Source organism: Phyllobacterium sp. P30BS-XVII (assembly GCF_014138335.1).
GTDB classification, from domain to species: Bacteria; Pseudomonadota; Alphaproteobacteria; order Rhizobiales; family Rhizobiaceae; genus Phyllobacterium; species Phyllobacterium meliloti.
On record NZ_JACGXO010000001.1, the window covers coordinates 1,021,050 to 1,201,983 of the forward strand.

Annotated in this window: 177 protein-coding genes, 4 tRNA genes and 1 other RNA gene (1 of these 182 running past the window's edge); 97 read left to right on the plus strand and 85 right to left on the minus strand. The window is 55.8% G+C overall.

Going from position 1 to position 180,934, the window contains the following annotated elements; all coding sequences use genetic code 11:
• Nucleotides 1–461: the 5' portion of a DUF1993 domain-containing protein gene (locus tag FHW17_RS05075; protein ID WP_182509321.1), read on the minus strand. The gene continues 118 nt to the left of window position 1, outside the view; 461 of the gene's 579 nt are visible here — the first part of the coding sequence; it begins with the start codon at nucleotides 459–461; its stop codon lies off the left edge, out of view.
• A gap of 142 nt (nucleotides 462–603) precedes the next feature.
• Here FHW17_RS05075 and ssrS point away from each other — a divergent pair.
• From ssrS to FHW17_RS05110, 7 genes are all read left to right on the plus strand, one after another.
• Nucleotides 604–760, plus strand: a non-coding RNA gene (gene ssrS / locus FHW17_RS05080) — 6S RNA.
• A 52-nt stretch (nucleotides 761–812) separates the two neighbouring features.
• Nucleotides 813–1,400: a 5-formyltetrahydrofolate cyclo-ligase gene (locus tag FHW17_RS05085; RefSeq protein ID WP_227987738.1), complete on the plus strand. Its 588-nt coding sequence runs from the start codon at nucleotides 813–815 to the stop codon at nucleotides 1,398–1,400.
• Nucleotides 1,401–1,466: 66 nt separating this feature from the next.
• Nucleotides 1,467–2,291, plus strand: coding sequence for a TIGR00282 family metallophosphoesterase (locus tag FHW17_RS05090; RefSeq protein WP_112525357.1), 825 nt, complete (start codon nucleotides 1,467–1,469; stop codon nucleotides 2,289–2,291).
• A gap of 81 nt (nucleotides 2,292–2,372) precedes the next feature.
• On the plus strand, nucleotides 2,373–3,116 hold the full coding sequence (locus tag FHW17_RS05095; protein ID WP_112525355.1) for a TerC family protein: 744 nt from the start codon (nucleotides 2,373–2,375) through the stop codon (nucleotides 3,114–3,116).
• 48 nt (nucleotides 3,117–3,164) lie between these two features.
• The gene (locus FHW17_RS05100) at nucleotides 3,165–3,746 is read left to right on the plus strand and encodes a biotin transporter BioY (RefSeq protein WP_112525353.1); all 582 of its coding nucleotides are present in this window, start codon (nucleotides 3,165–3,167) and stop codon (nucleotides 3,744–3,746) included.
• Complete coding sequence (locus FHW17_RS05105; RefSeq protein ID WP_182509322.1) at nucleotides 3,743–4,174, plus strand: DUF1284 domain-containing protein; 432 nt, start codon at nucleotides 3,743–3,745, stop codon at nucleotides 4,172–4,174. Before FHW17_RS05100 ends, FHW17_RS05105 begins: the two co-directional genes overlap by 4 nt.
• 143 nt (nucleotides 4,175–4,317) lie before the next feature.
• Nucleotides 4,318–5,067, plus strand: coding sequence for a YebC/PmpR family DNA-binding transcriptional regulator (locus FHW17_RS05110; RefSeq protein WP_112525349.1), 750 nt, complete (start codon nucleotides 4,318–4,320; stop codon nucleotides 5,065–5,067).
• Between the two features lie 237 nt (nucleotides 5,068–5,304).
• Here the strand turns inward: FHW17_RS05110 and FHW17_RS05115 are convergent, their stop codons facing one another.
• Nucleotides 5,305–6,729, minus strand: coding sequence for an APC family permease (locus tag FHW17_RS05115; protein ID WP_112525347.1), 1,425 nt, complete (start codon nucleotides 6,727–6,729; stop codon nucleotides 5,305–5,307).
• A gap of 212 nt (nucleotides 6,730–6,941) precedes the next feature.
• On the opposite strand from FHW17_RS05115, the gene FHW17_RS05120 reads away from it, so the two are divergent.
• Nucleotides 6,942–7,319, plus strand: coding sequence for an MliC family protein (locus FHW17_RS05120; protein WP_182509323.1), 378 nt, complete (start codon nucleotides 6,942–6,944; stop codon nucleotides 7,317–7,319).
• Nucleotide 7,320: 1 nt separating this feature from the next.
• Here FHW17_RS05120 and FHW17_RS05125 read toward each other — a convergent pair whose 3' ends face one another.
• Both FHW17_RS05125 and rpmE read right to left on the minus strand, forming a co-directional pair.
• Nucleotides 7,321–7,788: a GNAT family N-acetyltransferase gene (locus tag FHW17_RS05125; RefSeq protein ID WP_182509324.1), complete on the minus strand. Its 468-nt coding sequence runs from the start codon at nucleotides 7,786–7,788 to the stop codon at nucleotides 7,321–7,323.
• Nucleotides 7,789–7,981: 193 nt separating this feature from the next.
• Nucleotides 7,982–8,203 (minus strand): 50S ribosomal protein L31, encoded by a 222-nt coding sequence (gene rpmE / locus FHW17_RS05130; RefSeq protein WP_091879845.1) that lies wholly within the window; start codon nucleotides 8,201–8,203, stop codon nucleotides 7,982–7,984.
• Nucleotides 8,204–8,415: 212 nt separating this feature from the next.
• Between rpmE and FHW17_RS05135 the strand changes: the two genes are divergently transcribed.
• Nucleotides 8,416–10,221: an ABC transporter transmembrane domain-containing protein gene (locus FHW17_RS05135; protein ID WP_182509325.1), complete on the plus strand. Its 1,806-nt coding sequence runs from the start codon at nucleotides 8,416–8,418 to the stop codon at nucleotides 10,219–10,221.
• A 3-nt stretch (nucleotides 10,222–10,224) separates the two neighbouring features.
• Here FHW17_RS05135 and FHW17_RS05140 read toward each other — a convergent pair whose 3' ends face one another.
• Nucleotides 10,225–11,883, minus strand: a complete 1,659-nt coding sequence (locus FHW17_RS05140) for an FAD-binding dehydrogenase (RefSeq protein ID WP_113097099.1) — start codon at nucleotides 11,881–11,883, stop codon at nucleotides 10,225–10,227.
• A gap of 96 nt (nucleotides 11,884–11,979) precedes the next feature.
• On the opposite strand from FHW17_RS05140, the gene FHW17_RS05145 reads away from it, so the two are divergent.
• Nucleotides 11,980–12,330, plus strand: coding sequence for a DUF1304 domain-containing protein (locus FHW17_RS05145; protein ID WP_112525337.1), 351 nt, complete (start codon nucleotides 11,980–11,982; stop codon nucleotides 12,328–12,330).
• Here the strand turns inward: FHW17_RS05145 and FHW17_RS05150 are convergent.
• From FHW17_RS05150 to FHW17_RS05180, 7 genes are all read right to left on the minus strand, one after another.
• Entirely contained in the window at nucleotides 12,327–13,358 is a 1,032-nt protein-coding gene (locus FHW17_RS05150; protein WP_091879851.1) for a peptidoglycan -binding protein, read from the minus strand. The two genes, FHW17_RS05145 and FHW17_RS05150, sit on opposite strands and share 4 nt — an antisense overlap.
• Nucleotides 13,359–13,360: 2 nt before the next feature.
• Complete coding sequence (locus FHW17_RS05155; RefSeq protein ID WP_112525335.1) at nucleotides 13,361–14,383, minus strand: MotA/TolQ/ExbB proton channel family protein; 1,023 nt, start codon at nucleotides 14,381–14,383, stop codon at nucleotides 13,361–13,363.
• Nucleotides 14,384–14,571: 188 nt separating this feature from the next.
• Nucleotides 14,572–15,363 (minus strand): inositol monophosphatase family protein, encoded by a 792-nt coding sequence (locus FHW17_RS05160; protein ID WP_182509326.1) that lies wholly within the window; start codon nucleotides 15,361–15,363, stop codon nucleotides 14,572–14,574.
• Between the two features lie 65 nt (nucleotides 15,364–15,428).
• Nucleotides 15,429–15,992: an elongation factor P gene (efp, locus tag FHW17_RS05165; protein ID WP_112525333.1), complete on the minus strand. Its 564-nt coding sequence runs from the start codon at nucleotides 15,990–15,992 to the stop codon at nucleotides 15,429–15,431.
• A gap of 149 nt (nucleotides 15,993–16,141) precedes the next feature.
• Nucleotides 16,142–17,305, minus strand: a complete 1,164-nt coding sequence (locus tag FHW17_RS05170) for a M20 aminoacylase family protein (RefSeq protein ID WP_182509327.1) — start codon at nucleotides 17,303–17,305, stop codon at nucleotides 16,142–16,144.
• A 35-nt stretch (nucleotides 17,306–17,340) separates the two neighbouring features.
• Complete coding sequence (locus FHW17_RS05175) at nucleotides 17,341–18,474, minus strand: tetratricopeptide repeat protein (RefSeq protein WP_246706724.1); 1,134 nt, start codon at nucleotides 18,472–18,474, stop codon at nucleotides 17,341–17,343.
• A gap of 4 nt (nucleotides 18,475–18,478) precedes the next feature.
• A complete protein-coding gene (locus FHW17_RS05180) occupies nucleotides 18,479–19,135 on the minus strand; it encodes a thiamine phosphate synthase (RefSeq protein ID WP_112525329.1) in 657 nt (218 codons plus the stop codon).
• A gap of 236 nt (nucleotides 19,136–19,371) precedes the next feature.
• Between FHW17_RS05180 and FHW17_RS05185 the strand changes: the two genes are divergently transcribed.
• The 7 genes from FHW17_RS05185 to ruvB all read left to right on the plus strand — a co-directional run bounded on the left by FHW17_RS05185 (nucleotide 19,372) and on the right by ruvB (nucleotide 26,542).
• The gene (locus FHW17_RS05185; RefSeq protein WP_091879860.1) at nucleotides 19,372–20,139 is read left to right on the plus strand and encodes a sulfite exporter TauE/SafE family protein; all 768 of its coding nucleotides are present in this window, start codon (nucleotides 19,372–19,374) and stop codon (nucleotides 20,137–20,139) included.
• A gap of 139 nt (nucleotides 20,140–20,278) precedes the next feature.
• Nucleotides 20,279–21,496: an OpgC domain-containing protein gene (opgC, locus tag FHW17_RS05190; protein WP_182509328.1), complete on the plus strand. Its 1,218-nt coding sequence runs from the start codon at nucleotides 20,279–20,281 to the stop codon at nucleotides 21,494–21,496.
• A gap of 133 nt (nucleotides 21,497–21,629) precedes the next feature.
• Nucleotides 21,630–23,279, plus strand: coding sequence for an acyl-CoA synthetase (locus FHW17_RS05195; protein WP_113097093.1), 1,650 nt, complete (start codon nucleotides 21,630–21,632; stop codon nucleotides 23,277–23,279).
• A gap of 356 nt (nucleotides 23,280–23,635) precedes the next feature.
• The gene (locus tag FHW17_RS05200) at nucleotides 23,636–24,181 is read left to right on the plus strand and encodes a DUF1465 family protein (protein ID WP_244518269.1); all 546 of its coding nucleotides are present in this window, start codon (nucleotides 23,636–23,638) and stop codon (nucleotides 24,179–24,181) included.
• A 135-nt stretch (nucleotides 24,182–24,316) separates the two neighbouring features.
• Nucleotides 24,317–24,844 (plus strand): crossover junction endodeoxyribonuclease RuvC, encoded by a 528-nt coding sequence (gene ruvC, locus FHW17_RS05205; protein WP_182509329.1) that lies wholly within the window; start codon nucleotides 24,317–24,319, stop codon nucleotides 24,842–24,844.
• On the plus strand, nucleotides 24,841–25,458 hold the full coding sequence (gene ruvA / locus FHW17_RS05210; protein ID WP_112525321.1) for a Holliday junction branch migration protein RuvA: 618 nt from the start codon (nucleotides 24,841–24,843) through the stop codon (nucleotides 25,456–25,458). The genes ruvC and ruvA overlap by 4 nt, the downstream gene beginning before the upstream one ends.
• Nucleotides 25,459–25,498: 40 nt before the next feature.
• Nucleotides 25,499–26,542, plus strand: coding sequence for a Holliday junction branch migration DNA helicase RuvB (ruvB, locus tag FHW17_RS05215; RefSeq protein ID WP_113097092.1), 1,044 nt, complete (start codon nucleotides 25,499–25,501; stop codon nucleotides 26,540–26,542).
• A gap of 209 nt (nucleotides 26,543–26,751) precedes the next feature.
• On the opposite strand, the gene FHW17_RS05220 is transcribed toward ruvB, so the two are convergent.
• Nucleotides 26,752–27,987 (minus strand): cellulase family glycosylhydrolase, encoded by a 1,236-nt coding sequence (locus FHW17_RS05220; RefSeq protein ID WP_182509330.1) that lies wholly within the window; start codon nucleotides 27,985–27,987, stop codon nucleotides 26,752–26,754.
• A 73-nt stretch (nucleotides 27,988–28,060) separates the two neighbouring features.
• On the opposite strand from FHW17_RS05220, the gene ybgC reads away from it, so the two are divergent.
• From ybgC to FHW17_RS05290, 14 genes are all read left to right on the plus strand, one after another.
• Nucleotides 28,061–28,528 carry a tol-pal system-associated acyl-CoA thioesterase gene (ybgC, locus tag FHW17_RS05225; protein WP_113097090.1) on the plus strand — a complete coding sequence of 156 codons (468 nt, stop codon included), beginning with the start codon at nucleotides 28,061–28,063 and terminating at the stop codon, nucleotides 28,526–28,528.
• Between the two features lie 397 nt (nucleotides 28,529–28,925).
• Nucleotides 28,926–29,636 (plus strand): protein TolQ, encoded by a 711-nt coding sequence (tolQ, locus tag FHW17_RS05230; protein WP_091879872.1) that lies wholly within the window; start codon nucleotides 28,926–28,928, stop codon nucleotides 29,634–29,636.
• Between the two features lie 33 nt (nucleotides 29,637–29,669).
• Nucleotides 29,670–30,116 (plus strand): protein TolR, encoded by a 447-nt coding sequence (gene tolR / locus FHW17_RS05235; protein WP_112525315.1) that lies wholly within the window; start codon nucleotides 29,670–29,672, stop codon nucleotides 30,114–30,116.
• 6 nt (nucleotides 30,117–30,122) lie between these two features.
• Nucleotides 30,123–31,226: a hypothetical protein gene (locus FHW17_RS05240; RefSeq protein ID WP_112525313.1), complete on the plus strand. Its 1,104-nt coding sequence runs from the start codon at nucleotides 30,123–30,125 to the stop codon at nucleotides 31,224–31,226.
• A 29-nt stretch (nucleotides 31,227–31,255) separates the two neighbouring features.
• Nucleotides 31,256–32,572 carry a Tol-Pal system beta propeller repeat protein TolB gene (tolB, locus tag FHW17_RS05245; RefSeq protein WP_112525311.1) on the plus strand — a complete coding sequence of 439 codons (1,317 nt, stop codon included), beginning with the start codon at nucleotides 31,256–31,258 and terminating at the stop codon, nucleotides 32,570–32,572.
• 233 nt (nucleotides 32,573–32,805) lie between these two features.
• Nucleotides 32,806–33,309: a peptidoglycan-associated lipoprotein Pal gene (gene pal / locus FHW17_RS05250; RefSeq protein WP_091879876.1), complete on the plus strand. Its 504-nt coding sequence runs from the start codon at nucleotides 32,806–32,808 to the stop codon at nucleotides 33,307–33,309.
• Between the two features lie 165 nt (nucleotides 33,310–33,474).
• The gene (ybgF, locus tag FHW17_RS05255) at nucleotides 33,475–34,488 is read left to right on the plus strand and encodes a tol-pal system protein YbgF (protein ID WP_182509331.1); all 1,014 of its coding nucleotides are present in this window, start codon (nucleotides 33,475–33,477) and stop codon (nucleotides 34,486–34,488) included.
• Nucleotides 34,463–35,830, plus strand: coding sequence for a tRNA lysidine(34) synthetase TilS (gene tilS / locus FHW17_RS05260; RefSeq protein ID WP_182509332.1), 1,368 nt, complete (start codon nucleotides 34,463–34,465; stop codon nucleotides 35,828–35,830). Before ybgF ends, tilS begins: the two co-directional genes overlap by 26 nt.
• A gap of 96 nt (nucleotides 35,831–35,926) precedes the next feature.
• Nucleotides 35,927–37,861, plus strand: a complete 1,935-nt coding sequence (gene ftsH / locus FHW17_RS05265; RefSeq protein ID WP_112525304.1) for an ATP-dependent zinc metalloprotease FtsH — start codon at nucleotides 35,927–35,929, stop codon at nucleotides 37,859–37,861.
• A 213-nt stretch (nucleotides 37,862–38,074) separates the two neighbouring features.
• On the plus strand, nucleotides 38,075–39,427 hold the full coding sequence (glmM, locus tag FHW17_RS05270; RefSeq protein ID WP_112525302.1) for a phosphoglucosamine mutase: 1,353 nt from the start codon (nucleotides 38,075–38,077) through the stop codon (nucleotides 39,425–39,427).
• 210 nt (nucleotides 39,428–39,637) lie between these two features.
• On the plus strand, nucleotides 39,638–40,402 hold the full coding sequence (locus tag FHW17_RS05275) for an outer membrane protein (protein WP_091880263.1): 765 nt from the start codon (nucleotides 39,638–39,640) through the stop codon (nucleotides 40,400–40,402).
• 196 nt (nucleotides 40,403–40,598) lie between these two features.
• Nucleotides 40,599–41,774: a phosphoserine transaminase gene (locus FHW17_RS05280; protein ID WP_182509333.1), complete on the plus strand. Its 1,176-nt coding sequence runs from the start codon at nucleotides 40,599–40,601 to the stop codon at nucleotides 41,772–41,774.
• Between the two features lie 80 nt (nucleotides 41,775–41,854).
• Entirely contained in the window at nucleotides 41,855–43,450 is a 1,596-nt protein-coding gene (gene serA, locus FHW17_RS05285; protein WP_182509418.1) for a phosphoglycerate dehydrogenase, read from the plus strand.
• 15 nt (nucleotides 43,451–43,465) lie between these two features.
• A complete protein-coding gene (locus FHW17_RS05290; protein ID WP_112525294.1) occupies nucleotides 43,466–43,984 on the plus strand; it encodes a GNAT family N-acetyltransferase in 519 nt (172 codons plus the stop codon).
• On the opposite strand, the gene FHW17_RS05295 is transcribed toward FHW17_RS05290, so the two are convergent.
• Complete coding sequence (locus FHW17_RS05295) at nucleotides 43,985–44,878, minus strand: DMT family transporter (protein ID WP_182509334.1); 894 nt, start codon at nucleotides 44,876–44,878, stop codon at nucleotides 43,985–43,987.
• Nucleotides 44,879–45,068: 190 nt separating this feature from the next.
• Between FHW17_RS05295 and FHW17_RS05300 the strand changes: the two genes are divergently transcribed.
• Both FHW17_RS05300 and FHW17_RS25435 read left to right on the plus strand, forming a co-directional pair.
• On the plus strand, nucleotides 45,069–46,361 hold the full coding sequence (locus FHW17_RS05300) for an adenylosuccinate synthase (protein ID WP_112525290.1): 1,293 nt from the start codon (nucleotides 45,069–45,071) through the stop codon (nucleotides 46,359–46,361).
• A 54-nt stretch (nucleotides 46,362–46,415) separates the two neighbouring features.
• Nucleotides 46,416–48,092 (plus strand): hypothetical protein, encoded by a 1,677-nt coding sequence (locus tag FHW17_RS25435; protein ID WP_182509335.1) that lies wholly within the window; start codon nucleotides 46,416–46,418, stop codon nucleotides 48,090–48,092.
• Nucleotides 48,093–48,145: 53 nt separating this feature from the next.
• Here FHW17_RS25435 and FHW17_RS05310 read toward each other — a convergent pair whose 3' ends face one another.
• From FHW17_RS05310 to FHW17_RS05325, 4 genes are all read right to left on the minus strand, one after another.
• A complete protein-coding gene (locus FHW17_RS05310) occupies nucleotides 48,146–48,607 on the minus strand; it encodes a GNAT family N-acetyltransferase (RefSeq protein ID WP_182509336.1) in 462 nt (153 codons plus the stop codon).
• A complete protein-coding gene (locus tag FHW17_RS05315; protein WP_182509337.1) occupies nucleotides 48,604–49,074 on the minus strand; it encodes a GNAT family N-acetyltransferase in 471 nt (156 codons plus the stop codon). Before FHW17_RS05315 ends, FHW17_RS05310 begins: the two co-directional genes overlap by 4 nt.
• A gap of 174 nt (nucleotides 49,075–49,248) precedes the next feature.
• Nucleotides 49,249–50,160, minus strand: coding sequence for an RNA polymerase sigma factor RpoH (rpoH, locus tag FHW17_RS05320; RefSeq protein ID WP_091879894.1), 912 nt, complete (start codon nucleotides 50,158–50,160; stop codon nucleotides 49,249–49,251).
• Nucleotides 50,161–50,419: 259 nt separating this feature from the next.
• Nucleotides 50,420–51,478, minus strand: a complete 1,059-nt coding sequence (locus tag FHW17_RS05325; protein WP_182509338.1) for an RluA family pseudouridine synthase — start codon at nucleotides 51,476–51,478, stop codon at nucleotides 50,420–50,422.
• A gap of 2 nt (nucleotides 51,479–51,480) precedes the next feature.
• On the opposite strand from FHW17_RS05325, the gene FHW17_RS05330 reads away from it, so the two are divergent.
• The 3 genes from FHW17_RS05330 to FHW17_RS05340 all read left to right on the plus strand — a co-directional run bounded on the left by FHW17_RS05330 (nucleotide 51,481) and on the right by FHW17_RS05340 (nucleotide 53,003).
• Nucleotides 51,481–51,882, plus strand: a complete 402-nt coding sequence (locus FHW17_RS05330; RefSeq protein ID WP_182509339.1) for a fimbrial protein — start codon at nucleotides 51,481–51,483, stop codon at nucleotides 51,880–51,882.
• An 87-nt stretch (nucleotides 51,883–51,969) separates the two neighbouring features.
• Nucleotides 51,970–52,044, plus strand: a tRNA-Glu gene (locus FHW17_RS05335).
• Between the two features lie 89 nt (nucleotides 52,045–52,133).
• Nucleotides 52,134–53,003, plus strand: coding sequence for an OmpA family protein (locus FHW17_RS05340; protein ID WP_182509340.1), 870 nt, complete (start codon nucleotides 52,134–52,136; stop codon nucleotides 53,001–53,003).
• Between the two features lie 133 nt (nucleotides 53,004–53,136).
• Here the strand turns inward: FHW17_RS05340 and FHW17_RS05345 are convergent, their stop codons facing one another.
• Nucleotides 53,137–54,324: an alpha-hydroxy acid oxidase gene (locus tag FHW17_RS05345; protein WP_182509341.1), complete on the minus strand. Its 1,188-nt coding sequence runs from the start codon at nucleotides 54,322–54,324 to the stop codon at nucleotides 53,137–53,139.
• Between the two features lie 202 nt (nucleotides 54,325–54,526).
• On the opposite strand from FHW17_RS05345, the gene FHW17_RS05350 reads away from it, so the two are divergent.
• Nucleotides 54,527–55,453: a 2-hydroxyacid dehydrogenase gene (locus FHW17_RS05350; RefSeq protein WP_182509342.1), complete on the plus strand. Its 927-nt coding sequence runs from the start codon at nucleotides 54,527–54,529 to the stop codon at nucleotides 55,451–55,453.
• 47 nt (nucleotides 55,454–55,500) lie between these two features.
• Here the strand turns inward: FHW17_RS05350 and purU are convergent, their stop codons facing one another.
• The 5 genes from purU to cobG form a co-directional block, all read right to left on the minus strand.
• A complete protein-coding gene (gene purU, locus FHW17_RS05355) occupies nucleotides 55,501–56,355 on the minus strand; it encodes a formyltetrahydrofolate deformylase (protein WP_182509343.1) in 855 nt (284 codons plus the stop codon).
• A gap of 147 nt (nucleotides 56,356–56,502) precedes the next feature.
• Nucleotides 56,503–58,197, minus strand: a complete 1,695-nt coding sequence (cobJ, locus tag FHW17_RS05360) for a precorrin-3B C(17)-methyltransferase (RefSeq protein ID WP_182509344.1) — start codon at nucleotides 58,195–58,197, stop codon at nucleotides 56,503–56,505.
• Entirely contained in the window at nucleotides 58,194–58,934 is a 741-nt protein-coding gene (locus FHW17_RS05365) for a precorrin-2 C(20)-methyltransferase (RefSeq protein WP_182509345.1), read from the minus strand. Before FHW17_RS05365 ends, cobJ begins: the two co-directional genes overlap by 4 nt.
• Nucleotides 58,934–59,560 (minus strand): precorrin-8X methylmutase, encoded by a 627-nt coding sequence (locus FHW17_RS05370; protein ID WP_182509346.1) that lies wholly within the window; start codon nucleotides 59,558–59,560, stop codon nucleotides 58,934–58,936. Before FHW17_RS05370 ends, FHW17_RS05365 begins: the two co-directional genes overlap by 1 nt.
• A complete protein-coding gene (cobG, locus tag FHW17_RS05375; protein ID WP_281410731.1) occupies nucleotides 59,553–60,947 on the minus strand; it encodes a precorrin-3B synthase in 1,395 nt (464 codons plus the stop codon). The genes FHW17_RS05370 and cobG overlap by 8 nt, the downstream gene beginning before the upstream one ends.
• Before the next feature lie 137 nt (nucleotides 60,948–61,084).
• Here cobG and cbiE point away from each other — a divergent pair, with 137 nt between their 5' ends.
• Nucleotides 61,085–62,302 carry a precorrin-6y C5,15-methyltransferase (decarboxylating) subunit CbiE gene (gene cbiE / locus FHW17_RS05380; protein ID WP_112529633.1) on the plus strand — a complete coding sequence of 406 codons (1,218 nt, stop codon included), beginning with the start codon at nucleotides 61,085–61,087 and terminating at the stop codon, nucleotides 62,300–62,302.
• 170 nt (nucleotides 62,303–62,472) lie between these two features.
• Nucleotides 62,473–63,522 (plus strand): DUF475 domain-containing protein, encoded by a 1,050-nt coding sequence (locus FHW17_RS05385; RefSeq protein WP_091879911.1) that lies wholly within the window; start codon nucleotides 62,473–62,475, stop codon nucleotides 63,520–63,522.
• A 75-nt stretch (nucleotides 63,523–63,597) separates the two neighbouring features.
• Here FHW17_RS05385 and FHW17_RS05390 read toward each other — a convergent pair whose 3' ends face one another.
• The 3 genes from FHW17_RS05390 to FHW17_RS05400 all read right to left on the minus strand — a co-directional run bounded on the left by FHW17_RS05390 (nucleotide 63,598) and on the right by FHW17_RS05400 (nucleotide 65,784).
• Entirely contained in the window at nucleotides 63,598–64,083 is a 486-nt protein-coding gene (locus FHW17_RS05390; RefSeq protein ID WP_112529756.1) for an SRPBCC family protein, read from the minus strand.
• A gap of 88 nt (nucleotides 64,084–64,171) precedes the next feature.
• On the minus strand, nucleotides 64,172–65,413 hold the full coding sequence (locus tag FHW17_RS05395) for an RNA polymerase sigma factor (protein WP_182509348.1): 1,242 nt from the start codon (nucleotides 65,411–65,413) through the stop codon (nucleotides 64,172–64,174).
• Entirely contained in the window at nucleotides 65,410–65,784 is a 375-nt protein-coding gene (locus FHW17_RS05400; RefSeq protein ID WP_112529637.1) for a YciI family protein, read from the minus strand. Before FHW17_RS05400 ends, FHW17_RS05395 begins: the two co-directional genes overlap by 4 nt.
• Before the next feature lie 236 nt (nucleotides 65,785–66,020).
• On the opposite strand from FHW17_RS05400, the gene FHW17_RS05405 reads away from it, so the two are divergent.
• Nucleotides 66,021–66,905, plus strand: a complete 885-nt coding sequence (locus FHW17_RS05405; protein WP_182509349.1) for a class I SAM-dependent methyltransferase — start codon at nucleotides 66,021–66,023, stop codon at nucleotides 66,903–66,905.
• Nucleotides 66,906–66,920: 15 nt separating this feature from the next.
• Here FHW17_RS05405 and FHW17_RS05410 read toward each other — a convergent pair whose 3' ends face one another.
• Both FHW17_RS05410 and FHW17_RS05415 read right to left on the minus strand, forming a co-directional pair.
• Entirely contained in the window at nucleotides 66,921–68,114 is a 1,194-nt protein-coding gene (locus FHW17_RS05410) for an NAD(P)/FAD-dependent oxidoreductase (RefSeq protein WP_182509350.1), read from the minus strand.
• Between the two features lie 25 nt (nucleotides 68,115–68,139).
• Nucleotides 68,140–69,282: a GNAT family N-acetyltransferase gene (locus tag FHW17_RS05415; RefSeq protein ID WP_246706747.1), complete on the minus strand. Its 1,143-nt coding sequence runs from the start codon at nucleotides 69,280–69,282 to the stop codon at nucleotides 68,140–68,142.
• Nucleotides 69,283–69,469: 187 nt separating this feature from the next.
• Here FHW17_RS05415 and FHW17_RS05420 point away from each other — a divergent pair, with 187 nt between their 5' ends.
• Together FHW17_RS05420 and FHW17_RS05425 are read left to right on the plus strand one after the other, a co-directional pair.
• The gene (locus FHW17_RS05420; RefSeq protein ID WP_182509352.1) at nucleotides 69,470–70,468 is read left to right on the plus strand and encodes a glycosyltransferase; all 999 of its coding nucleotides are present in this window, start codon (nucleotides 69,470–69,472) and stop codon (nucleotides 70,466–70,468) included.
• Between the two features lie 12 nt (nucleotides 70,469–70,480).
• Nucleotides 70,481–72,670, plus strand: a complete 2,190-nt coding sequence (locus FHW17_RS05425; RefSeq protein ID WP_246706725.1) for a glycoside hydrolase — start codon at nucleotides 70,481–70,483, stop codon at nucleotides 72,668–72,670.
• On the opposite strand, the gene FHW17_RS05430 is transcribed toward FHW17_RS05425, so the two are convergent.
• Together FHW17_RS05430 and FHW17_RS05435 are read right to left on the minus strand one after the other, a co-directional pair.
• The gene (locus FHW17_RS05430) at nucleotides 72,667–73,740 is read right to left on the minus strand and encodes a hypothetical protein (RefSeq protein WP_182509353.1); all 1,074 of its coding nucleotides are present in this window, start codon (nucleotides 73,738–73,740) and stop codon (nucleotides 72,667–72,669) included. The genes FHW17_RS05425 and FHW17_RS05430 overlap by 4 nt on opposite strands.
• 143 nt (nucleotides 73,741–73,883) lie before the next feature.
• Nucleotides 73,884–75,188, minus strand: coding sequence for a lipopolysaccharide biosynthesis protein (locus FHW17_RS05435; RefSeq protein ID WP_112529649.1), 1,305 nt, complete (start codon nucleotides 75,186–75,188; stop codon nucleotides 73,884–73,886).
• 160 nt (nucleotides 75,189–75,348) lie between these two features.
• Between FHW17_RS05435 and FHW17_RS05440 the strand changes: the two genes are divergently transcribed.
• Genes FHW17_RS05440 through FHW17_RS05460 form a run of 5 tightly spaced genes read left to right on the plus strand, consistent with a single transcriptional unit; the run spans nucleotide 75,349 to nucleotide 81,323 of the window.
• Entirely contained in the window at nucleotides 75,349–76,827 is a 1,479-nt protein-coding gene (locus tag FHW17_RS05440; RefSeq protein WP_182509354.1) for a GumC family protein, read from the plus strand.
• A gap of 12 nt (nucleotides 76,828–76,839) precedes the next feature.
• Complete coding sequence (locus FHW17_RS05445) at nucleotides 76,840–78,168, plus strand: O-antigen ligase (protein ID WP_112529653.1); 1,329 nt, start codon at nucleotides 76,840–76,842, stop codon at nucleotides 78,166–78,168.
• Complete coding sequence (locus tag FHW17_RS05450; protein WP_182509355.1) at nucleotides 78,161–78,937, plus strand: polysaccharide deacetylase family protein; 777 nt, start codon at nucleotides 78,161–78,163, stop codon at nucleotides 78,935–78,937. The genes FHW17_RS05445 and FHW17_RS05450 overlap by 8 nt, the downstream gene beginning before the upstream one ends.
• Before the next feature lie 8 nt (nucleotides 78,938–78,945).
• Nucleotides 78,946–80,175, plus strand: coding sequence for a glycosyltransferase family 4 protein (locus FHW17_RS05455; protein ID WP_182509420.1), 1,230 nt, complete (start codon nucleotides 78,946–78,948; stop codon nucleotides 80,173–80,175).
• A complete protein-coding gene (locus tag FHW17_RS05460) occupies nucleotides 80,175–81,323 on the plus strand; it encodes a glycosyltransferase family 4 protein (RefSeq protein ID WP_246706726.1) in 1,149 nt (382 codons plus the stop codon). The genes FHW17_RS05455 and FHW17_RS05460 overlap by 1 nt, the downstream gene beginning before the upstream one ends.
• Nucleotides 81,324–81,339: 16 nt before the next feature.
• On the opposite strand, the gene FHW17_RS05465 is transcribed toward FHW17_RS05460, so the two are convergent.
• Both FHW17_RS05465 and FHW17_RS05470 read right to left on the minus strand, forming a co-directional pair.
• Nucleotides 81,340–81,416 (minus strand) — tRNA-Arg (locus FHW17_RS05465).
• 116 nt (nucleotides 81,417–81,532) lie between these two features.
• Nucleotides 81,533–82,702 carry a M20 aminoacylase family protein gene (locus FHW17_RS05470; protein WP_112529659.1) on the minus strand — a complete coding sequence of 390 codons (1,170 nt, stop codon included), beginning with the start codon at nucleotides 82,700–82,702 and terminating at the stop codon, nucleotides 81,533–81,535.
• A gap of 176 nt (nucleotides 82,703–82,878) precedes the next feature.
• Here FHW17_RS05470 and FHW17_RS05475 point away from each other — a divergent pair, with 176 nt between their 5' ends.
• Together FHW17_RS05475 and FHW17_RS05480 are read left to right on the plus strand one after the other, a co-directional pair.
• Nucleotides 82,879–83,994, plus strand: a complete 1,116-nt coding sequence (locus FHW17_RS05475; protein WP_112529661.1) for a D-alanyl-D-alanine carboxypeptidase family protein — start codon at nucleotides 82,879–82,881, stop codon at nucleotides 83,992–83,994.
• 33 nt (nucleotides 83,995–84,027) lie between these two features.
• Nucleotides 84,028–85,203 carry a GTP-binding protein gene (locus FHW17_RS05480; RefSeq protein WP_112529764.1) on the plus strand — a complete coding sequence of 392 codons (1,176 nt, stop codon included), beginning with the start codon at nucleotides 84,028–84,030 and terminating at the stop codon, nucleotides 85,201–85,203.
• A gap of 225 nt (nucleotides 85,204–85,428) precedes the next feature.
• Here FHW17_RS05480 and FHW17_RS05485 read toward each other — a convergent pair whose 3' ends face one another.
• Nucleotides 85,429–85,653 (minus strand): sulfurtransferase TusA family protein, encoded by a 225-nt coding sequence (locus FHW17_RS05485; RefSeq protein ID WP_091879940.1) that lies wholly within the window; start codon nucleotides 85,651–85,653, stop codon nucleotides 85,429–85,431.
• A 23-nt stretch (nucleotides 85,654–85,676) separates the two neighbouring features.
• Entirely contained in the window at nucleotides 85,677–86,930 is a 1,254-nt protein-coding gene (locus tag FHW17_RS05490; RefSeq protein WP_112529663.1) for a murein L,D-transpeptidase family protein, read from the minus strand.
• Between the two features lie 320 nt (nucleotides 86,931–87,250).
• On the opposite strand from FHW17_RS05490, the gene FHW17_RS05495 reads away from it, so the two are divergent.
• Nucleotides 87,251–87,718, plus strand: coding sequence for an SRPBCC domain-containing protein (locus FHW17_RS05495; RefSeq protein WP_112529665.1), 468 nt, complete (start codon nucleotides 87,251–87,253; stop codon nucleotides 87,716–87,718).
• Nucleotides 87,715–88,236, plus strand: a complete 522-nt coding sequence (locus FHW17_RS05500) for a GNAT family N-acetyltransferase (RefSeq protein ID WP_112529667.1) — start codon at nucleotides 87,715–87,717, stop codon at nucleotides 88,234–88,236. Before FHW17_RS05495 ends, FHW17_RS05500 begins: the two co-directional genes overlap by 4 nt.
• A gap of 68 nt (nucleotides 88,237–88,304) precedes the next feature.
• Here the strand turns inward: FHW17_RS05500 and FHW17_RS05505 are convergent, their stop codons facing one another.
• Both FHW17_RS05505 and FHW17_RS05510 read right to left on the minus strand, forming a co-directional pair.
• Entirely contained in the window at nucleotides 88,305–88,580 is a 276-nt protein-coding gene (locus FHW17_RS05505) for an HU family DNA-binding protein (protein WP_091880272.1), read from the minus strand.
• A 205-nt stretch (nucleotides 88,581–88,785) separates the two neighbouring features.
• On the minus strand, nucleotides 88,786–89,727 hold the full coding sequence (locus tag FHW17_RS05510) for a LysR family transcriptional regulator (protein ID WP_182509356.1): 942 nt from the start codon (nucleotides 89,725–89,727) through the stop codon (nucleotides 88,786–88,788).
• Nucleotides 89,728–89,895: 168 nt separating this feature from the next.
• Between FHW17_RS05510 and FHW17_RS05515 the strand changes: the two genes are divergently transcribed.
• Entirely contained in the window at nucleotides 89,896–90,849 is a 954-nt protein-coding gene (locus FHW17_RS05515; protein WP_113096825.1) for a ring-cleaving dioxygenase, read from the plus strand.
• A gap of 43 nt (nucleotides 90,850–90,892) precedes the next feature.
• Here FHW17_RS05515 and FHW17_RS05520 read toward each other — a convergent pair whose 3' ends face one another.
• From FHW17_RS05520 to otnK, 5 genes are all read right to left on the minus strand, one after another.
• Nucleotides 90,893–92,446, minus strand: coding sequence for a VOC family protein (locus FHW17_RS05520; RefSeq protein WP_182509357.1), 1,554 nt, complete (start codon nucleotides 92,444–92,446; stop codon nucleotides 90,893–90,895).
• Nucleotides 92,447–92,675: 229 nt separating this feature from the next.
• Nucleotides 92,676–92,825 (minus strand): DUF1127 domain-containing protein, encoded by a 150-nt coding sequence (locus tag FHW17_RS05525; RefSeq protein ID WP_091879951.1) that lies wholly within the window; start codon nucleotides 92,823–92,825, stop codon nucleotides 92,676–92,678.
• A gap of 181 nt (nucleotides 92,826–93,006) precedes the next feature.
• Nucleotides 93,007–93,390 carry a low affinity iron permease family protein gene (locus FHW17_RS05530; protein ID WP_112529675.1) on the minus strand — a complete coding sequence of 128 codons (384 nt, stop codon included), beginning with the start codon at nucleotides 93,388–93,390 and terminating at the stop codon, nucleotides 93,007–93,009.
• A 63-nt stretch (nucleotides 93,391–93,453) separates the two neighbouring features.
• Nucleotides 93,454–94,230: a TIM barrel protein gene (locus FHW17_RS05535; RefSeq protein ID WP_182509358.1), complete on the minus strand. Its 777-nt coding sequence runs from the start codon at nucleotides 94,228–94,230 to the stop codon at nucleotides 93,454–93,456.
• 34 nt (nucleotides 94,231–94,264) lie between these two features.
• Nucleotides 94,265–95,518 carry a 3-oxo-tetronate kinase gene (otnK, locus tag FHW17_RS05540; protein WP_182509359.1) on the minus strand — a complete coding sequence of 418 codons (1,254 nt, stop codon included), beginning with the start codon at nucleotides 95,516–95,518 and terminating at the stop codon, nucleotides 94,265–94,267.
• 246 nt (nucleotides 95,519–95,764) lie between these two features.
• Here otnK and FHW17_RS25330 point away from each other — a divergent pair, with 246 nt between their 5' ends.
• Together FHW17_RS25330 and FHW17_RS05545 are read left to right on the plus strand one after the other, a co-directional pair.
• Nucleotides 95,765–95,893, plus strand: a complete 129-nt coding sequence (locus FHW17_RS25330; RefSeq protein ID WP_281410732.1) for a hypothetical protein — start codon at nucleotides 95,765–95,767, stop codon at nucleotides 95,891–95,893.
• A 128-nt stretch (nucleotides 95,894–96,021) separates the two neighbouring features.
• Entirely contained in the window at nucleotides 96,022–96,855 is an 834-nt protein-coding gene (locus tag FHW17_RS05545; RefSeq protein ID WP_113096830.1) for a DUF6551 family protein, read from the plus strand.
• Nucleotides 96,856–96,912: 57 nt separating this feature from the next.
• Here the strand turns inward: FHW17_RS05545 and FHW17_RS05550 are convergent.
• The 5 genes from FHW17_RS05550 to FHW17_RS05570 all read right to left on the minus strand — a co-directional run bounded on the left by FHW17_RS05550 (nucleotide 96,913) and on the right by FHW17_RS05570 (nucleotide 100,020).
• Nucleotides 96,913–96,989, minus strand: a tRNA-Arg gene (locus FHW17_RS05550).
• Nucleotides 96,990–97,212: 223 nt separating this feature from the next.
• Nucleotides 97,213–98,166 carry an acetyl-CoA carboxylase carboxyltransferase subunit alpha gene (locus FHW17_RS05555; protein WP_112529682.1) on the minus strand — a complete coding sequence of 318 codons (954 nt, stop codon included), beginning with the start codon at nucleotides 98,164–98,166 and terminating at the stop codon, nucleotides 97,213–97,215.
• Nucleotides 98,167–98,346: 180 nt separating this feature from the next.
• The gene (locus FHW17_RS05560; RefSeq protein WP_182509360.1) at nucleotides 98,347–98,877 is read right to left on the minus strand and encodes a hypothetical protein; all 531 of its coding nucleotides are present in this window, start codon (nucleotides 98,875–98,877) and stop codon (nucleotides 98,347–98,349) included.
• A 50-nt stretch (nucleotides 98,878–98,927) separates the two neighbouring features.
• On the minus strand, nucleotides 98,928–99,854 hold the full coding sequence (gene xerD, locus FHW17_RS05565) for a site-specific tyrosine recombinase XerD (RefSeq protein ID WP_182509361.1): 927 nt from the start codon (nucleotides 99,852–99,854) through the stop codon (nucleotides 98,928–98,930).
• Nucleotides 99,855–99,858: 4 nt separating this feature from the next.
• On the minus strand, nucleotides 99,859–100,020 hold the full coding sequence (locus FHW17_RS05570) for a histidine kinase (RefSeq protein ID WP_091880273.1): 162 nt from the start codon (nucleotides 100,018–100,020) through the stop codon (nucleotides 99,859–99,861).
• Nucleotides 100,021–100,168: 148 nt separating this feature from the next.
• Between FHW17_RS05570 and FHW17_RS05575 the strand changes: the two genes are divergently transcribed.
• Genes FHW17_RS05575 through FHW17_RS05590 form a run of 4 tightly spaced genes read left to right on the plus strand, consistent with a single transcriptional unit; the run spans nucleotide 100,169 to nucleotide 103,748 of the window.
• Complete coding sequence (locus FHW17_RS05575) at nucleotides 100,169–100,774, plus strand: shikimate kinase (protein ID WP_112529687.1); 606 nt, start codon at nucleotides 100,169–100,171, stop codon at nucleotides 100,772–100,774.
• Nucleotides 100,771–101,886: a 3-dehydroquinate synthase gene (gene aroB / locus FHW17_RS05580; RefSeq protein WP_182509362.1), complete on the plus strand. Its 1,116-nt coding sequence runs from the start codon at nucleotides 100,771–100,773 to the stop codon at nucleotides 101,884–101,886. The genes FHW17_RS05575 and aroB overlap by 4 nt, the downstream gene beginning before the upstream one ends.
• Nucleotides 101,883–103,172: an HlyC/CorC family transporter gene (locus FHW17_RS05585; RefSeq protein WP_091879964.1), complete on the plus strand. Its 1,290-nt coding sequence runs from the start codon at nucleotides 101,883–101,885 to the stop codon at nucleotides 103,170–103,172. Before aroB ends, FHW17_RS05585 begins: the two co-directional genes overlap by 4 nt.
• A 60-nt stretch (nucleotides 103,173–103,232) precedes the next feature.
• Nucleotides 103,233–103,748: a TerB family tellurite resistance protein gene (locus tag FHW17_RS05590; RefSeq protein ID WP_112529692.1), complete on the plus strand. Its 516-nt coding sequence runs from the start codon at nucleotides 103,233–103,235 to the stop codon at nucleotides 103,746–103,748.
• On the opposite strand, the gene FHW17_RS05595 is transcribed toward FHW17_RS05590, so the two are convergent.
• Complete coding sequence (locus FHW17_RS05595) at nucleotides 103,745–104,047, minus strand: BolA family protein (protein WP_112529694.1); 303 nt, start codon at nucleotides 104,045–104,047, stop codon at nucleotides 103,745–103,747. The two genes, FHW17_RS05590 and FHW17_RS05595, sit on opposite strands and share 4 nt — an antisense overlap.
• A gap of 143 nt (nucleotides 104,048–104,190) precedes the next feature.
• Here FHW17_RS05595 and FHW17_RS05600 point away from each other — a divergent pair, with 143 nt between their 5' ends.
• From FHW17_RS05600 to FHW17_RS05615, 4 genes are all read left to right on the plus strand, one after another.
• On the plus strand, nucleotides 104,191–104,844 hold the full coding sequence (locus FHW17_RS05600) for a J domain-containing protein (RefSeq protein ID WP_112529696.1): 654 nt from the start codon (nucleotides 104,191–104,193) through the stop codon (nucleotides 104,842–104,844).
• Between the two features lie 94 nt (nucleotides 104,845–104,938).
• Nucleotides 104,939–105,925, plus strand: a complete 987-nt coding sequence (gene cobS, locus FHW17_RS05605; RefSeq protein ID WP_091879970.1) for a cobaltochelatase subunit CobS — start codon at nucleotides 104,939–104,941, stop codon at nucleotides 105,923–105,925.
• A gap of 13 nt (nucleotides 105,926–105,938) precedes the next feature.
• On the plus strand, nucleotides 105,939–107,837 hold the full coding sequence (cobT, locus tag FHW17_RS05610) for a cobaltochelatase subunit CobT (RefSeq protein WP_182509363.1): 1,899 nt from the start codon (nucleotides 105,939–105,941) through the stop codon (nucleotides 107,835–107,837).
• Nucleotide 107,838: 1 nt separating this feature from the next.
• Nucleotides 107,839–108,855: an esterase-like activity of phytase family protein gene (locus FHW17_RS05615; protein ID WP_182509364.1), complete on the plus strand. Its 1,017-nt coding sequence runs from the start codon at nucleotides 107,839–107,841 to the stop codon at nucleotides 108,853–108,855.
• Here the strand turns inward: FHW17_RS05615 and FHW17_RS05620 are convergent.
• Together FHW17_RS05620 and rpmB are read right to left on the minus strand one after the other, a co-directional pair.
• A complete protein-coding gene (locus FHW17_RS05620; protein ID WP_182509365.1) occupies nucleotides 108,828–109,478 on the minus strand; it encodes a VUT family protein in 651 nt (216 codons plus the stop codon). The two genes, FHW17_RS05615 and FHW17_RS05620, sit on opposite strands and share 28 nt — an antisense overlap.
• An 88-nt stretch (nucleotides 109,479–109,566) precedes the next feature.
• On the minus strand, nucleotides 109,567–109,866 hold the full coding sequence (gene rpmB / locus FHW17_RS05625) for a 50S ribosomal protein L28 (RefSeq protein ID WP_182509366.1): 300 nt from the start codon (nucleotides 109,864–109,866) through the stop codon (nucleotides 109,567–109,569).
• Between the two features lie 262 nt (nucleotides 109,867–110,128).
• Here rpmB and FHW17_RS05630 point away from each other — a divergent pair, with 262 nt between their 5' ends.
• Both FHW17_RS05630 and FHW17_RS05635 read left to right on the plus strand, forming a co-directional pair.
• The gene (locus FHW17_RS05630; protein ID WP_112529704.1) at nucleotides 110,129–110,935 is read left to right on the plus strand and encodes a DUF3108 domain-containing protein; all 807 of its coding nucleotides are present in this window, start codon (nucleotides 110,129–110,131) and stop codon (nucleotides 110,933–110,935) included.
• Between the two features lie 40 nt (nucleotides 110,936–110,975).
• Nucleotides 110,976–111,842, plus strand: a complete 867-nt coding sequence (locus FHW17_RS05635) for an EamA family transporter (protein WP_113096834.1) — start codon at nucleotides 110,976–110,978, stop codon at nucleotides 111,840–111,842.
• Here the strand turns inward: FHW17_RS05635 and FHW17_RS05640 are convergent.
• Together FHW17_RS05640 and gloB are read right to left on the minus strand one after the other, a co-directional pair.
• Nucleotides 111,839–112,273 carry a cupin domain-containing protein gene (locus tag FHW17_RS05640; RefSeq protein WP_182509367.1) on the minus strand — a complete coding sequence of 145 codons (435 nt, stop codon included), beginning with the start codon at nucleotides 112,271–112,273 and terminating at the stop codon, nucleotides 111,839–111,841. The two genes, FHW17_RS05635 and FHW17_RS05640, sit on opposite strands and share 4 nt — an antisense overlap.
• On the minus strand, nucleotides 112,273–113,043 hold the full coding sequence (gene gloB / locus FHW17_RS05645; RefSeq protein WP_112529712.1) for a hydroxyacylglutathione hydrolase: 771 nt from the start codon (nucleotides 113,041–113,043) through the stop codon (nucleotides 112,273–112,275). The genes FHW17_RS05640 and gloB overlap by 1 nt, the downstream gene beginning before the upstream one ends.
• Before the next feature lie 159 nt (nucleotides 113,044–113,202).
• Between gloB and FHW17_RS05650 the strand changes: the two genes are divergently transcribed.
• Nucleotides 113,203–113,955 (plus strand): class I SAM-dependent methyltransferase, encoded by a 753-nt coding sequence (locus FHW17_RS05650; RefSeq protein ID WP_182509368.1) that lies wholly within the window; start codon nucleotides 113,203–113,205, stop codon nucleotides 113,953–113,955.
• A gap of 174 nt (nucleotides 113,956–114,129) precedes the next feature.
• Here FHW17_RS05650 and metW read toward each other — a convergent pair whose 3' ends face one another.
• Nucleotides 114,130–114,744, minus strand: a complete 615-nt coding sequence (gene metW / locus FHW17_RS05655; protein ID WP_112529717.1) for a methionine biosynthesis protein MetW — start codon at nucleotides 114,742–114,744, stop codon at nucleotides 114,130–114,132.
• Nucleotides 114,741–115,928 carry a homoserine O-acetyltransferase gene (locus tag FHW17_RS05660; RefSeq protein WP_210275792.1) on the minus strand — a complete coding sequence of 396 codons (1,188 nt, stop codon included), beginning with the start codon at nucleotides 115,926–115,928 and terminating at the stop codon, nucleotides 114,741–114,743. The genes metW and FHW17_RS05660 overlap by 4 nt, the downstream gene beginning before the upstream one ends.
• Nucleotides 115,929–116,143: 215 nt before the next feature.
• On the opposite strand from FHW17_RS05660, the gene hisC reads away from it, so the two are divergent.
• Both hisC and FHW17_RS05670 read left to right on the plus strand, forming a co-directional pair.
• Nucleotides 116,144–117,250: a histidinol-phosphate transaminase gene (gene hisC / locus FHW17_RS05665; protein WP_182509369.1), complete on the plus strand. Its 1,107-nt coding sequence runs from the start codon at nucleotides 116,144–116,146 to the stop codon at nucleotides 117,248–117,250.
• Nucleotides 117,251–117,253: 3 nt separating this feature from the next.
• Nucleotides 117,254–118,186 carry a prephenate/arogenate dehydrogenase family protein gene (locus FHW17_RS05670; protein WP_182509370.1) on the plus strand — a complete coding sequence of 311 codons (933 nt, stop codon included), beginning with the start codon at nucleotides 117,254–117,256 and terminating at the stop codon, nucleotides 118,184–118,186.
• A gap of 123 nt (nucleotides 118,187–118,309) precedes the next feature.
• On the opposite strand, the gene FHW17_RS05675 is transcribed toward FHW17_RS05670, so the two are convergent.
• Entirely contained in the window at nucleotides 118,310–119,329 is a 1,020-nt protein-coding gene (locus FHW17_RS05675) for a DUF2125 domain-containing protein (RefSeq protein WP_112529727.1), read from the minus strand.
• Nucleotides 119,330–119,393: 64 nt separating this feature from the next.
• Here FHW17_RS05675 and FHW17_RS05680 point away from each other — a divergent pair, with 64 nt between their 5' ends.
• Nucleotides 119,394–119,921, plus strand: a complete 528-nt coding sequence (locus FHW17_RS05680) for a gamma-glutamylcyclotransferase (protein WP_112529729.1) — start codon at nucleotides 119,394–119,396, stop codon at nucleotides 119,919–119,921.
• 365 nt (nucleotides 119,922–120,286) lie between these two features.
• On the opposite strand, the gene FHW17_RS05685 is transcribed toward FHW17_RS05680, so the two are convergent.
• The 4 genes from FHW17_RS05685 to ftsE all read right to left on the minus strand — a co-directional run bounded on the left by FHW17_RS05685 (nucleotide 120,287) and on the right by ftsE (nucleotide 123,615).
• A complete protein-coding gene (locus tag FHW17_RS05685; RefSeq protein ID WP_182509371.1) occupies nucleotides 120,287–121,072 on the minus strand; it encodes a 1-acyl-sn-glycerol-3-phosphate acyltransferase in 786 nt (261 codons plus the stop codon).
• A gap of 67 nt (nucleotides 121,073–121,139) precedes the next feature.
• The gene (locus FHW17_RS05690; RefSeq protein WP_227987815.1) at nucleotides 121,140–121,868 is read right to left on the minus strand and encodes a YdcF family protein; all 729 of its coding nucleotides are present in this window, start codon (nucleotides 121,866–121,868) and stop codon (nucleotides 121,140–121,142) included.
• 96 nt (nucleotides 121,869–121,964) lie between these two features.
• Nucleotides 121,965–122,963, minus strand: a complete 999-nt coding sequence (locus FHW17_RS05695) for an ABC transporter permease (protein WP_091880000.1) — start codon at nucleotides 122,961–122,963, stop codon at nucleotides 121,965–121,967.
• Nucleotides 122,956–123,615 (minus strand): cell division ATP-binding protein FtsE, encoded by a 660-nt coding sequence (gene ftsE / locus FHW17_RS05700; RefSeq protein ID WP_091880275.1) that lies wholly within the window; start codon nucleotides 123,613–123,615, stop codon nucleotides 122,956–122,958. Before ftsE ends, FHW17_RS05695 begins: the two co-directional genes overlap by 8 nt.
• A 168-nt stretch (nucleotides 123,616–123,783) precedes the next feature.
• On the opposite strand from ftsE, the gene FHW17_RS05705 reads away from it, so the two are divergent.
• Entirely contained in the window at nucleotides 123,784–124,149 is a 366-nt protein-coding gene (locus FHW17_RS05705) for a hypothetical protein (RefSeq protein ID WP_182509372.1), read from the plus strand.
• A gap of 90 nt (nucleotides 124,150–124,239) precedes the next feature.
• Nucleotides 124,240–124,776, plus strand: coding sequence for a hypoxanthine phosphoribosyltransferase (gene hpt, locus FHW17_RS05710; RefSeq protein ID WP_112529738.1), 537 nt, complete (start codon nucleotides 124,240–124,242; stop codon nucleotides 124,774–124,776).
• Between the two features lie 6 nt (nucleotides 124,777–124,782).
• Here the strand turns inward: hpt and FHW17_RS05715 are convergent, their stop codons facing one another.
• The 4 genes from FHW17_RS05715 to argH form a co-directional block, all read right to left on the minus strand.
• Nucleotides 124,783–127,317 (minus strand): TIGR02302 family protein, encoded by a 2,535-nt coding sequence (locus tag FHW17_RS05715; RefSeq protein WP_182509373.1) that lies wholly within the window; start codon nucleotides 127,315–127,317, stop codon nucleotides 124,783–124,785.
• Nucleotides 127,318–127,446: 129 nt separating this feature from the next.
• Nucleotides 127,447–128,712, minus strand: coding sequence for a diaminopimelate decarboxylase (gene lysA / locus FHW17_RS05720; RefSeq protein ID WP_112529743.1), 1,266 nt, complete (start codon nucleotides 128,710–128,712; stop codon nucleotides 127,447–127,449).
• An 11-nt stretch (nucleotides 128,713–128,723) separates the two neighbouring features.
• A complete protein-coding gene (locus FHW17_RS05725; RefSeq protein ID WP_112529746.1) occupies nucleotides 128,724–128,912 on the minus strand; it encodes a lipoprotein in 189 nt (62 codons plus the stop codon).
• A gap of 79 nt (nucleotides 128,913–128,991) precedes the next feature.
• On the minus strand, nucleotides 128,992–130,392 hold the full coding sequence (gene argH / locus FHW17_RS05730) for an argininosuccinate lyase (RefSeq protein ID WP_112529749.1): 1,401 nt from the start codon (nucleotides 130,390–130,392) through the stop codon (nucleotides 128,992–128,994).
• Between the two features lie 56 nt (nucleotides 130,393–130,448).
• Between argH and FHW17_RS05735 the strand changes: the two genes are divergently transcribed.
• The gene (locus FHW17_RS05735) at nucleotides 130,449–131,129 is read left to right on the plus strand and encodes a TlpA disulfide reductase family protein (protein ID WP_182509374.1); all 681 of its coding nucleotides are present in this window, start codon (nucleotides 130,449–130,451) and stop codon (nucleotides 131,127–131,129) included.
• Nucleotides 131,130–132,017: 888 nt separating this feature from the next.
• On the opposite strand, the gene FHW17_RS05740 is transcribed toward FHW17_RS05735, so the two are convergent.
• The 11 genes from FHW17_RS05740 to FHW17_RS05790 form a co-directional block, all read right to left on the minus strand.
• Entirely contained in the window at nucleotides 132,018–133,976 is a 1,959-nt protein-coding gene (locus FHW17_RS05740) for a DEAD/DEAH box helicase (RefSeq protein WP_182509375.1), read from the minus strand.
• Nucleotides 133,977–134,397: 421 nt separating this feature from the next.
• Nucleotides 134,398–134,874, minus strand: coding sequence for a YaiI/YqxD family protein (locus tag FHW17_RS05745; protein WP_182509376.1), 477 nt, complete (start codon nucleotides 134,872–134,874; stop codon nucleotides 134,398–134,400).
• Nucleotides 134,875–134,876: 2 nt separating this feature from the next.
• Nucleotides 134,877–135,515, minus strand: a complete 639-nt coding sequence (locus FHW17_RS05750; protein ID WP_112530411.1) for an exopolysaccharide biosynthesis protein — start codon at nucleotides 135,513–135,515, stop codon at nucleotides 134,877–134,879.
• Between the two features lie 22 nt (nucleotides 135,516–135,537).
• The gene (locus FHW17_RS05755; RefSeq protein ID WP_112530413.1) at nucleotides 135,538–136,578 is read right to left on the minus strand and encodes a TerC family protein; all 1,041 of its coding nucleotides are present in this window, start codon (nucleotides 136,576–136,578) and stop codon (nucleotides 135,538–135,540) included.
• A gap of 452 nt (nucleotides 136,579–137,030) precedes the next feature.
• Entirely contained in the window at nucleotides 137,031–137,912 is an 882-nt protein-coding gene (locus FHW17_RS05760; RefSeq protein WP_091880018.1) for a 3-hydroxybutyryl-CoA dehydrogenase, read from the minus strand.
• 168 nt (nucleotides 137,913–138,080) lie between these two features.
• Nucleotides 138,081–139,010 (minus strand): electron transfer flavoprotein subunit alpha/FixB family protein, encoded by a 930-nt coding sequence (locus tag FHW17_RS05765; protein WP_113097676.1) that lies wholly within the window; start codon nucleotides 139,008–139,010, stop codon nucleotides 138,081–138,083.
• Nucleotides 139,011–139,030: 20 nt separating this feature from the next.
• Nucleotides 139,031–139,780 carry an electron transfer flavoprotein subunit beta/FixA family protein gene (locus FHW17_RS05770; RefSeq protein ID WP_112530419.1) on the minus strand — a complete coding sequence of 250 codons (750 nt, stop codon included), beginning with the start codon at nucleotides 139,778–139,780 and terminating at the stop codon, nucleotides 139,031–139,033.
• A gap of 197 nt (nucleotides 139,781–139,977) precedes the next feature.
• Nucleotides 139,978–140,739, minus strand: coding sequence for a rhomboid family intramembrane serine protease (locus FHW17_RS05775; RefSeq protein WP_112530421.1), 762 nt, complete (start codon nucleotides 140,737–140,739; stop codon nucleotides 139,978–139,980).
• Between the two features lie 17 nt (nucleotides 140,740–140,756).
• Nucleotides 140,757–141,338, minus strand: a complete 582-nt coding sequence (locus FHW17_RS05780; protein ID WP_112530423.1) for a cob(I)yrinic acid a,c-diamide adenosyltransferase — start codon at nucleotides 141,336–141,338, stop codon at nucleotides 140,757–140,759.
• Between the two features lie 12 nt (nucleotides 141,339–141,350).
• Nucleotides 141,351–141,548: a twin transmembrane helix small protein gene (locus FHW17_RS05785; RefSeq protein ID WP_091880027.1), complete on the minus strand. Its 198-nt coding sequence runs from the start codon at nucleotides 141,546–141,548 to the stop codon at nucleotides 141,351–141,353.
• A 30-nt stretch (nucleotides 141,549–141,578) separates the two neighbouring features.
• Nucleotides 141,579–142,412 (minus strand): SDR family oxidoreductase, encoded by an 834-nt coding sequence (locus FHW17_RS05790; RefSeq protein ID WP_113097673.1) that lies wholly within the window; start codon nucleotides 142,410–142,412, stop codon nucleotides 141,579–141,581.
• Nucleotides 142,413–142,512: 100 nt separating this feature from the next.
• On the opposite strand from FHW17_RS05790, the gene FHW17_RS05795 reads away from it, so the two are divergent.
• Entirely contained in the window at nucleotides 142,513–143,367 is an 855-nt protein-coding gene (locus tag FHW17_RS05795) for a YihY/virulence factor BrkB family protein (protein ID WP_112530427.1), read from the plus strand.
• On the opposite strand, the gene FHW17_RS05800 is transcribed toward FHW17_RS05795, so the two are convergent.
• Together FHW17_RS05800 and gluQRS are read right to left on the minus strand one after the other, a co-directional pair.
• Nucleotides 143,334–144,218 (minus strand): DMT family transporter, encoded by an 885-nt coding sequence (locus FHW17_RS05800; protein ID WP_182509377.1) that lies wholly within the window; start codon nucleotides 144,216–144,218, stop codon nucleotides 143,334–143,336. The two genes, FHW17_RS05795 and FHW17_RS05800, sit on opposite strands and share 34 nt — an antisense overlap.
• A 245-nt stretch (nucleotides 144,219–144,463) precedes the next feature.
• On the minus strand, nucleotides 144,464–145,324 hold the full coding sequence (gene gluQRS, locus FHW17_RS05805) for a tRNA glutamyl-Q(34) synthetase GluQRS (RefSeq protein WP_182509378.1): 861 nt from the start codon (nucleotides 145,322–145,324) through the stop codon (nucleotides 144,464–144,466).
• Between the two features lie 74 nt (nucleotides 145,325–145,398).
• Between gluQRS and FHW17_RS05810 the strand changes: the two genes are divergently transcribed.
• On the plus strand, nucleotides 145,399–146,043 hold the full coding sequence (locus FHW17_RS05810) for a DNA-3-methyladenine glycosylase (protein ID WP_112530433.1): 645 nt from the start codon (nucleotides 145,399–145,401) through the stop codon (nucleotides 146,041–146,043).
• Between the two features lie 109 nt (nucleotides 146,044–146,152).
• On the plus strand, nucleotides 146,153–146,710 hold the full coding sequence (locus FHW17_RS05815) for an HNH endonuclease (protein ID WP_091880036.1): 558 nt from the start codon (nucleotides 146,153–146,155) through the stop codon (nucleotides 146,708–146,710).
• A gap of 175 nt (nucleotides 146,711–146,885) precedes the next feature.
• Here the strand turns inward: FHW17_RS05815 and FHW17_RS05820 are convergent, their stop codons facing one another.
• Both FHW17_RS05820 and FHW17_RS05825 read right to left on the minus strand, forming a co-directional pair.
• A complete protein-coding gene (locus FHW17_RS05820) occupies nucleotides 146,886–147,392 on the minus strand; it encodes a disulfide bond formation protein B (protein WP_113097669.1) in 507 nt (168 codons plus the stop codon).
• 28 nt (nucleotides 147,393–147,420) lie between these two features.
• Nucleotides 147,421–148,011: a YqaA family protein gene (locus FHW17_RS05825; RefSeq protein WP_112530437.1), complete on the minus strand. Its 591-nt coding sequence runs from the start codon at nucleotides 148,009–148,011 to the stop codon at nucleotides 147,421–147,423.
• 295 nt (nucleotides 148,012–148,306) lie between these two features.
• On the opposite strand from FHW17_RS05825, the gene FHW17_RS05830 reads away from it, so the two are divergent.
• Nucleotides 148,307–148,391: transfer RNA gene (locus FHW17_RS05830), tRNA-Leu, on the plus strand.
• A 63-nt stretch (nucleotides 148,392–148,454) separates the two neighbouring features.
• Here FHW17_RS05830 and FHW17_RS05835 read toward each other — a convergent pair.
• Complete coding sequence (locus FHW17_RS05835) at nucleotides 148,455–148,898, minus strand: hypothetical protein (protein WP_182509379.1); 444 nt, start codon at nucleotides 148,896–148,898, stop codon at nucleotides 148,455–148,457.
• On the opposite strand from FHW17_RS05835, the gene FHW17_RS05840 reads away from it, so the two are divergent.
• The 4 genes from FHW17_RS05840 to FHW17_RS05855 all read left to right on the plus strand — a co-directional run bounded on the left by FHW17_RS05840 (nucleotide 148,892) and on the right by FHW17_RS05855 (nucleotide 151,692).
• Complete coding sequence (locus tag FHW17_RS05840) at nucleotides 148,892–149,581, plus strand: alpha/beta hydrolase (RefSeq protein ID WP_112530441.1); 690 nt, start codon at nucleotides 148,892–148,894, stop codon at nucleotides 149,579–149,581. The two genes, FHW17_RS05835 and FHW17_RS05840, sit on opposite strands and share 7 nt — an antisense overlap.
• Before the next feature lie 194 nt (nucleotides 149,582–149,775).
• The gene (locus FHW17_RS05845) at nucleotides 149,776–151,029 is read left to right on the plus strand and encodes an adenylate/guanylate cyclase domain-containing protein (RefSeq protein ID WP_112530443.1); all 1,254 of its coding nucleotides are present in this window, start codon (nucleotides 149,776–149,778) and stop codon (nucleotides 151,027–151,029) included.
• 32 nt (nucleotides 151,030–151,061) lie between these two features.
• On the plus strand, nucleotides 151,062–151,298 hold the full coding sequence (locus FHW17_RS05850; RefSeq protein ID WP_091880044.1) for a BrnA antitoxin family protein: 237 nt from the start codon (nucleotides 151,062–151,064) through the stop codon (nucleotides 151,296–151,298).
• A 43-nt stretch (nucleotides 151,299–151,341) separates the two neighbouring features.
• Nucleotides 151,342–151,692: a CAP-Gly domain protein gene (locus tag FHW17_RS05855; RefSeq protein WP_112530445.1), complete on the plus strand. Its 351-nt coding sequence runs from the start codon at nucleotides 151,342–151,344 to the stop codon at nucleotides 151,690–151,692.
• Nucleotides 151,693–151,710: 18 nt separating this feature from the next.
• Here FHW17_RS05855 and FHW17_RS05860 read toward each other — a convergent pair whose 3' ends face one another.
• The 3 genes from FHW17_RS05860 to secA all read right to left on the minus strand — a co-directional run bounded on the left by FHW17_RS05860 (nucleotide 151,711) and on the right by secA (nucleotide 157,273).
• Entirely contained in the window at nucleotides 151,711–152,994 is a 1,284-nt protein-coding gene (locus FHW17_RS05860) for a GNAT family N-acetyltransferase (RefSeq protein WP_112530447.1), read from the minus strand.
• Nucleotides 152,994–154,415: a lipopolysaccharide biosynthesis protein gene (locus tag FHW17_RS05865; protein WP_112530449.1), complete on the minus strand. Its 1,422-nt coding sequence runs from the start codon at nucleotides 154,413–154,415 to the stop codon at nucleotides 152,994–152,996. Before FHW17_RS05865 ends, FHW17_RS05860 begins: the two co-directional genes overlap by 1 nt.
• Before the next feature lie 140 nt (nucleotides 154,416–154,555).
• Nucleotides 154,556–157,273, minus strand: a complete 2,718-nt coding sequence (gene secA / locus FHW17_RS05870) for a preprotein translocase subunit SecA (protein ID WP_112530451.1) — start codon at nucleotides 157,271–157,273, stop codon at nucleotides 154,556–154,558.
• A gap of 268 nt (nucleotides 157,274–157,541) precedes the next feature.
• Here secA and FHW17_RS05875 point away from each other — a divergent pair, with 268 nt between their 5' ends.
• The 5 genes from FHW17_RS05875 (at nucleotide 157,542) to FHW17_RS05895 (ending at nucleotide 161,397) form a co-directional block, all read left to right on the plus strand.
• The gene (locus FHW17_RS05875) at nucleotides 157,542–158,462 is read left to right on the plus strand and encodes a peptidylprolyl isomerase (RefSeq protein ID WP_112530453.1); all 921 of its coding nucleotides are present in this window, start codon (nucleotides 157,542–157,544) and stop codon (nucleotides 158,460–158,462) included.
• Between the two features lie 90 nt (nucleotides 158,463–158,552).
• A complete protein-coding gene (argJ, locus tag FHW17_RS05880) occupies nucleotides 158,553–159,794 on the plus strand; it encodes a bifunctional glutamate N-acetyltransferase/amino-acid acetyltransferase ArgJ (protein WP_112530455.1) in 1,242 nt (413 codons plus the stop codon).
• The gene (locus tag FHW17_RS05885; RefSeq protein ID WP_246706727.1) at nucleotides 159,794–160,555 is read left to right on the plus strand and encodes a GNAT family N-acetyltransferase; all 762 of its coding nucleotides are present in this window, start codon (nucleotides 159,794–159,796) and stop codon (nucleotides 160,553–160,555) included. The genes argJ and FHW17_RS05885 overlap by 1 nt, the downstream gene beginning before the upstream one ends.
• Nucleotides 160,552–160,962 (plus strand): (deoxy)nucleoside triphosphate pyrophosphohydrolase, encoded by a 411-nt coding sequence (locus FHW17_RS05890; protein ID WP_113097665.1) that lies wholly within the window; start codon nucleotides 160,552–160,554, stop codon nucleotides 160,960–160,962. The genes FHW17_RS05885 and FHW17_RS05890 overlap by 4 nt, the downstream gene beginning before the upstream one ends.
• 114 nt (nucleotides 160,963–161,076) lie before the next feature.
• Nucleotides 161,077–161,397: a hypothetical protein gene (locus FHW17_RS05895; RefSeq protein ID WP_112530459.1), complete on the plus strand. Its 321-nt coding sequence runs from the start codon at nucleotides 161,077–161,079 to the stop codon at nucleotides 161,395–161,397.
• 3 nt (nucleotides 161,398–161,400) lie between these two features.
• Here FHW17_RS05895 and FHW17_RS05900 read toward each other — a convergent pair whose 3' ends face one another.
• A complete protein-coding gene (locus FHW17_RS05900; RefSeq protein ID WP_182509380.1) occupies nucleotides 161,401–162,291 on the minus strand; it encodes a methyltransferase domain-containing protein in 891 nt (296 codons plus the stop codon).
• Nucleotides 162,292–162,355: 64 nt separating this feature from the next.
• On the opposite strand from FHW17_RS05900, the gene FHW17_RS05905 reads away from it, so the two are divergent.
• The 5 genes from FHW17_RS05905 to FHW17_RS05925 all read left to right on the plus strand — a co-directional run bounded on the left by FHW17_RS05905 (nucleotide 162,356) and on the right by FHW17_RS05925 (nucleotide 165,720).
• Nucleotides 162,356–163,111 carry a ComF family protein gene (locus tag FHW17_RS05905; protein ID WP_112530463.1) on the plus strand — a complete coding sequence of 252 codons (756 nt, stop codon included), beginning with the start codon at nucleotides 162,356–162,358 and terminating at the stop codon, nucleotides 163,109–163,111.
• Between the two features lie 78 nt (nucleotides 163,112–163,189).
• Nucleotides 163,190–163,459 carry a glutaredoxin 3 gene (gene grxC / locus FHW17_RS05910; RefSeq protein ID WP_091880061.1) on the plus strand — a complete coding sequence of 90 codons (270 nt, stop codon included), beginning with the start codon at nucleotides 163,190–163,192 and terminating at the stop codon, nucleotides 163,457–163,459.
• 10 nt (nucleotides 163,460–163,469) lie between these two features.
• A complete protein-coding gene (locus FHW17_RS05915; protein WP_113097663.1) occupies nucleotides 163,470–164,339 on the plus strand; it encodes a carbon-nitrogen hydrolase family protein in 870 nt (289 codons plus the stop codon).
• Entirely contained in the window at nucleotides 164,336–164,749 is a 414-nt protein-coding gene (locus FHW17_RS05920; RefSeq protein WP_112530468.1) for a DUF1178 family protein, read from the plus strand. Before FHW17_RS05915 ends, FHW17_RS05920 begins: the two co-directional genes overlap by 4 nt.
• A 65-nt stretch (nucleotides 164,750–164,814) precedes the next feature.
• Nucleotides 164,815–165,720 (plus strand): DMT family transporter, encoded by a 906-nt coding sequence (locus FHW17_RS05925; protein WP_182509381.1) that lies wholly within the window; start codon nucleotides 164,815–164,817, stop codon nucleotides 165,718–165,720.
• A gap of 3 nt (nucleotides 165,721–165,723) precedes the next feature.
• Here FHW17_RS05925 and ubiG read toward each other — a convergent pair whose 3' ends face one another.
• Nucleotides 165,724–166,470, minus strand: coding sequence for a bifunctional 2-polyprenyl-6-hydroxyphenol methylase/3-demethylubiquinol 3-O-methyltransferase UbiG (gene ubiG / locus FHW17_RS05930; protein WP_112530472.1), 747 nt, complete (start codon nucleotides 166,468–166,470; stop codon nucleotides 165,724–165,726).
• A 154-nt stretch (nucleotides 166,471–166,624) separates the two neighbouring features.
• On the opposite strand from ubiG, the gene FHW17_RS05935 reads away from it, so the two are divergent.
• The 8 genes from FHW17_RS05935 to FHW17_RS05970 all read left to right on the plus strand — a co-directional run bounded on the left by FHW17_RS05935 (nucleotide 166,625) and on the right by FHW17_RS05970 (nucleotide 178,489).
• A complete protein-coding gene (locus FHW17_RS05935; protein ID WP_182509382.1) occupies nucleotides 166,625–166,885 on the plus strand; it encodes a type II toxin-antitoxin system ParD family antitoxin in 261 nt (86 codons plus the stop codon).
• A gap of 480 nt (nucleotides 166,886–167,365) precedes the next feature.
• Nucleotides 167,366–168,619 (plus strand): aspartate kinase, encoded by a 1,254-nt coding sequence (locus FHW17_RS05940; RefSeq protein WP_113097660.1) that lies wholly within the window; start codon nucleotides 167,366–167,368, stop codon nucleotides 168,617–168,619.
• Between the two features lie 153 nt (nucleotides 168,620–168,772).
• The gene (gene ptsP / locus FHW17_RS05945; RefSeq protein ID WP_112530480.1) at nucleotides 168,773–171,013 is read left to right on the plus strand and encodes a phosphoenolpyruvate--protein phosphotransferase; all 2,241 of its coding nucleotides are present in this window, start codon (nucleotides 168,773–168,775) and stop codon (nucleotides 171,011–171,013) included.
• Between the two features lie 24 nt (nucleotides 171,014–171,037).
• Complete coding sequence (prfA, locus tag FHW17_RS05950; protein ID WP_182509383.1) at nucleotides 171,038–172,117, plus strand: peptide chain release factor 1; 1,080 nt, start codon at nucleotides 171,038–171,040, stop codon at nucleotides 172,115–172,117.
• A gap of 4 nt (nucleotides 172,118–172,121) precedes the next feature.
• Nucleotides 172,122–172,985: a peptide chain release factor N(5)-glutamine methyltransferase gene (gene prmC, locus FHW17_RS05955; protein WP_182509384.1), complete on the plus strand. Its 864-nt coding sequence runs from the start codon at nucleotides 172,122–172,124 to the stop codon at nucleotides 172,983–172,985.
• Nucleotides 172,986–173,281: 296 nt separating this feature from the next.
• Nucleotides 173,282–174,025, plus strand: a complete 744-nt coding sequence (locus tag FHW17_RS05960; protein WP_112530486.1) for a DUF4167 domain-containing protein — start codon at nucleotides 173,282–173,284, stop codon at nucleotides 174,023–174,025.
• Nucleotides 174,026–174,234: 209 nt separating this feature from the next.
• Nucleotides 174,235–176,847 (plus strand): ATP-dependent chaperone ClpB, encoded by a 2,613-nt coding sequence (gene clpB, locus FHW17_RS05965; RefSeq protein ID WP_112530488.1) that lies wholly within the window; start codon nucleotides 174,235–174,237, stop codon nucleotides 176,845–176,847.
• Nucleotides 176,848–177,067: 220 nt separating this feature from the next.
• Entirely contained in the window at nucleotides 177,068–178,489 is a 1,422-nt protein-coding gene (locus tag FHW17_RS05970; protein ID WP_182509385.1) for a L,D-transpeptidase, read from the plus strand.
• 14 nt (nucleotides 178,490–178,503) lie between these two features.
• On the opposite strand, the gene FHW17_RS05975 is transcribed toward FHW17_RS05970, so the two are convergent.
• Entirely contained in the window at nucleotides 178,504–180,456 is a 1,953-nt protein-coding gene (locus FHW17_RS05975; RefSeq protein ID WP_112530492.1) for a M23 family metallopeptidase, read from the minus strand.
• Nucleotides 180,457–180,934 lie beyond the last annotated feature (478 nt).

The window sequence follows — 180,934 nt, forward strand, 5'->3', positions numbered from 1 at the left end:
AGCACGTAATCGCGCAGGAAGGGCAGTCCCTGAAAATGCCGCGTGTTGCCGCGCCACGTCACCTCCACCGGCAACTCCTCTGTTCCATTAATCTCTTCGGGGCGGATGGTCTGGAGGTAGTCAACCGTGTCGCGGAGATAGGCAATGAGAGTAGCAAAACTCTGCTCCGACTCGTGAAAGTCCTGATGATAACCACGATTGAACACAGCAAACCGCCAGTCATCGGGCGCCGGCAATTCATGCCGGGCAAGTCGGGCCGTACAGCCCCGGACGCCATCCGCCAGAATTTGCACCTGTATTTTCAGGGGAAACATATCCGGTGCCAGTCTCTGCTCCAGCAGGGGATAGGCATCCGTGTCGCGCGTCAATGCGTAAGCTTCGGCCTTTTGCAGGAACGCCGCGCAATTGCCGAGTAAACGCGTGAAAACCGGCACTGAAGCCTGATACATGGAAATCGTCATGGCGCGTATCCCCCCGCTTACCCGGCTAATCGTAGCGTGCCGAGGCGCCGCCAACAACCGGACAGCTGACAAGTTGTGTCAGCAGTGGAAAATCGCTCTGCGCGCACTGGTGCAATGCATGCATCCATCCTATATTCGGATCGGCGCTCTGCGCTTCTCGACAGGAGAGACATATTCCCCGGGGCCTTAATGATCCCTTAGGGAGCTGTCCCTGAGGAGGCCCGTGGGCTTCTTCACACGGCGCCCACCTACTTTGTAGGTTCCCGGGATCGACTTCTCCATCGGTTGTGTGGACGCCACTTTTGTTTCATCCCGAGCTGGCGGTTGCTGGCGCCTCATGAAATCAAGCCAGTGCAACACCATTCCCCCATCAAAGAGCTGAAGAAGAAACTCCGTCTGGAGGCCCTTGGCCGCCGGGATGCGCTCACACCAGAATTCCGCAGTGAAGCCTCAATGCGGATTGCCGATTTTGGTCTGGCAGTGCTTACCCTTGATGCGGGAACGATTGTGTCGGGTTTCTGGCCAATCCGCTCGGAAGTGGATTTGCGTCCCCTGCTTTTCAGTTTGCGCGAGCGCGGTGCGCGGCTTTGCCTGCCCGCAATTATCGATAAGCAGACGATCCTCTTTCGCGAACTGGTGCGGGATGTGCCGATGATCGATACCGGGTTTGGTACATCAGGACCAGCGGAAGATGCTGCGGTGCTTGATCCATCGGTCATGTTGGTGCCACTCGCCGCCTTTGATATCAGGGGCCATCGCATTGGGTATGGCGCGGGCTATTATGACAGGGCGATTGCCGGTTTACAGGCCAAAGGCGTGAACCCGCGGCTGATTGGCGTGGCATTTGACTGCCAGCAGGTTGAAACCGTTCCCGATGAGCCGCATGATGTGCCGCTCGAGGCAATCCTGACGGAAAGCGGGTTGCGCCGTTTCGGCTAGACGGATAAAGCCAATCGATCATTTCAGGCTGCGGCAGCGACCGGGCCTCTCTTTCAGGATATAGGCGTGAGATTACTCTTTCTTGGTGACATGGTGGGACGGTCGGGCCGGACAGCGGTCTACGAACAATTGCCGGGACTTATCTCCGATCTGAAACTCGATTTTGTCATCGTCAATGGCGAAAATGCCGCCGGTGGTTTTGGCATCACCGAAGAGATTTTCCACGATACGATCAATGCCGGGGCTGATGTGGTCACTACGGGAAACCATGTGTGGGACCAACGGGAAGCTTTGGTCTTTGCGGCGCGCGAGCAGCGGTTCCTGCGCCCGGCCAATTTCCCGCTTGGTACCGCCGGAAAAGGTTCTGGCGTGTTTCTGGCCAAGAATGGTGCGCGCGTGCTGGTGTCCAACATTATGGGCCGCGTCTTCATGCATCCGGATTTGCATGATCCTTTCACCATTGGCGAGGAAATTCTGGCTGCCTGTCCGCTCGGCGAACAGGCGGATGCAGTGGTGTTTGATTTCCATGCGGAAGCCACCAGCGAAAAGCAATGTTTCGGCCATTTTGTCGATGGCCGCGCCAGCCTTGTTGTCGGCACGCATACACATGTGCCAACGGCCGATGCGCAAATCCTCAATGGCGGAACGGCCTATATGTCCGATGCGGGCATGTGCGGCGATTATGATTCATCGCTTGGCATGGACAAGGAAGAGCCGCTGAACCGGTTCCTGTCAAAAGTGCCGAAGGGCCGGTTTGAGGCGGCAAGCGGCAAGGCAACGATCTGCGGTGTTGGCGTGGATATTTCCGACCGCACCGGCCTTGCTGAAAAGATTTCTCCTCTGCGGATCGGTCCGCGGCTGGAGGAAACCATTCCCGCATTCTGGAAATAGATTGATACAACTCACCACAACCTTTTAAATCAAGGCATCGGTTTACACCCATCCGGTCTCTAACAGCTCAGGAACGACCCCATGGAAACCCTTATCTCGCATTTTGATTTCATCTATCAGCCATCAGGCCTCATCGCTCTGGTCACACTCGTGGTCATGGAAGTGGTGCTTGGCATCGACAATCTGATCTTCATCTCCATTCTGACCAATAAACTGCCGAAGGAGCAGCAGGCCCGCGCCCGCCGCATCGGCATCAGCGCAGCGCTTGTCCTGCGCCTCGTGTTGCTGTTCACCATCTCGATCATTGTGCAGCTGACGCAGCCGGTATTCGAGGCTTTCGGCCATGGGTTTTCGTGGCGCGACCTGATCCTGATCGCCGGTGGTCTGTTTCTGGTGTGGAAGGCAACGAAGGAAATTCACCACACGGTTGATCATGAGGATGCCAAGGAAGACGTGATCGGCAAGACTGTTACGCTCACCATGGGCGCAGCGGTTTTCCAGATACTGGTGCTCGATCTGGTGTTTTCGGTGGACTCCATCATTACCGCCGTCGGCATGACCGACGAGATCGCCATCATGGTTATTGCGGTTCTTGCTGCGGTGACGGTGATGCTGCTGGCAGCCGAACCGCTGTCGAAGTTCATTGCCAACAATCCGACCATTGTCATGCTGGCTCTCGGCTTCCTCCTGATGATCGGCATGACGCTGATTGCCGATGGCTTTGGCTTTCATGTACCCAAGGGCTATATTTATGCGGCTATGGGCTTCTCGGCGCTGGTCGAAGCCCTTAATATGCTGGCACGCAAGGCCAAGAAAAAGCGTTGAAACCAATCACGCCCGATTCTGTAACACTCGTTTGAGGATAGAACTTCAATGACCCAGACAACATTTTCCACTGCGTTCGTGCCGCTGAAGCTGGCAGATCGTTCCATTGCCTTCCAGACGCTTGCTGTTCTGATCGGTACTGCATTCCTTGCCGTCAGTTCGTGGATCGAGGTGCCGATGTTCCCGGTTCCCGTCAACATGCAGACATTTGCCGTGACGCTGATTGGCGCACTCTATGGCTGGCGTCTCGGCGGTTTAACGGTTCTCGCCTGGCTCGGTGAAGCGATGATCGGCATGCCAGTCCTTTCAGGCGGTGGTTTCGGCTTCATCCATTTTGTTGGACCGACAGCCGGTTATCTCGCCGCCTTCCCGATTGTTGCGGCAGCTGTCGGCTTTTTGGCCGAGCGTGGCTTGACCCGCAACCCGTTCGTATCAGCGGCAATCATGCTGTTCGGCAATGTGCTTTGCCTCGTTCTCGGTGCATCCTGGCTGGCACATTTGTTCGGTCTTGAAACCGCATGGGCGTCAGGTGTTGCGCCGTTCCTTCTCGGCGCGGTTCTCAAATCAGGTCTGGCTGCTGCTACTATCGAGTTGCTGCGTCGTTCGGGCGTCATGGTGCGCCTGTCTTGACCATAAAACTGCGTGCGCATCATCTTCTGTGCATGCTGACCTATATCGGTAAAGGCTACAGCGTGGCCTTTACCGAGAACTATGACAGGATCATTGCCCGGATTGCAGCGGGTGAGGATATTCTGATTCAGGAGGGGCCTGATGACGTGTGCCAGCCCCTTCTCGGCGACAGTGATCCGCACTGTTTTCGCGATAGTGTCGTCGAGCGTGATGCCAAAGCAGCTGCGGATGTCGGCCTCCTGCTGGGTAAAACCATCCAAGCCGGTGATGTGCTGACGCTCGACGGAGAGACGGTTGCGCGGTTTCGCGGCGCATTCGGGCAGGGCACGACACGCACTGCCTGTGCAGGATGCGAGTGGTTCGATCTCTGTTCGACAATATCCAAAGCCGACTATGCCGATACGCGGCTGCAACTTCCCTCATTGTGATTGTTGAGGTGCTGGACGAGACGCCGGTTTTTACCTATAAGGGCGCCATTCCAGACGCATGTTTCCGCCTGAACGGCCTGCAGACTTGGTTCGCAGGCTTTAGAGGGAAACGGCAGAACCATATCTAAGCACGCAGGGGTGCCATGGCAGGCCATTCACAGTTTAAAAACATTATGCACCGCAAAGGGCGTCAGGACGCCGTGCGGTCGAAGATTTTCTCCAAACTCGGACGCGAAATCACCGTGGCCGCCAAGCAGGGTTTGCCCGATCCGGCCATGAACCCGCGTCTTCGCCTTGCGGTGCAGAATGCGCGCGCCCAGTCCATGCCGAAAGACAATATCGAGCGCGCCATCAAGAAGGCTGCGGGCGGCGATGGCGATAATTACGAAGAAGTACGCTACGAGGGCTATGGTCCGGGCGGTGTCGCTGTTATCGTCGAAGCGCTGACCGATAATCGCAACCGCACGGCCTCCAATGTGCGCGCAGCATTCACCAAATCTGGCGGTGCGCTTGGCGAAACCGGCTCGGTCGGTTTCATGTTCAACCGCGTTGGCGAAATCACCTACAAGCCTGAAGCCGGCAGTGCCGACAAGATCATGGATGCAGCGATTGAAGCTGGAGCCGAAGATGCGCAGACCGACGAAGACGGTCATGTCATCCTCTGCGCCTTTGAAGATATTGGCGATGTCTCCAAGGCGCTGGAAAGCGCTCTGGGCGAAGCTGAATCCATCAAGGCCATCTGGAAGCCCCAGACCACCGCACCGGTGGATGAAGAAAAAGCACAATCCGTGCTGCGCCTGATCGCAACGCTTGATGATGACGATGACGTGCAGAACGTTTACGCCAACTTCGAAGTCAGCGACGAAGTTCTGGCCAAGCTCAGCGCCGCCTGATCCATTTGGTTATGTCGATAAAAAAGCCCGCCATTGGCGGGCTTTTTGTTTGTTTGGACTGAGTGTTGCAGAACCATTGTTCCGCCCTTCGACAGGCTCAGGATGAGGGGGTGGGAGGATTGCAAGGGGCCAAGTTCTGCAACATTGGCGATCTGCAATCTCTGCGATTATCGTTGCATCCTCACTCTCCCTCATGGTGAGCCTGTCGAACCACGAACCCCCTCATAACCCCATGCCTCAGTTTACCGGGCCATCACCACCGAGCGCCTCCATGTCCGGTTCATCAGGTGTAACGCCGGTAGCGCGGTTGACCAGAACGGTGATCACCCAGAGCACGACACCAACGCCGATGAGAACACCGGCGATCTTGTACTGAACCGGATCGCGGCCAGTCCAGGGACCAGCGAAAAAGGCGCAGGAGATGCAACCAAGCACCGGCAGGATTGTCGGAGTGCGGAAATGTTCGTGGTCAACTTTTTCGCGTCGCAGGATCAGCACGGCGATATTGACGATGGTGAAGACGAACAGCAGCAGAAGCGCCGTTGTGCCGCCGAGTGCCGGAACCTCGCCGACAAAGGTGATGAGGGCAAAGGCCAGCAACGTGGTAAAGCCAATGGCGATATAGGGCGTGCGGCGACCCGCATGTACCTTGCCGAGCAGTGGCGGCAACACATGTTCACGGCTCATGCCATAGACGAGGCGGCTGGCCATCAGCATGTTGATGAGGGCGCTGTTGGCCACGGCAAACATGGTGATGAAGCCGAATATCCAGAGCGGGAAGTTGGGCGCACCCGCCTGTACGACCTTCAGAAGCGGCGTTTCGCCTTCCCCCAATTCCGCGGGCGATACGAGCGTGATCGCTGAAATGGAAACGAGAATATAAATCGCCCCCGTGATGAAAAGGCCGATCAGCAGAACCTTCGGAAAGATTTTCGATGGTTCCTTGCACTCCTCGGCCATGTTGACTGAGTCTTCGAAGCCAACCATGGCAAAAAAGGCAAGGGTGGTCGCTGCCATGACAGACCAGAAGACGCTGCTATCCGGTGCAGTAGTGAACTGCATGACGCGTGATACATCGCCCTGTCCGCCGACAATGGCCCAAAGGCCGATGAAGATGATGATCAGAAGGCCGGTCAGTTCAACGAGCGTCAGCACCACATTGGCCTTGACGCTTTCGCCGACGCCGCGAAAATTGACGATTGCCACAATCGCCATGAAGGCGAGCGCCACAAGCGTGATGCCGATGCCGGTTTCCAGATTGAGCTGAAATGCTCCGGACAGATTGGCGGCGAAGGCCCGTGAGGCGGTTGAGGCCGATGTGATGCCGGAGCACATCACGGTAAAGGCAACGATGAAGGTGATGAAATGGATGCCGAATGCCTTGTGGGTATAAAGGGCGGCCCCCGCAGCCTTCGGATATTTTGTCACCAGTTCCAGATAACTCATGGCGGTGACGACAGCGACGATGAACGCCACCAGAAAGGGCAACCAGACAACACCGCCGACCTGCTTTGCTACCTGACCTGTCAGGGCATAAATGCCAGTGCCGAGAATATCACCCACGATGAAGAGAAGCAGAAGCCAGGGGCCCATAACCCGGTGGAGACTTGGTTCTATTGGCGCTGATACAGCGGGGTTGCTACCTGTGGTCACGTCAGTCATTGGGTGTCCCTCCCTTACACGCAGATAAGCTTTTGAAAAGCTATGGACGTTGTTCAAGCTTGTCAAACCAGCCACGGTTTTACTTGTCCTCCCTAGGGCAACTGACAGAGGCGGGGTTTTGTTGCAACAGACGTGCGAAATTTCATCCCGCCCTTCAATTCAGCGGGCTTTTCGCGCTATGAATTAGGCCTGCGACAGCGCGAGGATCGAACATGAGAAAACTGTTGGTATCTGCAGCCTTTACCGGTCTTCTGGTTCCGGTCCTGCCCATGATGGCGGCGGAGCAGGCGGCGCAAGACCGGATCGAGCAAACAACCTATCAGTGTGAACGCGGTGTGATTGTTGATGCGACCTATATCAACACCAAGGACGGTTCCTCGTTTGCTGTGATCAATGTGGAGAACAAGCAGGTGCCGATGCGGACATCGCAAAGCGGCTCCGGTGCGCTTTATATCGCGGTTGATCAGGATGACAGCTATCGCTGGCACACCAAGGGTGATGCGGCGATCCTGTCCTATCTCGATGCGGCGCCCGGCGCGCCGGAAAAGACACTGCTTTCCGAATGCAAGGTGAGCGACGCGGAAGAGTAAGTCAGGCTTGGGATAAAGGCTTACTCATGTAAACCGCGACGCCGCCCATGAATGCTTCCTCGCGGTCAATATTGTAGCCTGTCTTGAGATAGAGCTGCACATTCTCGGCGAACATTTTATTGGTGAAGAGTCGCACCTGGGTGAAGCCCATGGAGGTAGCGAGTTCTTCCGCATGGGTGAGAAGCTGCCTGCCATAACCGCGGCCCTGAAACGTAGGTGAGACGGCGACGTTTTCGATCAGGAGATGATCGGGTTTCGCAACCGTCTCGATGAGGCCAGCCAGTTCACCCTCCACGTAGAGGAGATCGACAAGATGATGTTCGACTGCTCGATCATAATCGGCTGTCATTGGCTTGGGCTCGCGGCCAATCACGGGAATCCATTTGGCATAGGATGAGCGAACGAGATTGCGAACCGCCGTCGCATCGCCGGTTTTTGCCCGTATCAGTTTCTCAAGCCCGCTACCCATGATCTTCTCCACCACATGGTGAAAGCAGGAAACACGAGTTGGAAAATTGTTGCAACAATCTAATGCGGCCTGTGCTGCCTGACGGCTTCGAACCCATCATCGTTGCAGAACAGGGTTGAGGGCGGCTACGAGCCACAAAGCAAAACGGCCCCGAATGAACGGAGCCGTTTTGAAATTCCATATGCCGAAGGGATTAAATACCCAGATTGGCGAAACGGCTCTTGAACTTGGAAACGCGGCCGCCGCGGTCTGTCAGCTGCTGCGAACCGCCAGTCCATGCTGGATGCGTGCTAGGATCGATATCGAGGTTCATCGTATCGCCTTCCTTGCCCCATGTGGAACGGGTCGTGTATTCGGTGCCGTCGGTCATCACAACCTTGATGTTGTGGTAGTCTGGATGAATATTGGCTCTCATCTGTCTTAATCCTGAACTTAAGGGGCACAAAACCAGACCCGTACAAGAGACGGAAGGCCGGTTCGGAGCCGATTGGTAGAGATGAAGCCAAACGTCACACAAACGTGGGCTTCCAAAACTGTTGGCGAGCCTATACATCAGCCTTAAAACAATAACAAGGCCATCTGGCCGCAAAGTCGCAATGCGATGCAGGATACAGGAAGACTCTTGGTATGGCCGACACGGCTTTTGCAGAAGCAGAAAAGAAACGGCGCTCATTGAAGCCCTTGCAGCGTATCTTCCCGTATATGTCCCGCTACCGGGGTATGGTGATCGGCGCGCTGATCTCGCTCTCAATTGCCGCCGTGACGACGCTGATACTTCCGCTGGCGGTGCGCCGGATGATCGATCATGGGTTCACCGGGTCAAATGGCGCTTTCATCGATAATTATTTCGGTATGCTGATTGTTCTTGCCGCAGCCTTGGCCGTCGCCTCCGCTGGCCGGTACTATTTCGTCATCACGCTTGGAGAACGCATCGTCTCGGATCTGCGCCACGATGTCTTCGCGCATTTGACCAGATTATCACCTGCATTTTTCGACAGCACCCAGTCCGGCGAGATTGTTTCGCGCCTGACCGCTGATACGACGCAGATCAAGTCAGCGGTCGGTGCCACGGCCTCCATTGCCCTGCGCAATCTCATTCTGGCCTTTGGCGCTATCGTCATGATGGTCATCACCAGTGCGAAGCTTTCCGGGCTGGTGATTGCGGCTATCCCGCTTATCATCATTCCGCTGGTGGCTTTTGGCCGTTCAGTGCGCCGCCGTTCACGCAATGCGCAGGACACTTTGGCCAATGCCACTGCCTATGCCAGCGAATCCATCATATCTGTGCGCACCCTGCAGGCATTTACCAATGAAGCGCTGGCCACGGGGCGGTTTGGCGCTGCCGTCGAGGACGCTTTTACCGCTGCCCGCTCATCGGTCAAAGCACGGGCGGTCCTGACAGCCTTCGCGATTTTCATGATCTTCTCCAGTGTTGTGGCCGTGTTGTGGTTCGGCTCGCGCGATGTGCTGGCAGGTACGATTTCGCCCGGCACTCTCGGGCAGTTCCTGCTTTATGCGGTCTTTGCCGCGGGTGCCCTTGGCGCTCTTTCCGAGGTTTGGGGTGAGTTGTCGCAGGCATCAGGTGCGGCGGAACGCCTGATGGAAATCATGGCGGAAGAGCCTGCTATTGCCGCGCCGCTCAAGCCTGTCGCGCTGCCGGAACCGGCTGTGGGCTCGGTCACATTCAAGGATGTGCGTTTCAACTACCCGACACGCCCCGATGCACCGGCGCTGCGCGGTCTCGACTTCGATGTGAAGCCGGGGGAAACGGTTGCCATTGTCGGACCCTCCGGCGCGGGCAAAAGCACGGTGTTTTCATTGCTCCTGCGCTATTACGATCCGGTGTCAGGCAGTATTCGCGTCGATGGGGTTGATCTGCGCGAAGCTGATCCTGCCGCTATCCGCTCGCGCATTGCTATCGTGCCGCAGGATACAACCATCTTTGCCGCGACGGCGCGTGACAATATCGGGTTTGGCCGTCCGGGTGCCAGCACCGCCGATATTGAGGCTGCAGCCAAGGCGGCGCTTGCTCATGATTTCATCGAGGCGCTTGATCATGGTTATGATACGCAGGTCGGCGAACGGGGTGTGACGCTATCCGGTGGCCAGCGCCAGCGTATCGCCATTGCCCGGGCGATCCTGCGCGATGCGCCGATCCTGCTTCTGGATGAAGCAACCTCAGCGCTGGATGCGGAAAGCGAAATTCTCGTGCAGAAAGGTCTTGAACACCTGATGCAGGGCCGCACAACGCTGGTTATCGCGCACCGGCTTGCGACAGTGCTCAAGGCGGACCGCATCCTTGTCATGGAGGATGGCAGGATTGTCGAGGAAGGCACGCATCAGAGCCTCGTCAAGAAGAACGGGATCTATGCGAACCTTGCCAAGCTGCAATTTGAAGCCGGTGCGGATGCTTTCAAAGGCGCGGCTGAATAGCCGCTATCCTCTGCCTGCTGCCGCACGTCCCGCCGCTCTGCCTGAAAAGATGCAGCCGCCCAGAAATGTGCCCTCAAGCGCATTGTAGCCGTGATAGCCGCCACCGCCGAAGCCAGCGGCTTCCCCCGCCGCATAGAGGCCCGGCACGGGGCTACCGGTTGCATCCAGCACCTGCGACTTCAAATTGGTGTGCAGGCCGCCCAGCGTCTTGCGTGTGAGGATATTGAGCCGTACGGCGATGAGCGGCCCGGCCTTTGGATCGAGAATGCGGTGCGGCTTGGCAATGCGGGTCAGGCGGTCGCCGATATAGTTCTGCGCGCCGCGCATGGCGATGACCTGCGCATCCTTGGAATATTTGTTATTGATCTCGCGGTCACGCGCCTCGATCTGTTGTTTAAGATGATCATGGTCGATCAGATTATCGCCGGTCAGCGTATTCATCGCCTTCACCAGTTCCTGCAGATTGTCGCGGACGATAAAATCCTCGCCATGCTGCTTGAAGGCCTCCACCGGGGGCGGTGCGCCCTTGCCAAGGCGGTTTTTCAGAAGAAGCTTCCAGTCCTTGCCTGTAATATCAGGATTTTGCTCCGACCCGGAAAGCGAGAATTCCTTCTTGATGATTTTTTGGGTCAGCACGAACCAGGAATAATCATATCCGGTCGAAAGGATATGCTTGAGCGTACCCAGCGAATCAAAACCCGGCAGAAAAGGTGCGGGGAAACGATTGCCCTTGGCGTCGAACCACAGGGAGGAGGGGCCGGGAAGAATACGGATACCGTGGTTAGGCCAGATCGGATTCCAGTTCTTCAGGCCTTCGGTGTAGTGCCACATGCGATCAGTGTTGATCACGCTGCCGCCCGCCTTGACCGTAATGTCGATCATACGGCCATCGACATGATGGGGCACGCCAATAACCGGGTTCTCGGGTGGATTGCCAAGCCTGTCGCGCGGCCAGTTGCGCTTGACGAGTTCCGGATTACCGCCAATGCCGCCTGATGTGACGATCACACTGGCCGCTGATAGTTCGAAACTGCCGGAGACATCGCGGGCTGATTGTTGACCGCGGTCAACTTTCGATGGTTCCAATATGTCACCGCTCACGCCTGTGACAGCGCCGTTGGTGGTGGTCAGTGCATTGACGCGGTGGCGGCATTTGAGCGTGATCAGGCCCTTGGCGATGGCCTCGCGCACCAGTTTTTCAAAAGGCGCGACAACGCCGGGGCCAGTGCCCCAGGTCAAATGAAAGCGCGGCACGGAATTGCCATGGCCGCTCGCCAATGCGCCGCCGCGCTCAGCCCAGCCGACAACCGGAAACCAGCGCATGCCAAGCGAATGCAGCCAGCTGCGTTTTTCACCGGCGGCAAATTGCAGGTAAGCATCGGCCCATTGCTTGGGCCAGTGGTCCTCGGCGCGGTCAAACTGTGCCGATCCGAGCCAATCCTGCTTGGCGAGTTCGAAGGAATCCTTGATACCGAGCCGCCGCTGTTCCGGGCTGTCGATGAAGAACAGGCCGCCAAGCGACCAGAAGGCTTGTCCGCCAACGGAATTTTCGCCTTCCTGTTCGAGCAGGATGACTTTCTTGCCCGCCTGTGCCAGCTCATTTGCGGCAACAAGCCCTGACAACCCGGCTCCAACGATGATTGCATCGGCATCCATTGCCATTCACACCTCCCAGTGGTTACGTGCGGCATGATTGCGCGGCTAAGGTTGGCACGCAAGAGTGGAATGGTGCCGTTAAGGGGTGAAAAGGGGACAGGGATGGTTGCAAATATTCTGATAGGGCTGGTCGCCCTGCTGCATGTCTATTTCATGTATCTGGAAATGGTGGTGTGGGATAAGCCGCTTGGCTTGAAAACATTCCGGCTGACGCAGGAATTTGCCTCAGCTTCCAAGGGGCTTGCGCTTAATCAGGGCCTTTACAACGGTTTTCTTGTTGCGGGTCTCGTCTGGGGGCTTTGGCTTGGCGAGGCAGGCTTTGCCATCAAGGTCTTTTTTCTTGGCTGTGTGATTGTGGCGGGGATTGTCGGCGGCCTCAGTGTCAACCGGCGGATTTTCATCGTGCAGGGTGTGCCAGCAATTCTCGCGCTGGCTGCCCTTACCCTGCTTTAGCGTTCGGTGAGCTTAAGCTCGATACGGCGGTTGCGCGAACGCACTTCCGGCGTATCACCGGGCTCAAGCGGCTGATATTCGCCAAAGCCTGCTGCCACCAGACGATTGGCCGAAACGCCATTGGCGATGAGGAATTTCACCACAGAAATGGCGCGGGCGGCGGAAAGCTCCCAATTATCCTTGAACTGGCCGGTGCCTGACAGCGCCACATTGTCTGTATGGCCATCAACGCGCAGAACCCAGTTGATATCGTCAGGGATTTCCTTCTGCAGATCAATCAGCGCGAGTGCGAGCTTCTTCATTTCGCCAGTGCCCGCTTCGTTCAGGACAGCTTGCCCTGACGGGAACAGCACTTCGGACTGAAAGACAAAACGGTCGCCGACAATGCGGATGTTTTCGCGGTCAGACAGGATTTCGCGCAGGCGGCCGAAGAAGTCGGACCGATAGCGATTGAGTTCCTGCACACGCTGGGCAAGGGCAACATTCAGGCGCTTGCCAAGATCGGCGATCTTGGCATTGGATTCCTTGTCGCGGGACTCCGACGCGTTAAGGGCTTCTTCCAGTGCGCCAATCTGCTTGCGCAGTGCCAATATCTGCTGGTTGAGAATTTCCACCTGCGAAAGGGCGCGCGCGCTCAACTGCTTTTCGTTTTCAAGGCCAGCGGTGAGTTCGCTGATTTTGCCATCCGCCACAGCACCGGCTCCGGCACCCTGTGACAGAACCGCCTGCAGGCGTGATTGCTCGTTCTGTGCTTTGGTTAGCGAAGCCTGCAGGTTGGCAATGGTGTCTTCCAGATCCTGCTTGTTGCCCTGTTCGAGCGACAGCATCTGGGTCAGTTCGTTGATCTGCGAATTCAGCCGGTTGAGTACGGCATCCTTGCCGGTGATTTCCTGACTGAGCAGAAACTGCGCCAGCACGAAAACCGACAGGAGGAACATGATTGCCAAGAGCAATGTCGACAGGGCGTCGACAAAGCCCGGCCAATAATCCACATGCCGGATAGCGCGGCGGTTGCGACCGAGCGCCATTCTCAGTTGTCCTTGCTGCGGGTGACGGACTCGCTGAGTTTCGCCAGCGTCTCGCGCATGGATTTCTGCTCTTCAGCCTGTTTTTCCACCCAGTCGCGCATCATCTGCTGTTCGGAGCGCATATTCTTGACGAGACCCTGAATGCCCTCCGCCAAGCTTGCCAATGCGGCTGTCGTGCGCTGGCTGGAGCCGCCGGTTTCCTGAATATTCTGGAGGCGTTCGGAAAGCGAGCGCAATTCGTCGGTCGTGCCGCTATTGGCGCCATCAAGCGCATGCAGGTCCGATCCAAGATCAGTCACACTCGACAGCCAGTTTTCCAGTTCCGTGTAAAAGCGGTTCTGCGCACGTCCGGCCTGCAGATCAAGGAAGCCGAGTACGAGAGAACCGGAAAGGCCAAAAAGCGAGGATGAGAAGGCCGTGCCCATGCCCCGGAGCGGCGATTGCAGACCCGCCTTCAATGCATCGAGAACGCCGTTTGCGTCGCCTGTGCGTGGATCAAGCGACTGGATGGTTGTTCCTATCGATTGAATGGTTTCGAGCAGACCCCAGAACGTACCAAGCAGACCGAGGAACACCAGAAGACCGATAAGGTAACGCGAGACGTCGCGGGTTTCATCGAGGCGGGTGGCGATGGAATCAAGCATGGAACGCATGGCATTGGTTGAAAGTGCCATGGACTGACGCCGCCCGATCAAAGCGCGCATGGGCGCAAGCATCACCGGCTTGGAGTTCGGATCGGAATTGCCTTCGCGGAAGGAGTTAACCCAGCGCACCTCGGGGAAAAGCCTGATGACCTGACCAAAAGCCAGAAGGATGCCGACGATCAGCACACCGATGATGAGGCCGTTGAGGCCGGGATTGGTGGTGAAGAACCCACTGATCTGGCGGGAGAGAATGGCGGCGATAAAAGCAACAATGGCCAGAAAGATGGCCATCGACAAAAGCACAAGCCGCGGGCTGGAAAGCCTGTAAGGATCATAGTCGTCACCGTCCATGACCCGGCGGGTTGTACTGAAATCAGCCATTACATCGTCTCCGCATTCGCCACACGCCAAGCAACCTCGCTCGTGTCACTGGACGAGCGGAAATCGCACAAACCCAAATCGGTTTATGCGACCCTAACCGAAATTATGGTTAAAATGGAAGGTGGAATGCGGTGACAGCTGAATTTGTTCTGATTTTAAGCAAATTCAGCTGCAGAGAGGCAAAATGCTCAGATTGGCTTCTTCAGTGTCTTGAGCAGGGCGCGCTGGATGGCTTCATTGCCAGCAACAATGAACTTGCTTTCAACGACATCCTGACTGCCTTCGAGATCGGTGACAAAGCCACCGGCTTCGCGCACCATGATGATGCCCGCACCCGTATCCCAAGGGGAAAGGCCATCTTCCCAGAAACCGTCAAAGCGGCCCGCTGCAACCGCCGCCAGATCAAGCGCCGCAGCGCCCATGCGGCGGATGCCGGAGACTTCGCCCATGACATTGCGCAACTGCACAAGATAATCGCCATGATGGCCACGGCCCAGATGCGGAACGCCGGTACCGATAACGGAATCAACCAGCTTGATGCGGCCCGAAACACGCAGACGGCGATCATTAAGGAACGCTCCGCCGCCACGCTCTGCCGTGTAGAGTTCGTCCATCGCCGGGTTGAAGATCACGCCCGCAACGATCTGGCCCTGACGTTCCAACGCGATTGAAACAGCAAACATCGGAATGCCGTGCAGGAAGTTGGTGGTGCCGTCGAGCGGATCAACCAGCCAGCGGTGCTGGCTGTCACTGCCTTCGATCACACCTGACTCTTCCATCAGGAAGCTGTAATCAGGACGGGCCCGGCTCAGTTCGGCATGGATGATTTCTTCGGCCTTGCGGTCGGCCTGGCTGACATAGTCGCCGGGGCCCTTGAGCGAAACCTGCAGATTCTGCACTTCGCCGAAATCGCGCGCCAGGGAACGGCCAGCCTTCATCGCTGCCTGAACCATTACATTGAGGATCGCTGAACGCGCCATTTAAGGTCATTCTCCGTCAGAATTTGTTGATCAGGGCGCCGAAAATCCCGGCGCCCGACACCGGCTTAGTCAGCGCGGCGGACGTAGGTCAGTTCGTTGGTGTCGACGATGATGCGTTCACCCGAAGAAATGAATGGTGGAACGAGAACGCGAATGCCGTTTTCAAGCACAGCCGGCTTGTAGGACGACGCTGCGGTCTGGCCCTTGACGACGGGATCTGCCTCGGTGATGGCAAGCGTAACGTAGTCAGGCAGGGAAATGCCGATTGGACGTTCGTCATAGAGTTCGACAGTGACCATCATGCCGTCCTGCAGGAACGCAGCGCGGTCGCCGACGAAATCCTTCTGCAGTTCCAGCTGTTCATAGCTGGCAGTGTCCATGAAAATGAGCGCTTCGCCCTGTTCGTAGAGGAAGGAGAAATCCTTCTGCTCAAGGCGGACCTTTTCAACGGTTTCAGCGGCGCGGAAGCGCTCATTGAGCTTGGTGCCGTTGAGGAGGTTCTTCAGTTCAACCTGATTATACGCGCCGCCCTTGCCGGGCTTGACTGCGTTCGTCTTGACGGCGACCCAAAGGCTGCCATCATGTTCGATCACATTGCCAGGACGGATTTCATTACCGTTGATTTTCATTTGTTTATCCGGATTGCTGTTGAGGACCGGGCGCCGACATGGCGGCGGCAGCCGATATTGGCGCCTCCAAGACCACAAAATCGCGCGATAGGCAAGAGAAAGCGCAAAAAGAGCCTGTTAAGACCCTTTTCGCGGCTAAGCCCGAAACGTCAAGCAGCCAGTGCAGTTTCCGCCACGGAAACCCAATAGCTGATGCCATAGGGAATGGCATCGTCATTGAAATCATAGGCTGAATTGTGCAGGGCAGCCGTGTCGCCATTGCCAAGGAAAATGAAAGCGCCGGGGCGCTTTTCCAGCATGTAGGAAAAATCTTCCGCGCCCATAACCGGCGGCATATTGGTATTGACGGCACTGTCACCGGCAATCATTTGGGCGACACCCGTGGCGAAATCCGTCTCGCGATCATGGTTGAATGTGACGGGATAGCCCTGATCATACTTGACCTCGGCCTTAGCCCCAAAAATAGCCGCCGTGGCCTCGGCGACTTCTGTCACACGCTTGCGGGCGAATTCACGAATTTCCGGTGCAAGGGTGCGAACCGTACCTGACAGCGTTACGACATTCGGGATGACATTGGTTGCATCGCCGCCGTGAATCATTGCCACGGAAATAACGAGGGATTTGAGCGGATCAAGTTCGCGCGATACGAGCGATTGCAGGGCAAGCACCGTATGAGCCGATACAACCACGGGATCAACAGTTGTATGCGGTTTGGCGGCATGGCCGCCACGACCGATCACCTTGATCTCGAATTCGTCCGTTGCCGCCATGATGGAGCCCTTGCGTAATGCAAACTGGCCAACGGGCAGACCGGGTGCATTGTGCATGCCATAGACTTCCTTGATCGCGAAGCGGTCCATCAGGCCGTCATTGATCATTGCCAGTGCGCCAGCGCCGCCTTCTTCTGCGGGCTGGAAGATCACGGCTACCGAGCCGCGGAAATTGCGGGTTTCAGCAAGATATTGTGCTGCGCCGAGCAACATGGCGGTGTGGCCATCATGGCCGCAGGCATGCATCTTGCCCGCTGTCTTCGAAGCCCAAGGCTTGCCGCTGGCTTCAACGATGGGCAAGGCGTCCATATCGGCGCGCAAGCCAATGGCCGGACCATCGCCATGACGGCCATGGATAATGCCGACGACGCCGGTCTGGCCGATGCCTGTTTCAACGCTGTCGCAACCGAAAGAGCGCAGTTTTTCCGCGACGAATTTGGAAGTTTCATGCACGTCATAAAGGATTTCCGGGTTCTCATGCAGATGCCGGCGCCATTCGGCGACACTCGGTTGCATTTCATGGGCTCGGTTAATCAACGGCATGTTCAGCTTCCCATTTCTGTTCGGTCATTGCGGTGTTAACGCAGCTTGTTGGCTTCAGTCAGTGCGGCCTTCATCTGGTCATCGTCGAGGCCGTCCATGAAAGAATCAAGCTCGGGGTCGGTCAATCCCGCGCGTCTGGCAACCATGTACCAGGCGGCGGCCTTGACGGAATCACCTTCGACCCCAAGGCCCTGATAGTAAAGCTTGGCGAGCTGTGCCTGTGCTGCGACATTACCGCCTACGGCAGCGCGCAGTGTCCAGCCAAACCCCGATCCATAGTCGCGAGGGCCGCCGCGCCCTTCAACAAACCACCGGCCAAGGTCAAGTTGGGCCGTGTCATAACCGCGTTTTGCCGCCTTGATGAGATATTCGCGGGCTTTCGCATCGTCGCGCGGAACCGCCAGTGTCCCATTGGCAAGAATCTGGCTAACGGCATATTCCCCATCGGGAAGCCCCTGCGTGGCAGCTTTCAGAAACCATGGATAAGCATTCTCAATACCCAGCGCGCCTGGGTGTTCCTGCATCATTATCTGGCCATAGTTGAATTGCGCCATGGCATTACCACCATCGGCAGCAGCCTTCATCAGGGTCTTGGCCTTGGCGGGGTCCTTCGGCGCATATTTTCCCTGAAGCAGAATGGTGCCATAGCGGAACTGCGCTTCCGGATTGCCCTGTTCAGATGCCTTGCCGTACCATTTTGCCGATTCAGCCAGATTGACAGGTATGCCGAGGCCACGCGCCAGCATATCGGCAATCAGCACCTGTGCTGCACCGTCGCCGCTCTCGGCGCGGGGTAGAGCGAGATTATAGGCGGTCTTGTAAAGGCCGCGCTGATAAGCGCCAAAAGCCTCGTCGATGGCGCCCTTGCCGAAGCGTGTCGGATTGACAATGTCGACCGTGGGATCACTGGCCAGTTTCGGCTTGTCCTGCTTCGGGGTCGTTTGCGGTGTTTCAAGCGGCTGTGGTGCGTCGGTGGGTGCCGACGTTAATGATGGAGCATGATTGACGGCAGGAGCAGGCGTGTCTGGTGCAGCAGGTGCAGGAGCAGCTGGTGTTTCCGTGGCTGTTGGAGCGGGCGCTGTCTGGGCTGCAGCCGCGTGCATGAAAACCGGTGATATCGCCAGCACTGCCGCGATGGCGCAAACGAGGTTTCCGGATTTTACTCCCATGGGCCTAGTCCTCAAATCGCGGCGCGTGCTCATCAAGCAGCCGGTTCGCTTCCTTGATGGCGTCTGCCGGTTTGTCATGGCCGAAAACGGCTGCGCCGAGCGCTATAAATTCTGCGCCGGTTGCCGCTGCGTCAGTGATGCTTTCCAACGTATTGCCCGCCTGAACGATGCAGGGAATCTCGATCATTGACGCCCACCAGTCGGCAAGCTCAACATTGCGCGGATGGGCTTCAGGCGTGGTATCAGCGCCAATCTTGCCGAAAAGTACATAATCGGGCTGGGCTTCGCCAATTTCGAGAGCAGTGTGGCGATTCTTGATATTACCGGTGCCGACGATCAGCTTGGGCGAGAATTTTTCGACATTTGCAGCAAGGTCACTGGCCGGGCCTTCAAGATGCAGACCATCTGCTTTAACGCGGCCGGCAATCTGTGTGTTGCCGACGATGATGGCGGCAGCACCGGCACTCTGGATGATCGGGACAACGGTCTCCGCCATGGTCTGAAAAAGTGTTTCGTCCGTCTCATAGGCTGAGAGCAACACGGAAGCGACATCGCCGCCAGACAGCGCGTCGGTCAGTTTTTTTGCCAGTTCGTCGGCGCTCGCAACCGGGGGCGCGATCAGAACGATACGGCAGCGTTGGGGTGTCTGGTCATTGTTCATTGGCTGCAACCTTACAATCGTTCTCTATAGAATGGGCAATCGTGATGGAATTCGGGCATAGAGGATGACCGTTCATTTGAACAGTCTTTTCGATGCCTCATGTCCCACACGTCTGTTGCATATTAGTCTTACGACGTAATTACTTAGTAGCAAACAGGTGCTTGCCGCAAAAAGCATTTTTCAATTGCCGATGTGATCAGTTAAGGATGAAAGACCCTCCTTACCGGATTTCCATCATGCATGATCTCCTGTTGAACCCATGGTTCTATGCCGCTGCCGTTCCGGCCACGATCCTGATCGGGTTGTCGAAAGGCGGCCTTGGCGGCGCCATGGGGCAGGTCGGTGTGCCGTTGATGGCGCTGGTCATGCCGCCAGTGCAGGCGGCGGCGATCATGCTGCCAATCCTTATCATCATGGATGTGGCGAGCCTGTGGAGCTGGCGGGGCTATCGCGACAACAAGACCCTGAAGCTGATGTTGCCGGGCGCTTTGCTTGGTATCGGCATCGGCTGGCTGACCGCATCTGTTGTGACCGATGACATGGTGAAACTCATTGTCGGTGCCGTCGCGATCATCTTTTTTGCGCGCTATATTTTCACCAGCGCGGCCAAACGTGCCGCGGCGCAACCGCACAATGCAGCGGCTGCAACCTTCTGGTCGACCATTGCCGGGTTCACAAGTTTTGTTGCCCATGCGGGCGGTCCGCCCTATCAGGTTTATGCCCTGCCGCTGCGGCAGGACCCAAAGATCTACAACGGCACGAGCGTTATCTTTTTCGCGATTGTTAATGCGATAAAAGTCATCCCATATTTTGCGCTGGGCCAGTTTGACGCCGAGAATCTCAAGGCCGCAGCGGTTCTGATGCCCATAGCGCCGCTTGCAACTTTTGCGGGTGCATGGATTGTAAAACGCATGCGCCCTGAGGTGTTTTATCCCTTCATGTATATCATGATCCTATTGATGGGATTGAAGCTTTCCTACGATGGATTGGCCGCTTTGTTATAATTATGAACTAAAGTTGATCGGCCGAATCGCAACTTTCGGACTATGTAAACATTATCAATCACGACCGTCGAAGAACCGCTCCCCTACGAGGCCGGGAGTGCTGTGGTTGAATCTTGCATGACAGGAATTGGTGAATGCTATGACACAGACACAGCTCCAACAGCGGGATACCCGCATTGATGTTTTCCGGGCTCTGGCACTGCTGACCATCTTCATCAACCATGTGCCGGGAACCGTTTATGAGCATCTGACCCATAAAAATCTGGGCTTTTCGGACTCTGCCGAAGCATTCGTGCTGATCTCCGGTATTGCGGTCGGTCTTGCCTATGGCTCGAAGTTCGAGGCGGGCAACCGCTTTCTTATCACGTTGAAAGCCTGGCGCCGCGCGGCGACGCTTTATAGCGCGCATATCCTGACGACAGTGGCAACGCTGGCGATTTTTTGTGCCGCCGGACTTTATCTCAATCGTCCGGAATTCATGTCCTTCATCAATATCGGACCATTGATGGATCAACCGGCTGAGGCGCTGATTGGTCTTGCCACGATGGGGCACCAGCTCGGCTATAATAATATCCTGTCGATGTATGGCGTGCTGCTTCTTATGCTGCCGCTGTTCCTGTTCCTCGGCAATATCAGCCTGTCAGCCATGGTTGGCTTTTCCGGCCTGCTGTGGCTGGTATCGGGTGTTTACCAGATTGCCCCACCCAATTACCCGACTCCTGGCGTGTGGTTCCTGAACCCGCTGTCTTGGCAGTTTCTGTTCGTCATCGGCATCGCCGGTGTGATGCATGTGCGCCGGGGCGGCCAGATCCCGTTCAACAAATATCTGTTCGGATTTTCCGTCGGCTACATTCTGCTTGCGCTGCTTTGGGTACGGGTGCCGTTCTGGGGTATTGATACGTCGATGGGTCTGCCCATGGTGGTGACAGGTTTTGACAAGACATTCCTGTCATTGACCCGTCTCGTCCATGTGCTGGCACTGGCCTATGTGATCGTCTCGGTCCCGGCCATTTCCAATCTGGCACGCACGCCAGAAGATCATCCGCTGGCTATTCTCGGCAAGCATTCGCTGCCGGTGTTTATCGCCGGGACAATCCTTGCCATGGTTGCGCAGATCGTCAAGGAGATGAACCCGGGCGATGTGCTTGATGATACGCTGCTGATTGCAAGTGGAATCATGGCGCAGTTTGCGCTCGCCCATTATCTTGAATGGTTGCCGAGTATTGGCTGGGGCAAGCGTCCCGTTCCGCAGGCTCACGTAGCAAAAGCAAAGCTGGTTGTCGCTGGCAGGCCTGTTCATAGCGCGGCGAGGAGTTCGGGAATGAAATCCGTAACAGCGAAGACCGCTATCTCCTGATTGCTCTTCCCGGTTTCGACTATTGGCCCGTCCTGATTTTCAGGGCGGGTTTTGTTGGGTGGTCAGGAAAAACCGTTAGCCATCATTTGTTTCCATGGTCTAAGCTTCTCATGCAAAGCGTTGGGAGGCGTATATGGGTGGTGGAATTTTTGATCGTGATCTTGAGCGCAATGCGGCCAATTACCAGCCGCTGACGCCGCTGACCTATCTGGAACGGGCAGCGCGGGTTTACCCGTCGAGAACGGCGATCATTCACGGCTCTCAACGTTATGACTATGGCACGTTCTATCGCCGTACCCGCCAGTTGGCGTCGGCGCTGTCCCGTCGCGGGATCGGCAAGGGCGATACTGTTACAGTAATGCTTTCGAATACGCCGCCGATGCTGGAAGCGCATTTCGGTGTGCCCATGACCAAGGCCGTGCTGCATTCGGTCAATACGCGGCTCGATGCGGCGGTGATCGCCTTCCAGCTTGACCATGCGGAAACCAAGATCGCCATTGTCGACACGGAATTCTCTGCGGTTTTCCGCGAGGCTCTCGCACTCGCCAAAGTCAAACCACTGGTCATTCATTTCGTCGATACGGAATATCCAGATGATGCGCCCTATCCGCAGGGTGAGCCGTTCGGTGAGATCGATTACGAGGCTTTCGTTGCGAGCGGCGACCCTGACTATGCATGGTCAATGCCCGATGATGAATGGGATTCCATCACGCTCAACTATACGTCGGGCACGACAGGCGATCCAAAGGGCGTGGTCTATCATCATCGCGGCGCGGCGCTGATGGGCTATGGCAATGTGGTGGCATCCGGCATGGGGCGTTATCCCGTCTATCTGTGGACCCTGCCGATGTTCCACTGCAATGGCTGGTGCTTTCCATGGACGCTCGCCTTGCAATTCGGCACCCATGTCTGCCTGCGCTGGGTCCGGGCAAAGCCGATTTATGATGCGATTGCCGATCTTGGCGTAACACATCTCTGTGGTGCGCCCATCGTCATGTCTGTGCTGATCAACGCGGCTGAAAAGGACAAGCGCGAATTCCCGCAAACAGTAACCTTCAATACAGCCGCAGCACCGCCGCCGGAATCCATTCTGGCCGGTATGGCTGATGCAGGGTTTGCGGTCACGCATCTCTATGGCCTGACGGAAACCTATGGTCCTGCGGTCGTCAATGAATGGCAGGATGAGTGGGATGCGCTGGAAGCCTCCTCCCGTACCGCCAAGAAGGCACGTCAAGGTGTGCGTTATGCCTCGCTTGAGGACCTCGCTGTGCTTGATCCTGAAACCATGCAGCCGGTGCCTGCCGATGGCGAGACGATCGGCGAGGTCATGTTCCGTGGCAATATTGTCATGAAGGGATATCTGAAAAACCGGCAAGCCAGCGATGCAGCTTTTTCCGGTGGATGGTTTCATTCCGGCGATCTCGGCGTCATGTATCCTGATGGCTATATCCAGCTGAAGGATCGCTCCAAGGATATTATCATTTCCGGCGGCGAGAACATTTCCTCCATCGAAGTCGAAGATGCCCTTTACAAGTTTCCTGCTGTGGGTGCCTGCGCCGTCGTGGCGCGGCCGGATGATAAATGGGGCGAGACACCGCTTGCCTTCGTGGAACTCAAGCCGGGGCAGGTGGCGACAGAGGAAGAATTGATCGCCCATTGCCGGACATTGCTTGCCCGTTTCAAGGTGCCAAGGCATGTGCTTTTCGAGGCAATACCGAAGACATCGACCGGAAAAATCCAAAAGTTTGAACTGCGAAAGCGGGCAAAACTGATGGGAAGCTGATTGCTTGATGCAACCTTTTGGATGCGGATGGTTTCAACTTCAATGTCGGCATTAACCGCTTGTTAAGCATTACAAGCTATAAATTGATCATCCAGTTTTCTGGATTCTTACCAAGTGGTTTGGCCACTTTGTTTGACGCCTCCCTGTTAGACTCCTGAGAGCCGCCACGTTTTGCGGCTCTTTTTTTTATGTTCATATCTATCCGGCGGCCCTGACGTTAACCCTTTATTAAGGATAAACTTGCGCTCATGTGTGCATGCGGGCAGGTTGCTGGGGAATACCGCCCGTTGACCGTTGTGGTGCCCCGCTTGCTGTCCCAGTAAGAGAGCGCTGCTTTGAGAATCAGCGGATTTTTAATGACAGGGCATGAAATGGCTGAACGGGAATATTACGCTGACAATACAATCCGGCTGGCCGATCGCATGGTCCGCTCGGAAACGTTCAATCATATCTATGATGAAGGCATGAGCCTTGTTGAGGAAGCTGCTGCCTATCTCGACGGGGAAGGCCGCGCCGAAGCCAAACGCTTGAGCCGTATTGCGGCAACGCTTTATGCCGCCGAATCAATGCGTCTGACCACACGTCTGATGCAGGTTGCCTCATGGCTATTGCTGCAACGGGCCTCGCGCAGCGGAGAAATGACGCAGGAACAGGTTCTGTCGGAGAAGGCGAAAGTCCGCCTCGATACGGAATCAGCACCGGAAGATGTGGAAGGTTGGGATGAAATCCCCTTCGACTATTGCGATCTCGTCCATCGTTCACTGCGCTTGCAGGCCCGTGTCAGGCAGATGGATGACGAAATTTATAATGAGGGCGCCAGCACCGGCCCAAGGCGGGCGCTGACGACCAATCCTGTTTCCGACCAGATCAGCCTGCTCGCCACAGCTTTCGCCCATCGCTAATCCCTTTCCGCAGAGCAATTCTGTTTAGGCTGGAAGGGCTCTGGCATATGATAATCGTGTACAACATATAGATTTGTTTCTCTTTTGTTCACCTTTCTGCTGTCAAGTTCCCTGACAGCTCGATAAGGTCTCGACATGAAAGAAGCGATTCGCATCATTGGAATTGATCCCGGCCTGCGGCGTACCGGATGGGGTATCATTGAAACGCTCGGTAATTCCCTGCGTTTCGTGGCAGCCGGCACAGTCCTTTCCGATGCAAAACTTGATCTTGCATCGCGGCTTTGCCAGTTGCATGACGGACTTGTCGGGATCATTCACGGCCAGATGCCGCATGAGGCAGCCGTTGAACATACATTCGTCAACAAGGATGCCACCGCGACACTGAAACTCGGTCAGGCACGCGGTATTGCCCTGCTTGTTCCTGCACTGGCTGGATTGCCGGTTGCCGAATATGCGCCCAACGCGGTCAAGAAAGCGGTGATCGGTGTCGGGCATGGAGAAAAGCAGCAGATTCACATGATGGTGAAGGTGCTGATGCCCAAGGCGACATTCGATACGGATGATGCGGCGGATGCGCTGGCGGTTGCTATCTGTCATGCGCATCACAGACAGAGCGCCATTGGCCGGATTGCCATCGAACAGAAACTGGCGGCACAGCTATGATTGGAAAACTGAAGGGCACTGTTGATGAGATTGCCGAGGATCATGTGATCCTTGACGTGCATGGGGTGGGCTATGTCGCCTATTGCTCGGCGCGAACGCTGTCGAACATGCCCGCGCCCGGCGAAGCAGCAGTGCTTCTGATTGAAACCTATGTGCGGGAAGATCTGATCCGCCTGTTCGGGTTCGGTACTGCGCTGGAGCGCGAATGGTTCCGCCTGTTGCAGAGCGTGCAGGGTATCGGTGCCAAGGTGGCCTTGAGCGTTCTCGGGACCTTGACGCCCTCCGATCTCGCCAATGCCATTGCGCTGCGCGATATTGCGATGGTGAGCCGCGCACCGGGTGTCGGCAAGAAAGTGGCCGAGCGCATTGTCATAGAGCTGAAAAACAAGGCGCCTGCCTTTGCCGGTGAAGCTATGGGCACAATTGGTCTCAAGCAGGAGCTGGGTGAGGGCGTTGCCCCCGCCCCGGTTGCCGATGCGGTTTCGGCGTTGACCAATCTTGGCTATTCCCGCGATCAGGCTGCCAATGCGATTGCTGCAGCGCTCCGGGATGCGGGCGAAGATGCTGATTCCGCCAAGCTGATCCGTTTGGGTTTGAAGGAACTTTCCCGGTGATACGGTTGCCTGATCAAGCGCGCTATGCGAGGACATCCGCATGAGTGATGTCAGCCGATTGATAACCCCCGACAAACGCGGCGAAGATGCCGATACGTCGCTGCGCCCGCAAACACTGAATGATTTTGTCGGGCAGGCGGCAGCGCGGGCCAATCTGAAAGTTTTTATCGAAGCTGCCAAGTCACGCGGTGAGGCGCTGGATCACGTATTGTTTGTCGGGCCGCCCGGTCTTGGCAAGACGACGCTGGCGCAGATCATGGCCAAGGAGCTTGGCGTCAATTTCCGCTCGACATCCGGACCGGTGATTGCCAAAGCGGGCGATCTGGCGGCGCTTTTGACCAACCTTGAAGAGAATGACGTTCTCTTCATCGATGAAATCCATCGTCTTAATCCGGCAGTGGAAGAAATTCTCTACCCAGCCATGGAAGATTATCAGCTCGATCTGATCATCGGTGAAGGTCCTGCCGCGCGTTCGGTCAAGATTGATCTGGCCAAATTCACGCTGGTCGCGGCGACGACGCGTCTCGGGCTTTTGACAACACCCTTGCGCGATCGCTTCGGCATTCCTGTCCGGCTCAATTTCTATACGGTTGAGGAATTGGAGCATATCGTCCGGCGCGGTGCCCGCATCATGGGTATCGGCATGACCGATGATGGCGCGCTGGAAGTTGCGCGCCGGGCTCGCGGTACGCCGCGCATTGCCGGACGGCTTTTACGCCGGGTGCGGGATTTCGCCATTGTGGACGGCAAGGATTCCATTGACCGCCAGACCGCCGATTCCGCGCTGTTGCGGCTTGAAGTGGATGCATTGGGACTTGACCAACTTGACCGGCGTTATCTCTCAATGATTGCCCATAATTTCGGTGGCGGACCTGTTGGTATTGAAACCATTGCGGCGGGGCTTTCCGAGCCGCGTGATGCCATCGAGGATATTATCGAGCCCTATCTCATCCAGCAGGGCTTTATCCAGCGCACCCCGCGCGGACGCGTGCTGACCGCCAATGCGTGGAAGCATCTGGGCCTGAATGCACCTGCGGAGATCATCCAGCAGCAGATCAGCATGTTTCAGGAAGATGAGGATTAGGGCTGGATTTGTTCGTTTGGTCGATGGTGGCTGTATAATGATGGTTCGTGGTTCGACAAGCTCACCATGAGGGAGAGGGGTGATGAAAGGGAGCTAAATTCTGCTCCCTTTTTGATCTGCAATGTTTGTGATCTGAAATATCGGCGATTATCGTTGCAACACTTTCCCTCATGGTGAGCTTGTCGAACCACGAACCACGGGAACATCCATCACCGTCCCCTCAATCCCAACCCCTTCAAAATAACTGGATCAAGCTGGCGCTTGTCATCATCAAGGGTGATGCCGAAAGCACCGCCCCATGACCAGACCGACCACGGAAAGCCGCGTTGTTGTGCTGCCTGTGTCATATCCCTGAGATAGGCGGCGCGCCAGGCAGACGGCATGTGGAACTCCTTCTGGTATTCCTGCCGGATCATGCCGAACTCGCCGAGCAGTATGCGCTCCGGCGCAATCTTGTGCGCCTTGCCCCAGCTTTCGGCCTTTTTGAAAGGCTCATCCAGCTTCGATTGTGTCTGTGCCGCGTTCATGACGCCGCCCGCCATGCTGTCGAGCCCTTGAAGCAATTCAGGCCTTTGTGCTTCGGGCGCTTTCTCCGTGATCTTCTTGCGAATGGCTGTCAGTCGTTCGGCAAGAGCTTTCGGCCCCATCAAATCGGGCGGATAGGGCAGGTGCTCGACATAACTCATCACATCGCCGGTCCAGCTGGCACCCTGATGCGTCAGGAAATAGGGCTCGTAACTGTGGAATGTCCAGATGATGTTGTCGTCGTTAAACTCAGCCGGATCAATCTTGTCGAGACCCCAGGCGCTGGACCAGCAGCCACCTGACAGCACCAATGTATGAACAGGGGCGCCTTTGCGTGCGGCTGCATAAAGCCGTTTCAGCATGGGTGGCCATTTAGGCGCTACAGTGGGATCGCAATCGATCACCGGTTCGTTCAGCGCTTCAAAAGCCGTTGTGACGGGATCGGTGACAGAGAGGGCTTTGCCAAACCGTTCGACCATAGCCAGATAGCGGTTAAACAGGGCTTCGTCCGCAATCACCTGCTTTGTGCCTATTTTGCGGGAGTCGCTCGGGATCAGGTGAAAATCAACAATCACCTTCAATCCGGCTTTGTGCAATTGATCGACGGCGGCAAGTGTTTCCCGCATCAGCCTTGTTATGCGTGCTTCCGATGCATCCTCCAGAAAGATCGCGGGATCGACAGGCATGCGCACAAAGTCAAAACCCGCTTTGCGTATATCGGCAAGATTGCGGTCTGTTACGCCTTTGCGCCATTCTGGGAAATTGGCCAAAACCTCCTCGTCATCCCAGTGCTCCGGGCCGGGCCATGTGGTCCAGATATCGAGATTGAGGCCGCGCTGCATGGTGAACGTGGCTGCCAAAGCGCCCGAGGTAAAGACCAGAAGCCATGCGAGGCAGAGAAGGGCGCGGAATGCGGGCAAGGTCAGTTTCCTTCACAACCTCTGGTAATGGCTCTGGACAAAATGCCTGTCGTGCCTGCAAAAGGGAAGGATCATGAGTGAAAACAATCTTTCCGTTCCGCCCATTGGCGGCCTTGCTGGCGAACTAACACCGTTCGGGCACCGTCTTCTGGCACGGGTTTATTATGCCGATACCGATTTCTCGGGGATCGTCTATCACGGACGCTATCTGGAATTTCTGGAGCGCGGGCGCACCGACTACCTGCGGCTGCTTGGCGTGCATCATTCAGAGCTTGCCGATGGCAAGCACGGCGAGAGCATTGTCTGGGTTGTCAGGCGTATGGAGATTGATTTCAAGGGTGCAGCCCGTATTGACGATGTGCTGACGGTTGAAACCCGCACTGCCGAAATTTCAGGTGCGCGGGTCAAGATGGCGCAAGCGATAAAGCGGGGCGATGATCTCTTGATTTCAGCCACTGTTGAAGCGGCGCTGATCAATAATGCCGGACGTCCGCGCCGGTTTCCTGCCGAATGGATCAAGCTTTTTCAGCCTGAGGCATAAATTTATTCAGCCCGGGCATAAAAATATTCAGCCTGTAACCTGAATTCAGCGCGTTTAAATGCCGCTTGGGTGCAGAATCATAACTGATCCTTAACCATAACAAACCATGAATAAGGCTATGAAACGGGGTGTTTCGCGTTAACGCCTTCGTTTTACCAAAATTAACCGTGAGAAGCCGCGGTATGAATACTGGAAAAAGTCCGGTCTCAGAACGTGGCTCTCGGAATTTAGTCAGCAAGTATGGATGCCGGTCCGGCGTTCGGCCGAGTTCCAAAGAAATAAATTGGCGCGTGGCCGTATTGCCGAACCTTTTATACTTCGGTGGACCATGCACGGGTACAAGAGACGATTGCAGCCCGGTTGAAATACCGGGTTTTCGGATTCGAGGGTAGTGGATATGGAAAATTTAGCGGTTGCTGTTCAGACATCGGATGTTTCCCTATGGGGACTGTTCTGGCAGGCCGGATTTATCGTCAAGCTCGTCATGGTCGGCCTTCTCGGGGCCTCCATCTGGACCTGGGCGATCATCATCGACAAGGTGCTCGGCTATGGCCGCGCCAAGCGCGCCTTTGACCGTTTCGAGCAGGTCTTCTGGTCCGGCCAGTCCCTCGAAGAGCTTTACCGCAATCTCGGCGAAAAGCGCACCACCGGCATGGGCTCGATCTTTATTGCCGCGATGCGCGAATGGAAAAAGTCGTTTGAGAAGGGCGCACGTTCTCCCATCGCCCTGCAGATGCGTATCGATAAGGCCATGGACGTCGCTCTGTCACGTGAAAGTGATATTCTCGCGGCGCGTCTCGGATTTCTGGCAACCATTGGTTCCGCCGGACCCTTCATTGGTTTGTTCGGCACGGTCATCGGTATCATGACCTCGTTCATGGGCATTGCCGGTTCCAAATCGACAAGCCTCGCGGTTGTCGCGCCCGGTATCGCCGAAGCGCTGCTGGCGACGGCTATCGGTCTGGTTGCGGCTATTCCTGCGGTTATTGCCTACAACAAACTGTCAAGCGATGCGGGCAAACTGACCGCTCGCATGGAGGGCTTTGCGGACGAATTCTCCGCCATACTCTCGCGGCAAATCGATGAGAAGCTGGCGCCGCGTTCTTAAGCAATTGGTTTTACAAGTGCAGGATTAATTGCCATGGGCATGTCTGTTGGTAACAAAGGTTCAGGTGGACGCGGCCGGCGCGGGCGCGCCAGCAAGGCGTTGATGAGTGAAATCAATGTGACGCCGCTCGTCGACGTCATGCTCGTGCTCCTGATCATTTTCATGGTGACCGCACCGATGATGACGGTGGGCGTGCCTATCGATATGCCTGAGACACAGGCCAAGGCGCTGAACAGCGAAACCAACCCTATTTACGTGACGATCAATCAAAAAGGTCAGGTATTCCTGCAGGAAACCGAGATTCCGATTGAAGAAATCGTCCCCAAACTTCAGGCCATCGCCAAGACCGGCTATGAAGAACGCATTTTTGTCAAAGGCGACAAGTCTGCCGATTACGGCACGATCATGAAGGTCATGGCGCGTATCTCCGGCTCAGGATTCAAGAATATCGGTCTCGTCAGTCTCCCGGAAGGCAGCTGATCGACCATGAGGACAAGCGTTACAACCTCCGCCATTATCCATGCCGTTTTACTCGGCTGGGGGCTGTTGACCTTTTCTGCGCCAACGCCGATGGACTTGGCCAATTCTGAATCGCTGCCCATCGAGATCATTTCCGATACGACCCAGCTACAGAAGGGCGATACCAAAGCGCCGAAGGCTGAGAAATCTGCGCCAAAGCCGACGGAAAAGCCGCAGACAAAACCTGACGCCCAGAATATTGGCGACAGCGAAAATGACGTTGAATCAAAACCTATTCCGACGACGAAGCCAAAGGTTGTAGAGTCAGCGGAGGCTCCGAAGCCATCGGAAGTGCCTGTCACCAAACCTGATCCTAAGCCCGTCGTGCAGCCGGAAACAAAGCCCGTTCCCGTTCCAGCGACGGAAATAGCGCCTGAGGCAAAGCCGAAACAGGAGGTTGCGCCGGACCCGATTACATCAGCGATCAACGATTCCAAGCCAGCGCCAACTCCTGACGCACCGAAGGCAGAGCCAACCCCGCAGGCGGAAAAGCCAGCCGAGGAAGCATTCAAGCTGCCGGAAAACGTGGCCAAGCCTGAGGACAAGCCAAAGCCTGCCCCTGCGCAGACTGCGACAACGCCTGAACGCAAGGAAAACAAGGATACGCCGAAGCCAACGAAGACCGCGCCAACGCCGTCCAAGGAGAAGAACGGTATTGCTGATCAGGTTGCAGATTTGTTGAATCGTGAGAAGCCATCTGGTGGTGGTGCCAAGCGGTCGACCGACCAGGCCTCGCTTGGTGCCACAAAATCCACGGGTGGCAATAAGCTGAGCCAAAATGAAATGGATGCATTGCGCGGAATCATCTCGAAGAACTGGAACAAGCCTGTCGGAGCCCCTGACTATCCAGACATGATTGTGGTGGTCAAATTCCGGCTTACTAAAACCGGTGAAGTTGACGGTACTCCTACGGTTACCGGCAGCGGTGGTGATGCGACGGTCTTGAATGCGGCAAAGAGTGGGGCCTTGCGGGCGGTAATGCGCTCTGCGCCCTACACTTTACCACAAGATAAATATGAAGGTGGCTGGGACGTTGTCGAACTGACATTCCACCCTGCCGCAGATGACTAATAGGCCAGCCAAAAGAGGGCCCTGAACTTATGCTGAAAATTACCCGGATTATTCTCCCAATTTTTGTAACGTTCGTTGCGACATTGGCAATTACCATACTGCCAGCGCGGGCAGAGCTCAAACTCGACATTACCAAAGGTGTCGTTGAGCCGATGCCCATAGCAATCACGGATTTCCTTTCCGGTGATCAGCTTGGTGCCAACATTACCAGCGTCATAGCGGCGGATCTGGAACGATCCGGTCTTTTTGCGCCGATCGACAAGGGTGCCTTTATCGAAAAGATTTCCAACCCGGATGCGGCCCCGCGTTTTGAGGACTGGAAAGTCATCAATGCGCAGGCACTGGTGACCGGACGCGTTACCAAGCAGCCGGATGGCAGGCTCAAGGCTGAGTTCCGGCTTTGGGATAGTTTTGCCGGTCAGCAGCTTGATGGGCAGCAGTTCTTTACCTCTCCTGACAGCTGGCGCCGTGTTGCCCATATCATCGCTGACGCTATTTATCAGAAGCTGACAGGTGAAAAGGGCTATTTCGATACGCGCGTTGTGTTTGTTGATGAATCCGGCACGCGGGAGAAGCGGGTCAAGCGTCTGGCGATCATGGATCAGGACGGTGCCAATGTGCGCTATCTGACCAATGGCAAGGATCTCGTTCTGACACCCCGCTTTTCGCCAAGCCGTCAGGAAATCACCTACATGTCCTTCGAAGGCAACAAGCCGCAGGTCTATCTGTTGCAGCTCGAAACCGGACAGCGCGAACTTGTCGGCAATTTCCCCGGCATGACGATTGCGCCGCGCTTTTCTTCCGATGGCCAGAAAGTTGTCATGAGCCTGCTGCAGGATGATGGCAGTGCGAACATCTACACCATGGACGTGCGTAGCCGCACGACAACACGTTTGACGAGTACGAGCGCTATTGATACCGGTGCATCCTATTCGCCGGATGGTAGTCAGGTTGTGTTTGAATCCGACCGTGGCGGCCGCCCGCAAGTCTACAAGATGGGGGCAGATGGCTCCAACCCGCAGCGCATTTCCTTTGGCGATGGTTCCTATTCCACGCCGGTCTGGTCACCGCGCGGCGATCTTGTTGCCTTTACCAAGCAGTCTGGCGGCCAGTTCTCCATTGGCGTCATGAAAACAGATGGTTCCGGTGAGCGTATCCTGACCAGCGGATACCATGATGAAGGTCCGACCTGGGCACCCAATGGCCGCGTTCTGATGTTCTACCGGTTCCCTCCCGGCTCAAACAGCCCGCATCTGTTCACGATCGATCTGACCGGGCGTAACCTGCGCCAGATCCAGACGCCGAACCTCGCTTCCGATCCGGCCTGGTCACCGCTGCTTGAGTGATCGAATCTTGATTTACTGCTGATTTATGCCCATTCGCGGCGGTGTTGTGCCAACACCGCCGCGAATGTCGTTTTTCCGCCGCATTGTTTGCATTAAGGATGCAGAACATTCATATATTTCGCCGTTAATCCTGGTGTTAAGAGTGGATTAACCCTGTTTCTTGAATTGGCCTTAACCTCGATATGGTTACTGCTTGTTCACCGAAACAATTCAATTCCTAAGGAGTCCAGGCTATGCGCCGCTTCGAAATGATCGCCCGCAGTCCAGTTGTCGTCGCCCTTTTCATGGCTCTCGCTATTGCGGGCTGTGCGAAGAAACCTATCAATAGTGCCGGTGATCTTGGCCTCAACGGTGCCGGTAGCGCGCGGCCGGGCTCCACACAGGATTTCACGGTAAACGTTGGCGATCGCATTTTCTTCGATGTTGATTCCTCCGTTATCCGTGCCGATGCCCAGCAGACCCTTTCCAAGCAGGCTCAGTGGCTGCAGCGTTATCCTAACTACGCAATCACCGTTGAAGGCCATGCGGACGAACGCGGAACACGCGAATACAATCTGGCTCTTGGCCAGCGCCGTGCCGCTGCTGCGCGCAACTTCCTTGCTTCGCGCGGCCTTCCAGCTTCCCGCATCAAGACAATTTCCTACGGCAATGAGCGCCCGGTTGCAGTTTGCGATGCGGACTCCTGCTGGTCGCAGAACCGCCGTGCCGTTACCGTTCTCGGCGGCGCAGGCAGCTAAGCCTTTCCAACGGATATGGACTTGAGAAAAGCGGCCCTCGGGCCGCTTTTTTTGTCTCACCCGTGATCACAACAAAATTTGGCCGAAGTCGCGTTGCTCGTGTTAGATAGGCTCGCCGTAAATCGTTGCGGTGGTTAAAATTCCCATATCAGGGGCGGTAAAGGAATGAACAAACGACTGAAAAGAATGGTTGTGGCTATGGCGGTGCTGCCTTTTCTGGCGGCCGGCGCAGCCCATGCCTCGAACTTTGATGGCAACTTTTTCCCGTCGGCGCCAAAGGCAAATGTCGGAACGAGTAATGCGCCAATCCAGATGGCACAGGCGGGCGATCCGCGTGTCAGCCAGCTCGAGGAGCAGATCAGGCAACTGACAGGCAAGATCGAAGACCTCAATTTCCAGTTGCTGCAAATGCAGGAGCAGATGCGCAAGGTGCAGGAAGATAACGAGTTCCGTTTTCAGGAACTGGAAAAGAAGGGTGGCGGCGGCAAGAAAACGGACGCCGGTGGCAAGGGCGATCGTACGATCGCCGATGCTGCGCCTTCACGGACAACAGGGGAGGCATCGCCAGATGCCTCCGCTTATCCCGCGGCCCCGTCACGGACGTCGCCGTCAGACAGCACCGATTCCGCTGCTATTGATCCTCAGGCCAATGCTCCCGCTACCGCGCAGCCAGGCGAACCGCCGCGCGAGCTTGGGCAGATCGAGTTTGATGCCAATGGCAACGTAATCGGTGGTTTGAAGAACGATACGCCTGCTTCTGGGGCCAATCCGAACCTTGCTTCGCTGCCGCAGACCGATGATCCCAATGCACTGTACAGGCAGGCCTATCAATTGTTTCTGTCCGGAGACTATCGCAATGCCGAGGCGGCCTTCCGCAGCCATATCGAGCGATTCCCGAAGGACCCTTCCGACCCTGATGCCCGCTACTGGCTTGGCGAATCGCTCTACGGTCAGGAGCGCTATCAGGATGCGGCTTCTGTTTTCATTGACAATCACAAGCAATTTCCTGACGCCAAGAAGAGCCCAGAAAATCTTCTCAAGCTGGGCATGACTCTGGCGAAGATGCAGGATCACGATGTCGCCTGCGCTACCTTTGCCACTGTGAGCACGCGTTACCCCAGTCTCTCAGCCGCGCTCAAAGAGCGCGTGAAGAATGAACGTGCCGCCAACAAATGCTGATAATCGCCCTGATCCGGAAGCGATTTTCGGTGCGATTGACTTTGACAGGCTGACAACGGTCGTCGTGGCCGTTTCCGGCGGCAGTGATTCCCTCGCATTGCTTTTCCTTCTTGACGATCTGCGCAAGGCAAGGGCGTCCTTTCCCCGTATTCTGGCTGTGACTATTGATCATGAGTTGCGACCGGAATCGGCTGAAGAGGCATTGTATGTGGCCGGGCTGTGCAAGGCAGCTGGTCTTTCGCACCGGGTCCTGAACTGGACTGGTCCAAAACCCGCTTCGGGCATTTCCGCCAAGGCCCGGGATATTCGCTATGCGCTTCTGTGCAAGGCTGCCGGCGAGGCCGGGACCGATATGGTTTTGACCGGTCACACACTCGACGATCAGAACGAGACCTTCATGATGCGCTCTGCGCGTGGCGGCGAAAGAGGTCTTGCCGGCATGGCGCCTGCTACCCTGCTGGAACGGGAAATCTGGCTCATCAGGCCACTGCTCGGCATCACACGCGAACGGCTTCGCCGGTATCTGCGGGATAGGGGTATTGAATGGCGGGACGACCCTTCCAACACAAACCCCATATATGAGCGGGTGCGCGTCAGGGATGCGCTGCAAAAGCATGATCGTGACGGCATTCAGCCGCTGATTGCGGAAAAAGCCTTGAAGCGGCAGACGCTCAACAGCGAGGCGGCGGCGCTTTTGCAAAATTGCGTTACCGTCGTCAACGGTATTCGCGCTGAAGTGAAGCTGGAGTGTTTTTGCAGCCGTCCGGATGAGGCACAATATCTTGCCGTAGGGGTGCTGTTGTCGGTGCTGGGCGGTCAGCCATTCCTCCCATCGGCAGAAGAATGCGCCAAGGTGGTGCGCCATCTTTGCGAGACGGATATTTCCGGTCGCATGAGCCTTGGCCGTTGCATCATTCAGCGCGGCAAGACAATTGCCACCATTTACCGGGAGATGCGATCAATCCCGGATATCGTGGCTGAGCCTGACAGTTCGCTTATCTGGGATGGTCGTTACCGCATATCGAACGGTACACAAGAACCGATACGGATCATGGCTGGTGGTGACACAGGATTGGCTTTTTTAAAGGATAGCGGGATCGGGGAGGTCCATCGGGCTTCGGTTAAATCCAGCCCCATGCTGCTGTCCAATGGCCGGATTATGGCTGCCCCGGCGTTGAAGGATCACGGGAATGTGCCCGCCGGTGTTGTGGTGGTCAGGCATGTTGCCCTGTTCGATCATATCCTTTCAGGCTATGATGAAATACTTGCTGCCAGCGTGGCAAAATTGTTTGGTTTGCAGGATTACAGGCGATTTTCTGTAAACCAGATTGATAAGAAATGATTTGAGTTTGATTGTCAGCCTTGGCAAGGCCATGCTTCGAACCTATGTTACGTGTAAATTCCGCGTCCTTGCGGTTGTGATTGATGGGACCCGATAATGAATCCTAACTACCGGAACTTCGCACTGTGGGCGATTATCGCTTTGCTTCTGATTGCGTTGTTCAATCTTTTTCAAAGCCCTTCTCAACGTTCGGCATCCAGCGATGTGGCTTATTCAAAGTTCATCAGCGATGTGAATGATGGCAAGGTTAAAAGTGTAGTGATTGCTGGCAACCGTATTACCGGCGCCTATATTGACGGCACTACAACGTTCCAGACCTATTCTCCCGGCGATACCGGTCTTGTTGCGCGTCTTGAGAGCAAGAATGTGCAGATCGCCGCGCGTCCGGAAAATGATGGCTCGACATCCATTGTCAGCATGTTGATCAACTGGCTGCCGATGATCCTGATCGTTGGCGTGTGGATTTTCTTTATGCGCCAGATGCAGGGCGGCTCGCGCGGTGCCATGGGCTTTGGTAAGTCGAAAGCCAAGCTTTTGACCGAGGCGCATGGCCGCGTGACATTTCAGGATGTTGCTGGCGTTGATGAAGCCAAGGAAGATCTGGAAGAAATTGTCGAGTTTCTGCGCGATGCGCAGAAGTTCCAGCGGCTTGGCGGACGCATTCCGCGTGGTGTGCTGCTTGTAGGCCCTCCCGGTACCGGTAAGACGCTTCTGGCGCGCGCCATTGCTGGTGAAGCCAATGTGCCGTTCTTCACCATATCCGGTTCCGACTTTGTTGAAATGTTCGTGGGTGTCGGCGCATCACGTGTCCGTGACATGTTCGAACAGGCAAAGAAGAATGCGCCTTGCATTATCTTCATCGACGAAATCGATGCGGTTGGCCGTCATCGCGGCGCCGGTCTTGGCGGCGGTAACGATGAACGCGAGCAGACGCTGAACCAGTTGCTGGTCGAGATGGACGGCTTTGAAGCCAATGAGGGCGTCATTCTGATTGCTGCGACCAACCGTCCTGACGTTCTGGACCCTGCATTGCTGCGTCCGGGCCGTTTCGACCGTCAGGTTGTCGTGCCTAATCCGGATGTGTCTGGCCGTGAGAAGATTCTGAAAGTTCACGCCCGCAATGTTCCGCTGGCACCAAATGTCGATCTGAAAGTGTTGGCACGCGGTACGCCCGGCTTCTCCGGTGCTGATCTGATGAACCTTGTCAACGAAGCCGCCCTGATGGCAGCGCGCCGCAACAAGCGCCTTGTCACCATGCTCGAATTCGAAGATGCCAAGGACAAGATCATGATGGGTGCCGAGCGCCGCTCGACAGCCATGACCCAGGCGGAAAAAGAACTGACTGCTTATCACGAAGCCGGCCACGCCATTGTGGCTCTGAATGTTGCTGTTGCAGATCCTCTGCACAAGGCAACAATCATTCCGCGCGGCCGCGCACTTGGTATGGTCATGCAGTTGCCGGAAGGTGATCGCTATTCGATGAGCTATAAGTGGATGATCTCGCGTCTGGCCATCATGATGGGCGGCCGTATTGCCGAAGAGTTGAAGTTCGGCAAGGAGAACATCACGTCTGGTGCATCATCCGATATCGAACAGGCAACGAAACTTGCCCGCGCGATGGTCACTCGCTGGGGCTTCTCCGACAAGCTCGGTCAGGTGGCATATGGCGAGAATCAGGAAGAAGTGTTCCTTGGTCACTCGGTTGCCCGCACGCAGAATGTGTCTGAAGAAACGGCACAGCTGATTGATGCGGAAGTGCGTAAGCTGATCGAAGATGCCTATACGCAGGCGCGCACCATTCTGACGAAGAAGAAGAAGGAATGGATCGCGATTGCCGAAGGCTTGCTCGAATATGAGACGCTGACCGGCGAAGAGATCAAGGCACTGATGATCGGCAATAAACCGGCCCGTGATCTCGGCGACGATACACCTCCGTCGCGTGGTTCGGCTGTTCCGAAAGCCGGTTCCGCCAAGAAGCCGCGCAAGGGCGACGAGCCTGACAAGGGTCTTGAACCACAGCCGCAGTCCTGATTCAGACCCGCAATAGTCATCAACGGCCGGTATCTACCGGCCGTTTTTGCACCAATTGTTCATGGGTTGAATGATAGTATAATCGCCACATAATTTGTGAGATGCGCATGTAGTGGTCTTCTGCAATAAGCGTGAAGATCAAGCATAAGCAAAATAGGGCTGATCTCTGGCACTGCCAGATGAGTGACAGCCCGTAGAGTTTGGATAGACAATATGGCTCGAAAATATTTCGGCACCGATGGTATTCGTGGACTGGCGAATGCCTATCCCATGACCCCCGATATTGCGATGAAGGTTGGCATGGCTGTCGGGCTCGCCTTTAAACGTGGCAATCACCGTAATCGGGTGGTGATTGGCAAGGATACACGTCTTTCGGGCTATATGATCGAGAACGCCCTGGTGGCGGGTTTTACCTCAACGGGTATGGATGTGTTCCTGCTTGGACCCATTCCGACACCTGCTGTAGCCATGCTTTGCCGCTCGTTGCGCGCTGATATCGGCGTGATGATCTCCGCATCGCACAATCCTTACCATGACAATGGCATCAAGCTTTTTGGCCCGGATGGTTTCAAGCTTTCCGATGAGATCGAACTTGAGATTGAGCGTCTGATGGATGAGGATCTCTCAAGTCGCCTGTCCAGCTTTGACGCATTGGGGCGGGCAAAGCGTGTTGATGGTGATATTTATCGCTATATCGAATTTGCCAAGCGGACCATGCCAAAAAACATCTCGCTGGATGGCCTGCGGATCGTCGTGGATTGCGCCAATGGCGCTGCTTACAAGGTTGCTCCTGCCGCGCTGTGGGAACTTGGCGCCGATGTCATTACGATCAATGACAAGCCAAACGGCACGAACATTAACGAAGATTGCGGTTCCACCCATCCTTTGAGCTTGATCAAGAAAGTACATGAAGTCAGGGCAGATATAGGCATTGCGCTTGATGGCGATGCGGACCGGGTTCTTATCGTTGATGAAAAAGGTTCGATCATCGATGGCGATCAGCTGATGGCGGTGATTGCCCAGTCATGGCAGGAATCCGACCGGCTTATCGGCGGCGGCGTCGTCGCAACGGTCATGTCCAATCTTGGCTTTGAGCGATTTCTGGGGGATCGCGGCCTGACATTGGCCCGCACCAATGTCGGCGACCGCTATGTGGTTGAACATATGCGCAATCACGGTTTCAATATTGGCGGCGAACAATCTGGCCATATTGTTATCTCTGATTTCTCGACAACCGGCGACGGTCTTGTCTCTGCCCTGCAGATTCTGGCGGTTGTTCAGGAAGAGGGAAAGCCTGTGAGCGAGGTTTGCCGCAAGTTCGAACCGGTGCCTCAGGTTCTCAAGAACATTCGCACGGCGGGTGGCAAGCCGCTTGACGACAAGAAGGTCAAGACTGCGATTGACGATGCACGTGATCGGCTTGGCAAATCAGGGCGTCTTGTTATTCGTCCGTCAGGCACGGAGCCTCTTATCCGCGTTATGGCGGAAGGGGATGACAGCCAGCTCGTAGATACGGTTGTCAACGACATCATCTCGGTGATTTCATCGGTCAAATCAGCAGCCTGATTTCCGGGAGTGTGATTGATTTGAATGGGCCCCAAGCGGGCCCATTTGCATCTATGTAGCCGCGCAGTGCCGTTCGGTTTTCATTAACGTTAATGAGTATGGTGAATAAACACGGTTAAGCGGGATTTAACTTTTTCCCTTCATATTGCCGTCTAGAACTTTGGTAGCAGTCGCTACATCTAGATTTTGGGCCGGATAAGGGAAATGAAAATGGGCATTCTCAACAAATATGCTGCGATTGGTGCAGCTCTACTGTGCCTCGGGGCAATCCCGGCCCACGCTGCGGATCTCGTGGAAGCGCCAGTTGTGGAAGTTCAGCAGTTTGGTGGCTGGTATCTGCGCGGCGATATCGGCATGAGCAATCAGCGACTTGATAAGCTGGATTATTTCGACTTTGCCAATGCGGAGCAGCATGGTTTTCTGGATAAGGGAGATTTTGACTCAGGCATCACGGGCCAGATCGGTATCGGTTATCAGTTCAACGATTGGCTTCGCGCTGACGTAACAGGTCAGTATCGTGGCAAGACAGAGTTCAGCGCTCTTGATTTTTATTCGAACCCATCACTGGGGCAGTACGGGACGAATCAATACCACGCGAAGAAATCCGAATGGCTGTTCCTCGCCAACGCCTATGCTGATCTTGGTACATTCAGTGGCATTACGCCCTATCTTGGTGCTGGTATCGGTGCATCTCGTAACACGATCTCCAATTTCACGGATGATAACATCCTCAATGCCGGGGGCGGATATGCCAGCGATGGTTCCAAATGGAACCTTGCCTGGGCACTGCATGCCGGTGTGGGAATCAAGGCGACCGACCGTATGACCATTGATCTTGGATATAGTTATGTTGATCTGGGTGACGCCAAGACCGGCACGTTCTACAATTTGAATGGCTCAACCCGCAATCAGGCTGTTACCTTCAAAGACATCACGTCGCATGACTTCAAGGTGGGCGTACGCTACGCTTTCTAATTGAAACAACATGATTTTTCGAGCGGCAGGAGGCTTTCTCCTGCCGTTTTTGTTTGTGCTTCATTCCGCCGGATGGGATAAATTTAATGTCGCGCACAAACATATTTCTTGACTGTGAACGACATTTCTCCTAGTTCCCGGAGTGGGCCACCTCTCCCCAACGAGAGGCGTGCTATCTGTAAGGATAGGAGAAAACATGACGACGCTTCTAAAGCCGGCGCAGCGCCCGGCTAACCCTAATTTTTCATCAGGTCCCTGTGCAAAACGCCCCGGATGGTCGCTTCAAGCGCTTTCCGACGCATCGCTTGGCCGCTCGCATCGCGCGAAGGTTGGCAAGACGAAGCTGAAACAGGCGATCGATCTTACCCGCGAAATCCTGCAGGTTCCGGCTGATTACCGCATCGGCATTGTTCCGGCATCCGATACCGGTGCTGTGGAGATGGCTCTATGGTCGCTGCTTGGCGAACGCGGTGTTGATATGGTTGCTTGGGAAAGCTTTGGCGCAGGCTGGATCACCGATGTGGTCAAGCAGCTCAAGCTCACCGATGCCCGCAGCATTGAAGCCGGTTATGGCGAACTGCCTGATCTTTCCAAAGTCGATTTTGACCGCGACGTTGTTTTCACCTGGAATGGTACGACTTCGGGCGTGCGCGTTCCCAATGGCGATTTCATTCCTGCTGATCGCAAGGGTCTGACCATCTGCGACGCTACGTCGGCAGCTTTCGCGCAGCGGCTTGATTTCGACAAGCTCGATGTCGTCACCTTCTCCTGGCAGAAAGTACTCGGCGGCGAGGGCGCACACGGCATGCTGATCCTCAGCCCGCGCGCTGTCGAGCGGCTTGAAACCTACAAGCCCGCATGGCCTTTGCCGAAGATTTTCCGTCTCACATCGGGCGGCAAGCTCATTGAAGGCATTTTTGCCGGTGAGACCATCAACACACCGTCGATGCTTTGCGTTGAGGACTATCTTGATGCGCTGAACTGGGCAAAGTCGCTTGGCGGTCTTGATGGACTTGTCGGACGTGCGGACAGGAATTTTGCTGCTCTAGATACTTTCGTTGAACGCACGCCATGGATTGCCAATCTGGCAAAGGTTCCGGCCACACGGTCCAACACCTCCGTTTGCCTGACAATTGTCGATCCAGAGATCACGGCGCTCGACAAGGATGCACAGGCCAATTTCGCCAAGAACCTCGTTGCGGTTCTGGAGAAAGAGGGCGTTGCCTATGATATCGGCGCCTATCGCGATGCTCCATCAGGTCTTCGCATCTGGGCCGGTGCAACGGTTGAAACGGCTGATCTTGAAGCGCTGACGCTGTGGCTCGACTGGGCATTCCAGTCGCAAAAGGCCGCGCTGAAACAGGCCGCCTGATTTCATCGGCATGATGTGACCGCATTCGGGTGCGGTCACTCCCCAATCATTTCATTCCTGATTCAACGATGGAGGCCATGATGGCACCGCGCGTACTCGTATCTGATAAGCTTTCCCCAACCGCCGTACAGATCTTCAAGGATCGCGGTGTTGGAGTCGATTATCTGCCTGACCTTGGCAAGGACAAGGACAAACTGGCCGAAGTGATCAGCCAATATGATGGTCTTGCCATCCGTTCGGCCACCAAGGTCACGGAAAAGCTGATCGCTGCCGCGACCAATCTGAAAGTCATTGGCCGCGCTGGTATCGGCGTCGACAATGTCGATATTCCTGCTGCCTCGCGTCGCGGTATCATCGTGATGAACACGCCTTTCGGCAATTCCATCACCACTGCCGAACATGCCGTAGCGCTGATGTTTGCCGTGGCGCGCGAACTGCCTGAGGCTGATGCTTCTACCCGTGCGGGCAAGTGGGAAAAGAACCGCTTCATGGGTGTTGAGATCACCGGCAAGACGCTGGGTGTTATTGGCTGCGGCAATATCGGCTCGATTGTTGCCACGCGCGGCGTCGGCCTCAAGATGCATGTCATCGCGTTCGACCCCTTCCTGTCGGAAGGCCGAGCCGAGGAATTGGGTGTTGAGAAGGTCGAACTTGACGAATTGCTCGCCCGGGCGGATTTCATCAGCCTGCACACACCGATGACCGACAAGACACGCGGCATTATCAATGCTGAATCCATTGCCAAGATGAAAGATGGTGTTCGTATCATCAATTGCGCTCGCGGCGGTCTGATTGTTGAGAAAGATCTGGTTGCAGCACTGAAAGCAGGCAAGGTCGCCGGTGCCGGTATCGACGTGTTCGAGGTGGAGCCTGCCACAGAGAACGAGCTGTTCAACCTGCCAAACGTTGTCTGCACCCCGCATCTCGGCGCATCGACAAGCGAAGCACAGGAAAATGTCGCGTTGCAGGTTGCCGAGCAGATGTCGGATTATCTGATCAAGGGTGCCGTTTCCAACGCGATTAACATGCCATCGATTACGGCAGAGGAAGCGCCGCGCCTGAAGCCTTTCGTCAAGCTGGCGGAAGTGCTGGGGGCTTTCGTTGGTCAGGTCACTGACGAGCCGATCCAGGAAGTGGAAGTGCTGTTTGACGGCTCCACCGCTGGAATGAACACGCGGGCACTGGTCAGTGCCGCCTTAGCCGGTTTGATCCGCCCGCAGGTGGCCGATGTGAACATGGTTTCGGCGCCTGTTATGGTGAAGGAAAGGGGTATCATCCTTTCCGAAGTGCGCCGTGACAAATCAGGTGTGTTTGACGGTTACATCAAGCTGACGGTCAAATCCGCATCGCTAACCCGCTCCATTGCCGGTACATGCTTCTCCGATGGCAAGCCACGTTTCATCCAGATCAAGGGTATCAATCTTGATGCCGAAGTTGGTCAGCACATGCTCTATACGACCAACAACGACACGCCGGGTATGATTGGCATGCTGGGAACGATCTGCGGCAAGAATGGTGTCAACATTGCCAACTTCTCGCTTGGCCGTGACAATCCGGGCGGAAATGCCATCGCCATGCTCTATCTTGATGAGCGGATTCCGGATCATGTTCTGGAAGAACTGCGTGTTAATAAGGCCATTGTTTCGGCCAAGCCGCTGGAATTTGACATCGGCTGATTGTAGAGACGTTGCATGGCAGCATCTTCAACACATGCACTGAACTGGCGTTTGATGGAAGCGGGAGATCTCGCTTCTGTCATCGCCATGGCGGCCGTCATCCACACGGATTTTTATGAGGATGATGCGGTTTATCTGGAGCGTATGCGTCTTTATGGTAAAGGCTGCTTTGTGCTGGAAGGGCACAACGGCGAATTGTTTGGCTATGCGATTACCCATCCATGGCAGCTTTACACAACGCCTGCGCTCAATAGCCTGCTTGGGCAGATACCCGATCATCCAACAACCTATTATCTGCATGATATTGCGCTGATGCCCGCATCACGCGGTAGTGGCGCTGCGCCGCGCATTGTTTCGATCTTAGCCGATCAGGCAAAGGCGGAAGGGCTTGAAACCATGTCGCTGGTCTCGGTCAACAACTCGGTCGGCTTCTGGCAGAAGCAGGGATTTGAGGTGGTGAGCCGCCCGGAACTCGACGCAAAGCTCAAATCCTATTCTGATGATGCCTGTTTCATGGTGCGAAAGCTCATCTGATCACGCAGCTGCGTGCTTGCGCCCGCTGATTTCGGCAATGCCAATTCCGCCGAGAACCAGCACCAGAGCGATGGCATGGTACAGATGAAATGCCTCGCCCAGCAGGATGACCGCCAGAAATGTGCCAAAGATGGGTACGGCATTGATGAACAGGCCTGCACGGTTGGCACCGATATATTCAACGCCCTTGATGAACAGTACCTGCGCGGCAAGCGAGGGCAGAATAGCCGTATAAAGCACAATCATGATACCGGTGAAATCAGGGGCGATCATTGCGCCGTCCCGCCATTCCCAGATTGTGAAGGGGATGGCGGTGATAAAGGCAAAGAATGTCATGACTGTCATCAGGCTTTGCCAGTGAATGGCCGGGCGAAAGCGCAAAGCCACCGTGTAGCCACTGTAAAGCAGCACGGCGAGAAGCATCAGCGCGTCGCCCTCATTGACCTCTAGTTCGGCAAGTTTGAGAAAACTGCCATGGCCCGCAGTTATAGCCACGCCGATAAGCGACAGGCTGAAGCCCACTATCTGGCCGGGTCGCACAGCCATGCCAAAGAGCAGGAAATTGGCGACAAAAATCACCATGGGCACGCCTGCCTGCTCGATGGTGACATTGATCGCTGAAGTATAGTTCAGTGCGCTGTAGAGAGCCATGTTGAAGAAGGTGAAGCCAAAAGCCCCCAAAGCCGCGAGAAGGGGGAGGTTCGCACGCAGCACTTTCCAGTCGTTGCGGATTTGCCTGGTGCTGATTGCAGCGATGAACAGAAATGCCAGCATCCAGCGCAGCAGTGTCAAAAGCATCGGCGATATGTGTCCGACCGCAAGTTTACCCGCCACGGCATTGCCGCCCCACAGAAGAGCAGTCATTAGCAAAAAGATGTATGCGGTACGGTTCATGGTGCGTTGCTGCTTATACTGGCGGAGGAAGTGTTGCTTCACTGCAAGAACAATAGGTTTATTCGTTTGATAATGGCAAATTCACCACGCTTCAGCCGAAAGAATTGTCGCGCTTTTATGAACCAGCCTGTATAGAAGCACCGCATTTGGCAAAAAATGCATGACGAGGTTGTGACTCGAGGAGTTTTGAATGGCTAATGTTGTGGTGATCGGCTCCCAGTGGGGTGATGAGGGCAAGGGCAAGATTGTCGATTGGCTTTCCGAACGGGCCGATATCATTGTCCGCTTTCAGGGCGGGCACAATGCCGGTCATACGCTGGTTGTTGATGGTGTCACCTACAAATTGTCGTTGTTGCCATCGGGCGTGGTGCGCAAGGGCAAGCTCTCGATCATCGGAAACGGCGTGGTTTTCGACCCGCATGCATTCATTGCCGAAAAGAAGAAACTCGAAGCGCAGGGCGTGGTTATCACCCCTGAAACGCTGAAGATTGCCGAAAATACGACGCTGATCCTCTCCCTCCATGGTGAGCTTGATCGCCGTCGTGAAGCCTCCAATTCCGGCACCAAGATCGGTACAACGGGTCGCGGCATCGGCCCGGCTTATGAAGACAAGGTTGGCCGCCGTGCCATTCATGTGCTTGATCTTGCCGATCCCGATACGCTGCCTGCGAAGATCGAGCGGCTGCTGGCCCATCACAATCCACTGCGTCGCGGTCTTGGCATTGAAGAAGTCGATGGTTCCAAGATTTTAGCTGAACTGCTTGACGCTGCTCCACACATCATCCCGTTCATGGATCGCGTCTGGTACGTGCTTGACCAGAAGAAGCGGGCAGGCGAGCGCATTCTGTTTGAAGGCGCGCAGGGCACGCTGCTTGATATCGACCATGGCACTTATCCTTTTGTCACTTCGTCCAACACTGTGGCCGGTCAGGCTTCTGCCGGTTCCGGTATCGGACCGGGCTCACTGCATTATGTGCTTGGTATCACCAAGGCCTATACGACCCGCGTGGGTGAAGGTCCTTTCCCGACGGAACAGCAGAACGAAGTTGGCGAGTTCCTTGGCCAGCGTGGCCACGAGTTTGGTGTTGTCACCGGCCGTAAGCGCCGCTGTGGCTGGTTCGATGCGGTTCTCGTGCGTCAGGCCGTTGCCAATAATGGCATCAGCGGTATTGCCTTGACCAAACTCGATGTTCTTGACGGTCTGGATGAAATCAAGGTTTGCACCAGCTATGAACTGGATGGCGAGATCATTGACTACCTGCCAGCCAGCCAGGGCGCTCAGGCGCGCGTGAAGCCGATTTACGAGACACTTGAGGGCTGGAAAGAGACCACAGCCGGTGCGCGCAGCTGGAGCGAACTGCCCGCACAGGCGGTAAAATATGCGCGTTATCTGGAAGAACTGATCGGTGCGCCGATTGCGTTGCTTTCGACCAGCCCGGAACGTGACGATACAATACTTGTTACCGACCCGTTTCATGATTAGAGTCGCAAACAGGTTTCGAGGTTAATCTCACAACAAAACCATAGGTTTGGGTGAATGGCAGATTTCGTTGCAGTATTGAGAAAGACAATTGACGGGCTCGCGGACCCAACTCCGGAGCTTCGCCAACGTGTGTATGCAAAGGCTCGCGCAACGATTGAGCAGAAGCTTGCGACGCTGAATGCGCCGGAGGCTGTGGCCGTCCGTCAGAAGCAATCACTGGAAGATGCGATCATTGAGGTCGAGTCCGGTTTTGCAGTTGCTCTGGAAGATCCAAAGCCTGTCATCGAACCCATTCCTGTTGCGCCGCCGGTTCCTGCTCCGGCGCCGCCTGTTGTGGCAGCACCCATTGTCGCAAAACCAGAACCGGCCCCGGAAGCACCAAAGCCTGCGCCTGTTGCTGCGCCGCCAGTGGTTCCTGCGCCGTCCTTTACCAAGCCGCTTGCTCAATCCGATGCGCTTGAAGATTTTCTGACGACCCATGGTTCGACAGGTGCCAAGCCGATCGAGCCCAAGGAAGAGAGTTTCCGCGATGAACGTCCGCTTGCCGGATCGTTCTCGGGGGGCGATCTGAAAGCTGGTCGCGGTCCGGAAGAAGAGTTTGATAATGAGCCTGAGCTTGATTCAACCGATCGTGGCCCCAGTGATTATGGCGTTTACACACGCGGTCCGCTGAAGCAGCCAAAGCCGAAGCGTTCGCTGGTGCCGCTGCTGAGCCTGCTTGGCCTGCTGGTTATTATCGCAGGCGGAGCCTATGCGGGCTGGACTTACAAAGACCAGATTTCAGCACGGGCCGCGTCGGTAAAGACCTATCTTGCCAGCCTCACCAGCGGGGGCGACAAAACGCCTGCGAAGCCAGCCGAGACAGCCGCTAACCAGCCTGCGACACCACCTGTAAAGACGGAACAGCCTGCACAACCGGCGGCCCAGCCGACACCGGCAACGCCTACGGCACCGGGCGCATCGGATGCGAAGCCCGAACCGAAACTGACGCAGCGTCTGTTGCCGGATGGTCAGGAAATCAACCCGGGCCCGGCCAATGATACACCATCACTGGGTGAGGGCACATCGGTTGCCGCTTCTACGCCGGATCAGCAGCCTGCCCAGCCGCCAGCGGCACAGGGACAGACACAGCAACCTACAGCACCCGCTGGCCAGACACAGCCTCCGGCTGCCTTGCCGATTGGTCAGAAGGCGTTCTTCTATGAGGAGCGCTCCGGTCAAGATGCCGGTACTGCGGATGCGGGCGGGGTTGTCTGGTCTGTGGTGCAGGAATCACCCGGCAATGATCTGCCACCGGAACCGGCAATTCGCGCTGAAGTGACGATTCCGGATCGCGGTATCAAGCTGCGTATGGTCATCCGCCGCAATGGTGACAAGACGCTGCCAGCAAGCCATCTCGTTGAAATGATCTTCACGGTTCCTGATGGCTTCCCCGGTGGTTCAATCGACACCGTGTCACGCATGACGCTGAAGGATACGGAACAGGCTCCGGGCAGCCCGCTTGTCGGCATCCCGGCCAAGATTGCCGATAATTTCTTCATCATTGCAATGAATGACGCCAAGACTGCTGTTGACACAAACATGTCCCTGCTGCGCCGTCAGTCGTGGATCGATATCCCGATTGCCTACAAGACGGGACGCCGCGCGCTCCTGACCCTTGAAAAGGGTCTGCCCGGTGAGAAGGCTTTCGACGATGTCCTGAAATCCTGGGCAGCAAAAGCTGGCGGTTAATATATCGCTGTCACCTGATGACAATAAAGGCTCCGGAAACGGAGCCTTTATTGTCAGAGTTGTTTTTCCATCGGCTGTGTGTTGATCTGCCGGTGTTTCTGTGCCGGACCACTATCCCTGTAACCACAGGCTTTATAAAAGCCATGGGCGGTGCTTGTGCTTGTCAGTTTGCTCAAGTTGTTTCCCTGCTCTCGCAGGTAATTTTCAAGCTCACCCAATATGGCCTTGCTGACACCGCGAAAGCGCGCATCCGGCGAGACATAATTGAGGGTGATTTCGCCGGATGCGTTGGCCGAGCCAATACCGAGTATTGTTGTGCCGTCGACAGCAACCAGCATGCGTGCAGTTGGATCGTTCATCCATGCCAGCACATTTTCAGGGGTTTTGTTGAAGAGCCATGGATCAAGCCGGGTAGGATCACCGGCATGATCGGCAGTGCATAGCTCTGCGATCGAACGACGGAGCACGTTGCAAATCTGGTCCTTTTCGGCAGGAATTGCGGCCCTGATCTTCATGCGATGGCATCCGTTTGCCGAATGGGTGCCGTCTTCGGCTGGCGTTCGTAATAAACGTCCCACTCGTCCTCGCCCGTCTGTTTGAAGCCATGCCGTGCATAAAAGCGCCCAGCTTCACTTTGCTGGAGGACGCTCAAACGAATGGGTAGTCTGGCGGTGTCAGCTTCGCCAAGCAATTGGTGCAGAACGGCGCTGCCTAAACCTTTGCCCTGCTGTTCGGGCTCGACATAGAAATGCTCAAGCAGCAAATGTCCATCAACCGGACCCATGGCTACACATCCGGCCATGCGCCCATTCGGCGTCATAATCAGGCGGGTATAATGCGGTCGATAGGAGTTGCGAAAACGGTCATAGGCACGCCATTCATCGAAGCGGCCAATGCGTTCCAGACTTTCGCGCATACAACGAAGGCGTAATTGCAGGAGCCGGTCAAAATCCTCTACAGTCGCGGGTATAAGGGTGAACATGGAAAACTGCCTGTGGTGACTCGTTTGCCGTCAGGCTGATTCTACTCGGTATTTTTGTCAATATTATCTACGCTTTTACTGCGTCGATATCTGCGTGACATCGCCGAATCGGTAAGTATTGAAACAAAAAAGCCCCGGAAATCCGGAGCCTTTATGTTCGTCGTGGGGCAGCGTTTAGCGGGCGTCGGAACCTGTCGAGACGAGCGCCTTCTGCTGTTTGATGGCAGCGGCTTTCACCGCGTCCTGCACCTTTTCAAAGGCACGTACTTCGATCTGGCGCACACGTTCCCGGCTGATGCCGAATTCGGTCGACAAATCTTCGAGCGTTATCGGATCATCAGCCAGACGGCGGGCCTGGAAAATGCGCCGTTCACGATCATTGAGCGATGACATGGCTCCGGTGAGCATTTCGCGCCGGTTCTCCAGTTCATCCTGTTCAATCAGCATTTCCTCGGCGCTGTCGTGGTCATCAACAAGCCAATCCTGCCAGTCGCCGCCAGCTTCGCCGTCGGCGGAGCGGATTGGAGCATTGAGCGACGCATCGCCGGAAAGCCGGCGGTTCATCGATACGACCTCGTCCTCGGATACGCTGAGGCGTGTTGCGATTTCCTTGACCTGTTCAGGGTTAAGGTCGCCATCATCAAGCGCCTGAATCTTGCTCTTCACCTTGCGCAGGTTGAAGAACAGGCGCTTCTGGTTGGCTGTCGTGCCCATTTTCACAAGGCTCCACGACCGCAGGACATATTCCTGAATCGAGGCCTTGATCCACCACATGGCATAGGTTGCCAAACGGAAGCCGCGTTCCGGCTCAAAGCGTTTGACCGCCTGCATCAGGCCGACATTGCCTTCGGAAATAACTTCGCCAATCGGCAGGCCGTAACCGCGATAACCCATGGCAATCTTGGCGACGAGCCGTAGATGGCTGGTCACTAGTCTATGAGCCGCTTTCGGATCGGCATGCTCCAGATACCGCTTGGCGAGCATGTACTCTTCCTGCGGTTCGAGCATGGGAAAACGGCGAATCTCTTCGAGGTAACGGGTCAAACCACCGTCACCAGCTACAATACTTGGAAGATTTTGGGCCACTGAGCACCCCTCCTCATTGTGAAATGAACCCCCATTACCGGCGGGTTCGCAGCAACCGGCCGCCCGCATTGCGCGGCACGACCGGATTAATGCTATCCATATATAGGTAGCATTTTGTCAAAAACACGATGCATTAAGAACCGAAACATTTTGTCACATAAATGTGAACAATAGAGTCAGGATTTCCGCCTGCGTTCTATAACGTACGGTATGAAATAAAGTTTCGCAAGTCTTTTTGATTTTTTCTGTGTGCGCTGGCCTAGAGGGGAGTGGTGCGGAATGCCTCGAGCAATTCAGCCATATCATCAGGGGCGCCGACTTCAAATCGCATGATTTCGCCGGTGGATGGATGTTCGAAAGCCAAAACCTGCGCATGCAGCGCCTGCCTTGAAAAACCCTTGACGACGCTTTGCAGCGGTTCTGCCAGCTTGTTGGCCTTGGTCTTATAGGCACCGCCATATTCCACATCGCCAAGCAGGGGGTGGCCGATATGCGCCATATGCACGCGAATCTGGTGGGTGCGGCCCGTCTCCAGACGGCATTCAATGAGGGAGGCAACTGCCGTCGAATCCTCTTTGGCGCCAAAGCGTTCCTGCACGTCGAAATGCGTGACCGCGTGGCGCGCATCATCGCGCTCTTCATGCACGACGGCCTGTTTGGTGCGGTCGCGATGCGAACGGCCGAGCGGCGCGTCAATGGTGCCGGTCTTGCGGTCCGGTGTGCCCCAGACAAGTGCCAGATAGGCCCGCTCCAGATCGCCGGTGCGGCCGTGATCGGCAAACTGGGCGCTCAGATGGCGGTGGGCAAGGTCATTCTTGGCCACGACCATGACGCCGCTGGTTTCCTTATCAAGGCGATGAACGATGCCGGGCCGCTTCACGCCGCCAACGCCGGAAAGCGTATCACCGCAATGATAGATCAGCGCGTTGACGAGGGTGCCGGTCCAGTTGCCGTTGCCGGGGTGAACCACAAGACCTGCTGGCTTGTTTATGACGATGAGGTCCGCATCTTCATAGAGAATATCAAGCGCGATATCTTCGCCCGCGGGCGTTGCGTCTTCCGGTTCGGGTATCTCAACGGTGATGGTAATACCTTCGCGCAGCTTGTGTTTTGTCTCGCGCACAACCTTGCCATCGACCGTCACCTGACCATCGGCAATGAGCACCTGAATGCGGTTGCGGGACAAATCCGGTGCGAGTTGCGCTGAAAGCCAAGCGTCAAGACGCTTGCCCGTTGCCTCACTATCGGTAATTAGCTCTTTCAAAGACCGCGTCCCTTCGTTACAGAGGCTTGGTTTCGAAACCTCGGAGAATGCCATACATGGCCAATATCAATGCTGATACAGAAACGGAAGAGCAGCCGCTCGATCCTGCAATGGAACGGGTGCGCCGCAAGATGATCCGGCTTCTGGCTGTTTCCATCGGCATTATGGTGATTGGTCTTATGGCGGTGCTTGCAGCCATTGTCTACAAGATTAACCAGCCGGTGGGTGGAACAGCCAAGCAAACGGCTATCGCCGCTCCTGCGCCGGGGCAGCCGATTGGCGATGCGCTGGTGGGGGAAGCTATCACGCTAGATCCGGGCACTCGGGTTCTGTCGCATAATCTTTCGGGGTCTATGCTGTCGCTGGAAACAAGGCTGGCCAACGGTACACGGCAGATTCTCGTCTATGATGTGGCCACCAAGCGCGTGGTTGCGCGCATTTCGGAAGCCGCCAATTAAGGCATCGATGAAGGTGCGATGATCAATCTCTATCAATTGGTCATTGCGCTTTTTGATTTGCTTGATTATACCCGCCCAATCGACTGCGCGCCCATCGTCTAGCGGTCAGGACGGCGCCCTCTCACGGCGCAAACAGGGGTTCGATTCCCCTTGGGCGTACCAATCAATTCACTAGTGAATATTTTTCGTTTCGTATTGATCGCTAACCACGCAAGATCGGGTGTCGTTTGAACCCAGCTCGCGAGGAAATCATGCCCAATGTTGGTTCGCCGATCAAAGGTGCGATACACGATTATTCGACGGTGGAACGCGCGCAGATTCGTTTAACTGGCTTTGCCATTAGCTCATCAGTTCTGACGGACACGCACAAAACAGCGCTGGATCAAAAAATCGTCCCGATTTTGAAAGCCGGTGGCAGCGTTTCAATCGCGGGACTGGCAAGCCGAAGCGGGGGAACTGATTTCAATTCCAAGCTTTCGACCGATAGAGCCTACGCAACCTATGACTATTTGAAAGCTGCAACAAAGGGAGTTGTTCGTGCGCGCGTCGGGGAGGCTGTGTACGGCCAGGGCGAATCTGTAGCCGCGGCATCCGGCGTGGCGGACGGTACTGAAGATGCGTTTTATCGGGCAGTAGAAGTCTCTGCATGGACAAAAATTACGCCGCCACCTCTTGCCAAACCATCTGCGAATGCTGCACCCGCGATGATACGGCGTGTTGTTTACGCACGAGCCGGCAATCCTTCTGTTGAGGAGAAAGGGTTCGAACTGCAAGGAAGTAAATGGGCTGATCTTGCTGACGCCATCATGGACCATAAGCTTCCCGTACAGAAGAAGTATGCGATGGTCCCAAAGGATTGGGTCCTCATCGAGATCCACGAAACCAGTTACAATAATCGCGAGCCTTACGGAAACGTAACCCTCGTTACCGACGTAACCGAACATGATTATATCTGGGGTCCGAAGACGCCGCAGGTGCTTTATACCCACAAGTCGCTTTACATGTTCAATGGAAAACGGCTTGAAGACCGGAGCATGTGGAAGAAAAGAACCTGGCACGTTGATCCGCCCAAATTTGTCCCGCGTGACAAACTTGTTCCAATTACCAAGAAAATGGAATGACGATCGACCGGAAACGGCCGAAACACCAGTAGGTGAATCATAATTTCAAATGGTCAGGCGAACATAAAATCAAGCAATTGGGTGGGGAGCCGCGCCCCGAACCGACAACGGGTTCGGGGCATGGCTTGTCTGATCAAGCGCGCTTTTTCTTTGCTGCGGCCACGCGAGGCTTGGTTTCAAGGCCGCTCTTGTAGAGATTATTGCGGTCGAGATTCTTGACGTCACGCTCGCCGCACAGCGCCATGGTAACATCCAGCTCCTTGCGGATAATCTCCAGCGCCTGCGTGACGCCCTGTTTGCCGCCGGCACCAAGCCCATAAAGGAATGCGCGGCCGATAAAGGTGCCCTTGGCGCCGATGGCAAGTGCTTTGAGCACATCCTGTCCCGAACGGATGCCGCCATCAAACAGCACTTCGATCTTGTCGCCAACCGCATCGACAATATCGGCGAGAACGGAGATTGAGGAGGGCGCGCCATCCAGCTGGCGGCCGCCATGGTTGGACACGATGATTGCATCTGCACCGGTTGAAACCGCCATGCGGGCGTCTTCAACGTCAAGAATACCCTTGAGGATCAGCTTGCCGCCCCAACGCTCCTTGATCCAGGCGACATCGTTCCAGGACAAGCGCGGGTCAAATTGTTCGTCCGTCCATGTGCCGAGCGAGGACAGGTCGCCAACACCCTTGGCGTGGCCGACAATGTTCCGGAATGTACGGCGCTCGGTTTTGAGCATGCCAAGGCACCATTGCGGGCGTGTTGCCATTTGCCAGATGTGTCTGGCGGTGAATTTGGGTGGAGCGGACAGACCATTGCGCACATCCTTGTGGCGCTGGCCAAGAATTTGCAGATCAAGGGTCAGCACAAGGGCCGAGCATTTTGCAGCCTTGGCGCGGTCGATGAGATTATAGATGAAATCCCGGTCGCGCATCACATAGAGCTGGAACCAGAAAGGCTTCTTCGTCACCGAGGCGACATCCTCAATCGAGCAGATACTCATGGTGGACAGGGTGAAGGGAACGCCGAATTCTTCGGCTGCCTGTGCCGCCAGCATTTCGCCATCCGCATGCTGCATGCCCGTCAGACCTGTCGGAGCGAGAGCAACAGGCATGGAGACGGTCTGTCCGGCCATGGTGCTTTGCAGCGTCCGGTCGGTCATATCCACGGCGACGCGCTGGCGCAGCTGGATCTTACGGAAATCCTCCTCATTGGCGCGGTAGGTACTCTCCGTCCAGGCACCTGAATCCGCGTAATCGAAGAACATTTTTGGTACGCGGCGCTGGGCGAGCCTTTTCAGATCGGCAATTTCAATAGGATTGGTCATCGGTTCCGTCCGGAGGTTTCTGTTCTTGTTTTTAACAATAGCAATGATCGAGCGACAATCACTAGAATTGTATGAATGTGCATCAAAAGTCATATACGATTATTTATTTTACAGGTAAATTTAAATCGAACATTTGGCATAAGCCCGGCAGTCTGATTATGATCGGGTTCCTACCCGTGTCATTTCCAAAGGATACCCATTCATGACCAAACAACCGGTTCTCGTGCTCGGCCGTCTCATGCCCTATTTGCTGGCTGAACTGGAGAAAAGATATGCGGTCGAAAAACTCTATGAGGAAAAGGACGCGTTACGGTTTCTTCAGGAGAATGCCGGTCGTTTCCGCGCTGCGGTGACAAGCACTTTTACCGGCATTACGGCTGATATGATTGATCTCCTGCCTGCGGTCGAAATCATTTCGTCCTTTGGCGTCGGTACGGATTCGCTCGATGTGGCCTATGCCAACACGAAGGGTATCAAGGTAGCCAATACACCTGACGTCCTGAACGAAGACACGGCAAATATGGCACTGTTGCTGCTTCTGGCCTCAACGCGTGATCTGGTGAAAAATGACCGCTTTGTACGCGAAGGACGCTGGGCGAAGGGCGAGAACGCACCATTGGCTCTGGGTATTGAAGGCAAGCGCGTTGGGCTTGTCGGGCTGGGACGTATCGGCAGCGTGATCGCTGAAAAGCTTTTGGCTTTTGGCTGCGATGTTGCCTACCACACACGCAACAAAAAGCCCGATGCGCCTTATACCTATTATGGCAATCTTGTTGATCTTGCGCGGGACAGTGCGGCGCTGGTCGCCATTCTGCCGGGTGGTGATGCAACGCAAGGGGTCATTTCGCGCGAGGTACTGACGGCGCTCGGACCTGACGGAACATTCATCAATGTGGCGCGGGGTACGGTGGTGGATGAGGTGGCGCTGGTGGAGCTGCTGCAATCGGGTGAACTTGGCCGTGCCGGGCTCGATGTATTCGCCGATGAGCCCAATGTGCCGGAAGCCCTGTTCACGCTCGACAATGTGATATTGCAACCGCATATGGGCAGCGCCACGGAAGAAACACGCCGGGCCATGGCGGACCGTGTTGTCACCAATCTGGAAACGTATTTCGCAGAAAAACCCTAAAGGGCAGCTGGGCTTGTCGAGAAGATTCGGCAAGCCCGATTTGGGATTTAGCCGAACACCACCGTCTTATGGCCATTGAGCATGACACGGGATTCAAGATGTTTCTTGACCGCCCGTGCCAGCACCCGGCTTTCAATATCGCGGCCGGTGGCAACAAAGTCCTCGGCGCTCATGGCGTGGCTGACCCGCTCGGTCTCCTGCTCGATGATCGGACCTTCATCCAGATCAGGGGTGACATAGTGTGCCGTCGCACCGATCAGCTTCACGCCGCGCTCGAAGGCCTGATGATAGGGCTTGGCTCCCTTGAAGCTTGGCAGGAAGGAGTGGTGGATGTTGATCACCTTGCCAAAGAGGCGCTTGGAGATGTTGTCTGACAGCACCTGCATATAGCGGGCAAGAATGACCAGATCAGCGCCGGTGTCCTTGACGATCTTCAGAAGCGCTTCTTCCTGCTCCTTCTTGTTGTCCTTGGAAACGGGCAGGACATGGTAGGGGATACCCTCATGCTCGGCAAAGCGGCGGCTGTCCTCATGGTTGGAGACGATGGCGGCCACTTCCGCATCAAGCCAGCCAACCTTGATCTGGTAAATCAGGTGCAGCAGTGCATGGTCGAATTTTGATACCATAATGATGATCTTTGGCTTCTTGGCCTGATCAACAAGGGTTGTCTTCATGCCGAAACGCTCGACGGCAGGTTTCAGCGCCCGCTCGACATCATCCTTGGAGGTGGCTTCTGAAGCAGCAAAGGCAATGCGCATGAAGAAGCGGTTGGTCTGGCGATCCCAGAACTGGTTGCTCTCGGCAATATTGGCATCAAGTGCCGCAAGCTCCGTTGTCACCGATGCCACAATCCCCGGCTTGTCTTCGCATGAGAGGGTGAGGACGTAGTTCTTGTTTGGCATGTGAGGCTCCCGGGATGCGAATAATTGGCGGGGATCATAATGACGACTGCTTGAGCGCGTCGATACAAATGCGAAGCGCTCAGTCCTTTTTCCGGCATTCTCCTGTCCGGTCAAATGATCTTTCGTCACAGAATGATGAGATTTCACCTAGTGAGCTGGCTTTGTGCCGTACCAGCGTGGTGTGTAGACCCATTTGCCGCCATCTGTGCGATCAAAGCTCTGGGTCAGCGATGAGCCGACGAGGATGACCGTGCGCATATCAACCTGTTCGGCGGTCAGGTCATCAAGTGTGATGACACGCAACGTTTCCGCCGGGCGGCCAATATCCCGGCCAAGTACGATGGGTGTTTCCGGTCCGCGGTGCTGGCGCAATATTTCGATGGCGCGGGGCAATTGCCACGGACGGGGTTTGGAAATCGGATTGTAAAAGGCCATGGCAAAATCCGCCTCGGCAGCCAGCGCAATACGCTTTTCGATAATATCCCATGGTTTCAGATTGTCTGATAGCGACAGGATACAGAAATCATGGCCGAGCGGTGCGCCGCTGCGGCTGGCGGCGGCGAGTGCTGCGGAAACACCGGGAAGAATCTGCAGATCAACGCCGTGCCATGCGGGATTATCCGATTCATGCAGTGCTTCGACCACAGCGGCGGCCATGGCAAACACGCCGGGGTCGCCGGAGGAAATCATCACCACAGACCGGCCAGAAGCGGCAAGTTCGAAGGCATGACGGGCGCGCTGCATTTCCTCGCGATTATCGGTCATATGGATGATCTGATCTGATCGGAACGTTCCGGCCATGCGCACATAGGTTTCGTAGCCAAGGATGTCTTCGGCGCGTTGCAGTTCCTGTTTGACCGCCGGTATCATGAAATCCGGATCACCCGGCCCAAGACCGATAACCGCAAGACGGCCACGGCGATGCCCGGCCAGTGTCACATCCGCAGGGGTAGCTGCGATGGCGATAGCCAGGTTTCCATTGCCGCTCAGGCTGACGGGCTCTTTGATGAAGGCCGATACGATATCAGTGGCATCGTTTTCTTTTGCCGCAAGGATACGCAGTGGCAGATCAAGCTCTGCTGCTGTCAGGTGGAACGACGCCTTTGCACTGTCCTCTTCAGAAATGGCAAGACACACGACCGAGGCAAGAGCAATGCCAGCTCTAGCAAGAGCAGCCTTGAGATCATCGGCGCTGGTATTTCCGGCCACACCAATGACAGCGACCTTCGGATGAAAGACCAACTCGCTTTTCTGCGGCAGAACATCAAAGGGCGTGACGCGGATATGCATCGCGCCATTTTCATCAACCGGCAGGCGTGCCTCTTCCAGCCACGGCGCTGGCCCATCAATGCGCACTGTCTTGCCAGCAAGCAGATCAGCAATGAAACGCTTGCCATCCTCAGGGTTTTTCAGATGAAATTCCGCAGGTGGGTTAAGCAGGCAGGTGCCGAACCGCAATTCCCCTGATGTGGTGATGGCAGGAGAGACGTCAAGAATTGTCGATAGCTGCCGCGCCAATACATTGACGCCGGTTGTCCCGCCCAGAAGCGGCACGACGGCACTGCCATCATCGGCGATCGCAAGCACAGGCGGCTCTGCGCCCTTGTTTTCAAGAATTGGTGCCAATGCCCGGATGGTAATCCCGGCAGAACACAGAGCGGCAATCGCATGGCCATTGCGATAATGTTCGCGCAGCGTTTCACCAAAGTTGCTGTAAATCTGATCCGCGCCGTTAACGCGGCCTTCAAGCCCGTAAATGGCAGCACCGGGATAGGCAGCCTTGATCCGCAAGGCCGTTTCCATGCCCTGTGCGCTCAGGACCATCAGCACAAGCTGTGTCATTCGCCGCCGCCCTGCCATCTCTCGCCGGGCACCAGAATCAGCGAGAAATAGGGTGAGGTATCTGGGTCGACATCACGAAGGGGAACAATGCGCTGCGCGTCCATGGTGGCGCGCTCGACATAAAGGGCGCGGTCCATCAGACCGAGTTCGGCAATGACATCGCGCACCTTGGCGAGGTTTTTACCGAGCTTCATGATGGCAGCCGCTTCCGTTGCGGCAAGCCGCGTTTTCAGCTCATTGGCAGGAAGCACGCCGGAAAGAACTGTCAGCGTCTGATTGCGATAAACCAGCGGAGCGCCAAGCACAGCTGCACCGCCAAGGATCGAACACACGCCCGGGACCACTTCCGTTTCATAATCCTCGGCCAGCCGATCATGAATATACATGAAGGAGCCGTAGAAGAACGGATCACCCTCGGCGATGACAGCGACGTCTTTGCCCGCATCCAGATAGCCTCGCAGCACGCCGGTGATCTCGCCGTAGAAATCGCTGACAATGGCTTCGTAATTCATATGGGCGGGCAGCTTTTCCGTCGTCACCGGATAGATAAGCGGAACAAGCAACTGGTTTTCGTTGAGATAGGTCTCAACAATGGTCAATGCATTGCCCTTCTTACCCTTGGCTGCATGATAGGCAACGACTGGCGCGGCCTGTAACAGGCGCAGTGCCTTGAGGGTGATGAGTTCGGGATCGCCGGGACCAACGCCCAGTCCAAAGAGCCGGCCTGGCTGCGGCATTATTCTTTCTCCGAAGCGAGTGCATTGATTGCAGCGGCGGCCATTGCGCTGCCGCCCCGCCTGCCATGCACAACCACGAAGGGAACACCGTGACTGTTTTCAGCAAGCGCCGCTTTTGATTCCATGGCGCCGACAAATCCCACCGGGAAGCCGAGGATCAATGCCGGTTTTGGAGCGCCTTCATCCAGCATTTCGAGAAGGCGAAACAGGGCAGTCGGTGCATTGCCAAAAGCGACAACAGCTCCGGCAAGATGTGGACGCCATAATTCCAGTGCTGCGGCCGAGCGGGTATTACCCATCTCGCGGGCCAAGCCAACGACCGAGGGATCGGAGAGGGTGCATATGACATCATTATTGGCAGGTAGCCGGGCGCGCGTAACACCTTCGAGCACCATGCGCGCATCGCAGAGAATTGGTGCGCCTTTTGCCAGTGCGGCTACTCCTGCCGTTCCGGCACCAGCGGAAAAAGCCAGATCTTCGATCACATCCACCATGCCGCAGGCATGGGCGACACGCACGGCGAGTTTTTCCAGATCGGCGGGAATGCGGGTGAGGTCAGCCTCGGAGCGGATAATGGCGAAGGAGCGATCATAGATCGCCTGACCGTCGCGGATATAATCAAACATGCGTTGGCCCCCCAGAGCCGGAATTGGGCGGAAGATTGCCGATACAGTCGGCAGCTTCCTCGATAGTTACATGTGCAGCCAATAGCTTGCCAAAACGCGACGGTCCATTGGTCGCACGCAGAAATATGTCGTAATACCCCGGTTCGGTTGCAACGAGCGTGACAGGTTTGGCCGAAGGCGAGGCGCAGGATTTGGTGCAGCCGGTCAGATGCACCGCGAGATTTGCCGCTTTGCCCTGCAACAAAGTGCCGAGCTTCAAACCATCAGATTGGGTTGCCGCCAGCGCCGATCCACAGCCCGCCGAACCTGAACAGCTGATCATGGTTGCGCGCGGATTGTCGGGTTGTGTGGCGAAATCAAGCGCTTCAAGCTCTCGCAAACTATGTGCGGTTGCGGCTTCGGGTATGTCGAGCAGAAGTACGCTTTGCCAAGGCGTTACCCGCAGCTTGCCTTTGCTGGCTTTTTCAGCCAGCCGCGCCAAGGCATCCAGTTTGTCCGGGGAAAGCCGACCCAATGGCGGCATAGCCCCGATAAGACGGAAAGCATCGCTTCGTTCCGGCAAAAGGCCGAGATGACCATACGAGCGGGGTAAGGTTCTGCGCCATTTGCCGGCATTGTCATTGCGAACCGGGAAATTCACGCGCTTTTCCAGATCGGTGACAAATGCATCGGTTCCAATGGCAGCAATCATATGGCGCAGGCGCGACGCTGCCGGGTTTATCGCATTCCACTGGATAAAGAGATCGAGCATTGCCGTGACGAGATCGAAGGCCTGCGATGAACCAACAATACCAAGGGCGGCGATATCATCCATTTGCGTTGGCGGCGTGCCCGCCACCCCAAAGGCAAAACGTGGATTGTCGCTATTTGCGTCCAGTGCGCTCAGCCAGATGTCATGCGGATGTTCCACCATGGCGACGCTTTCGCCGCCATCGACAAAAATAGAAAATTTCGGCGACAGGGTTTGATAAGCAGGGCTGGTCTGCAGGGTTTCAAGCAATTGCGATGCGAGGGGCCTGACATCGACCTTGCGGGGTAGAACACCTGCAATCGGGCTGATCATGACATTGCGGACATCATCGCCCCGGTCAGTCAGCGGTCCAAGCCCTGCGGCAAGCAGGGCTGCAATCAACGGGTTTTCCGTATCCGGTCGCACGCCGCGAATTTGCAGATTGGCACGGTTGGTGATTTCGATAACACCATTGCCGAACTGACGCGATGCATCGGCAATGCGGTGCGCCTGTTCGGCGCTCAAGTTACCAAAAGTCAGTTTAATTCGGCATATCGAACCGTCGAGCGCTTTGGCCATGCGAAACAATCCGGGGCAGGCGGATCGCCGGTCCTCGATCCCGCTTGTTGCAGCGATTATGGTGCTTAACTGGCTCATTGCATCAGGGTTTTACAGGATGGGCGGTGGTGAGGGAAGAAATATGATCTGAAATTGCAACTTGCCACTCCTGCCAGCTTCGTTGACCCGTCAGATGCTTTCGGGCATGCATAGCCCAGCAAGCAATGGGATTCAAAATGACGCCTTGGCTGACAATTATCGGGATTGGTGAGGATGGCTATAGCGGGCTTGGTGCCAATGCCCGTGATGCGCTGGGTCAAGCGGCAACAATCTTCGGCGGCAAGCGGCACCTTGAATTCCTGCCTGGTACGGTGACGGCCAAGCAGATTGCATGGCCAACGCCATTCTCGGATGTTTATCCGACCCTCAAAGCATTGCGCGGCACAAATGTCGTGGTGCTGGCCAGCGGCGATCCGATGCATTTTGGCATGGGCGCAACCCTGACCCGGTTCTTTGATCGGGGCGAGATGCGAATATTGCCTGCGCCGGCATCCTTCTCGCTTGCTGCCGCTGCTATGGGCTGGCCAATACAGCATGTGCATCTGCTCAGCGTGCATGGGCGTCCGGTGGAAACGCTGTTCAAATCCTTCACGCCGGGGGCAAGACTGCTGATCCTCAGCAATGATGGCGGCACGCCTGTTCAGGTAGCACGGATGCTGATGGAGAGCGGCTTCGGTTCGGCTCGGCTTACGGTACTGGAACATCTGGGCGGCGAGGCGGAACATCGCGTCGACGGGCTGGCCGCGGATTGGAGCCATCCCCGGAGCGCCGATCTCAACATCATTGCGGTGGATTGCGGACCAGCGGCCGTCGAGGCGCGAGCCTATTCCACACTTTCGGGCCTGCCCGATGAAGCCTTCGAGAATGATGGCCAATTGACCAAGCGGGATATCAGGGCGGTGACATTGGCGCGGCTCGGACCGCTTCCGGGTGAATTGCTCTGGGATGTGGGCGCCGGATGCGGTTCCATCGGAATCGAATGGATGCGGGCTCATCCTTCCTGCCGTACAATTGCGGTGGAGGCCAATGCGAAGCGGCAGGAGATCATCGAGCGCAATGCCCGGGCGCTCGGTGTTCCAGACTTGAAGCTCATCCGGGGGGAGGCGCCGTCGGCACTCAACGACCTCGAAAGTCCAGATGCCATTTTCATTGGCGGCGGTGTGACCAATGACGGCGTTATGGAAGCCTGCTGGAACGCACTGAAACCGGGCGGACGGCTTGTGGCCAATGCCGTGACCATACAAAGCGAAATGGCTTTGCTTGACTGGCGCGACAGGTTTGGCGGAGACCTGACAAAGATTGCCGTTGCGCAGGCGCAGCCGCTTGGTTCATTCGACGCATGGCGCTCTGCTTTGCCGGTTGTGATCTATTCCACCCGCAAACCCGCCGTTTGATAGTCCAATCCGCAGCACGACAGGATAGAGACAGGATTATACAGTCTAAGGGTTGTGGGTGATTGCTATTGGGCGGGAATTCCTATTCAAACGGTACATCGTTTTGTTCGTAAAGCCGTTTTGATTTCCCGCGCTGACAGCAATCTGGGAGACTCTAGCAGGAATTAAGTATGGCAACTTATCGATATTTTACTTGGCCGTTTCTCTTTACTGTGGCCGGACTGGCACTCGGTGCATGGATAGGTTTTATCTATTCGGGCACGATCGAGGGAATGCTATCAGTCCTCTTTATCTGTGCGGTTCTGGGTATTCTTGAAATTTCGCTGTCTTTCGACAATGCGATTGTGAACGCCAAGATCCTTCGCGATATGACGCCGGTCTGGCAGCGCCGCTTTTTGACATGGGGCATTATTGTTGCCGTTTTCGGCATGCGGATCATCTTTCCGCTGGCCATCGTGGCCATTGCCGCATGGATTGATCCCATTTCTGCATTGAAGCTTGCGATCTCGAATCCGGAAGAATATGCGCGGATCATGCAGGACGCCCATGTCGGCATTTCTGCTTTTGGCGGCACGTTCCTTTTGATGGTTGGTCTCAAATTCTTCTTTGATCACGAGAAGGATGTACACTGGATTCGCATCATCGAAAGCCGCGCTTCGCGCTTTGCCTCGATTCAAGGCATTGAAGTCGGCGTGGTTCTGGCGCTGATTATCTTCTTTTCCAGACAGCTTGAGGGTGCCGAGTCCGTAACATTTCTGACATCGGCAATTTATGGTCTGCTGACATTCCTTCTGGTTGAAGGGCTTGGTGCGGTTCTCGACGCAACGCAGGAGCAGATGGACACTGTCCACAAGGGCGGCCTTGGCGCATTCCTTTATCTGGAAGTGCTCGATGCAAGCTTTTCATTCGATGGCGTCATCGGTGCATTCGCGCTTTCGACCAATCTGTTTGTGATTGCAATTGGTCTTGGTATCGGTGCGTTTTATGTCCGTGCTCTCACCATCATGCTGGTGGAAAAGGAAACACTGGGACAATATCGCTATCTCGAACACGGAGCGTTTTACGCAATCCTCGTTCTGGCGGTGATCATGTATTGCCAGACACTGTTCCATATCCCGGAGGTCATTACCGGCCTTATCGGCGCTGCCCTGATCATCTTCTCGCTCTGGTCATCGATCCGCTACCGGCGACGGAACCCGGAGGAACTGGGACACGCCTGATCCCTTCCAGCAATGCAGCAAAAAGCCATCCTGTTTCAGGATGGCTTTTTTGTTGGCAGGAATTGGCCAGCCGAATCAGAGTTTAGCGGCCAAAGCGGCAAGCTGATCGGTGCAAATGCCCCAGCCTTCGTGGAAGCCCATCTTTTCGTGGGCTTCGCGGTCAGCCACGGTCCAATGGCGGACAAGAGCCGTATATTTTGTTTTGCCGCCGCCGAGATCTTCCAGTGTAATGATGCCGGTCATGAACGGCTTTTCTGTCGGCACCCAGCCTTTCGTATAGGCATCGGTAAAGACGATCTTCTCGTTCTTGACGACTTCAAGATAGATGCCATGGTTCGGAAATTCGGTGCCGTCGGGACCCCGCATGACAACGACACTGGCGCCGCCCGCGCGCACGTCAAGCTCGGCATGTGGCGTGGTGTATGGCAGCGGTGCAAACCATTGCTTCAGAAGATCAACCTCGGTCCATGCCCGGAAAATGTTCTTGCGCGGAGCATCGATGATGCGGGTCAAAACGAGGTCGCGGTCTGTAATCTGGCTTGTTTCGGTGACGGAAGTCATGATGTTCTCCAGTGTTGGTGTTTCCTGATCCAAGGACGAACGGCAACCGACGAATCCGACATTGCATCGAATTTTTGTGTTTTTTGATTCAGTTCTGGCTCAGACGGTCAAGGTGCATGCGAATGTGAGCGGCTTCGGCGGGTGTATTGGCAAGAGCTATCGCCCGGTCGAAAGCCACCCGCGCTTCCTGCTTGCGGCCAAGCTGCATCAGCAGTCCACCCTTGACGCCGAAGAAGTGAAAATATCCGGAAAGGCGGTCTTCCAGAGGCTCGATGAGAATAAGTGCCTCTTCGGGACCGCGCACTTTTGCCACCGCGATGGAGCGGTTAAGCGTGATGACAGGCGAAGGCGTAATCTGCTCAAGCGCGGCGTAGAGCAGGTCGATCTCCAGCCAATCCGTATCCTCAGGACGCTTTGCCCGCGCATGAAGCGCCGCAATTGCCGCCTGAATGAGATAGGGACCGGGTTGGCGGTGGCGCATGGCCTTGTCGATCAGGGCAAGCCCTTCGGCAATCATTGTCTGGTTCCACAGCTTGCGGTCCTGATTATCCAGAAGAACGACCGCGCCTTGCCCATCAAAACGGGCTTTTGCACGGGCATGTTGCAACAGGAGCAATGCCGTCAGGCCCATGATTTCAGGCTCGGTTGGGAAAATGCGCAGGAGCAGCCGTGCCAGCCCTATGGCCTCGTCGCAGAGTGGAAAGCGTGCCTCCACTTCGCTACTGCCGGCGGAATAACCCTCGTTGAAGATCAGATAGACCATGGCACCGACGGCTGCGAGCCGCTCAGCTCGCTCAAATGCGTCAGGTGTTTCGAACGGAATCTCGCCGGATGAAACGCGGCCCTTGGCACGGGTGATGCGTTGCTCCATGGCGCTTTCTCCGACGAGAAACGCCCGGGCGATCTGCTTGACTGAAAGACCCGAAACAATCCGCAATGCCAATGCGATTTGCTGGGTAGCCGGAAGATCAGGATGGCAGCAAATGAACAGCAGGCGCAGAATATCGTCACGATAATCAGCACTGTCGATCTTTTCGACGATCGTTGATTCGGCATCTTCAAGATCGGACAGCACTTCTTCAGGTGGTAGCGGCTGCTGTTTGGTCTGGCGGCGAACCGTGTCGATTGCACTGTTGCGACCGACAAAGATCAACCAGGCTGTGGGATCACGCGGCGGACCATTTTTTGGCCAGTTCTTGAGCGCGCGCAAGCACGCCTCCTGAAACGCTTCTTCCGCTACATCAAGATTGCGAAAATAGCGGAGCAGTGCGCCCACCGCTTGCGGGCGCGCTGCCGTTAGTGCCGCGTCTATCCACGATGGGTCTGTCATTGGAAATTCGATCCGGGTCTGAATATCCCGATTGGCCGTATTTCATAAGAACCCTGACCGGGATTGGCCTCGGAAAGATCGCGCGTAATATCGAGCACTTCATCAAGCGAGGCGCAATCAACCACGTAGAAGCCGAGAAACTGTTCCTTGGTTTCAGCAAAAGGCCCATCGATGACAAGGGGCTCGCTGCCGGATTTTCGCAGCGTTGTCGCAGCAGTGGTTGGCAGCAGGCGGGCGACGGGGCCGAGTTTGCCCAATTTTGCCAGCTTCTCCTGCACGGCACCAAGCCGTTCCATGACAAGATCGTCTTCTTCCTTTGTCCAGGAACCGACGACGTCCTCCATATTGTAGCAAAGTATGGCGTAAAGCATGCGGGTACACTCCTTCTCCCTAAAGACGAACCACTATGGTCAATCCCGACACGCGGTCTAGAAAAATTTCTTGGCAATGCAGCGCTATAGGGTTGGTGGGCCTGCCAGCGTGTCGTGCCACGCCCTTGCCGCAATCGGTCAACACCTTGGAAAGGATTGGTGTGTGAGGATGTCACAGCCAGGATACATGCGATGCCCGCATCCCGATTGGATGTGAGCCATAAAGCAGGTGACGAATGGAACATAGTATCCGCAACACGGCCATGTACGTGGCCGGAATTGTTTTTCTGGGTCTCGCATGGGCGAAAAACAAGCTGCGCGGCTACACCACGCCCAATAAGGTTGATCGCTCCGACACGGAAGGCCGTATCGAATATGTCTACGATACGGTTGCCTCGTGGAGACGCTATTTTCCGTCCGGCTTTGATGTGAGAGACAAGGACGTGCTTGAGCTTTGCCCAGGCTCATCCCTTGGTACCGGTGCCATTCTTTTGGGGTATGGCGCAAAATCCTATCGTGCCGTCGATGTGTTTGAACTCGCCGGTACGGAATCAGGCGCTTATTTTTCGGCGCTGCTCGATCATTTTCCGGAAGATGAGAAAGACCGGGCAAGCATAATCAGGGCAAAACAGCTGACTGGTAATCTGGATTCGGATTCGTTCAGCTATCGTGTCGGGCGCAATTTCGACATTCCCGAACTGGCCGGTCACAAGAAATATGACCTTATCCTGAGTTGCGCCGCGTTCGAACACTATGACGATATTGAAGAAACCATCGCCAATATGTCCAAGGTTGCGCGCAGCGGATGCATTGCGGAGCACATCGTCGATTATCAGACGCATTCGCGCTGGATTCGCGAAGCTGATCCCAACAATATCTATCGTTATTCCGAAGGGCTCTACCGGCTATTCTCGTTTCCGGGGCAGCCGAACAGGCGGCGGCCTGTGGATTATGTCAGGGCATTCGAAGCCAATGGCTGGAAAAATGTTCGTGTCATCAACGCCCGTGCGATAGCGCCTGAGCATTTGGCGCGCTCTGTTGCGGGAATGGCGTCGCCATTTGATCGGCCCGAAATGCAGATGGATATGCTGTCAGGCGTGGTTATCGCCGAGTGGCCATGACCGCGTGCCACAACTCTATGCCGGAGATTTCAGCCGTTTGAGCGCGCCGCGAACGGCATAACGCGCGCGGCCGAGCGTGTTGCTGCGCAGTCGGCGCAACTTCCAGTAAAGGCCGGTCTCGGTTTTGATACTCTTTGAATTGAGGCTCATCTTCATCGCTGATTCATCCCGCGCCGTTTTTACGGGATCAGCATAGAACGCGCGGATTTTCGCTGCGGGCATGCCAGGGCTTTCAAACCAGCGTGGAATATAGGTATTGCACAGGCGGTCGACATCGGTGAGCGCCTTGTCGATCCCTGTGCCTGTTATGGGGCAGACAACGCAAAAGGCATCGCCAATGAGGACCATGCCGTCACGTTCGTGGTTATGGACCTTCACAAGATCGATGGGCCGCGCGATAACCGGGCCCGTCACCTTGATTTCGCCGAACATACTCTCAAGGTCAGGCATCAATTCACGCATGCTCTGTTCGGGATGATCGCGAAACGACCGCGTCCATTCTTCGGAGGAGTTCCGGTAGACGAAGAAGTTGGCACGAATCTTATCCTCAATCGGAAACAGGGTCAGATAGGATACGCGATCATTGAAACGTTCGCCGTTCCAGACCAAGGAGGGAAACGGAAAATCTCCGCGTGGTTTCTCAAGGTCAAAACCACAGCAAAGTGAATGCTGCGGGCTGATGATTTCCCGCTCGACGCCCAGTTTTTTGCGGACGGCATCGCCAAGGCCCGTTGCCACAACAAGCAGGCGTGCATTGAATGTTCGCCCGTCAGAAAGCACTGCAATCTGCCTGTCGGCACTGGTCTCCATGGTTTCAACCCTGCCTATGACAGAGCGCACCTCCGGGGGAAGCGCGCGGCGAAGCGCATTGACGAGATCGGAATAGTCGCTGCCATATTCGCGTTTGGTGCCGCGCTCGATTATGCGGCCAAAGCGATGCAACCAAACACCGTCGAATGCGGTCATCTGGGCATGGACCGCATCCCCCAGACCAAGGCGTTCAAACAGGATCATCTGGTCTTCGCCAATCTTCTCGGCGCGAAAATCAGGGGGATGGCGGTCATGGGTGCTGACCAGCGTTACATCATAGCCTTTGCGGGAGAGGGCGGTTGCCGCGCAGACACCGGCCAGACCACCACCGATGATAAGCACATCAGTTTCCTGAACTGGCGTCTGTAGTTCCCTTGCTGGCAGCTCGGTTTCGGCCATTCCTGTGTCGCTTACTTTCCTGATTTCAGTCTTTTTTGCGCCACTGGCGCAACGTCCGCAAAACAGTCCATTTCAACGGGCGTAGTTTCTGCCACGCTCCGGTGGAGCGAAGATGTTCCATCATTTGCAAACGTCGCATGAACATGCGGCCTTTCCAGCTGATGATACTGGTCATTTTGGAAAGTGGAACAGTTGTGTCGCAATGTTCAAGCTTCCATGGTTCATTGCCGATGCCAAGGTCCATGTATTCAAAGCCGTTTTTGTGCAGCCATTCAAGTGTTCTGTAGTATATAATTCGTCCAACCGAATATTTTGCCCAATCATCACCTTCAAAACCGATCATAATGGCGTAATAGGTCTTTGCTTGAACAAGACCCCACAAGGTTGCGACAATCTCGTCGCCAACTTTCAGGGCTGTCAGATGCAGCATCCCAGCTTTGGCAAACTGTTCCGTCCCATCGTGAAAGAATGCATATTTTTCCGGTTCGGCGTCGAAACCCGGCACCTGCGTGTCTTCGAAACGGCGCTGTTTCTGCTTGAGCAGCTGATCGACAATGATTGCCTGCTCGCTCTTGTCTGTTGCGATGATATATTGGGTGGGTGCCAGCCGCTCGAGGCCGCGCATTTTCTTGAGCAGCGTCTTGCGGTATGGCTGCGCCTTGTCGATCTCTTCCCAGGGCCGTTGCAGATTATTGCCATGGCAGAAAACGTCGTTGGGACCGTCTGCAAGCAGATCAAGCGGATTCACCAAACCGCCGATCCGGGCTGGCATCTTGTCCAGCATGATCACGTCGAAATCGGGAAGCGCGGCGGTTATTTTTTCCCAAAGGTCGACGGCCGTATCGTAGGTCCAATCCGGCGATCGCGGAAACAGAATCGGCGCGTTATAATCGGCGGCATCAGCGTCGATAAACCCGAGTATTTTTGCGCCCTTGCGAGTGGTAATGCATAGCGGGATGAAGATGAGCGGATTGTTTGCCTCATCACGCACTTCAACGAAACAGGCGCGGATGTCGCCCACCTGACCGAATGTCGACCACCACACCTCGAGAAATGTGCGGGATTGAAAAACGTGATAATGCAGATTGGCTACAGGCGCGGGTGATCCGGTTGGCCATTCTGCCGACAGATTGTCGAGACTGTCATGTACGTGGATGGTGAAATTCATGTTCACGACGATAAGTTGACCTTGTGGCCTTTTTCAGAAATGTGCGCAGAGAATTTGACCAATCGACCTGTTCGCCCTGACTGATGGAGGTAACGGCTTGTATATCGCATATCTTATAAAAAAATGCTTTCTTTATAGTGTAAGTCTAACAACTTAAGCTGCTCTTCCATTCTACAGGATACGATTGATGACCGTTTCGATTATCATGAAAACGCTCAATGAAGAAAAGCGCATTGCAGCGGCTATCGAAAGCGCATTGCGGGCTTTGCCAGATGGCAAGGTTGAAATCATTGTCGCCGATAGTGGATCGACTGACCGTACCGTTGAAATCGCAATGCAGTATCCGGTTATCGTTGCGCAGATCGTGAACCCGGCGCAACCCAGCTGCGGGATCGGGCCGCAACTGGGTTTTCAATATAGCCATCATGATCTCATCTGCCTGATGGATGGGGACATGCTGCTCGATAAGGATTTCCTCACTGAAGCCATAGCCTTTCTGGAAGCAAACCCCAAAGTTGCGGGTGTCACCGGGCATGTGGCGGAAATGAATGTCGATAATCTCGAGTTTACCCGCCGCGTGCGCCGGGCATCGCCAGAAAACCGGATCGGATCAATCGACCGGATGAATGGCGGTGGTCTCTACAGGCGCAAGGCGATTGAGCAGGCGGGTTACTTCTCGGATCGCAACCTGCATGGCTATGAGGAGTTTGACCTCGGCGTAAGGTTGCGGGCGTTGGGATGGGAACTCTACCGGTTGGACCGGCGGTTCGTTGAGCATTTCGGCCATTCGATCAATGCATATAAATTGCTGGTGCGGCGCTGGCAGTCGAAATATTTGCGCGGCGTGGGCGAATTGCTTCGCGCTGCACTCGGTCGCCCGCACTGGAGCAAGCTGGTGCAGGAATTGCCGGAATTGCGCCTGTGGGCAGGCGTGTATGTCTGGCTGCTGCTGATGATCGCCCTGCTGATTTTCCTGCCGGACAAGAAGCTGGCCCTTTTGATTGATGTGGCACTGATCGTGCTTGTTGTTGCCGCGATGAGCCTGAAGCAGCGTAGTCTTTCCCTCGGCTTTTATGCGGTTGTGGCATGGTTCTTTCATGCTGCGGCGCTGCCGCTCGGATTTTTTCACCCGAGGCGTCAGCCCGATGACTGGATCGAAAGTCAGGTTATTTCAAAGGACCCGTGAGGCAGGCACGTCATGATGGGCCAGCGCTTTCTGTCGAAACGGATATTGGCGGTATTTGCATCATGCTTTCTGCTGTTTGCAGGTTCGGCTGCCGCGCAAGATGTGTGGTCGCCGGTCCGGGAGATATCGCTCGAACTTCAAAGCGGCAGCCCGCTTGATTTTTCGGTCCTGCTTCCCAATCCCTCAATTGGCGAGGAGAACCGCATTGTCATCAACAAAGACGGGCGATTGGCGCATGCCGATGCATCGGAAAAGCCGGTGCGCTTTTTGTGTGCGTCGCTGGGCTGGAGCCCGGCCTCGGGTGGCTTTCCGGATCATGATGGGGCGGATCGTTATGCACGCCAACTGAAAATGCATGGCTACAATATTGCCCGCTTTCATTTCGTCGATGCGGCGCTGATGTTCGGGCGCAGTGCGGATTTCGATTTCGACCCGGAGGTGCTTGATCGCATCCACTATCTGATGGCCGCTTTGAAACGAAATGGCATCTACTGGATCATGGATGGCTTGAGTTCATCCCGCGGTGCCTATGGCGGGTTTGATGACCGCTGGGATCTGGCGGGCGAATTGAAAATCGAAGTTCAGATCGACGAGAAATCATTTCAACATTGGTTGCGGTTCCAGAAGGAAGTGCTTGGAAGGGTCAATCCCTATACGGGTATCGCGCCAATCCGCGACCCGGCGCTGGTTGTTATTGTCCCGTTCAATGAAAATGGCATCGAATTTGACAGCATCGTACATCAACGGGATGGGCAGCCACATTACTCAAAGCTATTGGCGCCCGCGTTCAATATCTGGCTGCAAGCACGCTATGGATCGACAAAAGCGCTTGCTGATGCCTGGGGATGGGTGAAGGCGGGTGAAAGTCTGGAAGATGGGTCTATCAGTCTTCCCGCCAATCGCTACGAAAAGACGCCGCGAATGCGTGATCTGCAAGCTTTCTTTGTCGATGTGGAAACGCGCTCAGCCGAACGCATGACGGCGGCGCTGCGTGATCTCGGCTATAAAGGGGTGATCGCGCCCTATAATAACTGGCCGAGTGTACAAACGAGCCTGTCCCGTTCGGGTCAACAGGCTATTGCGATGAATACCTATCAGGATTGGGTCGGCTCCTACGAGCCTGGCAGCACGATGGGGCAGAAAAGCTCAATCGCCGATGGGGCGTTCTATGTGCGTGCGATTGCCGCTGCCCGCTGGCTCAATCGCCCCTTTATCGTCACCGAATATGACCATCTTTTCTGGAGCAAGTATCGCTATGAGGCCGGTATTGTGATGCCAGCTTATGCAGCTCTGCAGAACTGGGATGTGCTGTGCCGTCACGGTCATGGACCTATCGTGCTCGCCTATGGCGAAGATGTGCCGCACAAGCGTCAGATGCTGCCCTATGCGATTGCCCTTGATCCGGTTGCCCGCGCTGGTGAAACGCTGGCGGCATTGCTGTTCCGGCGTGGTGATGTGGCAGGATCACCCGTCTCGATCCCGTTCGTGGTCAAAGGCGTTGAGGAACTGACGCAGAGTGCGCAGGAGCGGGAGCCCGATGCATTGACCGGGCTTGCTCTGCTGGGTGCAATCGGGTTGCAAAAGGACGTATCTGCGTCATCGGCCGATCTGGCAGTTCCGTCACCCCGCCAGAGTGCCTCTGCCGAAAAAATCATGTCGGCGTTGCATGGCGCCAGGCTGCTTGATCCGGCCAATATCACCAGTGCCAATAAGGGGATTTTCGAGAGCGATACCGACCAGATTGTTCTTGATCAGAACAGGCTGCGCATCACCGTAAAGACCGAGCGTACGGAAGCAATCGCTTTTGCCGATCTTGCGGACACGATCACACTCGGCAATCTGACCGTAGGCAACGCCACGGGTAAAGGTTTGTTTGCCGTGTCGGCTCTCGATGATCAACCTATCAAAAGCAGTCACCGCCTGCTGGTTATTTATGCGACGGATGCGCAGAACAGCGATATGCGCTTTTCAGACAGACAGGAGCGTGTCATTGCCGATTTTGGTCATTTGCCGGTGCGTATCAAACTTGGCAGTATCGATTTTTCTCTGCCGGGTACAGGGCGCTGGACTGCCTCGCCCGTGGGTCTGGATGGCAAGGTGAAGACCACTGTGGCGCAAGGGGACGGGATGGTTTCAATGCGCCTTGCAAATGATGGGCCGGATGGCCCAACGACCTATTTCCTGATTGAGCGGCAACCTTAGAAAAAGTCGGTTACAAGGCGGCTCCAGGATTCTCCGGCAAGCCCGCCAATAAATATATCGTTGCGCTGGATGGCGTCCGTGACGCTCTTGTGACGCGTTGAGACGCACACATGGGCGCGGTGCCGGTAAAACATTGCCCGGTGACGGGAAAACACATCCAGTTGCGCGGGTTGAACGCGGCCTTGCGCTGCGACAAATCCCGATTGATCCAGATGATACATCATCTGGTTGATAACGGCGTGTTCCTTGCCTTTTTTCGCGAAGATGTTCAGCACCTGCGCAATGGAACCCGCACGGCCAAAATACACAAAACAACCGGTAAGTTCAGCGTTGTAATCCCAGACTGAGCGTATGTGCAGAGAGCCATCTCCCGTGTTGAGTCTGGCTACTTCAAGAATCCAGTTGAGTTCCGGTTTCGACCAGACAGGCCGCACCTTATAGTCAGGCAGGAAATCCTGAACACTTGTGACAAACAGGTCTTGGGACATCTCTTCATCATGCATGACAGGATCGCCCTCAATATGAAGGGCAGGCATCACGCGTCTGGTCAGATAATCAAGCGGGCGGGCCAGCGGCAGGCGAGCGCCGTATCGAGCGAGAGAGGATCGCTTGGCGGCAGACTGCGCAAGGTAAGCGGCGGGCTGAAACACACGGCACCATTCCAGACCGTGCAACGGCAGGATTGCGCCGCTCACAGCCCTGAAATGATTGGCACTGACAGGTGATGCGCTGTCAGTGAAGCACAGATCCTGATGACGGGGCCGCATGGTCAATGCCAGTTCGGCAGCGCCAAGGCACGATACGTCAGGGTCTGTCATGAAAGCACACAGAAGCCGTGCCGTTATGATCTCGCCTTCGACCATATATTGCATTGGAATGGCGGATACGGCGCTGCTTATGGTTCCGCTCGCCGTCTCGTGAACAAAACTGCCATATTGCGGATCGTATATCGGGCTGCCGAAGAACAGCTTCTCGAAGTAATCATTGAATGTATCGGGCGAATTGACTGCCTTCTTGCGGAATATTTTGTAAAACAGCCGTCCGACCTGCGGAATATCTTCCACAATCATGGGACGTATCTGCCTTCTTCCGCCCATCATCGCTCCCGTGCAAATTATCTGTCCGGACTATGTGTCAGGATTTCCCGATTGCCGGTATGGACACTTAATGCAATCGAATCGCTGTGATTTTATAGTTGTTATTGGTAGAATATCTACTTGGTAAGTACGCGATCCTGTGCCGCCGCGCGACTGTTTCGTGCCAATCTGAGAAGTACAAGCCAGGCAGCAATCATAATGCCGATCTCAATCAGATAGATTGAAATGAACGTACCTTGCGGCGGCGCTATCCAGGTTGCCCATGCGATCAGCCCGGCACCCAATGCGTTGCCGGTGTTGAGAATGGCGGCGCGGGGACCGTGATAACCTGCAGCCCCCAATGCATCGATTGCCACCGACCAAACGGCAAGGAAGATAACGGTTCCGCTCAGAATGCGGCAGAATGAAACGAGCGATACGTATTCGTTGCCAAAGAGCAGCGGGAGGAACGGCGCGGCGATATAGATGATCAGGGCCGAACCAAAGCCGATGCCAAGAGCTGCCAGCAATATCTTCTTGGTGCGCCCGATCGCGTTGTGAATGCCATCAGTGCTCAAGCGGGCAAGACCGGGATAAACAAGGCGGTTCATCGCATCGATCGAGAGATAGCTGCTGTCGATGATACGCCGGACAACACCGTAACTGCCCACAACCTCGGGATTGGCCATGATGCCGAGCATGAGAAGGTCGACATTCTGGCGAATGGCACGGAAGATAAAGGGTGTGGCAAACAGGATGCCAAGGCGAATTTCCTCGCGCACGATACGGTATTGCGGTCGTCCGAGCTTGCGCAACGACCACATGTAGAAAACCAGCACCAGCACATGGGCGGCAAATTGCCAGATTGCCCAGTCAACCAGACTGGTCACGCCGAATACCAGACAGGCAAGCGCTGCTGCAGCTGTACGCGCAAAGGCAAAGCCAACCACCGAACGGTTCGCCTCGGAAAATTTCGAATGGCCAATGAAGATTTGCTCGGTCAAAAGGATGATGCGAACCAGAATGATGTTGGTGATGAGAATAAGCAGGATCGCGATGATGTTTTCGACAGGATCAGCTGAAAGCTTCATCCAGAATGGCAGAATGATGATGCCGAGAATGACGAGCAGGACGCCGCTTGTCAGCGTGAGAATGAGATTGTGACCCAGCATGACAGGATACATGGAGTGATCCTGCGCAACCCGCCTTACCAGACATTCCGAAGCGCCAAGGCCGCAGAGGTGAACGGCAATACTGGTCACAGCCGTCACAGAAACGAAAACACCAAATTCCACCGCGCCAAACGAGCGGGCAAGAATAGCGAACGTCACCAGCTGTGCGACATTGGCCGTCAGCAGGCTGCCGCTTGACGCGGCATAGGACAGGACCATGGGAAACAGACGTGGCAAACGGCTGATGATCTCGGCAACACTCAGTTTCATCGGGCTCTGCGATCTGATCGAAAGACTGGAATTTGCATCTGTTCGCTATACGACTTGGTGGGAGATAGCCATTTATTAACCAAACTTTGAAATCTATGGTTTAGATATACATTACTGGCAAACCGTTACGGTTTGATTGATGCTTATAGAGTATTGCTGAATGTACAAACTACGCGACGCGTCAGGCAAAGCGCAACCGGTGGCTCCAATAAAGGAACCAGTGGTTGAAAGTCGCGTGCGTAGCGAGCCGCCACGCAAGCCATCCTACGCATTTTCATTGCCGCAGATCGATGTAAGCAGCCTGATTTCCTGGCTTCTTGCCCGTTGGCACTGGATTTTGATCGCCGCAGTCATTGGTGCGCTGGTCGGTATTGGTTACGGAATGAGCGCCAAGCCTCGCTATACTGTTTATACGGATCTTCTGGTCCCGCCAGCCAATCTGCAAGTGCTGCCGAATGATGTTTACTTGCAGAATCAGCAAAGTGATAGCCAGCTGCTCGATGTGGAAAGCAAATTGCTTGTGCTGACATCGGGCAATGTGCTGCGGCGCGTTGTGAATGAACTCGGACTTGCCAATGATCCGGAATTTGTTGGCACCGGGGCATCGGGCTTCAGTCTTGGCTCGCTATTCTCAAGCAAGCCTGCGGTCGCCGACAACACCCTTGCTGCCATGCGCAGCCTGTCCGAGCGGATTTCGGCGCGGCGTCAGGAGCGGTCATATATGATCACAATATCGGCCTGGGCGAACAACCCGGATACGGCTGTGAAAGTTGCAGACACTCTGGCCAAGGCATTTGAAGAGGAAGTAGCGCAGGCCGAAGCCGATGGCGCTGGCCGTGCAGCGGCTGCTCTAACCGAACGTCTGGCGGAATTGAAGAAGAGTGCATCCGAAGCTGAGGCAAAGGTTGCAGAGTTCAAACGCGACAATGGGCTTCAGACAACATCAGGCGAATTGATCAGTTCGCAGTCCATGGCACAGATCAACATGAAGCTGGTGGATGCCAATGCGCGGCTTGTGGAGGCCCAGTCGCGTTATAATGAATTGACCGCGTCGAAGCCAAATCAGTCGAACCCGTCAGGCACATTGCAGTCACCGACTTTGACAGGTCTGCGCTCACAATATGCAGCGGTCAAGCAAACGGTTGATTCCATGTCGATGACCTATGGCGCGCGCTATCCCGGATTGATCCGGGCGAGATCCCAGCTCAGCGGTCTGGAACAGCAGATTTCGCAGGAGACCGGCCGTATCCTGCGGGCCGCGCAGGTAGACCTTGAACAGGCAAAATCCGTTGTCGATGCGCTTAAACAGCAGGCTGCCAGTGCGCGGTCGTCGGTTTCCATGGACAATGACGCACAAGTGCGATTGAGTGATCTGGAGCGGGATATGGCGGCGAAGATTGCTATCTACCAGACGTTCCTGACACGCGCTGGCGAAACAACCGAACGCCAACAGTTAAACAGTACCAATATTCGTGTCATCTCGTCAGCCGTCCCACCCATGCGCCGTAGCTGGCCACCGCGCACGGCGCTGCTTGCAGCCGGCGGCACATTTGCCGGACTGGGTATTGGCGCATTCCTCGCGATAGGCGTGGGTTTGCTGGGTGCGATGCGCAACGACCGGAAGACACAGAAGGCGTAAGGCTAGTCCTTTATGGATAGAATTGAAAACAGCGCACAACGGGACAACGCCTCGGCGGGTGGCCTTGGCGCGCTTCTGTTTCTGGCGATCTTCATGTTCTTCTGGATCACCACGACACCGTTTGTCGATCTGACCGGCGCAGCCGCTGTTGATCCCAGTGCCGGAAATTCCAATCTGGTCAACCAGCTTGTGACGCTTGTCCTATCGGGCAGCCTGCTTGCCTTTGGTCTTAGCAGTCCCATGCGCAGCGCCATCCTGCAGCCGCGCGGCCTGCTGATATCGTTGTTCATCTGGTACATTCTTGTGTCGGCCCTGTCGGCTCATCCGGACCTTGCGCTCAAGCGTGTTGTGCTGGCCATCATGGTTTGCGTCAATGCGAGCGTGTTTCTGCTTCTGCCAAAATCCGACGCGCATTTTGGCAAATTGCTGGCTCTGGCAACGCTGATCATGCTGGGCTTTGCTTATTTCGGTGTGATTTTTCTGCCGCTGCGCGCAATTCATCAGGCGTCGGAACTGCGCGAGCCGATGAATGCCGGTTTCTGGCGCGGGCAATATGCCCATAAGAACGAAGCCGCCGCCGTCATGGTGGCTGCAGTCTTCTTTGGCCTGTTTGTCTATAGCGTCGGGCAGAAACTGGCGGGTGCAGCCATTATCGTTCTGTCGACAGTGTTTCTGCTGCATACGGGCGGCAAAACCTCGACCGCGGCCTTGCCGGGCATTCTGATCCTTGCGTGGATTTTCCAGCACTGGAAATGGACACGCTTTCCGATCGCCATTGGCGGGATCGTCGCGTTCAATGTGCTCGCCATTGGATCGGCGGTCTTTGAACCGATCCGTTCACTGATCAATGCCGTCGGTATCGATGCCACTTTTACCAATAGAACCGATATCTGGCGTTTTGCCTTCTCCGCCATCGCCCAAAAGCCGATTACCGGCTACGGATTTCAATCCTTCTGGCAGACGGAAGAACTTGTTTATAGTGGCGGCAATGTCGAGACATGGGCTGTTGCGGCTTATAATGGGCATAATGGCTATCTCGATACGCTTCTGACAACCGGTATTCCCGGCTTGATTCTTACGGTCATATGGTTGCTTTTCCTGCCCTTGCGTGACATTGGCAGGGCAGACGCAACGGGCAATAATCCGGCACTTACGACGCTCTTCGTTCGTATCTGGCTCTATGGAATTTATACGGCCTGCGTCGAAAGCATGTTCTTCCAGAATGGCAGCCCATTGTGGTTTGCCCTCCTGTTTGCGGTGTTCGGCCTGCGTCTGCAGGCGCGTGCAAGTGTTGTGAGCGCAGCGCCTTCACAGGCCAAATTGACGGTAGCCCATGCCTGAAATCCTGAACAAACTGGACTATTGGTCAGACCGGATTACCGACAGGCTGATGCGCCGGTTGCCGGGGCCTCGCATCCATATCCCTATATCGCGGCCAATGGTGTCTTTTACCTTCGATGACGTGCCGGATACGGCGCTGACCAATGGCGCCCATATACTGGAAAGCCATGGGGTGCGCGGAACATTCTACATTGCTGGGTCGCTGGAAGGGCAGGTGGAACCCAAGCGGACGCTGATTTCACGTGACGGATGCCGGGCACTGGCGCAGCAGGGCCATGAAATTGGTTGCCATACGTTTTCTCATACGAAAGTTTCCCATATGGGCAGGCAGCGGCTTTCCGCCGATCTGCAGCAGAACAAGGATTACCTCGACGCGATTGATCCGCGCGATGACAGGCGCAATTTCGCCTATCCCTACAATGCTGGCTCGCTATGGGGACGTGGTATCTTCCAAAAAAACTTCCAGACCTGCCGCTCGGGCGGCGAGCGGATCAATCGCGGTTCGGTCAATCCCGTCTTTCTGTCCGGGGTCGAGATCAGGCAGCCGGAGAGCCATGCGCTCGGCCTCACAGGCTGGATCGATACTCTGATTTCAGAGCCCGGCTGGCTGATTTTTTTCACCCACGATATCGCGGCACAGCCAACGGATTTCGGTTGCACACCGGAGACCTTCGAAAGGCTCGTTGCCTATACGCTGGAGCGCGGATGCATGGTGCTGCCTGTCAAGGATGCGCTGGATCAATTCAGCGCAGGGAGGCCACTATCCTGAAAACCCCGATACCGCAGAAACGTCTGCTTGCAATCAATAATTACTTTTATAAGCGCGGTGGTGCGGAAGCGATCTTTCTCGAACATATGCAGCTGTTTTCGGAAATTGGCTGGGATGTTGTTCCATTTGCCATGCAGCACCCTGACAATAACGATTCACCGTGGTCGGAATATTTTGTCTCTGAAATCGAATATGGCCGCCAAAGCAGCGCGCTGACCAAGGTGGCGCAGGCTGGAAAGATCATTTACTCCTTCGAAGCGCAGCGCAGCATCGAGGCTTTGATTGAACAGGCCCGGCCTGATATCGCCCATGCCCATAATGTCTACCACCACCTTTCGCCATCGATTTTTGCCACGCTGAAAAAAGCTGGCATACCGACTGTGATGACGGTGCATGATCTGAAGCTTGCCTGTCCCGCTTATAAAATGCTGGTGAACGGGCATGTATGCGAAGAGTGCAAAGGCGGCAGGATTTACAATGTCGTCCGGCATCGCTGTATCTACGGTTCACTGGTGCTGAGCAGTCTCGTCTTTCTGGAAACGATTGTGCATCGCGGCCTTGGTCTTTACCGGAACAAGGTCGACAAATTCGTTGTTCCCAGCAAATTCTATCGCGAAAAGCTGATGGAATGGGGCTGGCCGGGCGAGCAACTCGTCTATATCCCGAATTTCGTCGATACGCAGGCATTTGCGACGGGCTGGGACGAAGGCGATTACTTCGTTTTTGCCGGGCGACTAGCGCCCGAAAAGGGCCTGGTGACGCTGATCCACGCTGCGGCCAAGGCGAAGCAGCGTCTGGTCATAGCTGGCACCGGTCCCGATGAGGCTATGCTCAAAGCACTGGTGCAGGAGTTGAATGCGGATGTGACATTTGCCGGCTACGTATCGGGTGAAAACCTGACGCGGCTGATCGGCCAATCCAAAGCTTTGATCCTGCCTTCCGAATGGTACGAGAATGCGCCTGTCAGCATTCTGGAAGCCTATGCGCTGGGCAGGCCTGTTATCGGTGCAGCCATTGGCGGTATTCCGGAAATGATCCGCGAAGGTGAAACGGGCATGACTGCGGTTGCCGGTGACGCAGATGATCTGGGGCGCGTCATATCGGCCATGGCCGATCTGACACCTGCTGCCCGCGCCCGCATGGGTATGAATGGCCGGGACTGGATTGCCCGGGACTTTTCCGCCGATGCCTACCGCAATCGCATGATCGATCTCTATGCAACGCTGGGGGTGTCGTGATGGCGGATGGAAGCGGTTCCGGAAGACAACCAAGGGTGATGATGCTGGGTTTGCGTGGCATTCCCGATGTGCAGGGCGGCGTGGAAAAACACGTTGAAGAGCTTAGCCAGCAGTTTGTCGATAAAGGCTGGGATGTCTCGGTTCTCGGCCGCAGGCGCTACCTGCTGACGCCGGACCCCTATGTCTGGAAGCGGGTGAAGGTTTTCCCGCTTTGGTCACCCGCCTCCATGAAATTCGAGGCGGTTGCGCATACGGCGCTTGGTGTACTTTTCGCGGCGTATCATCGTCCCGATATTCTGCATATTCATGCCGTCGGACCGGCACTGCTGACGCCTCTGGCGCGTCTCATGGGCCTGAAAGTCGTCGTGACTCATCATGGCTATGATTATGACAGGCAAAAATGGGGCGGTTTTGCCAAGCGCATCCTGAAGCTGGGTGAGCAGGCGGGAATGCGCTTTGCCAATGCACGCATTGCCGTATCCAATGATATCGCCCGGACTATGGAAACACGCTATGGCGTGCCCGTCCAAGCGGTGCCCAATGGCGTGACGGTTCGCCGGAGCGTGACGGATACGGGCATTCTGCAAAAGCTGGGACTGACGCCGCGCCGTTACATCATCATGGTTGCACGCATCGTTCCGGAAAAGCGCCAGCATGATCTCATAACAGCTTTTGCCAAACTCGCTGACCCCTCGGTCAAGCTGGTTCTGGTGGGGTCGGCCGAATTTATGGCTGCCTATTCGCAGGAGGTCGAGAAGCTGGCGGGAAACGTGCCGGGTGTTGTCCTCGCCGGCATGCAGACAGGTGATGATCTTGCCATTCTTTACGAGAATGCCCGTTTGTTTGTCCTGCCATCCAGCCATGAAGGCATGCCGATTGCCTTGCTGGAGGCTATGGGCGTGGGGCTGCCGGTTCTTGCCAGCGATATCACCGCCAACCTCGAAATAGGCTTGCCGCCCGAAGATTACTTCCCGCTTGGTGATGTCGAACAGCTGGCTGATGCCATGCGTTCAAAACTCGCCACGCCGTTCAATACGGATAAGGCGGCGGAACAGGGCAGTGTGGTCGAAAGGGAATATGGCTGGCTCAGCATCTCCGACCAAACACTTGGCGTCTACAATGCCGTCCTGAAGCGCAAGGCACTTTGATCATTCACAGATGAGGTGGTGATCCCGACTGGATTCGAACCAGTGGCCTACAGATTAGGAATCTGTCGCTCTATCCTACTGAGCTACGGGACCATGCGGCCAGACATACTGTTTTTCAGCGGCAACGCCAAGTCTCAAGATGCAGGAAATACGCACATCTCCTGGAACAGTTTCTGCGTGGGTTCAGGCAGAAACTGCTTGATGGATAATCAGGATGCCGCGGGCAGCGCGCTTTCGGCAAGCTGTACCCAATAGCTGATGCCGTGCGGAATGACGTCATCATTGAAGTCGTAGGCCGGATTGTGCAACGAGGCACTCTCGCCATTGCCGATGAACATAAAGGCGCCGGGGCGTGCTTCAAGCATATAGGAGAAATCCTCCCCAGCCATCATCGGTGCAACGTCCTGATTGACAGCATTGTTGCCAGCCACGCTCTGTGCCGTGCGGGCGGCAAACTCCGTCTCCTGATCATGATTGAATGTCACGGGGTAGTTGCGGTCATATTCCAGCTTGGCAACCGCACCGAGCGCCACTGCCACACCTTCGGCCACTTCGCGCAGGCGTTTTTCAGCAAAGTCGCGCATTTCCGGGCGCAATGTGCGTACAGTGCCCGCAAGCTCCGCCTTCTGCGGAATGATGTTGTGCGCATCACCCGCGTGGAATTTGGTCACTGATAATACAACGGAATCAAGCGGGTCGGTGCCGCGCGAAACGATGGTTTGCAGCGCGTTGACCAACTGCGCACCGATAACAACCGGGTCGATTGTGCGGTGCGGCTGGGCCGCATGGCCGCCACGGCCTTCGATGGTGATGGTGAATTCATCGGTTGCGGCCATGATCGGGCCTTTGCGAATGGCAAACTGGCCAATGGGAAGGCCCGGAATATTGTGCATGCCATAGACTTCGGAGATGGAAAAGCGCTCCATCATGCCTTCCTTGACCATCTCGCGGCCACCACCGCCGCCTTCTTCGGCGGGCTGGAAAATCACGGCCACCGAACCTTTGAAATTGCGGGTTTCAGCCAGATATTGCGCCGCGCCGAGCAGCATGGCGGTGTGGCCGTCATGGCCGCAGGCATGCATCTTGCCGGGGTTCTTCGACGCATAGGGCTTGCCAGTGATTTCATTGAGCGGCAGTGCATCCATGTCGGAACGCAGACCAACCGTCTGGCCTTCGCCGTGGCGGCCATGAATGATGCCGACCACGCCTGTCTGGCCGATGCCGGTTACGACCTCGTCGACACCGAATGCATGCAGCTTGTCAGCCACAAATTTCGCGGTCTCGTGAACATCGAACATCAGTTCCGGGTTCTCATGCAAATGGCGGCGCCACTGTGAAACCTCTTCCTGCATTTCGATGGCGCGATTGAGCAAAGGCATTCTGGTACAACTCCAAGACGTGCGGACTCTGACAATTCAGTGAACAGTTCAAAGGTGTTTTGCCTTTTGACTGCCACATAGGATAGATAAGGCCATTGCGACCCGGCGGGAAGCCCGGCAATGAAATCACAAGGCCATTTCCCTGGTTCTTTATACAGACAGGCTGGATATCTGGAATGCGTAAAACTGTAACACTCTTTCTTTCAGCTTGCATGGTGTCAACCATTGCGGGCCTGTCGACAGCAGCGCTTGCGGGCCCGAACATCACTGTTGATGTGGGTACAGGCGAGATTTTGTCGCAGGAAGATGCGTTCCAGCGCTGGTATCCGGCGTCGCTTACCAAGCTGATGACGGCCTATGTGGCGTTTCGCATGATCGAATCAGGCCAGATCACACTGGACACGCCGATCAAGATGACAGCGCGCGCAGCAAAAGAGCCGCCGAGCAAAATGGGCTATAAGGCGGGCTCAGAGCTGACGCTCGACAATGCGCTCAAGATTCTGATGGTCAAATCCGCCAATGACGTGGCCATGGCTGTCGGCGAGACGCTGGGTGGCTCGTCGGAAAAGTTTGCCGTGCTGATGAATGCGGAAGCCAAGCGCCTTGGCATGTATGGCTCGCATTTCGTCAACCCCAATGGCCTGCATTCCGATGATCATTATACGACTGCCCGTGATCTGGCTGTCCTGACCGTGCAGATGCGCCGTGAATTTCCGCAATATATGCATTACTTCGATATTGAAGCGATTGATTCCGGCAACAAGATTCAGGCCAACTTCAATGCGCTGATTGGCCGGTTTCAGGGTGCGGACGGCATGAAGACCGGTTTTGTCTGCCCGTCCGGTTTTAATCTGGTCGGTTCAGCAACGCGCGATGGCCGTAATGTCATTACTGTTGTTCTGGGTGAACTGAAGCAACCGGATCGCGCCACCAAGGCGGCGGAATTGCTGGCCAAAGGTTTTGAGACACGCGGCACCGGCAATACGCTGGAAGCTTTGCAGCCCTATGGTCCGGCAACGCGCGATGTCGCGGTGAATATGCGCCCGACCGTCTGCTCCAAGGAGGCTGCGGCTTCCGATAGCTGGGATGGAAAGGACGCGGAAGGTCATATCATTCAGGGCTCGCCCTATATGTACCGGATGGATCACCAGCCACAGGCGGAACTCGTTGCGCTGCTGCCTTCGAAGATTGCTCCCAAAGGCAAGGATATGAGCCGCATTCCCATACCAATCCCGCGTCCTGATCGTGCATCGGTAACGGATGCGGCGGATACTGCAAAAACAGTGAACTGAACAATTCAAGCTTAGGATGACATCATGAGTGGTCTGCCTCTTCCCATTCCGGTTTCTGTGCTCACGGGATTTTTGGGGTCGGGGAAGACCACCTTGCTCAACCGCTTGTTGAAAGATCCTGCTCTTGCCGACACGGCCGTGATTATCAACGAGTTTGGCGATGTCGGGATTGATCATCTTCTGGTGGAAACGGCGAGCGAGGGTGTTATCGAGCTTTCCGATGGCTGCCTGTGCTGCACGGTCCGGGGCGAACTGGTTGATACGCTTGCCGATCTCATCGACCGTCTGCAGACGGGACAATTGAAAAAGCTCAAGCGGGTCATCATTGAAACAACGGGTCTTGCCGATCCTGCGCCAGTCCTGCATGCGATCATGGGCCATCCGGTGCTGTTGCAGGCTTTTCGCGTTGACGGGGTTATTACCACTGTGGATGCGGTCAACGGCATGGCCACGCTCAATGCGCATGAGGAAGCCGTCAAACAGGCGGCGGTTGCCGACCGTATTGTGGTGACAAAAACCGACATGCCGGAAGCTGCGGAGGGTCTGGCTGCATTGCATGCCCGGCTTGCTGCGCTTAATCCCGGTGCGGATATTATCGATGTTGGCGACGCGCGCACGGGCTATGCGGCGCTGTTTGAATGCGGTGTCTATAATCCGCAAACAAAAACCATCGATGTGCAGCGCTGGCTGAAAGCCGAAGCTTTTCGTGACCGGGAGCATGAACGCGAGGAAGCTGAGCATCACGCCCATCACGATCATGATCACCATCATGATCATGACCATGTGCATCATCATGATCACGATGGGCATCATCATCACGACGTCAATCGCCATGATGCGGCGATCCGGTCATTCTCGTTGACGCATGATAAGCCGGTGCCACGCGCTGGTTTCGAGATGTTTCTTGATCTTCTGCGTTCAGCCCATGGTGAGAAGCTGCTACGCGTCAAAGGCATCGTGCAACTGGCCGATGACCCGGAGCGCCCGATGGTCATTCATGGCGTGCAGCAGATTTTCCACCCGCCAGTTCGCCTTTTGGCTTGGCCTGACTGCAAACACGAAACCCGTCTGGTGATGATCGTGAAAGATTTGCCTGAGAGTTATATCACGCAGCTTTTCAGTGCATTCCTCAATGAGCCAAACATCGATACGCCGGATCGGGCCGGGCTGTTTGAAAATCCCTTGGCCATACCGGGCATGAAAATTTAGGCTTACGCTGGTAGCCGAGATGTGCCCACTTATCGTGATTGGCATATCTATTGTTCGTGGTTCGACATAACAACCATGAGGGAGAGTATGGGCTGCAGGGAGCCAAGTTCTGCAACGTTGGCGATTATCGTTGCAGCTACCCATCTCCCTCATGGTTGTTATGTCGAACCACGAACCACTGGACCATGGACATGCCAATCACCATGCGGATAGAAAATTAGCGATCTAACCACGCTCGATATGAAAGCGGTGGCCACCATCAATAGTCACCGTTTCAATCAGCCTGTGACCATCGGTCATGCAGAAATTGGGCATGTCGATCACGGCAAGGGGATCGCTGGTTTCAACCCACAGCCGCGTGCCCTCGGGCATGGTTTCCAGACGCTTGCGGGTTTTGAGCACCGGCAAAGGGCAATTCAAGCCGCGCAGGTCGTAGATATCAGCGCTCATGCCGAATGCTCCGGATGGCTCACTTAGTTACCAATGATTTTCCACCAGGCCTTCTTGGCAGGCTGTTCAGCAACAGTCGCTGAAACGTCCTGCACCTGAGCTGGAACAACGGATGGCACGGGTGCTACTGTCTGGGCAACAACCGGTGCTGATGCATTGGTTGCAACTTGATTGGCAGTTGAAGCCGGTATGGCGGCAACGGTCATACGGTGCCGCTTGCCTGCTTCTTTTTCGTCGCGCGCCTTGTCGGCGGCCACGGCAGAGGCAAGGCGGACCATCACCTGCGGTTTCAGCGCTGCGTCCTTGTCCTGCGGCGACAGGGATGGCGGCTCCTGCGTGACGCGTTCACCACGGGCGCGGCGAGCGCTCCAGTCAGCAATGATCTTGGCTTCGCTCAGTCCCTGAATCGAACGGCTTGGCGGCGTGATGCTGCCTTTGCCTGCCATGGTGGAGAAGGCGGCTTCATAATTGTTCTGATAGCTCTGATAGGCCATCTTCAGCGTTTCAGGCTGCTGCATGGGCGGGCAGATAGCCGTCGCTGCAATCGGTGCATTCGGGTCAGTTGTGTGATTGAAGACATATTTCTTCTCGCACACATCCACCTTTGGCGGCACCTTGGTGATCTCGAAGTGGTCGTAACCTTCCTTCAGGTTCTTCCAGAAAGCATAGTTCGGATCGTCCTTGTAGCGCGCCATATTGGCTGCGGTCATACGGAACGGAAAGGCCTGCAGCTGGATCGATTCCTGACCGCCTTTGAAAGCGTCGCGGGCGAAAGCATAGATTTCCTGAACCTGCGCGTCGGTCATCGAATAGCAACCGGATGACGAACATGCGCCATGCACCATCAGATTGGCGCCGGTGCGGCCAAGGGCCTGATCAAGCGCATTGGGGAAACCTGTGTTGAAGGACAGGTAATAGCTGGATTTCGGATTCATCTGGCCCGGGCGCACGGCATAAAAACCTTCCGGTGCCTGCCGGTCGCCTTCGATGAATTTCGGGCCAAGCTTGCCCGACCATTTGCAAATCTTATAGCTCGTGACGATATCGTAACGGCCATTGTCCTTGCGCTTCCACACTTCAAGAACGTTCTCTTCCTTGAAGATACGAACCATGACCGGCGCGGTCATGCTCATGCCCTTGGTCTTCATCAGCTTGACCATTTTCTCGGACAATTGCTGTTCAGACTTTGGTGCAAGATCAGAAACGGATGCGCCCTGACAACCCGCAAGAAACAGGGTCAGCATCAACGGTGCAAGGATATGTGTCGGTATTTTCATCTTCGCAGCTGTTACCAGTTCGCTTCGTCGAAATTGTGTGGATTGCTATCCACAACCCCCTATTTGCATCCGTTATAGTTGATAAAGCCTTACCGCAATGAGTCAAATTGCTCAATCACACAATCGTCACCTGCAATGAAGACAGGGCGGTTTTATGGCGAAATGCACTGTTTTCCCAGTATGATCCGCATTTTGTTGCCAGTATATCTTCCAGAATGCGCCCATTGACAGGAAGCAACGGCGCTCATCAATTGTTGTTTACCGACCTGTTACGGCACCCGCCGTGTGCATCTTTCGTCAGCCTTCCCGGGAGGAACAGAATGGCAATTGCACCTTCATTGACGCTCAAACGCCATCTGAAAGCACCGCCGCGACTGGTCTGGGCTGCCTGGACCGACCCTGCCATGATTGTACATTGGTGGGGCCCGACCGGTGCCAAAACCCTGAAAGCCGAAGCTGATCCGCGTGTGGGCGGCACGTTTCGCGTTATTTTTCTCACGCCTGACGGGGAAGAGCACAATGTCAGCGGCGTCTATTGCGAAGTGCTGATCGAAAAACGTCTGGCTTTCACATGGGTCTGGATCACTCTGCCTGACCGGGAATCGCTGGTAACGCTGGTGCTTGAACCAGTGGACGGCGGCACGTTGTTCACTTTGATCCACGAGCGGTTTTTCGATGAAGCGGCGCGTGATCGCCATCACGAGGGCTGGAGCGGGGCACTCGACAGTCTTGAAAAGTTTGTCGAACAACAGGCGGTTGCTCTCGCAGCCGGGGGTAGCCGAACATGACTGAGAACCCTGCAATCAGCTTCCGCCCGGCCTCGCTGTCCTATCTGCCTTTGATGGCAAAATGGCTGATGACGCCGCATGTGCGCGCGTTTTATCAACCTGATCCTATCACGCCACGGGAAGTGGCGGAGGAGTATGGCCCGATGTTCACGGGCGAGACGCCCGATATTTGCCATATCGCCTATTATGGCGAACAGCCCTTCGGTTATCTGCAATGCTACAGCAATGCGGATTACGAGGAGTGGGTTGAGTCAACGGGAGCAGACGCCGGTATCAGCCTTGATCTTTTCATCGGCGAAGCTGGTTATCTTGGAAGAGGGTTTGAGCATCTCATGCTAAAGGAATATCTGTCCCGGATCGCATTCCCGCATTTCGCCGATGAGCGCTTTGCCTATGTCTCCTATGAGGCGGAGAATCTCGAGGCGATTGGAGCGGCGGAAACTGCCGGGTTCACGCGCATTGATGAGTTTGATGAAGGCGGCGACCACATCATCGTTCTCAGGTTCGAACGGGATTAAGACCAGCCAGAAAATGAAAAAGGCGGCGCCTGAGCACCGCCTTTTTAAGAAATCAGCACCAACGGGGATTAGCCGTTAAGGGCATCCTTCAGAGCCTTTGCAGGCTGGAAGGCAACCTTCTTGGAGGCTGCGATCTTGATCGTTGCGCCAGTTGCAGGGTTACGGCCTTCGCGAGCGGCGCGCGACTGTACCTTGAACTTGCCGAAGCCTGGCAGCGAAACTTCGTCGCCTGCGACGACGGCATCGGTGATGCCCTTAAGAACGCTATCTACAATCGCCTTGGACTGAACCTTTGTAAGACCCTGATCAGCGACGAGCTTCTCGATAAGATCGGACGTATTCATGTTGGCGGTTTCCTCAGTATATTCGTTGATCGAAGGCGTCTGTATGGCACGCGTTGCCGCCTCTGTCATCAGGAATAGAACGCATTTTCGGGGTTTATACCCAGTGTTTACAGGGTTTTTTGCAAATCCGGCTATGAATTTTCGGATGAGGGCCGGATCGGGCCTGCAAATTGCCCCAGGTGATTCGCTCTCTGATTCTGTTCATTCAGGGCTGACCAGTCCGCAGAGCGTCGGGCATTTGCCATATTGGCGGCTCCCCAATATGGCGCGCAAGGTGATCGATAAAGGCCCTGACCTTGGCCGATACATGCCGTGTCGGTGGGTAGACCGCATGGATACGGTAGGGCAGCGGCTTGGCTTGCGGCAGGACTGAGATGAGCGTTCCATTGCGCAAGGCGTCGGCCGCTATGAACATGGGCAGCAGCACCAGTCCCAGTCCGGCAATGGCCATGTCGCGCATGGCCTCACCATTATTGGCGACGATGCGCCCATGCATGGCGACGGAAACCGGTTCGCTTGACGATACAGGATTCTCAAATTGCCAGAGCTGGCTGGTATTCACGTTCGAATAATCGATACAGGCGAACGAGCCAAGTTCATCTAAGGTTTTGGGCAACCCGTTGGCCGCTGCAAAAGCCGGACTGCAACAAATGACGCGTGCGTCCGTGCAGAGTTTGCGGGCAATCAGACTTGAATCCTTGAGAATACCGATGCGAACGCCAACGTCGAAACCGCCACGCACAAGATCGACCATGCGGTCATCAAGCTCGACGGCGATTTCAAGATCCGGATATTGCCGGGCAAAATCTGCAATCATGCGGCTGAGATAGAAAGTACCGAAGGTCATGGGCGCGGTAATGCGCAAATTGCCGCGAATGGCGCTGTAGCGTTCACCTGCCGTATCAGCCGCCTCCATAATGTCGCGCACCAGCGGGCGGACGCGTTCGACAAAGGCATGAGCGTTATCCGTGGCGAGCAGCTTGCGCGGCGAGCGCTGGAACAGTTCCGTACCCAGTGCCGCCTCAAGATCGGTGATGCGTTTGCTGACAACCGATTTTGACAGGTTAAGCCGCGCGGCACTCAAGGTGATGCTGCCGGTCTCCATGACATCAAGAAAAGTCAGTAAATCGTCGAAGCGCCATTTCATGGTTCTTCCATAACGGACTAATGGCGAATTTTAAAGCCTGTATGCATGATGTCGTTCTGTTTTATCGAACATGAGTTGCATGGAAGCAGTCTTTATATGCCGGTCGACAGCGCAGATATTCACCCCAACGGCGAATGAGCGCCAAGCAAACCAATTCAGGAGGCTTTCATGTCCTTACAATTGACCGGCATCCATCATCTGACTGCCATTACGGCGAATGCTCCGGAGAACCTGCGTTTCTACACGAAGACCCTCGGCCTGCGGCTTGTCAAAAAGACAGTCAATCAGGATGATACAAGTGCCTACCATCTGTTCTATGCGGATGGTGAAGCAACGCCCGGCACCGATTTGACCTTTTTCGACTGGCCTGTCGGCCCGGAACAGCGCGGCACGCATAGTATCTCACGCACAGGTTTGCGCGTTGGCAGCAAAGCCAGCCTCGACTGGTGGAAGGCACGCTTTATCGAGCTTGGCGTCAAATCAGGTGAAGTCACCGAAATCGGTGGCTATGACTCGCTGGATTTCGAGGATGGCGAAGGCCAGCGGTTCCGCCTGATCAATGATGGTGGCGCAGCCCCTTCGCATCCATGGGAGAAAAGCCCGGTTCCTGCTGAACACCAGATTCGCGGCCTTGGTCCAATCACCATCAGCGTGCCCGATATCACCAATACGGAAGCCATCCTTCTGCATGTGATGAACATGCGCCAGACCAGTAGCTATCCGTCCCCCGATGGTGCCGGTCATGTGCATGTGTTTTCTATGGGCGAGGGCGGTCCTGCTGCCGAACTGCATGTGGCGGTGCAGCCCGGTCTTCCGGTGGCGCGGCAGGGTGCGGGCGCTGTGCATCACGTGGCATTCCGCGCGCCGGATGTGCAGCAATTGCATGAATGGACTGAAAGGCTGAAGAGTTTCCGTATGCCGTCGAGCGGTGAAGTCGAGCGCTACTACTTCCGCTCGCTCTATTTCCGCGAGCCCAATGGCATTCTGTTCGAGATTGCCACGGATGGTCCGGGCTTCACCGTCGATGAGCCTTTGGAAACACTGGGCGAAGGATTGTCGCTGCCGCCATTCCTTGAGGGAAAGCGGGCTTCCATCGAAGCGAACCTGAAGCCTCTGGTCTAATCTGGATAAACAGCCCGGCGTGAAAATGCCGGGCTTTTTCTATTTAGAAGGTGGCTTCAATCCACTGATGTACGGCGTCAATATCGTGCTGGCCGGTTTCGTGCCCGGCATAAACGCGTTTCACCGTGAGGTCTGCTCCGGCTTCGCGCAACAGTGCTTCAAGGTCCGGGGTCTTGGCGCCGAACAGGTCGTGCTCTCCATTGACCATTAGAATATGCGTATCGCTCAGATCAAGCTGCGGTGTTTCTTCCAGTACATTCATTGCCCGCAGGAGAACCGCATTTCTGATAAGACCCGGATGCAGCAGCATGGTCGCAACAAGCATGTTGGCACCATTGGAATAGCCGAGGAATACGGTCCGTTGCAGATCAAGGTGATAGGCCTCAACCGCGCCTTCGATGAAACCAGCTAGTGCTTCGGCTTCCGAACGGATATCGTTCTGGTCAAAGCTCAAAGGACCAAAACGCCGGAACCAGCGACCAATACCTTCCTCATTGCTGCGTCCGCGCAAGCCAAAGAGCGTTGCCTGTGGTGCAGCATTGGCGCCAAGCGGTAGTAATGTTGTCTCATTGCCGTCGGAGCCATGCAGAAGCATAAGGGTCAGGCCACCCGCATGTTCAGGCGTATAGACACGATGCACGAAGGGCAGCTCGCGGTAGATAAACCGTTCTTCACCGGGCAGACCAAACTGCGGCAGCATGATTTTGAGGTTTTCGGTTTCTTGGGCAAAATGCGGCGGAATGAACAATTTGCTTCCAAGTGTTTCCAGTGTCTCATCCAGAAGCATGCCGGGGCCGTCGGTTGCCATTTCAAACAGGGTACCGCCTGGTTCCCGCACATAGATTGAATGGAAATATTTGCGGTCGTGCATGGCCGTTGCGTCCGAACCGTCCTTGATCAGCCTGTCATAGATGGTCTGGACATGGGCAATGTCGGGCGCACGAAAGGCGATGTGATCGATCGTTCCGGTGCCGGGTGCTGCGCTCCAGAACCCGGTTGCGTCCCGTACATCGACACAATCACCGGAGGCCGAGACCATCCGCGTGATGGTGTCGATTTGCTCACCGGCGGTGAAGCCGAAATAGGTTTCGAGAAATGTGCAGGTGGCAAGCGGCTGCTCGGTCAAAACAGTGGCACCGCGAATCCGCAATATGGCGTCTGCTTCAGATATGCCATTACCGGTCCAGATATCAGACGCCTTTACCTCGGATGTGCCGACAAGCTTGACGATAACCCCGTCAGGGTCTTTCAGGCGCAGCACTGTTTCGCCGAATTCCTGCGAGGGGCCTGTCGTTGCAATATTGTGCTGAAGGGCGCGGGTCAGCCAGAAGCCAATGGCATCGGGGGCAATGGCAAGCGCGATTTCGCTGGGCTGGCCATAGCCGACACGCCCGAGCGATCCATCTTCCCAGACCAGAAAGGTAATCAGCGAACCCGGCGTTGCCGATGTGTCGCCGTAGAAGAGGTGAAGCTGGGTTGCGTCTTCATAACCGCCGGTGCGTTTGACAAGACGAAGGCCAAGAAAGCCGACATAGAAATCCACATTCGCCTGAACGTTACGGGTGATCAGGGTGATGTGATGAATGCCGCTTGTCATGAAATTCCTCCGCCGGTGAGTCGGTTCGACTGATACGGGGAAAGGAGGCGGGGTGCAATATTGGGGAAAATTGTGTTGCGATCAGGCAGTGCCTGAAAAAACAACACCCACCGCGGGAGGAGGTGCGGTGGGTGCTATTTGTAAAGGCCGACTGGGAGGAGGAGTGCCGGCCTTTGAACGTTCGGGACCTGGGAGGAGGTAATCCCGAACGTTAACTCTAAGAATGCTATTAGCGCGCTGCTGCGGCCTTCTTGGCAACGAAGGCGATATCGCCACGGGAGATGCCGAGGTCGTTCAGTTCACGTGCGGACAGGCGGTTCAACTCTGTGACAGTGTCACGGTAACGGCGCCAGTTATTGTAAGAGCGGATCAGGTTCATTTCACTCACCTTGGTAACTTATTGTTTGTTGGATCATTTCTTGATCGTGAGCTGCATATAGTCGATGCCCTGCAAAACTTGCAGTGACAAGAATGCATAGCTGCTTTGCAGGAAGTGAGGAGTGGATGGCTAAATTGCGGCGGGCGGAATCACGTCAATTGTGACAGTCTTGAACAGCTGTTCATTTCTTGTTTCGGGCGGCGAGTTCCCTGTCGGCTTTGCGCGCTGCAGCTTCACACCGGTTGCGGAATTCTTCCACTTCTTCCTCGGTCAGATGCTCGATGCCGATAAAGACGTTTTCACCCTTCGACACCCGGACCAGTTCATCGAGTTTGGCCTGAATGGCGACACCGTCGCGATTCTGCGTGTTCTGGATGAGAAAGACCATCAGAAAAGTGATGATTGTGGTGCCGGTATTGATCACAAGCTGCCACGTATCGGAAAAGCCGAACAGGGGGCCGCTCACCGCCCAGACGACGACAATCAGACAACAGAGGATAAAGGTCAGCGGCTTGCCGGCATATATGGCAACCCTATTGGCGACTTGGGTAAACAGTTTTCGCATCGTGCCACTCCTCTCACGTCGAGAAGAGAACTATTGGCTCGCCTATTCGTTCCAGAAACGGCGTTACAGAGAAACGCCCAGAGTATGAACCCAACTCAGCCCGTCATCGGTTGCAGCGCGCGGCTTGTACTCGCAACCGACCCAGCCGCTATATCCAAGCCGGTCCAGTTCCGCCAGAACGGCGGTATAGGCAATTTCGCCCTCATCGGGTTCTGCCCGGCTCGGGACAGCGGCAATCTGGACATGGCCGATCAGCGGCAGATATTTTTCCAGCCGTTTGAAAATGTCACCCTGACTGACGCCGACATGGTAGACGTCGAACATAACAGTCAAATTGGGCGCACCGATTTCCTCGATCAGCGAGACGGCTTCCTCAATCGTCGAATAGAAGTAGCCAGGCTTGTCGCGCTGATTGATGGGTTCGAGCAGCAGGGTGAAATCCGCTGCCTTGCGTGCCGCGAGCGCCAGATTTCTGGCAAACACGGCTCTTGCCTGCGGCTTTTGCTCCGGTGCAACAACACCAGCCATGATATGGATCGCGGATGCACCTGCGATACGGGCGTAATCGATTGCCTTATCGAGCGATGTCTCGAAATCTGCCTCTCTACCCTGCAATACGCCAAGGCCGAACTCACCCTTCGCCGCATCGCCGGTTGGGGTATTCAAGCCGAGTAGAGCAAGGTTATGGGCAGCGCAGATATTGCGCACTTCAATTGCCGGAATGTCATAGGGCCAGTGCAGTTCCACGGCTTTGAAACCGGCGCGTGCGGCGGCTGATATGCGGTCGAGTAGCGGGAGATCGGGCCAGAGAAAGCCGAGATTTGCGGAGAATTTTGGCATGGCTCACTTCAATTCAATATGTGTTTTCAATGTATTATACTGTTCCCACCTGGAGAAGTGCTTTGGCGAAAAAGTCTTCGGCGCCGAAATTGCCGCTCTTCAGCGCAAGGCCGATGGGTTGTTTGCCATCAGCCACCAATGCTGGAACGCCCGGATCGATTTCCTTGCCGATATGCAGGCTTTGCAGATTAAGCGCCTCGACCACCGCGCCCGATGTTTCACCGCCGCCCACAACGATGCGCCGTGTGCCCTGACTGACGAGACGTTGCGCCAGTTCGCCAAAAAACCGTTCTATTTTTACCGCAACCGCTTCACGGCCGAATTCTTTTTGGGCGCCGGAAACAGTTTCCGGATTGGCAGTCGAATAGACAATGGGTGTGCTGCCGTTTTGCTGGCGAACCCAATCAAGGGTGTTTTCCACGGTCATTTTCCCGGCCATCAGTGCGGCCGGATCAATGGCAAGGCCGGGATGCGCTTGCAGATAATTTGCAACCTGTGCCTGTGACGTGGTTGAACATGAGCCGCAAAGCGCGATACCGGGGCCGCTGGCGAGGGGCAGGGAGCGGGGACTGTCCGAAAGCTTGCCTTGGCCGCGAAAATTCTGCGGCAGGCCAATGGCGATGCCTGAGCCGCCGGTAATGAGCTTATGATCGGCAGCTGCGGTGCCGATTACGCGCAAATCATCATCGGTTACTGCATCCGTCACGACAAGCCGCCGCCCGGCACTGGATTCCGCTGCGAAGGCTTCGGTCAAGGCGGAAATGCCTTTGCGAACCGTATCGAGCAGGATACTACCCACTTCGCCATCGGTCTGGCGGCGCAGCCAGCGCCGAATGTCTGGATCGGTCATGGGTGTGAGCGGGTGATTTTGCATGCCGGATTCGCTCAGCAGCTGGTCCCCCACAAACAGGTGCCCCATAAAAAGACGTCGTCCCGTTGCCGGAAAGGCCGGGCAAACAATGGCGATGTCAGCGCCGAGAAGATCAAGCAGTGCTTCGGCCACCGGTCCGATATTGCCATGGGGCGTTGAGTCAAATGTCGAGCAATATTTGAAGATGATCTGCTCACAGCCCTGATCGAGCAGCCACCGTGCGGCTTCAACCGACTGGTGTACCGCCACATCGGCAGGTACTGACCTTGTTTTGAGGGCAACGACACCCGCTTCGCAATCAGGCACGGCGGCATGGCCTGTCCCGACGAACTGCACTGTCGACATGCCGCCCTTGGCAAGAGTGTTGGCCAGATCGCTCGCGCCGGTGAAATCGTCGGCAATGGCTCCAAGCAGCATGTCAGGCTCCCGATAGTGTCAGTCTCATATCGGTGCAGGATAATGAACCCGCGCCTGCACACAACTCCCGTGTTGTTGTTTATTTGTCTGAGGATATATCCGCTATGGAGGACAGACTTTTCACTTGCGACGCCGACTCGGCAAATCGGAATTCCCCATTGGCCGTGGAATGAGCATGGGCTTGCTGTCTGTTTATGGCTGTCCCCGTCAGGATAAAGCTCCTGAAGTCCACGAGAGTACGGCGCCTTGCACGAAGAATATGAAGACAAGCAATATTTCCATTACACGACACCCGTCTGGGTCCATTTGCTGGCATTCGGTGTTGTCGTTGGTATTGCCGTGCTGATTTGTGAAGTCTGCCATTCTATTGGCTGATAGCGCTGCCTTAACCAAACTGGCTGATAATCAATCGCTTTTTTGAGCATGTTGTCTGATCGTTAATATCTGTCCTCAGAATGGAAATGCGTACTTTTTTTCCCGCATTTTTTAATAGGAAGTATTTTATGTTTCAGAAATTAGACCCAGCTCAAATTCCCGCGCCTCAAACCCAATATTCCCCCGGTCCAGCACCAATACTGAATTGGATATCAACGGAGAAATTCGTCGTTGATCATACATATCAGCGGGAAGTTAGTCGGCGCGGGCGTCAAAATGTTCAACATATTGCGGAACATTTTGACTGGTCAAAATTTGCTCCTGTTATTGTAGCTCCTGTCGAAGGTGGCATGTTTGCTATTGTCGACGGTCAACATCGTACAACGGCGGCCATCTTGCGTGGTATTGAACAGGTTCCGTGTCAGGTGGTTCAAGCTGATCGAGCCCAACAGGCAGCAGCATATGCCGCTGTGAACGGGAACGTTACAAAAACGACGGCCCAGCAACTTTTCTATGCAAAACTTGCAGCGGGCGATGCGGATGCCGAGGCTCTCGCAGATGTTTGCGCTGCCGCAGGTGTCGAGATTTGCAGGCGAAATCTCATTTTGGCAAAAATGCGTGTCGGTCAGACACAGGCTGTCGGTGCTCTCAACCGTTGTCTTCGGCAGTATGGCCGCGAAACGCTGATTACGGCGCTTCAATGCATTACCGAAACTGCAGATGGCAATGCAGGATTTGTTCGCGCTACCATCATTGAAGCGCTGTGCGAGGTGCTGAGCGCTAGTATCTGGCGTGATGCGGGTGAAACCCTTCTACGTGCAATGGACGGCTTCTCGTTTCCAGACGCCTGGGGAGAGATAACTGACGGGCGCGATCAGATTTTCCCCGCTACCGTTCGCTGTCTGTTTGTAGAGAAGGTCTCCCGTCATCTGGCTGCGCGCTTGTCACAACAAGCTGCCTGATTTCTTGGAGAATGAGGTTCGCCAAATTGCGAGCCTCTTTCTAATGCAGGGAAGAAATGGCGCGCCCGAAAGGATTCGAACCTCTGACCCCCAGATTCGTAGTCTGGTGCTCTATCCAGCTGAGCTACGGGCGCGTGCCACAAATGCGCGTTCGTCTGCGCAGGCCGGTTCGTAATCGGTTGGGCTGTGAATTGCAAGCAGCTTTGGCAAAAAAACCGCAACAATTTTTTGCCAGACTGTCGCGCCCCGAATTATTCGGCGGCTTAACTCAACAAATCCGGGTTTTTGCGCTGCTATCAGGTGCGTTACCGGCTGGAAAACAAAAGGCCCGGAGAATGTCCGGGCCTTTTGTTACTCTTAAAGGTTGCGTCCGATGGCGAGGAATTTGTCGCGCCGGTCTTTTCTGAGCGCTTCGCGGTCCATGGATGCCATGGATTTCAGCGCAACATTGATGATGTTGCCGGTTGCCTCGATCACAGCATCCTTGCCGCGATGGGCGCCGCCCGTGGGTTCGGGGATGATGCCATCGATAATCTTCAGCTCGTACAGGTCCTGCGCCGTGATGCGCATGTTTGTGGCGGCATCCTTGGCGCGGGTGGAATCGTGCCAGAGAATCGATGCGGCGCCTTCAGGCGAAATCACCGAGTAAATCGCATGTTCGAGCATGTAGACGCGATTCGCGGTTGCAATCGCGATGGCGCCGCCCGAGCCGCCTTCGCCGATGATGACCGAAACCATCGGCACTTTCAGGTTGAGCGATGCCGCTGTGGAACGGGCGATGGCTTCCGCCTGACCGCGCTCTTCCGCGGCAATGCCCGGAAAGGCACCGGCTGTATCGACAAGCGTGATGACAGGAAGGTTGAAGCGATCAGCCAGATCCATGATACGCACGGCCTTGCGATAACCCTCGGGCATGGCCATGCCAAAATTGTGCTTGAGGCGGGACTTTGTGTCGTTGCCCTTTTCCTGACCGATCACCGCGACGGCCTGACCATTGAAACGGGCAAGACCGGCCTGAATGGCTTCGTCTTCGGCAAAATTGCGATCACCGGCCAGTGGTGTGAAGTCGGTGAAGAGCCGGGCAATATAGTCGACGCAGTGCGGACGATCCGGATGGCGGGCAATCTGTGCCTTCTGCCATGGCGTCAGCTTGCGATACAGATCGCGCAAAGCTTCTGCCGAGCGCTTTTCCAGACGGGTGATCTCGTCATTGGTGTCGAGGGCACCGCCTTCTTCAGCGAGCTTCTTCAGTTCGATGATCTTGCCATCGAGATCAGCAACCGGCTTTTCGAAATCGAGATAGTTGTACATGGACGAGGTGTCTGCCTGCAAAACGGTGGATTTTTCACGACCTAACTGGCTGTTGCGGACGCGCATGTCAAGGAAGCAAGGCTTACAAGGCACGTTCGCGGGGTCAGTTATAGAGATAATTCCGGCGAAGGTGTGGTGGAATCCCGTGGATAAGGGTGGCGATCAGGCTCTTGCGCGGCATTATGCGCCCGGCTTTTTGGGTGATCTTGGACGTTTGACCGGCGCTGTTTTCGGTTTTGCGGCTGGCTTCTTTGCCGTGCGCACGTGCTTGGTGGGTTTGGTCCGCTGCCAGCCGACCCACTGGCCCTCGCCAGCATAATAATGAAAGCCGCCTGCTGCGTTGTGGAGGCCCTTGCGCAGTTCGTCGCGATCAAGATCGGGTATATTCTGCAAAAGGGCAGGCGGAAGATTGTCGATATTCAGCCAGTCCGCATCAAAATAGATGTGTTCAGGGCCATTTTCATTTTCAACGATGATGAACCATTCGCTTTCCATGTAATCGCCAAACCACGGGTCGGGAAACATGGCCTGTTTGAACGAAAAGCCGAAACCGTCGATCTCGTCCCAGTTCCAGTGCTCCCGCCAGCCCATGTCGCGGATCAACTGGCTGGACCGCGTGAACCCCGTTTCGTCAAAGCGGATCACTTCGCTGTCAGTCGTGACAGTCGATGGTTCCGGTCCAGAAAACAGCTTTTTCAACAGCCGCCACATAGAGTTTCCCGCCAAGGTCTATGGTCCCGCCTGTCTCGCGGGTAGATGGGTTAGTCTGCCAGAGGGTGGTGCTCCGTGACAAGGCGGTGCAGCCGCTCCTCCATGACATGGGTATAAATCTGGGTCGTCGAGATGTCCGAATGACCCAGCAATTGTTGTACCGCACGCAGGTCCGCGCCATTCTGCAGGAGATGGCTGGCGAAAGCATGCCGTAACACGTGGGGTGAAATTGCCGAAGTAACAAGTCCGGCACGAGCGGCCAACCCCTTCAATTCGCGGGCAAAAACCTGCCGGGCGAGGAAACCGCTTTCGGAAATTGCCGGGAAAAGCCAGGGATTATCGTCAAGGTTAGGCAGGGCATCGCGCACGGCAAGATATTTGCTCATCGCCTCGCGCGCTTTGCCCGAAAGGGGCACCATGCGGTCTTTCGAGCCCTTGCCGCGCACCATCAGAAACCGATGGTCGGAACGCGCCACTGTCACAGGCAGACCGACCAGTTCCGAAACGCGCAACCCCGTCGCATAGAGAATTTCCAGCAGCGCGTGCAGACGCAGAGCCCGCAGATGATCACTTGCCGGTGCTGTTGCATCGAGGGTTTCCAGTTCAGCGCGCCCGAGCAGTTTCTCGACATCGGTCTCGCTCATGATTTTGGGTAGTGAGCGGTCCTTCTTTGGCGCATCGAGCGTGCCTGTCGGGTCGTCGGTGCGGATATTCTCCGTATAGAGAAAGCGGAAGAACTGGCGCAGGGCGGATAGACGCCGGGCCTGTGAGGTAGCTGCATAGCCACGCCCGGCAATATCATCGAGATAGGCGCGGATTGTTCCCGGTTCCGCCAGGGTCAGCTGTATGCCGGTCGCGCTGGCAAAGGCAGCGGCATCATCCAGATCGCGGCGATAGGAATCGAGCGTGTTTTGCGCCGCACCGCGTTCGGCGCTCATCATCTCAAGAAACGTCTCTATGGCTGCTGCTGCGCGCATGGGTTTACTTTGGATTGCCAGGTTTAGGATTGAGCTTTTCGGTGGGAATGCGAATGGTCAGTTCGGTCTGTGTGGGATGTACAAAGGTGACGAGCGCCAGCATACCGGCGTAAACGAGCCCGGCGAGAACCGCGAGGGTTAGGATCAGTCGGGTCAGTGTCGGCATCAAATCGTCTTTGCAGGCTTGCTTCAGGTGTTCCATAATCTTGCAATGGAAACTCTTATGAATTGATGAAGGTCCGGCAGACCGAGAAACCCGCGCTTTGCCCATAGTTTGCTTGACGAAAGCCCGGTTTTCCTGTCGAAACGCATTTATGAACAGCATTGACGATATTCTTGGCACAGCACAGGTTCCGGAGTTGGCACGATCCATCCGCGAACGGCTGGGCCATAGGTCTATTGTGCTCGTCGGATTGATGGGTGCAGGCAAATCCACCGTAGGTAAGAAACTGGCTTCGCTGGTCGAATTGCCATTTTTTGACGCCGATAATGAGATTGAAAAAGTCTCGACCATGACCATTCCTGAGCTGTTCGAGGCCTATGGCGAAGCGGAGTTCCGTGATCTGGAGCGCCGGGTTATTGCGCGTATGCTCGAAGATGGGCCGATTGTTCTGGCGACGGGCGGCGGCGCCTATATGAACGAGCAGACTCGCGGTACAATCGCTGCGGAAGGCATATCGATCTGGCTCAATGCGGAACTCGACGTGCTGATGAACCGTGTGGTGCGCAAGCAGAACCGGCCGCTTCTCAAAAATGACAATCCGCGCGCGGTCATGGAAAGGCTGATGAGCGAGCGCTACCCAATATATGCGCAGGCGGATCTCACCATTCATTCGCGTGAGGAAAAGAAGGAAATCATTGCCTTTGAGGCAATGCAGGCCGTTGCACAGCATCTGGACGACAAGGAATCGCTGATATGAGCGCGCAGACGACAGTTCCCGTAAAACTGGGAGACCGCTCTTACGATATCCTCATCGGCTCGGGCCTGATCGAACGGGCAGGGCTGGAAATTGCCGCGCGCACCGGTGCGAGCCGTGTTGCCATTGTCAGCGACGACAATGTTGCAGCCCTGCATCTGCAGCGCCTGACCGAAAGCCTCAAAACTAGCGGGATTGATTCAACGCCGATCCTCGTAACGCCGGGTGAAAAGTCGAAAGGCTTTGCCACACTGGAAACCGTTACCAATGCGATCCTCTCCGCACGGCTGGAGCGCGGTGACATCGTAATTGCCTTTGGTGGCGGTGTGATCGGCGATCTTGCCGGTTTTGCCGCAAGCATTGCACGGCGCGGTATGGGCTTTGTGCAGATACCGACATCACTTCTGGCACAGGTGGATTCGTCCGTTGGCGGCAAAACGGGCATCAACACGGCGCACGGCAAGAACCTGGTCGGCGCGTTCTACCAGCCACAACTGGTACTTGCAGATACAGATGTGCTGGATACGCTGAGCCCGCGCGAGTTTCGTGCGGGTTATGCGGAAGTTGCCAAATATGGCCTGATCGACAGGCCGGATTTCTTTGAATGGCTGGAGAAGAACTGGCAGGGCATTTTTGAGGGCGGTCCGCAGCGAACCCACGCTATTGCTGTGTCATGCCAGTCAAAAGCCGATGTGGTGGCGCGCGATGAGCGTGAAACCGGCGACCGGGCGCTGCTCAATCTCGGCCATACTTTTGGTCATGCACTGGAAACCGCGACGCATTATGATTCCACCCGCCTCGTGCATGGTGAAGGTGTTTCCATCGGCATGGTCCTTGCGCATCAGTTTTCGGTCAAGATGAACCTTGCGAGCGCTGATGATGCCAAGCGGGTCGAGGCGCATTTGCGTCATGTGGGCCTGCCTGTGGCCATCGGCGACATTCCGGGTGAATTGCCCACGGCGGAAAAGCTCATGGACTATATTGCGCAGGATAAAAAAGTAGCGCGCGGTGCGCTGACCTTTATCCTGACGCGCGGCATCGGGCAGTCCTTCATTGCCAAGGACGTGCCGCCATCAGCAGTGCTCAGCTTTTTGCAGGAGAAGCACCCAAAATGAACCTTGAACTCTGGATCTTTTGCGGAATCATCTTCCTTCTGATCCTGATGTCTGGTCTTTTTTCAGGATCTGAAACAGCGCTGACCGCCGTGTCGCGTGCCCGGATGCACCGGCTTTCCAAGCGCGGTGATGACCGGGCGACGGTGGTCGAAGGTCTTATCGAGAAGCGCGACCGGCTGATCGGCGTCATGCTGATCGGCAACAATCTGATCAATATTCTCGCATCGTCCCTGACAACGAGCATGCTGCTCAACCTGTTCGGGCAGGCGGGTGTTGCCTATGCGACTGCGATCATGACCGTACTTCTGGTGATTTTTGCCGAAGTCCTGCCGAAATCCTGGGCAATCTCCAGCCCTGATCGTAATGCGCTGGCGCTGGTGCGGTTTGCGCAACTTGCGGTGTTCATTTTTGGCCCGTTATCCGATCTCATCAACTGGATCGTGCGGCTTATCCTGCGCTTGTTTGGCATTGATCTCGGTTCGGTCAAATCAATGCTTTCGGCGCAGGAGGAACTGCGCGGCGCCGTCGATCTTCTGCACCGGGACGGCTCGGTGGTGAAACGCGACCGTGACCAGATTGGCGGTCTGCTCGATCTGCGTGAGCTTGAAGTCTATGACGTCATGATCCACCGCACGGATATGGATTCAATCAATGCTGACGATCCGATCGAGGATATCGTCAACCAGATTCTTGCCAGCCATCACACGCGTATTCCCGTCTGGCGCGGTGACAATGACAATATTGTCGGTGTTGTTCACGCCAAGGATCTGGTGCGCGCCATTCGCGATGCCAATCGGGACTTTTCCAAGATCAACATCATGAAGGTGGCAACCAAGCCGTGGTTTGTGCCCGATACAACCACTTTGCAGGACCAGCTCAATGCCTTCCTGCGCCGCAAGGCCCATATTGCCATCGTCGTTGATGAATATGGCGATGTGCAGGGTCTGATCACGCTCGAAGATATTCTTGAGGAGATTGTCGGTGATATCGCCGACGAGCACGATATCGATGTGCAAGGCGTTCGTCCGCAGCCCGATGGGTCGGTACTGGTCGATGGTTCCGTGCCGATCCGCGATCTTAACCGCGCTCTGGATTGGCATTTGCCGGATGCGGAGGCCACAACCATCGCCGGTCTTGTCATTCACGAGACCCAGAGCATTCCGACCGAGAAGCAGGCCTTCACTTTCCATGGCAAGCGATTCACCGTGCTGAAGCGGGAGAAAAACCGCATTACGCGGCTTCGCATTCGACCTTTGGAGGATGACGAGAAAGCCAAACCGAATTAATCTCGATCTCTGATCGAGGCTGTTACAGACCGAATTCCCAGCAAATGTATCGAGGGTTGCATGCATATTATTATTGCGGTTCTAGGTGCAGCCGCGTTGATTTTTTACTGGATACTGAGAGCGCAATCAGCCGCCCGCGCGGTGCGTGAACTGGATCGGGATACACGGGGTCTGAGGAGCAAGGCAAAATACAGGTTTGAAGGCTTGATTGGCTCTCGCTACCGGCGAATCCGGGATCCGCGGCTGGCGGCAACGGTTCTGATGATCCAGCTGGTGCGCACCGGCACCCCACTCACCATGGACGAAAAGCTGAAAATCATAGAATTGATCAGTGGCCCGCTGCAGATCGACGACCCCGATGCAATGTTCAAGAGGGCCTGGCAATATACAAAGCAACGGGGTTTCTTTTCGCCTATGGCCGATGAAATGGTGCCGATGCTGCGCGACCGCCTGACAATGGACGAGCGCTTTCAACTGATAGACATGTTGCGGCAAACGGCGTCTGCCTATGGCGAAGCGAGCGAATTGCAAACGGGAATGATTTCGCGTCTCAAGCGCCAGCTGGTGCAGGTTTAGCGGCGTGTCGCTTCGCCCGGCGCTGTTGGTTCCAGCGCCAGAGCATGGACGCTGCCAGCCAGTTCGTCCTTGAGAACGTCGTTGATTGCCCGGTGGCGTGCCACGCGTGACAGGCCGGAAAAAGCTTCTGCGACAATGCGCACGCGAAAATGCGTTTCACCGGAACCGTCGAATGTGCCATGATGCCCGCTGTCTTCATGGTGGTGGCCGGCGTGCAGATGACTTTCGTTGATGACGGTCAGTGAAACAGGATGAAAAGCCTGCGTCAGTTTGTTTTCGATCGCTGACTGAGTGGACATTTCGTTCTCCTGCGCCCATATGGTAGTTTCATTTGGCAAATCCGTACATGATCACAAATTTACCGCCATTTCAGGCGTTAGGTTGATCCATGGGCAATTGTCAATTCTTGTCTTGTAAACCAATCCGTTGATAATCGTACGCAATGACCTCAAATTCGAAATATTTTGACAGCATCCGTATCCGCCCGAAAAAGGCGGAGGAGGAGAAATCGCGCATTCCCGTGTGCCAGTGGGATGGCTGTGACAAGCCTGGTCCACACCGTGCGCCGGTTGGACGCATGAAAGAAGGCGAGTTCTTCCATTTCTGTATCGATCATGTTCGCGAATATAACAAAGGCTATAATTATTTTTCCGGCCTGTCCGATGTCGAAGTTGCACGCTACCAGAAGGAAGCGCTGACAGGCGACCGTCCCACCTGGACCGTTGCAGGTTTGCCGGGAAGCGGCGCTGGTGCCAGTGCGGCAGCCGCCGCAGCGGGCGGCGCGAAGACATCGCCTGATTTTTCCAAACTGCGTTCAGGCCGTGCGGCCTACCAGAATCGCTTCCGTGACCCGAACAGCGTGTTCGGCGATGCAAGGCCGGCTGCGCGCCTGCGCAAAGCCAAGCCTTTGGAGGCAAAAGCGCTGGATACGCTGGGTCTTGATGTAAAAGCCACTGGCGAAGACATCAAGTCGCGCTATAAGGAGTTGGTGAAGCGCCATCATCCCGATGCAAACGGCGGTGATCGGGCTTCCGAGGATCGTTTCCGCGACGTTATCCAGGCTTATCAATTGCTCAAACAGGCTGGTTTTTGCTAGGACCGTGTTTGGCTGAATTCGAAGCCTCCCATTTGAGGCTTCATGGGTGTGACTATCTTATTGCGTCTGCGCGTGCAGTCGCGCTGGAGGCATGATGAATAAGGTTGATCGCGATATTGCGAATTTGCCGGATACAACGGTTTCTGCCGCAAAGCTTTTCGGATTTGATACCGACATGATGGTTCCTGCCTATAAGGCAGGCGATGCATATGTGCCGGAGACCGATCCGGATTATCTGTTCGACAAGCAGACCACGCTCGCCATTCTGGCCGGGTTTGCCTTTAACCGACGCGTCATGGTGTCCGGTTATCACGGCACAGGTAAATCAACCCACATCGAACAGGTCGCCGCCCGCCTCAACTGGCCATGCGTGCGCGTCAATCTCGACAGCCACGTCAGCCGTATCGATCTCGTCGGCAAGGACGCGATCGTCGTCAAGGAAGGCATGCAGATCACGGAATTCCGTGATGGCATCCTGCCATGGGCCTATCAGCACAATGTTGCGCTGGTGTTTGACGAATATGATGCCGGACGCCCCGACGTTATGTTTGTTATCCAGCGCGTTCTTGAATCCTCCGGCCGCCTGACCCTGCTCGACCAGAGCCGTGTTATCCGTCCGCACCCGGCTTTCCGCCTGTTCTCGACGGCAAACACCGTTGGTCTTGGCGATACGACAGGTCTTTATCACGGCACGCAGCAGATCAATCAGGCGCAGATGGATCGCTGGTCCATCGTGACGACGCTCAACTATCTGCCGCATGACAATGAGGCAGCCATTGTTCTGGCAAAGGCCAAGCACTATCAGAATAAGGAAGGCAAGGAGATCGTCTCGAAGATGGTCCGTGTTGCCGACATGACCCGTGCGGCCTTTATCAATGGTGATCTGTCGACGGTGATGAGCCCGCGTACGGTTATTACCTGGGCCGAGAATGCCGATATCTTCAAGGATGTCGGTTTCGCGTTCCGCCTGACCTTCCTCAACAAGTGCGATGAACTGGAGCGTCCAATCGTTGCCGAGTTCTATCAGCGCGCGTTCGGCAAGGAACTGCCTGAGTCAACGGCCAACGTGGTCATAGGCTGAGCGTCATCAGAGCATGGCGGGCCCCGGAGACAATTCACGCACAAACCCGAAAGGTCCGGTTGATTCCGAGCCTTTCAAGCGCGCGGTTACGGCCTGCATGCGGGCCATTGCCGGCGACCATGAGATGGAAGTCGGGTTTGGCAATGATCGTCCGGCGCTGACAGGGCACCGGGCGCGCTTGCCTGATCTGCCCAAGCGTCCAACGGCGAACGATATTGCAGTCACCCGTGGCATCGGCGATTCCATGGCACTGCGCAAGGCGTGCCATAATGACCGTATCCATGCGACGCTGGCGCCTGAGGGCAAGCAGGCGCGGGCGATTTTCGATGCGGTCGAACAGGCGCGTGTTGAAGCTATCGGTGCCTTGCGCATGGATGGCATGGCTGAGAATCTGACCTCCATGCTGTCAGACAAATATTCACGGGCCAATTTCCCCGCCATCACTGACAAGGCCGAAGCGCCGCTGGAAGAAGCGGTTGCGCTCATGGTGCGCGAGAAGCTGACGGGCCGCAAAGCGCCCGAGTCGGCTGGTAATGTCGTAAACCTCTGGCGCGACTGGATTGAGGAAAAAGCTTCAGCTGATCTTGAACACCTCGGTGCCAAGATCAACGATCAGAACGCCTTTGCCCGGGTTGTGCGTGAAATGCTGGCTTCCATGGAGATGGCGGAAGAGCTGTCACAGGAAAGCGAGCAGGACGACGAGCAGGAAAACAACGACGACGCGCCTGAACCCGAAGAGAACAATGAGGGCGGCTCCGACGAAGATGAGGGCAGCGATGCCTCCGAGGATGATGATTCGGAAAGCGCCAGCGATGACAGCCAGTCGGGTGAAACCGAGGCGGCGGATGCGTCGTCTGACGATATAGATGATGACGCGGATACGGATGCGGAAATGCCCGGTGAGGCGCGCCGTCCGAATCAGCCTTTCTCCAATCTTGGCAGTGAGAGCGGCTATAAGGTTTTCACGCAGGAGTTCGACGAAACCACCGATGCGGAAGAACTATGCGACGATGCGGAACTGGAGCGCCTGCGCGCATTCCTTGATAAGCAGCTCGCCAATCTTTCCGGTGTCGTCGGGCGTCTGGCAAACCGTTTGCAGCGCCGCCTGATGGCGCAGCAGAATCGCTCGTGGGATTTCGATCTGGAAGAGGGTTATCTCGATCCGGCCCGTCTCGTGCGCGTTGTCATTGATCCCACCCAGCCGCTTTCCTACAAGCAGGAACGCGATACGGATTTCCGCGATACAATCGTCACGCTGCTGATTGATAATTCCGGCTCCATGCGTGGCCGTCCGATCACCGTTGCAGCGACCTGTGCCGATATTCTGGCGCGCACGCTGGAACGCTGCGGTGTGAAGGTCGAGATTCTCGGCTTCACCACCAAGGCGTGGAAGGGCGGTCAGGCCCGCGAAGCATGGCTGGAGCGCGGCAAACCCGCCAATCCCGGCCGTCTCAATGATCTGCGCCATATCGTCTACAAGCGTGCAGACGCCCCGTGGCGCCGCTCACGGCGCAATCTCGGATTGATGATGCGCGAAGGCCTCTTGAAGGAAAACATCGATGGCGAAGCCCTGATCTGGGCGCACCAGCGTTTGCTGGGACGGCCTGAACAGCGCAAGATTCTGATGATGATTTCTGACGGCGCGCCTGTTGATGATTCCACCCTGTCGGTTAACCCCGGCAATTATCTTGAGCGGCATCTGCGCGCGGTCATTGAAGAGATCGAAACACGCTCGCCGGTCGAGCTGATCGCCATTGGTATCGGCCATGATGTGACGCGGTATTATCGCCGTGCCGTGACTATCGTTGACGCGGAAGAATTGGCTGGCGCAATGACCGAGCAATTGGCTTCGCTGTTTGAAGAGCAGGAACAACGCCGCGGTGCGGGTAGATCATCTGCGCGGAAACGTTAGCATGAACCGTATTGCGCTGAACTTGCGGCGCATACGGTTCTTACCCGTTCTTGCGGTTCTGTGTGCGTTGCCATCCCTCGCGCAAACAAATGCCGTTGCAACGGCAGTGGTCACGGCTCGGCCTGTTGCCTATTTCCGCATTGGTTCGACTGAAACCCGCTTCGGCGATCTCGAATTTGTCGGCGGTCTGGAACTGCGATCCAGCAATGGCAATTTTGGCGGCATGTCGGCGTTCCGCTATCTCGATCAGGGCAAATCCTTTCTCGGCATCACCGACACAGGATTCTGGTATGCGGGCGACATGCAGCGGGATGCAAAGGGTGTTCCAATCTCCGTCAGTGATTTTCGTCTGGCTCCGATCCAGGATGCCAAAGGCAATGCCGTTGAAGGCAAACGCAATGCGGATGCGGAAGGCATGGCCGTTTCAGGCAAAACGGTTACGGTCTCGTTCGAGCGTATCCACCGCATTGCCGAGTTTGATCTTGATCTGAAGGATTTCGCCTCACGGCCGAAAGATCTGCCGCTTCCTGTTCCGAAAACCGAACTGCGCAACAATCGCGGTTTTGAAACGGTCGCCTACGCGCCGGCGGCAAGCCCGTTGAAGGGCGCGCGGATCACAGTTACAGAAAAGAGCATCAACAAGGCGGGTGATATCTATGCCGCAGTGCTGGAAGGGCCCGGCAAGGGCATCTTCTTCGTCAAGCGGCTGGATAGTTTCGATATCAGCGACGGGGATTTCCTGCCCAATGGCGACCTGCTGCTGCTGGAGCGCCGGTTCAATCTTGCCAGCGGCGTCATGCTGCGCATCCGCCGCATTGCCGCTGCCGATATCAAGCCGGGTGCGACTGTCGATGGTCTGTTCATCCTTGAGGCGGATATGCGTGATCAGATCGACAATATGGAAGGTCTGGCTGTCTGGCGGGCCGGGGATGGCTCGACCCGCATCTCAATGATCTCCGACGACAACACGTCGATCCTGCAGAGAAATCTCTATTTGGAATTTCGGTTGGCCGAATAGATCGCCGGGGCGAAAATGGCAAGGATCGCGCCATAGGGCACCAGCATCACCACAGCCATGACAATCTTGACCATCAGATCACCGAAACCGAGCGATGCCCACAGGGGAATCTGGCCGCCAAAAAAGGGCACGAGCGTTGCCAGCGACGAATCGGCGTGTCCCGTGGCCGTATCGATCCATGCAAATTGCGCGGCAAAGGCGATGGAGAAGAACAAGAGCGTATCAAGCAGCGAGCCGAAGACGGCCGATGCAAATGGTGCTTTCCACCATGTCAGTCGACGGAGCTTGCTGAACACCGTGATGTCGAGCAACTGAGCGCAAAGAAATGCCGTGCCCGATGCGATTGCAATGCGCGGCGTTGCCAGCCAGATCGACAGAATCACCGCGATGAAGAAACCGGCATAGACGACCTTGCGGGCGAATTCCGGCCCAAAGCGGCGGTTCGACAGATCATTGACAAGGAAGGCGATGGGATAGGTAAAGGCCCCGTAGGTCAGGATTTCGCCCAATCCGAAATGCTGGAACGGATACTGCACCAATATATTGGATGCAGCCACGACGGCGCACATGGCGAGAACAGGGAAAATGAAATCCGAAACGGTATAGGCGCGCGAAAGCGGCATTTTTTTATCCTGGGTAATGGAACCAGCAACAATAAGGCCAGCATAGGCTGGCCTCAAGCGATTATAATTTTAGAGCCGTGTTGCCCGATCAGGCAGCAACAGGCACTTCAGCCGACTTCTTGGCAATCTGGCGCTTCAGGAGGCGGGCACGCTGTGACAACTCCTTCTCGTCAGCCTTGTTCAAGAATGCATCCAGACCACCGCGATGTTCAACGGTGCGCAGGGCATGGGCCGAAACACGCAGACGGAAGCTCTGACCGAGAGCTTCCGAGATCAGCGTAACGTGGCACAGGTTTGGCAGGAAGCGGCGGCGCGTTCTGTTGTTCGCGTGGCTCACATTGTTGCCGTACTGTACCGATTTAGCGGTCAATTCACATGTGCGGGACATTTGGGTCTCACCTTCAAAATTCATTACCTATAGCCCGAATGTTCTTTTTACCATCACACGTCGCCGTGCAGCGGCGCGCTTATCGGACAGGCGGCCTATTGGGAAGTCGCGTTTCTATAGTGATATGAGCCGCGCGCGTCAAGTGTGCTTGTGCTCTGGTTTTGTGTATTTAACCGACCTCGCGTAATGTTTAACACAACTTTGCCTGCTTTGTACGGTCTCACCACAGGCAATTCTTACATATACGACTTAGGAGCAGGACATGACTGGTCCCATTCAGCGGCCCGGCTACGGGAAGACAGTGTTGGCTGCGGCGTCATTATTGGCGATTCTCTGTGCAGCACCCGCCAGCGCAGAGGAAAGCTACAAATCCGACTACCGGGTTTCCCTGCTTGGCCTGACAATCGCCAAGTCGTACTTCACGACCCGCGTTGCGGACGGTGCCTATGAAGTCTCGGGCAGTTTGCGCAGTTCAGGACTGGTTACGGTGTTTGACGACACCAAAGGTACGATCGACGTCAAAGGTCAATTTACCAAAACCGGAGCAGTGCCGAACTCCTATGTGGTCAAATACAGGCATGGCAAGAAAGACAAGAGCACTTCGATTGCCTTCGCGAAAGGCAATGTGACCGAGACCACCAATGTTCCGCCCGTTCAAAAGAAAGACAAATGGGTGGAGCTTGCGCCTGAGTCCCTGCTGGGCGCCGCAGACCCGATTTCGGGCGTCATGGTCGCAGCCGATAGTATCGGTCAGGTCTGCACCCAGACTTTGCATCTTTATGACGGGCAGACGCGGGTCGACCTTAAGCTTTCTCCCGTGGGCGCTCCACAACCGTTCTCTACCAAAGGTTTCAAGGGTGATGCTGTCACCTGCTCGGTCAAATTCATTCCCATCGGCGGCTACCGGCAGGGTCGCGATGCGATCGAATATCTGAAAAACAAGAGCAAGATCAGTCTCACCTTTGCATCGCTCGGCAAGTCCGGTATCTATTCGCCCGTGCAGGCAAAGATCAGCACGCAGATTGGAACGGTTACCGTTTACGCGACCCGTTTTGAAAAGATGCAATAGAAGCGGCAGGGGCGCCGCTCTTTCCTAATGGGGGCGGCGCGTGGCTACGTTTGTCGGGTTTCTTGCGGTAATCATGTGGGCGATGCTCGCACTTTTCACCGATATGTCGGGCAAGGTGCCGCCGTTTCAGCTGACAGCCATGACATTTGCCATTGGTGCCAGCCTCGGGCTGATTTCATGGCTCTGGCGGCCGGGCGCCGCAAAGCATCTGCGCCAACCGGCAAAAGTCTGGTTGCTCGGCGTTGTCGGCCTGTTCGGCTATCATTTCCTTTACTTTACTGCCCTGCGCAATGCGCCTGCGGTTGATGCAAGCCTCATTGCCTATCTCTGGCCGCTGTTCATCGTGGTCGGCTCGGCGCTGATGCCGGGCGAGCGCCTACGCTGGTTTCATGTGGCGGGAACATTGCTCGGCCTTGCCGGTACGGTGCTGATCATCACCAAGGGCGGCAATGTCGGCTTTGAAGCCAAATCTGCCTTTGGTTACGCGATGGCCGGGCTCTGCGCGATCACATGGGCTGCCTATTCGCTGCTGTCGCGGCGCTTTGCCAGCGTGCCCACCGATGCGGTGACAGGATTCTGCCTGGTAACGTCTGTTTTGTCGCTGATTGCGCATTTGCGGCTTGAAGAGACCGTATGGCCCCAATCGCCAACGCAATGGCTGGCGGTGCTTGGGCTTGGGCTTTTCCCCGTCGGCGCGGCGTTTTACTGCTGGGACTTTGGTGTCAAGCGCGGCAATATTCAGGTTCTGGGCGCGTTGAGCTATGCATCGCCGCTTTTGTCGACGCTGGTGCTGATTATAGCAGGCGCGGCAGAGCCAACGGTTCGAGTTCCCGTCGCCTGTCTGCTTATCACCCTTGGCGCGGTGCTTGCCGCCAAGGAGATGATCTTGCGCAAACCGAAGCCCTAGGGCTGCCAGCCCGGTTCGGCCAGTTCGAACTGGGCAAACTCAAAGCCCGGCGCAACCGTGCAGCCGACAAGCGTCCAGTCGCCAAGCGATTTGGCCGTCTGCCACTGCCCGGCGGGAACCACGGCTTGCGGGCGTTCCCCGGCGAGGAGATCAAGCCCGAGCCTGTGGGTTTCGTGCGGGCCGCCTTCCTCGGCAATGGTGAGCGCCAGCGGTGCGCCGCCATACCAGTGCCAGACCTCCGCCGCATCCTTTACCCGGTGCCAGGCAGACACCTCGGCCTTTTCCAGAAGAAAATATATGGCTGTGGAATGCCCGCGCCCGCCAACCGGCCAGTCGCCCTGATTGTCGCGAAATGTCTGGATATAGGCTCCGCCTTCCGGATGCCGTTCCAGCCCGAGCGCGTTGCGGATTTGATCTGCGGTCAATGTCATCAAAAATTATCCTTCCGCTTGCGGATTTCAGTGAAAACAGCCTCGTCACTGGCATTTTCCAGTTTCAGGTTTCGACGGATTGCCGGATCGTGCCAGCGCAGGAATGGATTGGTGGCCATTTCCCGCAGGATGGTGGTGGGCAGGGTCGGCAAGCCCGCTTCACGCAGGGCGTATACCTCCTTTACCCGCTCCTTCAGCGCCGAATTATCCGGATCGATGGTTACGGCGAACCGTGCATTGCTTTCCGTATATTCATGGCCGCAATAGATCTGGGTATCGACCGGCAGCTTGACCAGATGGTTCAAGGATTTGAACATGGTCGCCGGGGTTCCCTCGAACAGGCGCCCGCAACCGAGTGAAAACAGCGTATCGCCGGTGAAGACGACCTTCGCATCGGGGATATAGTAAGAAATCTCGCCCGCCGTATGGCCGGGTGTCGAAATGACCTCGACGTCAAAATTGCCGAAGCGGAAATGATCGCCGTGTTTCAGCGTCCGGTCAATGCCCGGTATATTGGCCTTCTCCGCATCAGGACCGAGAATTTCCAGCTTGAAACGGTTTTTCAGCGCCAGATTGGCACCGACATGATCATTGTGGTGATGGGTCGAGAAAATATGCGTGAGTTTCCAGCCCCGGCGTTTCAGGGCTTCCAATACGGGCTTTTCCTCCGGCGCGTCGATGGATGCCGTAAGATCGGTTTCAGGATCGTGGATCAACACGCCGAAATTATCGCTGAGCGCGGTGAATTGTTCTATCTGGAGATTCGACATGGGAGGGCCTGTGCGGTTTGAACTTTGCCGTCAGGATAGCCAGCTGTCTCCAAGGTGCAACCCATCTTCAAGCCATTTTCTTGATGTTATGATTTGCCATCTGGAACAACGGATAGTCAGATGGTTCCATTTGAATATCCGTTGTTCTAGGCTGATCCCATGCATCTCGACATTATCGATCTTCGCGCCTTCTATGCTTCCACTCTTGGTCATCTGACCGAGCGGGCGATTTCCATGGCTCTTGTGCCGATCTGGCCGAAATTGCCGGGGGAGCGCCTCGTTGGTCTTGGCTATGTCGTGCCCTATCTCGACCGGTTTCGCGGCGACACCGAGCGAACCTTTGCCTTCATGCCTGCCGGGCAGGGCGCCATCAGCTGGCCGCCAGCCGAAGCCTCATCCACGGCACTGGTGTTTGAAGAAGATTTACCGCTGCCTGACTCTGCCGTGGACCGTATTTTGATGGTGCATGCGCTTGAACATGCGGAAGACCCGCGCGAAACCCTGAAAGAAATGTGGCGGGCGCTCGCGCCCAATGGCAGGCTTGTCATTGTCGTGCCGAACCGGCGCGGGCTCTGGGCGCGTTTCGAACATACGCCGTTTGGCAGCGGGCGGCCCTATAGCCGCGGGCAGCTGATCCGTATTTTGCGGGAAACCAATTTCACGCCGGGGCCATGGGCCGAGGCCCTGTTTTTTCCGCCATCATCAAAGCGCTGGATAATGCGTCCTTCCGGATTGTTCGAGCGGATCGGACGGCGTTTTTGGCCTGTTTTTTCGGGTGTGCTTATCGTGGAAGCACAAAAGCGAATTTATCAGGGCTTGCCGGTGGCCAAGCGTTCGTCACGCCGCGTTTTCGTGCCAGTGTTGTCGCCACAGGGCACCGCGATGCATCATAAGCTTCATGATGAGGGTTGAACAGTTTGCGTGAACTGAAGTGTGGTTCGTGGTTCGACAAGCTCACCATGAGGGAGTGAGGTGCTGTAACGCTAATCACCAGCCTTGCAGAACTTGGCTCCCTTTCATCACCCATCTCCCTCATGGTGAGCTTGTCGAACCACGCACCACGGACCACCCAAGCAGCGGCAGCGCTCAACGTCTCAGCAAAAACACCGCTTGTTGGCCAAAGAGGTTCCAGAAACCCCAGGGCATATTGAAACCAAGTCTCTGGCCCAATGCATTCAGGGCCACAGCTGTTTCCACCTGCGCGCCGACTTCCTTTGTCATGTCGACAAAATCATTGATGGTGCAGAAATGGATGTTGGGCGTGTCGTACCAGCTATAGGGCAGTTCTTCCGTCACCGGCATGCGGCCATTGACCAGCAGCGAAGCGCGCATGCGCCAATGGCCGAAATTCGGGAAGGATACGATAGCCTTTTCGCCGATACGCAGAAGTTCGCTTAAAACATTCTTCGGATTGCGGGTGGCCTGCAATGTCTGCGACAGGATCACATAGTCAAAGCCATCATCGGGATAATATTTCAGATCGCTATCCGCATCGCCCTGAATGACCGAAAGGCCGCGCGCCACGCATTCATTGACACCCTTCTGCGACAGTTCGACACCGCGCCCGTCGACATTCTTGGTATTCTGCAACAGTTCGAGCAATTGGCCATCATCGCAGCCGACATCAAGCACCCGTGCGCCGGGTTTAACCAGTGATGCGATGACATCAAAGTCGACGCGGGTTGTGGTGTTGATGCTCATGGTTGCAAAAGCCCCTTGGCGCGCGCTGCGGAGCGGATGAAACCATTAATGGCCGAAAACATCTCCGGCTCATCCAGCAGGAAAGCGTCATGGCCACGATCCGTCTCGATTTCGACGAACGATACGGACACACCGGCGGCATTCAGCGCATGGGCAACGGTGCGGCTTTCGCTGGTTGGAAACAGCCAGTCGCTGGTGAAGGAAACAATGCAGAAACGCGTCTTTGATCCGGCAAAGGCCTCGGCCAGCCGCCCCTGATGCTCCGCCGCCAGATCGAAATAATCCATGGCGCGGGTCATATAGAGGTAGGAATTGGGATCGAAACGATCAACGAACGACATGCCCTGATGGCGCAGATAGCTCTCGATCTGGAAATCCGCATCAAAACCAAAAGTCACATTCTGCCGGTCCTGCAGGTTGCGTCCGAATTTGCGGTGCAGGGCCGTTTCCGACAGATAGGTGATATGCGCCGCCATGCGGGCCACGGAGAGGCCTTTGCGTGGGATGGTGCCTTGTTCCAGATAGCGGCCTTCCTTCCACTCAGGGTCCGCCATGACGGCCTGACGGCCCACTTCATGGAACGCAATGTTCTGCGAGGAGTGGCGAGCACCGGTGGCAATGGCAACGGCGGAAAAAACCCGGTCGGAATGGCTGGAAGCCCATTCGAGCACCTGCATGCCGCCCATGGAACCGCCAACGACAGCAAACAACTGCTTGATGCCGAAATGGTCGACCAGCATGGCCTGTGCCCGCACCATATCGGCAATGGTGATGATCGACAGGTCAAGCGCATAGGGCGTGCCCGTGGCGGGGTTGATTGAGGCTGGGCCTGTGGAGCCAAGACAGCCGCCAAGCACATTGGAACAGATAACGAAGAAACGGTCCGTATCCACAGGCTTGCCGGGTCCAACAAGCGTCTCCCACCAGCCATTCTTGCCGGTTACAGGGTGGACATTTGCCACATGCTGGTCGCCTGTTAGCGCATGGCAGATGAGGATGGCATTCGACTTGTCTGAATTGAGCGTACCATAGCTCTGATACGCGATGCGAAATGGCGAAAGCACAACACCGCTATCGAGACGCAACGGCTTGTCGGCGCCAAAATCCACCACAGGACTATGGGGATTTGTCGCTTCCTGACTTCTCTGGTCGTTACCGGCGGGCGCTTTGCTTGGCTTGGTCATGTTCACATGGTTATATCTTTATGGGTGGTTAGCTATGGTCGCGCTACCCGCAAAGTCAATGGTTTCTTTGATTTTCGAGGTCGCGTGTCGCAAGTTGGGCTCGACATCGGGCCTATTGGCGGTTATGCCCCGTGACTTGAGCCTTTCCTGTTTGAACAGAAAAGGCTCGCCTGCAATGACCATCGATTTCAACGATGCTACGGATCTTGAGAATCATGACAACCACATTGAAAGACACGCGTCCTACTCCGAAGCCCGGCATTCTCGATATTGCCGCCTATACGCCCGGCAAGGAATCGGCTCCCGGTGTTGCCAAGGTCTATAAGCTCTCTTCCAATGAAACCCCTCTGGGCGCGAGCAAGCACGCGACCGAGGCCTATCATGCTGCCTCTGAACGCCTTGAAATCTATCCGGATGGTCAGGCTGCGCTGCTCAAGAAGGCAATTGCCGATGTTCATGGCCTGAACGCCGATAATATTCTGTGCGGCAATGGCTCGGACGAACTGCTTGGCCTGTTGTGCCAGACCTATCTCGCACCGGGCGATGAAGCCATTTACACCGAGCACGGTTTCATGGTGTACAAGATTTACGTCATGGCCGCTGGCGCAACGCCGGTTATTGCCAAGGAAAAGAATGAGCAGGCGGAAGTCGACGCCATTCTTGCTGCGGTGACACCGCAGACCAAGATCGTGTTCCTTGCCAATCCGAATAACCCGACCGGCACCTATATTCCGTTCGGAGAGGTGCGGCGTCTGCATGCGGGCTTGCCAAAGAATGTGCTGCTCGTGGTTGATGCGGCCTATGCGGAATATGTGCGCCGAAATGATTACGAAGCCGGTGTTGAACTTGTCTCATCGTTCGAAAACGTCGTGATGACCCGCACTTTCTCGAAAATCCACGGCCTTGCCGCGTTGCGCATTGGCTGGATGTTCGCGCCTGCGCATGTCATTGATGCGGTCAACCGTATCCGTGGTCCGTTCAACCTGAATTCCGCTGCCATCGCTGCGGGTGCTGCGGCTATCCGCGACCGCGCGCATGTGGATAAGGCTATCGCCTTCAACGAAAAGTGGCTGCCATGGTTGACGTATGAACTCTCGGCACTGGGCCTGCGGGTAACACCGTCGGTTGGCAATTTCCTGCTCGTCCACTTTCCTGATGATGCGGCGAAGTCGGCGGAAAAGGCCGATGCCTATCTCACCAGTCGAGGCTATATTTTGCGCCGCGTTACGGGCTACGGATTCCCGAACGCGCTGCGCCTTACCATTGGGTCCGAGGAAGCCAATCGCGGCGTAGTCGCTGCACTCTCCGAATTCATGAAGTAGCAAATGTCTAAAATTCATTTCGATACAATTGCACTGATCGGCATTGGTCTGATCGGTTCGTCGCTGGCGCGCGTCATCAAACGCGAAGGTCTGGCCGATCACATCGTCATCTCAACCCGCAGCGAAAGCACGCTGAAACGCGCAGAGGCGCTTGGCCTTGGTGACAGCTACGTCCTCGACAGCGCCGAGGCGGTCAGGAATGCCGATCTCGTCATCATTTCCGTGCCCGTTGGTTCATCCGGTGCTGTTGCCAAACATATTGCCGGATCGCTGAAACCGGGTGCAATCGTCACCGATGTCGGTTCGACCAAGGGCTCGGTCATCGCGCAGATGCAGCCGGAACTGCCCGCAGACGTCCATTTCATTCCAGGCCACCCGCTGGCGGGTACGGAATATTCAGGCCCCGATGCGGGCTTTGCCGAACTCTTCTCCAATCGCTGGTGCATTCTGACCCCGCTTGAGGGGACTGATCCTGTCGCGCTCGACCGGCTGACCAAATTCTGGGAAGCCTGCGGTTCGCGTCTGGATACGATGGACCCCACGCACCATGACCGGGTGCTGGCCATTGTTTCGCATTTGCCGCATATCATTGCCTACAACATTGTCGGTACGGCGAGTGATCTGGAAGAAGTGACCAATTCGGAAGTGATCAAATATTCCGCTTCCGGCTTTCGCGACTTCACCCGCCTTGCGGCTTCGGACCCGACCATGTGGCGCGATGTGTGCCTGCATAACAAGGATGCAATTCTTGAAATGCTGGCGCGGTTTTCCGAAGACCTTGCCTCGCTGCAGCGGTCGATCCGCTGGGGTGATGGCGATGCGTTGTTCGATCTCTTCACCCGCACCCGTGCCGTCAGACGCGGGATTATCGATGCGGGTCAGGAAGTGGATGCGCCCGATTTCGGCCGGCAGAAGGCCAGCGCTTCAAGTTCTTGATGTCGTGTGGCGCGGGCAAGCTCAGGAAGCTCACCGGGTTGAAACAACGGGTGCTTTACCAGCGCTCCGGCGTTGATTTGAGGTGAAGTATCGCAGCCAACCCGGCAGCCAACCTTTATACCCTCATAATGACGGCAAGCGCCCGATACTAATGAAGCCCACCGACATCTTCCCGTTTTTCACAGTGACGGGAAGGGTGGGGGCGCCGCTGGCATCCTTCGGCACAAAGGCCATGGCCTGCACCACGGATGAAATGATCTTGTCCTGACCGGGGAGCACATTTTTCATGGTGCTGGCGACGCTTTCAGGATTGCGCATGGTTATCTTGAAGTCACCGCTGATACGGCCATCATCCGCCACGGAAAACGGCCCTGAAATAGCAATGCCACTACCATCGGGCAAAGCGAGATCAACACGGCGCAGCATGCCGGACTGTCCGCGCAAGACCGACAGATCGCGCTCCGGCTTGCCAATCAGGGCAAAACCATTTGCCAGCTGGATATCGGCTGCGCCAGTCAGTTCCGGCAAGGGCTTGTCGTAAACGGTGTTGTCGGCAATTTTCAGACTGCTGAAGGACAGTGCAATGTCCATAACAGGCTCGATGGCGCGGAAATGCAGCTGGCCATCCTTCAGCGTTGCCAATGGTGTACCGGCACCATCTGGATTGTGCTGGTTGATCACGACATTGCGCCCCTCAACCGAGAGACGACGGGGAATAGGTTTATCAAGCCGAACGCTCGATTTGAGATTATCCCAGTTCAGATCAAGCGGTGCCATACCCGGCACGCTGACCGAGGCAGGGCTGTCAACCTCGCTGACGATGTGGAATGGCGCATAGATCTGCGCGGCCGAGCGGAAAGCACCCGTATGAACCGAAACATTCTTGGCCTGATCAACCCATGAAACGCTGGAGCAGTTGAGACCGAGGCGGAAGGGATAGCCACTGGCCCCGGCATTTTCGCAGGCGGCGTTGATGCCCTTGGCTTGCAGACCGGCAATATTGGTGGCAACGCGCGTTTCCAGCATATTGGCGAGATAATACCATCCGCCCGTATAGAGCAGGCCGACAATGACGATACCTGCGGCAAGGAAACGGATGCGCCTTCCGGCATTGTAGCTTTTGTCTGGAGTCCTTGACGTCATGGTCCGTGTCTCGCTATCGGTCAGTAAAGAAGCTTCGCATCGAAGCACAGCTATCAGGACGGATATGGGCGATTTTTGGGTCTTTGGCTATGGGTCTCTCATGTGGAAGCCCGGCTTTGCACATGTTGAAACGATGCATGCGCGTCTTCATGGCTACCGCCGGGCGCTTTGCGTGCATTCCTATGTGCATCGCGGCACGCCGGAGCGTCCTGGACTGGTGCTTGGGCTTGATCACGGCGGTTCATGTCTCGGCCTCGCCTTCCGGGTTCCCGGCGATCTCCAGGAGGAAGTTGTGTCCTATCTGCGCGAGCGGGAACTGGTAACGAATGTTTATCTGGAAAAGCGGCTGGCGGTGCGTCTCAAGGACGGACGCAAGGTCGAAGCGCTGACCTATGTGGTCGACCGCAAACATGTGCAATATGCCGGTGCGCTGACTGTGGAGCAAGCCGCTGCTGCTGTGCGCGGTTCGGTTGGCCAGTCAGGCCGCAACGAGGACTATGTTCACAGCACGCTGGAGCACATGCGCAAGATGAATATTCGCGACCACTGGTTTGAAACGCTGGTGGCTGCAATTGATAGCAAGCAGGGATAGGTGCAATTTAGGGTGCGTGGTGGGGTGTGGTTCGTGGTTCGACATAACAACCATGAGGGAGAGTGAGGATGCAACGATAATCGCCAGCGTTGCAGAATGTCACCTATGTTGCAGAATTTAACTCCTCACAAACTCACCCCACTGTCATCCTCGGGCTTGACCCGAGGACCCATGAATTGAGTTCGAACGAACCTGAATGCCCGGCGCTTTTAAAGTGTGGGTCCTCGGGTCAAGCCCGAGGATGACGGAGATAGGTGGATTGCAGGGTGCCTTATTCTGCAGCGTTGGCGACTATCGATCACCCATCTCCCTCATGGTGAGCCTAACGAACCACGCACACTATTCATGCAAGGAGGCCTGAAGCTTCAGATCGTCACCCCAAGTTCCTTCAACCGCTGCACTGCTGTTGGCGGCATGGGTGGTGGATTGTCTGATCTGGCTGCTTCAATCAACAGTTCGTCACAGGCGGCTTCCGTCACCTCCTGCAGCTTTCGCAGGAAAGCCTCCGCATCCAGACCCGGCCGGATTGGTGGCAGGATGCGGCAGCGTATTGTGCCGGGAAAGCGCCGGAATTTGCGGCGCGGCCAGTACAGGCCGGCGACATGGGCAATGGGCAAAACAGGCACACCAAGTTCGCTGTAGATATGCGCCACGCCATATTTATAGGCTGGCGGTGCGCCGGGGGCCGTGCGTGTGCCTTCCGGATAGATCATCAGCTGGCGCCCTTGCGAAACCGCGTCCCGCGCGCCCCGGACAGCCGCCTTCATGGCAACGGAGCGCTTGCCGCGGTCAATCGGCACCATCTTCATCTTGAGAATGTACCAACCGAACAGCGGTATCCACATCAACTCGCGTTTGAGGATGTAAACCGGATCGGCAATCTGCGGCAGGAACGCGTAGGCATCCCAGAAGGACTGGTGCTTTGGCGCGCAAATATAGGGACCGTCAGGGATATTCTCGAGGCCCTCGATGACGTGATCGGTGCCCGCCAGTACCTTCTGCAACCAATGGTTGGACTTCGCCCAGTTCTTCGGCACGCTCCACGCATTTTTGCGCGGGCTGAGGAAATAATAAGGGGTGAAGATAATCATCTGAACGATCAGATTGATATAAAAGGCGATGTTGAAAACAATTGATCGGATGATCGTCATGGGGGTCCCGGTCATGGCGGTTGGATAGGTCTTCGTTACAGCAAGTTGACCTCGCCGTGAACCACTATCAGACGTCTTTGACCCAACGGACGAGGGTTTGTGTGACAGCCGATAGATTATCCGGCAGAGCCGACCGAATGACAGCACCAAGATATTTTACATATTCCACCACAAGCACGCGCACGACCTGCCCACGGGCCAGCCAGTCGCCGTTGCGCAGATCGCTGTTGACGATGGGGTAGGGGATGAATTCGATATCCTGCGAGGCGCGTCTGAGTTCAACCAGAGTGCGGGGCATGTGGTAATTATTGGTGACCACGATGACGCGGCTATAGTGATTGGCCTTGGCCCATTTGATGCTTTCGGATGCATTGCCGATTGTATCCATGGCGGAGCGATCGATATCGACACAACATTCAAACAAGGTGGCATCGCCGCGCGTCACCCGCTGCAATTCGCCGCGTTTGGTGGAAGGATGCACGCCGCTGATGAAAAGCCGCTCGCCGCGTTTGTTCTTGAGGAGATCGAGAGCGCCTTCAATGCGCGAATAGCCGCCGGTCAGAACGACGATACCATCCGCCGGTTCCACCAGATCCGGTGTCTGCATGGTGCTGACATGATCGCTGAAAACAATGAAGCCGCCAAGGAACAGGCCGAGCGCCAGAACCCCGAGCAAAAAGAACGGCCGGGCAATCCGCTTGCGCAGCGCAGACACGATCCCACCGGTGCGGCCTTCTGGGCCTGCGGGTGGTTGATTGCTGCTGTCGTTCGCGCCGTCCATTTTCGGGTCACGCATTGCCTTGTTCGTGGGTCATGTTACCGGGAGCTTATAGGCCTTGCCGGCAAACCTCCCCTAAATTTTTGTCATCAAATTGAATCGAATCGGCGGGGTTCAGTTATCGTGACTTTCGCCAGCCCTTCCATCAACCTGCCGCAAATGCGCTATGACTGTCATTCGTGTTGTAATCATGGTCAAAACACTGACTGCAAGTATGATCAGGACGACGCCGGTATAGCCGCCCGAACCGATGGAAAAGTTGCCAAACAGAGCTGTGGCCTGATCGGCTTCCGGGGTTGCCAGATTACGTGACGACCACCAGCCGATGATCAGGAAGATCAAAATGGCCAGCGCCCCGCCGCATAAAGCGCCTTTCAGGGCAGTCCAGAAAAAATGCCGCTCGAATTGCCGCGCGACGAATTTCTGTTCCGCGCCGATAAAATGCAGCACTTCGATGATGTGACCATTACCGGCCATGGCGCCGCGCGTGGCAAAAATAACCGTCAGAACCGTCGCCGCGACCACCAGTCCAAGCACTGCCATGCCGATCAGCACCGTGGAGCGGGCCATGGAGACAAGCCGATCGACCCAGTTGCGGTGATCATCGAAACTGGCGCCGGGAACGTTCTTCACAAGCTCGCTGCGCAGCGTGGCAAAATCCGGCGGCGAGGCTTCATCGAGGCTCACAACCACGAGCCGGGGAACCGGCAGGTCATCAATGTTAAGCCCGGTGCCAAGCCATGGCTCCAGCAGCCGGGCCGTTGCCGCGCGGTCAATCACACGGGTGGATTTAACCCCGGCAAAACCTTCCGCCAGCTTGCTGGCCTGGACCAGCAGCTTTTCCATATCCTGTCCTTCGACGGGACGGATCTGGATGGTGGCTTCGGTCGATATCTGACTTTGCCATGTGGCAGCTGTTGACTGGACAAGGCTGACCGCGCCAATGGTCAGGCAGGCGAGGAACGTCATGATGGCGATGACGATCATCAGCGCATGGCCGACGACGTTACCCGCAGGCACAATCGGCGCTTGACCCGTCTTGCCACGCACAAACTCTATCGCCCGGTCCATGAGACCGAGGGCGAGTACCCGGAGGCGGGCGACATCAATCATAAATATCGAGCCTCCCCTGATCCAGAATCATGCGCCGGGCATTGACCTGATCCATAAGGGTGAGATCGTGAGTGGCGATGACAACGGCGGTCCCGGAACGGTTAAGCTCGCCGAACAGGCGAAGCAGGCGGCGGGCCAGCGGCGGATCAACATTGCCTGTTGGCTCGTCAGCAAGCAGGATTTCCGGCTGGTCGATGAGCGCGCGGGCGATGGCGGCGCGCTGCTTCTCGCCGCCCGACAGAACCGGCGGCAGAACATGCATCCGCTCACCCAGGCCGACCCAGTGCAGCAGCTCTTCGACTTCGGCGCGATAGGTCGCCTCTTCTTTGCCGCGCACCCGCAGTGGCAGGGCGACATTCTGATAGGTCGTCATATGATCGAGCAGACGGAAGTCCTGAAACACCACACCGATCCTGCGGCGCAGCATCGGCATTTCTTTCGATGAAATGGTGGCAATATCCTTGCCGAAAACCGTGATAAGGCCGCGTGTGGGCTTGAGGGTCATGAACAGCAGACGCAATAGCGAGGTCTTGCCCGCGCCCGAAGGGCCGGTCAGAAACTGGAACGAGCGGGGTGAAATGTGGAGGCTGACATCACGCAGAACCTCCGGGCCCATCCCGTATCGCAAACCGACATTCTCAAAACGAATCAAGCGAGACTTTCCAAGTTTTTCATCCAAGCGTGTTTTATTCAGCGCGGACGGATTTGACCACCCATCAATCGCCGCATCGGTTCGTCGAAACATTAATTATTGAGCGGTAGATTTGGGCCATGATTCGGAGGAACATGACTGCAACATGGCAGAGCGACCGGAAAATGCATGATTGCACGATTTAAAACGACCAGCGGCGATTGTGCCTCGCATATCGGACCCTCCCTCCACTTCGACAAAGGGGGAGCGGAAGATGCGATGTATGAGTCACTGTCGCCCCAGATTTTACAAGGCATGCCATTAGCAGGATCACCCGCAAACAATCGTATGGCAATTCTACAAAAGTCGCAGCAGGCGGATGCGCGCATGCCCGGCTTTGCCTACTGGCTGCTGGTACTGCTGGTTGCGGCGTCAACTTTCTGGATTTGCGGCGGATATGTATTGTTCAGCCCGCCATATACCGCCAAGCCGCATGTATCAGGGTCAACGGCGCTTGCTCCGTCGCAGCAACGTTATTCCACCACCGGGCATTGATTTCCTTTCTGACAGCCGTTCAGCTTTTGCTTTTCTGGCTGATATCGGGCTATAGGGAGCCTCACTTGTCGGAAAATCAGGAAAAGTTGCATGCCGAAGGTTGGCGAGAAAGATATCGATGTTCTGTTCAGCGCCGAGACGATTGCCGCGCGCAATCTTGAGCTTGCCAAGGATATCGTCGCAAAACATTTCGACAATCTGCTTGTCATCTCGATCCTCAAGGGGTCGTTTATTTTCGCCGCCGATCTGATCCGCGCCATGCATGATGCCGGTGCCGAGCCCGATGTGGAGTTCATCACCGTCTCCAGCTATGGCAAGGGCACGGAGAGCAAGGAAGTGCGGCTCTTGCGCGATATTGACAGCGATGTGCATGGCCGCGACGTACTTCTGATCGACGATATTCTGGAATCAGGCAAAACGCTGAAGTTTACGCGCGAATTGATGCTGGAACGCGGCGCGCGCAGCGTTTCCATTGCCGTTCTGCTCGATAAGAGCGTGAAGCGCAAAACCGATATTGAAGCGGATTTCAAAGGCTTTGAATGCCCTGATTATTTTGTTGTCGGTTATGGCATGGATGTCGGGCATTCGTTCCGGCAACTGCCCTATGTGGGTGTCGTGCGCGACTGATCCCGGTCAATCGAATTTCAGCAGACGTTCCAGATAGTCCTTTTCCATCTGCGGACTGAGCGCATTGCCGAGCCTTTGGCGGATTGCATCAAGGATCTGCTTGGCGCGCTGGATATCGGCTTCGCCGGGGAGCATGGGCCTGTCGACATCGGAATAGGAACTGGTGCCGTCCTTGCCCTGCGGGCGTCCGAGGGGATCGAGCCCGCCTTGCTCGCCTTTGCCCTTGCCCGTCTGTCCCATGGCCTGCATCTGCTTCATCATGTCCTGACCGCCCTTGCGCAGGGAATCAAGCGCGTTGCTCTGCTGGTCAAGTGCCTGTCCACTGTCCGCATCGCCGAGGGATTTTTTGGCCTCGCCCATGGATTTCCCGGCCTCGCCGAAATCCTTGTTGGGCGTAATGCCCTGACCATTCAGGTCATCCATCAGCTGCTGAAGGTCCGACTGAAGCTTGCCCTGACCTTCCTGCAAGCCCTTGAGTGCCTTGGCTATCTCTTCCTCGGACATCTGGCCCTGCTGGCCATCCTGCCCCATCTGGCCATTGTCCTGCATCATGCCGTTCTGGCGCTGCTGTTCCAGCCGGTGCGTCTCATTCATTGTTTGCTGCTGGCGTCGCATCAGGTCGCCGAGCTTGTTCATCTGCTGCTTCATTGAATCGCCCTGGCCATCTTTGCCCTGAGCCTGACGCATCTGCAGATTGTTCAGCATGTCATTGAGCTGCTCCAGCAATTGCTGGGCCTGCTCCTTTGATCCCTGTTTGGCCAGTTCCTCGATCTGCTTGAGGATGCGGTCAATATCCTCCTGCCGCAATTCGCGCGCATTGGGATCGGCCTGCGCCATCTTCGGGTTACGCTGCGCCTGCTGGGCAAGCTCGCGCATATATTTGTTCATGGCCTTGCGCAGATCGGCCATGCGCTTTTCGATTTCCTCGGGGCTGGCATTCTGTTCGATCGCCTGCCGCAATGCTTCCTGAGCCTCGCGCAGACTGCGTTCCGCTTCGGAGAGCGCTCCATCTTCAATACCGCGCGCCACCTGCCACATATAGGCAACGACATCGCGCAACTGATCATCGCTGCGGGCAATGTTCAAACGCGAGCGGATGCTGCGCAGGGCCAGATAATGGGTCGGGTTCTTGATGGTTTCCTCAGGCCAGAGGGTGATGGCATCCAGCATGTTGAGCACATCAGTCCTGGTATTGGCATTGAGGGCAAGAACACGCCGTTGTTCGACAACCGCGCGGGCCAGCGGATTGGAGAATGGCCGCTCCGGCATGACCCAGTTTCTGGTTTCGCTTCTGGCTTCCTGCTTGGCATCATCAACTGCAAGAAGGGTTATACGGATTTCCGATCCGGCCCAGACATGCTCGGTGAGGTCCTTGGTGGTCTTGGTGTCGCCGCCTTGCGCGCCGCGTTTTGGAAGGCTGAGCGGTATTTCAGGGGCGGCATAAAGCGGCCGCGCATCCTTGGCGGGTGGCGCGATCTGTTCGACCTTCGCCTGCGCACTGGCAGCGCCGTAATCGTCCTTGATCTCGTATGTCAGCTCCATCGTGCCATTGACAGCGCTTGATGGTTCCTTGGTAAAGTGGATCGTTGGCGGCTGATCCGGCAGAACTGTAAATGCCCATTCGGAATCGACATTGCTGCTGTCAGTCAGCTTGATGGCGGTGTTCGTCTCAAGTGCCACTTCGAAATTGCGCGGCTGATCCTTGGCAGCTGTGGCCTCTTCCGGCTTTGCCGCGTCCTTGATGGCGACCTCGGTGGGCTTGCCATCAGGCAGGGTCTTCGTGACTTTCTCCGAGCCGGTGCCGCCGATAATACGAATAACCAGCGTGCTGTTCTGCGGAACAGTGAACTGCTTTTCCTGATTGTTGGCAGCCGAGGTGAGAAAAACCGGCGGGCGGCCCGTATAGCGCGGCGGTGTAACCCAGGCATCAATGCGAGGCGGCAGGGCGTTGCTGGCGCTGTGGCTTTTGAATGCATCGCTAAGGCGTCCACCGAGCGGACCACCGGAAAAAGCGAAGGCGATAACGAGGAGCAATCCGACGACAGCCCGCAGGCCCCAAGGGTCGATTTCCGGAATATTCGTGCGTGGCAGGCCGCTTCTCAGACCCTTGATGCGCTCCGCCATACGCTTGCGGTGCTCGTCCCACAAGGCTTGCGCGAACGGATCATCCTTGCTCGTGGCTATCGTTTCCGACTGGACGGCAATGGGCTGGTGATCAAGTGTGTTGACGTCTTCGAGATGACGGCTGACTTCCGCATGATCAGGCAGGCGGAATTTCAGCAGGATATAGAGGCAGACCGGCAATGAGAGCACGAACAGCGCCAGCAATCCAAGCCGCGCCAGATCGGGCAGGCTGCGGAAAATGCCGAACCAGGCAAAGATCACGAACAATGCGATGACGAGCAGTGTCGGCAGCACCAGCGGCCAGAGCCGTTCAAAGGCGATGGTCAGCCACGCGGACAAGCGAAGGCGATCGATATTCTTGAAAATATCGAACCTGACCCTTTCAGCGTCCCGTTGGTCCGGGTGTTGACCGGTCATCCTCACTCCATCTCGTCAACTGCATGAATCTTTATGACGCGTCGACTTAACCTTGAGAATACCACTCATCGTGGCAAAGGCGAGGCCTTGGCGCAAAAAGCTGTTCACCGTTGTGTGTATGCCGATGCTCTAAAGCCAGTCGGGTATCGAATCGAGGCCGATCAGTTCTTCGTAGCTCGTGCGCGGGCGCACAACATGGAACTGATCGCCGTTCACAAGCACTTCGGGAACGAGCAGGCGGGTATTGTACGTGCCTGCCTGAACCGCGCCATAGGCTCCAGCCGTGCCGATGGCGATCAAGTCGCCCGGCGCTGGACGCGGAAGGTCGCGGTCAAGCCCGATATAATCGCCAGTCTCGCAAACGGGGCCGACCACATCACCGCGAATGCGTGGATGGCTTGGCGTCGCTTCCTTGACCGGGCGGATCGTGTGGAATGCGTCATAGAGTGTTGGCCGGATAAGGTCGTTCATCGCCGCATCGACAATGATGAAATTACGCGCGTCGCCCTCTTTGACGAAAATGACTTCGCTGACCAGAATACCCGCATTGCCGACGATCAGGCGTCCCGGTTCAAAAATAGTCTTCAGCCCCAGCGGCTTGATGTGCTTGGTAACGATGGCCGCATAGGCATCGGGCAGGGGTGGCGGGTTGTTGTCGAAGTGGTAGGGAATGCCGAGGCCGCCGCCGAGATCGACATGGTTGATATCGTGGCCGTCGGCTTTGAGATCGCCCACCAGCTGTGCGAGCAGGGCAAAGGCATCGTCAAACGGTTCCAGATCGGTGATCTGGCTGCCGATATGCATATCAACGCCCCGGACCTTGAGACCGGGCAGCTTTGCCGCATGGGCATAGACGGAACGCGCTTTGGCCAAGGGAATGCCGAACTTATTCTCGGACTTACCCGTCGAAATCTTCTTGTGCGTCTTGGCGTCCACATCGGGATTGATGCGCAGCGACACCGGCGCGATCTTTCCAGCCGCGACGGCCCGGCTGGAAAGGAGTTCCAGCTCCGGTTCGGATTCCACATTGAAACAGTGAATCCCGGCGCTGAGCGCAAAGTCCATTTCGCCTGGCTTCTTGCCAACGCCCGAGAAGACGATCTTGCTGGCTGGAATGCCCGCTGCCAGCGCGCGGCGCATTTCGCCTTCCGACACCACATCGGCACCGGAGCCGAGACGCGCAAGGGTTTTCAGCACGGCCTGATTGGAATTGGCTTTCAGCGCATAGCAGACCAGCGAATCCATTTCGGCAAAGGCTGCTGCGAACACCTTGTAGTGCCGCTCGATGGTTGCCGTCGAATAGCAATAGAAGGGAGTGCCGACCGCCTTGGCGATATCGGGAATGCTGACGTTCTCGGCATGGAGAACGCCGTCCTTATAATCGAAATGGTTCACGAAAAATCAGCCTAGATTATCGAGTCGAGGAAAAAGCGCTTGTCTTCAACAGGTGGTTTGGCAGGTTTGGGCTCGCCCGGTGCCGGTGCAGTCACCGATGCTGGCGGCAGTTCAAGCGGGCCCTTGCGGCCACAGGCCGATACCGCGCTTACGATTGCAACCGCCATCAGAATTGTCGTGAGGTAAGAACGGCTTCTCATAGATTTTGATCCTGTCGTCCGGAAATATGTTGTCCTGTCTAACGTATGGGAACGCTATTTGCATCCCCCATCATCAGACTTACGATTTCGTGATGCGTTTTTGCCAGAACTTGATCTGTTTGCGAACCTGTTCCGGAGCCGTGCCACCATAGGATTTGCGGCTGCGCACGGATTTGTCCACGGTCAGATAGCCAAACACTGCATCGGTGATCCCAGGGTGAATGCCCTTCAAGTCATCAAGCGTCAATTTGCCTAGCTCGGCATTCTTCTGTTCGGCAAGTGCCACGGCACGGCCAGTCACATGATGCGCTTCGCGGAAGGGCAGGCCAAGCTCGCGCACCAGCCAGTCGGCAAGATCGGTCGCCGTTGAATAACCGGAGCCTGCAGCCTTCTTCATGGCCGCGGTGTTGATGGTCATATCGCCGACCATGCCGGTCATGGCGGCCAGCGCCAGTTCAAGCGTTTCGGCGGCGTCGAAAACGGCTTCCTTGTCTTCCTGCATGTCCTTGGAATAGGTCAGCGGCAGACCCTTCATGACGGTGAGCAACCCGACCAGCGAGCCGGTGATACGGCCTGTTTTGGCGCGCACCAGTTCGGCGGCATCAGGGTTTTTCTTCTGCGGCATAATGGATGAGCCGGTGGAGAAGGAATCCGACAAGCGCACAAAGCCAAATTGCGGCGTTGACCAGATGACGATTTCTTCGGCCAGACGCGAAAGATGGGTGGCGGCAATCGCCGCCAGCGACAGGAATTCCAGCGCATAGTCGCGGTCGGATACGCTGTCGAGCGAGTTGCGGGTCGGCTCGCGAAAGCCAAGTTCCTTTGCCGTCATATGGCGGTCGATGGGAAAGCCTGTACCGGCGAGCGCGGCAGCGCCGAGCGGCGACTCGTCCATACGCTCAATGGCGTCCTTCACCCGGCTCAAATCACGGCCGAACATTTCCACATAGGCCATGCAGTGATGGCCGAAGGTAACGGGCTGCGCGGTCTGCAAGTGGGTAAAGCCGGGCATGAGTGTTGCTGCGTGTTCTTCGGCGCGCTTCAGGAAGGCTTCGATGAGTTTTTTCAGTGCGGCCGCTGTCCGCTGCAATTCTTCCTTGACCCAGAGGCGGAAATCCACGGCAACCTGATCATTGCGTGAACGGGCCGTGTGCAGGCGGCCAGCCGGTGCGCCGATGAGTTCGGCAAGGCGCGACTCGACATTCATGTGAATGTCTTCAAGTTTGCGTGAGAAAACGAACTTTCCGCTCTCGATTTCTGACAATATCGTGTTCAGGCCCTTTGCGATCTTGTCGTGATCATCAGCTGCGATTATGCCGGTTTTTGCAAGCATGGCGGCATGAGCAAGAGAACCGGCGATATCCTGGGCATAGAGTTTCTGGTCAAAACCGATGGAAGCATTGATTTCTTCCATAATGGCAGCTGGACCCGAGGCAAAACGGCCTCCCCACATTTCATTGCTGTTTTTCTTGTCGGACATTGTAAACCTTGGGTGAGCCTTTGGTGACCGGGGTGGATAGACGGAAAGTGTAAAATATGAGCGACGGCAACGAACCACAGAAAACCACGTCAGGCGGCAACAGGAAAATCATTCTTCTTGCTGCGCTCGCAGGCATAGTTGCCGGTGCGGTTGGGGTATACGTGATGGAGCGGCCCTCTGGCAATATTGTTGCCGGAACAAACACCACCGATCAATGCACTGCAAAGACCGATACAGCCCGGAAAATCGATGCGGCAGCCACTGGCGCCGTTGCCGCCATGCGCGGCGCCGAGAAGCCGCAATCCATGTCGGCGCTTTCGTTTACCGGTCCCGATGGCAAGCCGATGCGGCTTGCCGACTTCAAGGGCAAGACAATCCTCGTCAATCTCTGGGCCACCTGGTGCGCGCCCTGCCGTGAGGAAATGCCTGCGCTTGATGCGCTGCAAACCAAAAAGGGCGGCGATAATTTTCAGGTCGTGACGATCAATATTGATACGGGCGACGATCAGAAGCCCAAGGGCTTTTTGAGCGATATCGGTGTGAAGTCCCTGACGCTCTACCGCGATCCAACCATGGGCGTATTCAATGAGTTGAAGCGCAAGAATCTGGCGTTTGGCTTGCCGGTGACGATGATCGTCGACAAGGAAGGCTGCCAGATCGCCGCGATGAATGGCCCTGCACCATGGGAAAGTGACGATGCTGCCAAACTGATCGATGCGGCGATATCGGCGCAGTAGTTCTGTAGAAGCACGAAAGATGGTGGCAGTTGCAGAACATACCTTCCCCATTACCACGCCCGCTTTTGCGTCTGGCTATTGAAAGGTGGGAAAGACGGGCGATCCAAAGGGGAACGCGGAAATCCTGGTATTGGTAGTGTAGTCATGCGTTCCCCGGAGATTTTCCTGTTTCAACCAAGAAAATAACCGGATCACCCGTCCCGATGACTGGTTTTACCCTTGTGAGACAAAACCTTTCCCCTGCGGCTGGGTTCTCCCCGCACACGAAATCACCGGTCCTTTCCTGACTTCAGAAAGTTTCCGGAGCATTCCCGCCGGAAAGGACCCCATCAGAATAAGCGAGGTGGGATGGTGTTGGATAAGTTGGTGTGATTTTTTTGAAAATAGGTGATTGCAGAACCTTTGTCGCGCCCTTCGACAAGCTCAGGATGAGGGAGAGGGAGGGCTGCAAAGATAATCGCCAATGTTGCACAATAGAGCTCCATGCAATCCACCTAACCTCCGTCATCCTCGGGCTTGACCCGAGGACCCACGGCTAAGGAAGCCAGATAAAACCATCTATTCAGCACTTTTGAATTATGGGTCCTCGGGTCAAGCCCGAGGATGACGGGTGGTGGGGAGAGTTGTAGGAAATCAAACTCTCAATCTCTGCGTTTAGCGTTGCATCCTCACTCTCCCTAAGCTTGTCGAACCCCGAACCACAGCGGCCTTCACCCCCGGTAGTCCGACAGGACAGAGGGGGGTGATCACATGTTGCCGTTGCGGACCGCAGTTCCTGTTGTATCGATATGGTCAGCGTGTCGAACCACGCAAAATCTTCATGCAAAACAAAACCCGCCGGGATTTTCATCCACGGCGGGTTTGTATTCATCACATCTGGGCGGCTGATTATTCAGCCTGACCGGCAGCAGCCTTGCGGGCTTTTTTGGCTTTGTATTTGTCAAAGCCGGAGGGTTCGCCGGGCTTGCGTTCCTTTGGGGCCTTCTTGACCTTTTCAGGCTTTTCCGTGGTCCAGCCTTCCGGCTTGGCTTTGGCTGGCTTGGCAGCCCAATCGGCTTTTGGCTTGTCGTCATAGGAACGGGGACGATCATCGCGGGCGCGGGGCGGCTTGCGGTCGTCCCATTCACGCTTCTCGGCAAAGTTCTTCTTCGGCTTGAAATCGCTGCGTGGGGAGGATGATCCTGCGCCCTCGCTGCGGGTGATGTTCACGCCCTTTTCGCCGGTGCCATACTGCTTGATCCGGGCCAGAAATGCATCGGCCTTGCTGGCGGTGATTTCGAAGCGGGTTTCGGTTTCGAGAATCTTGATCGAGCCGACATCAGTCTTGGTGATATCACCAGCCTTGCAGATCAGTGGCAGCAGCCAACGCGGCTCGGCACGCTGTTTGCGGCCTACGCTGAGCGAGAACCAGGCGCCGCTTTCAAACTGTTCAAAACGGTCCGAACGGGGAGCACGGTCGCTGCGATCATTGCGATCACCGCGGCCCGGACGGTCGTCATAGCTTCCCTTGCGGATCGGCTCGAGGACATGGGCTGGTGTGTTCGACAGTTCTTCCGGCGCAGGCCGTGCAGCCATTTGCTGACGCATATAGGCGGCGGCGATCTGTTCTGGCGAATGCAGCGCGAGCAATTCGCGGACATGATCGCCTTCCTCTTCGGTCATGATTTCGGTCAGTGACGCGTCGTTGAGGATACGATCATAATTGCGCTTGTTGATGGCGGCAGCGTCCGGCGGCGGCACCATGGTGGTGCTGAGCTTGGCCATCTGCAGCAGGCGTTCGGCGGAACGGCGGCGCGATGCAGGCACGATCAAAACGCAGATACCTTTGCGGCCCGCGCGTCCCGTGCGGCCACTGCGGTGCAGCAGTGTATCGGGGTTGGTTGGCAGGTCGGCATGGATAACGAGGTCGAGATTGGGCAGATCGATACCGCGGGCGGCAACGTCGGTGGCAACGCAAACGCGGGCACGACCATCGCGCATGGCCTGCAGCGCATTGGTGCGCTCGGCCTGGCTGAGTTCGCCTGAGAGCGAAACAACGGAGAAACCGCGATTGGACAGGCGGCTGGTCAGATGCTTGACCGCTTCACGGGTCGAGCCGAACACGATGGTGTTCTGTGCATCATAGAAAAGCAACGCATTGATGATCGCATTTTCGCGTTCGCGCGGGGCGACCGGCATGATGTGATATTCAATATCGCTGTGCTGGGACTTTTCGCTTGTGGCTGTGATGCGCAATGCATCGTTCTGGAACTGTTTTGCCAACTGGGCAATGGGTTTGGGGACCGTTGCCGAGAACATCAGCGTGCGGCGATCTTTTGGTGCTTCGCCGAGGATGAATTCGAGATCCTCACGGAAACCAAGGTCGAGCATCTCGTCGGCTTCGTCGAGAACGACGGCGCGCAGTTCGGTCATATCGAGCGAACCGCGAGTGATATGGTCGCGCAAACGGCCCGGCGTGCCGACGACGATGTGGGCGCCGCCCTGCAATGCACGGCGTTCCTTGGTCATGTCCATGCCACCGACGCAGGAGGCAATGCGCGCGCCTGTCTTTTCGTAGAGCCATTCCAGCTCGCGGCGTACCTGCAAAGCAAGCTCGCGGGTCGGGGCAATGACCAGCGCATAGGGTGCGCCGATAGAGGTAAAGCGGTCTTCGCCTTCAAGCAGCGTCGGTGCAATGGCGATACCAAATGCCACTGTCTTGCCTGAGCCTGTCTGGGCGGAAACGAGAAGGTCGGCACCATCTGCTTCCGGAGCAAGCACAGCGGTCTGCACGGGCGTCAGGGTCTCGTAACCACGGGCCGCCAATGCACCGGACAGCGCCGGGGCGATAGAATCGAAAATAGTCATTAATGAACTTTCAAGTACGTGTTTGGGCTGGTGTTTTCGGCTCGGCATATGTTGAGGCACGAGCGGCACGCATATAGCTTTGTTGCGCTCTCGTAGAGGTTGCGGGGCATTTCGTCAATGGCAGCGACGCATAGCTCGGTTGCAATTGAGCGGGAACGGGGGTGTTGCGGGGGCGATTATTGGAGTTATTTAGTGGGTAGGTGGGTGGCTCGTGGTTCGTGGTTCGACAGGCTCACCATGAGGGAGAGGGATGATGCAATCGCTAATGGCCAACTTTGCAGGTCACAAAGGTTGCAGGTCACAGAGGGCAGAACTTGGCTCCTTACAACCCACCCCACCGTCATCCTCGGGTCAAGCCCGAGGATGACGGGGAGAGGTATCTTCGTCGTGGTTGTTTTGAACCACGAACCACGCACAGTACCTAAACAACAAATCCCGCGCGTTTCAGGCGGACGATGGCAAGATCAAGCGCGGAAAGAAAAGCGGATCGATCCTTTGGCGAAAAGGGACGTGGGCCTCCGGTGATCTGTCCGGCGGAGCGCAGTTCGTCCATCAGGTTGCGGGTGGCCAATGTGTTGCCGATGGATGCCTCGGTGAAGGCGCGGCCCGTGGGGGAAATGGCATCGGCCCCCGCCTTTACGCAGCGGCTGGCGAGCGGAATGTCTGCCGTGACCACCACATCGCCGCGCGAGACACGTTCGGCAATCCAGTCATCAGCGGCATCAAAGCCATCGCTGACGATAACGCGCTCGATCATCGGATCGCGCGGGATGGTCATGAAGGAATTGGAGACGACGAAGACCTTGACGCCATAGCGCTCGGCAACGCGGTAAATCTCCGCTTTAACAGGGCAGGCATCGGCGTCGACATAGATGGTGATGGATTTCTGATCGTTCATGCTCAACCGAATATATGAAGGGCGGCGATGCCGACGGATGCGGCAAAGCCAATGGCAAATCCGACCGCCAGTGCAGCGACAAGCAGGCCTGTGCCAAGCCATACGCCATCCTGTTCGCCTAGGCCAATACTGAGCAGCACAATGCTGAGCGCCGGCAACTGGTTGACGAGCGGAACAGGCAGAACAACGAGGAAAGACAGCAGAAGAACGATGATACTGATGATCCGTTCCATGATTGCCTGCGGCAGCGGCCAATAGCGCGGCTGTGCGAGCCGTTCAAAGCGGGCAAGCAGTGGTTCGAGTTTGCGGACGATACGCCTGTAGGTTTCGATGCTGACGGATTTGCGGCGCAGGAAGGCCGGAAACCATGGGTTTTCCATGCCAATCAGCAATTGGGTCGACAGGAGGATGAGGGGAATGCCGAAGATCGTCGATGTTCCCGGCGGCAGCGGGATCAGATTAAGCGCTGCGAAGAGAATGAACAGGGCGCCAAAGCTGCGCTCGGAAAGCGCGGACAGGATGTCGTCAAATGAAATCCTGTCCGCGTCTGTTTCACCAAGCTCGACCAGAACGCTGGACAGGCGCCGTTCAGCGGGGTTTCCCGAAGGGTCCCAATCAAACGGTTTTCCGCCAGCGTTCATACGTGTTTCTCCATTGATAGGATTAAGCTTTTCTCTCTACCTCGGCGATGGAAAGTGCCGAAGCCTGTTCTGCATCTATCGTTAATTCAGACTCTGGCACATCGTTGCGGGTTTTCCAGAGCGAACTCAGGATACCGGCAGCAAGAATGCCAAGGGTGATCGACAGTGACCACATGGGCGGTATCTTGGCCAGTCCCAAAGCGTCAGCCACGAATATCTTTCCGCCAATGAAAACAAGCACCAGAGACAGGGCATATTTAAGATAGACGAAGCGATGGATCAGGCTTGCGAGGGCAAAATACAGCGCACGCAGACCAAGGATCGCAAAGATGTTCGAGGTGAAGACGATATAGGGATCGGTGGTGATGGCAAAAATGGCGGGGATGGAATCCACCGCGAAGATGACATCGGCGAGTTCCACCATGACCAGTGCCAGCAATAGCGGGGTAATCCAGGTCTTGGATTTGCCCGTATGCGGGTCGGTACGGCGGATCATGAATTTCTGCCCGTGCAATTCGCTCGTCACACGAAAGCGCTTGTTCATGAACTTGAAGACAGGATTGGCAGAAACGTCGTATTCCTCGTCTCCGGCCATCAGCATGCGAATACCTGTGATGATCAGGAACGCCGCGAACAGATAGAGGACCCACTCATATTGTTCGACAATCGCAGCACCCGCCGCGATCATGATGCCGCGAAGGATGACAACACCGAGAATGCCGTAGACAAGCACGCGGTGCTGGAATTGCTTGGGAATGGCGAAATAGCCAAAAATCATGGCGATGACGAAAATATTGTCCATCGCGAGGCTTTTCTCGACCACAAAGCCGGTCAGGTATTGCATCCCGGCCTCGCTGCCGAGTTCCCACCAGATGAAGCCGCCAAAGGCGACACCAAGGCTGATGTAGAACGCCGAAAGCCAAAGGCTCCGGGTCATGCCTATATCGTGATTTTTTCGATTGAGAACGCCCAGATCGAGGACGAGAAGAACAAGGACTAGGGCAAAAAAGCCAAGCCACATCCATAGGGGCTTGCCCATGGCATCAACAAACAGAATCTCCATGTGAAAAATGATCCGCCGGCATCGGTTCCAGGGAAGGGCCAGAAACGACTAATATGGTCGAAATGGTATGAGGCCATTTGTTTGGATACTAGGAGCAAAGACGATGGGAATGTTTTTCCATTCTCGAGCCTTTGCGACGACGTAGCCGGGCAAATGGACCATATCCTCCGGACGCCGAAACGGCTGCACGCTGCGTTGTCGAACTGCTCAGCCGGGGGAAGACCCCGTCCCTCGCACTTCTCCTAGCATCATTTTGCCGTTTCAGGCGCCATTGTCGACCATATTAGCCGATTCTGGCCCTGCAGCTCCGACATCACGAAAGAGCCGGTCACTTCCGCCAGAGGGGCCCGGTGCTGCAATTCTGTTTCAGTTGGGGAGACGCAGAGACCAATGCAAGGGTTTGATTGAAATAAATAATTCAGCCGAACAGAATGCCGCGCAACGCGCAGTTATCAGCGGGTTGGAACAGGGTTTTCGCCGCGATAATCGTAGAAACCGCGCCCGGCCTTGCGTCCAAGCCAGCCGGCTTCGACGTATTTGACCAGAAGCGGGCAGGGCCGGTATTTCGAATCCGCCAGACCATCATGCAGCACCTGCATGATCGACAGGCAGGTATCGAGGCCGATGAAGTCGGCAAGCTGCAACGGGCCCATCGGATGATTGGCGCCAAGCTTCATGGCCGTATCGATGGCTTCAACCGAGCCGACGCCTTCATACAGCACATAGATCGCTTCATTGATCATCGGCAGGAGAATGCGGTTGACGATGAAAGCCGGGAAATCCTCGGAGACAGTCAATGTCTTGTCGAGGCTGGTAACGAACTGGCGTGCCGATTCGAAGGTGACATTTTCCGTGGCGATACCGCGGATCAGTTCAACCAGTTTCATCACCGGAACCGGGTTCATGAAGTGAATGCCGATAAAGCGTTCGGGACGATCCGTGGTGGCGGCAAGCCGGGTGATCGAAATCGATGAGGTATTGGTGGCGAGAATCGCCTCGGGGTTAAGGTTGGGGCAAAGCTGGGCAAAAATCTTGCGCTTGACGGTTTCGTCTTCCGTGGCGGCTTCAATGGCAAGATCAACGCCCGCAAGGTCTTCCATGCGCGGGGCAGGGCGGATGCGCGACATGCCCTTCACACGCTCTGCTTCCTCAAGCTTGCCGTGGGAAACCTGCCGCGCCATGTTGCCATTGACGGTGGCAATGGCCTTTTCCAGCTGTTCGGCGGATTGGTCGTGGATCAAAACATCATATCCGGCCAGCGCGCAAACGTGAGCGATTCCTCCGCCCATTTGTCCTGCACCGATAATGCCTACAGTTTTGATCGAGCCAGCCATGTTTCCATCCGTCTATTTATTGTAGCACCAAACCAGGGTCAAAACTCATTAATCTGGTCGAAAAGCCTCATGCTATTTCGACCAGATTAATGAGTTTTGACCCTAAATGGCCGGGGTAGCATTCGTCTACCCCGGCCATGCAGATTCATTTCAATCTTGCGATTAAAATCAGAGAGCTTTTTCAAGCTCCGGCAGAATAACGAAGAGATCGCCTACCAGACCGTAATCGGCAACCTGGAAAATCGGCGCTTCCTCGTCCTTGTTGATGGCAACAATGACCTTGGAGTCCTTCATGCCTGCCAGATGCTGAATTGCTCCGGAGATACCCACAGCGATGTAGAGATCAGGCGCAACAACCTTGCCCGTCTGACCAACCTGCCAGTCATTTGGAGCATAACCGGCATCCACCGCAGCGCGCGATGCGCCGACGGCCGCACCGAGCTTGTCGGCAACGGGAAGGATGACTTCCTTGAACTTCTCGTTGGAACCAAGCGCACGGCCACCGGAAATGATGATCTTCGCGGAGGTCAGCTCAGGACGGTCACCGCCCGAAAGCTTGGCTTCGACGAATTTCGACAGGCCGGGATTGGCGGCAGCCGACACATTTTCAACGGAAGCCGAGCCGCCTTCGCCAGCCGCCGCAAAGGTCGCGGTGCGCACCGTGATGACACGCGTTGCATCGGTCGCCTGAACGGTCTGCAGGGCGTTACCCGCATAGATCGGACGCTTGAATGTATCGGGTGCTATGACCTCGATAATATCGGAGACCTGCATGACATCAAGCAGCGCTGCAACGCGCGGCAGGATGTTCTTGCCGTTGGTGGTGGCTGCGGCAATGATGGTGTCATAATTGCCAGCGATCGAAACGATCAGGGCAGCGGTGGCTTCTGCCAAACGGTTGGCCAGATCATCGCTGTCTGCGAGCAGGACTTTCTTGACGCCAGCAAGCTTGGCAGCCTGATCGGCAACGCCCTTGGCGCCCTTGCCAGCCACCAGAACATGCACATCGGAACCGATGGCGAGCGCTGCGGTCAATGCCTTGGCGGTCTGGTCGGAAAGGGTCTCGTTATCGTGTTCGGCAAAAAGAAGAATAGCCATGGTGAATTCCTTTCCTGATCTTAGAGAACGCCGGCTTCGTTCTTCAGCTTGCTGACGAGTTCGGCAACGTCCTTGACCTTGACGCCTGCCTTGCGGCCGCCCGGCTCTTCGGTCTTGAGAACCTTGAGGCGTGGCTTGGTGTCAACGCCGTAATCGGCTGCAGTCTTTTCATCCAGCGGCTTCTTCTTTGCCTTCATGATATTCGGCAGGGAAGCATAGCGCGGCTGGTTGAGGCGAAGGTCAGTGGTGACAATGGCCGGAAGCTTGATTTCGATGGTCTGCAGACCGCCGTCAACTTCGCGGGTAACGTTGGCAGTATCGCCGCCAAGTTCAACCTTCGAAGCAAATGTGCCCTGGCTCCAGCCGAGCAATGCCGAAAGCATCTGGCCTGTCTGGTTGGCATCGTCGTCAATGGCCTGCTTGCCGAGAATGACCAGCTTTGGCTGTTCTGCGTCAACAACACCCTTCAAAATCTTGGCAACGGCCAGCGGCTCGACGAGATCGTCAACCTTGACCAGAATGCCGCGATCAGCGCCCATGGCGAGGGCGGTGCGGATGGTTTCCTGAGCCTGTGCAGGCCCAATGGAGACAACGATCACTTCCTCAACCTTGCCAGCCTCTTTCAGGCGCAGGGCTTCCTCGACCGCGATTTCGTCGAACGGGTTCATCGACATCTTCACATTGGCAAGCTCAACGCCCGAACCGTCGCCCTTAACCCTGATCTTCACATTGTAATCGACTACCCGCTTTACCGGTACGAGGACTTTCATGGGGACTCCCTCTCATAAAAACTGCAAGCTGATTTAACTGCCGGGCAATGGCACCCGCTTGCCGGATGCCGACATTGAGGTGAAAAAAACGACACGCTGGCGTGTCAGGATCGTGCGGGACCGTAAATATGACTAACGTAAAGGTCAATCGCGGAGTTTGCGCTTATCCGACCTTAAACGATTGAAAGTTGCTCGCTCTAGCGACCCCAGCGGGTTGACGGCGGTTCAGGCGGCGTCGGCTCCGGTTGCTTGTCGACCACTACGGCGCGCGGTGAAATGATGGCGCGGTCGAAAAGCGGCACGCTTCGGCGTTTGAACGGGATCAACAGCAGGGCACCGGCAATAATGCCGCCAACATGGCCGGACCAGGATATGCGGTCCTCGCCATGGGTGATCACCATGACGAATTGAATGCCGACCCATAGCAGCAGGGGATAGAGCGCGGGGATGCGCAGGGGAATACGGCCAAAGGCCAGCACCCAGACCCGGACACGGGGATGCAGCAACAGATAGGCCATGATCACCCCGGCAATAGCGGCCGATGCGCCAATGAGCGGCCCTTCCGACATCGGATCAAGCGTGCCATGCAGGAAAGCACCGGCGGCGGCGCAAAGCAGATAGAAGATCAGGAATTTGATGTGCCCCATTGCGTCTTCGACATTGTCGCCAAACACCCACAGGAACAGCATGTTGCCGCCCAGATGCCAAATATTGGCATGCAGGAATGCATAGGTGACATAGGTAAAGGCGGGTGGCACGAAATCAAACTCGGGCGGAAGCACTGCCGTGTGGTGCGTCACAGCCGGAATGTAGCCAAAGCCGATAGCGGCAGCGTTGGAGGCGGTATCGGAGAGGCTCGTAAGGCAGAAAATTAGGACATTCAGGGCAATCAGCGTCAGGGTGACATATTGAAGCTTGATGTATTTGAGGCTGTTGGCGTCGTAGAGTGGTATGAACATCGGCGCCGTTCCCCCGTTCAGCGGTTCTTACCGGGCACCCATAACACGTCCCTTGCGCCATTGTCATTGACGGCACGCGCGGCGACGAAGAGAAAATCCGAAACACGGTTGATGTATTTGAGCGCCGCTGGCGTGACGATCTCATCGGGCTTTTGCGCCAGCTCGACCATGTGCCTCTCCGCGCGTCTTGCGACCGTGCGGGCAAGGTGCAGGGCGGCAGAAGCCGCCGATCCGCCGGGTAGAACAAACGAGCGCAGCGGCGCAAGCTTTTCATTCAACAGGTCAATATCCGCCTCGACCCGCGCCGTCTGGCTGTCGACAATACGCAAAGGCTCATATTCAAGCTTTTCGCCTGTTTCAGGGGTGGCAAGATCAGCGCCAAGATCAAAAAGATCATTCTGGATGCGTGCAAGCATGGCATCGATCTCGGGAAAATCCTTCTCCGTATGCAGCCGCGCCAGACCGACACAGGAATTGGCCTCATCAACAGTGCCATAGGCTTCGACACGAAGATCATGCTTCAGACGGCGCGCACCGCTGCCAAGGCCCGTCGTCCCGTCATCGCCGGTTTTCGTGTAGATCTTGTTGAGCTTGACCATGGCGTTTCCGGATCAGCTGGCAGCGCGGTGGAAATAGATCGCGCCGACGATCAGGATAATCGCCACCAGTTGCAGGAAAATGCGCAGCTGCATCATCTTGTTGGAGAAGTTGGCGTCGCCGCCTTTCATCATGTTACGCAGACCGATCAGCAGCACAATTGCGACAGCGGCGATGGCGATGAGCGCCAGAAACTTGAAGATGATATCCATTGTTCTTTCCTTTTCAGGCCGATTCCTTTTTCAAGACTGGCCGGCAAGCATGCGGTATAGCGCACGCGACGACAGAAATCTGCGGACAAAAACAGCAAATTTCGCAGGCCGTGTGACGAGATAATGGGGTTTCGGGCGCGGATTTTCCAATGCATGTTTCAGTACGGAATAGACGGCATCCGGGCCAAGTTTGGCGCGCGACTTCGTGCCACCCTGCGAAAGGCGGGCAATCTGCTTCTGATAATCCGCACGATGCACGGAACCCTCAACGTCGATATATTTTTCGATCTGCTTCAGCGCATTGTAGGTGAAACGCGACTCAATCGGGCCCGGCTCTATCAGGGATACGTGGATGCCAGAGCCTTCAAGCTCCATGCGCTGAACCAGCATCAGGCCTTCGAGCGCAAATTTGGACGAGACATAGGCACCGCGCCATTTCATCGGCACAAGCCCGAGAATGGATGAGCAATGGACGATCCGTCCATGACCCTGACGGCGCATGACCGGGACGATATGCCGGGTCAGTTCATGCCAGCCGAAGAAATTGGCGTCGAATTGTTCCCGCAAACCTTCTATCGGCAAATCCTCAACGGCACCGGGCAGTGCATAGGCACCATTATTGTAAAGCGCATCGAGCGTTCCGCCGGTCTTGGCGAGCACAGTTTCAACCAGCGCTTTGATGGAATCCGGTTCGCGATAATCAAGATAATGGGCGGAAAGACCATCGGCTTTCAGTGCTGCTATATCTTCATCGCGCCGCGCCGTTGCAAAAACCTGCCAGCCATCCGCCTGCAGCGCACGGGCACAATAGGCGCCGATGCCGCTGGAACAACCTGTGATCAAAACCGTTCTGGAACTGGTCATTCTTTTCCGATTGCTGCAAACCAAGCCACGAAATCAAAAAAAGACTTCACATATTCGCCTGTGCCTTGCAATGTCACGCCAAAGGGACGAACCATTTTCGATGCGTAGAGTATATGTTTTTCTCCGGCGGGTGGCCTTCGATACATTGAGGCATTTCAGCACGGATGACGGTTGGGCTCTGGCGAGCCACGTTGCGCTATCGGGTATTCTGGCCCTGTTTCCCTTTCTGATTTTCGCCACGTCACTTGCCAGCTTTCTCGGAGCGAGCGCCTTTACCGATACGGCTGTCCATGTGGTATTCGACACCTGGCCCGAGGTGATTGCCCAGCCCATTGCGCAGGAAGTGCGCAACGTTCTCAACGTGCAGCGCGGCGGGCTTTTGACGATCAGCGTGATCGCCGCCGCCTATTTTGCCTCCAACGGCATTGAAGCGCTGCGCATTGCGCTCAACCGCGCCTATCGTGTGGTTGATACGCGCTCGATTATCTATTGTCGGTTGCAGAGTCTTGGCTATGTGATCGTGGCAACCATCGGGATTATGGCCATCAGCTTTCTGCTGGTGCTTGCACCGCTTGTCTTGCGCATTGCGACGAAATGGGTGCCTGAGCTTGATCTTCTTTCCGGCACCATCGGTTTCTGGCGCTATTGCATCGCATCAGCAGTGTTGATTGTCGGGCTGCTCGTCGTGCATTTATGGCTCCCCGCCGGTCGGCGCAGACTTGTTGATATCCTGCCGGGAATCCTTCTGACGCTGCTCGCATGGACCATCGGCGCAACGATTTTTGCCAGCTATCTCGAAACCTTTGCGTCCTATGTGACCACCTATGCGGGTCTTGCCTCGATCATGGTTGCGATCGTCTTCCTCTATATTATCGCCGCGATTTTCATTATCGGGGCAGAGGTCAATGCGGCGATCATCCATTACCGCGAGGGCAGGGTCGCCAAACGTCTCTGACCGGTCGAAAGCGCCACACCCAGCGTTGCCACCACCATGCCGCATAGCTGAAACAGTGTCAGTGTCTCCCCGAAAAGCACATAGGCCATCAGGGCGGTCACGCCGGGCACGAGATAGAACAGTGATGCCACCTTGGAGACGGCACCCTGATTGATCAGGATCATCAGCAGAAGCACCGCGCCGATCGACAGGACGACAACCAGCCAGAACAGGGCAAAGCCCAGCGGCGCAGCCCAGATCACCACATGGGTTTCGAACAGCAGCGAGAAAATGCCTGTCAGAACAGCCGCGCCGAGATATTGCAGGGTGGTGCCTGCTTTCAGGTCAATTGTACCGACAAAACGTTTCTGCCAGACAGTTCCGGTGCTGATTGCCAGCACCGACAGGATGGAGGCGCTGACCGTTGCCGGGGTAATTCCATCGGCAGAGACGGACAGTTTCGGCCAGAGCACCATGGCAACGCCGATGAAACCGACGGCCAGCCCAGCCCAATGGCGCGGCAGGATTTTCTCGCGCAGAACTGCCCCGGCAATCAGTGCCGTGATCAGTGGTTGCAGTCCGACCACCAGAGCCGACATGCCCGCAGGCAGCCCCCGGTGAATAGCCCAGAACACAGCGCCGAGGTAGACGCCGTGGATCAGACAACCCGCAATAATCGCATGCATCGCTCCGCGCCCGCTTGGCCAATTATTACCCGCCAACACAACCCAGGTGCCAAGAATTGCGCCCGCGATGATAAACCGGATGGTGAGGAACAGGAACGGTTCCATATAGGGCATGGCATAACGGGCCCCGATGAAACCGGTGGCCCACAACAGCACAAACAGGGCGGGGAAATAGCGAACGGACATGATTGAAGACCGGGTGATGGGATAAGTGTGGTGCAGGTTTATACGAACAACCTTTCAACAACCAGCCATTCGTTGAGCAGCGGTGTGTGTGGTTCGTGGTTCGACAAGCTCACCATGAGGGAGAGGGGTGATGTAAGGGAGCCATATTCTGCAACCTTTTTGATCTGCAATGTTTATGATCTGAAATGTCGGCGATTATCGTTGCATCCCCACTCTTCCTCATGGTGAGCCTGTCGAACCACGCTCTACACCCCAACCAACGCTCGAATCTGCTCCGGCGTCACACCCTCCAAACGCAAAGACCTTAGCGATGTATCCCTGCGGCTTTTGGAGAGTTTCTGGCCATCACGATCAAGGATCAGATCGTGGTGGTGATAAGCAGGTGGCTCCAGCCCGAGAATATGCTGCAACAGCCGGTGGATGCTGGTGGCGTGGTAAAGATCCTTGCCGCGCACCACGTTCGTAATGCCCTGCAGGGCGTCGTCGATAGTCACGGAAAGGTGGTAACTCGTCGGCATGTCCTTGCGGGCGATGATAACGTCGCCCCAATCCTGCGGGCGCGCTTCGATATTGGAATCAACCGTGGTCTCGTGCCAGAACAGTGGTTCCCCCACATGTTCAAGCGCGCGGTTCATATGCAGGCGCCATGAAAAGGGATGCCCGTCATTCATGCGCTGCTGGCGTTCGCGCATGGAAAGTGCGCGGTCAGCGGCCGGATAAAGCGCCGCACCATCAGGATCATGCGGCCAGACGATGCCTTTTTCCGTTGCGCTTTGCATCTCGTGTTTGATGTCGCTGCGGCTCAAAAATGCCGGATAAACCAGTTCCATACGAATTAGCCGGTCAAGCGATTGCCGGTAGACTTCGAAATGCTCTGACTGGCGGCGCACCGGTGTTTCCCAGTCGAAGCCGAGCCAGTGCAGATCATCCTGCATCGCGGCTTCGAGTTCGGGTGTGCAGCGTTTGCGGTCAATATCTTCCATGCGCAGGAGAAGCCGTCCACCGGCTGCCCGCGCCATCTGCTGGTTCAGCAGGGCGGAATAGGCATGGCCAAGATGCAGATGGCCATTGGGACTGGGAGCAAAGCGAAATACCGGGACAGTCATGAACTCGGATTGTTGCGTGAAGACCTCATCGATTGATACGGTGTTTGTCTTGAGTTGAAAAGTGAGCGGTTGCGATGCGTAAGATAGATACTCTTGACGATGTTGCCGAAGGGCTTGCTGCCTTGCTCGTGGCGCACCCGGAGCTTGCCGCCATTGCCGAGCGTGCGGGGCCCTTGCCATTGCGCCGCCGGGAACCGGGCTTTGAAAGTCTTGCCTCGGTGATCGTCTCGCAGCAGGTCTCGAAGGCCAGTGCCGATTCGATCTGGAAGCGGCTTGTTCAATATGTCGATCCGCTGACGCCGGAAAACTATATCCGAGCTGGCGAGGAGGCTTGGCGTCTGGCCGGATTGTCACGTGCCAAGCAGGCAACGCTTGCGCGGATCAGCGAGGCGATCATTGCCGGGGAGCTTGATCTGTTCGACCTGTGCAACAGGCCCATCGAAGAAGCGATGACCGTCATGACCAATGTGAAGGGGATCGGGCCGTGGACGGCGGAAGTCTATCTGCTGTTCTCAGCCGGTCATGCGGATGTTTTCCCCTCGGGAGACGTCGCCCTGCAGCACGCCTACGCCCATGCCTATGCCGAATCAGTCAAGCCCGATGCCAAGGCTTTGCGACTTTTGGCGGAGCGTTGGACGCCCTGGAGGGGTGTCGCAGCCCGACTTTTCTGGGCTTATTACGCCGCAACCCGTGGCCGGGATGGCACACCGGTCGGATGAAGTTGAAATAACGGGGTTTTTTGCGTGCTGCGATGCAATGTCGCTTCACATTCCTGTCACCTCAAGCTTACAATAATGGGGCCTGATGGTTGGACTAGGAGGTGATTCCTTGACAATAGCCGTCTCGCCGGACGGGTTACCGGCCCTGGTACTCAATGCGGACTATCGTCCGCTCAGCTACTATCCCTTGTCGCTGTGGTCCTGGCAGGACGCGATCAAGGCGGTCTTTCTTGACCGTGTGAATATCGTTGCTGAATACGAGCATGAGGTTTCCTCGCCCTCGTTCGCAATGCGGGTACCGAGCGTCGTTTCCCTCAAAACCTACATAAAGCCGTCGCGCACGCCGGCCTTTACGCGATTCAATGTTTTCCTGCGCGACCGGTTTGAATGCCAGTATTGCGGGTCAGAGGAAGATCTGACCTTCGATCATGTCACGCCGCGTTGCGCCGGTGGTGCCACTGTCTGGGAAAATGTCGTCGCAGCCTGTTCCCCGTGCAATCTGCGCAAGGGCGGGTTGATGCCTGACCGGGCCAAGATGTGGCCACGGCAAAAGCCCTATGCGCCGACGGTGCATGATCTGCACAATAATGGCCGGTTGTTCCCGCCGAACCATTTGCACGAAAGCTGGATGGATTATCTCTATTGGGATGTCGAACTGGAGCCGTAAGAGCCTGTTCGCAAATTCTACCCTGCCGGTCATCTTGCGCAGTTTTCTCCGCTTCCGGTGCTCACGTACCTATGTACGCTGTGCTCCGCTTCTCGAAAACCACGCCATATGTCCCGGCAGGGCGAATTATCAAACAGTCTCTTGGGGGCTTACCCACGTCTTTGCAAAGGCGGCCTCAGGCCGCCTTTTTTGCGCCGCGAAAAGCGATGACGGCGAGGATCAGGCTGGCAATCGCGTTCCATCCGGCAAAGGACAGGCCAAGTACCCGCAGGGCAGCCGTGTCACATGCGGGCGGATGGATCGCATTCATGTCATTGAGCAGATTGCCCGCATTGGTGGTGATCGACATGCTGACCGCCGTACAATCGGTTGGTCCCGCCCAGAATTTCCACTCGACGCCCGAATGGAACACGGCGAGGCCAAGGCCGATCAGCATCAAAATGCCGCCAAGCGCCAGAAGCGTGCGGGTGAGGGCAGCGGGCCAGTGGAATGCCGATGCGAGAACAGCAAGCGCCATCAACGGGATACCGGCATAATAGGGAAAGCGCTGCTCAAGGCAGAGTTTGCAGGGCAGGTAGCCGCCAATATACTGGAAGCCCAGCGCCGAGCCGACAGTGACAATCATGGCCAGGAGCAGGAAAACCGCCGTTTTCAGGTGCGGTGAAGTGCGGGTCGTCGTCATGATGGTTCCCGTGTTCTGGTTGGGTCGTTCAGGAGGCGTAATAGTGCAGTATGGCATAAAGGAGGATCAGCACACCGGCGGCGGCGGCAGCAATCAGGCCCAGACGCTTTTCGATAAAATGGCGGATCGGTTCGCCGTAACGGCGCAGGAGCCAGGCGAGGAAGAAGAACCGCGCACCGCGCGTTACCACGGCAGAAACGATGAACAGCCAGATATTGATGTTTGCGGCGCCGGAGAGGATCGTGACGATCTTCATGGGCGGCAGGTGGGCAAGGCCCGAGGTGATCAGCAATAGCAGGATCGCATCAGCGCTGGTTGAACCGCGCATTTGCTCGAAAGCATCCAGCTTGCCGTAGAATTCGAGAACCGGCTTTGCCAGCGCCTCATAGGCATAGTGGCCGAGAAACCATCCGGCGATACCGCCGAGCACCGAGAAAATTGTCGCAACGAGTGCATAGCGATAGGCGCGTTCAGGCCGGGCCAGCGCCATTGGCAGATAGAGCACATCGGCGGGAACGACAAAGACGGAACTTTCGACAAAGGCAATGAAAGCAAGCCAGACTTCGGCTGATTTGCGCGCGGCAAGTGACATTGTCCAATCGTAAAGTCTGCGCAGCATAGGGTGTTTCCTGTTGGTCTTTGTTCAGTAAGGCTCGCGATCCTTAACCCATGCCGGGGCAAAACGGAATCGCTTGCGTAGAATTTGTCAGTTATCGGTGGATCACAGGCGGGATAATTGGACCTTTCCGGTTGCAAAGCCGCTCTACCGGCCCTCTTTCGCCTTCGCAACACACAGTGATGTTATCCGGAATGTTAATCCCGGCAGAAAACGTCTGAATGGTGTTGACCGAAGTGGGGTCTGCCTGTATTTGGCTTTTACGGCTGTGGTTTGCCCATGGCTGGCGCACATTGCGGCCCCCTTGGCGGAATTGGTAGACGCGCCTGACTCAAAATCAGGTTCCGAGAGGAGTGCTGGTTCGATTCCGGCAGGGGGCACCATCACAAAAATCAATGCTAAAAAACTGCACCTATGACGCTGTCTGGCTGGTCATATGGGTGTGTTTACAGGGCAAAATGCTTTGCTAAGCCAGCAACTGCCAGGACCGCTATGACGAATCCAAGAAGCTGGAGTGTTGTAGGGAGGCCATCTACCTTTCCCTTCAACTCCTTTACGTCTGCTGAGGACGCAACGGATTCGAGGTTCTCCTCGATGCGAGCGAGAAATACCTTGATATCTATGAGATTTGACTCGAGTTTGGATATACGAGTTTCCATGCCATCAAATGTGCCACCTCCATCGCCTGACTTTAATGGGCCATCCGCAGAGCGGACAAATTGAATTTGTTTGCCATTGCCGTCTGCCAAATAAATACAAAGTGAAGCGTCACAGAATTGTTGTGCCGATAGGAATATGGTTCTCTCTGCGGGCCGCAAACTGAGATTGTATTCCAGATTTGCGCGCAATTTTTGATTGCTTTTCAGCCAAGGGAGAAAACCAGATGTCACAGACTCCGACGATTATTCTCGTGCATGGATTTTGGGGTGGGGCGGCTCACTGGAGCAAAGTTATCGTTGAATTGAAACGGCTCGGCCATACGTCGCTCAAAGCGGTGGAACTGCCTTTGACGTCGCTTGCGGATGATGCTGAGCGCACGCGCAAAATGATTGCACAGGAGAGCGGTCCTGTTCTGCTGGTTGGCCATTCCTATGGCGGTGCAGTCATTACCGAGGCGGGTAATCATCCGAATGTGGCTGGTCTGGTTTATATTGCAGCCTTTGCACCGGATGCTGGCGAAAGCCCCGGCGGTATCACGCAAAAGAACCCACCGGCTGGTGCTGCCAATCTTGCGCCAGACAGCGATGGCTATCTCTGGGTGAAACAGGACAAGTTCCACGAAAGTTTCTGTCAGGATCTGACTGCCGATGAAGGGCTTGTAATGGGTGTGACGCAGAAGGCGCCGCTTGCCAGCACTTTTGGTAATGAGATCAGCAATCCGGCGTGGAAGTCCAAAAACAGTTGGTATCAGATTTCCAGTGACGACCACATGATCCATCCGGCCAATCAGGAATTCATGTCTGGCCGCCTCGGCGCCAAGAAGATTATCACGCTGAAAGCCAGCCATGCTTCGCTGGCTTCAAAGCCGGTTGAAGTTGCAGCATTCATCGATGAGGCTGCAAAATATCAGTGATAGGTTCCTGATGTTTTCAGGCCCTCGCGTTCTTAAGGGTGCGGGGGCATTTTACGTTCTATGCATGCCGTCTTTGACCCCTTATAATTGGAGGGGTGATAAACCACATATGCTTTGACGTTTCGATCTGGCAGCCTTGCCATGGTATCTTCATTCCAGATCGTGTGCAGACGTGATCAGGACGGGGTGATGCAATGCAATCTTTGTTGGAAGTGAACAAGAGTTCGCCTCGCGCGAGCGACGGTGTCTGGCCTATGCAAAGGAGCGCGCTGCTTGACTGGCTGATGATTGAAACGCGTGAGCAACGGTTCATCGACAATATTCTCGTGGAGATGTGCGAAAAGCTTGAAGCTGCGGGGATACCTGTTGCCCGCGCATCGCTGCATTTCCGCATTCAGCATCCGCAATGGCGCGGTGCGCGGCTTCTGTGGCGCAAAGGTCTTACGGAGACGGAAATCCGCACATTCGAATATGGTTCCGAACAGACCGCCGAATATCTCAACAGCCCCATCAACGATATTGTTAGCGGGGCAAATGAGGTTCGCCAACGGCTTGAAGTGATTGACGCCAATGCGCCCAAATACCAGCTTTATGACCAGTTGCGCGCGGAAGGATTGACAGATTATGTCGCCTGGCCGCTCGATCACACTCTGGGCAAGCGGCATGTGGTAACTTTTTCCACCGACCGGCGCGGCGGCTTTGACGACGGGCATATCGCTGCCTTGTCTGACCTGATGCCAGCCCTTGCGCTGGTCAGCGAGATCAGGCTGAAGAACCGTTTTGCCCGCACGCTTCTTGAAACCTATGTCGGTCCGCATGCCAGCGAGCAGATTCTCGCCGGTGCCACGACCCGTGGTAGCGGCGTCACTGTCGGTGCGGCAATCCTGATCTGCGATCTACGCGATTTCACGGGTATCTCGGATGCATGGCCGCGCGATAATGTCATTGAGCTGCTGAACGATTATTTCGATGCGATGTCGGAACCAATCGAGAAATATGGCGGCGAAATTCTCAAATTCATGGGTGATGGTCTTCTTGCCATTTTCCCGTTGAGCAATCCGACCGCCTGCTCCGATCTGCTGCATGCTATCAGCGAAGCGCAGCTTGCGATGACGGCGCTCAACGCAGAACATGAGCGGGAAGGGCGCAAACCGCTTGGCTATGGCATTGGCGTTCACGTCGGGGATGTCATGTATGGCAATATAGGCTCGCGCAAGCGTCTCGACTTTACGGTTATCGGTCCGGCTGTGAATATTGCCTCGCGTCTGGAAACGCTGACCAAACAGGTTCATCGTCCTGTTCTGCTGTCAAAGGCCTTTGTCGATCTTGCCGGGGTTGAGTGCGAACTGGAAAATCTTGGGTCTCATTTGCTCCGGGGCCTTGATGAACCCATTGATGTCTTTGCGTTCTCTGGCGATTGTCTTAACGTGGGTCAGATTCCGGCCTGACGCACTGGCTTGAAGTAACGAGGAGCATATGCATGGCACATTCACCGCGCCGACCTGTTAATCCGATGGATGCCGCCGAAGCGCTGTTCAAGCCGGTTGCCAAAAAGCTTGTTGTGCCGGTGCGTGAAGCGCCTGTTGTGCCCCATGCGAAAGAGCTTGTCTCACTCCGGATTGATCGCGCGGTTCTGGAGCATTTTCAAGAGGGTGGTCCCGGCTGGCAAGACCGTATCAATGACGTCTTGCGGCAGGCCGTTTTGGGGAAAGCCTGAGCCCAGGCGTGACACGTTTGCCTGATATGCCGGAGTATGACGGATGAATGATTTTCACATCGGCCAGAAGGTCGTTTGCATTGATGATAAGTTCAAGAATGTCAGCATCGATCAGTTGATCCGCAAGGGTCAGATTTATACTGTTCGCTGGGTTGGCATGTATAAACACTATGTCGATGGCGAGTTTGTTGGCATCAAGGTGGAGGAAATCCATCGCGGCAATGATGATGGCCCTGAAGGCTATGGCGCTGCTGATATGCCCTACCGGGCAACGCGGTTCCGCCCGCTTGTCAAAGACAAGATTGGTTCCTTGCGCAAGCTGCTGGCGCCCAAACCCGATGCCCCTGTTGAGCCTGAGAAAACGGGTCTGGTGAAAAAGAAAGAGAAAGTGTGAGCCCTCTACGGGTTCACATCATGTCCGGCCAGTGAATGCACGCAAGCGTTCGCGGATGATGCGGGCAAAGTTCTGGGTACGGCGGTAGAGATGGATTTGTGCCGCAGCCCGGCGGGTTGCCCGATCGGAAGCCGGGGTCAGACCGATAACCAGTGTGCCCACGGATTCGCGCTCCTGAAACAGGCGGGACGCGACCGGATGATCAGGAACGGCACAGGAATCCGTGCGCAGGATATTCGGATCATCAAGATGGTTCTTGAGCATCTCGATCATCAGAAGCACACCGGGTGAATAGGCCGCGAGACTTTCGTCATAGGCCGTCTTCCACGTCCAAGCCTGACCGGCTTCGACAAAGACCACGAGAACGGCAATCGTCTTGCCGTCGAGTTCAAGCGTGTGAATGCGGGCAAGATCGCGGCCAGCGAGATTGTTGACGGCTTCGCGGGCAAAGGCGGCGCGGAAACGATCAACCGCCATGGCTGAACCGCGATGACCCTTCCATCCACTGGCCTCAACCGCCAGAAAATCCTCAAGACGAGCCCGGATATCTTCCTCGGTGCGGCTGACCGTATAGGTCAGCTTGCCCTTTTCCGACAGGCGCCGCCATAAACGGCGATATTCCTTGGCGTGGCGTGTGCCAAGTGCCTCGCGCAGATATTCTTCACCCTCTTTGGTGCTTTCAAGAAACGGCCGTTCGACCGTGCCAATTGTGGTGACGGGCAGGTTTCGGTCGAGGGCGACAGCGCGGAAAAGCTGGGCGACCGGACGGTTCAGCAACAGGTCGGGCAGAACCAGCACTTCCGGGAATTTCAGGTGCTTGCGCGCCAGCATGTCGAACAGATCGTTAAGAACGCCGACCGGATCATCGCGGTCAATCAGCGGGGTGCCTTGCGGGCCGAAAGGTGTCGCCCAGGCGCGCAGGATCGACGAGGAAAAAGTGAAGCCGGGACGCTCAATCGTATAGGGCATCAGAAACCGCAGGCGGCTCTTCACCTCATTTTCATCGCGCACCACCATGAACCGCACCTGCCGATCATCAAGCCGGGGCATTGCGGGCGCAAGAAAGCGCGGATTGAAGAAGACGTTTGGTTCGATGGTCCGGTAGCTCAGATATTCAAGTTCTTCGGTAAGGTCGAACCCGGCGGAAGCGGAATAGACGGAGAGTTTGCGGGGGATGCCGCGCGTGCCCAGCGTCTCCTCGATCTGCTTGGCCGCATCACGCGACTCAAAGCCGGCCAGCTGCGAAATGATCTGCGAGGAAGGGCCACCGGCCAGTTCTTCGAGAAGCGGTATTGCAGCCATCAGATTTCTTCCTTGGCGGATTTTGTGCCCGGTCCACCGGCGAAAACAAACATTGTTATGTTGAGACGGTTGTAAACGGTCAACGCCAGAACAAGCGCTTCAAACACCATCGAGGCTGCCGTCGCACATGCGGCGCCTGCAAGGCCGTATAGTGGTATCATAACAATGCTGAGACAAATATTAACGGCCAAAGTAACCGCATAGACAATCGCGCAAATCTTCTGTTTGCCCGCCATGTTGAGCAGGCTTTCCGCCGGGCCGACCGAGGCGCGAGCCACCACGCCGATCACCATGATGAACAAAAGCGGATAGCCTTCGGTGAACTGTGCGCCGAAAAGCCATAGCAGCGGCTTGCCCAGAACGAGCAGCACGATGGCCATTGCCAATGAGGGCCAGAATGTCCAGCGCGCCGTATCGCGGGCAAATCCCTCAAGCTGGGCGTGGTCGTAATTCTGCATCAGCTCGGCATAGCGCTGGGCAGCGCCCGCCTTCACCGAGAAATAGACGAAATGCACCAGAGCGAGAAGTTTGACAGTGGCGTAATAGGTGGCGACCTTATCAGGCTCCATATAGCGCCCGACCATCAACACGTCGGCATTGGTCAAAAGGAAGAAAAAGCCTTCCACCAGAAAAATCGGCAGGGATACCGCGAACCAATCCTTGAAATAAATGGCTCTGGGGCCCGGTGGCACCACGGCCTTGAAGCGATCACAAACGACATAGAGCTGGAACAGCGATGTGAGATAGGTCGCGATAATGGCCGAGCCGATGGCGGTCATGGCCGTGGGGGCGAACCCGCCGAAATGGGAAAGGCTCATGACGGCGAGCGTCAGGATCGGGCGGATGATATAGGTCGGGGTAAGGGCGACCAGCACCCAGGAGCGCGAGCGCGCCGTGCCGTCAAGCGTATCACCCAGCGCGATCATGGGAAGGCAGATCAATCCGACAAGGAATGGGGCGATGTAGTAAACCTCGATCTTGTCGCGCAATGCATAGATGACGGCGGCGCCAACCAATGCGATGCATGTCGTTATGCTGACCGCAAAAGCCTTGCTGGTGAAAAGGATGCCGCGCAGATGGTCAAACTGCTTGCGCTCAAGATATTCAGGGACAAAACGGATAACTGTGGTCTGAAAGCCAAGGCAGGACAGATTGCCGAGGATGACGACCGTTACCCATACGAGGACAAAAATGCCGTATTCGAATGGGCCCATCCAGCGGGCAAAGATGACCTGAGAAACGAGGGCTATGCCGGCGCTGACAACGCGGACAAGGAACGCAATCAGGGAAACACGCTGGGCGACGGCGTGTTCGTTCGACCCGTCAAGCAACTGATCCAGTCGTGACAACCAGGGACCAAGACGCTGTGACAGTTTTTCTGGCAAAAATCGGTCTGCAGCTTTTACCGCAGAAAATCGCACTCGCAGCCCCCACTCATTCACAACCTACTGATGTATATTCCGTAAAGAACGGCTCGGCCATATCGAGAGTTGCATAGTCTATCGAAAAAGCAAAAGGCCGCGTCTGATAACGCGGCCTTTTGATTTTTTTGGTTTTGGAATCAGGCAAACGAGCCGTGACAATGCTTGTATTTTTTGCCCGATCCGCAGGGGCAGGTCTCGTTGCGGCCAATCTTGCCCCAGGTGCTGGGATTGTTCGGATCACGCTCGGACGGGTCTACAACGCGTTGATCTTCCAGCACGGCTGCGTCACCAAAGTCATCCTGACCGGTCAGGCCATCAAAGTGATGACCTTCCATCTGTGGCAATTCTGGTGCCGGTGCTTCAGCCGCTTCGCGAACGATTTCGACACGCATCAACTGCGTGGTCACGTTCTGGCGAAGATTGGTCAGCATGGCCTGGAATAGCTCAAAGCCTTCGGTCTTGTATTCGTTGAGTGGATCGCGCTGCGCATAACCACGGAAACCGACGACCGAACGCAGATGGTCGAGATTGACCAGATGCTCACGCCACAGGGCATCAAGCGTCTGAAGAATGACCGATTTCTCGACATAGGCCATGATTTCAGGGCCGAAACGCTCGGCACGATCAGCAGCAGCCTTTTCAACCGCTTCGAACAGGCGTTCGCGGATATCATCAGGCGCGATATTGTCTTCATTGGCCCACTCAATGATCGGCAGATCGAGATTGAGAATGTTGCGAACATCCTCGTTCAGCTGCTGCACGGTCCACTGTTCGGCGTAAGCGCCTTCAGGGGTATGACGGGCGATCAGATCATCCACGACGTCTTCGCGCATTTCGGCGGTGGTCTGGCTCAGATCCGTGCCATCCATCAGTTCAATGCGCTGTTCAAAGATCACCTTACGCTGATCATTCATCACGTCATCATATTTCAGGAGGTTCTTGCGGATGTCGAAGTTGCGCGCTTCGACCTTCTTCTGTGCCTTTTCCAGCGCCTTGTTGATCCAGGGATGGACAATGGCCTCGTCTTCTTTCAGGCCAAGCTTCTGCAACATGCCGTCCATGCGCTCGGAACCGAAAATACGCATGAGATCGTCCTGCAGCGACAGGAAGAATTTCGAGCGGCCCGGATCACCCTGACGACCGGAACGGCCGCGCAACTGGTTATCAATGCGGCGGCTTTCATGGCGTTCGGTTGCCAGAACGTAGAGGCCGCCCGCTGCAAGTGCCTTTTCCTTCAGCTGGGCAATATCGTCGCGAATGGCAGCTTCCTTGGACTTGCGCTCTTCGCCCTCGGGCATATCGGCAAGCTCGTGCTTCACACGCATTTCGAGATTGCCGCCAAGCTGAATGTCCGTACCGCGACCGGCCATGTTGGTTGCAATGGTGATTGCACCGGGAACACCGGCCTGTGCCACGATATAGGCTTCCTGCTCGTGGTAACGGGCGTTAAGAACCTGAAAGTCCTTGAAGCCTTCCTTGCGCAGACGTTCAGCCAGCTGTTCCGATTTTTCAATCGATGTCGTGCCGACCAGAACCGGCTGGCCCTTGGCGCGTGCCTCGTGAATATCGCGAACGATGGCCTTGTATTTTTCCTCGACGGTCCGGTAAACCTCATCATCCTCGTCAATGCGCTTGACAGGGTTGTTGGTCGGAATTTCCGTGACCTCAAGACCGTAAATATTGCCGAATTCTTCGGCTTCGGTCGATGCCGTGCCGGTCATACCGGCCAGCTTCTTGTACATGCGGAAATAGTTCTGGAAGGTGATCGAAGCCAGCGTCTGGTTTTCAGGCTGGATTGTCACATGTTCCTTGGCTTCCAGTGCCTGATGCAGCCCCTCGGAGAAGCGGCGACCCGGCATCATGCGTCCGGTGAACTCGTCGATAATGACGATCTCGTCATTGCGGACGATGTAGTCCTTGTCGCGCTGGAAGAGCTTGTGAGCACGCAGGGCATTGTTGACGTGGTGAACGACAGCAACGTTTTCGATGTCGTAAAGACCTTCGCCCTTGAGATGGCCGGCAGCTTTCAGCAGGTTTTCGAGCTTCTCGGTGCCTTCTTCGGTGAAGATTGCGGTTTTCTGCTTTTCATCGATTTCATAATCAACCGGTTCAAGCGGCAGGATGAACGTGTCGATGAGGTTGTAGAAATCGGACCGGTCATCGAGCGGGCCGGAAATAATCAGCGGCGTGCGCGCTTCATCGACAAGGATCGAATCCACTTCGTCGACAATCGCGTAATTGTGCCCGCGCTGCACCATCTGGGCGCGCTCATATTTCATATTGTCGCGCAGATAGTCGAAGCCAAGCTCGTTGTTGGTGGCGTAGGTAATATCGGCGGCATAGGCGGCGGCGCGTTCTTCGTCGTCAAGACCATGAACGATAATGCCGTAGCTGAGGCCGAGGAAATTGTAGACCTGGCCCATCCACTGGGCGTCACGGCTGGCAAGGTAGTCGTTTACGGTAACGACGTGAACGCCCTTGCCCTCAAGCGCATTGAGATAGACAGGCAATGTTGCAACCAGCGTCTTGCCTTCACCGGTGCGCATTTCAGAGATGCCGCCACCGTTCAGAACCATGCCGCCAATCAGCTGAACATCAAAGGGACGCATGCCGAGAACACGCTTGGACGCTTCGCGTACAACGGCAAAAGCCGGTACCAGCAGGTCATCAAGCTTGGTTCCACTGGCAAGGCTTGCGCGGAATTCCGCGGTCTTTGCCTTCAATTGTTCGTCAGTAAGAGACGAAATTTCAGCCTCAAGTGCATTGATTTCATCAACGCGCGGCTTGAAGCCTTTGACACGACGCTCATTGGAAGAGCCGAAAATCTTGCGGGCAAGGCCGCCGAAACTGACCATCCCTGGTCCTCTCTTGTTCGTTTCGCCAGGAGAACCTGGCATTTTAATGATCCGATACTTAACACTGGGAAGCCTGATACAATATGGGTATTAAGCCAAATGTATAAGCCTATCTCTTGCCAAGCTATCTGGACGCAAAGCCGATGGACAGATAAGAGGGGGCTCGAATGATGTCAATGTTGAAGCAGCAAACCGTTGATCGCTTCGTTTAGGCAAAATTCTGCCGTAATCATAGCCCGTACCGGTCCTCCCAAGGAGAAATAGACCTATGAACCAATTGCGTAAAACCCTTTCATTCATGACTGTTGCTGTATTGTTATCAGGTGTTTCCTCAGTGGCCATGGCCCAGGACGCCGGAAAAACGGAAGCTCCAAAGGCGGAAGCCCCTAAGGCAGATGCCGTCAAGGTCGACCCCAAGAAGGTCCTTGCGACCATCAATGGCGACAAAATCACCTCCGGTGATGTTGACCAGATTTCTCAGGACCTTGATCCACAATTTGCCCGTCTGCCTGATGACCAGCGTCGTTTGGCCGCTCTGAATGCAATCATCGACATCAAGGCACTTTCTGCCAAGGCAGAAGCTGCAAAGCTTGATGCCACACCGGAATTCAAGGCGCGTATGCAGTTCCTGAAGGATCGTGCCCTGCACAATGATTTCTTCAAGCAGCAGGTTGTCGACAAGATCACCGATGCTGATGTGCGTGCCCGTTATGACAAGGAAATGGCAGCGATGCCGCCGCAGAACGAAGTTCGCGCCCGTCATATTCTGGTAAAGACAAAGGAAGAAGCTGAAGAGATCATCAAGCAGCTTGATGGCGGCGCATCCTTCGAAGACGTTGCTAAGGCAAAGTCGACCGACGGTTCGGCAGCGCAGGGCGGCGATCTCGGCTACTTCTCCGCTGGCCAGATGGTTCCTGAATTCGAAAAGGCAGCAATGGCTCTCGACGTCGGCAAATACACCAAAGAACCAGTGCAGACGCAGTTCGGCTTCCACGTCATCAAGCTGGAAGACAAGCGCGTGCAGCAGCCACCGGCATTCGATCAGGTCAAGGATCAGGTCAAGTCGATCCTCATCCGCGAGCGTTATATTGATCTGGTCAAGAAAGAACGCGCTGACCTGAAGATTCAGTACACTGATCCGGAAACGGAAAAGGCGATCAACGCCGCAACCCAATCGCAGGATCAGTAAAATTTTGGCCCGGGGGTTCGCTCCCGGGCCTTGATCCCCTTAGACCCGCGCCTATACCAAACCTTGTCAAACACCTTTTCGAGGTAATCGATGTCCACGTCTGTCTCTCCCCTTGCTCCCAAACATGTACCGGCCATGCCGGAAATCCACGGTGCGCGGATCGCAACCGCTGAAGCCGGTATCAAATACAAGGGTCGCACAGACGTTGTTATGATCGTATTCGACAAGCCGGTGGCTGTCGCAGGCGTGTTTACCCGTTCGAAATGCCCATCAGCGGCGGTGGATTTTTGCCGGGACAGTTTGACCGGCGGCAAAGCCCGCGCGGTGGTCGTCAATTCAGGCAATGCCAATGCCTTTACCGGCAAGAAGGGACGCGAGTCGACCAAGCTGACAGCGGCTGCCGCTGCCAAAGCAGTTGGTTGCAAGCCGAGTGAAATCTTTCTTGCCTCGACAGGTGTCATTGGCGAACCGCTGGATGCGGGCAAGTTCAGCCATCTGCTCGCAGATATGGCCAAGAGCGCTACGGCGGAACGCTGGCAGGATGCAGCCAGCGCCATCATGACAACCGATACGTTCCCTAAAGTTGCAACTGAAACCGTCATGCTTGGTAGCGTACCTGTCACCATCAATGGCATCGCCAAGGGTGCGGGCATGATCGCGCCTGACATGGCGACGATGCTGTCCTTTGTGGCGACCGATGCGCCAATTGCCTCGGATGTCCTGCAAAAGCTTCTGTCCAAATCTGTTGGCAAGAGCTTCAATTCCGTCACCGTCGATAGCGATACGTCCACATCAGACACATTGCTGCTTTTCGCGACCGGCTCTGCCGCTGAACGCGGCGCAGCGCCGGTGACGAAGGAAAAAGACAAACGTCTGAAAGCCTTCAGCAAGGCGCTGGACCGCGTTCTGAAGAACCTCGCTCTGCAAGTCGTGCGTGACGGTGAGGGTGCCCGCAAGATGCTTGAGATTACCGTAACAGGCGCAACGTCGTCGCGTTCAGCCAAGCGCATTGCGCTATCAATTGCCAATTCACCGCTGGTGAAGACTGCTGCTGCGGGCGAAGACGCCAATTGGGGCCGCATTGTCATGGCTGTCGGTAAGGCGGGAGAGCCTGCGGACCGTGATCGTCTTGCCATCTGGTTCGGTGACATTCGCGTTGCGCGGCACGGCGAGCGCGATCCGGATTATTCGGAAGCAGCAACATCCGATTACATGAAGAACGAGGATATCGCCGTCAAGGTCGATATCGGGCTCGGCAAGGGCAAGGCCACGGTCTGGACCTGTGACCTGACCAAGGAATATGTAGCGATCAACGGCGATTATCGCAGCTGATGCGTTCCATGCAGCTGGCGCAGATCAGGCAGATCGAGGCTGTCGGGTTCAGAGCCTGGCCCGCCTCATCGGTGCATTATGACGGCAGCTGGGCGATCCGTTTAACGGCTAACCATCCCTCCAAGCGGCTGAATTCGGTCAACCCGCTTGATCCGGGTGATACCGACAATATGGAGGAGCGGGTGGCGCACGCCATCCAGCGCTTCAAGGCGCATGGCAGGCCGCCAGTGTTTCGTCTGTCGCCGCTCGCGCCCAAAGAACTGGATGCTTATCTGGAAGGGCTTGGCTGGCCCCGATTTGATGAGTCTTTCATCATGGTGGCCGACCTTGAGAAGATCGACGTCTCCGATGCGATTGATCAGCTTCCATTGCAAGATATTGACCGGTTCATCGATGCGGCCATTGAGGTTCATCAGGACGATCCTGCGTTGAAGCCCGGCCTGTTTGAAGTCATCAATGCCATTGTCCCGGCAAGGGGGCTGTTTGTCATCGAGGAAGGTAGTGAGCCGGTATCAACTGCCATCTGTGTGCAGGATGGGGCGCTGGCTGGCCTGTTCAATATCGGCACTCTGGCCGACCGTCGCCGGAAAGGGCATGGCCGGATGATCGTCAAAACCGCAATCAAATGGGCCGTGCAGCACGGGGCGAAACGAGGCTGGCTGCAGGTGGAAGCTGATAATGCGGGTGCCATCGCGCTCTATGAAAAGCTCGGTTTTGCCGAGGCATACCGATATGCTTACCGGCGGGCACCAGACGCATGAGTGAGAAACATCCCATTTTGCTGGTAACGGCCTGCGCTCTTGTCGATGCGGATGGGCGAGTTCTGCTGACCCAGCGGCCTGAGGGTAAATCGCTTGCCGGACTCTGGGAATTTCCCGGTGGTAAGGTTGAGCCGGGCGAAACGCCTGAGGAAAGCCTGATCCGTGAATTGCAGGAAGAGCTGGGTATTACAGTCAAGCCTGCCTGCCTTGCGCCGCTGACTTTTGCCAGTTTCACCTATGAGACATTCCATCTGCTGATGCCGTTATTTATCTGTCGGCGCTATGAAGGCATTCCGCGCTCCATGGAAGGTCAGGCACTGAAATGGGTACGTCCGAAAGACATGCGCGACTACCCCATGCCGCCAGCGGATATCCCGCTTATTCCCTTTCTTATTGACCTGCTTTGACTGGGAAACGTGGTTAAGATTTCATCACCGCGAAATTAACCCAAATCATTAATCGATCCTTCATGCGAATGGGCGACTTTTAGTCAATTCCGGATCAATTTTTCCAGGTGGGGCATGGGTTATAAATTCGACAATCTCGACGAAGCTTCGGCGCAGACCAGAACATTTCTGGGTGCCGGAACCGGCGTTCTGCGCTTGACCCTGCTGTTCGGGTCCGCTGCAATCGCACTCGCTTTGGTTGTTGCTCCACTTGCCGATCGCAAGTCAAAATCCGTGGTGGATTATGCATCCAGCAAATCCATCGACCAGATGTCGACAGGCTCCATCAAAAAAGCCGCTCCATCAGAATATACCATTCGTCGCAGCGTCCTGCAGAGTTCGCCCAACTCCGTCTGCATTTTGCATAGCGATGGCAGCAAAAGCGGCGATTGCTGAAAACTACTTCTTTTCCAGCGCTTCGACATCTTTCAGAAAATCGGCCAGAGACGCCTTGGCGGAACCCGGCTTCAACGGCTTCTGCTGGGATTCATGTGCCGCCCAGCCGGACATCCAGATAAATGAGAACGTCGCCCTGATCCGGCCATCCGGATCGCTAAAGCGTTCCGCATAGATTTCGGCTGCCCGCATGAAGAAATGGCGGGTCAGCGGTTTGCGCGACCGGCCGAACAGAACGTTCTGCATGCCCATGGCGCGCAAATCCCGCATCAGCGCGAAGAGTGAATCATAACGCACCGTATAAGTTTCGATATCCGTGACGGGTAGGGTGAAACCGGCCCGTTGCAACAGGCCGCCCACATCGCGCACATCGGCAAAAGGAGCCACGCGGGGCGACACTCCGCCACTGATTTCACTCTCGGCAGCCAGCAGGACTTCGCGCAGTTCCGACAGAGTGGCCTCGCCAGCCATGGCACCCAGAAACAATCCATCTGGCTTTAACGCTCGCCTGATCTGCAGAAGGGTTCCGGGGGTGTCGTTGGTCAGGTGCAGGGAAAGCAGGGAGACGATCAACCCGGCACTACCCGGTTTGAGCGGCAGAGTTTCCTCATCGGCCACGACAGACGGAAAGTCCGTATCGAGAAAACGCGCATCCTGCTCAATCCGGATAATTGTCTCGGCCTTGCGGGAGCGTTCGATGGCTTTCGCTGCCAAGCTTGTATGGCTTGCCAGATCAATAGCGACATCGAAAGTACGCTCTACCGCCGAAAGCCGTTCTTCCAGATCGTCAGCGGCGCGAGCGAGCAGAAAGTCGCCCGTCATGCCATGCTGGTGCAGCGCGCGCAGACGCCTTTGCCGAAGCAAATTTCGATCGAAGATCCTGTGCTGATCCATTCCGAATTTCTCTGATCAATGTATAGTTCTATCCGCTAAATGCGTCGCTCTGGAATGAATTGCAATGGAAACTGCCCGCACTTTTGCGCGCATCGTGACAAATCGCCTGTTTATGCTGCTGTTCCCGCCGACTTGCGCGGAATGCCAGAGCCTTGTCTGCGAACCGGGAAGCCTGTGCGCAGCGTGCTGGTCAAAGGTTCGCTTTATCGAAAAGCCCTATTGTCCGGTGCTCGGCATTCCTTTCAGCCATGATCTGGGTGCGGAAATCCTGTCGGCGGAGGCAATTGCCGACCCGCCGCCATTTCGCCGGGCGCGTTCCGTTGCGGTCTATGAGGGGGCGATCAGTACGATGGTGCATCGGCTGAAATATAGCGACCGGACTGATCTTGGCCCGTGGATGGCACGATGGATGGCCCGTGCGGGCGGCGAACTGCTTGATGAATGTGATGTCATTGTGCCGGTGCCCCTGCATGCGCGGCGATTCTGGTTTCGCCGGTTCAATCAGTCGGCGGAGCTTGCGCGCAATCTCGGCAAGATTAGCGGCAAGCCATTTGAGCCGGGCGCCCTAAAGCGCATCAAACCAACGCAGCAACAGGTCGGGCTTGGCGCCAATGAGCGTGTGGTCAATGTGCGGGGTGCATTCAAAGTACCGGACACGCAGGATATCAAGGTGCGAGGCCGTAATGTTCTTTTGATCGATGATGTCTATACGACAGGCGCAACCGTGAAAGCGGCGGCTCGCGCCTTGCTGCGCGGCGGGGCTTCCAGTGTCGATGTACTGACCTTCGGGCGGGTTCTTTCGAAAGAATTATCTGTCTAAGTGCTATTTTGAGGAAAAAACGGGTCTTTGCGCTTTGACTACGGGCGCTTATATAAACGCTATAGTTGGAGTACGATAATGGTTGATGTCACAATCTATACACGCGATGGCTGCGGCTATTGCTCGGCTGCCAAGAGCCTTCTTGACAAGAAGGGTGTAGCCTTTGTCGAGCACAATGCGACGGTTGAGCCGGACGCACGGCAGGCCATGCTGGCGCGTGCCAATGGGCGCTCGACCTTCCCGCAGATTTTCATTGGCGCGGTTCATGTCGGTGGTTGTGACGACCTTTATGCACTTGAACAGCAGGGACGTCTTGATCCGCTGTTGAAAACAGGCGCACTGGCGTAAGGACCTGACAATGAGCTTATTTCGCGCAGCCGCCATCCAGATGCGCTCAGGCGTTGATCCGCAGCGCAATGCCGCCGATCTTGCCGGTTATGTCGCCGATGCCGTCGGCAAGGGTGCGGTTTATGTCCAGACACCGGAGATGACCGGTGCCTTGCAGCGTGACCGTAAGGCATTGGCGAGCATTCTGCGCGCCGAAGATGACGATATTATCGTACGCGCGGCTTCGGAACTTGCGGCACAGCACGGGATTCATCTGCATATCGGTTCGACGGCCATTGCGCGCGAAGATGGCAAGGTTGCCAACCGCGCCTTCCTGTTCGGACCCGATGGCAAGATTATTACCCGCTATGACAAGATCCATATGTTTGATGTCGATCTCGACAATGGCGAAAGCTGGCGGGAATCGGCTGTCTATGCGCCGGGCTCGGATTCTGTCGTGGCCACACTTCCTTTTGCGCGGCTTGGCCTTGCCATCTGTTACGATGTGCGTTTCCCTCAACTGTTCCGCGCGCAGGCTGTTGCGGGCGCTTCGGTGTTGACGGCTCCAGCCGCATTCACGCGCCAGACCGGTGAAGCGCATTGGCATATTCTCCAGCGTGCCCGCGCTATCGAGAACGGCGCTTTTGTCGTTTCGGCGGCACAGGGCGGCGTGCACGAGGATGGCCGCGAAACATTTGGTCATTCGATCATTGTTGCGCCCTGGGGCGAGATTCTGGCAGAAGCCAATCATGCGGACCCGGCAGTGATCGTGGCGGATATTGATCCCACATTAAGCGCTGCGGCTCGCTCGAAAGTGCCCAACCTTAAAAATGCCCGTCCCTTTGGTCTGGTCATCCAATCGGATGACGGCCAAAGCGAGAGACAATCGGCTGCGTCATGATCCGTTTTTCCCTTCACTGCGAGCAGGACCACGAATTTGAAGGGTGGTTCCGCAGCAATGATGATTTTGACAGCCAATCGAAGAAACATCTGGTCACTTGCCCGGTGTGCGGTTCGCACAAGGTGGAAAAGGCGCTGATGGCGCCGTCGGTGACGACGGGACGGCAAAAGGAAAAGATCGCCGTTACCATGAGCAAGATGGTCAATGAGTTGAAGGAAGTTGCCCGCAAAGTGCGCGAGAATGCCGATTATGTCGGGGCTGATTTTGCTGAAGAGGCGCGCAAAATCCATTTTGGCGAAGCGGACCAACGCGGAATTTACGGCGAAGCATCCGGCGATGAAGTGAAATCCTTGCTCGACGATGGCATCGATATCATGCCGCTGCCAACCTTTCCTGAGGACCATAATTGATCTTGCGCGTTTGATACGAAGGTCTAAGCTGCCGTGGTCGTAATCTTCCTGCCGGATAATTCCTCATGCCATTTCTGAATTCCGCTCCTGCGCTGCTCATCCTGACCGGCGCTTTTCTCGGATTGACTCTGCCCTTCGGTAAATTGGCTTTCGGTGCCGGGGTAACTCCGGCAGTCTGGGCATTTGTGATTTCAACCGGTGCGGGGACTGTGCTTCTGGCGGCCTTTTTGGCGATGGGCAAGCGACCATTGCTCAATGGGCGCATGGCCCGGTATTATCTGATTACCGCGCTGATCTCCTATGCGGTACCCAATCTGATGACGCTTTCGGCCATCCCGCATCTGGGGTCCGGCTTTACCGGCATCATGTATACGCTCTCGCCAGTCTTTACGCTGTTGTTGTCGATGCTCTTCGGCATCAAACGGCCCAATATGTTGGGGCTCTTGGGTATTCTTGTAGGGTTTGCCGGGGCTGTGCTTGTGGGCTTCACCCGTGGTCAGGTGGGGCAGCCAGCTGAACCATTCTGGATTGTCATTGGTCTGCTCATTCCCGTTCTGCTTGCACTCGGCAATGTCTATCGCACCATCGACTGGCCTGAAGGGGCTGATCCGACCGAGCTTGCAGCGGGCAGCCATCTGACGACCGCTATATTGCTGATCCCGGTTATTTTCTACGTGAGCGGTAGTTTTGCCGTCGAACCGCTTGGCAATGTGCCGTGGCTGGTGGTCGCGCAGATATTGGCCTCAACCTGCATGTTTGCGCTGTACTTTCGGTTGCAGGCGGTTGGTGGCCCCGTTTATCTGAGCCAAATTGGCTATGTTGGCGCCGCAGTGGCGCTAATCGCGGGAACATTGTTTCTGGGCGAAGTTTATCAACTTGCGACATGGGTGGGGGCGGTTATCATCACCATCGGCGTGTTGATGACGACAAAGGCACAGCGCATGGCGGCAAAAGCGACGGCCACAGCCTGATTTCTAACGCGGACGGACCGCCAGTACCATGTAATTGACGTTGGTGTCGCTTGAGCGATTCCAGCTGTCGGCGAGCGGATTATAGGTCACGCCCACGGTCTCGGTGATTTCGAGCCCGGCCTGTGTCAGTGGCCCCTCCAATTCTTCCGGGCGCACCAGCTTTTCATATTGGTGAGTGCCACGCGGCAACCAGCGCAGGACATATTCCGCACCGAAAATGGCAAGGCCGAGCGCCTTCAAAGTCCGGTTGATGGTGGCGACGAAGGTCACACCACCCGGTTTGACCATTTGTGCACAGGCGGTGAGATAAAGCTCCACATCGGCCACATGCTCAACCACTTCCATGTTGAGAACGATATCAAATTTCTCGCCTGCTTCCGCCAGCGCTTCGGCTGTTGTGGCCCGATAATCAATATCGAGCCCGCTTTGGGCTGCATGAATTTTTGCAACTTCAATATTGGTTTCGCCCGCATCGGCGCCGACAACCGAAGCACCCAGCCGCGCCATGGGTTCGCACAACAGGCCGCCACCGCAGCCAATATCCAGCAAACGCAGCCCCGTAAACGGCTTCGGGCTGTTCGGATCAAGACCGTAATGGGCGCAGACTTTTTCCTTGATATAGGCAAGACGGGTTGGATTGAATTTGTGCAGAGGACGGAACTTGCCTTGCGGGTTCCACCATTCGGCGGCCATGCGCGAAAAACGATCTACTTCGGCGGCATCGATTGTGCTGCGTTGGGCTTCGGTCATGGCAACGTCCTTTTTACTGCCTCTGGAGAGGCCCCTTCCGGCAAAAAATGTCAAGATGCAAATTCGGCTTCGCGCCGATCGTATTATCTATTAGTATCTATTGTTATCAAATGATCGACCAATTGGGGTCGTCAGGACTTGAGGAATAGATGCGATGACAAGCATTGCACTCGGCGACCATTACGAACGGTTCATCAAAAAACAGCTCGAATCCGGTCGCTATAACAATGCCAGTGAGGTCGTGCGGGCGGGGTTGCGTATGTTGGAAGATTTCGAAGAAGCGCGGGAAAACTGGTTGCGGAAAGAAATACCAAACCGTCTCGCCGAATTTCAGGAAAATCCCGGTATCGGTACTCCAGCCGAGCAGGTATTTGCGAACCTCGAGGCACGCGCTCGGATGATGAAGGCGAAGTAATGGATGGATTATAAAGTCGTCTTCATCATCCGAGCGCCGAACAGGAACTGGTTGAGCTTTACGACTATATCGAAATTAATGTCAGTGCTGAGCGCGCGCAGACATTCCTGTTTAATATTCGCGATTATTGCCTTGGGTTTTCAACTTCCCCAAACGTGGAACTGTCCGCGACGACATAATGAGCGGTGTGCGTGTCATTGGTTACAGACGCAGCATTAGCATCGCTTTTGCCGTCACGGCGGACACCGTAGTAATCTTGGGTGTTTTCTACGCCGGGCGCAATGTCACGGCGGATTTGTTAGATGGGCGTGGTTGACACAATTTGGACTTTGAGAAACGCACACCCCCACAAACATTGCCCGTCTGATCACGCGTTCTTGCAGTTGCGTCATAATTTCGTTATGGGAAACCGCGTTCCGCTTTCGACAGGGCGGGTCGTTTTAAATCTCATTTTCAAGCCTTTCCAGAACGGTATTCCCCATGGCACGCATTGTGATGAAATTCGGTGGCACTTCGGTGGCCGATATCGACCGCATCCGTAATGTGGCCCGGCATGTCAAACGTGAAGTTGATGCTGGGCACGAAGTCGCAGTCGTCGTTTCCGCAATGGCAGGGAAAACCAACGAACTCGTCGCCTGGACCCGTCAGACCTCGCCGATGCATGATGCACGCGAATATGATGCCATTGTCGCCTCTGGCGAGCAGGTGACAGCGGGATTGCTGGCTGTGGCCTTGCAGGGCATGGGTGTACATGCGCGTTCCTGGCAGGGCTGGCAGATCCCGATCAAAACCGACAATGCCCATGGTGCTGCGCGCATTATCGATATTGACGGCTCGTTCCTGATCGAACGGTTCAAGGAAGGCCAGGTTGCCGTGATCGCCGGGTTCCAGGGTATTGGCCCGGATAACCGCATTTCGACACTTGGCCGTGGTGGTTCGGATACGAGCGCCGTGGCGATTGCTGCATCTGTTAAGGCTGACCGTTGCGATATCTATACGGATGTCGACGGTGTCTACACCACCGATCCGCGCGTTGAGCCAAAGGCCCGCAGGCTGTCGCGCATTTCTTTCGAAGAAATGCTCGAAATGGCTTCGCTTGGTGCCAAAGTTCTGCAGGTGCGGTCCGTCGAGCTTGCGATGGTCCACAAAGTGCGCACATTTGTGCGATCCAGTTTTGAAGATCCCGATGCGCCGGGCATGGGTGATCTGATCAATCCGCCCGGCACACTTATTTGCGACGAGGAAGAAATCGTGGAACAGCAGGTTGTAACAGGAATTGCCTACGCCAAGGACGAAGCTCAAATCTCCTTGCGCCGTGTTGCAGACCGCCCGGGTATCTCTGCCGGTATTTTTGGCCCGCTGGCCGAAGCCCATATTAACGTCGACATGATCGTTCAGAATATTTCCGAGGATGGATCAAAGACCGATATGACTTTCACGGTGCCCTCGGGTGATCTCGACAAGGCGCTGGTCGTTCTGGAGAAGGTTAAGGCCGATATCGGTTTCGACGTAATCCAGTCGGAAGCCGGTATGGTCAAGGTTTCGGTGATCGGTATCGGTATGCGCAGCCACGCGGGCGTTGCCGCAACGGCATTCCGCGCGTTGGCTGACAAGGGCATCAACATCCGCGCCATCACCACGTCGGAAATCAAGATTTCCATTCTGATTGACGGTCCCTATGCGGAACTTGCGGTTCGGACTTTGCATTCTGTCTACGGTCTGGATAAGCATTAATTTACTGTCTAAGACTGAGATTCTGTTTGTCGGTGAACGTCTCGGCTGACATGATGAATCAATGAGTTGATTGGCGAGACCATTCCGGTCTTGCCGATATTGTTATGGAGCAGATGGGTGCCCACGCGCGAGCAGATTACAGGTCCTCGTGTCATGCTGAAGCGCCTCCGCGAATTGATGGCGGAGGCTCTTGAGCCGCAGGAGAGGCTTGACCGTATCGTTCGCGAAATCGCGCAGAACATGGTCGCCGAAGTGTGCTCATTTTATGTGCTGCGTTCTGATGGCGTCCTCGAACTCTATGCAACCGAAGGTTTGAACCCATCGGCCGTTCACTTGGCGCAGTTGCGCCTCGGTCAAGGTCTTGTCGGTACGATTGCCTCAAGCGCCCGCCCGCTTAACCTGACGGATGCCCAGACCCATCCCGCCTTCGCCTACCTCCCGGAGACGGGCGAAGAAATCTACAATTCCTTCCTTGGTGTACCGATTCTGCGGGCAGGGCGCACACTCGGCGTTCTCGTCGTGCAGAACCGGACCAAGCGCGTTTACCGCGAAGATGAAGTGGAAGCGCTCGAAACCACGGCGATGGTTCTGGCTGAAATGGTTGCCGCAGGCAGTCTTACGCGGCTGGCACGGCCGGGTGTTGAGCTTGATCTCGGCAAGCCCATGAGTTTTTCCGGCAGTGCCTTCAATGATGGCGTTGGTCTTGGCCATGTGGTGCTGCATGAGCCACGCATTGTTGTCACCAATCTTTTCAACGAAAACATCGATACGGAAATCGATCGGCTTGAAACCTCCTTGGGTTCGCTGCGCATTTCCATTGACGACATGCTGTCGCGCCGCGACGTGGCATTTGAAGGCGAGCACCGTGAGGTGCTGGAAGCTTATCGGATGTTTGCCCATGATACGGGCTGGGTGCGCCGTCTTGAAGAGGCAATCCGCAATGGTCTGACTGCGGAAGCTGCCGTTGAGAAAGTCCAGAGCGATACCCGCGCGCGGATGATGCATCTGAGCGATCCCTATATGCGCGAGCGCCTCAGCGATTTCGACGATCTTGCCAACCGGCTTTTACGCCAGTTGATGGGCCGTGATGTGAAAACCATGGCCGGTTCGCTGGCCAAGGACGCCATTATCATTGCCCGGTCGATGGGCGCTGCCGAACTTCTCGACTATCCGCGCGAGCGTTTGCGCGGGCTGGTTCTGGAAGATGGCGCGGCGACAAGCCATGTGGTGATCGTGGCCCGCGCGATGGGTATTCCCGTTGCGGGGCAGGTCAAGGGCGTCGTGTCCATGGCCGAAAACAATGATGCTGTTATCATCGATGGTGATGATGGCCGCGTGCATTTGCGCCCGCAGGCCGATGTCGAAGCTGCCTATTCGGAAAAGGTCAAGTTCCGCGCCAAGCGTCAGGCTCTCTATCGCGAGTTGCGCGACAAGCCGTCGGTTACCAAGGATGGTGTGCCGATCTCCCTGTTGATGAATGCGGGGCTGCTGGTTGATCTGCCGCAACTGACGGAAGCGGGCGCAGCCGGCATTGGCCTGTTCCGCACCGAACTGCAATTCATGGTGGCTTCGACTTTCCCACGCGCGGAACAGCAGGAGCGGCTTTACCGTTCGGTGCTGGATGCCGCTGGTGAAAGACCGGTCACATTCCGCACGCTCGATATTGGCGGCGATAAGGTTCTTCCCTATTTCCGCAGCAATACGAATGAAGAAAATCCGGCAATGGGCTGGCGGGCTATCCGCCTGACGCTCGACCGTCCGGGTCTGCTGCGCACGCAGGTTCGCGCCTTGCTGAAAGCAGCGGGTGGGCGCGAATTACGCCTGATGCTCCCGATGGTCACTGAAGTGGCTGAGGTTCGCAAGGCGAGCGAACTGATCAACCGCGAAGTGCAGCACCTGTCACGCTTTGCCTATAATCTGCCGACACGGGTCAAGATCGGCGCGATGGTTGAAGTGCCGTCCCTGCTTTGGCAGCTTGATGAACTGATGTCCGTTGTCGACTTTGTTTCCGTCGGCTCCAATGATCTGTTCCAGTTTGTCATGGCTGTGGATCGCGGCAACTCGATTATCACCAACCGTTTTGACAATCTTTCTGTGCCGTTCCTGCGGGTGCTGCGCCAGATTGCGCAGGCGGGCGTGCGTAACAACACGGATGTGACGTTGTGCGGTGAAATGGCAGGCAAACCACTTTCAGCCATGGCCCTGATTGGCCTCGGCTTCCGCTCCATTTCGATGGCACCGGCCTCCATTGGCCCTGTTAAGGCAATGCTGGGCACACTTCATGTCGGCGAGTTGCATGCGCAATTGACCGATGTGATCGACAATCACGGCGATACGGGTTCCCTGCGGCATGTCCTGAACAAATTCGCAGAGCGAACGGGCGTTCCGCTGTGAAATTTACTGAGGTAATAAACTAAAATGATGTCCATTCCGCAGGATCGTATGGATCAGCTGCTGAAGCGGTTTTCCATGATTGAATCGCAGATGGCGAGCAATCCGGATTCCGACACCTATGTGAAGCTGGCCTCGGAATATTCCGAGCTTGAGACTGTCGTTGCCAAGATTCGCGATCTGATCGCATCGCGCAGCGAGGCCGATGATCTGAAGAGCATGCTCAACGATGCGTCGACAGACAAGGATATGCGCGAACTGGCCGAGGCGGAGTTGCCCGAGATCAATGACCGCATCGAATCTCTTGAGCAGGAGATTCAGGTCCTGCTTCTGCCAAAGGATGTTGCTGACGAGCGCAATGCGATTCTTGAAATCCGCGCCGGAACAGGTGGTTCGGAAGCCGCGCTGTTCGGTGGTGATCTGTTCCGCATGTATGAGCGTTATGCGGCTGCCAATGGCTGGCGGGTCGAGCTGATCTCCGGCAGCGATGGCGAAGCTGGCGGCTATAAGGAAGTCATAGCCATGGTTTCCGGCAAGGGCGTTTTTGCCAAGCTTAAATTCGAGTCGGGCGTTCACCGGGTTCAGCGCGTGCCGGATACGGAAGCCAGCGGACGCATTCATACATCTGCGGCAACGGTTGCTGTGCTCCCCGAAGCCGAGGAAATCGACATCGATATCCGCCCTGAAGATATTCGCATTGATACGATGCGCGCATCAGGTTCGGGCGGACAGCACGTCAATACGACGGACTCGGCGGTGCGCATTACCCATATTCCATCGGGCATTGTCGTCGTGCAGGCGGAAAAATCCCAGCATCAGAACCGCGCGCGCGCCATGCAGGTGTTGCGGTCACGGCTCTTTGACATGCAGCGGCAAAAGGCTGACAGCGAGCGTTCGGAAGCGCGGCGCAGTCAGGTTGGCTCGGGCGACCGGTCGGAGCGCATCCGCACCTATAATTTCCCGCAAGGCCGCGTGACTGATCATCGCATCAACCTGACGCTCTACAAGCTCGACCGCATCATGGAAGGCGATCTTGACGAACTGATCGGGGCGCTCATCTCGGACTATCAGACCGCGCTTCTCGCCCAGATGAATGACGGATACTGAAAGCATGGCTGAGGCTCGCCTTGCTGACGTCCATATTCAGGCGCGCTCGGCACTGACCAAAGCTGGAATTGACGGAGCCGACCTTGATGCACGGCTTCTGGTGGAATGGCTAACCGGTTTCGACAGGCTCGAAACGATCCGTAATCCGCATAACATCGTGACGAAAGATGTGCTGGCCAGGCTCGATGCCGTGCTTATCCGGCGAATCAACGGCGAATCAGTGCATCGGATCATCGGTAAACGCGAATTTTTCGGGTTGGAATTCTTACTTTCTGTGGACACGCTGGAGCCGCGACCGGATACCGAAGCGCTTGTCGAACTTGCGCTGCCGTTCCTGCGTGAGCGTGTTACCGAGAATGGAATTGCTGACCTTGTTGATCTTGGAACCGGGACCGGAGCAATCGCGATAGCATTGCTCAGTCAGGTGCCGAACCTGCGGGCAATCGGCGTTGATATGGCGCTAGGCGCTCTTGCCACCGCACGTAGCAATGCCTGTCTGAACGATGTATCCAGCCGCTTTGCCGCTCTGCGCTCCAACTGGTTTGCCGAGGTAACTGGCGGATTTGACATGATTATTTCCAATCCACCCTATATCCGCTCCGGCGATATTGCGGCCCTTCAACCTGAAGTCGCAGTGCATGATCCCCTTCTGGCGCTTGATGGAGGACCTGACGGCCTCGAACCCTATCGTATTATCGCGGAACAGGCGGAGGCCCATCTTCGCACTGATGGGGCAGTAGCGGTGGAGATTGGCTTTGATCAACGGACAGATGTCGAAGCTATTTTTGCAAGAACGGGCTTCGCTCTGAAAGGTCTGCAGAAGGATATCGGGGGGCATGAAAGAGCAATGTTGTTCATGAAGTCATAAAATTATTGAAAAAAGGCTTGGAATTTGTCGCGAAGGCGGCTAGTTTCCAATCACCGCTCTAAACCGAACAAGTCTGGTTTTGCCTATCAAGAGATTGATACGGAATTTTCCGGGTGTTTGATTTCTCATCGGAATTGTTCTTGGGGAAATGGTTTTTGCGGAAGCACAAAAGTTTTATGAAACTTTAGATGCGATTGAAGCGCGGGGCGCGCTTCAGGTCGGCACTTGAGAAGCGAAGCTTTTTGACTCAAATGGTGAGCAAATTAGCGCCCCTGATTTTCTGAAAAGAGATAAGTATGAGGCCAGTACAGCAGAATAGGCGCATGCGCGGACGCGGTAATAATAACCGCAAAGGTCCCAACCCACTTTCCCGTAATTATGAGAGCAACGGCCCTGATGTTAAAATCCGGGGAAATGCTCAGCACGTCGCCGAAAAATACACCACTCTTGCGCGTGATGCGCAGAGCAGTGGTGATCGCGTGATGGCAGAAAACTATCTTCAGCACGCCGAACATTACAATCGAATCATTCTTGCTGCCCAGGCTCAAGCGCCTGTCCAATATCAGCGCGATGACCGCGATGATCAGGACGATGATGGCGTTTACGATGATGATGGCAATGAACAGCAGCAGGACCGCCCGGTTCAGCACCAGCAGATCAATGGCAGCGGACCGCAGCCGGTGATTGAAGGCACGCCCGCTGAAGTTGCCTATGGCGAGGAGCCGGTCAGCCAGCGCCAGCCGCACCATCAGCAGCGCAGGCAGTATGATCAGAACACCTCCAATGATCAGAATGCATCCAATGCATCATCCAATAATGATGACGATGATGCTGGGTCTGAAACCGAGGAAGTGGCCGAGGCAAAGCCGGCTCGCCGTGCGCCGCGTGGCCGCAGGCCAGCCCGTCCACGTGAACCGCGGGTAACCGAGGAAAGCGCTGCTCCAGTCGCCGCAGCCGATACGTCAAACGATCTTTCTCCGGCAGGCATTGTTGCCGAAGTCAAGAAGCGCCGGGCAGCGGTTGAACCATCTGACGTCTGATCTGTTGATACATCGTGGTTTTGAAAACGGCGCGGAATGATTTCCGCGCCGTTTTCTTTTTTAAGTCTGTGGCTTTGGGAGTATCTTGCGGGGGCAGGAAAGCATTCCCATATGAGCCCAGAAGCGTATGGATCTGCCTCTTGCAGGGGGTCCGTCACCAGAGGACTCCAGAGTGCCGATTGAGGGCTCCGGAGAAAAGGAGACACAGAATGAATGTTGAAAAATATACGGAGCGCGTTCGCGGCTTCATCCAGTCCGCGCAGACGTTTGCGCTCTCTTCCAGCCATCAGCAGTTTGCACCGGAGCATTTGCTCAAGGTTCTCGTTGATGATGAGGAAGGTCTTGCCGCATCGTTGATCGAACGGGCGGGCGGTCGAATTGCCGATGTGCGGCTTGGATTGCAGACAGCGCTCAATGCCCTGCCGAAAGTAACCGGCGGCAATGAGCAGCTTTATCTCGCGCAGCCATTGGCGAAGGTTTTTGCCACAGCCGAAGAAATTGCCAAAAAGGCTGGCGACAGTTTCGTTACGGTCGAACGGCTGTTGACGGCGCTTGCTGTTGAAAAATCGGCGAAGACCTCGGAGATATTGAGCCGCGCCGGTGTGACCGCTGCGGGCCTCAATGCGGTTATCAATGATATCCGCAAAGGCCGGACAGCCGACTCGGCGTCCGCCGAGAACACCTATGATGCCTTGAAAAAGTATGCGCGGGATCTGACTGCCGATGCGCGATCGGGCAAGCTTGATCCGGTTATCGGACGCGATGACGAAATCCGCCGGACCATCCAGGTCCTGTCACGCCGCACGAAGAACAATCCTGTTCTGATCGGCGAGCCCGGTGTGGGCAAGACGGCGATTGCCGAAGGCCTGGCCTTGCGTATCGTCAATGGTGACGTGCCGGAGTCTCTCAAAGACAAGCAGTTGATGGCACTCGATATGGGCGCACTCATTGCCGGTGCGAAATATCGCGGTGAATTCGAAGAGCGTCTGAAAGGTGTGCTTTCCGAAGTGCAGTCGGCCAATGGAGACATCATCCTTTTTATTGACGAAATGCACACGCTGGTTGGTGCAGGCAAAGGCGAAGGATCGATGGATGCATCGAACCTCTTGAAGCCCGCGCTTGCACGCGGTGAGCTGCATTGTGTTGGTGCAACGACGCTGGACGAATATCGCAAGCATGTGGAAAAAGACCCCGCATTGGCGCGGCGCTTCCAGCCGGTGTTCGTTGATGAGCCAACGGTTGAGGATACGATCTCGATCCTGCGCGGGTTGAAGGAAAAATACGAACAGCATCACAAGGTTCGTATTTCCGACTCGGCTCTGGTTGCTGCTGCAACCCTGTCGAACCGCTACATCACTGACCGGTTCCTGCCTGACAAGGCTATCGACCTGATTGACGAAGGCGCAGCGCGCCTGCGCATGCAGGTGGATTCAAAGCCGGAAGAGCTTGATGAAATCGACCGCCGCATCATGCAGCTGAAGATCGAGCGCGAAGCATTGAAGGTCGAGAAAGACGATGCATCGAAGGATCGTCTGGAAAGACTGGAAAAGGAACTGGTCGAACTTGAGGAACAGTCAACCAGCCTGACCAATACGTGGCAGGCGGAGAAGCAGAAGCTTGGTCATGCGGCCGACCTCAAAGGTCAGCTTGATGACGCGCGCAATGCTTTGGCTTCTGCCCAGCGTAATGGTGAGTTCCAGAAGGCGGGCGAGCTTGCCTATGGCACAATTCCGCAGCTGGAAAAGCAGCTTGCACAGGCCGAACAGCAGGATGGATCGACCTCGATGGTCGAGGAAATCGTCACGCCTGATCATATTGCGCAGGTAGTGTCCCGCTGGACTGGTATTCCGGTTGACCGGATGCTGGAAGGTGAGCGCGAAAAGCTGTTGCGGATGGAAGACGAGCTGGCCAAGCGGGTCATCGGGCAGGGTGAAGCGGTTCAGGCCGTTTCCAAGGCCGTCCGCCGGGCCCGTGCCGGACTGCAAGATCCGAACCGGCCGATTGGCTCGTTCATCTTCCTTGGACCAACCGGCGTTGGCAAAACGGAACTGACCAAGGCCTTGGCCTCGTTCCTGTTCAGTGACGAGACGGCGATGGTTCGCCTCGACATGTCCGAATATATGGAGAAGCATTCGGTGGCTCGTCTGATCGGCGCACCTCCAGGTTATGTCGGGTATGAGGAAGGTGGCGCACTGACCGAAGCGGTTCGCCGCAGACCCTATCAGGTTGTGCTTTTCGATGAGATTGAAAAGGCGCATCCGGATGTGTTCAACGTTCTGCTGCAGGTGCTTGATGATGGACGTCTGACCGATGGTCAGGGGCGTACAGTGGATTTCCGCAATACGCTGATCATCATGACATCCAATCTTGGGTCGGAATATCTGACCGCGCTTGGGGAAGATCAGGATGTGGAAAGCGCCCGCGAGGACGTGATGAATGTGGTCAAGGCCTCGTTCAGACCGGAATTCCTCAACCGCGTCGACGAGATCATTCTGTTCCATCGTCTGAAGCGGAACGAAATGGGTGCCATTGTGGCTATTCAGATGCAGCGTCTGCAATCCTTGCTGACTGATCGCAAGATCACCATCAAGATTGACGAGGATGCAACCAACTGGCTTGCCGAGAAGGGTTATGACCCCGCCTATGGCGCACGTCCACTGAAGCGGGTGATCCAGAAGCAGGTGCAGGACCCGCTGGCGGAGAAAATCCTGCTTGGCGAGATTCTGGATGGCTCCACGGTCAAGATCACGGCAGGTTCAGACCGGCTCAATTTCCGGTCAGTGAAGTCTGCCCCGGACCGGGAAAAGAGCGAAGCTGCATAACAGCACCTGATATAATGGGGTATGGAAGCAAAATGGCCGCCGTCTGGCGGCCATTTTCATGTCCGGTTCATCCTGTAGATGCGATGACAGAGCCGTCGTTTGAAATCGAACCGGTTTTATTCAGCAGAAAAGGCTCGAAAAAACCGCATTAACCATAAAGACAGGAAAATCGGTCATTTATGCTTAAGGACAGGTTAGCGGAAACCGGAAGTTGGAAAATATGGCGCTTCGTCATTTGATTGTGTTTGCATCGATTTTTACCACTGCTTTGGCGGTGCTTGTGCCTGTCGCGCCTGCGCAGGCTGCAGGTTTGCCTGCGCGTGAAAGCGCGAATCAGGCACCATATATGGTCGCGCAAGTGTTCGAATCAGACCGGCGGGCACGGCGTGATGAGTATCGCGTTTATTTCGACGAGTATGGTCGGCGCGTGACGCTGGATCGTCGGGGACGGGTGGTTTCGGTCGAGGAGCCGCGCAATGATATCAATAATGGCCGGGGCGCTGATTATTTTCCCGATGCGCCGCAGGATTCCTTTGATACGGGCTCTATCCCCGAAGACCCTTACGCGAATCGCCCAAGAGATTCCTATCAGAGGCAGCAGCCATCCGAACGCGACTATCGCACGGTTGAACGCGCACCGCTGCCGCCCGCAAACGGCGAATCGGACATTCCTCCCGCCAATCCCGGTCTGATTGATCCAGAAATGCCCGGCGAGAATCTGGCGACACCGCCATCCCAGGAATCAATTCCGGCGCACCCTAATCCCGCGCCAACTGTACAATTGCCAAAGGGGCAGGGCGCCAAAGCCAAGATTGCCGCGATTCAGGTTCTGCTTGATCGTATTGGTGTATCACCGGGTGTGATTGACGGTCGCAAGGGCGGCAATGTCGACAAGGCCGTGGCAGCTTTCGAGGAAATGACCGGTCAGAAATTTGATCCGCTCAATGATGCGGGAATCCAAGCATCGCTGGAACAAACCGGCGGCCCTGCCTTTGTTTCCTATACGATCAGCTCGGAAGATGCAGCCTATCCGTTCGTTGCGTCTATCCCTGAGGATTACAGCCATAAGGCACAGCTCGAGCGGATGGCCTTTACATCAGTCACCGAAATGCTGGCCGAACGCTTTCACATGGATGAAGGGTATTTGAAAGAGATCAACCCCGGCGTTGATTTCAATCAGCCCGGCGTGGCTATTCAGGTTGCCAGTACCGGCCAGAATGTCGGTGGCTCGGTGACGAAAATCATCGCTGACAAGGGACGCAAGCAGGTGCGCGGCTATAATGCCGAGGGGCGGCTGGTTGTTGCCTATCCCGCCACCATCGGTTCAACCGATACGCCATCACCGTCGGGTATCGTTCAGGTGGAGCGCATCGCCCTCAACCCAAACTACACCTATAATCCGAAGCTGAACTTCAAGCAGGGTGAAAACGATAAGGTGTTGACCATTCCGCCGGGACCAAACGGGCCTGTAGGGACTGTCTGGATTGCATTGTCGAAGCCGACCTACGGCATCCATGGTACGCCGGAACCCTCAAAGATCGGCAAGACGAACAGTCATGGCTGCGTGCGACTGACGAATTGGGATGCAACCGAGCTGTCAAAGCTGGTGCAAAAGGGCGTGACGGTTGAATTTCAGGAATAAGTGGTGGATTGGACTCAACCGCTGGCTGCCATCTTCGGCGCGGTGTTGTTGTCCTCCTTCAGGAGCTGATCGATACGCTCGCGTTCGCGCTTGAAGGCAACAAGATCATCGCCATCAAGCGCCCTGCCGCCCGGCAGACGGATACGCATCGGGTCGACCTTGGACCCGTTGACGATAACTTCATAGTGCAGGTGCGGACCGGTTGAGAGGCCGGTTGAACCAAGATAGCCGATTACCTGGCCCTGCCGGACACGGGCACCGGGTGTTACGCCGGACGCAATGGCGTTCTGGTGCGAGTAGCTGCTTTCATAACCATTGGAATGGCGAAGGACTGTCTGGTTGCCATAGCCATTGGTCCAACCGGCTCGTTCCACGGTGCCATTGCCCGCAGCAATAATCGGGGTGCCACGCGGTGCCGACCAGTCAACACCCGTGTGCATGCGCGAATAGCCGAGAATCGGATGACGCCGCATGCCGAAGGGCGAGCGGAACACACCGTTCGGTACGGGATTGCGCAGCAGGAACTGTTTCGAGCTTTTGCCGTTCTCATCATAATAATCGGTCGAGCCATCCCCGGAATGGAACCGGTAGAATTTACGCAGGTTCCCACCAAAATTGGCAGCGACATAGAGAATTTCCGATTCGTCACCGGCCTTTTCCGAATCGGCAGGCAGGGAAAAGAAAGCTTCCAACTGGTCTGTCGGTAAAAGCTGCGCCTGGAAATCCACATCCGATGCCAGCATGCGGACCAATTGCTGGATCATCGTATCGGTCATGCCATAGGCTATGCCCGCGCGATAAATGCCATCATAGACCGTTGGAAGATCGCCGGGCTGACGTGATGAAGGTGGATTGTCATCAAAAGCCACCTGCAGGCCCGGCGTCATTTCCGGCTCGTCCGCAGGCACGTACTGGTCTTTATCGTTAAGGGCGATGGTCAGTATATGCGTTGTACCATTATAGACACTGGCGCGCATGATGCGGTCGACATTGTCGCGCGATTCAATGCCGAGCCGCAAAACGCTACCGCCTTTCAGGCGTGGAGAATTCAGGAGCTTTGAAATTGCCTCGGACATGCCGATGGCATCATCATTCTCGTAGCCGGCGTCACTGAAAGCGCTAAGGATTTCCTTGTCATTGCGGAACGGTATGAGTTCCTCGGAGTAACCGTGGCTTTCCACATCTTCGTTGGCCCGCGGCGTGACGCTGACATTTTCCTGAATGATCTTGACCGCGAGCGGATTGCGCAGATTGAAAGGATCTTCATCAGCGCCAAAGCGCAGCGGATCAACATAATGCAGCGAAGCCACCTGCACCGCGCCATCGGTCAGCAAAGCGCCGGTGTTGCGGACAACTTCTTCCACCTCATCAGCGCTCAGATCGTCGGATGGATCAAACTGCGCCGTGGCCAGAGGAAAATCCACCGTGCGCAGGCTGACTTCGCTTTCAACCTTGGCGCCATAGATCAAACCTGTTTTGGGCGTGGGGTCAGTTCCTTCATTGGCTTCGGCAAACACATCCAGCGGATTGAATCCGGGATATTTGCGGTTGCTGTTATGAACAGAGGCCAGTGCTATGCGGACATATTCAAAAGGCGTGGAGCGGATGACGTCCCGTTCGCCCTCTTTAAACACGGTTGATACATCGAGGCGGCGGCGATCACGGTTGCGCCGAATCGGTGTGGTTGCGGCAACGCGGGCGCCTTTGGTTACATCGCTGCTGCCCTTGGCCGATGGCATTGTATTGCGGGCCATCAGTTCGGGCGGGGTCGCCAATTGCTCCCGGCCATCAAGCGCCGCAAACAAGGCAACACCCATCAACATGCTCGAGGTGATACCCGTCAGAAAAGTACCAGCCAGCCATCGCGCCGAAATTTCCCGGCGATCGGGCGGGCCGCGACGCCCGTCCGTAATCAACGGCGGTTCGTTGCCCGGATCGATTGATGAGTGCCCCTCGTACTCTTTCATTATACTAAGTGTCGATCCTGATACTAAGTGTAGATCCTGTCGCCGTTATTGATGCAGGCTTACCTTGATTTTCCGGCGCGTGCCGACCAGCCATTTACTGGTACGAAGTCAACGAGGCCGCAGTTTTGCCCTCGCAGCTTCCATCTGTCAACGCGCCGAACCCGAACTGTGCCTATATCTATAGAGGCACGCTATAATACATTGGCCCTAATACGTTGGAATGAGCCCCACGCATGGCAGCCAGCGCTAGGGTTTGAATTGGGCTTGTTTGTGGCCACGGTGATCACAATTCACTTCGGCGGCTTATTTGCCAGCGTTGTCTCCAGCAAATACGGGGCTGTGGATAATTCATGTCACATTTTTGATAAAAACTTTGAAATCGTTGTTGACAGTTTTGGGATGTGGGGTCTATATACCGACACAACGAGGGCGGGGCGCCGCTGGCGGTTGCTGAATGCGCCCTAAAGGAAGCTCTCTG

Bases quoted from the DNA above. Each gene is read 5' to 3' on its own strand.
- FHW17_RS05095 (WP_112525355.1), top strand. From the start codon at position 2,373: ATGGAAACCCTTATCTCGCATTTTGATTTCATCTATCAGCCATCAGGC.
- FHW17_RS05100 (WP_112525353.1), top strand. From the start codon at position 3,165: ATGACCCAGACAACATTTTCCACTGCGTTCGTGCCGCTGAAGCTGGCA.
- FHW17_RS05110 (WP_112525349.1), top strand. From the start codon at position 4,318: ATGGCAGGCCATTCACAGTTTAAAAACATTATGCACCGCAAAGGGCGT.
- FHW17_RS05115 (WP_112525347.1), bottom strand. From the start codon at position 6,729: ATGACTGACGTGACCACAGGTAGCAACCCCGCTGTATCAGCGCCAATA.
- FHW17_RS05120 (WP_182509323.1), top strand. From the start codon at position 6,942: ATGAGAAAACTGTTGGTATCTGCAGCCTTTACCGGTCTTCTGGTTCCG.
- FHW17_RS05125 (WP_182509324.1), bottom strand. From the start codon at position 7,788: ATGGGTAGCGGGCTTGAGAAACTGATACGGGCAAAAACCGGCGATGCG.
- rpmE (WP_091879845.1), bottom strand. From the start codon at position 8,203: ATGAGAGCCAATATTCATCCAGACTACCACAACATCAAGGTTGTGATG.
- FHW17_RS05135 (WP_182509325.1), top strand. From the start codon at position 8,416: ATGGCCGACACGGCTTTTGCAGAAGCAGAAAAGAAACGGCGCTCATTG.
- FHW17_RS05140 (WP_113097099.1), bottom strand. From the start codon at position 11,883: ATGGCAATGGATGCCGATGCAATCATCGTTGGAGCCGGGTTGTCAGGG.
- FHW17_RS05145 (WP_112525337.1), top strand. From the start codon at position 11,980: ATGGTTGCAAATATTCTGATAGGGCTGGTCGCCCTGCTGCATGTCTAT.
- FHW17_RS05150 (WP_091879851.1), bottom strand. From the start codon at position 13,358: ATGGCGCTCGGTCGCAACCGCCGCGCTATCCGGCATGTGGATTATTGG.
- FHW17_RS05155 (WP_112525335.1), bottom strand. From the start codon at position 14,383: ATGGCTGATTTCAGTACAACCCGCCGGGTCATGGACGGTGACGACTAT.
- FHW17_RS05160 (WP_182509326.1), bottom strand. From the start codon at position 15,363: ATGGCGCGTTCAGCGATCCTCAATGTAATGGTTCAGGCAGCGATGAAG.
- efp (WP_112525333.1), bottom strand. From the start codon at position 15,992: ATGAAAATCAACGGTAATGAAATCCGTCCTGGCAATGTGATCGAACAT.
- FHW17_RS05170 (WP_182509327.1), bottom strand. From the start codon at position 17,305: ATGCCGTTGATTAACCGAGCCCATGAAATGCAACCGAGTGTCGCCGAA.
- FHW17_RS05175 (WP_246706724.1), bottom strand. From the start codon at position 18,474: ATGGGAGTAAAATCCGGAAACCTCGTTTGCGCCATCGCGGCAGTGCTG.
- FHW17_RS05180 (WP_112525329.1), bottom strand. From the start codon at position 19,135: ATGAACAATGACCAGACACCCCAACGCTGCCGTATCGTTCTGATCGCG.
- FHW17_RS05185 (WP_091879860.1), top strand. From the start codon at position 19,372: ATGCATGATCTCCTGTTGAACCCATGGTTCTATGCCGCTGCCGTTCCG.
- opgC (WP_182509328.1), top strand. From the start codon at position 20,279: ATGACACAGACACAGCTCCAACAGCGGGATACCCGCATTGATGTTTTC.
- FHW17_RS05195 (WP_113097093.1), top strand. From the start codon at position 21,630: ATGGGTGGTGGAATTTTTGATCGTGATCTTGAGCGCAATGCGGCCAAT.
- FHW17_RS05200 (WP_244518269.1), top strand. From the start codon at position 23,636: ATGACAGGGCATGAAATGGCTGAACGGGAATATTACGCTGACAATACA.
- ruvC (WP_182509329.1), top strand. From the start codon at position 24,317: ATGAAAGAAGCGATTCGCATCATTGGAATTGATCCCGGCCTGCGGCGT.
- ruvA (WP_112525321.1), top strand. From the start codon at position 24,841: ATGATTGGAAAACTGAAGGGCACTGTTGATGAGATTGCCGAGGATCAT.
- ruvB (WP_113097092.1), top strand. From the start codon at position 25,499: ATGAGTGATGTCAGCCGATTGATAACCCCCGACAAACGCGGCGAAGAT.
- ybgC (WP_113097090.1), top strand. From the start codon at position 28,061: ATGAGTGAAAACAATCTTTCCGTTCCGCCCATTGGCGGCCTTGCTGGC.
- tolQ (WP_091879872.1), top strand. From the start codon at position 28,926: ATGGAAAATTTAGCGGTTGCTGTTCAGACATCGGATGTTTCCCTATGG.
- tolR (WP_112525315.1), top strand. From the start codon at position 29,670: ATGGGCATGTCTGTTGGTAACAAAGGTTCAGGTGGACGCGGCCGGCGC.
- FHW17_RS05240 (WP_112525313.1), top strand. From the start codon at position 30,123: ATGAGGACAAGCGTTACAACCTCCGCCATTATCCATGCCGTTTTACTC.
- tolB (WP_112525311.1), top strand. From the start codon at position 31,256: ATGCTGAAAATTACCCGGATTATTCTCCCAATTTTTGTAACGTTCGTT.
- pal (WP_091879876.1), top strand. From the start codon at position 32,806: ATGCGCCGCTTCGAAATGATCGCCCGCAGTCCAGTTGTCGTCGCCCTT.
- ybgF (WP_182509331.1), top strand. From the start codon at position 33,475: ATGAACAAACGACTGAAAAGAATGGTTGTGGCTATGGCGGTGCTGCCT.
- tilS (WP_182509332.1), top strand. From the start codon at position 34,463: ATGAACGTGCCGCCAACAAATGCTGATAATCGCCCTGATCCGGAAGCG.
- ftsH (WP_112525304.1), top strand. From the start codon at position 35,927: ATGAATCCTAACTACCGGAACTTCGCACTGTGGGCGATTATCGCTTTG.
- glmM (WP_112525302.1), top strand. From the start codon at position 38,075: ATGGCTCGAAAATATTTCGGCACCGATGGTATTCGTGGACTGGCGAAT.
- FHW17_RS05275 (WP_091880263.1), top strand. From the start codon at position 39,638: ATGGGCATTCTCAACAAATATGCTGCGATTGGTGCAGCTCTACTGTGC.
- FHW17_RS05280 (WP_182509333.1), top strand. From the start codon at position 40,599: ATGACGACGCTTCTAAAGCCGGCGCAGCGCCCGGCTAACCCTAATTTT.
- serA (WP_182509418.1), top strand. From the start codon at position 41,855: ATGGCACCGCGCGTACTCGTATCTGATAAGCTTTCCCCAACCGCCGTA.
- FHW17_RS05290 (WP_112525294.1), top strand. From the start codon at position 43,466: ATGGCAGCATCTTCAACACATGCACTGAACTGGCGTTTGATGGAAGCG.
- FHW17_RS05295 (WP_182509334.1), bottom strand. From the start codon at position 44,878: ATGAACCGTACCGCATACATCTTTTTGCTAATGACTGCTCTTCTGTGG.
- FHW17_RS05300 (WP_112525290.1), top strand. From the start codon at position 45,069: ATGGCTAATGTTGTGGTGATCGGCTCCCAGTGGGGTGATGAGGGCAAG.
- FHW17_RS25435 (WP_182509335.1), top strand. From the start codon at position 46,416: ATGGCAGATTTCGTTGCAGTATTGAGAAAGACAATTGACGGGCTCGCG.
- FHW17_RS05310 (WP_182509336.1), bottom strand. From the start codon at position 48,607: ATGAAGATCAGGGCCGCAATTCCTGCCGAAAAGGACCAGATTTGCAAC.
- FHW17_RS05315 (WP_182509337.1), bottom strand. From the start codon at position 49,074: ATGTTCACCCTTATACCCGCGACTGTAGAGGATTTTGACCGGCTCCTG.
- FHW17_RS05325 (WP_182509338.1), bottom strand. From the start codon at position 51,478: ATGGCATTCTCCGAGGTTTCGAAACCAAGCCTCTGTAACGAAGGGACG.
- FHW17_RS05330 (WP_182509339.1), top strand. From the start codon at position 51,481: ATGGCCAATATCAATGCTGATACAGAAACGGAAGAGCAGCCGCTCGAT.
- FHW17_RS05340 (WP_182509340.1), top strand. From the start codon at position 52,134: ATGCCCAATGTTGGTTCGCCGATCAAAGGTGCGATACACGATTATTCG.
- FHW17_RS05345 (WP_182509341.1), bottom strand. From the start codon at position 54,324: ATGACCAATCCTATTGAAATTGCCGATCTGAAAAGGCTCGCCCAGCGC.
- FHW17_RS05350 (WP_182509342.1), top strand. From the start codon at position 54,527: ATGACCAAACAACCGGTTCTCGTGCTCGGCCGTCTCATGCCCTATTTG.
- purU (WP_182509343.1), bottom strand. From the start codon at position 56,355: ATGCCAAACAAGAACTACGTCCTCACCCTCTCATGCGAAGACAAGCCG.
- cobJ (WP_182509344.1), bottom strand. From the start codon at position 58,197: ATGACACAGCTTGTGCTGATGGTCCTGAGCGCACAGGGCATGGAAACG.
- FHW17_RS05365 (WP_182509345.1), bottom strand. From the start codon at position 58,934: ATGCCGCAGCCAGGCCGGCTCTTTGGACTGGGCGTTGGTCCCGGCGAT.
- FHW17_RS05370 (WP_182509346.1), bottom strand. From the start codon at position 59,560: ATGTTTGATTATATCCGCGACGGTCAGGCGATCTATGATCGCTCCTTC.
- cobG (WP_281410731.1), bottom strand. From the start codon at position 60,947: ATGAGCCAGTTAAGCACCATAATCGCTGCAACAAGCGGGATCGAGGAC.
- cbiE (WP_112529633.1), top strand. From the start codon at position 61,085: ATGACGCCTTGGCTGACAATTATCGGGATTGGTGAGGATGGCTATAGC.
- FHW17_RS05385 (WP_091879911.1), top strand. From the start codon at position 62,473: ATGGCAACTTATCGATATTTTACTTGGCCGTTTCTCTTTACTGTGGCC.
- FHW17_RS05390 (WP_112529756.1), bottom strand. From the start codon at position 64,083: ATGACTTCCGTCACCGAAACAAGCCAGATTACAGACCGCGACCTCGTT.
- FHW17_RS05395 (WP_182509348.1), bottom strand. From the start codon at position 65,413: ATGACAGACCCATCGTGGATAGACGCGGCACTAACGGCAGCGCGCCCG.
- FHW17_RS05400 (WP_112529637.1), bottom strand. From the start codon at position 65,784: ATGCTTTACGCCATACTTTGCTACAATATGGAGGACGTCGTCGGTTCC.
- FHW17_RS05405 (WP_182509349.1), top strand. From the start codon at position 66,021: ATGGAACATAGTATCCGCAACACGGCCATGTACGTGGCCGGAATTGTT.
- FHW17_RS05410 (WP_182509350.1), bottom strand. From the start codon at position 68,114: ATGGCCGAAACCGAGCTGCCAGCAAGGGAACTACAGACGCCAGTTCAG.
- FHW17_RS05415 (WP_246706747.1), bottom strand. From the start codon at position 69,282: ATGAATTTCACCATCCACGTACATGACAGTCTCGACAATCTGTCGGCA.
- FHW17_RS05420 (WP_182509352.1), top strand. From the start codon at position 69,470: ATGACCGTTTCGATTATCATGAAAACGCTCAATGAAGAAAAGCGCATT.
- FHW17_RS05425 (WP_246706725.1), top strand. From the start codon at position 70,481: ATGATGGGCCAGCGCTTTCTGTCGAAACGGATATTGGCGGTATTTGCA.
- FHW17_RS05430 (WP_182509353.1), bottom strand. From the start codon at position 73,740: ATGATTGTGGAAGATATTCCGCAGGTCGGACGGCTGTTTTACAAAATA.
- FHW17_RS05435 (WP_112529649.1), bottom strand. From the start codon at position 75,188: ATGAAACTGAGTGTTGCCGAGATCATCAGCCGTTTGCCACGTCTGTTT.
- FHW17_RS05440 (WP_182509354.1), top strand. From the start codon at position 75,349: ATGTACAAACTACGCGACGCGTCAGGCAAAGCGCAACCGGTGGCTCCA.
- FHW17_RS05445 (WP_112529653.1), top strand. From the start codon at position 76,840: ATGGATAGAATTGAAAACAGCGCACAACGGGACAACGCCTCGGCGGGT.
- FHW17_RS05450 (WP_182509355.1), top strand. From the start codon at position 78,161: ATGCCTGAAATCCTGAACAAACTGGACTATTGGTCAGACCGGATTACC.
- FHW17_RS05460 (WP_246706726.1), top strand. From the start codon at position 80,175: ATGGCGGATGGAAGCGGTTCCGGAAGACAACCAAGGGTGATGATGCTG.
- FHW17_RS05470 (WP_112529659.1), bottom strand. From the start codon at position 82,702: ATGCCTTTGCTCAATCGCGCCATCGAAATGCAGGAAGAGGTTTCACAG.
- FHW17_RS05475 (WP_112529661.1), top strand. From the start codon at position 82,879: ATGCGTAAAACTGTAACACTCTTTCTTTCAGCTTGCATGGTGTCAACC.
- FHW17_RS05485 (WP_091879940.1), bottom strand. From the start codon at position 85,653: ATGAGCGCTGATATCTACGACCTGCGCGGCTTGAATTGCCCTTTGCCG.
- FHW17_RS05490 (WP_112529663.1), bottom strand. From the start codon at position 86,930: ATGAAAATACCGACACATATCCTTGCACCGTTGATGCTGACCCTGTTT.
- FHW17_RS05495 (WP_112529665.1), top strand. From the start codon at position 87,251: ATGGCAATTGCACCTTCATTGACGCTCAAACGCCATCTGAAAGCACCG.
- FHW17_RS05500 (WP_112529667.1), top strand. From the start codon at position 87,715: ATGACTGAGAACCCTGCAATCAGCTTCCGCCCGGCCTCGCTGTCCTAT.
- FHW17_RS05505 (WP_091880272.1), bottom strand. From the start codon at position 88,580: ATGAATACGTCCGATCTTATCGAGAAGCTCGTCGCTGATCAGGGTCTT.
- FHW17_RS05510 (WP_182509356.1), bottom strand. From the start codon at position 89,727: ATGAAATGGCGCTTCGACGATTTACTGACTTTTCTTGATGTCATGGAG.
- FHW17_RS05515 (WP_113096825.1), top strand. From the start codon at position 89,896: ATGTCCTTACAATTGACCGGCATCCATCATCTGACTGCCATTACGGCG.
- FHW17_RS05520 (WP_182509357.1), bottom strand. From the start codon at position 92,446: ATGACAAGCGGCATTCATCACATCACCCTGATCACCCGTAACGTTCAG.
- FHW17_RS05525 (WP_091879951.1), bottom strand. From the start codon at position 92,825: ATGAACCTGATCCGCTCTTACAATAACTGGCGCCGTTACCGTGACACT.
- FHW17_RS05530 (WP_112529675.1), bottom strand. From the start codon at position 93,390: ATGCGAAAACTGTTTACCCAAGTCGCCAATAGGGTTGCCATATATGCC.
- FHW17_RS05535 (WP_182509358.1), bottom strand. From the start codon at position 94,230: ATGCCAAAATTCTCCGCAAATCTCGGCTTTCTCTGGCCCGATCTCCCG.
- otnK (WP_182509359.1), bottom strand. From the start codon at position 95,518: ATGCTGCTTGGAGCCATTGCCGACGATTTCACCGGCGCGAGCGATCTG.
- FHW17_RS05545 (WP_113096830.1), top strand. From the start codon at position 96,022: ATGTTTCAGAAATTAGACCCAGCTCAAATTCCCGCGCCTCAAACCCAA.
- FHW17_RS05555 (WP_112529682.1), bottom strand. From the start codon at position 98,166: ATGTACAACTATCTCGATTTCGAAAAGCCGGTTGCTGATCTCGATGGC.
- FHW17_RS05560 (WP_182509360.1), bottom strand. From the start codon at position 98,877: ATGTGGCGGCTGTTGAAAAAGCTGTTTTCTGGACCGGAACCATCGACT.
- xerD (WP_182509361.1), bottom strand. From the start codon at position 99,854: ATGCGCGCAGCAGCAGCCATAGAGACGTTTCTTGAGATGATGAGCGCC.
- FHW17_RS05570 (WP_091880273.1), bottom strand. From the start codon at position 100,020: ATGCCGACACTGACCCGACTGATCCTAACCCTCGCGGTTCTCGCCGGG.
- FHW17_RS05575 (WP_112529687.1), top strand. From the start codon at position 100,169: ATGAACAGCATTGACGATATTCTTGGCACAGCACAGGTTCCGGAGTTG.
- aroB (WP_182509362.1), top strand. From the start codon at position 100,771: ATGAGCGCGCAGACGACAGTTCCCGTAAAACTGGGAGACCGCTCTTAC.
- FHW17_RS05585 (WP_091879964.1), top strand. From the start codon at position 101,883: ATGAACCTTGAACTCTGGATCTTTTGCGGAATCATCTTCCTTCTGATC.
- FHW17_RS05590 (WP_112529692.1), top strand. From the start codon at position 103,233: ATGCATATTATTATTGCGGTTCTAGGTGCAGCCGCGTTGATTTTTTAC.
- FHW17_RS05595 (WP_112529694.1), bottom strand. From the start codon at position 104,047: ATGTCCACTCAGTCAGCGATCGAAAACAAACTGACGCAGGCTTTTCAT.
- FHW17_RS05600 (WP_112529696.1), top strand. From the start codon at position 104,191: ATGACCTCAAATTCGAAATATTTTGACAGCATCCGTATCCGCCCGAAA.
- cobS (WP_091879970.1), top strand. From the start codon at position 104,939: ATGAATAAGGTTGATCGCGATATTGCGAATTTGCCGGATACAACGGTT.
- cobT (WP_182509363.1), top strand. From the start codon at position 105,939: ATGGCGGGCCCCGGAGACAATTCACGCACAAACCCGAAAGGTCCGGTT.
- FHW17_RS05615 (WP_182509364.1), top strand. From the start codon at position 107,839: ATGAACCGTATTGCGCTGAACTTGCGGCGCATACGGTTCTTACCCGTT.
- FHW17_RS05620 (WP_182509365.1), bottom strand. From the start codon at position 109,478: ATGCCGCTTTCGCGCGCCTATACCGTTTCGGATTTCATTTTCCCTGTT.
- rpmB (WP_182509366.1), bottom strand. From the start codon at position 109,866: ATGTCCCGCACATGTGAATTGACCGCTAAATCGGTACAGTACGGCAAC.
- FHW17_RS05630 (WP_112529704.1), top strand. From the start codon at position 110,129: ATGACTGGTCCCATTCAGCGGCCCGGCTACGGGAAGACAGTGTTGGCT.
- FHW17_RS05640 (WP_182509367.1), bottom strand. From the start codon at position 112,273: ATGACATTGACCGCAGATCAAATCCGCAACGCGCTCGGGCTGGAACGG.
- gloB (WP_112529712.1), bottom strand. From the start codon at position 113,043: ATGTCGAATCTCCAGATAGAACAATTCACCGCGCTCAGCGATAATTTC.
- FHW17_RS05650 (WP_182509368.1), top strand. From the start codon at position 113,203: ATGCATCTCGACATTATCGATCTTCGCGCCTTCTATGCTTCCACTCTT.
- metW (WP_112529717.1), bottom strand. From the start codon at position 114,744: ATGAGCATCAACACCACAACCCGCGTCGACTTTGATGTCATCGCATCA.
- FHW17_RS05660 (WP_210275792.1), bottom strand. From the start codon at position 115,928: ATGACCAAGCCAAGCAAAGCGCCCGCCGGTAACGACCAGAGAAGTCAG.
- hisC (WP_182509369.1), top strand. From the start codon at position 116,144: ATGACAACCACATTGAAAGACACGCGTCCTACTCCGAAGCCCGGCATT.
- FHW17_RS05670 (WP_182509370.1), top strand. From the start codon at position 117,254: ATGTCTAAAATTCATTTCGATACAATTGCACTGATCGGCATTGGTCTG.
- FHW17_RS05675 (WP_112529727.1), bottom strand. From the start codon at position 119,329: ATGACGTCAAGGACTCCAGACAAAAGCTACAATGCCGGAAGGCGCATC.
- FHW17_RS05680 (WP_112529729.1), top strand. From the start codon at position 119,394: ATGGGCGATTTTTGGGTCTTTGGCTATGGGTCTCTCATGTGGAAGCCC.
- FHW17_RS05685 (WP_182509371.1), bottom strand. From the start codon at position 121,072: ATGACGATCATCCGATCAATTGTTTTCAACATCGCCTTTTATATCAAT.
- FHW17_RS05690 (WP_227987815.1), bottom strand. From the start codon at position 121,868: ATGCGTGACCCGAAAATGGACGGCGCGAACGACAGCAGCAATCAACCA.
- FHW17_RS05695 (WP_091880000.1), bottom strand. From the start codon at position 122,963: ATGATTGATGTCGCCCGCCTCCGGGTACTCGCCCTCGGTCTCATGGAC.
- FHW17_RS05705 (WP_182509372.1), top strand. From the start codon at position 123,784: ATGATTGCACGATTTAAAACGACCAGCGGCGATTGTGCCTCGCATATC.
- hpt (WP_112529738.1), top strand. From the start codon at position 124,240: ATGCCGAAGGTTGGCGAGAAAGATATCGATGTTCTGTTCAGCGCCGAG.
- FHW17_RS05715 (WP_182509373.1), bottom strand. From the start codon at position 127,317: ATGACCGGTCAACACCCGGACCAACGGGACGCTGAAAGGGTCAGGTTC.
- FHW17_RS05725 (WP_112529746.1), bottom strand. From the start codon at position 128,912: ATGAGAAGCCGTTCTTACCTCACGACAATTCTGATGGCGGTTGCAATC.
- argH (WP_112529749.1), bottom strand. From the start codon at position 130,392: ATGTCCGACAAGAAAAACAGCAATGAAATGTGGGGAGGCCGTTTTGCC.
- FHW17_RS05735 (WP_182509374.1), top strand. From the start codon at position 130,449: ATGAGCGACGGCAACGAACCACAGAAAACCACGTCAGGCGGCAACAGG.
- FHW17_RS05740 (WP_182509375.1), bottom strand. From the start codon at position 133,976: ATGACTATTTTCGATTCTATCGCCCCGGCGCTGTCCGGTGCATTGGCG.
- FHW17_RS05745 (WP_182509376.1), bottom strand. From the start codon at position 134,874: ATGAACGATCAGAAATCCATCACCATCTATGTCGACGCCGATGCCTGC.
- FHW17_RS05750 (WP_112530411.1), bottom strand. From the start codon at position 135,515: ATGAACGCTGGCGGAAAACCGTTTGATTGGGACCCTTCGGGAAACCCC.
- FHW17_RS05755 (WP_112530413.1), bottom strand. From the start codon at position 136,578: ATGGAGATTCTGTTTGTTGATGCCATGGGCAAGCCCCTATGGATGTGG.
- FHW17_RS05760 (WP_091880018.1), bottom strand. From the start codon at position 137,912: ATGGCTGGCTCGATCAAAACTGTAGGCATTATCGGTGCAGGACAAATG.
- FHW17_RS05765 (WP_113097676.1), bottom strand. From the start codon at position 139,010: ATGGCTATTCTTCTTTTTGCCGAACACGATAACGAGACCCTTTCCGAC.
- FHW17_RS05770 (WP_112530419.1), bottom strand. From the start codon at position 139,780: ATGAAAGTCCTCGTACCGGTAAAGCGGGTAGTCGATTACAATGTGAAG.
- FHW17_RS05775 (WP_112530421.1), bottom strand. From the start codon at position 140,739: ATGTTCATACCACTCTACGACGCCAACAGCCTCAAATACATCAAGCTT.
- FHW17_RS05780 (WP_112530423.1), bottom strand. From the start codon at position 141,338: ATGGTCAAGCTCAACAAGATCTACACGAAAACCGGCGATGACGGGACG.
- FHW17_RS05785 (WP_091880027.1), bottom strand. From the start codon at position 141,548: ATGGATATCATCTTCAAGTTTCTGGCGCTCATCGCCATCGCCGCTGTC.
- FHW17_RS05790 (WP_113097673.1), bottom strand. From the start codon at position 142,412: ATGACCAGTTCCAGAACGGTTTTGATCACAGGTTGTTCCAGCGGCATC.
- FHW17_RS05795 (WP_112530427.1), top strand. From the start codon at position 142,513: ATGCGTAGAGTATATGTTTTTCTCCGGCGGGTGGCCTTCGATACATTG.
- FHW17_RS05800 (WP_182509377.1), bottom strand. From the start codon at position 144,218: ATGTCCGTTCGCTATTTCCCCGCCCTGTTTGTGCTGTTGTGGGCCACC.
- gluQRS (WP_182509378.1), bottom strand. From the start codon at position 145,324: ATGACTGTCCCGGTATTTCGCTTTGCTCCCAGTCCCAATGGCCATCTG.
- FHW17_RS05810 (WP_112530433.1), top strand. From the start codon at position 145,399: ATGCGTAAGATAGATACTCTTGACGATGTTGCCGAAGGGCTTGCTGCC.
- FHW17_RS05820 (WP_113097669.1), bottom strand. From the start codon at position 147,392: ATGACGACGACCCGCACTTCACCGCACCTGAAAACGGCGGTTTTCCTG.
- FHW17_RS05825 (WP_112530437.1), bottom strand. From the start codon at position 148,011: ATGCTGCGCAGACTTTACGATTGGACAATGTCACTTGCCGCGCGCAAA.
- FHW17_RS05840 (WP_112530441.1), top strand. From the start codon at position 148,892: ATGTCACAGACTCCGACGATTATTCTCGTGCATGGATTTTGGGGTGGG.
- FHW17_RS05845 (WP_112530443.1), top strand. From the start codon at position 149,776: ATGCAATCTTTGTTGGAAGTGAACAAGAGTTCGCCTCGCGCGAGCGAC.
- FHW17_RS05850 (WP_091880044.1), top strand. From the start codon at position 151,062: ATGGCACATTCACCGCGCCGACCTGTTAATCCGATGGATGCCGCCGAA.
- FHW17_RS05855 (WP_112530445.1), top strand. From the start codon at position 151,342: ATGAATGATTTTCACATCGGCCAGAAGGTCGTTTGCATTGATGATAAG.
- FHW17_RS05860 (WP_112530447.1), bottom strand. From the start codon at position 152,994: ATGGCTGCAATACCGCTTCTCGAAGAACTGGCCGGTGGCCCTTCCTCG.
- secA (WP_112530451.1), bottom strand. From the start codon at position 157,273: ATGGTCAGTTTCGGCGGCCTTGCCCGCAAGATTTTCGGCTCTTCCAAT.
- FHW17_RS05875 (WP_112530453.1), top strand. From the start codon at position 157,542: ATGAACCAATTGCGTAAAACCCTTTCATTCATGACTGTTGCTGTATTG.
- argJ (WP_112530455.1), top strand. From the start codon at position 158,553: ATGTCCACGTCTGTCTCTCCCCTTGCTCCCAAACATGTACCGGCCATG.
- FHW17_RS05885 (WP_246706727.1), top strand. From the start codon at position 159,794: ATGCGTTCCATGCAGCTGGCGCAGATCAGGCAGATCGAGGCTGTCGGG.
- FHW17_RS05890 (WP_113097665.1), top strand. From the start codon at position 160,552: ATGAGTGAGAAACATCCCATTTTGCTGGTAACGGCCTGCGCTCTTGTC.
- FHW17_RS05895 (WP_112530459.1), top strand. From the start codon at position 161,077: ATGGGTTATAAATTCGACAATCTCGACGAAGCTTCGGCGCAGACCAGA.
- FHW17_RS05900 (WP_182509380.1), bottom strand. From the start codon at position 162,291: ATGGATCAGCACAGGATCTTCGATCGAAATTTGCTTCGGCAAAGGCGT.
- FHW17_RS05905 (WP_112530463.1), top strand. From the start codon at position 162,356: ATGGAAACTGCCCGCACTTTTGCGCGCATCGTGACAAATCGCCTGTTT.
- grxC (WP_091880061.1), top strand. From the start codon at position 163,190: ATGGTTGATGTCACAATCTATACACGCGATGGCTGCGGCTATTGCTCG.
- FHW17_RS05915 (WP_113097663.1), top strand. From the start codon at position 163,470: ATGAGCTTATTTCGCGCAGCCGCCATCCAGATGCGCTCAGGCGTTGAT.
- FHW17_RS05920 (WP_112530468.1), top strand. From the start codon at position 164,336: ATGATCCGTTTTTCCCTTCACTGCGAGCAGGACCACGAATTTGAAGGG.
- FHW17_RS05925 (WP_182509381.1), top strand. From the start codon at position 164,815: ATGCCATTTCTGAATTCCGCTCCTGCGCTGCTCATCCTGACCGGCGCT.
- ubiG (WP_112530472.1), bottom strand. From the start codon at position 166,470: ATGACCGAAGCCCAACGCAGCACAATCGATGCCGCCGAAGTAGATCGT.
- FHW17_RS05935 (WP_182509382.1), top strand. From the start codon at position 166,625: ATGACAAGCATTGCACTCGGCGACCATTACGAACGGTTCATCAAAAAA.
- FHW17_RS05940 (WP_113097660.1), top strand. From the start codon at position 167,366: ATGGCACGCATTGTGATGAAATTCGGTGGCACTTCGGTGGCCGATATC.
- ptsP (WP_112530480.1), top strand. From the start codon at position 168,773: ATGCTGAAGCGCCTCCGCGAATTGATGGCGGAGGCTCTTGAGCCGCAG.
- prfA (WP_182509383.1), top strand. From the start codon at position 171,038: ATGATGTCCATTCCGCAGGATCGTATGGATCAGCTGCTGAAGCGGTTT.
- prmC (WP_182509384.1), top strand. From the start codon at position 172,122: ATGGCTGAGGCTCGCCTTGCTGACGTCCATATTCAGGCGCGCTCGGCA.
- FHW17_RS05960 (WP_112530486.1), top strand. From the start codon at position 173,282: ATGAGGCCAGTACAGCAGAATAGGCGCATGCGCGGACGCGGTAATAAT.
- clpB (WP_112530488.1), top strand. From the start codon at position 174,235: ATGAATGTTGAAAAATATACGGAGCGCGTTCGCGGCTTCATCCAGTCC.
- FHW17_RS05970 (WP_182509385.1), top strand. From the start codon at position 177,068: ATGGCGCTTCGTCATTTGATTGTGTTTGCATCGATTTTTACCACTGCT.
- FHW17_RS05975 (WP_112530492.1), bottom strand. From the start codon at position 180,456: ATGAAAGAGTACGAGGGGCACTCATCAATCGATCCGGGCAACGAACCG.